The 223,199-nt window shown below is 66.8% G+C and carries 214 protein-coding genes, 7 tRNA genes and 1 pseudogene (2 of these 222 running past the window's edge); 80 read left to right on the forward strand and 142 right to left on the reverse strand.

Translation table 11 applies throughout. The features are described from left to right. The 3 genes from QQA13_RS10430 to QQA13_RS10440 all read left to right on the forward strand — a co-directional run. Window positions 1-805 carry the 3' portion of a hypothetical protein gene (locus QQA13_RS10430; RefSeq protein ID WP_234411367.1) on the forward strand. The gene continues 500 nt to the left of window position 1, outside the view, so 805 of the gene's 1,305 nt are visible here — the last part of the coding sequence; its start codon lies off the left edge, out of view; the stop codon is at window positions 803-805. Window positions 806-911: 106 nt separating this feature from the next. After that, window positions 912-2,357 (forward strand): hypothetical protein, encoded by a 1,446-nt coding sequence (locus QQA13_RS10435; RefSeq protein WP_108472636.1) that lies wholly within the window; start codon window positions 912-914, stop codon window positions 2,355-2,357. A 227-nt stretch (window positions 2,358-2,584) separates the two neighbouring features. Continuing rightward, on the forward strand, window positions 2,585-3,097 hold the full coding sequence (locus QQA13_RS10440; protein ID WP_108472495.1) for a C40 family peptidase: 513 nt from the start codon (window positions 2,585-2,587) through the stop codon (window positions 3,095-3,097). Between the two features lie 167 nt (window positions 3,098-3,264). Here QQA13_RS10440 and QQA13_RS10445 read toward each other — a convergent pair whose 3' ends face one another. Together QQA13_RS10445 and QQA13_RS10450 are read right to left on the reverse strand one after the other, a co-directional pair. Next, entirely contained in the window at window positions 3,265-3,750 is a 486-nt protein-coding gene (locus tag QQA13_RS10445; RefSeq protein ID WP_108472494.1) for an FKBP-type peptidyl-prolyl cis-trans isomerase, read from the reverse strand. Window positions 3,751-3,803: 53 nt separating this feature from the next. Further along, a complete protein-coding gene (locus QQA13_RS10450; RefSeq protein ID WP_108472493.1) occupies window positions 3,804-5,036 on the reverse strand; it encodes an MFS transporter in 1,233 nt (410 codons plus the stop codon). Between the two features lie 106 nt (window positions 5,037-5,142). Here QQA13_RS10450 and QQA13_RS10455 point away from each other — a divergent pair, with 106 nt between their 5' ends. Continuing rightward, entirely contained in the window at window positions 5,143-5,799 is a 657-nt protein-coding gene (locus QQA13_RS10455; protein ID WP_108472492.1) for a class I SAM-dependent methyltransferase, read from the forward strand. A gap of 160 nt (window positions 5,800-5,959) precedes the next feature. After that, window positions 5,960-7,288, forward strand: a complete 1,329-nt coding sequence (locus tag QQA13_RS10460; protein WP_108472491.1) for a DEAD/DEAH box helicase — start codon at window positions 5,960-5,962, stop codon at window positions 7,286-7,288. 82 nt (window positions 7,289-7,370) lie between these two features. Here QQA13_RS10460 and QQA13_RS10465 read toward each other — a convergent pair whose 3' ends face one another. Then, window positions 7,371-7,925, reverse strand: a complete 555-nt coding sequence (locus tag QQA13_RS10465; protein WP_159082211.1) for a GNAT family N-acetyltransferase — start codon at window positions 7,923-7,925, stop codon at window positions 7,371-7,373. Next, window positions 7,922-8,770, reverse strand: a complete 849-nt coding sequence (gene fghA, locus QQA13_RS10470; RefSeq protein WP_159082210.1) for an S-formylglutathione hydrolase — start codon at window positions 8,768-8,770, stop codon at window positions 7,922-7,924. The genes QQA13_RS10465 and fghA overlap by 4 nt, the downstream gene beginning before the upstream one ends. Before the next feature lie 156 nt (window positions 8,771-8,926). On the opposite strand from fghA, the gene QQA13_RS10475 reads away from it, so the two are divergent. Both QQA13_RS10475 and QQA13_RS10480 read left to right on the forward strand, forming a co-directional pair. Next, the gene (locus QQA13_RS10475) at window positions 8,927-10,858 is read left to right on the forward strand and encodes a DEAD/DEAH box helicase (protein WP_108472490.1); all 1,932 of its coding nucleotides are present in this window, start codon (window positions 8,927-8,929) and stop codon (window positions 10,856-10,858) included. 404 nt (window positions 10,859-11,262) lie between these two features. After that, on the forward strand, window positions 11,263-12,861 hold the full coding sequence (locus QQA13_RS10480; protein WP_108472489.1) for a hypothetical protein: 1,599 nt from the start codon (window positions 11,263-11,265) through the stop codon (window positions 12,859-12,861). Window positions 12,862-12,945: 84 nt separating this feature from the next. On the opposite strand, the gene QQA13_RS10485 is transcribed toward QQA13_RS10480, so the two are convergent. After that, window positions 12,946-13,332, reverse strand: a complete 387-nt coding sequence (locus QQA13_RS10485) for a YkgJ family cysteine cluster protein (RefSeq protein WP_108472488.1) — start codon at window positions 13,330-13,332, stop codon at window positions 12,946-12,948. A gap of 165 nt (window positions 13,333-13,497) precedes the next feature. Further along, on the reverse strand, window positions 13,498-14,358 hold the full coding sequence (gene ypfJ / locus QQA13_RS10490) for a KPN_02809 family neutral zinc metallopeptidase (protein ID WP_108472487.1): 861 nt from the start codon (window positions 14,356-14,358) through the stop codon (window positions 13,498-13,500). 126 nt (window positions 14,359-14,484) lie between these two features. Between ypfJ and QQA13_RS10495 the strand changes: the two genes are divergently transcribed. Beyond that, window positions 14,485-14,877 (forward strand): MAPEG family protein, encoded by a 393-nt coding sequence (locus tag QQA13_RS10495; protein ID WP_108472486.1) that lies wholly within the window; start codon window positions 14,485-14,487, stop codon window positions 14,875-14,877. A 24-nt stretch (window positions 14,878-14,901) separates the two neighbouring features. On the opposite strand, the gene QQA13_RS10500 is transcribed toward QQA13_RS10495, so the two are convergent. Next, window positions 14,902-15,678 (reverse strand): class I SAM-dependent methyltransferase, encoded by a 777-nt coding sequence (locus QQA13_RS10500; RefSeq protein ID WP_108472485.1) that lies wholly within the window; start codon window positions 15,676-15,678, stop codon window positions 14,902-14,904. A gap of 166 nt (window positions 15,679-15,844) precedes the next feature. Between QQA13_RS10500 and QQA13_RS10505 the strand changes: the two genes are divergently transcribed. Next, window positions 15,845-16,672, forward strand: a complete 828-nt coding sequence (locus QQA13_RS10505) for a CPBP family intramembrane glutamic endopeptidase (protein ID WP_108472484.1) — start codon at window positions 15,845-15,847, stop codon at window positions 16,670-16,672. Here the strand turns inward: QQA13_RS10505 and QQA13_RS10510 are convergent. From QQA13_RS10510 to QQA13_RS10540, 7 genes are all read right to left on the reverse strand, one after another. Then, the gene (locus tag QQA13_RS10510) at window positions 16,656-17,231 is read right to left on the reverse strand and encodes a Maf family protein (protein WP_108472483.1); all 576 of its coding nucleotides are present in this window, start codon (window positions 17,229-17,231) and stop codon (window positions 16,656-16,658) included. The two genes, QQA13_RS10505 and QQA13_RS10510, sit on opposite strands and share 17 nt — an antisense overlap. Window positions 17,232-17,236: 5 nt before the next feature. Next, window positions 17,237-17,686, reverse strand: a complete 450-nt coding sequence (locus QQA13_RS10515; protein WP_108472482.1) for a GNAT family N-acetyltransferase — start codon at window positions 17,684-17,686, stop codon at window positions 17,237-17,239. Between the two features lie 18 nt (window positions 17,687-17,704). Next, complete coding sequence (gene rlmH / locus QQA13_RS10520) at window positions 17,705-18,175, reverse strand: 23S rRNA (pseudouridine(1915)-N(3))-methyltransferase RlmH (protein ID WP_108472481.1); 471 nt, start codon at window positions 18,173-18,175, stop codon at window positions 17,705-17,707. A gap of 108 nt (window positions 18,176-18,283) precedes the next feature. Further along, the gene (gene rsfS / locus QQA13_RS10525) at window positions 18,284-18,670 is read right to left on the reverse strand and encodes a ribosome silencing factor (RefSeq protein ID WP_108472480.1); all 387 of its coding nucleotides are present in this window, start codon (window positions 18,668-18,670) and stop codon (window positions 18,284-18,286) included. Window positions 18,671-18,776: 106 nt separating this feature from the next. Then, the gene (locus QQA13_RS10530) at window positions 18,777-19,844 is read right to left on the reverse strand and encodes an NAD(P)H-dependent flavin oxidoreductase (protein WP_108472479.1); all 1,068 of its coding nucleotides are present in this window, start codon (window positions 19,842-19,844) and stop codon (window positions 18,777-18,779) included. A 92-nt stretch (window positions 19,845-19,936) separates the two neighbouring features. Beyond that, a complete protein-coding gene (locus tag QQA13_RS10535) occupies window positions 19,937-20,605 on the reverse strand; it encodes a DUF1345 domain-containing protein (RefSeq protein ID WP_428992344.1) in 669 nt (222 codons plus the stop codon). Between the two features lie 80 nt (window positions 20,606-20,685). Then, a complete protein-coding gene (locus tag QQA13_RS10540) occupies window positions 20,686-20,961 on the reverse strand; it encodes a GNAT family N-acetyltransferase (protein ID WP_108472477.1) in 276 nt (91 codons plus the stop codon). 151 nt (window positions 20,962-21,112) lie between these two features. Here QQA13_RS10540 and QQA13_RS10545 point away from each other — a divergent pair, with 151 nt between their 5' ends. Further along, on the forward strand, window positions 21,113-21,538 hold the full coding sequence (locus tag QQA13_RS10545; RefSeq protein ID WP_108472476.1) for an OsmC family protein: 426 nt from the start codon (window positions 21,113-21,115) through the stop codon (window positions 21,536-21,538). 1 nt (window position 21,539) lies between these two features. Here QQA13_RS10545 and QQA13_RS10550 read toward each other — a convergent pair whose 3' ends face one another. Beyond that, a complete protein-coding gene (locus QQA13_RS10550; protein WP_108472475.1) occupies window positions 21,540-22,625 on the reverse strand; it encodes a 3-deoxy-7-phosphoheptulonate synthase in 1,086 nt (361 codons plus the stop codon). Window positions 22,626-22,860: 235 nt separating this feature from the next. On the opposite strand from QQA13_RS10550, the gene QQA13_RS10555 reads away from it, so the two are divergent. Continuing rightward, window positions 22,861-23,784 (forward strand): oxygenase MpaB family protein, encoded by a 924-nt coding sequence (locus tag QQA13_RS10555; RefSeq protein WP_108472474.1) that lies wholly within the window; start codon window positions 22,861-22,863, stop codon window positions 23,782-23,784. A gap of 76 nt (window positions 23,785-23,860) precedes the next feature. Beyond that, window positions 23,861-25,735: a 3'-5' exonuclease gene (locus QQA13_RS10560; RefSeq protein WP_199909862.1), complete on the forward strand. Its 1,875-nt coding sequence runs from the start codon at window positions 23,861-23,863 to the stop codon at window positions 25,733-25,735. Window positions 25,736-25,744: 9 nt separating this feature from the next. Here QQA13_RS10560 and nadD read toward each other — a convergent pair whose 3' ends face one another. The 8 genes from nadD to QQA13_RS10600 all read right to left on the reverse strand — a co-directional run bounded on the left by nadD (window position 25,745) and on the right by QQA13_RS10600 (window position 34,418). Beyond that, window positions 25,745-26,401 carry a nicotinate-nucleotide adenylyltransferase gene (nadD, locus tag QQA13_RS10565; protein ID WP_108472472.1) on the reverse strand — a complete coding sequence of 219 codons (657 nt, stop codon included), beginning with the start codon at window positions 26,399-26,401 and terminating at the stop codon, window positions 25,745-25,747. A 46-nt stretch (window positions 26,402-26,447) separates the two neighbouring features. Beyond that, entirely contained in the window at window positions 26,448-27,458 is a 1,011-nt protein-coding gene (gene holA / locus QQA13_RS10570) for a DNA polymerase III subunit delta (RefSeq protein ID WP_108472471.1), read from the reverse strand. Continuing rightward, window positions 27,458-28,006, reverse strand: coding sequence for an LPS assembly lipoprotein LptE (gene lptE / locus QQA13_RS10575; protein WP_108472470.1), 549 nt, complete (start codon window positions 28,004-28,006; stop codon window positions 27,458-27,460). Before lptE ends, holA begins: the two co-directional genes overlap by 1 nt. Before the next feature lie 5 nt (window positions 28,007-28,011). Further along, a complete protein-coding gene (gene leuS / locus QQA13_RS10580; RefSeq protein ID WP_108472469.1) occupies window positions 28,012-30,732 on the reverse strand; it encodes a leucine--tRNA ligase in 2,721 nt (906 codons plus the stop codon). Between the two features lie 102 nt (window positions 30,733-30,834). After that, window positions 30,835-31,461, reverse strand: a complete 627-nt coding sequence (locus QQA13_RS10585) for a PqiC family protein (protein ID WP_108472468.1) — start codon at window positions 31,459-31,461, stop codon at window positions 30,835-30,837. Continuing rightward, window positions 31,458-33,158, reverse strand: a complete 1,701-nt coding sequence (locus QQA13_RS10590; RefSeq protein ID WP_108472467.1) for an intermembrane transport protein PqiB — start codon at window positions 33,156-33,158, stop codon at window positions 31,458-31,460. Before QQA13_RS10590 ends, QQA13_RS10585 begins: the two co-directional genes overlap by 4 nt. Continuing rightward, complete coding sequence (locus QQA13_RS10595) at window positions 33,151-33,804, reverse strand: paraquat-inducible protein A (protein ID WP_108472466.1); 654 nt, start codon at window positions 33,802-33,804, stop codon at window positions 33,151-33,153. Before QQA13_RS10595 ends, QQA13_RS10590 begins: the two co-directional genes overlap by 8 nt. Then, window positions 33,801-34,418, reverse strand: coding sequence for a paraquat-inducible protein A (locus QQA13_RS10600; RefSeq protein ID WP_108472465.1), 618 nt, complete (start codon window positions 34,416-34,418; stop codon window positions 33,801-33,803). Before QQA13_RS10600 ends, QQA13_RS10595 begins: the two co-directional genes overlap by 4 nt. Window positions 34,419-34,542: 124 nt before the next feature. Here QQA13_RS10600 and trxA point away from each other — a divergent pair, with 124 nt between their 5' ends. From trxA to rapA, 7 genes are all read left to right on the forward strand, one after another. Further along, window positions 34,543-35,409: a thioredoxin gene (trxA, locus tag QQA13_RS10605; protein WP_108472464.1), complete on the forward strand. Its 867-nt coding sequence runs from the start codon at window positions 34,543-34,545 to the stop codon at window positions 35,407-35,409. A gap of 166 nt (window positions 35,410-35,575) precedes the next feature. After that, window positions 35,576-36,028, forward strand: coding sequence for a DUF4442 domain-containing protein (locus QQA13_RS10610; RefSeq protein ID WP_108472463.1), 453 nt, complete (start codon window positions 35,576-35,578; stop codon window positions 36,026-36,028). Between the two features lie 286 nt (window positions 36,029-36,314). Beyond that, window positions 36,315-37,376, forward strand: coding sequence for a tellurite resistance/C4-dicarboxylate transporter family protein (locus tag QQA13_RS10615; RefSeq protein ID WP_108472462.1), 1,062 nt, complete (start codon window positions 36,315-36,317; stop codon window positions 37,374-37,376). A 345-nt stretch (window positions 37,377-37,721) separates the two neighbouring features. Continuing rightward, a complete protein-coding gene (locus QQA13_RS10620; RefSeq protein ID WP_108472461.1) occupies window positions 37,722-38,399 on the forward strand; it encodes a DUF502 domain-containing protein in 678 nt (225 codons plus the stop codon). Then, window positions 38,396-40,228: a M14 family metallopeptidase gene (locus QQA13_RS10625; protein ID WP_108472460.1), complete on the forward strand. Its 1,833-nt coding sequence runs from the start codon at window positions 38,396-38,398 to the stop codon at window positions 40,226-40,228. Before QQA13_RS10620 ends, QQA13_RS10625 begins: the two co-directional genes overlap by 4 nt. Before the next feature lie 118 nt (window positions 40,229-40,346). Next, entirely contained in the window at window positions 40,347-42,470 is a 2,124-nt protein-coding gene (locus tag QQA13_RS10630; RefSeq protein ID WP_108472459.1) for a M13 family metallopeptidase, read from the forward strand. Window positions 42,471-42,683: 213 nt separating this feature from the next. Then, entirely contained in the window at window positions 42,684-45,524 is a 2,841-nt protein-coding gene (rapA, locus tag QQA13_RS10635; protein WP_108472458.1) for an RNA polymerase-associated protein RapA, read from the forward strand. Window positions 45,525-45,571: 47 nt separating this feature from the next. Here the strand turns inward: rapA and QQA13_RS10640 are convergent, their stop codons facing one another. The 5 genes from QQA13_RS10640 to QQA13_RS10660 form a co-directional block, all read right to left on the reverse strand. Then, window positions 45,572-46,927 (reverse strand): amino acid permease, encoded by a 1,356-nt coding sequence (locus QQA13_RS10640; protein WP_108472457.1) that lies wholly within the window; start codon window positions 46,925-46,927, stop codon window positions 45,572-45,574. A 25-nt stretch (window positions 46,928-46,952) separates the two neighbouring features. Then, window positions 46,953-47,570: a rhomboid family intramembrane serine protease gene (locus QQA13_RS10645; RefSeq protein ID WP_108472456.1), complete on the reverse strand. Its 618-nt coding sequence runs from the start codon at window positions 47,568-47,570 to the stop codon at window positions 46,953-46,955. A gap of 137 nt (window positions 47,571-47,707) precedes the next feature. Then, complete coding sequence (locus QQA13_RS10650) at window positions 47,708-48,409, reverse strand: C40 family peptidase (RefSeq protein WP_108472455.1); 702 nt, start codon at window positions 48,407-48,409, stop codon at window positions 47,708-47,710. A gap of 182 nt (window positions 48,410-48,591) precedes the next feature. Beyond that, complete coding sequence (locus QQA13_RS10655; protein WP_108472454.1) at window positions 48,592-49,329, reverse strand: YggS family pyridoxal phosphate-dependent enzyme; 738 nt, start codon at window positions 49,327-49,329, stop codon at window positions 48,592-48,594. Window positions 49,330-49,345: 16 nt separating this feature from the next. Next, complete coding sequence (locus QQA13_RS10660; RefSeq protein ID WP_108472453.1) at window positions 49,346-50,770, reverse strand: M20 family metallopeptidase; 1,425 nt, start codon at window positions 50,768-50,770, stop codon at window positions 49,346-49,348. Between the two features lie 205 nt (window positions 50,771-50,975). Between QQA13_RS10660 and QQA13_RS10665 the strand changes: the two genes are divergently transcribed. The 3 genes from QQA13_RS10665 to QQA13_RS10675 all read left to right on the forward strand — a co-directional run bounded on the left by QQA13_RS10665 (window position 50,976) and on the right by QQA13_RS10675 (window position 52,450). After that, window positions 50,976-51,329: a ComEA family DNA-binding protein gene (locus QQA13_RS10665; protein ID WP_108472452.1), complete on the forward strand. Its 354-nt coding sequence runs from the start codon at window positions 50,976-50,978 to the stop codon at window positions 51,327-51,329. Window positions 51,330-51,431: 102 nt separating this feature from the next. Beyond that, the gene (locus QQA13_RS10670) at window positions 51,432-51,905 is read left to right on the forward strand and encodes an SET domain-containing protein-lysine N-methyltransferase (protein WP_108472451.1); all 474 of its coding nucleotides are present in this window, start codon (window positions 51,432-51,434) and stop codon (window positions 51,903-51,905) included. 5 nt (window positions 51,906-51,910) lie between these two features. Further along, window positions 51,911-52,450, forward strand: a complete 540-nt coding sequence (locus tag QQA13_RS10675; RefSeq protein WP_108472450.1) for a GNAT family N-acetyltransferase — start codon at window positions 51,911-51,913, stop codon at window positions 52,448-52,450. A 76-nt stretch (window positions 52,451-52,526) separates the two neighbouring features. On the opposite strand, the gene QQA13_RS10680 is transcribed toward QQA13_RS10675, so the two are convergent. The 3 genes from QQA13_RS10680 to QQA13_RS10690 all read right to left on the reverse strand — a co-directional run bounded on the left by QQA13_RS10680 (window position 52,527) and on the right by QQA13_RS10690 (window position 57,528). Then, window positions 52,527-53,399: a hypothetical protein gene (locus tag QQA13_RS10680; protein WP_325051470.1), complete on the reverse strand. Its 873-nt coding sequence runs from the start codon at window positions 53,397-53,399 to the stop codon at window positions 52,527-52,529. 44 nt (window positions 53,400-53,443) lie between these two features. Continuing rightward, window positions 53,444-55,585, reverse strand: a complete 2,142-nt coding sequence (locus QQA13_RS10685) for a M1 family metallopeptidase (protein WP_325051466.1) — start codon at window positions 55,583-55,585, stop codon at window positions 53,444-53,446. A 230-nt stretch (window positions 55,586-55,815) separates the two neighbouring features. Further along, complete coding sequence (locus QQA13_RS10690) at window positions 55,816-57,528, reverse strand: diflavin oxidoreductase (protein ID WP_108472447.1); 1,713 nt, start codon at window positions 57,526-57,528, stop codon at window positions 55,816-55,818. A gap of 251 nt (window positions 57,529-57,779) precedes the next feature. Between QQA13_RS10690 and QQA13_RS10695 the strand changes: the two genes are divergently transcribed. The 10 genes from QQA13_RS10695 to QQA13_RS10740 all read left to right on the forward strand — a co-directional run bounded on the left by QQA13_RS10695 (window position 57,780) and on the right by QQA13_RS10740 (window position 67,284). Beyond that, the gene (locus QQA13_RS10695; RefSeq protein ID WP_108472446.1) at window positions 57,780-58,469 is read left to right on the forward strand and encodes a response regulator; all 690 of its coding nucleotides are present in this window, start codon (window positions 57,780-57,782) and stop codon (window positions 58,467-58,469) included. After that, on the forward strand, window positions 58,466-59,881 hold the full coding sequence (locus tag QQA13_RS10700; RefSeq protein ID WP_108472445.1) for a sensor histidine kinase: 1,416 nt from the start codon (window positions 58,466-58,468) through the stop codon (window positions 59,879-59,881). Before QQA13_RS10695 ends, QQA13_RS10700 begins: the two co-directional genes overlap by 4 nt. A gap of 162 nt (window positions 59,882-60,043) precedes the next feature. After that, entirely contained in the window at window positions 60,044-61,498 is a 1,455-nt protein-coding gene (locus QQA13_RS10705) for a TolC family protein (protein WP_108472444.1), read from the forward strand. Next, entirely contained in the window at window positions 61,498-62,628 is a 1,131-nt protein-coding gene (locus QQA13_RS10710) for an ABC transporter permease (protein WP_108472443.1), read from the forward strand. Before QQA13_RS10705 ends, QQA13_RS10710 begins: the two co-directional genes overlap by 1 nt. Window positions 62,629-62,633: 5 nt before the next feature. Further along, window positions 62,634-63,386: an ABC transporter ATP-binding protein gene (locus tag QQA13_RS10715; protein ID WP_108472442.1), complete on the forward strand. Its 753-nt coding sequence runs from the start codon at window positions 62,634-62,636 to the stop codon at window positions 63,384-63,386. Further along, the gene (locus QQA13_RS10720) at window positions 63,383-64,369 is read left to right on the forward strand and encodes an efflux RND transporter periplasmic adaptor subunit (protein ID WP_108472441.1); all 987 of its coding nucleotides are present in this window, start codon (window positions 63,383-63,385) and stop codon (window positions 64,367-64,369) included. The genes QQA13_RS10715 and QQA13_RS10720 overlap by 4 nt, the downstream gene beginning before the upstream one ends. 66 nt (window positions 64,370-64,435) lie before the next feature. Beyond that, window positions 64,436-65,272 carry an alpha/beta hydrolase gene (locus QQA13_RS10725; protein WP_108472440.1) on the forward strand — a complete coding sequence of 279 codons (837 nt, stop codon included), beginning with the start codon at window positions 64,436-64,438 and terminating at the stop codon, window positions 65,270-65,272. Next, window positions 65,272-65,652, forward strand: coding sequence for an EamA family transporter (locus QQA13_RS10730; RefSeq protein ID WP_108472439.1), 381 nt, complete (start codon window positions 65,272-65,274; stop codon window positions 65,650-65,652). The genes QQA13_RS10725 and QQA13_RS10730 overlap by 1 nt, the downstream gene beginning before the upstream one ends. Then, window positions 65,649-66,050 carry a DMT family transporter gene (locus QQA13_RS10735; protein WP_108472438.1) on the forward strand — a complete coding sequence of 134 codons (402 nt, stop codon included), beginning with the start codon at window positions 65,649-65,651 and terminating at the stop codon, window positions 66,048-66,050. Before QQA13_RS10730 ends, QQA13_RS10735 begins: the two co-directional genes overlap by 4 nt. Window positions 66,051-66,072: 22 nt before the next feature. Next, a complete protein-coding gene (locus tag QQA13_RS10740; RefSeq protein ID WP_108472437.1) occupies window positions 66,073-67,284 on the forward strand; it encodes a DegT/DnrJ/EryC1/StrS family aminotransferase in 1,212 nt (403 codons plus the stop codon). Here QQA13_RS10740 and QQA13_RS10745 read toward each other — a convergent pair whose 3' ends face one another. After that, window positions 67,285-68,166: an arginase family protein gene (locus QQA13_RS10745; RefSeq protein ID WP_108472436.1), complete on the reverse strand. Its 882-nt coding sequence runs from the start codon at window positions 68,164-68,166 to the stop codon at window positions 67,285-67,287. It abuts the gene before it with no gap. Next, window positions 68,159-69,229 (reverse strand): GNAT family N-acetyltransferase, encoded by a 1,071-nt coding sequence (locus QQA13_RS10750; protein ID WP_108472435.1) that lies wholly within the window; start codon window positions 69,227-69,229, stop codon window positions 68,159-68,161. The genes QQA13_RS10745 and QQA13_RS10750 overlap by 8 nt, the downstream gene beginning before the upstream one ends. Window positions 69,230-69,322: 93 nt before the next feature. On the opposite strand from QQA13_RS10750, the gene QQA13_RS10755 reads away from it, so the two are divergent. The 4 genes from QQA13_RS10755 (at window position 69,323) to QQA13_RS10770 (ending at window position 73,586) form a co-directional block, all read left to right on the forward strand. Next, complete coding sequence (locus tag QQA13_RS10755) at window positions 69,323-69,595, forward strand: phosphopantetheine-binding protein (protein WP_108472434.1); 273 nt, start codon at window positions 69,323-69,325, stop codon at window positions 69,593-69,595. Then, entirely contained in the window at window positions 69,595-70,827 is a 1,233-nt protein-coding gene (locus tag QQA13_RS10760) for a beta-ketoacyl-[acyl-carrier-protein] synthase family protein (RefSeq protein ID WP_108472433.1), read from the forward strand. Before QQA13_RS10755 ends, QQA13_RS10760 begins: the two co-directional genes overlap by 1 nt. Window positions 70,828-71,433: 606 nt before the next feature. Continuing rightward, window positions 71,434-71,937 (forward strand): hypothetical protein, encoded by a 504-nt coding sequence (locus tag QQA13_RS10765; RefSeq protein WP_108472432.1) that lies wholly within the window; start codon window positions 71,434-71,436, stop codon window positions 71,935-71,937. A 419-nt stretch (window positions 71,938-72,356) separates the two neighbouring features. Next, window positions 72,357-73,586, forward strand: a complete 1,230-nt coding sequence (locus QQA13_RS10770) for a YncE family protein (protein ID WP_159082208.1) — start codon at window positions 72,357-72,359, stop codon at window positions 73,584-73,586. Window positions 73,587-73,880: 294 nt separating this feature from the next. On the opposite strand, the gene QQA13_RS10775 is transcribed toward QQA13_RS10770, so the two are convergent. Both QQA13_RS10775 and QQA13_RS10780 read right to left on the reverse strand, forming a co-directional pair. Then, the gene (locus QQA13_RS10775; protein WP_108472430.1) at window positions 73,881-75,284 is read right to left on the reverse strand and encodes an aspartate aminotransferase family protein; all 1,404 of its coding nucleotides are present in this window, start codon (window positions 75,282-75,284) and stop codon (window positions 73,881-73,883) included. A gap of 53 nt (window positions 75,285-75,337) precedes the next feature. Beyond that, window positions 75,338-76,039, reverse strand: a complete 702-nt coding sequence (locus tag QQA13_RS10780) for an MtnX-like HAD-IB family phosphatase (protein WP_108472429.1) — start codon at window positions 76,037-76,039, stop codon at window positions 75,338-75,340. Window positions 76,040-76,179: 140 nt separating this feature from the next. On the opposite strand from QQA13_RS10780, the gene QQA13_RS10785 reads away from it, so the two are divergent. Then, window positions 76,180-76,962 carry a MipA/OmpV family protein gene (locus QQA13_RS10785; protein WP_108472634.1) on the forward strand — a complete coding sequence of 261 codons (783 nt, stop codon included), beginning with the start codon at window positions 76,180-76,182 and terminating at the stop codon, window positions 76,960-76,962. 91 nt (window positions 76,963-77,053) lie between these two features. Here the strand turns inward: QQA13_RS10785 and QQA13_RS10790 are convergent, their stop codons facing one another. Both QQA13_RS10790 and QQA13_RS10795 read right to left on the reverse strand, forming a co-directional pair. Continuing rightward, entirely contained in the window at window positions 77,054-77,368 is a 315-nt protein-coding gene (locus QQA13_RS10790) for a non-heme iron oxygenase ferredoxin subunit (protein ID WP_108472428.1), read from the reverse strand. After that, window positions 77,365-77,913 carry a GNAT family N-acetyltransferase gene (locus tag QQA13_RS10795; RefSeq protein ID WP_108472427.1) on the reverse strand — a complete coding sequence of 183 codons (549 nt, stop codon included), beginning with the start codon at window positions 77,911-77,913 and terminating at the stop codon, window positions 77,365-77,367. Before QQA13_RS10795 ends, QQA13_RS10790 begins: the two co-directional genes overlap by 4 nt. 178 nt (window positions 77,914-78,091) lie before the next feature. Between QQA13_RS10795 and QQA13_RS10800 the strand changes: the two genes are divergently transcribed. Beyond that, window positions 78,092-80,128: a M13 family metallopeptidase gene (locus QQA13_RS10800; RefSeq protein ID WP_108472426.1), complete on the forward strand. Its 2,037-nt coding sequence runs from the start codon at window positions 78,092-78,094 to the stop codon at window positions 80,126-80,128. A gap of 64 nt (window positions 80,129-80,192) precedes the next feature. Here the strand turns inward: QQA13_RS10800 and panE are convergent, their stop codons facing one another. The 7 genes from panE to QQA13_RS10835 form a co-directional block, all read right to left on the reverse strand. Further along, window positions 80,193-81,125 carry a 2-dehydropantoate 2-reductase gene (gene panE, locus QQA13_RS10805; protein WP_108472425.1) on the reverse strand — a complete coding sequence of 311 codons (933 nt, stop codon included), beginning with the start codon at window positions 81,123-81,125 and terminating at the stop codon, window positions 80,193-80,195. A gap of 1 nt (window position 81,126) precedes the next feature. Next, window positions 81,127-82,041: an acyltransferase gene (locus QQA13_RS10810; RefSeq protein WP_108472424.1), complete on the reverse strand. Its 915-nt coding sequence runs from the start codon at window positions 82,039-82,041 to the stop codon at window positions 81,127-81,129. Window positions 82,042-82,114: 73 nt separating this feature from the next. Beyond that, window positions 82,115-83,371, reverse strand: coding sequence for a cysteine desulfurase (locus tag QQA13_RS10815; protein ID WP_428992343.1), 1,257 nt, complete (start codon window positions 83,369-83,371; stop codon window positions 82,115-82,117). Window positions 83,372-83,497: 126 nt separating this feature from the next. Further along, window positions 83,498-84,817, reverse strand: a complete 1,320-nt coding sequence (sufD, locus tag QQA13_RS10820; RefSeq protein WP_108472423.1) for a Fe-S cluster assembly protein SufD — start codon at window positions 84,815-84,817, stop codon at window positions 83,498-83,500. Beyond that, window positions 84,814-85,566 (reverse strand): Fe-S cluster assembly ATPase SufC, encoded by a 753-nt coding sequence (gene sufC, locus QQA13_RS10825; protein ID WP_108472422.1) that lies wholly within the window; start codon window positions 85,564-85,566, stop codon window positions 84,814-84,816. Before sufC ends, sufD begins: the two co-directional genes overlap by 4 nt. A gap of 134 nt (window positions 85,567-85,700) precedes the next feature. After that, entirely contained in the window at window positions 85,701-87,167 is a 1,467-nt protein-coding gene (gene sufB / locus QQA13_RS10830; protein ID WP_199909861.1) for a Fe-S cluster assembly protein SufB, read from the reverse strand. 8 nt (window positions 87,168-87,175) lie between these two features. Further along, complete coding sequence (locus QQA13_RS10835; RefSeq protein ID WP_108472420.1) at window positions 87,176-87,664, reverse strand: SUF system Fe-S cluster assembly regulator; 489 nt, start codon at window positions 87,662-87,664, stop codon at window positions 87,176-87,178. Window positions 87,665-87,802: 138 nt separating this feature from the next. Between QQA13_RS10835 and QQA13_RS10840 the strand changes: the two genes are divergently transcribed. Both QQA13_RS10840 and murU read left to right on the forward strand, forming a co-directional pair. After that, window positions 87,803-88,813: an aminoglycoside phosphotransferase family protein gene (locus QQA13_RS10840; protein ID WP_108472419.1), complete on the forward strand. Its 1,011-nt coding sequence runs from the start codon at window positions 87,803-87,805 to the stop codon at window positions 88,811-88,813. Further along, window positions 88,810-89,514 (forward strand): N-acetylmuramate alpha-1-phosphate uridylyltransferase MurU, encoded by a 705-nt coding sequence (gene murU, locus QQA13_RS10845; protein WP_108472418.1) that lies wholly within the window; start codon window positions 88,810-88,812, stop codon window positions 89,512-89,514. The genes QQA13_RS10840 and murU overlap by 4 nt, the downstream gene beginning before the upstream one ends. 145 nt (window positions 89,515-89,659) lie before the next feature. Here the strand turns inward: murU and secF are convergent, their stop codons facing one another. From secF to QQA13_RS10905, 12 genes are all read right to left on the reverse strand, one after another. Next, complete coding sequence (secF, locus tag QQA13_RS10850) at window positions 89,660-90,622, reverse strand: protein translocase subunit SecF (RefSeq protein WP_108472417.1); 963 nt, start codon at window positions 90,620-90,622, stop codon at window positions 89,660-89,662. A 9-nt stretch (window positions 90,623-90,631) separates the two neighbouring features. Then, window positions 90,632-92,515 carry a protein translocase subunit SecD gene (gene secD, locus QQA13_RS10855; RefSeq protein WP_108472416.1) on the reverse strand — a complete coding sequence of 628 codons (1,884 nt, stop codon included), beginning with the start codon at window positions 92,513-92,515 and terminating at the stop codon, window positions 90,632-90,634. Between the two features lie 158 nt (window positions 92,516-92,673). Beyond that, entirely contained in the window at window positions 92,674-93,006 is a 333-nt protein-coding gene (gene yajC / locus QQA13_RS10860; RefSeq protein ID WP_108472415.1) for a preprotein translocase subunit YajC, read from the reverse strand. Window positions 93,007-93,189: 183 nt separating this feature from the next. Continuing rightward, window positions 93,190-94,317: a tRNA guanosine(34) transglycosylase Tgt gene (gene tgt, locus QQA13_RS10865; RefSeq protein WP_108472414.1), complete on the reverse strand. Its 1,128-nt coding sequence runs from the start codon at window positions 94,315-94,317 to the stop codon at window positions 93,190-93,192. Window positions 94,318-94,365: 48 nt separating this feature from the next. After that, window positions 94,366-95,397 (reverse strand): tRNA preQ1(34) S-adenosylmethionine ribosyltransferase-isomerase QueA, encoded by a 1,032-nt coding sequence (gene queA / locus QQA13_RS10870; RefSeq protein ID WP_108472413.1) that lies wholly within the window; start codon window positions 95,395-95,397, stop codon window positions 94,366-94,368. A 103-nt stretch (window positions 95,398-95,500) separates the two neighbouring features. Next, window positions 95,501-96,721, reverse strand: coding sequence for an RtcB family protein (locus QQA13_RS10875; RefSeq protein WP_108472412.1), 1,221 nt, complete (start codon window positions 96,719-96,721; stop codon window positions 95,501-95,503). Between the two features lie 54 nt (window positions 96,722-96,775). Next, window positions 96,776-97,900 carry a slipin family protein gene (locus QQA13_RS10880; protein WP_108472411.1) on the reverse strand — a complete coding sequence of 375 codons (1,125 nt, stop codon included), beginning with the start codon at window positions 97,898-97,900 and terminating at the stop codon, window positions 96,776-96,778. A gap of 483 nt (window positions 97,901-98,383) precedes the next feature. Continuing rightward, window positions 98,384-98,453 (reverse strand) — tRNA-OTHER (locus QQA13_RS10885). Window positions 98,454-99,085: 632 nt separating this feature from the next. Further along, entirely contained in the window at window positions 99,086-99,688 is a 603-nt protein-coding gene (locus tag QQA13_RS10890) for a response regulator transcription factor (RefSeq protein WP_108472410.1), read from the reverse strand. 75 nt (window positions 99,689-99,763) lie between these two features. Continuing rightward, window positions 99,764-100,993: a sensor histidine kinase gene (locus QQA13_RS10895; RefSeq protein ID WP_108472409.1), complete on the reverse strand. Its 1,230-nt coding sequence runs from the start codon at window positions 100,991-100,993 to the stop codon at window positions 99,764-99,766. Window positions 100,994-101,035: 42 nt separating this feature from the next. Continuing rightward, a complete protein-coding gene (locus tag QQA13_RS10900; protein WP_108472408.1) occupies window positions 101,036-101,827 on the reverse strand; it encodes an ABC transporter permease in 792 nt (263 codons plus the stop codon). A 1-nt stretch (window position 101,828) separates the two neighbouring features. Continuing rightward, window positions 101,829-102,743, reverse strand: a complete 915-nt coding sequence (locus tag QQA13_RS10905) for an ABC transporter ATP-binding protein (RefSeq protein WP_108472407.1) — start codon at window positions 102,741-102,743, stop codon at window positions 101,829-101,831. A gap of 330 nt (window positions 102,744-103,073) precedes the next feature. On the opposite strand from QQA13_RS10905, the gene QQA13_RS10910 reads away from it, so the two are divergent. The 3 genes from QQA13_RS10910 (at window position 103,074) to upp (ending at window position 105,868) form a co-directional block, all read left to right on the forward strand. Continuing rightward, entirely contained in the window at window positions 103,074-104,570 is a 1,497-nt protein-coding gene (locus QQA13_RS10910) for an aminotransferase class III-fold pyridoxal phosphate-dependent enzyme (protein ID WP_108472406.1), read from the forward strand. Between the two features lie 144 nt (window positions 104,571-104,714). Further along, complete coding sequence (locus QQA13_RS10915) at window positions 104,715-105,101, forward strand: PsiF family protein (RefSeq protein WP_108472405.1); 387 nt, start codon at window positions 104,715-104,717, stop codon at window positions 105,099-105,101. 122 nt (window positions 105,102-105,223) lie between these two features. After that, window positions 105,224-105,868 (forward strand): uracil phosphoribosyltransferase, encoded by a 645-nt coding sequence (gene upp / locus QQA13_RS10920; protein WP_108472404.1) that lies wholly within the window; start codon window positions 105,224-105,226, stop codon window positions 105,866-105,868. 31 nt (window positions 105,869-105,899) lie between these two features. On the opposite strand, the gene pip is transcribed toward upp, so the two are convergent. Next, window positions 105,900-106,859: a prolyl aminopeptidase gene (gene pip / locus QQA13_RS10925; RefSeq protein ID WP_108472403.1), complete on the reverse strand. Its 960-nt coding sequence runs from the start codon at window positions 106,857-106,859 to the stop codon at window positions 105,900-105,902. A 63-nt stretch (window positions 106,860-106,922) separates the two neighbouring features. Continuing rightward, window positions 106,923-108,314 carry an FAD-binding oxidoreductase gene (locus QQA13_RS10930; RefSeq protein ID WP_108472402.1) on the reverse strand — a complete coding sequence of 464 codons (1,392 nt, stop codon included), beginning with the start codon at window positions 108,312-108,314 and terminating at the stop codon, window positions 106,923-106,925. 120 nt (window positions 108,315-108,434) lie between these two features. On the opposite strand from QQA13_RS10930, the gene serA reads away from it, so the two are divergent. Further along, the gene (gene serA / locus QQA13_RS10935) at window positions 108,435-109,667 is read left to right on the forward strand and encodes a phosphoglycerate dehydrogenase (RefSeq protein WP_108472401.1); all 1,233 of its coding nucleotides are present in this window, start codon (window positions 108,435-108,437) and stop codon (window positions 109,665-109,667) included. A gap of 77 nt (window positions 109,668-109,744) precedes the next feature. On the opposite strand, the gene QQA13_RS10940 is transcribed toward serA, so the two are convergent. The 11 genes from QQA13_RS10940 to thrS form a co-directional block, all read right to left on the reverse strand. After that, window positions 109,745-110,080 carry a hypothetical protein gene (locus QQA13_RS10940; RefSeq protein WP_108472400.1) on the reverse strand — a complete coding sequence of 112 codons (336 nt, stop codon included), beginning with the start codon at window positions 110,078-110,080 and terminating at the stop codon, window positions 109,745-109,747. A gap of 177 nt (window positions 110,081-110,257) precedes the next feature. Beyond that, entirely contained in the window at window positions 110,258-111,022 is a 765-nt protein-coding gene (locus tag QQA13_RS10945; protein WP_159082207.1) for a hypothetical protein, read from the reverse strand. 143 nt (window positions 111,023-111,165) lie between these two features. After that, window positions 111,166-111,242 (reverse strand) — tRNA-Pro (locus QQA13_RS10950). Window positions 111,243-111,304: 62 nt separating this feature from the next. Beyond that, window positions 111,305-111,661, reverse strand: coding sequence for a MerR family transcriptional regulator (locus QQA13_RS10955; protein WP_056386704.1), 357 nt, complete (start codon window positions 111,659-111,661; stop codon window positions 111,305-111,307). Continuing rightward, window positions 111,642-111,941, reverse strand: coding sequence for an integration host factor subunit alpha (gene ihfA, locus QQA13_RS10960; protein ID WP_007804491.1), 300 nt, complete (start codon window positions 111,939-111,941; stop codon window positions 111,642-111,644). The genes QQA13_RS10955 and ihfA overlap by 20 nt, the downstream gene beginning before the upstream one ends. Before the next feature lies 1 nt (window position 111,942). Further along, window positions 111,943-114,321: a phenylalanine--tRNA ligase subunit beta gene (pheT, locus tag QQA13_RS10965; protein ID WP_108472398.1), complete on the reverse strand. Its 2,379-nt coding sequence runs from the start codon at window positions 114,319-114,321 to the stop codon at window positions 111,943-111,945. A 98-nt stretch (window positions 114,322-114,419) separates the two neighbouring features. Beyond that, window positions 114,420-115,430, reverse strand: coding sequence for a phenylalanine--tRNA ligase subunit alpha (pheS, locus tag QQA13_RS10970; RefSeq protein ID WP_108472397.1), 1,011 nt, complete (start codon window positions 115,428-115,430; stop codon window positions 114,420-114,422). Window positions 115,431-115,526: 96 nt separating this feature from the next. Further along, window positions 115,527-115,886 (reverse strand): 50S ribosomal protein L20, encoded by a 360-nt coding sequence (gene rplT / locus QQA13_RS10975; RefSeq protein WP_108472396.1) that lies wholly within the window; start codon window positions 115,884-115,886, stop codon window positions 115,527-115,529. An 11-nt stretch (window positions 115,887-115,897) separates the two neighbouring features. Then, a complete protein-coding gene (rpmI, locus tag QQA13_RS10980) occupies window positions 115,898-116,095 on the reverse strand; it encodes a 50S ribosomal protein L35 (RefSeq protein WP_007512063.1) in 198 nt (65 codons plus the stop codon). Between the two features lie 207 nt (window positions 116,096-116,302). Further along, the gene (infC, locus tag QQA13_RS10985) at window positions 116,303-116,827 is read right to left on the reverse strand and encodes a translation initiation factor IF-3 (protein WP_304412458.1); all 525 of its coding nucleotides are present in this window, start codon (window positions 116,825-116,827) and stop codon (window positions 116,303-116,305) included. Window positions 116,828-116,871: 44 nt separating this feature from the next. Further along, window positions 116,872-118,773 (reverse strand): threonine--tRNA ligase, encoded by a 1,902-nt coding sequence (thrS, locus tag QQA13_RS10990; protein WP_108472395.1) that lies wholly within the window; start codon window positions 118,771-118,773, stop codon window positions 116,872-116,874. 247 nt (window positions 118,774-119,020) lie between these two features. Here thrS and QQA13_RS10995 point away from each other — a divergent pair, with 247 nt between their 5' ends. After that, window positions 119,021-120,028, forward strand: coding sequence for an NAD-dependent epimerase (locus tag QQA13_RS10995; protein WP_108472394.1), 1,008 nt, complete (start codon window positions 119,021-119,023; stop codon window positions 120,026-120,028). Between the two features lie 21 nt (window positions 120,029-120,049). Here the strand turns inward: QQA13_RS10995 and QQA13_RS11000 are convergent, their stop codons facing one another. The 3 genes from QQA13_RS11000 to map form a co-directional block, all read right to left on the reverse strand. Further along, window positions 120,050-120,499 carry a CopD family protein gene (locus QQA13_RS11000; RefSeq protein ID WP_108472393.1) on the reverse strand — a complete coding sequence of 150 codons (450 nt, stop codon included), beginning with the start codon at window positions 120,497-120,499 and terminating at the stop codon, window positions 120,050-120,052. Between the two features lie 61 nt (window positions 120,500-120,560). Further along, window positions 120,561-123,194 carry a [protein-PII] uridylyltransferase gene (glnD, locus tag QQA13_RS11005; protein WP_108472392.1) on the reverse strand — a complete coding sequence of 878 codons (2,634 nt, stop codon included), beginning with the start codon at window positions 123,192-123,194 and terminating at the stop codon, window positions 120,561-120,563. 96 nt (window positions 123,195-123,290) lie between these two features. After that, window positions 123,291-124,055, reverse strand: a complete 765-nt coding sequence (gene map, locus QQA13_RS11010; protein WP_108472391.1) for a type I methionyl aminopeptidase — start codon at window positions 124,053-124,055, stop codon at window positions 123,291-123,293. Window positions 124,056-124,371: 316 nt separating this feature from the next. Between map and rpsB the strand changes: the two genes are divergently transcribed. The 17 genes from rpsB to dnaE all read left to right on the forward strand — a co-directional run bounded on the left by rpsB (window position 124,372) and on the right by dnaE (window position 143,608). Beyond that, window positions 124,372-125,238: a 30S ribosomal protein S2 gene (gene rpsB / locus QQA13_RS11015; RefSeq protein ID WP_108472390.1), complete on the forward strand. Its 867-nt coding sequence runs from the start codon at window positions 124,372-124,374 to the stop codon at window positions 125,236-125,238. A 93-nt stretch (window positions 125,239-125,331) separates the two neighbouring features. Further along, complete coding sequence (tsf, locus tag QQA13_RS11020; RefSeq protein ID WP_108472389.1) at window positions 125,332-126,213, forward strand: translation elongation factor Ts; 882 nt, start codon at window positions 125,332-125,334, stop codon at window positions 126,211-126,213. 216 nt (window positions 126,214-126,429) lie between these two features. Beyond that, a complete protein-coding gene (gene pyrH, locus QQA13_RS11025; protein ID WP_108472388.1) occupies window positions 126,430-127,152 on the forward strand; it encodes a UMP kinase in 723 nt (240 codons plus the stop codon). 73 nt (window positions 127,153-127,225) lie between these two features. Then, complete coding sequence (gene frr, locus QQA13_RS11030; protein WP_108472387.1) at window positions 127,226-127,783, forward strand: ribosome recycling factor; 558 nt, start codon at window positions 127,226-127,228, stop codon at window positions 127,781-127,783. A 17-nt stretch (window positions 127,784-127,800) separates the two neighbouring features. Next, window positions 127,801-128,541, forward strand: coding sequence for a polyprenyl diphosphate synthase (gene uppS / locus QQA13_RS11035; RefSeq protein ID WP_108472386.1), 741 nt, complete (start codon window positions 127,801-127,803; stop codon window positions 128,539-128,541). A gap of 9 nt (window positions 128,542-128,550) precedes the next feature. Further along, window positions 128,551-129,369 (forward strand): phosphatidate cytidylyltransferase, encoded by an 819-nt coding sequence (locus QQA13_RS11040; protein ID WP_108472385.1) that lies wholly within the window; start codon window positions 128,551-128,553, stop codon window positions 129,367-129,369. A 12-nt stretch (window positions 129,370-129,381) separates the two neighbouring features. Then, on the forward strand, window positions 129,382-130,557 hold the full coding sequence (locus QQA13_RS11045; protein WP_108472632.1) for a 1-deoxy-D-xylulose-5-phosphate reductoisomerase: 1,176 nt from the start codon (window positions 129,382-129,384) through the stop codon (window positions 130,555-130,557). Between the two features lie 36 nt (window positions 130,558-130,593). Continuing rightward, window positions 130,594-131,940: an RIP metalloprotease RseP gene (gene rseP / locus QQA13_RS11050; protein ID WP_108472384.1), complete on the forward strand. Its 1,347-nt coding sequence runs from the start codon at window positions 130,594-130,596 to the stop codon at window positions 131,938-131,940. Window positions 131,941-132,129: 189 nt separating this feature from the next. Further along, the gene (gene bamA / locus QQA13_RS11055; protein ID WP_108472383.1) at window positions 132,130-134,556 is read left to right on the forward strand and encodes an outer membrane protein assembly factor BamA; all 2,427 of its coding nucleotides are present in this window, start codon (window positions 132,130-132,132) and stop codon (window positions 134,554-134,556) included. A 135-nt stretch (window positions 134,557-134,691) separates the two neighbouring features. Continuing rightward, complete coding sequence (gene lpxD / locus QQA13_RS11060) at window positions 134,692-135,720, forward strand: UDP-3-O-(3-hydroxymyristoyl)glucosamine N-acyltransferase (protein WP_108472382.1); 1,029 nt, start codon at window positions 134,692-134,694, stop codon at window positions 135,718-135,720. Continuing rightward, window positions 135,713-136,186 carry a 3-hydroxyacyl-ACP dehydratase FabZ gene (gene fabZ, locus QQA13_RS11065; RefSeq protein WP_108472381.1) on the forward strand — a complete coding sequence of 158 codons (474 nt, stop codon included), beginning with the start codon at window positions 135,713-135,715 and terminating at the stop codon, window positions 136,184-136,186. Before lpxD ends, fabZ begins: the two co-directional genes overlap by 8 nt. Beyond that, window positions 136,183-136,956, forward strand: coding sequence for an acyl-ACP--UDP-N-acetylglucosamine O-acyltransferase (lpxA, locus tag QQA13_RS11070; protein WP_108472380.1), 774 nt, complete (start codon window positions 136,183-136,185; stop codon window positions 136,954-136,956). Before fabZ ends, lpxA begins: the two co-directional genes overlap by 4 nt. Window positions 136,957-137,007: 51 nt before the next feature. After that, window positions 137,008-138,222 carry a lipid-A-disaccharide synthase gene (lpxB, locus tag QQA13_RS11075; RefSeq protein WP_108472379.1) on the forward strand — a complete coding sequence of 405 codons (1,215 nt, stop codon included), beginning with the start codon at window positions 137,008-137,010 and terminating at the stop codon, window positions 138,220-138,222. Beyond that, entirely contained in the window at window positions 138,215-138,868 is a 654-nt protein-coding gene (rnhB, locus tag QQA13_RS11080; RefSeq protein WP_108472378.1) for a ribonuclease HII, read from the forward strand. Before lpxB ends, rnhB begins: the two co-directional genes overlap by 8 nt. A 220-nt stretch (window positions 138,869-139,088) precedes the next feature. Then, on the forward strand, window positions 139,089-139,289 hold the full coding sequence (locus QQA13_RS11085; RefSeq protein WP_108472377.1) for a hypothetical protein: 201 nt from the start codon (window positions 139,089-139,091) through the stop codon (window positions 139,287-139,289). Between the two features lie 97 nt (window positions 139,290-139,386). Further along, window positions 139,387-139,926, forward strand: coding sequence for a TlpA family protein disulfide reductase (locus QQA13_RS11090; RefSeq protein ID WP_108472631.1), 540 nt, complete (start codon window positions 139,387-139,389; stop codon window positions 139,924-139,926). Window positions 139,927-140,035: 109 nt separating this feature from the next. Beyond that, the gene (gene dnaE, locus QQA13_RS11095) at window positions 140,036-143,608 is read left to right on the forward strand and encodes a DNA polymerase III subunit alpha (RefSeq protein ID WP_108472630.1); all 3,573 of its coding nucleotides are present in this window, start codon (window positions 140,036-140,038) and stop codon (window positions 143,606-143,608) included. A 128-nt stretch (window positions 143,609-143,736) separates the two neighbouring features. Here dnaE and QQA13_RS11100 read toward each other — a convergent pair whose 3' ends face one another. Next, window positions 143,737-144,111 carry a YajD family HNH nuclease gene (locus QQA13_RS11100; RefSeq protein WP_108472376.1) on the reverse strand — a complete coding sequence of 125 codons (375 nt, stop codon included), beginning with the start codon at window positions 144,109-144,111 and terminating at the stop codon, window positions 143,737-143,739. A 163-nt stretch (window positions 144,112-144,274) separates the two neighbouring features. Here QQA13_RS11100 and QQA13_RS11105 point away from each other — a divergent pair, with 163 nt between their 5' ends. The 5 genes from QQA13_RS11105 (at window position 144,275) to QQA13_RS11125 (ending at window position 148,550) form a co-directional block, all read left to right on the forward strand. Then, window positions 144,275-145,231, forward strand: a complete 957-nt coding sequence (locus tag QQA13_RS11105; protein WP_108472375.1) for an acetyl-CoA carboxylase carboxyltransferase subunit alpha — start codon at window positions 144,275-144,277, stop codon at window positions 145,229-145,231. A 70-nt stretch (window positions 145,232-145,301) separates the two neighbouring features. After that, window positions 145,302-146,036 carry an NYN domain-containing protein gene (locus tag QQA13_RS11110; RefSeq protein ID WP_108472374.1) on the forward strand — a complete coding sequence of 245 codons (735 nt, stop codon included), beginning with the start codon at window positions 145,302-145,304 and terminating at the stop codon, window positions 146,034-146,036. Further along, a complete protein-coding gene (tilS, locus tag QQA13_RS11115) occupies window positions 146,033-147,334 on the forward strand; it encodes a tRNA lysidine(34) synthetase TilS (protein WP_108472373.1) in 1,302 nt (433 codons plus the stop codon). Before QQA13_RS11110 ends, tilS begins: the two co-directional genes overlap by 4 nt. 75 nt (window positions 147,335-147,409) lie before the next feature. Beyond that, window positions 147,410-147,667: an exodeoxyribonuclease VII small subunit gene (locus QQA13_RS11120; protein ID WP_108472372.1), complete on the forward strand. Its 258-nt coding sequence runs from the start codon at window positions 147,410-147,412 to the stop codon at window positions 147,665-147,667. Further along, complete coding sequence (locus QQA13_RS11125) at window positions 147,651-148,550, forward strand: polyprenyl synthetase family protein (RefSeq protein WP_108472371.1); 900 nt, start codon at window positions 147,651-147,653, stop codon at window positions 148,548-148,550. Before QQA13_RS11120 ends, QQA13_RS11125 begins: the two co-directional genes overlap by 17 nt. A gap of 65 nt (window positions 148,551-148,615) precedes the next feature. Here the strand turns inward: QQA13_RS11125 and QQA13_RS11130 are convergent, their stop codons facing one another. Together QQA13_RS11130 and pmbA are read right to left on the reverse strand one after the other, a co-directional pair. After that, window positions 148,616-149,050 (reverse strand): DUF4870 domain-containing protein, encoded by a 435-nt coding sequence (locus QQA13_RS11130; RefSeq protein WP_108472370.1) that lies wholly within the window; start codon window positions 149,048-149,050, stop codon window positions 148,616-148,618. Between the two features lie 126 nt (window positions 149,051-149,176). Continuing rightward, window positions 149,177-150,544 (reverse strand): metalloprotease PmbA, encoded by a 1,368-nt coding sequence (gene pmbA, locus QQA13_RS11135; RefSeq protein ID WP_108472369.1) that lies wholly within the window; start codon window positions 150,542-150,544, stop codon window positions 149,177-149,179. A gap of 105 nt (window positions 150,545-150,649) precedes the next feature. Here pmbA and QQA13_RS11140 point away from each other — a divergent pair, with 105 nt between their 5' ends. Both QQA13_RS11140 and yjgA read left to right on the forward strand, forming a co-directional pair. Beyond that, window positions 150,650-150,895 (forward strand): DUF1653 domain-containing protein, encoded by a 246-nt coding sequence (locus QQA13_RS11140; RefSeq protein WP_108472368.1) that lies wholly within the window; start codon window positions 150,650-150,652, stop codon window positions 150,893-150,895. Between the two features lie 44 nt (window positions 150,896-150,939). Continuing rightward, window positions 150,940-151,494 (forward strand): ribosome biogenesis factor YjgA, encoded by a 555-nt coding sequence (gene yjgA / locus QQA13_RS11145; RefSeq protein WP_108472629.1) that lies wholly within the window; start codon window positions 150,940-150,942, stop codon window positions 151,492-151,494. Window positions 151,495-151,833: 339 nt separating this feature from the next. On the opposite strand, the gene QQA13_RS11150 is transcribed toward yjgA, so the two are convergent. From QQA13_RS11150 to rng, 4 genes are all read right to left on the reverse strand, one after another. Further along, window positions 151,834-153,219: a cytochrome C gene (locus QQA13_RS11150; RefSeq protein WP_199909859.1), complete on the reverse strand. Its 1,386-nt coding sequence runs from the start codon at window positions 153,217-153,219 to the stop codon at window positions 151,834-151,836. 163 nt (window positions 153,220-153,382) lie between these two features. Beyond that, the gene (gene tldD / locus QQA13_RS11155; protein ID WP_108472366.1) at window positions 153,383-154,822 is read right to left on the reverse strand and encodes a metalloprotease TldD; all 1,440 of its coding nucleotides are present in this window, start codon (window positions 154,820-154,822) and stop codon (window positions 153,383-153,385) included. Window positions 154,823-154,883: 61 nt separating this feature from the next. Continuing rightward, on the reverse strand, window positions 154,884-158,876 hold the full coding sequence (locus tag QQA13_RS11160) for a YhdP family protein (protein WP_108472365.1): 3,993 nt from the start codon (window positions 158,874-158,876) through the stop codon (window positions 154,884-154,886). 36 nt (window positions 158,877-158,912) lie between these two features. After that, entirely contained in the window at window positions 158,913-160,391 is a 1,479-nt protein-coding gene (gene rng / locus QQA13_RS11165) for a ribonuclease G (protein WP_108472364.1), read from the reverse strand. A 157-nt stretch (window positions 160,392-160,548) separates the two neighbouring features. Here rng and QQA13_RS11170 point away from each other — a divergent pair, with 157 nt between their 5' ends. Then, window positions 160,549-161,241, forward strand: a complete 693-nt coding sequence (locus tag QQA13_RS11170; RefSeq protein ID WP_108472363.1) for an ATP-binding protein — start codon at window positions 160,549-160,551, stop codon at window positions 161,239-161,241. Then, window positions 161,225-161,746 carry a mismatch-specific DNA-glycosylase gene (locus QQA13_RS11175; RefSeq protein WP_108472362.1) on the forward strand — a complete coding sequence of 174 codons (522 nt, stop codon included), beginning with the start codon at window positions 161,225-161,227 and terminating at the stop codon, window positions 161,744-161,746. The genes QQA13_RS11170 and QQA13_RS11175 overlap by 17 nt, the downstream gene beginning before the upstream one ends. Window positions 161,747-162,503: 757 nt before the next feature. Here the strand turns inward: QQA13_RS11175 and QQA13_RS11180 are convergent. Further along, window positions 162,504-163,793 carry a cytochrome c gene (locus QQA13_RS11180; RefSeq protein WP_108473273.1) on the reverse strand — a complete coding sequence of 430 codons (1,290 nt, stop codon included), beginning with the start codon at window positions 163,791-163,793 and terminating at the stop codon, window positions 162,504-162,506. Further along, on the reverse strand, window positions 163,790-164,548 hold the full coding sequence (locus QQA13_RS11185) for a c-type cytochrome (RefSeq protein ID WP_108473272.1): 759 nt from the start codon (window positions 164,546-164,548) through the stop codon (window positions 163,790-163,792). Before QQA13_RS11185 ends, QQA13_RS11180 begins: the two co-directional genes overlap by 4 nt. Before the next feature lie 99 nt (window positions 164,549-164,647). On the opposite strand from QQA13_RS11185, the gene QQA13_RS11190 reads away from it, so the two are divergent. After that, window positions 164,648-166,255 carry an amidase gene (locus tag QQA13_RS11190; RefSeq protein ID WP_108473274.1) on the forward strand — a complete coding sequence of 536 codons (1,608 nt, stop codon included), beginning with the start codon at window positions 164,648-164,650 and terminating at the stop codon, window positions 166,253-166,255. Window positions 166,256-166,318: 63 nt separating this feature from the next. Here the strand turns inward: QQA13_RS11190 and QQA13_RS11195 are convergent, their stop codons facing one another. The 55 genes from QQA13_RS11195 to QQA13_RS11465 all read right to left on the reverse strand — a co-directional run bounded on the left by QQA13_RS11195 (window position 166,319) and on the right by QQA13_RS11465 (window position 210,575). Further along, window positions 166,319-167,689 carry a class II 3-deoxy-7-phosphoheptulonate synthase gene (locus QQA13_RS11195; protein ID WP_108473271.1) on the reverse strand — a complete coding sequence of 457 codons (1,371 nt, stop codon included), beginning with the start codon at window positions 167,687-167,689 and terminating at the stop codon, window positions 166,319-166,321. A gap of 29 nt (window positions 167,690-167,718) precedes the next feature. Continuing rightward, a complete protein-coding gene (locus tag QQA13_RS11200) occupies window positions 167,719-168,222 on the reverse strand; it encodes a disulfide bond formation protein B (protein ID WP_108473270.1) in 504 nt (167 codons plus the stop codon). Window positions 168,223-168,410: 188 nt separating this feature from the next. After that, window positions 168,411-168,794 carry a 50S ribosomal protein L17 gene (gene rplQ / locus QQA13_RS11205; RefSeq protein ID WP_108473269.1) on the reverse strand — a complete coding sequence of 128 codons (384 nt, stop codon included), beginning with the start codon at window positions 168,792-168,794 and terminating at the stop codon, window positions 168,411-168,413. 299 nt (window positions 168,795-169,093) lie between these two features. Beyond that, window positions 169,094-170,092, reverse strand: a complete 999-nt coding sequence (locus QQA13_RS11210) for a DNA-directed RNA polymerase subunit alpha (protein WP_007513388.1) — start codon at window positions 170,090-170,092, stop codon at window positions 169,094-169,096. A 17-nt stretch (window positions 170,093-170,109) separates the two neighbouring features. Further along, window positions 170,110-170,736, reverse strand: coding sequence for a 30S ribosomal protein S4 (rpsD, locus tag QQA13_RS11215; protein ID WP_108473268.1), 627 nt, complete (start codon window positions 170,734-170,736; stop codon window positions 170,110-170,112). 11 nt (window positions 170,737-170,747) lie between these two features. After that, a complete protein-coding gene (gene rpsK / locus QQA13_RS11220) occupies window positions 170,748-171,134 on the reverse strand; it encodes a 30S ribosomal protein S11 (protein ID WP_007513384.1) in 387 nt (128 codons plus the stop codon). A gap of 84 nt (window positions 171,135-171,218) precedes the next feature. After that, window positions 171,219-171,575, reverse strand: a complete 357-nt coding sequence (gene rpsM / locus QQA13_RS11225) for a 30S ribosomal protein S13 (RefSeq protein ID WP_007513382.1) — start codon at window positions 171,573-171,575, stop codon at window positions 171,219-171,221. 135 nt (window positions 171,576-171,710) lie between these two features. Continuing rightward, window positions 171,711-173,033, reverse strand: a complete 1,323-nt coding sequence (secY, locus tag QQA13_RS11230; protein WP_108473267.1) for a preprotein translocase subunit SecY — start codon at window positions 173,031-173,033, stop codon at window positions 171,711-171,713. 4 nt (window positions 173,034-173,037) lie between these two features. Then, entirely contained in the window at window positions 173,038-173,469 is a 432-nt protein-coding gene (gene rplO, locus QQA13_RS11235) for a 50S ribosomal protein L15 (protein ID WP_108473266.1), read from the reverse strand. A gap of 5 nt (window positions 173,470-173,474) precedes the next feature. After that, window positions 173,475-173,675 carry a 50S ribosomal protein L30 gene (gene rpmD, locus QQA13_RS11240; protein WP_108473265.1) on the reverse strand — a complete coding sequence of 67 codons (201 nt, stop codon included), beginning with the start codon at window positions 173,673-173,675 and terminating at the stop codon, window positions 173,475-173,477. After that, window positions 173,668-174,177 carry a 30S ribosomal protein S5 gene (gene rpsE, locus QQA13_RS11245; protein WP_077442651.1) on the reverse strand — a complete coding sequence of 170 codons (510 nt, stop codon included), beginning with the start codon at window positions 174,175-174,177 and terminating at the stop codon, window positions 173,668-173,670. Before rpsE ends, rpmD begins: the two co-directional genes overlap by 8 nt. Window positions 174,178-174,285: 108 nt before the next feature. Continuing rightward, window positions 174,286-174,639, reverse strand: coding sequence for a 50S ribosomal protein L18 (gene rplR, locus QQA13_RS11250; RefSeq protein ID WP_108473264.1), 354 nt, complete (start codon window positions 174,637-174,639; stop codon window positions 174,286-174,288). Between the two features lie 91 nt (window positions 174,640-174,730). After that, on the reverse strand, window positions 174,731-175,258 hold the full coding sequence (gene rplF / locus QQA13_RS11255) for a 50S ribosomal protein L6 (RefSeq protein ID WP_108473263.1): 528 nt from the start codon (window positions 175,256-175,258) through the stop codon (window positions 174,731-174,733). Window positions 175,259-175,269: 11 nt separating this feature from the next. Continuing rightward, window positions 175,270-175,665, reverse strand: a complete 396-nt coding sequence (gene rpsH, locus QQA13_RS11260; protein WP_108473262.1) for a 30S ribosomal protein S8 — start codon at window positions 175,663-175,665, stop codon at window positions 175,270-175,272. 223 nt (window positions 175,666-175,888) lie between these two features. Beyond that, the gene (gene rpsN, locus QQA13_RS11265) at window positions 175,889-176,194 is read right to left on the reverse strand and encodes a 30S ribosomal protein S14 (protein WP_108473261.1); all 306 of its coding nucleotides are present in this window, start codon (window positions 176,192-176,194) and stop codon (window positions 175,889-175,891) included. Between the two features lie 18 nt (window positions 176,195-176,212). After that, entirely contained in the window at window positions 176,213-176,755 is a 543-nt protein-coding gene (gene rplE, locus QQA13_RS11270) for a 50S ribosomal protein L5 (RefSeq protein WP_174315863.1), read from the reverse strand. A 9-nt stretch (window positions 176,756-176,764) separates the two neighbouring features. After that, window positions 176,765-177,079, reverse strand: coding sequence for a 50S ribosomal protein L24 (rplX, locus tag QQA13_RS11275; protein ID WP_108473260.1), 315 nt, complete (start codon window positions 177,077-177,079; stop codon window positions 176,765-176,767). 14 nt (window positions 177,080-177,093) lie between these two features. Then, window positions 177,094-177,462 carry a 50S ribosomal protein L14 gene (gene rplN, locus QQA13_RS11280; protein WP_007513359.1) on the reverse strand — a complete coding sequence of 123 codons (369 nt, stop codon included), beginning with the start codon at window positions 177,460-177,462 and terminating at the stop codon, window positions 177,094-177,096. 14 nt (window positions 177,463-177,476) lie between these two features. Next, window positions 177,477-177,737, reverse strand: coding sequence for a 30S ribosomal protein S17 (gene rpsQ, locus QQA13_RS11285; RefSeq protein WP_108473259.1), 261 nt, complete (start codon window positions 177,735-177,737; stop codon window positions 177,477-177,479). A gap of 12 nt (window positions 177,738-177,749) precedes the next feature. Continuing rightward, the gene (rpmC, locus tag QQA13_RS11290) at window positions 177,750-177,935 is read right to left on the reverse strand and encodes a 50S ribosomal protein L29 (protein ID WP_007513354.1); all 186 of its coding nucleotides are present in this window, start codon (window positions 177,933-177,935) and stop codon (window positions 177,750-177,752) included. After that, a complete protein-coding gene (rplP, locus tag QQA13_RS11295) occupies window positions 177,935-178,348 on the reverse strand; it encodes a 50S ribosomal protein L16 (protein WP_108473258.1) in 414 nt (137 codons plus the stop codon). The genes rpmC and rplP overlap by 1 nt, the downstream gene beginning before the upstream one ends. An 11-nt stretch (window positions 178,349-178,359) precedes the next feature. Beyond that, window positions 178,360-179,115: a 30S ribosomal protein S3 gene (rpsC, locus tag QQA13_RS11300; protein ID WP_108473257.1), complete on the reverse strand. Its 756-nt coding sequence runs from the start codon at window positions 179,113-179,115 to the stop codon at window positions 178,360-178,362. 15 nt (window positions 179,116-179,130) lie between these two features. Further along, a complete protein-coding gene (gene rplV, locus QQA13_RS11305) occupies window positions 179,131-179,466 on the reverse strand; it encodes a 50S ribosomal protein L22 (RefSeq protein WP_007513348.1) in 336 nt (111 codons plus the stop codon). Further along, window positions 179,466-179,738: a 30S ribosomal protein S19 gene (gene rpsS / locus QQA13_RS11310; RefSeq protein WP_108473256.1), complete on the reverse strand. Its 273-nt coding sequence runs from the start codon at window positions 179,736-179,738 to the stop codon at window positions 179,466-179,468. The genes rplV and rpsS overlap by 1 nt, the downstream gene beginning before the upstream one ends. A 12-nt stretch (window positions 179,739-179,750) precedes the next feature. After that, entirely contained in the window at window positions 179,751-180,575 is an 825-nt protein-coding gene (gene rplB / locus QQA13_RS11315; RefSeq protein WP_108473255.1) for a 50S ribosomal protein L2, read from the reverse strand. A 17-nt stretch (window positions 180,576-180,592) separates the two neighbouring features. After that, window positions 180,593-180,886, reverse strand: coding sequence for a 50S ribosomal protein L23 (gene rplW / locus QQA13_RS11320; protein ID WP_056386840.1), 294 nt, complete (start codon window positions 180,884-180,886; stop codon window positions 180,593-180,595). Continuing rightward, window positions 180,883-181,485: a 50S ribosomal protein L4 gene (gene rplD / locus QQA13_RS11325; protein WP_108473254.1), complete on the reverse strand. Its 603-nt coding sequence runs from the start codon at window positions 181,483-181,485 to the stop codon at window positions 180,883-180,885. Before rplD ends, rplW begins: the two co-directional genes overlap by 4 nt. 11 nt (window positions 181,486-181,496) lie before the next feature. Continuing rightward, on the reverse strand, window positions 181,497-182,138 hold the full coding sequence (gene rplC, locus QQA13_RS11330; protein ID WP_108473253.1) for a 50S ribosomal protein L3: 642 nt from the start codon (window positions 182,136-182,138) through the stop codon (window positions 181,497-181,499). Between the two features lie 20 nt (window positions 182,139-182,158). Then, a complete protein-coding gene (gene rpsJ, locus QQA13_RS11335; protein WP_007082173.1) occupies window positions 182,159-182,470 on the reverse strand; it encodes a 30S ribosomal protein S10 in 312 nt (103 codons plus the stop codon). Window positions 182,471-182,942: 472 nt separating this feature from the next. Beyond that, window positions 182,943-184,133, reverse strand: a complete 1,191-nt coding sequence (tuf, locus tag QQA13_RS11340) for an elongation factor Tu (RefSeq protein WP_108473169.1) — start codon at window positions 184,131-184,133, stop codon at window positions 182,943-182,945. 114 nt (window positions 184,134-184,247) lie between these two features. Beyond that, window positions 184,248-186,365 (reverse strand): elongation factor G, encoded by a 2,118-nt coding sequence (fusA, locus tag QQA13_RS11345; protein ID WP_108473246.1) that lies wholly within the window; start codon window positions 186,363-186,365, stop codon window positions 184,248-184,250. Between the two features lie 170 nt (window positions 186,366-186,535). Further along, entirely contained in the window at window positions 186,536-187,003 is a 468-nt protein-coding gene (gene rpsG / locus QQA13_RS11350; RefSeq protein WP_007514548.1) for a 30S ribosomal protein S7, read from the reverse strand. Window positions 187,004-187,080: 77 nt separating this feature from the next. Beyond that, window positions 187,081-187,455, reverse strand: coding sequence for a 30S ribosomal protein S12 (gene rpsL, locus QQA13_RS11355; protein WP_007083021.1), 375 nt, complete (start codon window positions 187,453-187,455; stop codon window positions 187,081-187,083). Window positions 187,456-187,647: 192 nt separating this feature from the next. Beyond that, a complete protein-coding gene (rpoC, locus tag QQA13_RS11360) occupies window positions 187,648-191,862 on the reverse strand; it encodes a DNA-directed RNA polymerase subunit beta' (RefSeq protein ID WP_108473247.1) in 4,215 nt (1,404 codons plus the stop codon). Between the two features lie 131 nt (window positions 191,863-191,993). Further along, window positions 191,994-196,154, reverse strand: a complete 4,161-nt coding sequence (rpoB, locus tag QQA13_RS11365; protein ID WP_108473251.1) for a DNA-directed RNA polymerase subunit beta — start codon at window positions 196,152-196,154, stop codon at window positions 191,994-191,996. A 262-nt stretch (window positions 196,155-196,416) separates the two neighbouring features. Further along, window positions 196,417-196,785, reverse strand: coding sequence for a 50S ribosomal protein L7/L12 (rplL, locus tag QQA13_RS11370; RefSeq protein WP_056386853.1), 369 nt, complete (start codon window positions 196,783-196,785; stop codon window positions 196,417-196,419). A 46-nt stretch (window positions 196,786-196,831) separates the two neighbouring features. Further along, window positions 196,832-197,365, reverse strand: coding sequence for a 50S ribosomal protein L10 (gene rplJ, locus QQA13_RS11375; protein WP_108473248.1), 534 nt, complete (start codon window positions 197,363-197,365; stop codon window positions 196,832-196,834). Between the two features lie 350 nt (window positions 197,366-197,715). Then, complete coding sequence (gene rplA / locus QQA13_RS11380) at window positions 197,716-198,423, reverse strand: 50S ribosomal protein L1 (protein ID WP_108473249.1); 708 nt, start codon at window positions 198,421-198,423, stop codon at window positions 197,716-197,718. A 3-nt stretch (window positions 198,424-198,426) separates the two neighbouring features. After that, window positions 198,427-198,855, reverse strand: coding sequence for a 50S ribosomal protein L11 (gene rplK / locus QQA13_RS11385; RefSeq protein WP_027491701.1), 429 nt, complete (start codon window positions 198,853-198,855; stop codon window positions 198,427-198,429). Between the two features lie 297 nt (window positions 198,856-199,152). Beyond that, window positions 199,153-199,713: a transcription termination/antitermination protein NusG gene (gene nusG / locus QQA13_RS11390; protein WP_108473252.1), complete on the reverse strand. Its 561-nt coding sequence runs from the start codon at window positions 199,711-199,713 to the stop codon at window positions 199,153-199,155. Window positions 199,714-199,720: 7 nt separating this feature from the next. Further along, complete coding sequence (secE, locus tag QQA13_RS11395; RefSeq protein ID WP_108473250.1) at window positions 199,721-200,116, reverse strand: preprotein translocase subunit SecE; 396 nt, start codon at window positions 200,114-200,116, stop codon at window positions 199,721-199,723. A gap of 81 nt (window positions 200,117-200,197) precedes the next feature. Then, window positions 200,198-200,273 (reverse strand) — tRNA-Trp (locus tag QQA13_RS11400). Window positions 200,274-200,376: 103 nt separating this feature from the next. Then, a complete protein-coding gene (gene tuf / locus QQA13_RS11405) occupies window positions 200,377-201,567 on the reverse strand; it encodes an elongation factor Tu (protein ID WP_108473169.1) in 1,191 nt (396 codons plus the stop codon). Window positions 201,568-201,641: 74 nt separating this feature from the next. Then, a tRNA-Thr gene (locus QQA13_RS11410) sits at window positions 201,642-201,717 on the reverse strand. 122 nt (window positions 201,718-201,839) lie between these two features. After that, window positions 201,840-201,913, reverse strand: a tRNA-Gly gene (locus QQA13_RS11415). Between the two features lie 62 nt (window positions 201,914-201,975). After that, window positions 201,976-202,061: transfer RNA gene (locus tag QQA13_RS11420), tRNA-Tyr, on the reverse strand. Between the two features lie 290 nt (window positions 202,062-202,351). Continuing rightward, entirely contained in the window at window positions 202,352-202,840 is a 489-nt protein-coding gene (locus QQA13_RS11425) for an acyl-CoA thioesterase (protein WP_108470677.1), read from the reverse strand. 139 nt (window positions 202,841-202,979) lie between these two features. Further along, the gene (gene ychF, locus QQA13_RS11430; protein ID WP_108470678.1) at window positions 202,980-204,068 is read right to left on the reverse strand and encodes a redox-regulated ATPase YchF; all 1,089 of its coding nucleotides are present in this window, start codon (window positions 204,066-204,068) and stop codon (window positions 202,980-202,982) included. A 114-nt stretch (window positions 204,069-204,182) separates the two neighbouring features. Continuing rightward, the gene (gene pth / locus QQA13_RS11435) at window positions 204,183-204,767 is read right to left on the reverse strand and encodes an aminoacyl-tRNA hydrolase (RefSeq protein WP_108470679.1); all 585 of its coding nucleotides are present in this window, start codon (window positions 204,765-204,767) and stop codon (window positions 204,183-204,185) included. A gap of 54 nt (window positions 204,768-204,821) precedes the next feature. After that, the gene (locus QQA13_RS11440) at window positions 204,822-205,493 is read right to left on the reverse strand and encodes a 50S ribosomal protein L25/general stress protein Ctc (protein ID WP_108470680.1); all 672 of its coding nucleotides are present in this window, start codon (window positions 205,491-205,493) and stop codon (window positions 204,822-204,824) included. A gap of 147 nt (window positions 205,494-205,640) precedes the next feature. Further along, window positions 205,641-206,582, reverse strand: a complete 942-nt coding sequence (locus tag QQA13_RS11445) for a ribose-phosphate diphosphokinase (RefSeq protein ID WP_199909806.1) — start codon at window positions 206,580-206,582, stop codon at window positions 205,641-205,643. Window positions 206,583-206,633: 51 nt separating this feature from the next. Continuing rightward, window positions 206,634-206,710 (reverse strand) — tRNA-Gln (locus QQA13_RS11450). Window positions 206,711-206,758: 48 nt separating this feature from the next. Next, window positions 206,759-208,141: a 4-(cytidine 5'-diphospho)-2-C-methyl-D-erythritol kinase gene (gene ispE, locus QQA13_RS11455; RefSeq protein WP_108470681.1), complete on the reverse strand. Its 1,383-nt coding sequence runs from the start codon at window positions 208,139-208,141 to the stop codon at window positions 206,759-206,761. A gap of 71 nt (window positions 208,142-208,212) precedes the next feature. Beyond that, window positions 208,213-208,821: a lipoprotein insertase outer membrane protein LolB gene (gene lolB / locus QQA13_RS11460; protein WP_108470682.1), complete on the reverse strand. Its 609-nt coding sequence runs from the start codon at window positions 208,819-208,821 to the stop codon at window positions 208,213-208,215. Further along, window positions 208,818-210,575, reverse strand: a complete 1,758-nt coding sequence (locus tag QQA13_RS11465; protein WP_234411282.1) for a tetratricopeptide repeat protein — start codon at window positions 210,573-210,575, stop codon at window positions 208,818-208,820. The genes lolB and QQA13_RS11465 overlap by 4 nt, the downstream gene beginning before the upstream one ends. A gap of 84 nt (window positions 210,576-210,659) precedes the next feature. Here QQA13_RS11465 and hemA point away from each other — a divergent pair, with 84 nt between their 5' ends. From hemA to ppk2, 3 genes are all read left to right on the forward strand, one after another. Beyond that, window positions 210,660-211,937: a glutamyl-tRNA reductase gene (hemA, locus tag QQA13_RS11470; protein WP_108470683.1), complete on the forward strand. Its 1,278-nt coding sequence runs from the start codon at window positions 210,660-210,662 to the stop codon at window positions 211,935-211,937. Window positions 211,938-212,029: 92 nt separating this feature from the next. Continuing rightward, complete coding sequence (prfA, locus tag QQA13_RS11475) at window positions 212,030-213,109, forward strand: peptide chain release factor 1 (RefSeq protein ID WP_108470684.1); 1,080 nt, start codon at window positions 212,030-212,032, stop codon at window positions 213,107-213,109. A gap of 109 nt (window positions 213,110-213,218) precedes the next feature. After that, complete coding sequence (gene ppk2, locus QQA13_RS11480; protein WP_108470685.1) at window positions 213,219-213,983, forward strand: polyphosphate kinase 2; 765 nt, start codon at window positions 213,219-213,221, stop codon at window positions 213,981-213,983. Here the strand turns inward: ppk2 and QQA13_RS11485 are convergent. The 3 genes from QQA13_RS11485 to QQA13_RS11495 are packed head-to-tail and all read right to left on the reverse strand — an operon-like array spanning window position 213,980 to window position 216,005. Continuing rightward, window positions 213,980-214,246: an acylphosphatase gene (locus QQA13_RS11485; RefSeq protein WP_108470686.1), complete on the reverse strand. Its 267-nt coding sequence runs from the start codon at window positions 214,244-214,246 to the stop codon at window positions 213,980-213,982. The two genes, ppk2 and QQA13_RS11485, sit on opposite strands and share 4 nt — an antisense overlap. Beyond that, window positions 214,246-214,731 (reverse strand): TlpA family protein disulfide reductase, encoded by a 486-nt coding sequence (locus QQA13_RS11490; RefSeq protein WP_108470687.1) that lies wholly within the window; start codon window positions 214,729-214,731, stop codon window positions 214,246-214,248. Before QQA13_RS11490 ends, QQA13_RS11485 begins: the two co-directional genes overlap by 1 nt. Beyond that, window positions 214,728-216,005 carry a YihY family inner membrane protein gene (locus tag QQA13_RS11495; protein WP_108470688.1) on the reverse strand — a complete coding sequence of 426 codons (1,278 nt, stop codon included), beginning with the start codon at window positions 216,003-216,005 and terminating at the stop codon, window positions 214,728-214,730. Before QQA13_RS11495 ends, QQA13_RS11490 begins: the two co-directional genes overlap by 4 nt. A gap of 105 nt (window positions 216,006-216,110) precedes the next feature. On the opposite strand from QQA13_RS11495, the gene wrbA reads away from it, so the two are divergent. Next, entirely contained in the window at window positions 216,111-216,713 is a 603-nt protein-coding gene (wrbA, locus tag QQA13_RS11500) for an NAD(P)H:quinone oxidoreductase (RefSeq protein WP_108470689.1), read from the forward strand. Next, a complete protein-coding gene (locus tag QQA13_RS11505; protein WP_108470690.1) occupies window positions 216,710-217,081 on the forward strand; it encodes a DUF2069 domain-containing protein in 372 nt (123 codons plus the stop codon). Before wrbA ends, QQA13_RS11505 begins: the two co-directional genes overlap by 4 nt. A gap of 42 nt (window positions 217,082-217,123) precedes the next feature. Here QQA13_RS11505 and QQA13_RS11510 read toward each other — a convergent pair whose 3' ends face one another. Further along, on the reverse strand, window positions 217,124-217,951 hold the full coding sequence (locus QQA13_RS11510; RefSeq protein WP_108470691.1) for an alpha/beta hydrolase: 828 nt from the start codon (window positions 217,949-217,951) through the stop codon (window positions 217,124-217,126). 145 nt (window positions 217,952-218,096) lie between these two features. On the opposite strand from QQA13_RS11510, the pseudogene QQA13_RS11515 reads away from it, so the two are divergent. Then, window positions 218,097-218,473 (forward strand): annotated as a pseudogene (locus tag QQA13_RS11515) (DUF2069 domain-containing protein). 88 nt (window positions 218,474-218,561) lie between these two features. On the opposite strand, the gene QQA13_RS11520 reads toward QQA13_RS11515, so the two are convergent. Then, window positions 218,562-219,470, reverse strand: coding sequence for an FRG domain-containing protein (locus tag QQA13_RS11520; protein WP_108470692.1), 909 nt, complete (start codon window positions 219,468-219,470; stop codon window positions 218,562-218,564). Window positions 219,471-219,658: 188 nt separating this feature from the next. After that, the gene (locus tag QQA13_RS11525) at window positions 219,659-220,444 is read right to left on the reverse strand and encodes an acyl-CoA thioesterase (protein ID WP_108470693.1); all 786 of its coding nucleotides are present in this window, start codon (window positions 220,442-220,444) and stop codon (window positions 219,659-219,661) included. Between the two features lie 102 nt (window positions 220,445-220,546). Here QQA13_RS11525 and QQA13_RS11530 point away from each other — a divergent pair, with 102 nt between their 5' ends. Both QQA13_RS11530 and QQA13_RS11535 read left to right on the forward strand, forming a co-directional pair. Then, window positions 220,547-222,190 (forward strand): acyl-CoA dehydrogenase family protein, encoded by a 1,644-nt coding sequence (locus QQA13_RS11530; protein WP_108470694.1) that lies wholly within the window; start codon window positions 220,547-220,549, stop codon window positions 222,188-222,190. A 271-nt stretch (window positions 222,191-222,461) separates the two neighbouring features. Next, window positions 222,462-223,199 carry the 5' portion of a DUF4105 domain-containing protein gene (locus tag QQA13_RS11535; RefSeq protein WP_108470695.1) on the forward strand. The gene runs 468 nt beyond the window's last position, so 738 of the gene's 1,206 nt are visible here — the first part of the coding sequence; the start codon lies at window positions 222,462-222,464; its stop codon lies off the right edge, out of view.

The following is a 223,199-nucleotide window of genomic DNA, read 5'->3' on the forward strand; positions in this document are numbered from 1 at the left end:
CCTGCACGAACCCTCGTACGGCGAGATCGTGCGCACGGCGATCAAGCTGGGCTTCAAGGTCGTGTCCTACGACGTGGGCAGCCGCACCTCGCAGGAACGTGAAACCGGACAGGCCAGGAACCTGTATCGGAAAGTATTCGCCAGGACCCCTGACGCGCGGCTGTTCGTGCACGCCGGCTATGCGCACATCGACAAGGCCAGGGGACGCCTGGGCAACGCCGCGCCGATGGCCATGCAATTGCAGCAGCTGACCGGCATCGAGCCGCTGTCGATCGATCAGACCCAGTTCCGCGAACAGATCCCCGGCGAACCGGACGCCTACACGAAGCTGGTCAGGAGCTTTCCTGCCAGGGGCCCCTTCGTCCTGCTGGATCGCGCCACCGGCAAGCCATGGAGCGCCCATCCGGAGCAGTACGACATCAACGTGTTGCTGCCACCCGCCGCCGGCCAGCGCGCCGTCGAGAGTGGTTATACCCAGCCATCGACAATCGTGCACGACACGGTCCGGAACCAGTCCATGCTGGCCCATTCCGTCAACACGCAACGCCCGGAATGGCTCACCCTGCACGACGAGCGCCGCCCGTACACGATCAGCACGACACTGTGCCGGGTCACCTCGCCTTGTGTCGTCGACGCCCACTACCTTGACGAAGGCGAGAACGCCATCGCCGCCGATCGCTACGCCTTCATGCAGGGCGACACCACGAGCAAGCTGTATCTGCGGCCCGGCCGTTATCGTTTGCGCGCATGGGACATTCGCGGCAAAACCCTCTCCGAGCAGGTCATCACGGTCAACCCGCGTTAGAGCCTGAGCATGCTCTCCGGCTGCCCCGCGTCGCGATCGCACGGCTTGCGTGGAACCCCGGGGAAATCTAGTCTGGATCCGGGTAACGCATCGCATGGGAAAGATGATGCCTCAGCGCCTGTCTGTCGCCACATGGATCCTGCTGACGCTCGCCGCTGTTTGCGCCGCAGCCCACGCCGCGCAGAAAAGGCCGCCGTCGGACCTGTTTGATGAATTGCAGCCGTTGACCGGGGAACTGGCCCGGTACAACTACCTCATCGCGGCAATGCCCCGCTTGACCGGCAACGAGCGGATGCTCGCCCAGCAGCTGCTGGCATTCTGCGAAAACGAACTGGGGCTCTACAGCGAGGCGGTTCGCGATTTCCCGCTGCGCAACGACCTGCCAGAAGAACTGACTCCCCCGCGAGCCGACACTTGGCAGGCGGTGGACGGAGTCGACGCCATCGTCGCGCTGGCCCACAACCGGCGCATCGTGATGGTGAACGAGGCTCACCACGACGGACATACCCGCGAACTGACCCTGATGCTGCTCCCCCGCCTGCGTGCGGAAGGCTTCACGTACTTCGCCGCCGAAGCCCTCGACAGGCGGGATGTATCACTCACGAAACGCGGCTACCCGGTAGCCACCAGTGGCAGCGAATATCTCCATGAACCGCTGTATGGCGACATCGTGCGCGAAGCCATCCGGCTGGGCTACGTCATCGTGCCCTATGAAGCGGAGGACGCCACGCCGCAGGGGCGCGAGAACGGCCAGGCCCGAAACCTGTACGAGCAGGTCTTCGCCCGGGATCCCAAGGCGAAGCTTTTCGTGCATGCCGGCTACGCGCATGTCGACAAGCAGCGTGGCCGGATCGGCTCGACCAGACCGATGGCGATGCAATTGAGCAAGCTCAGCGGCATCGATCCCCTGTCGATCGACCAGACCGACGTCCGTGAAGAAAACCCCAGCAGCGAGGCCCTGGCGTATCACTCTTTCAGTCACGCCCTGCAGAAATTCGAGACGTTCACGCAAATGGCTCGGCGACGACCGGACCCGAAAGGCCCCGGTGACCTGCCTGCTCGCCCGGTGACCGATGTCTATGCCCGGATCGTCGCCACGTTCCACCCCAGCGGACCGATCGCGCTGCTGCGCATCGACAACCACGCGCCATGGAGCGCCAGGCCCGGCGTATACGACCTCAACATCATCCTCCCGCCGGCCAACCCGGCTCCTTCCGACTACACGCAAGGCCCGCTCTGGCTGTCCCCAAACGGCAAGAGGCTCGCCGTGCTGCCGCCCGCCAACGGCGGTCATCGGCCCAACTGGCTCGCCCTCGATGGCCAGCGTATCGCCGTGCCCATCGACAGCGAAGCCTGCGCGAAGAAATTTCCGTGCCTGGTCGAGGCGCACTACGCCAATGAGTCCGCCGATGCCATTGCTGCCGATCGGTATCTGTTCCTGCAGGACGCGAAGAACGTGCTCTACCTGCGCCCGGGCGCCTACCGGCTGCGCAGCATCGGTGCCGATAGGCAGGCCATGAGCGAACACGCCATCCAGGTCGGAGGCCACTGACCGGCCCACTCGACGGTGCCGGTCAGGTCAAGCCTGAATTCCCTGCCCGGCAGGATCGATCCGGACAAACCCAGAAACCGAATTCAAAATGCTTAAGAATCAATTGATTTGCATGTGAATTATTGAATTGATAACCTCACCGCGTCGCCCGTCGAGGTTGTCTCGTGAGTCTGCAGCCCGCCGCTCCATCCGCCAGCTCGACCGCGCCCCCGCATCGCGCCCGGTTGATGTTGCCGATGCTTGTGGTGGTCATGCTGGCCGCCTGCTCCGGCAATCCGCACCGTCCCCAGTCCACTTACAAATCGTCCCGCTCCGCCCTGGCCGACCTGCCGCCGCGCGCGCCCTCGGCGGCCAGTGCCAGCGAGGCGAACGACATCCTGTTCCGCGCGATCGGCCTGGTCGGCACGCCGTATCGCTGGGGCGGCAACACGCCCGCCGGCGGCTTCGACTGCAGCGGCCTGGTCGACTACATCTACCGCACCGCCGCCGGCATCAGGCTGCCGCGCACCTCGCACGACATGGCCTCGATGGATGCCCGCAAGGTGCGCAGGATGACCCAGCTGGCCAGCGGCGACCTGGTGTTCTTCGACATTGGCGGCGCGATCAGCCACGTCGGCGTCTACGTCGGCAAGGGCCGCTTCGTGCACGCGCCGAACAGCGGCGGCACGGTGCGCCTGGACGATATCGACGGGCCGTACTGGGGCAACCATTTCGCCTATGGGAAGCGGGTGCTGGATTGAGCGTATTGAGTGGATGCAGAGAGGCCGGGCTTGAGGGAAGCCGGAGCCACCCTTCTCTCCCACACACAGGGATTCCCTGGCGGTCACAACTCTCCCTGAAAGAGGAGAGGGCAAACGAAAAACGGCGCCCGAAGACGCCGTTCTTGCTTTGACTCTTTATACGCTACTCAGTGCTCCGCACTGCCTGGCGCGTGAGCGTGGCCGTGGGCGATCTCTTCCTCGGTGGCGTCGCGCACTTCGCCGAGGACCACGTCGAAGTGCAGCGTCTTGCCCGCCATCGGGTGGTTCAGGTCCACGTCGATCGCGCTCATGCCGACCTTGTGCACGGTCACCGCGCGCTGGCCGCCCTGCTTCAGCTGCAGCACGGTGGTCATGCCCGGCTTGAGCCGGTTGGCCTGCGGGAAGTACTTCTTCGACATGCGCTGGATCTGGCCTTCCTGGCGCTCGCCGTAACCCTCGGCCGGCGCCACGTCCACGCTCAGCGTTTCGCCGGCCTCGTGGCCTTCCAGCGCCGTTTCCAGACCCGGGATCAGCTGGCCGTGGCCGAGCAGGATCCACAGCTGCTCGTCGCGATCGTGCGAGCTCTCAACCTTTTCGCCATCCACCGTCAGCGTGTAGTGGATTGCGATGACCTTGTCCTTGCCAGCCTTCATTGCCTGTCTCGTCGATGGGATCAAACGGGGGATTCTAGCAGTAGCCCGGCGCGTCAGGACTCGCGATGGCCAAAGCCCACGCCGCGCGCCTCCGGCCCCAGCCACAGCAGCAAGGCCAGCAACAGCGCCACCAGCGCCATCCACAGCGCCATCGCGAAGGCGAAATCGCCACCATGCCGCTGCGCCAGCCAGGTCTGCGCGGTGGCGGTGACCGCCGCCAGCAGGTTGCCCATCTGGTAGGCGAACCCGGGCAAGGTGCCGCGCACCGCGGCCGGCGACAACTCGTTCAGATGGCTCGGCACCACGCCCCAGGCGCCCTGCACCATCACCTGGATCAGGAAGGCGCCCAGGCCCAGCAGGATCAGCGAGCCGCCGTACATCCACAGCGGAATCACCGGGATCGCCAGCAGCGCGGCGATCATCATCGCCTTGCGCCGGCCGATCCGCTCCGACAAGGCGCCGAAATACAGGCCGCCCGCCAGCGCGCCGAGATTGAGCAGCGCCACCAGCACGAAGGCCGTGGTCGAGCCGGTGGGCAGGTGCAGGTTCACCTCCTCGAAGGTGTGGTACATGTCCTGCGAGCCGTGGCTGAACATGTTGAACGCCATCATCAGCAGCATCAGGTAGATGGCCAGCTTCCAGTGTCCGCGCATGGCCTCGAACAGGCCCGGCCGCTGCGCTGCCTGCGCGCCTTCCTGCCAGACCGCCGACTCCGGCACCTTGCGCCGGATGTACAGCACCAGCAGCGCCGGGATCGCGCCGACCACGAACAGGCCGCGCCAGCCGATGTGGTCGACCAGCAGCCAGTTGGCCAGCGCGGCGAGGAAAAAGCCGCACGGATAACCGCTCTGCAGCAGGCCCGACACCGCGCCACGGGCCTTCGCCGGTATCGACTCCATCGCCAGCGACGCGCCGATGCCCCATTCGCCGCCCATCGCCACGCCGAACAGGAAACGCAGCACCAGCAACGCGGTCAGCGACGAGGCGAAGGCTGTGGCGAATTCGAACAACGAGAACAGGACCACGTCCAGCATCAGGATCGGCCGCCGCCCGAAGCGATCGGCCAGCCGCCCGAACAGCAGCGCACCCAGCGGCCGCGCCGCCAGGGTCAGGAACAGCGCGTAGGTGACCTGCGCCGTACCCACCTCGAACTCCTTCGCCACCGTGACGATGACGAAGGTCAGCAGGAAATAATCGAACGCATCCAGTGTCCAGCCCAGGAAACTCGCCAGCACCGTGTGCCGCTGGGTGGTATCGAGTTCACGCAAGGGTGCAAGCAGCGACATCGGCCTCTCCTCGAACGGGACGTCGCGCACAGGGTGCGCCGGCGACGATGGTACCCGAGCACCCGATGGCCTAGGCTGCCACCATTGCCGAAAAACCGGGATCCGGATGGACCGCCGCAGCCGCCAGCGCATCGCCCGTCTGTACGACAACCACCTGCAGCGCGGCTACGTCAGGTGCAAGCTGGCCCGCGACCCGGTCTATGCGGCTGCGGCCGCGCTGGTTGCCGACACGACGCTGCCCCTGCTGGACATCGGCTGCGGCATCGGCCTGCTCGGCTTGTATCTGCACACGCTCGGCCAGGCCCGACCCTACCTCGGCGTGGATCACGACGCGCGCAAGATCGCCGCCGGGCAACAGGCCGTGCAGCGCGCCGGACTCGGTGCGCTGATGAGCCTGCGGCATGCCGACGTGGCCGAGCTGCCGCCGACGCACGGCCACGTCGCGCTGCTCGACGTGCTGCACTACCTGCCCGCCGAACGCCAGCCCATCCTGCTGCGGGAAGCCGCCCGGCACCTGGCGCCCGATGGCTGCCTGATCATCCGCAACGTGCTGCGCGAGCCGAACTGGCGCTTCCATGCCACCCGCGTCGAGGAGTTCTTCCTGCGCACCTCCGGCTGGATTCCCGGCGGCGCGCAGCACTATCCGGGCGCCGGCGAAGTACGCGCGCCACTGGAAGACGCCGGGCTCGAGGTGCACATCGAACCGCTGCGCGGGCGCACGCCGTTCAACAGTTACCTGATCGTGGCGCGGCCGCATCGCTGAGGCGGCCACGGCATGCCGTTCAGCCTGATCGCACGCGGCGATGACGAATCGGCTATACTCGACAGCGCACCCGTTGCCACGGGTGCTGCGACGCACCGTCGCCCCCTTCCCCTTAGTCTGCAACACGGTATGAACACTCCGGGTTGCTCAGGAGTGTTCCATGTCTTTTGATTCGCTGGGCCTTGCGCCCGCGTTGCTGCGTGCGCTTGCCGATTACGGCTACACCCAGCCCACCCCGATCCAGGCCGCCGCGATCCCGCCCGCACTGGAAGGCCACGACCTGCTCGCCGCTGCCCAGACCGGCACCGGCAAGACCGCCGCGTTCGCGCTGCCGCTGCTGCAGAAGCTGTCGACCAGCGGCCAGACCATGACCCGCCGCCCGCGCGCACTGATCCTCACCCCGACCCGTGAGCTGGCCGCGCAGATCCACGAGAACATGCGCGACTACGGCAAGCACATCCAGGTCAGCGCCACCACCATCTTCGGCGGCGTCGGCATGGGCCCGCAGATCAACGCACTGCGCCGCGGCGTGGATATCGTCATCGCCACCCCCGGCCGCCTGATCGACCACATGCAGCAACGCACGCTGGACCTGTCCGCGGTGGAGACGCTGGTGCTGGACGAAGCCGACCGCATGCTCGACATGGGCTTCCTGCCGGCGCTGAAGCGCATCCTGCAGTCGGTGCCGAAGAAGCGCCAGACCCTGCTGTTCTCGGCCACCTTCGCGCCGGCGATCAAGACGCTGGCGATGGACTTCATGCACAACCCGCGCGAGATCTCGGTCTCGGCGCCGAACACCGTCACCACCCTGGTCAGCCATCAGGTGCATCCGGTCGACGCCTCGCGCAAGCGCGACCTGCTGCTGCACGTGCTGTCGGCCGACAGCCGCCGCCAGAGCCTGGTGTTCAGCCGAACCAAGCACGGCGCCGACAAACTGGTCACCTTCCTGAATGCGTCCGGTCTGCGCAGCGCGGCGATCCACGGCAACAAGAGCCAGAACGCGCGCACCCGCGCCCTCGCCGACTTCAAATCCGGCCGCGTCACCGTGCTGGTCGCCACCGACATCGCCGCCCGCGGCATTGACATCGAGCAGCTGCCGATCGTGATCAACTTCGACCTGCCGTCGGTCGCCGAGGATTACGTGCACCGCATCGGCCGCACCGGCCGTGCCGGCATGGAAGGCCTCGCGCTGTCCCTGGTCAGCCATGACGAAAGCGGTCTGCTGCACGACATCCGCAAGCTGCTGAAGCAGGACATCGCGATCACGCCGGTGGCCGGCTACGAGCCGTCCACGCCGCTGCGGCTGGATGCCGGGGCACCGCGCCCGAAGCAGGGCGGTGGCGGCCAGCGCCAGCAGCAGCGCGCACCGCGTCAGGGCAAGCCCGCCGGCGCGGCGCGACCCAATGGCTATGCGCCGCAGGGTCGCGGCGAACACGCTGCCGGCAACCAGCGCCGCCGCTCGAGCCATCGTCCGGCCGCCAAGGCCTGAGCGATTGCTTGAATGACACCGGATGTGGCGGCCCTCAGGCCGCCACATTCGTATGGGGTCGGAGTGACGCGATCCGGAACGTTCAGTCGTCGCGACGGATCTTCGCCGTGAGCACGTGGTCTTCCCACTGCCCGGCAATCCGCAAATACTCCCGCGCATAACCTTCACGCTCGAAGCCGAGCCGTTCCAGCAATCGCGCGCTGCGTTCGTTGCGCGGCAGATAGTTCGCCATCACGCGATGCAGGCCCAGTTCGCCGAATGCCCATGCCAGCCCGGCTTCCAGCGCCTCGTACATCAGTCCCCGGCCCTGTTGGCCGGCACCGATGCCGTAACCGAGCAGGCACGCCTGGAACGGCCCGCGCACCACGTTGGACAGGGTGACGCTGGCGAGGATCTCCTCCTCGTCCGCGCCGAACACCGCGAACGGATAGCCGCGATCCAGACGCGCAGCCTCCTGTCCGTCCGCGATCGCCTGCGCGCAATGTTCCAGCGTGTAGTAACTGTCGTCACGCAAGGGTTCCCACGGTGCCAGGTGGGCGCGATTGTCCACGCGAAAACGCAGCAGCTTCACGGCGTCGGAAGGCTCGGGCAAGCGGATGCAGCTACGCGCGGTTTGCAGCACGGCTGGGATGCTCACAACACCCCCAATGCCTTGGCGTGATGGCGCAGGTGGTCGTCGATGAAGCTGGTGATGAACCAGTAACTGTGGTCGTAGCCGGCATGCCGGCGCAGCAGCAGCGGCTGCCCTGCCTCGGCGCAGGCCTGGTCGAACAGTTCGGGTTTCAGCTGGGCTTCGAGGAAGGGGTCGGCCTCGCCCTGGTCGATCAGGATCGTGCCGCCGAAGGTCTGCCGTCGCACCAGCTCGCAGGCGTCGTAGTCGGCCCAGGCCGCCGGGTCGTCGCCGAGATAGCGCGGCAGCGCCTTCCTGCCCCATGGCACCTCGCTGGGCGCCACGATCGGCGCGAACGCGGACACCGAGCGGTAGCGCGACGGGTATGTCAGGGCGAGGGTCAACGCGCCATGGCCACCCATCGAGTGGCCGCAGATGCCGCTGAGCGCCGGGTCCACTGCAAACCGTGCGGCGATCAGCGCAGGCAGTTCGTCCGCCACGTAGCTGCGCATGCGGAAATGCGCCGACCACGGCGCCGCCGTGGCATCGACGTAGAAACCCGCGCCCTCGCCGAACTCCCAGTCGCCGGTGGCGCCGTCGATGCCGGTGCCGCGCGGGCTGGTGTCGGGCATCACCAGCACCAGGCCCAGCTCGGCGGCCAACCGCTGCGCGCCCGCCTTGATCGTGGCGGTTTCCTCGGTACAGGTCAGCCCGGCCAGGAAATACAGCACCGGACACAACTGCCGGGCGGCCTGCGGCGGCTGGTAGACGGCAAAGCGCATGGGGCCGGCGCAGGCATCCGAGTGGTGGCGGTAAACGCCCTGGACGCCGCCGTGCAGGCGCTGTTCGGAGATTGTTTCGAGCATGCCCATCGTGGTCTTCGATCCGCTGGCAAAGGCAGCGTTGAGCATAACTGCGGGCCGTCGCTTTCGCGTTCAGCAAGAACCGCCACGCGCAAGCGTGGAGACTGTTAGAATGTACGATCTGCGCGTCGCATTCCCGGCGCTGCCTTCTGTTCCGAGGTTCCCATGCCATCCCCCGTCTCCGACCACGCCCCGGTTCCGTCCGGTTTTGGCGCGCTGGCGCTGCATCCCGACGTTTTGCGCGTACTGGCCGACGTCGGCTATGAATCGCCCTCGCCGATCCAGGCCGCCACCATCCCGCCGCTGCTGGAAGGCCGCGACGTGCTGGGCCAGGCGCAGACCGGCACCGGCAAGACCGCCGCGTTCGCGCTGCCGATCCTGTCGCGCATCGAGCGCAAGCCGGGCAAGCCGCAGGCGCTGGTGCTGGCGCCCACGCGCGAACTGGCGATCCAGGTGGCCGAGGCGTTCCAGACCTATGCCGCGCACCTGCCCGGCTTCCAGGTGCTGCCGATCTACGGCGGCCAGAGCTACGGCCCGCAGCTGCATTCGCTCAAGCGCGGCGTGCACGTCGTGGTCGGCACGCCAGGCCGCGTCATCGATCACCTGGACAAGGGCACGCTGGACCTGTCCGAACTGAAGTACCTGGTGCTGGACGAAGCCGACGAGATGCTGCGCATGGGTTTCATCGACGACGTCGAGAAAGTGCTGCAGGCGACTCCGCCGCAGCGCCAGGTCGCGCTGTTTTCCGCGACCATGCCCACGCAGATCCGCAAGATCGCACAGCGCCACCTGAAGGATCCGGTCGAAGTCACCATCAAGTCCTCGACCACCACCGCGGCGAACATCCACCAGCGCTACTGGTTCGTCAGCGGCATGCACAAGCTCGACGCGCTGACCCGCATCCTGGAGGCCGAGCCGTTCGACGCGATGATCATCTTCGCGCGCACCAAGCAGGCCACCGAGGAGCTGGCCGAGAAGCTGCAGGCGCGCGGCCTGGCCGCCGCCGCGATCAACGGCGACATCGCCCAGGCGCAGCGCGAGCGGGTGATCCAGCAGCTGAAGGACGGCAAGCTGGACATCCTGGTCGCCACTGACGTGGCCGCACGCGGCCTCGACGTGGAGCGGATCAGCCACGTGCTGAACTACGACATCCCGTACGACACCGAAAGCTACGTGCACCGCATCGGCCGCACCGGCCGCGCCGGGCGCAGCGGCGAGGCGATCCTGTTCGTCAGCCCGCGCGAGCGCGGCATGCTGCATGCGATCGAGCGCGCAACCCGGCAGCCGATCGAGCAGATGCAGCTGCCGTCGGTCGAGGTGGTCAACGACGTGCGCATTGGCAAGTTCAAGCAGCGCATCAGCGACATGCTGGCGCAGGGCGACCTCGGCCAGTTCCAGCAGTTGATCGAACAGTACGAGCAGGAACACAACGTGCCGGCAGTCGAGATCGCCGCCGCGCTGGCGCGCATCGCCCAAGGCGACCAGCCGCTGCTGCTGGCGCCACCGCCGAAGCGCGAGAAGTACGAACCCGCATCGCGCGAGCGCGTCGAACGCGCGATCCCGCGCGAACGCACGAGCAGCGAGCGGCGTCCGCCGCATGCGCGCGAAACAACCGCCGCCAGCCATCAGCCGCGCGAGTCCAGGTCGCACGAACAGCGGCCACGCGAACACGCCGCGCACGAGCGTGCGGGACACGAGCAGGCACCACCGCGCGACTTCGGCCAGCGTCCGCTGCGTGCGCATGCCACCGAAGAAGGCAAGCGCACGTATCGCATCGAGGTCGGCCACGAGCACGGCGTGAAACCGGGCAACATCATCGGTGCGATCGCCAACGAAGCCGGGCTGGACAGCCAGTACATCGGCCGCCTCAGCATTCGCGACCACTACAGCCTGGTCGACCTGCCCGACGGTATGCCGAAGGAAGTGTTCGAGCACCTGAAGAAGGTATGGGTAGTGCAGCAGCAGTTGCGCATCCACGAGTGGGACGGCAGCGACACCGGCAGCAGCGCAGCGCCGGAGCACAAGCCGGGCGGTTTCAGGAAGCCTGGCAGCTTCAAGCCGCGGCCCGGCGGCGCCAAGCCGCCGCGGCGCAAGTAAGCGCCCCGCGTCGCGTCGCCCGACAAGCGACGGCGCGATGACATGACGCGGGCGGGATCGTCACCGCCGCGAACCCGCCGCATGTCCAGCTGCAGCTCGGCGGTCGAACATCACCCCTCCCGCGAAGCCGGGCGGCTCGACGGGCCGGCACCGGCCACCGTCGCACCCGCAGGCGGCCGTGCGCGATCCGGGATAACCGGCGTCGGACGACCTCTTCACGAAAAATTCCCCTCAAAGCGCTATGACTCCGTCGTTCCGCCTGGAAATCCAGGGGCTCGCGATGCCGACGTCGCGTGAGGGTGGAACGGTCATCGGATCCCTGTCGTGCCTGGCCACCAAAGCTGTGCAACGCCAGTCGCACGCGCCGATCCTTTCCCATGCCGTTACCTCGTGGAGGGGAACCCATGTCATCACGAAACTTGACCGCCTTGAGCATCGCGCTGGGCGCCGTTTTCGGTCTGGCGACAAGCAACCAGGCCTTCGCCGAAAACGCGGCGCCGAAAGTGGAAGTGACGCCTGCCGTGAAACACGACACCTTGCGCTCCCTGCGCGGCACCATGCCGCGCCCGGAAGATTTCTCCAAGAGTCCCCGCATTCACCCGCTGCATCCGCTGCCGCCGCTGGCTCCGGGCAACCAGACCGACGGCGCCTTGCAACACAGCGTCACCGGGGCGTTTGCACCCGCGCTGGGCGCCGGTTTCGAAGGCGTCGGCCAGGGCTTCAGCGGCCCGCAGGGCACCTTCAGCGTCAACAGTGCCCCGCCGGACACCAACGGCGCGGTAGGCGCCACCCAGTACGTGCAGATCGTCAACACCGGCTTCGCGGTGTTCGACAAGGCCAGCAAGGCGGTGGTCTACGGTCCGGTGCAGAGCAACACCCTGTGGTCCGGCTTCGGCGGCCCCTGCGAGGCCGACAACGACGGCGATGCCGTGGTGGTCTACGACAAGGCCGCCAACCGCTGGGTCGTCTCGCAGTTCGCCGTCAGCGCCACGCCGTACTATCAGTGCGTGGCCGTGTCGGCCACCAGTGACGCCACCGGCGCGTACTACCGCTATGCCTTCTCCTACGGCAGCGTCTTTCCCGACTATCCGAAGATGGGCGTCTGGCCGGATGGCTATTACGAAACGTTCAACATGTTCAGCGGCAACACGTTCGCTGGCGCGAAGCTGTGCGCCTATGACCGCAGCGCGATGCTGAGCGGCGCCGCGGCCACCCAGCAGTGCTTCCAGTTGTCCACCAGCTACGGCGGCGTGCTGCCGGCGGACCTCGATGGCGCCACCGCGCCACCGGCCGGCGCGCCGAACTACATGCTGAACTTCACCAGCAATGCGCTGAACCTGTGGAAATTCCATGTGGACTGGGCGAACAGCGCCAACACCTCGCTGAGCGGTCCGCTCAACATTCCGGTGGCTGCTTTCGCCACTGCCTGCCGCGGCGGCAGCTGCATCCCGCAGTACGGTACGCGGCAAAAGCTGGACTCGCTGGGCGATCGCCTGATGTTCCGACTGGCCTACCGCAACTTCGGCGATCACGAGTCACTGGTGGTCAACCATTCGGTGCAGGTCGGCACCTCGCGCAAGAACCCGTATACCGGCGTGCGCTGGTACGAGATCCGCAATCCTGCCGGTTCGCCGGTGGTCTACCAGCAATCCACTTTCTCGCCGGACACCAGTTATCGCTGGATGGGCTCGGTGGCGATGGACAAGCAGGGCAACCTGGCGCTCGGCTACAGCGTCTCGGACAGTTCCATCCACCCGGCGATCCGCTACACCGGCCGCCTGGTCGGCGACCCACTGAACACGCTGGAGGCCGAGAACAGCATCATCGAAGGCACCGGATCGCAGAGCGGCAACAACCTGTCGCGCTGGGGCGATTACAGCGCGATGACGGTTGACCCGGTCGACGACTGCACGTTCTGGTACACCACCGAATACCTGAAGAACACCGGCTCGTTCAACTGGAACACGCGCATTGCGTCGTTCAAGTTCCCGGGCTGCCTATAAACAGGTTCCCGGGTATCCAGCATGCCCGTCACCGATCGCGGTGGCGGGCATCCCTCTCCTGCAGTTACAGATGCGGCAGCGCGCTCAGGCGCTCTGCGGCAGTGGCGGCTCGCCGGCGTCGAACGGGTCGAGCCAGTCCTCCGGCGTCAGCACCGGCAGGCCGTGCGCGAGGCGTGCCTTGTCGCACTGCGGACTGACCGTGCCGAACTCCCACGACGGCTGCACCTCACGGCACACCGACGGCCGCTGCGGATAGATACCGCAATGCGCCGCTACACCCACCGTGCCTTGCAGCGCCACACAGCGCGGCTGCGCGGCGTTGGTGCCGCGCATCGCCAGCCGGTGCGGATCAAGCTTCTCGGTCAACTCGGGCGGTACGCTGCCGCCGAGGAAGGCTTCCGCTTCCGACCAATGAAATGCCACGCGAAAGTACGCGCAGCAGGCACCGCAACGCAGGCAGGGATGTTCCATCGAAGCGACCGGGGGCGCCCCAGGGCGCGCAGGAGGCAGATTCTAGAGCAGCGGGCAGCGCTAGCGCAGCTTGAAAAGCCGGAGCTGCCCCCGCCTACCCTTCCCTGCAGGCAGGGGCGCGACTTTGCAGGCAGGCAGTCGCCTTGCAGCTGCCTGCCTGGGATCTCATGGTTCGCCGGCGAAGGTATCGCACTGGGCCATGTCGCCGCTGTCGAAGCCGGCCTTGAACCACTTCACCCGCTGCGCCGAGGTGCCGTGGGTGAACGTGTCCGGGCGCACCCGGCCCTGCGCCTGCTGTTGCAGGGCATCGTCGCCGATGTGGCTGGCTGCGTTCAGCGCCGACTCGATGTCGCCCGGCTGCAACCAGTTCAGGTCCCTCTGGCTGTGGTTGGCCCATATGCCGGCGTAGCAATCCGCCTGCAGTTCCTGCCGCACCGACAGACCATCGGCGCCGTCCATCGGCACGCCGCGCTGCTGCAGCTGGCGGACCTTGTCGAACACCCCGGTGAGCTTCTGCACGTGGTGGCCCACTTCGTGCGCGATCACGTAGGCACGGGCGAAATCGCCGGAGGAGTGCAGCTCGTCCTGCAGTTGCTGGAAGAACGCCAGGTCCAGGTACACCTTCTGGTCGCCCGGACAGTAGAACGGCCCCACCGCCGTGGTGGCGCCGCCGCAGGCCGTGGCCACGCCGCCGCTGAACAGGTGCAGCTTGGGCTCGACATAGGTCGCACCGCGCGCCTGGAAGATCTCGCCCCAGCTCTGCTCGGTCGAATGCAGGACCGCACTGACGAAGGCCTGCTGTTCGGGATCGACCTGGGCGGGCTGCCCGCTTTGTGTCGGCGTGCCCGGCAGGCCACCGCTCTGGTCCAGCAGCGCCAGCGGATTCTTGAAGAAGATCCAGCCCAGCAGCGCCAGCACGATCAGGCCGCCCAGGCCCATGCGGCCGCCACCACCAAAACGCGGACCACCGCCGCCACCGCTGTCGACCTCGACATTGCTGCTGCTGCCGCCTTTCCGCCAATCCATAGGAATCCCCTCATTGACTGATGCACACGCCCCGAATGCGCGCGTGGCGAAGATAACGCGTCGACCGGGATCACGCCACGGCGCCCACTGCCGCTAAAGTGGGTGACCTTTTGTGAGGATTCCAGCATGACCCACCTGCCCGCCCTGGTCACCCTGCTCACCGTGCTGCTGCTGTTCGGCACCATGTGGGCCGTCGGCCACGCCCGCGGCAAGTACGCCATCAAGGCGCCGGCCACCAGCGGGCACCCCGCGTTCGAGCGCGCCTACCGGGTGCAGATGAATACGCTGGAAAGCACGGTGATGTTCCTGCCCACGCTGTGGCTGGCGGCGAGCTACGGCTTCAGCGGCTGGGCCGGCGTGGCGGGGCTGGTCTGGATCGTCGGCCGCGTGTGGTACGCGCTGGCCTACCTGCGGGATCCCGCCAAACGCGGCCCCGGCTACATGGTCGGCATGCTCGGCTGGGCCGCGCTGCTGGTGCTGGCCTGCATCGGCGTGGGCCGGGCCCTGCTGGCCGGCTGAGCGTTCGGCGCCTGTTCGAGGCTCTCAGGCCAGCAGGCCGGGAGCCATCGCGCTCACTACCCATACGCGATGCGGCACCGCCATCGGCTCGGTCGCGTGGTGGGCCGCCAGCATGTCGGCCAGCTCGGCGTCGAAGCGCATCACCTTCGCCTCGTCCAGCGTGGCGCCGATGCCGGCGCTGGCACGGATGCGGCCGCGCCAGTCCACGTGGCTGTACGGCACGTCCAGGTCGAACGAGTACGTGCGCAGGTCAATGAAGCCGACCTCGGCCACGTCCTTCAGCCACGCCGGGTACAGGCCGCTGCCGCTGTGCAGTGTCCAGCCCGGGTTATAGGCGAGGATCAGCCGCTCGGTGTCCTGCACCATGTTGCCGGCCAGCGGCACCCAGTCGAAATGCGCGATCAGCAGCCGTCCACCCGGGCGCAACCACTTGCGCACCAGCGCCGCCGTGCGCGGCCGGTCGAACCAGTGCCAGCACTGGCCGGCGGTGATCGCGTCGAACGAGGCGGCGGCGAACTCGGCGTTCTCGACCCGCGCGCGCACTTGCGTCACCTGCACGCCGGCGGCCCGGTCCATCTCCGCGGCCTGCGCCAGCAGCGGCGCGGAATGGTCCAGCCCGGTCACCTCGCAGCCACGCACGGCCAGGCCACGGGCGACCGTGCCGGTGCCGGTGCCCAGGTCGAGCACCGCGTCGCCCCGGTGCACGCTGCCGTCGGCGATCAGACGTTCGAAGAAGGCGTCCGGAAACCCCGCTCGATGGCGCGCGTAATCACTGGCTGTCCTGCCGAAATCGATGGCCATCGACACTCCCCCGTGGTCGCGTGCAGGCGATGTTACCGGGACGACCTTGCGCTGCAAGTGATTGTGGCACGGCCCTGCCGGTCGGCAGGGTTGCACGGCCGGCCCGCGAGACACTAGCGTGGAGGCGCACACTCCGCCGTTCTTCCGCCACAGGCATGGTTACCGCATGGAAGTCAGCAGCACCGAGGTTCCTCCGCTGTCGCCTCCAGACACGGTGCCCCCACCGAATCCAGGCAACCCCGCGCCCGGCCTGCGTGCCAGCGCGGGAATCATCGCCGCCTACTTCGCGCTGCAGTTCGCCGTGAGCATCGTGTTCGCGTCGACCATCAGTGCAATGGCCGCTTTCCGCCACGCCGGGCCAGACATCGACACGGCGATCCGCACGACGCTGGGGCAGCCCGCAATGCAGGCGCTGCTGGCGATCCTCTCGCTCGGCGTGGCCGCGCCACTGACCCTGTGGCTGGCACGCCGCACCTGGCCGGCGCTGTGGTCGCTGGCGCAGCCGCCGGGTTTCGGCTTCGCGCCGCCGCGCCAGCTGCTGTTCTTCGCGCTGGCGGTGGCGGCCGGACTGGCGGCGCCATTCCTGGGCGCCGTGCTGACCCAGTGGCTGGCCCACGGCCACACGGTGACCCAGGACATCCGGCAGATCGGTGGCAATACTCCGCCGGGCTTGCGCCTGCCGCTGGTTCTGGTGGTGGTGTGCGTGGGGCCGCTGGTGGAGGAACTGCTGTTCCGCGGCGTGTTGTTGTCGGCGCTGATGAAGCGCGTGCACGTCGGCTGGGCAGTGGCCGGCAGCTCGCTGCTGTTCGCACTGGTCCACCTGCCGGGGCTGCAATACCAGTGGTACGCGCTGCCGAACCTGATCCTGCTGGCGCTGTTGCTGGCCGGGTTGCGGCTGCGTTCGGGCTCGATCTGGCCGGCGGTGCTGGCACACGGCGTCAACAACCTGCTGGCCGTCGCCGCCTGGTTCGTGGCGGTCAACCCGCCGGGCTGATCCCGCCATGCCGCAGCAAGCGCGCGGTCTCGAACAGCGGCAAACCCATCACCCCGGAATAGCTGCCGTCGCGGTGCGCGACCATCGCCGCACCGCGACCCTGGATCGCATACCCGCCAGCCTTGCCGAACGGCTCGCCGGTAGCGACGTAGGCAGCGATGGCCGGCTCGTCCAGTGTGGCAAAACGCACCTGCGACACGCACACCTCGCACTGCTCGTCTAGCGCGCCGACCAGCCACACCGCCGAGATCACCGCATGCGTGCGGCCCGACAGCCGGCGCAACATTGCCGCCGCGTCGGCGGCATTGCGCGGCTTGCCAAACACCTCGTCGTCCAGCACTACTTCGGTATCCGCGCCGAGCACCCGCGCGTCGCCCGTGTGCGCCAGCGCAGCGAGGCCGGCGCGTGCCTTGTCGCGCGCCACCCGGCTCACGTAGTCCCGCGGCGATTCGCCCGGCGCGCGCCGCTCGGGCACGTCGACGTCGAGCACGGCGAAATCCACGCCGAGCTGTTCCAGCAACTGGCGCCGACGCGGCGATTGCGAAGCGAGGTAAAGCACTGGCGTCACAGCGTCAGGCTGTATTCGCAGAACTGGCGGTCGCGCTGCCAGCCCAGCGATTCGTACAGCGCCTGCGCCGGCGCATTGTCCAGCGCGGTGGACAGCGACAGGCTGGCCGCACCCAGTGCATGCGCATGCTCCGCCGCCGCCCGCAGCAGCGCCGCCGCCACGCCTTGCCGTCGCGCCGGCGCGGCCACGAACAGATCATTGAGCAGCCAGGTGCGCACGGTGCGCACCGAGGAGAACAGCGGATATAGCTGGGTGAAACCCAGCCCCGCGCCGTGCTCGTCCAGCGCCAGCAGGATCAGCGACTCGCGGTGATGGAAACGCTCCGCCAGGAAATCCCGCGCCCGCGCGAGATCCGCTGGCTGGCCGTAGAACTGGCGATAGCCGTCGAACAGCGGCGCCAGCGTGTCGAGATCGAGAATGGTGGCTTGCCGGATCTGGAAGGGCATGGTGGGCTCCGCTGGAGGTCAGGCACGATGATACGGATGGCCAGCCACGATCGTGGTGGCGCGGTACAGCTGCTCGGCCAGCACCAGCCGCACCAGCATGTGCGGCAGGGTCAGCGGACCCAGCGACCAACGCTGGTCGGCGCGCGCCAGTACCTCGGACGCATGGCCGTCGGGGCCACCGATGAGGAACGCCAGGTCGCGCCCGGCCATGCGCCACTTCGTCAGTTGTTCGGCCAGTTCCTCGCTGGACCAGCTCCTGCCGCGTCCATCGAGTGCGACCACGTGGGTATCGGGTGGCAACGCCGCGAGAATCGCGCTGCCCTCGTCCTGGATCGCCCGCGCATCGTCGCGGCCCTTGCCGCGATTGCCGGGTTTCAGTTCTATCAGTTCCAGCGGCAGCTCGTGCGACAGCCGCTTGCGGTATTCGGCAAAGCCTTCCGCCACCCAGCCGGGCATGCGTTCACCGACCGCGATCAGGCGCGCGCGCATGCCCAGCTCGTATCAGGTAAAACGCGCGAAGCGCCACGTTCGCTTCCTCTCCCGCCGGGAGAGGATTGAGGTGAGGGCCACGCTTGCGATATCGCTGGTACAAGAAGCTCAGCCAGCTTGCGCAGCGTCGATTTCCTGCCCGTGGTCACCCACCGTCCACAGCCGCTCCAGGCCATAGAACTCGCGAATGCGCGGCAGCATCACGTGGACGATCACGTCGCCCAGGTCGACCAGCACCCACTCGCCTTCGGTCTCGCCTTCCACGCCCAGCGGCATCACGCCCGCCTTCTTGGCGAACTTGCCCACTTCGTCGGCAATGGATTTGACGTGGCGGGCCGAGGTGCCGGAGGCGATCACCAGCAGGTCGGCGATGGAGGTCTTGCCGCGGACGTCGATCTCGCGCACGTCCTTGGCCTTCAGTTCTTCGAGCGCGTCGATGACCGACTTGCGCAGGGTGGCCGTGGTGACGGCCTTGTTGCTACGGGCTGTGCTCAAGAGGGCGGGCCTCGATGCGGGATCGCAGCGCAAAATGGCGCGGGCGCAGTATAACCGCCCCAGCGCAACGGCACGTCAAGACGCCAGGCGGCCCCGGCGCGGTCGTTCAATGCGCCAGCGTGCGCCTGGCCAGCCGGTATTCGTGCATCAGCCGCGCCACCAGCTCGGCGGCCGGCTGCGGGCGCACCAGCGCGGCGGCCTGGCCGCACCATTCGGACAGCAGGTCGCCGCGGCCGGCTTCGGCGGCGGCGCGCCGCAACGGTGCGGTCAGTGCATTCAGCACCGGATACGGCAGGCCCTGCGCCGCCTCGGGCATCGCCTCGACGAAGCGGTTGCGCAGGCCGCGGGCGGCGCGCCCGGAGAAGCCGCGGATGGTGGTTACCTGGTGTTCCTCGACCCGTGGCAGGTCCCGCTTCCATGCCTCGGCGGCCGAGCACTCCGGGCAGGTGAGGAAGGCGGTGCCGAGCTGGCTGGCCGCCGCGCCGAGCACTTCCGCCGCCAGCATGCCGCGACCGTCCATGATGCCGCCGGCGGCGATCACCGGAATGTCGACCGCGCGTGCGGCCAGCGGCAGCAGCGCGAACAGGCCGATCATCGCGTCCTCGGCCTCGTGCAGGAAACTGCCGCGATGGCCGCCGGCCTCGGCGCCCTGCATGGACACCGCATCGGCACCGGCCTCGGCCCAGGCGCGCGCCTCGGCCACCGTGGTGGCGGTGCCGATCACATGGATGTCGCGTCGGCGCAGCTCGTGCAGTTGCGCCGGGCTGATCACCCCGAACGCGAAGATCGCCACCGCCGGGCGCGCCTCGCACAGCGCGGCGAACTGATCGGAGAAGCGCGGCGCCCAGCGCGACGGCAGGCTGGTGCGCACGGCGAGGCCTTCGCGCGCCATCAGCGCGTCGAGCTGCTCGCGCGCCTTCGCCACCGCCGCCATGTCGGCTGCGAATTCGTCCGGCAGCACGAACAGGCCGATCGCATACGGCCGATCGCCGAGCGCGCGGATCTGCGCTGCCTGGTCGAGGATCGCCTGCGGCTCCAGGTAACCGGCGCCGAGTGCGCCCAGGGCACCCGCGTTCGACACGGCCGCCACCAATGCCGGCGGCGTCGAACCGGACATCGGGGCCTGGATCAGCGGATGCTCGATGCCGAGCCCTCTGGTGAACGACGTGTCCATGGCATGGCGACCCGCAGCGGAAACGGGCCAAGTATCCACCTCCGTGGCACGCGGCAAAAGCCGCCGGCCAGCCGGCGGTTACCCGGCGTGGTTCAGCCGCCCTGCCCGGCCACGATGTTCACCGTGATCGCGATGATGAACACGTTGAAGAAGAACGCGATCACGCTGTGCAGCAGCACCACACGACGCAGATAGCGGCTGGTGATCTGCACGTCGGACACCTGGAAGCACATGCCGATCACGATCGCGAAATAGACGAAGTCCCAGTAGTCCGGCTGTTCGGTACCGGGGAACTCCAGCCCGGTGTGCTTGTCGCCGAAGTCGCCGTAGAAACCGTGCGCGTAGTGCATCGCGAACATGGTGTTGAGGAACAGCCAGCTCAGCACCACGCTGGTTGCACCCACCGCCAGAGCCAGCACGCCGCCGACCTTCGCTGCATGCAGTTCGCTGCCCAGCGCCACCAGCACCACGGTCGACAGCACGATGCCGCTCCACAGGATGCCCCAGCGCCCGGTATCCTGCGCTTTCGCCTGGCTGCGCATGTGGGTGGTCGAGGCCTTGTTGAACAGGCGCGCCAGGATGCTCAGGAACACCACCGCGGCAAGGTCGAATGCCAGCAGGATCGCCGTGGCCAGCCGCAATTTCATGGTCACCAGTAGCGCACTGGTCACCAGGAAGATGAGCAGCGAGACGACCATCCGCGGGCGTGCTCTCACATAGTGGAACGGCCGCCAGCGGCGCTTCTTCGATTGGGTCGTCACACCTGCTTCGTCGCTACTCACACCAGCCTCCCTGCGACGCGGCCATCGGCGTCGGCAACGCCGCGATCATAGCGGGAGTTTCAGGCAAGCAGATCGCGTTGCTCCGGGTGTCGCTGTATCCACACGCTGGCATACGAACAGGCCGACGCCACCTTCCAGCCTTCGCCACGTGCCGCGGTGAACGCGGCCTGCACCAGCGCCGCTGCGATACCGCGTCCGCCGACGGCCGCCGGCACCCCGGTGTGGGTGATCGTCATCACGCCGGACACCAGGGTGTAGTCAAGATTGCAGCGAACGCCGTCCACCTGCGTCTCGAAGCGATGTGCCGCGCGATCATGCTCGATGACCAAGGACATGCGAACTCCGGAACGTTGAAGGCAAACTGCAAGCATACGGTCTGCGCAAGGCAACCCCGCGTGAAGCCCGGCATCCGATCCATTCGCGCCACCTGCATGAACGCCCCGGCATAGTGACCGCCTGTCCGTCGCTGTCCATCGGGAGAAGCCCATGAAGAAATCCGCATCCGCGCATTGGTCCGGCAGCATCACGGAGGGCCGGGGCACGATGTCGACCGACACCGGCGTGCTGCGCGAGGCGCCGTACGGCTTCAAGTCGCGCTTCGAGAACGGCCCGGGCACCAGTCCGGAGGAACTGATCGCGGCAGCGCACGCCGGCTGCTACTCGATGGCGCTGTCGCTGGGGCTGGGCAACGCCGGCTTCACCGCCGACGGCATCGATACCAGCGCGACGGTGACCCTGCTCAAGGACGGTGACGGTTTCAGCATCACGGCGGTCGCACTGACTTGCCGGGCCAGGGTTCCGCGCATCGACGCGGCTACGTTCGACAACATCGCGCAGGCGACCAAGCTGGGCTGCCCGGTGTCCAAGGTGCTGAAGGCCACGATCACGCTGGACGCCCGGCTGGAAAGCTGACTCAGGCAGCAACCTCCGTGCGGCGCATGGTTGCAGCGGCCTGGCGCCGCTGTTGCACCGCCTGCGCCAGCCGCCGCAGCACCTGCACCGAGCTGTCCCAGTCGATGCAGCCGTCGGTGATGCTCTGGCCGTAGCGCAGCGGCTGGCCGGGCTGCAGCTCCTGGCGGCCGCCGAGCAGGTGGCTTTCCACCATCACGCCGAGGATGCGCCGCTCGCCGGCGGCGATCCGCGCGGCGATATCCTCGACCACCCGCGGCTGGTTCTCCGGGTTCTTGCCGCTGTTGGCGTGGCTGACGTCGATCATCACCCGATCGGCCAGGCCGGCCTTGCCGATCGCGGCGCAGGCGGCGTCGACGCTGGTCGCGTCGTAGTTCGGCAGCTTGCCGCCGCGCAGGATCACATGGCAGTCACCGTTGCCGCTGGTGGCGGCGATGGCGGCCTGGCCGTCCTTGGTCACCGCCATGAAATGGTGCGGCTGCGACGCGGCCTGCACCGCATCCACCGCGATCTTCACGTTGCCGTCGGTGCCGTTCTTGAAACCGACCGGGCAGGACAGCCCCGAAGCCAGCTCGCGATGCACCTGGCTTTCGGTGGTGCGCGCACCGATCGCGCCCCACGCCACCAGGTCGGCGATGTACTGCGGCGTGATCATGTCGAGGAACTCGCAACCGGCCGGCACGCCCAATGCGTTGATGTCGCGCAGCAGGCCGCGGGCGATGCGCAGGCCCTTGTCGATCTGGAAGCTGCCGTCCAGGTCGGGATCGTTGATCAGCCCCTTCCAGCCCACCGTGGTACGCGGCTTCTCGAAGTACACCCGCATCACGATCTCCAGCGCGTCGCCCAGCTCGCGGCGCAACGGCGCCAGCCGGCCGGCGTATTCCAGCGCGGCGCGGGTGTCGTGGATCGAGCACGGCCCGATCACCACCGCGAGACGGTCGTCGTTGCCGGCGAGGATGCCGTGCAGCGCCCGTCGCGAGGCATCGACCGTGGCCATCGCCGCGTCGGTGACGGCGCAGTCGCGCATGACCTCGGCCGGTGTGCCGAGGCGGGTGATGGCGCGGATGCGCAGGTCGTCGGTGGCGTGCATGGCGGCTCTCCTGGAGGATTTTCAGGTGGCGGCCATAAAAAAACCGCCCTGGGGTGGCGGTTCGGTGTGGTTCTTTCGATCAGTTCAAAACGATCGCGTCCGCGCCGCCGCCGTTGGCTTCGGGTAGCCGTAAAACCAGAAATACAGGCGGGCGGTGGCGGAATACATGACGCCATTGATAACACAATGGACGTCCAAATCAAACTCTCGACCAACGAAACGCTAGACTGGCGGCATGCCTTCGCCCCTCGACCTGCTGACCCGTCCCGCCCGCGAACCGGTCCGCCGCTGGGTGCTCAAGGCCTTTCCGCGCCCTGATACCGGCGGCCTCGACTACGACCATCCGCACGGCGATCCCGGCCTGTTCGGGCCGCACAGCGCGACCTGGCGCGTGCATTCGGACTTCCCCGGCATGCTGGCCGGCGGCCTCGCCGCGCTGACCCTGCAGACGCTGCACCCGCTGGCACTGGCCGGGGTGTGGAACCACTCCAACTTCCGCGGCGACCTTCTCGGCCGGCTGCGCCGCACCACCGCCTTCGTGGGCGGCACCACCTATGCGCCGCGCGCCCAGGCCGAGGCGCTGATCGCGCACGTGCGGCAGATCCATGACCACATCACCGGCCACGGCGAGGACGGGCGCCCGTACAGCGCCAATGATCCCGACCTGCTGACCTGGGTCCACGTCAGCGAGGCGTACTGCTTCCTGCACGGCTACCGCCGCTACAGCCACATCGCGCTGCCGCCCGGGGCGGCCGACCGCTACTACGGCGAAGTGCGGCGGATTGCCGAAGCGCTGGGGGCACGCGACGTGCCCGCGTCCGAATGCGAAGTCGCCGACTACTTCCGGCGCATCCAGCCCGAACTGGCGTACACCGAACGCTCGCGCGTGGTGCTCGGCTTGCTGGCGCAGGTGCGCCTGCCGGTGCCGGCGGCCGGGCTGTCGCGCGACCTGTTCCTGTTCGCCGGCCACGCCCTGCTGCCGGACTGGGCCGTGGCGATGCTGGGCCACACGCCATGGCAACGGCGCCAGGCGCGGCTGGCAGCGCACGCGCTGTGGTCGATCGCGCCGGTATTCCGTGTCGCCCTGAAGGACGGCATCGCCAGCCGTGCCTGCCGGCGCATGGACGTGGCGCCGGAGCAGTTGTCGCGCTGGGCGTAGCTCCGCCCCGTCAACCAGCATTGACAGCGTCCCCCTATCGGCTAACGTCACCCGGTAACGTCAGCCGGGGGCGCCTGTGGCAACACTCATCCCAACCCGCAACAGCTGCCTGCCGCGCATGACCGGCGGCGAGAAACGCGTCTCCGAACGGCTGGAACAGAAGCTCGAAGACGACTACCTGCTGTGGTACGACGTGCCGGTCGGGCTGAAGCAGCGCCATCCGGATTTCGTGGTGTTCCACCCGCGCCGCGGCCTGCTGGTGCTGGAGGTGAAGGACTGGAAGGCCGACACCATCCGCCACGCCGACAGTACCCAGTTCACCCTGGTCACCGAGCGCGGCCTGGTGAAGGAGAACAGCCCGCTGCTGCAGGCGCGCGCGTATGCGCTGGAGATCGGCGTGGTGCTGGAGCGCGATCCGGCACTGCGTCATCCGGAAGGCTCCCGCCACGCCGGCAAACTGATCATGCCGTGGGCGTGGGGCGTGGTGCTGGCCAACATCACGCGCAAGCAATTCGACGAAGGCGCGCTGGGTGAAGTGCTGCCCGAGCACCTGGTGATCTGCCGCGACGAGCTGTACGAGACGGTCGACGCCGAAGCATTCCAGGAGCGGCTATGGGCGATGTTCCCGCAGGTGTTTCCGGTGGCGCTGACCTTGCCGCAGATCGACCGCGTGCGCTGGCACCTGTTCCCCGAGTTGCGGGTCGAGGCCGGCAGCGGCCAATTCGGCCTGTTCGGCCCCAGCGACGCCGCGGTGCGGCCGCTGGAGATTCCCGACCTGGTCAAGGTGATGGACTCGCAGCAGGAACAGCTGGCGCGCTCGATCGGCGATGAGCACCGGATCATCCACGGCGTCGCCGGCTCCGGCAAGACGATGATCCTCGGCTTCCGCGCGATGCAGCTGGCACGTGAACTGGGAAAACCCATTCTGGTGCTCTGCTACAACAAGACGCTGGCCGCGCGGCTGGAGCAACTCATCGGCGAACGCGGCCTGGGCGAGAAAGTGCAGGTCTACAACTTCCACAAGTGGTGCCGCAAGATGCTGGTGGCGTACCACGAGCCGCTGCCGCCCGGCAGCGGCAAGGCTTTTGCCGACGCGCTGCCGCCGGCAGTGATCGCCGGCGTGGACCGCGGCCAGATTCCGCGCGCCCAGTACGGCGCGGTGCTGGTCGACGAAGGCCACGACTTCGAGCCGGACTGGTACAAGCTGATCGTGCAGATGATCGATCCGGAAACCAATTCGCTGCTGGTGCTGTACGACGACGCGCAGAACATCTACGGCAACCCGAACCGCCGCAAGATCAGCTGGAAGAGCCTCGGCGTACAGGCGCAGGGCCGCACCACCATCCTCAAGCTCAACTACCGCAACACGCTGGAAATCCTCTCGGTCGCACGCACCTTCGCGCAGGACCTGCTCGCCTCGCGCCTCGACGAGGCCGACGGCGACGGCGTGCCGCTGATCGCGCCGGAAAGCGCCGGCCGCCGCGGCGCCGTGCCCGAGCTGGTGCGCACCGACACCGCGCGCGCGCAGATGGACGTGCTGATTGCACGGCTGCGCGACGAGCACGCGCATGGCCGTCCGTATTCCGCGATGGCGGTGATCTACCGCAACCAGTGGGAAGGCGAAAAGCTGCACGAGGTACTCAAGCAGTTGGACATCCCCAGCCGGCTCGCCGACAACACCGGCAAGCACACCCTGTTCGTGGTCGAGGACAGCGTCAAGCTGGTCACCATGCACTCCAGCAAGGGGCTGGAATTCCCGTTCGTGATCATCCCCGGCATCGGTGGCATGCCCAAGGAAGGCCAGAACGAGTCCGACGAAGCGCGCCTGCTCTACGTGGCGATGACCCGCGCCACCGAACACCTGCTGCTGATCCATCACCTCGACTCGGTGTTCTCCAAGCGCATCCGCGATTCGATCAACGAGGTCTCCGCGCAGCTGGCCGGCGGCTGAGCGCGGTTTCTACGCGGCCGGGTTCCGGTACGGCGCCAGCAGCGCCGGATCGTCGAACAACCCCGCCGGCAGCAGGTAGCGCGGGTCGCGGCCGGTGGCGAGCAGCTCACGGATGCGGGTGGCGGAGATTTCCAGCGGCGTCACCGCCAGCTCGATCACCTTGCCGGCGGGCCATGCACGCAGCTCCGCGGCGTCGGCGATGCGGCGGCCGGCCACTTCGCGCTCCAGCTCATCCGGCAAGCTGGCGGCAACCCCGGGTCGGCTCAGCACGCCGATGTGCGCCGCCTCGAACAGCTCGCGCCAGCGATGCCAGCTGGCGAGGCCGGCGAATGCATCGGCGCCGAGCAGCAGCACCAGCGGGCGCCCGCCCTGCTCCGCGCGCAGCTCGTATAGGGTGTCGATGGTGTACGACGGGCCGGCGCGATCCAGTTCGCGCGTGTCGAGCGTGAGCCGCGACTGGCCCTGCAGCGCGGCACGCAGGATCGCCACCCGCTGCGCCGCCGATGCGATCGGCGGCGCACGGTGCGGCGGCACGCTGGCCGGCAGCAGGCGCACCTCGGCGTCGAGCAGTTCGGCCGCTTCCCACGCCACGCTGAGGTGGCCCAGGTGCACCGGGTCGAAGGTGCCGCCGAACAGTGCCAGTGGTTTGTTTGCAGTGTGTGGCAAGAGCTACCCCTCCCCAGCCCTCCCCTGCACGCAGGGGAGGGCGCAATCAGGCGAGCGCGCGGGCGGCGCGTGGTTCGGCGATGGCGGCGATCAGCCGTTCGGCTTCCTGCCACGGGTTGCCCTGCTCGCGGCCCTTGACCATGCGGTCGATGCGCGCGGCGCGGGCCAGGCATTGCAGCCAGTGCTCGCGCGGCGCGCGGCGCAGCGCCTGGCGGAACTGCTGCGCGCGGCTGTCCCACAGGTGCTCGGCCTTGGCCTGCGCGGTAAAATCCGGCGCATTGGCCAGGCGCAGCGCCAGCTGCAATTGATTGACCAGCCAGCCCATCAGCGCCAGCAGTTCGTCGCCCTCGGAACGCAGCCCGGCGAGGACGCGCAGCGCACGCGCGCCGTCGCCGGCAAAGGCGGCATCGGTGAGCTTGAACACGTCGTAGCGCGCGCTGTCGGCGACCAGGTTCTCCATCTCGGTGGCGTCGATGCGGCCCTCACCGTGCAGCACGACGAGCTTGTCGACCTCCTGCGCCGCGGCCAGCAGGTTGCCTTCCACGCGCTCGGCCAGCAGCGCCACCGCATCGGGCGTGGCGGACAGGCCACGCGAGGCGAGCCGTGCGCCGAGCCATGCGCCCCACTGATCCGGCCGCGGCGAGTTGAACACCACCATGGTGCCGCTGGCGTCCAGCTTCCTGCTCCAGGCGCCGTCGTGCTTGTTGCTCCACTCCATCGCGGTGACCAGCAAGGTGACGTCCGGCGGCGGATCAGCGCAGAACGCGCCGATCGCCTTGGCGCCGTCGATGCCGGGGCGGCCGGTGGGCAGGCGCAGGTCGATCAGCCGGCGGGTGGCGAACAGCGACATGCCGGCCGCCGCACGGGCCAGGTCGTTCCAGTCGAAATGCTGGCCGACCTCGAGCACCTCACGCTCGCTGTAGCCCAGCTTGCGCGCCTGCGCGCGCAGCGCATCGGCGGCTTCCAGCACCAGCAGTTGCTCGCCGGCCAGCAAGTAGACCGGCTGCAGGCTGTCCGCCGCCAGCGCCTTCTGCCATTGGCCGGGACTGAGCGGCATCAGTGCGTGCTGGCAGCGCTTGCCGGTGCGGCCAGCTCATGTTTGCCGGCGGCCTGCAGGCGGAACAGGATCGCCTGCACCATGTCGTCGTTGAGGCTGCGCTGGATCTCCTCCACCTGCGAGGCGTTGCCGACCGTGTTGGTCGCGTCGTAGCTGTACTCGCGCGACATGTCGATGCGCTGGTGCGGCACCAGCACCTGCCCGGCCGGATCGAGCACGTCGAACTGCACCTGGTAGCGCACCGCATACTCGGTGATGCGCACGTAGCCGCCGGCACTCAGCGTCTCGGTGCTGAAGGCCGCCACCGGCACGCGCAGCTCGGCGATGCCCGCGCCGCTGTCGTCCTCGATGGTGACGCCGGACGTCTGCAGCGCACGGGCCAGGTGGCGTTCGAGCTCGCCACCGCCGTTGACGCTGAGATGCACTCGCTGCATCGCCGGCGGCAGGGTTACGTTCTCGCGCAGGTGGAAACCGCAGGCGCTTAGTGCAAGCGCCGTGGCCAGCAGCAGCGAGGCTTGGAACAGGCGGCGCGCTTTCAAGAAGCTCATGGATTTCATCCTGCGACGATGTTGACGATCTTGCCGGGTACCACGATGACCTTGCGCACCGTCATGCCTTCCAGGAAGTGCGCCACCTGCGGCTGGGCCAGCGCCAGCGCCTCGGTTGCTTCCTTCGAGGCGTTGGCGGCGACCTCGATGGTAGCGCGCAACTTGCCGTTGATCTGCACCGCCAGGGTCAGCGTGTCGCGTACCAGCGCCGACTGATCCACCTGCGGCCACGGCTGGTCCTCCAGCACGATCTCGGCATGGCCGAGCAGCTGCCACAGGGCGTGACTGACATGCGGCACCACCGGGTTGAGCAGCAGCACCATCGCCTCCAGCGCCTCGTGGCGTACGGCGCGGCCCTGCTCGCTCGAGTCGTTGAACTTGCCCAGCGCGTTCAAGAGTTCCATCAGCGCAGCGATCGCAGTGTTGAACGCGTGGCGCCGGCCGAAGTCGTCGCTGACCTTCTGGATGGTCTCGTGCAGCTGGCGGCGCAGGGCCTTCTGGCCCGCGTTCAGCGTGGTCGGATCGATGACGCCTGCGGCGTCACCCTTTCCGCCTGCGGCACCTTCCCCTGCTGGCAGGGGAAGGGAGGCGGAGTGGCCTGCGGCCACGGCTTTGTGGTCGGGTCCCGCCGCGTGCGTGGTCACTTCGCGCCACAGCCGCTTGAGGAAGCGCGCCATGCCCTCGACGCCGGCCTCGCTCCACTCCAGCGACTGCTCCGGTGGCGCGGCAAACATCGAGAACAGGCGCACGGTGTCGGCGCCGTACTTGTCCACCATGGTCTGCGGGTCGATGCCGTTGTTCTTCGACTTGGACATCTTCTCGGTGCCGCCGATCTTCACCGGCTGGCCGTCGGCCTTGAGCAGCGCGCCGATCACGCGCGCCTTGTCGTCGCGCCGGATCTCCACACTGGCCGGGTTGATCCAGTCCTTCGAACCGTCGGCGTTGTCGCGGTAGAACGTCTCGGCGATCACCATGCCCTGGCACAGCAGGTTCCGCGCCGGCTCGTCCGAATGCACCATACCCGCGTCGCGCAGCAGCTTGTGATAGAAGCGGAAATACAGCAGGTGCATGATCGCGTGTTCGATGCCGCCGATGTACTGGTCGACCGGCAGCCAGTAGTTCGCGCGCTCGTCGATCTGCGCGTTCGCACCGGGGCTGGTGTAGCGCGCGTAGTACCAGCTGGACTCCATGAAGGTGTCGAAGGTGTCGGTCTCGCGCTCGGCCGGGCCGCCGCACTGTGGGCAGGTGGTCTTGCGCCACTCGGGATCGGACTTGATCGGCGACTGCACGCCCGAGAACGCCACGTCTTCGGGCAGCACCACCGGCAACTGGTCTTCCGGCACCGGCACCGCCTCGCATTTGGCACAGTAGATCACCGGGATCGGGCAACCCCAGTAGCGCTGGCGGCTGACGCCCCAGTCACGCAGGCGCCAGTTCACGCGGCGCTGGCCCTTGCCGGCCGCCTCGAGCACGCCGGCGATGTAGTCGAAGGCGGCGCGGTAGTCCTTGCCGTCCATCGCGCCGGAGTTCACCACGCGCATGTCGGCACGGGTCTTGTCCGAATACCAGTCCTGCCAGGCCGCCGCGTCGTAACTCTCGTCGCCGGCGGCGATCACCTGTTTGATCGGCAGGCCGTACTTGTGCGCGAACTCGAAATCGCGCTCGTCATGGCCAGGCACCGCCATCACCGCGCCGGTGCCGTAGCCCATCAGTACGAAGTTGGCGACCCACACCGGCACGCGCTCGCCGCTGACCGGGTGAATCGCGTACAGGCCGGTGGCCATGCCGCGCTTGTCCTGGGTCTCGAGCTCAGCCTCGGACACGCCGCCGTGCTTCAGCTCGTCGAGGAACGCCGCCAGTTGCGGGTTGCCCTGCGCCGCCTTGTGCGCCAGCGGATGCTCGCCGGCGATGGAGACGAAGGTGACGCCCATCAAGGTGTCAGGGCGCGTGGTGAACACGGTCAGCGGCTCAGCCTCGCCTTCCACCGCAAAGTGGATGTCCAGGCCCTCGCTGCGGCCCAGCCAGTTGCGCTGCATGGTCTTCACCGCGTCGGGCCAGCCCGGCAGCGTGTCCAGTCCGTCCAGCAGCTCTTGCGCGTAGTCGGTGATCTTCAGGAACCACTGCGGGATCTCGCGTTTCTCCACCACCGCACCGGAACGCCAGCCGCGGCCATCGACGACCTGCTCGTTGGCCAGCACGGTGTGGTCGACCGGGTCCCAGTTCACCACCGCGTTCTTGCGGTAGGCCAGGCCTTTCTTCAGCAGCCGGGTGAACATCAGCTGCTCCCAGCGGTAGTAGTCCGGCCGGCAGGTGGCGAACTCGCGGCTCCAGTCGATCGCGTAGCCCAGCGACTTCAGCTGGCTGCGCATGTGCTCGATGTTCGCGTAGGTCCACTTCGCCGGCGCGGTGTGGTTCTTGATCGCGGCGTTCTCCGCCGGCAGGCCGAACGCGTCCCAGCCCATCGGCTGCAGCACGTTCTTGCCGTTCATGCGCTGATAGCGGCTGATCACGTCGCCGATGGTGTAGTTGCGCACGTGGCCCATGTGCAGCGCACCGGACGGGTACGGCAGCATCGACAGGCAATAGAACTTCGGCCGCGCGGCGTCCTCTTTCACCTCATAGGCGCGCTGCGCGTTCCAGTACTGCTGCGCGGCGGCTTCCACGGCCTGCGGGCGATAGGCAGCGTCATCCTGTTCGGGGGAGGTCGGGGCTTGAATGTCCTGCATGATTCCGATGCCGTTGTTGCGGTTGGTGCGAGCCGGCCCAAGCCGGCTGCAGTGAACTGATCAGACTAGCCCAGCGCAGGCCGGGCGCCAAGCCTGCAACCGTCAGCCCGACGGGCAGGCCGGCGTCTGGCCAGCGCCCAGCGCCCGCGCCGCGGTGGCGATCTGCGCCGCCAGCCGGGCGACCGCACGCTGGTGGCCCTGCACCAGGGCGGGATAACCCGGCCCCACCGTTTCGCTGACCTGGCTGGTGCAGGCCAGCGTGGCGGGCCGGGCGCCATGCAGCAGGCGCACACTCCAGGCCGCCTCGATCAAGGCGTAGCTGCCGGGTGCGGAATCGAACCGGCGCAGGTCCAGCTTGATCCGCAGCAGCAGCTTGCCGTTGCCGGGCAGGCCGCTGACGTCCTGGCTTCCCAGCTCGCGCGCCAGGTCGGCCGACAGCGCGCTGCGCAGCTCGTCGCCGAGCGGGGCGATCCAGCGTTCGCTGCCGAGCAGGGCCACGCCCTGCCCGCCTTCGCGCACCACCAGTTGCGGCTGGTCGACCTGCGCCGGCACGCCGACCGGCAGCAGTTCGAACGGCAGCGACGGCGCGGTCGATGCCGGCGCCACCAGTCCGCTGGCTGACGAGTCAGCCGGTGCCACCAACGTGTAGTAGTGCAACGGCGCCGAAGCGCAGGCTGCCAGCAGCAGACCGGCCGCCACGCCCACCAGATGCCTTCCGCTTCGGATCATGGCTTGCTCCCTTGCACTGGCTGAGTCGCCGTGGGCGTGGTGACGGGTTTCGTGTCGGCCGGCTTCGCGTCCGGGCGGCGGCCGCGGATCAGCGCCTCCGGATGGCCGCCCAGGTAATCGGTCAGCACGCGCAGCGAGCGCGCCATGCGCTGCAGCTGTTCCAGCGTGGCGCCCAGGTTCTGCTGCAACGGTGAGTCGCCGGCCAGTGCCTCGTTCGCCGTGCCCATGGTCTGCTGTACGCCGTGCAGGGTGTCGTTGAGCGCCGGCAGGGTCTGGCCGTTGACCTGCTTCAGCGTGCGGCTGAGCCCGGCCAGGCTCTGGTCCAGGTTGCGCCCGATGCTGTCGAACGGCACCTTGTCGAGCTTGTCGACAATCCCGGCCATCTGCTCCTGCAGCTTGTCGAAGCTGCCGGTCACGGTCGGGATGGTCAGCGGTTTCGCGGCCGGGTCGAACGCCACCTTCGGCGTCTTCGGGATGAAGTCCAGCGCCACGTACAACTGGCCGGTGAGCAGGTTGCCGGTGCGCGCCTGCGCACGCAGGCCGTGCTCGACCAGGCGGCCGATCATCTGCGACAGGTCGGGATTCTCGCCGTGCGCCTTGGCCAGCGCCTCCAGCTTGTCGTAGGCGGCGCCCAGGCGCTGCGGATAAACCACCGCGCCGACCAGCACCGGGAAACGCTGCTTCTGCTCGTCGTAGTCCAGCCGCACCGACACCACCTTGCCGATGTTGATGCCGAGGAACTCCACCGGTGCGTCCACTGCCAGCCCGCGCACCGACTGCTCGAAGCGCATGCGGATGTAGTGCGGCGTGCCGTCCGGCGGCGCCATCGCGGCGGTCTGGTCGCCGAACAGTTTGTACTCGTTGTCCTCCGGCGCCGGCGTGCTGTCGTGCGGCCCGGGCGGGTCCTGGAACGCCACGCCACCGGCCAGCACGGTGGCCAGCGACTGCGTGTTGAGCTTCAGCCCGTTCGCGCCGATCGACACGTCCACGCCGCTGGCGTTCCAGAAGCGCGACGAGCGGGTGACGAACTTGTCGTTCGGACCGTCGACGAAGATGTGCAGCGAGACGCCCTTGCCGTCCTGGTCCAGCTGATAGGACGCCACCCGGCCAACCTGGATGCGCCGGTAGTACACCGGCGAGCCAATATCGAGCGAGCCGAGGTCGTCGCTGTGCAGGATGAAGCTGCGCCCCGGCGCGCCATGGTTCACCGCCGGCGGCAGCTCCAGCCCCTTGAACTCATCCTCGTAGTCGTTCGAATCGCCCACGTCGGCGCCGATGAAGGCGCCCGACAACAGGGTGTCGATGCCGGACACGCCGCCCAGCCCGATCCGCGGACGCACCACCCAGAAGCGGGTGTCTTTGGTGGCGAAGCCCTCGGCGCTCTTCTCCAGCGCCACGTTGACCAGCACGTGGCTGCGGTCGCCGCTCAGGTGGATCTTGTTGACCCGTCCGATCACCACGTTCTTGTACTTCACCGGGGTCTTGCCGGCGTCCAGGCCCTCGGCGCTCTGGAAGCTGATGGTGATCTGCGGGCCGGCCTGCAGCCAGTTGTTGATCACCAGCGACAGCCCGACCAGCGCCGCCAGCGCCGGGATCAGCCAGATCAGCGAGGCATTGAAGCGGCGCCGCTTCACCACCGGCCGCGGCAGTTCGCCGCCGCCCGGCGGGCCTTGTTCGATGGGCTTGTCGTCAGTCATCAGAATCCTTGCCATCCCAGATCAGGCGGGGGTCGAAACTCATCGAGGCCAGCATGGTCAGCACCACGGTCAGGCCGAAGAAGATCACGCCGGGCAACGGCTCCACCAGGCTCAGCACGCTGAAACGCACCAGCGCGGTCAGCAACGCCACCACGAACACGTCCAGCATCGACCAGTAGCCGATCAGCTCGACCAGTCGATAGAGTCTTGCACGTTGCGGCCGCGCCCAGCCGCTGCCTTGCTGGCTGCTCACCAGCAAGGTGCCCAGCGCGAGGAACTTCAGCACCGGCACCACGATGCTGGCGGTGAACACGATCACCGCCAGGTTCGGCGAGCCCTTCACCCACAATTCCACCACGCCGCTGATGATGGTGTTGTCGTCCACGTCGTTGAGGCTGGCGGTGCGCATGATCGGCAGCACGTTGGCCGGGATGTACAGGAGGAACGCGGCGATCAGCAGCGCCCAGGTGCGGCGGTAGCTGTCCGGCTTGCGCCGGCGCAACGTGCTGCCGCAGCGCGGGCAGGCCATCGCGTCGTCCACGCCGTCGCCGTCCAGCTGCGGGTCGCCGGGCACGTTGCGGCACACCAGCCCGCACACCGTGCAGGCGATCAGGCCCAACTCGGCGGCGCGCGGCAGGGCGCTCACGCGGTCGACTCCGGCACGTCGTCCCACAGCTGGCGCAGGTCCACCCCGGCGAAGATGGTGATCAGCAGGGTCAGCGCCGCGTAGGCGTAGATGCCCGGGTCCGGCGTCACGTCGAAATAGGTATGCGCCTTGACGATCGCCACCAGCGCACCGAGCACGAACACCTCGCTCATCGTCCACGGTCCAAGCCGGTACAGCGCCACCATCAGCCGCACGAAGCCCGGCGCGCGCCGCCCGGCCCGGGCGAACCACAGCAGCCAGCCCAGCAGCAGCATCTTCAGCAGCGGAAAGAAGAACAGCGTGGCGGCCACCAGCACCGACACCACCTTGGCCTGCTCCTGCCACATCGCGATGATCACGCCCCACAACGTGGTGCTGCTCTGCTGGCCGCTCAGGCCCAGCGTCACGATCGGCCACATGTTGGCCTGCACGAACACGATCATCGCGGTCAGGATCAGCGCCAGCATCGCGTTCACGCCCAGCGCGTGATGGCGCTCCAGCTCCGCCTGGCAGCGCGCGCACGTCGCCACGTCGCCGCGCGCCAGCGTGCGCCGGCGATAGACCGTATCGCATTGCTCGCAGATCAACAGCGTTTCAGGTGAACCCATGCGCATGCAGCCGGTGCCTTGCTTCGGCGTGACGATCCGCGGATTCTCGCAAATCTATCGTGAACGCGCCGCTTGATATGCTGCGCCGCGACCCTGATCTGAACCGGCACCTGCCGAGCTGGAGTTTCCCGTGACCGATGCCGCCGCCGTTTCCCCTGTCTTCGACGTGGACCAGCAGACCTTCGAAGCCGACGTGCTGCAGGCCTCGCTGACCACGCCGGTGCTGGTGGATTTCTGGGCGACCTGGTGCGAGCCGTGCAAGACGCTCGGCCCGATGCTGGAAAAACTCGCCGCCGAGTACCACGGCGCGTTCCGGCTGGGCAAGGTCGACGTGGACACGCAGCAGGAGCTGGCCGGCATGTTCGGCATCCGCAGCATTCCCACCGTGGTGCTGGTCAAGGACGGCCAGGTGCTCGACGGCTTCACCGGCGCGCTGCCCGAAGGCCAGCTGCGTGAATTCCTGTCGCGCCACGTGCAGCCGCTGGAAGCGCCCGCCGAACCCGCCGAAGTAGCGGCCGTGGCGGAAACCCCGGAGCTGGCGATCAACCGCCTGCAGCAGGCGATCGCCACTGAACCGAACCGGCCCGAACTGAAACTCGACCTGGCGCTGGCACTGATGCGCGCCGGCAACGTCGCCGCCGCCGAGGCCGAGCTGGCCGCGCTGCCAGCCAACCTCGCCACCGACGCGCGCGCCATGCGCCTGCGCAGTGAACTGGAACTGGCCCACGCACTGCAAGACGCTCCCGGCATCGCCGAACTGCAGCAGCGCGTGCAGGCCGACGCCAGCGACTGGGCCGCCCGCGACCAGCTCGGCGTGCATCTGCTGCTGCAAGGCGACGCCGAAGCGGGCCTGGAACAATTCCTCGTCATCCTGCAAAAAGCCCGCGACTGGAACGACGGCCAGGCCAGGAAACGCCTGCTCGCCGCCTTCGCCACGCTGGACGACGCCGAACTGGTCGGCCGCTACCGCCGACGGATGGCCTCGCTGCTGTTCTGACCCGTCCGCTGGAACGCGACGTGGCACAGGGCGGGCACGGCCCGCCAGTCCCCGGCTTTCCGGCAACACGAAAGCGGCGGACAGTGTCCGCCCTGCCGAAAAGCGTATCCATACTGGCGCGTACGTTCGGGTATGATCGCCCCTCCCCCGCCTGGACCAGCCCCGCATGCGCGCATCGACTTTCCGTCGCCTGCTCAACCTGTGGCCACCCTACCTGTTCAGCGGCATCCGCGTGCTGTCGATCAGCGACGACTACACCGAGGCGAAGGTGGTGCTGCGGCTGCGCCCGTGGAACCGCAACTACGTGAAGAGCCAGTTCGGCGGCAGCCTGTTCGCGATGGTCGACCCGTTCTGGATGCTGCTGGCGATGCACCAGCTCGGCCGTGACTACTACGTGTGGGACAAGGCCGGCACGATCGACTTCGTCGCGCCCGGCTACGAGGATGTTTACGCACACTTCAAACTCGAAGCCGGCGTGGTCGACGAGCTGCGCGCCGCTGCAGCCGGCGGCGACAAGGTGCTGCGCTGGTTCGAGACCGAGGTGACCACCGCCGGCGGCAAGCTCATCGCCGTCGTGCGCAAGCAGCTCTACGTGCGGCTGAAACCGAAGGCCCGGTAATCGCGCAAGGCGCCCCGCCTGATTCGCACGAGCGCGGAAAAAATCACAGCATCCCCGACACCGGCGCCTTGCTCCTCCCCCTGCTTGCAGGGGGAGGTTGGCGACCGCAGGGAGTCCTTCAGGTGAGGGGGTCGCTCCATGCGCGGCAAGAGCACCCCACCCCAGCCCTCCCCTGCGACCGAAGGAAGTCCCTTTGGGACAAGCAGGGGAGGGAGAAAGGCGCCCTTGACCCCTCCCCTACACCGGCCGTCCGCATAATCGCCGCAACGAACCTGCGGACAGCACCATGACCCTGGTCGACACCCTGCTGCAACGCGCCCGGCATCTGGCCCCGGGCAGCTTCGCGCTGGTGATGGCCACCGGCATCGTCTCCATCGACGCTAGTCAGCACGACCTGCCGTGGGTAGCGCGGGCGCTGCTTGCGCTCAACCTGCTCGCCTTTGCCTGGCTGCTGGCACTGAGCCTGCTGCGCCTGGCGCGCTTCCGCCACGAACTGGTCGCCGATTTCGTACACCCCGGCCACGGCGCCGGCTTTCTCACCTTCGCCGCCGCCACCTGCGTGCTGGGCAGCCAGTGCCTGCTGGTGGTGCATTGGCCATGGGCGGCGCGTGGGCTGGCGGTGGCCGGAGCGCTGGCCTGGGCGCTGCTGACCTATCTGTTCCTCGCCGCCGCCATCACCGCGCGGATCAAGCCCGGCTTCACCCGCAGCATCAACGGCGGCTGGCTGGTCGCGGTGGTGGCGACCCAGGCATTGGCGGTGCTGATGACCCTGCTGCTCGCCGACGATCCCGCGGCCGGTGCCAGCTGGCTGTTCGGCGCGCTGTGCCTGTACCTGCTCGGTGCCGCGCTGTACCTGCTGATCATCACCCTGGTCGTCTACCGCATGCTGTTCTTCCCGCTGCGTGCGCGCGAGTTCACCCCGCCGTACTGGATCGACATGGGCGCGCTGGCGGTGACCACGCTGGCCGGCAGCCTGCTGGTGATCCACACCCCGGCGAGCGGCGCGCTGGCCGCGCTGCTGCCGTTCGTGAAGGGCTTCACTCTGTTCTTCTGGGCCACCGCAACGTGGTGGATTCCACTACTGGTGTTGCTGGAAATCTGGCGCCATGGCCAGCGCCACGTGCCGCTGCGCTACGAAACGGACGACTGGGACATCGTGTTCCCGATCGGCATGTACACCGTGGGCACCTACGCGCTGGCGCAGGCGCTGCAGCTGGATTTCCTGCGGGTGATTCCGGCTGTCGGCGTCTATGTCAGCCTGCTGGTGTGGGCGTTGGTGGCCGGCGGGGCGCTGTTGCGCGGGTATCGCGGTTTTCGCGTTGGCGGGCGGCGGCATCCGTTGCGGTGACGATGCAATCCGCATCTTGCAGGAGCGACTTCAGGCGCGATGCTCCTGGCTGTTTCCGCATGCATGGCGAAGAGCTTTCAGAGCAAGAGCTTTCGTCCTCCTTCGGAGGGCGAGTCACTTTCTCTCGCTTGCCCGAGAGAAAGTAACTCGGCTGCCGCAGGCAGACGAAAGCTTTTGCTCTGATGGTCCACCAAGCAGGAGCATCGCCCGCGAGCGGGCTCCTGCAAAGGTATTCGTTGCAGGGCAAAGTGCGATGCCTGCCTTCGCAGGCATGACGGATGTGGGAGGGCGCAGCGCAAACCGCCCTCGCCTACAATGCGGAATCCCCCGCACCCGGATCACCCCATGCCCCGCCTGCGCGTCAAACGCTACCTGCTCACCGGCCTGCTCACCTTCCTCCCGCTGTGGGTGACCTGGCTGGTGTTCAAGTTCGTGCTCGGCCTGCTGGCCGGGATCGGCGCGCCGCTGGTGGAGGCGCTGTTGAACGGGCTGGCGCTGGTGGCGCCGCACGCGGCCGAGTCGCTGAAGATGGAGTGGCTGACCTTCATCGTGGCGCTGCTGGTGACGCTGCTGGCGCTGTACCTGCTCGGTTTCATCGCCAACCGGGTGATCGGCCAGCGCTTCCTCGACGCGTTCGACGCGCTGCTGGCGCGCATCCCGCTGGTGCAGACGATCTACGGCGGCACCAAGAAGCTGATGGCGGTGCTGCAGAACAAGCCCAGCGGCATGCAGCGCGTGGTGCTGATCGATTTTCCGCGCCGCGGCATGAAGGTGGTGGGCTTCGTCACCCGGGTTATGGTGGAGGAAGGCAGCGGTCGCGAGATGGCGGCGGTGTATATCCCGACTACGCCGAATCCCACGGGCGGCTACCTGGAACTGGTGCCGGTGGATGAGCTGACGCCGACCGACTGGACGATGGACCAGGCGATGGCGTTCATCATTTCCGGCGGCGCGGTGGCACCGGATACGTTGCCCGCTTCGCCGGCGCTGCTGCGCCGCGATGAAAGCGGAAACCAGGCATGAATCTGCGTTGCGTCCTGTGGTCCGCCCTGCTCGGCGTGGTGTCGCTGAGCGTCCACGCCACCAGCCCCGCCACCACCGACTGGACCACCCCGGCCGAGGCCGCGCAGTTCCGCACCACGCCGAGTTACGCCGACACGCTGGCCTACCTTGAGCGGCTGCAGCGCGCGGCGCCGGGCGTGATCCGGCTGGAAACCTTCGGCACCACGCCGCAGGGGCGGCCGATGACGGTGGTGATCGCCAGCGCCGGCGGCACGTTCGACCCGGCCGCCGCGCGCGCCGCGCACAAGCCGGTGGTGCTGCTGCAGGCTGGCATCCACCCCGGCGAGATCGAGGGCAAGGACGCCGGGCTGATGCTGCTGCGCGATATCGCGGTCAGCGGCAAGGTCCCGCACCTGCTCGACCATGTGGTGCTGGTGTACATCCCGGTGTTCAGCGTGGACGGCCACGAGAACTCCTCGCCGTACCACCGCATCAACCAGAACGGCCCGGCCAGCATGGGCTTCCGCGGCCAGTCGCAATACCTCAACCTCAACCGCGACTACGTCAAGGCCGATGCGCCGGAGATGCGCGCGTGGCTGAAGCTGTGGCAGAAGTGGCTGCCGGATTTCCTGATCGACGTGCACACCACCGACGGCGCCGACTACCAGTACGACCTCACCTGGTACACCGAGGACCCGCACAAGCTCGACCCGGCGGTAAGCACGTGGCAGCACGACGCGATCGTCAATCACGCGCTGCCCGCGTATGAAAAGCGCGGCCACCTCGCCTCGATCTACCTGGAGTTCAAGGACGGCCGCGACCCGCGCAAGGGCATCGTGAACTTCGGCTCCGGCCCGCGCTTCTCCACCGGCTACGCGGCACTGCAGAACCGCCCTGCGCTGCTGATCGAAACGCACATGCTCAAACCCTACGCCGACCGCGTGCGAGCCGTGTACGACCTGGTCGAGCTGATGCTGGAACAGATCGGCGCACAGCCGGCCGCCCTGCTCGCGGCCACCGCGAAGGCGGACGCCGACACCATCGCCCGCGCCGGCGAGGCGAACGCGCGGGTGGCGCTGAACTTCAAGCCCGATCCGCAAGCGACGAAGTTCGAACTCAAGGGCTACGCCTTCACGCTGAGCCACAGCGACATTTCCGGCAGCGAGTGGATCCATTACGACCCGCACGCGCCGAAGAACTACACCATCGACAACTGGAACGGCCTGCTGCCGGACCTGTCGGTCGCCCCGCCCGCTGCCTATGCGGTGCCGGCGCAGTGGACGACGGTCATCGACCGGCTTGATGCCCACGGCATCGCCTACCGCCGCACCGAGCGCCCGTTGACGATCCGCGCCGAGGGCTACCAGCTGGACGACCCGAAGTGGGCCAGCCAGCCGTTCGAGGGCCACCTGATGCTGCGCGACTTCAACCTGCACGCCGTGCCGCGTGAAGTGACCCTGCCGGCCGGTTCGGCGATCGTGCCGCTGGACCAGCGCGCGGCCAACGTGGCGATCGAATTGCTGGAGCCGCAGGCGCCGGACTCGCTGCTGCGCTGGGGCTATCTCGACGCAGTGTTCGAGGCCAAGGAGTACGGCGAGCCGCGTGTGGTCGAGCAGCTGGCGCGCGAGATGCTGGCGAAGGACCCCGCGCTGAAGGCTGCGTTCGAACGGAAGCTGCACGACGATCCTGCCTTCGCCGCCAACCCGCGCGCGCGGCTGGCGTTCTTCTTCGAGCGCTCACCCTGGTACGCCGCCCAGCGCGTCGGCGCCTACCCGGTACTGCGCCTGGACGCGGCGGCGTGGCGGCAACTGGCACCCTTGGCACCCGCTCCCGACCTGCCGCAACCCTGACCTTTGACACTGTGCCACCCATGACGTTTGGCCTAGCGTGAACGGCCATGCCCGCGTTCCGGGGGGGACCCGACGGCGCGGCCAGACGACACCACCCATCATTCACAGAGGGATATCCATGACCAAGCAGTTTCTGAAGCCACTGGCGCTGGCGCTGGCCGTCAGCCTGGCGTTGACCGCCTGCGGCAAGCACGAGGCAGCCAGCACCGCCCCGGCGCCGGCCAGCACCGCACCGGCCGCCGCCAGCACCACTGCCGCCGCCGACCTCGGCAAGAGCATCTTCGACGTCAGCGAGCTGGGCGACAGCGCGCAGGCGTGCCAGGACTTCAACAGCTTCGTCAATGCCAAGTGGGTCAAGGCCAACCCGATCCCGGCCGACCAGACCGTGTGGGGCGCCTTCAGCCTGCTGCACGAGAAGAGCCTGGCCGACCAGCACCAGCTGGTGGACGACGCGGTGAAGAACGCCGACGCGGCCAAGGCCGGTTCGATCGAGCAGAAGATCGGCTGGCTGTACCACTCCAGCATGGACATGGACGCGCGCAACAAGGCCGGCTTCGACCCGATCAAGGCCGACCTCGCCGGCATCGACGCGCTGAAGTCGAACAAGGACCTGCCGGCATGGCTGGGCCAGTCCTTCGCCAAGGGCGACGGCGCGGTGTTCGCCTTCGGCTCGGGCGCCGACTACAAGGACGCCAAGGTACAGATCGCCTACACCGAGCAGAGCGGGCTTGGCCTGCCCACCACCGACTACTACACCGACGCCAAGTACAAGGACATCCGCGACAGCTACGTCAAGTACCTGGCCAAGCTGTTCGAGATGACTGGCAGCAGCGCCGACGACGCCGCCAAGCAGGCCGCGCTGGCGATGAAGTTCGAGACCGACCTGGCGCAGCACTCCATCCCGCGCGTGGAAATGCGCAAGCCGGAAAACCAGTACCACTTCGCGACCGTCGCCGAGGCGAACAAGGTCACCCCGCACTTCGACTGGAACACGTTCTTCAAGTCGCAAGGCGTCACCGTCGACAAGGGCTTCTCGCTGTCGCAGCCGAAGTTCTTCGCCGAGTTCGACAAGCTGGTCGCCAGCGCGCCGATGGACGAATGGAAGGCCTACCTGAAGGCGCACACCATCTCCAACGCCGCCACCGCCCTGTCCGAGCCGTTCGTGGACGCGCAGTTCGATTTCTACGGCAAGACCCTGCGCGGCCAGCCGGAACAGCAGCCGCAGTGGAAGCGTTCGCTGACTGCGGTCAACGGCGCGATGGGCCAGGCGCTGGGCCAGCTCTACGTAGCCAAGTACTTCACCCCCGAGGCCAAGGCCCGCGCGGAAGAGCTGGTCACCAACGTGCGCGACGCGCTGAAGACGCGCATCCAGAACCTCGACTGGATGAGCGAGGAGACCAAGGCCAAGGCGCTGGACAAGTGGTCCAAGTTCCTGCCCAAGATCGGCTACCCGGAACACTGGCGCAGCTGGGACGGCCTGAGCATCAGCAAGGACGGCTACTACGCCAACATGCAGGCGGCCAGCAAGTTCAACTACGAGTACGACATCGCCAAGATCGGCAAGCCGACCGACCGCCAGGAATGGGGCATGACCCCGCAGACGGTCAATGCGTACTACAACCCGACCGACAACACGATCAACTTCCCGGCCGCGATCCTGCAGCCGCCGTTCTTCAATGCCAAGGCGGATGATGCGATCAACTACGGCGGCATCGGCGCGGTGATCGGCCACGAGGCCAGCCATGGCTTCGACGACCAGGGCAGCCAGTTCGACGGCGACGGCAACAACGTCAACTGGTGGACCGACGCGGACAAGAAGAAGTTCGAGGCGCGCACCGGCAAGCTGGTCGACCAGTTCAACAACTACGCGCCGTTGGCCGACCACCCCGAGCTGCATGTCAACGGCACGCTGACCCTGGGCGAGAACATCGCCGACCTGGGCGGCCTGAACATCGCCTATGACGCGCTGCAGACCGCACTGAAGAAGAACCCGGCCGAAGCCGACAAGAAGATCGACGGCTACAGCGAAGACCAGCGCTTCTTCCTCAACTGGGCCCGCGTGTGGCGCGGCGATATCCGCGAAAAGGCGCAGATGGTCTATCTGAACGCCGATCCGCATTCGCCGATGAAGTTCCGCGCGATGGGCGCGCCGTCGAACATGCCGACCTTCGCCAGTGCGTTCCGGTGCAAGCCGGGCGACGCGATGGTGCGTGCGGACGACAAGCAAGTGAAGATCTGGTAAGTCCGTGGCCGTCGCGGCTTCGGCCGCGGCGGTCAGCCTGCCAGCCCGGAAACGCCGCGCCCGTGCGCGGCGTTTTCCGTTTCGGCGTCGACGGATTCCACGGCGGCAGCAAGACCGGTGCCAGCGTCCGCCCTCCGCGGCGGCGGCGCAACGGTTCCCAGCGCGCGCCATGGGGCGGATAATCGTCGGCCCTTGATGCAAGACGGCCGAAACATGTTTGTCCCTGGTCAACGCTGGATCTCCTCCGCCGAACCCGAGCTGGGCCTCGGTACCGTGCTGCGCGTCGAAGGGCGCGGCGTGCAGGTGCTGTTCGCCAGGGCTGGCGTGCTGCGCCCGTACGCGGTCGACTCGGCGCCGCTGGTGCGCGCCGAGTTCCGCGCCGGCCAGCGCGTCGCCGGCAAGGGCATCGCGTTCCTGGTGGAACGGGTGGAGATCCGCGACGACCTGCTGATCTACCGCGGCGAAGGCCGCGAACTGCACGAAGGCCAGCTCGACGACGAGCAGAGCGTGAGCCAGGCCGACGACCGCCTGGTCGGCGGCCGCACCGATGCCGTGGCGCAGTTCGAGCTGCGCCTGGAAGGGCTAAAGCGGCGTGCCGAGGCACGCCGTTCGCCGATGTGGGGCTTAGGCGCGGCACGGATTGGACTGGTGCCGCACCAGCTGCGCGTGGCCGGCATCGCCGCCGCCCGGCGCCCGCCGCGGGTGCTGCTGGCCGATGAGGTGGGCCTGGGCAAGACCATCGAGGCGGGCATGATCATCGCGCGCCAGCTCGCCACCGGCCGCGCCTCGCGCGTGCTGCTGCTGTTGCCCGACACGCTGGTCTACCAGTGGTTCGTGGAGATGTTGCGCCGCTTCAACCTGAGCTTCGCGATCTACGATGAGGAACGCTGCGAGGCGCTGGAGCAATCCGGCGACGCCGGCAATCCGTTCGAGGACGAACAACTGGTGATCGCCGACTTCGGCTTCCTGGAAAGCTCGCCGAAGTACGCGCGGCAGTTGCTGGACGCGCCGTGGGATCTGCTGGTGGTGGACGAGGCGCATCATCTGGCGTGGTCGCCGGAAGCCGCCAGCCCGCGCTACACGATGGTGGAGCAGCTGGCCGCGGCGATCCCCGGCGTGATCCTGCTCACCGCCACCCCGGAACAGCTCGGCCGCAGCGGCCACTTCGCCCGCCTGCGCCTGCTCGATCCGCAGCGCTACCATGATCTGGACGGCTATCTGGCCGAGGCGGACAGCTACCTGGCGCTGTCGAAGATCGCCGACCGCCTGCTCGATGGCCAGCCACTCGACGACACGCAGCGCGCCGCCCTGACCGCGGCCTTCCACGGCGACCAGGCACTCAGCGCCCGGCTGGCCGAGCCGACCAAACCGGACAACGCACGCGAGCTGCTGGCCGCGCTGATCGACCGCCACGGCACCGGCCGCGCGATGTTCCGCAACAACCGCGCCGGCGTCGGCGGCTTCCCGCAGCGCCGGCCCGAATGGCACCTGCTGCCGATGGCTACGGTCGACGACAGCACGCGCCAGGCGCTGCTGGCCGAATTCCACGCCGACATCCAGCAGCCGTCGCCGCTGATCGAGGTCGACTACGCCGCCGACCCGCGCATCGACACCCTGATCGCCCTGCTCGATCGGCACCCGCAGGACAAGTTCCTGCTGATCTGCCGCAGCCAGGCCAAGGTGCTGGCGCTGGAGGAAGCGCTGCGCACGCGCAGCGGCGTCGGCGTGGCGCGTTTCCACGAAGGCCTCAGCATCGTGCAGCGCGACCGCAACGCCGCGTATTTCGCCCAGCCCGACGGCGCGCGCTTGCTGCTGTGCTCGGAGATCGGCTCGGAAGGCCGCAACTTCCAGTTCGCGCACCGGCTGGTGCTGTGGGACCTGCCGCTGGACCCGGACCTGCTGGAACAGCGCATCGGCCGGCTCGACCGGATCGGCCAGAAGCACGACATCGCGATCCACATCCTCGCCGTGGCCGACAGCGCCCAGCACGTGCTGGCGCGCTGGTACGACGAGGGCGTCGACGCGTTCCGCATGAGCCCGGCCGACGGCCGTGAACTGCTGCGCCGCTACGGCGAGCCGCTGACCCTGCTGGCCGACGAACACGCCCGCGGCGACGACAACCGCGACCAGGAGCTGGACGCGCTGCTGGCCGAGACCCACGCCAGCCACGAGCAGATGGCGCAGCTGATCCGCGGCGGCCGCGACCACCTGCTGGAACTGGCCGCCAGCCGCGACCTGCACGCCGACGAGCTGCAGCAGGCGTTCGCCCGCGAAGACCACGATCCGGGCCGCGACGCCTTCGTGCAACGCCTGCTGGAGGCGTTCGGCATCCATGCCGAGGAGCTCGGCGGCCAGGTGCTGCTGCTCGACCCGCAATACCTGTCCACCGACGCCCTGCCCGGCTTTGCCGAAGGCCCGCAGTCGGTGACCTTCGCGCGCGAGGTGGCACTATCGCGCGAGGAGCTGCCGCTGCTGCGGCTGGACCATCCGCTGGTCGCCGGCGCCATGGACCTGGCGCTGTCCGGCGAACAGGGCAATGCCGCCTTCATGGTCGACGACGTGCTGCCGCCGCGCACCGCGCTGCTGCAGGCGGTGTTCCTGCTCGAATGCGTGGCCGACCGGAAACTCGACGCCGAACGCTTCCTGCCGGTGCTGCCGATCGCAGTCACCGTCGACACCCGGCTGGCCGAGCGCGCCGACTTCGCGCCCAGCGAGATCGCCCTGCGCAAGGCCGGCGACCGCAACATCGAAGTGGCGCGCTACCGCAAATTCCTCGCCAAGCTGGTGCCGCCGATGCTGGAGCGCGCCGAGGCGCTGGCCGGCACGCGCGGCCAGGCACGCATCGACGAGGCGGTGGAGCTGGCCACGCAGACGCTGGATGCGGAGCTGTCACGCCTGCTGGCGCTGCGTGCAGTGAACCCGTCGGTCAGCGCGGCGGAAATCGCCGCCATCGCCGCCGAGCGCACCGCCCTGCTGGCCGCGCTGCCGCAGTCGCGGCTGCGGCTGGACGCGGTGCGCTTCGTGGTCAGCGCGGACTTCCTGGCGCTGCGCTGAAGCCCACCCTTCCCCGTGTACGGGGAAGGTCTGCGGCGCCCCTCAGCTCAAGCCGACGCCATGCGCATGCGCTGCTCGATGCCGCCCACGCGGTAGCCCACCGTCAGCAGCGCCAGCCAGATCACGCCCACATACAGCGCCACACGGGTGTCCGCGCTGTAGCCGAGCATCACCAGCACGAACGCCAGAAACGCCAGGCAGACCACGCTGCTCAGCGGAAACCAGCGCAAGCGGAAAGCCAGCGGCGACGGCTGCTGGCGGCGGAAGCGCCAGTGCGCCACCAGCACCATGCCCCAGGTCCACACCGTGTTGAAGGCGAGGATCGACATCATCATGCCGAAGATGCGCCCGGGCACCAGGTAGTTCATCAGCACGCCGAACAGCAGGAACACCAGCGTCACCAACACCCCGCGCACCGGCACGCCCTGCGCACTCAGCCGCCCCATCGCCATCGGCGCCTGCCCCTTCGTGGCCAGGCTGTGCAGCATGCGGCTGCCGCTGAACATCGTTGAGTTGAAGCTGGACAACGCCGCGGTGATCACCACGAAGTTGATCAGCCCGGCCGCCTGCGGAATGCCCAGCCTGGCGAAGGTGGTGACGAACGGACTGCCCTGCGTGCCCAGCTCGTTCCACGGGTAGATCGCCATGATCACGAACAGCGAGCCGATGTAGAAGATCAGGATGCGCCAGATCACCGAGTTCACCGCGCGCGGGATGGTGCGCTCCGGCTGCGCCGCCTCGGCGGCGGCCACGCCGATCGTCTCGATGCCGCCGAACGAGAACACCAGCACCGGCAGCGCCAGCACCATGCCGGTGACGCCGTTCGGGAACCAGCCGCCATGCGACCACAGGTTGCTGAGGCCGATCGGCTGGCCGCCGTTGCCCCAGCCCAGCCAGATCATCGCGCAGCCGCCGGCGATCATCGCCACCACCGTGAGCACCTTGATCAGCGCGAACCAGAACTCCAGCTCGCCGTAGACCTTCACCGCCATCAGGTTCAGCCCGCCGATCATCGCCACGCTGGCGAACGCCCAGATCCACTGCGGCGACCCCGGAAACCACGCCTTCATGTAGATGCCGACCGCGGTGCTCTCGGCAATGCCCACGCCCATCATCAGGATCCAGTAGTTCCAGCCGGTGAGGTAGCCGGCGAACGGGCCGAGGTACTTGTGCGCGTAGGTGCTGAACGAGCCGGCGATCGGCTCGTGCGCGGCCATCTCGCCCAGCGCGCGCATGATGATGAAGATCATCGTGCCGCCGAACAGGTAGGCGAACAGCAGCGACGGCCCGGCCAGCTGGATCGTGCTGGCGGAGCCGAGGAACAGGCCGGCACCAATGCACATGCCCAGTGCCATGAAGGTGATGTGGCGCGGGGTGAGCTGGCGCTGCAGGGCCTGGGTCATGGGTATGTTCGTGGCGTGGAAGCGCTCAGCGTAACAGGCGCCGCTTTGGCTTCCACGGCAGCCGCCCGCGCCAGTACTGGATCAGCACCAGGCCACCCAGCATGCCGCCGAGATGGGCGAAGTGGGCCACGCCCGGCTCGATCCCGGTCACGCCCATGGTCAGTTCCGCCGCGGCGTAGAGGATCACGAACAGCCACGCCGGCATCGGGATCGGCAGGAAGATCAGCATCACCTTCTCGTGCGGATACAGCATGCCAAACGCCAGCAGCAGGCCGAAGATTGCACCGGACGCGCCCAGCGTGGGCCCGTACTCGGCCGGAGGGAAGAACCACAGCACCGCCAGCTGCAGCAGCGAGGCGACGATCGCGCAGACGAAATAGTAGATGGTGAACTCGCGCGCGCCGAAGGTGCGCTCGATCGCGCCGCCGAACATGTACAGCGCAAGCATGTTGAACATGATGTGGGTGAAGCCGCCATGCATGAACGCGCTGGTGACGATCTGCCACACCCCGAACAGGCCGGAGCCGAGCGGCCACAGCGCGAAATATTGCAGCAGGGGCGGCCCCATCACCTGCTGCAGCAGGAACACCGCCACATTGGCGATCAGCAGGTTGCGGGTAACGGGCGGCAGGTCAAAAGGCATCAGGCAGTTTCCAGGGAATCGAGGACAGCATAACGACGCATCCCGCAGCTGACCGCACCCGCTGACGATCGTTCATCCGCTACGGCCAGCAAAAAGCCGCCTTGCGGCGGCTTGGCGCACCAACCGGCGAGGTCAGGTCAGCCCTTGCTGGCCACCTGCGCCATCGCCTCCGGACGCTTGGCACCGGCGAAACGCTTGGCCCAGTAACCTTCGCTCAGGCTGGAAATCTCCACCGACTTGCCGGCGGACGGCGAATGGATGAAGCGGCCGTTCGAGATGTAGATGCCCACATGCGAGATGCCCCGCTTGCCGTGGGTGTGGAAAAACACCAGGTCGCCCGGCTGCATGTCCGCGCGCTTGACCTTGAGGCCTGCCAGGAACTGCGACGCGGAATTGCTTGGCAACTGCATGCCGACCGCATGGGCGAACACGTAGCGGACGAAACCACTGCAATCGAAACCGGTGGAAGGGTCGCGGCCGCCACGCACATAGCGTGTGTCGCGCAGCTTCATCGCCATCGCGATCAGCGACTTGCGCAGGTCGGTGATGTTCGCGCTGGCAGCGGCCGTGGCGGCATCCTGTTCGTCTGCGGCGGCGACGTCGGCCGACGGTTCCGTCGCGGCAACGGCGAGCACCGCCGCGGCGTCGGGAAGCACGGACTGCGCCAGTGCAGCCGCCGGGTTGAAGACGGGCAGCTGACCCAGCAGTGGCGAATCGAGGTGGGCAACCGGTGAGCTGCCGATGGCGGTGGAAGCAGGGAGGTTCCTGGCTTGAAGCGGACCGGAAACCAGCAGCACGGAGATGAGCGCGGCGGCAGCGGTCAGTTGCTTGATGGGCATGCTGGAAAAAATCCCTTGTTGTTCACAGGATTAGCCGCCCAGCAGAAGCAGACGACGTGACGAAGTAGTGAACTTAACAAGAAGGGGGCGCGTAGTTGTTGGATCGAGGTTAACTGAACCCTATCGTTTCAAAAAACGGAGACGGGGCGCACATTTCATCCAACTATTTGATTTTACTTCGCTTACACCCCTACCGGGGGCTCCGGCCAGTAATACGCGTCCGGATAGGGCCGGCTGCCGAAGATCGCCGTGCCGATCCGCACCTCGGTCGCGCCCTCGGCGATGGCGAGCGGGAAATCACCACTCATGCCCATGGAAAGTCTTGTCAGATCATGGCCTTGTGTCACCGCCTGATGGCGCAGTTCGCGCAGCAGGCGGAAGCAGCCACGTACCTCGGCCGGGTCGGTGGAGTGGATCGCCAGGGTCATCAGGCCACGTACGCGCATGGTGTCGTAGCCGCGCAGCGTATTCAGGAAAGCGGGTAGCTGTTCAGGCGGGAGACCGTATTTGCTGGGCTCGACGGAAGTCTTCACCTGCACCAGCACGTCGATCGCCCGGCCTTCGTGCTGCAGCCGCCGATCCAGCGCCTCGGCCAGCTCCAGCCGGTCCAGCGACTGCACCTCGCTGGCCAGCCGCGCCACGTCTTTCGCCTTGTTGGTCTGCAGGTGGCCGATCATCACCCAGTCGATGTCGCAGTCGGCCAGCGCCGGCGCCTTGTCGCGGATCTCCTGCACCTTGTTCTCGCCGAAGCGGCGCATGCCCAGTGCCACCGCGGCCCGGATCAGCTCCGGGCCGAAGGTCTTGCTGACCGGCAGGATGGCCACCTCGGCCGGGTCACGGCCGGCCTCGCGGCACGCCGCATCGACGCGGCGGCGGACCTGCGCCCAGTTGTCGGCCAGCCAGCCGGTATCCGTGCTCATGGCCCGACGATCGCGCTCAGGCCTTGCCACCCTGCTGGTGATGGCGCGCCACCACCTCGGCCACCACCATGCTGACCTTCTTGCCGGTGGGGATGTGCAGGAACTCGTTGGGGCCGTGCGCGTTGGAATGCGGGCCGAGCACGCCGGTGATCAGGAACTGCGCCTTGGGGAATTTTTCGCCAAGCATGCCCATGAACGGGATGCTGCCGCCCTCGCCCATGTAGGTGGCTGGCGCGCCGAAATAGTGCTGCGAGGCGTCGGCCACCGCCTGCTCCAGCCATGGCGACAGCGCCGGCGCGTTCCAGCCCGAGCCGTCCTTTTCCAGGGTGAAAGTGACCTTGGCGCCGTACGGCGGGTCCTTCTCCAGCAATTGCTTGACGAACTCGCCGGCCTTGGCGCCGTTCAGCGTGGGCGGCACGCGCAGGCTCAGCTTCACCGCGGTGAACGGGCGCAGCACGTTGCCGGCGCTTTCCAGCGGCGGGATGCCGCCGATGCCGGTGACCGCCAGCTGCGGGCGCCAGGTGCGGTTGAGCACCAGTTCGGCCAGGTCTTTCGTGACCGGCTGCATGCCCTCGGTCCACGGGAACTTGCTGTAGATGTCGTCGCCCAGCACCTCGGCCGAGAGCTTGGCTTGCTCGACGCGCTGTTGCGGAATGTCGACGTACAGCTCCTTCGGCTTGATCGTGCCGGTGGCCGGATCTTCCAGCCGCGTCAGCAACTCGCGCAGGATGCGGAAGCTCGACGGCACCACGCCGGAGGCGTCGCCCGAGTGCACGCCCTCTTCCAGCACCTGCACGGTGAGGTTGCCGCCGGTCATGCCGCGCAGGGACGTGGTCAACCACAGCTGGTCGTAGTTGCCGCAGCCCGAATCCAGGCACACCACCAGCGACGGGCTGCCGATGCGGTCGGCCAGGTGGTCGACGTAGAACGGCAGATCGTAGCTGCCCGATTCCTCGCAGGCCTCGATCATCACCACGCAGCGCGCGTGCGGAATGCCCTGCTCGTGCAGCGCCAGCAGCGCGGCCAGCGAGCCGAAGATCGCATAGCCGTCGTCGGCGCCACCGCGGCCGTACAGCTTGTCGCCCTTGAGCACCGGTGTCCACGGGCCGAGGCCCTCGGCCCAGCCGGTCATCTCCGGCTGCTTGTCGAGGTGGCCGTAAAGCATCACGGTGTCGTCTCCCTGGCCCGGCACTTCGATGTAGATCAGCGGCGTACGTCCTTCCAGCCGCACCACTTCCAGCGTGGCACCGGGCAACTGGGCGAGCTTGGAGCGCGCCCAGGTTTCCATCAGCTTGACCGCCGCATCCATGTAGCCGTGCGCCACCCAGTCCTTGTCGAACATCGGCGACTTGTTGGGGATACGGATGTATTCGACCAGCTGCGGCACGATCTCGTCGTCCCACAGGCCACCGACGAAGCGGGAAAGGCGGGCAGTATCCATGGCTCACTCCATCAGGCGAACAAGATCGGCATTGTAACAGCGCGCCTCCACTGCACCGACACGCGACCGGAAGCCGCCCACAGGCGAAAGCGCCCGGCGCGCACACCAACCCTGCGGCGTCTCCCACTGCGTGGCCCTTCGCCGCGGCGGCATAGTGCGCCGGCGGCACCTGGATGCCGTCATCCATCGCCCAAGGAGAAAGGCCATGTTCAACAAACTCGCCGCTGTCGCCCTTGCACTCGCCCTGGCCATGCCGGGGCTGCTGCTCGCTGCCACGCCGGTCAACATCAACCAGGCCGACGCGGCCGCCATCGCCAAGTCGTTGGACGGCATCGGCCCGGCCAGGGCCGAGGCGATCGTGGCTTGGCGCGAAGCCCACGGCCCGTTCAAGAAGGCCGACGACCTCAAGCACGTCAAGGGCATCGGCAAGGCCACGATCGAGCGCAACCGGGCCGCCATCCTGCTCAGCGACGATGCTGCCGCCGCTACGGACGCCCCCGTCAGGACGGCGCACAAGAGCAAGAAGGCCGCCGTGGCAGAAGCCGCCGTCGAGGAATAACCGGCGGGCGAGCTACCGTCGGCAGGGAACCCGGCGGCGTGGCCCACGGCGGGCCGCGCCGCTTGCGCTACACTCGCGCGCCCCTTCCTCCCTCATGCCGCCATGATCCTGCCGCGCTACCACATCGCCGCCTCCGCCATCCGTGGCGCCGGCAACGGCCTGTTCCTCGACGAAGCCGTGGCGGCGGGGTGCATCATCACCGCGCCGGACGGCATCGAGCAGACCTTCCGCTACGCCGACATCATGGCTTCATCGGAGCTTCGCGCGCAGTTCCACGCCAGCGCGCGCTGGTTCGAGGACCGCTACACGCTGTCGCCGGACTGGCCTGACGAGTGCTACATCAACCACAGTTTCACGCCGAACGGGCTGTGGCACCTGGGTTTCGTGTTTGCCCTGGCCGAGCTGCCCGCCGGCAGCGAGATCACCGTGGACTACCGGCACCTGCTGCCGCCCGGCCAGGCCGAGGATTTTGTCGATTCGGTCACAGGTGAGACAATCGCCGGATTGTCCTGGCAGGAGAGCCTTGCCAGCAGCACCCACGCACTGGCTGAACTGCTGGCTGCCGCCCACCGTTGACCGTGATGTTCGATATTCCAACCATTGAAACGGCGCGCCTGCGCCTCACCGCACTCACCGAGCGGCATTTCGACGACTACGCCGCCATGCTGGCCGACCCGGACAGCACGCGCTGGATCGGCGACGGTGAACCGCTGGACCGCACCAACGCCTGGCGTTCGCTGGCGATGCTGCTGGGTCACTGGCAGCTGCGCGGCTTCGGCATGTGGGCGCTGGAGCTGAAAGGCAGCGGTGAGTTCATCGGCCGCGCCGGCCTGATGTACCCCGACGGCTGGCCGGACCTGGAGATGGGCTGGATGCTCAAACCCGAGCACCGCCACCACGGCTACGCCACCGAGGCGGGCACTGCCGTGCTCGAATTCGCCTGGAACCAGCTGCATGCCCAGCGCGTGATCAGCCTGGTGCGGATTGGCAACGAGGCCTCCGACCGGGTCGCCGCGCGGCTCGGCGGCGAGCACATCGAGGATATGGATTTCTACGGCAGCCACAGCCACGTGTTCGCCTACTACCCGCCGCATCGCGAGCACCGCCGCGCCTACGGCTAGGCATGCCTGACCAGGCTCGGCACGTCCCGACCCCGGCGAATGGCAGAAGGCGCAACGCGCCCTCTGCCACAACCCGTCAGATGGCCAGCGGCAAGCCGCTGCCGGCCCGCGATGACGACAGCGAACGCGCCACCTCGGCCAGCGCGAACAACCGCGCCACGCGAACCCAGCCGATCACCAGCACCACCAGCTGCGCCAGCAGCACCGCCAGCACCAGGCCGGTAAACCCGATGGCAGGGGTGTGCACGCGCCCGATCCCCAGCGCCAGTGCAATCGTGTAGCCGACCACGCTGATCAGCACGTAGCTGATCAAGGTGCTGAACGGGCGGCGCAGCAACTGCATGAAGCCGCGACCGAAGGCGCGCGTGGCCGAACGCAGTCCCGTATCGGCAATGAACGCGGCCCGACCCGACTCGACAATCGCCTGCGCCAGCACGAACAGCACGCCCGCGACGAACAGGGCCAGGTGCGAGGCACGGTCGGCTTCCGATTCCAGTACCGCCTTGTCACTGACGCCATCGGCCATGTGCAGCGCGACGCCGATCAGGGCGCCCATTGCCGCGTACGGCAGGATCGACCACAGCATCAGGCGGAACATGCGGCCGTACTCGACGATGCCGCACTGAAGCAGGTGGCTGAAGCCCAGCGCACGGCCGGCACGGCCGGCCCCCACCACCATGCCGTTGAGAAACGGCAACAGCAGCAGCGTCAGCAACATGCCCAGCAGGGCAAGGCCATTGAACCAGCTGGAAAGCTGCAACGTCGACATGACGTCGCCGACCATCGTTGCGCTGAAGCGCGTGGCCCACGCCTGCGCGTGGATGGAGTGGTCAAGCGCGCCACTCAGTGCGCGCCAGATCGGCAGGCTGACCACGGCGGTCGGCAACAGCAGCAGCAGCACCCAGAGCAACAGCAGGCGCCATTGCATGGCGGCGAAAGGCGCACGCATCACGGCAGCGGAATCCACGCGGCGGGACATACGTCCAGTCTTCATCACAGTGACCCCACCAGGGCATAGAACGTCTGAAAGAAGGAAGCCAGATCTGCGCTCCACCGACGCGAGGCGCTGCCATCGGCCTTGATGGTCCGGCTGTCGTTGATGCTGTTTGCATCCAGGTAGATCTTCTGACCGGGATCGACCGTGGCCGACACCGCCTTCACCGGCCTGGTGAAGGTGAAACGCTTCCAGCGACTGGCGTCATCCCAGTGCACCGTCTCGCTGCTGTCGTCGGCAAACTTGATCAGCACGGTGCGCGGCACCGCGGCACCGGTGCGGCGCACCGTGATCGTCGACTGCCACGGATACGGGCCACCGTATTTGGCATCCTTGTGCGCCTTCTTCCAGGCGGCGCGCGCGTCGTCGATCTGCTTGTCGATGTCCTTGTCGGTCAGCGTGATGCGCTTGCCGTCGCGCACCTCGGTACCCGTGCGCGGCACCTGCTCCTCATTGTCGATCGAAACCACGCTGGCATCGATCTTGTCGGTGCCATAGACCTGCGAGGCGAAGATCGCATGCACCAGCTCCGGCTTGCCGGAGCCCTCGGCCAGTGCGTCGCGCAGGTCGGCGGCGTCGGGGTGGCGGAACTTCCAGCGTTCGTAGTACAGCTTCATCGCCTTGCTCATCGCCTCGTGCCCAAGCAGGTTTTCCAGCGTGCGCATGGTCGCGGCCGTGCGCGCGTAGACCGAGCCGTAGCTGCTGCTGGACATGCGATCCCACGAATTGGCATCGAGCGAGTCGGCCGGCGTGCCGATGCCCAGCACGCCACTGAGCCGTTCCGCCTCGAACGGGTTCACGCTCGGCGTGATGCCCAGCCGCTTCAAGAGCGGCGTGGTGGCAAAGATGTCCTGCTTGCGATCGACCAGCATGCGATCGTCCCAGTACTCGTTCATGCCCTCGTCGAGCATCGGCTCCTCGAATTCGTTCGAGCCGAGGATGCCCATGAAATAACCATGGCCGAACTCGTGGATGGTGACGAAATCGATCATGTACTGGCTGATCGTGTCCGGCGTGACCTTGTTCATGCCATCGGCCGTGAAGAAGGTCGGGTACTCCATGCCGCCCGCTTCACTGGCGTTGTAGGGCGGCACCACGGCGGTGACCGTGCGGTAGGGATACGGCCCCAGCGTGTCGGAGAAATAGGTCAGCGAATCGGTGGTGGCCTTGAGCACCGGCTGCGCGCTGGCCTCGTACTCGGGCGGGTAGATCACCTGCACGACGACGGTGGGGCTGCCCGGCCCGGTCCAGCTGGTGCGCTGCACCTTGTAGCCCGGCGCCGCGATCCAGGCGAAATCCTCCACATCGGTCTGCACGAAACGGTGGGTGACCTTGTCGCCGTCCTGCACCGGCGCGCCCTGCTCTTCGCCCACCGCGCCCACGGTGTAGCCCTTGGGCACCGTCAGCTTGACGTCGTAATTGCCGTAATCGGCATAGAACTCGCTGTGGAAGTGGAACTCGTGCGCGTTCCAGCGCGGCGCCGTGGCACCACGCTCGCCGGGCAGTTCCAGCACGGCAATCTTCGGGAACCACTGCGCGACCAGATGGAAATCGCCGAACCAGCCGGTGCGCTCGACCACGCGCGGCAACTGGTCGTGGAAGTCGATATCCAGGCTCAGCGTGCCTTGCGCCGGCACCGCCTGCGGCAGGTCCAGCTCGACCACGGTCTTGTCGGTCTTCGGGCCGCCATCGGGCTGCACGAAGCGCCAGCGCACGTCCTGGCCGCCCTGCTGCACCTTGTTCAACTCGATGTAGCCCCACTCGCCCTTCTTCAGGCTGGCGTTGCCGCGCGAATGACCGCTGCCGGAGAACAGGCGCCGCTCGGTGAAGAACGTGCTGCCCGGGCCTTCGAACGCATTGAGGTAAAGATGCAGGTAGATTTTCCTGACCGGCTGGTTGCTGCGGTTGCGCCAGGTCATGGTCTGCCTGCCGTCGACCGTGTGCGTGGCCGGGTCCAGCGTGGCCTGGATGGTGTAGCTCACCACCTGGTCGGACAGCGTGGCCGGATGATCGCCGCGCGGGCCACCCCACGCATCCGGTGCACTGGGCACCTGGAAATTCGCCGCATTCGCCGCGGCCAGCGGAATGTCGGCAACCACCGGACTGGCGCTGGCCGGAGCCATGGCCTGGACGGCCGGCACGTTGGTCGTCGTACTTGCCGACGTCGGCGTCTGCGCCGATGTCATTCCCGGCAATACCGCAACCGACAAGGTCACGGCACACAGGTACCTCCACTTGCGTGCAATCAGCCGCATGTTTGTCACTCCCCTGGACAAGCCCCACAGGGTGCGCCCACGCGACCCGCAAGGCATAGGCCATTGGTCATGCATGCGGTGATGACGTTGCACGGACAAACCGGCCGACCGCGTACTCAGTAGACGTCGCGCCGGTAACGCCCCTGTTCGCGCAACTGCTCGACCCGCGCCGCGCCCAATACCTCGTGCAACACCGCATCGATGCCCGGCGCCAGCCCGTCGAGGCTGCCGCAAACGTAGATGGCGGCGCCAGCCTCGATCCACGCCAGCAGTTCGCCGGCCGCCTCACGCAAGCGCTGCTGCACGTGGATACGCTCAGCCTGGTCACGCGACCAGGCGAAGTCGGCGCGTTCGATCCAGCCGCCTGCCAGCCAGCGTTCGATCTCGTCGCGGTAGAGAAAATCGTGCGCCACCTGCCGCTCGCCGAACAGCAGCCAGTTGCGCCGGTGGCCGGCGGCGATGCGCGCCTTCAGCAGCGCACGCAGCGCCGCCAGCCCGGTACCGTTGCCGATCAGGAGCAGCGGCCGTGCATCCTTCGGCACATGGAAATTGACGTTGCTGCGCACGCGCAGGGCGATCTCCGCGCCGACCGGCGCATGCTCAACAAGCCAGCCCGAACCGAGGCCGAGGTAGCCGCCGCGGCCGCGCATCTGGCGCACCAGCAGGTGGAGCGCGCCGTCGTCCGGCAACGAGGCGATCGAATACGCGCGGTGCGGCAGCAACGGCAGCCGCGCCGCCAATGCCGCTTCGTCCAGTCCATCGACCTCGCCGGCCTCGGGCAGACGGCAGCGTGCCAGCAGTTCGGCCAGCGGCAGCCGCGCCCTCCCGTGCGCCACCGGCACGCGGCCGTCCAGTCCGTTTGCCGCCAGCCACGTCGCCACCTTGTCCGGCGCATGGCGGGGGCCGATCTCGACCAGGTCGCCGGCCTGCCAGTTCGCGCCGCCCTGCAGCGGCCGCAGCTCGAGATGGAAACACGGTTCACCCACGCTGCCGGGGTTGAGCAGCCGGCGCTCGACCAGTTGCCAGCGCTGGTACTTCGGTGCCTGCCAGTCCGGCAGGTCGCTGACGCCGCTGAGCATCGCCAGGTGATGCTGCCAATGGCGCAGGCTGGCTTCATCCTCGCTGTCCACTTCCACCGGATCGAACAGTGGTTGCGCGCCGCTGGCCTGCAGCCAGCACTGCAACTGGCGGCCGAAGCCGCAGAAGTCCTCGTAGTCGCTGTCGCCCAGCGCCAGCAGCCCGTAGCGCAGGCCGTGCAGCGCCGCCGCTTGCTGCATCGCCAGGCGGCTGAACGCCCTCGCCATGTCCGGCGGCTCGCCATCGCCGGTGGTGCTGGCCACGAACAGCACACGACCAGCGCGCTGCAGTCCGGCGACATCGAGCGTGTCGATACCGTCCAGTTGCGCCGGCAAGCCGGCCGCCTGCAGGCTCTGCAGGGTCTGCCGCGCCAGCTGTTCGGCGAAGCCGGTCTGGCTGGCATAGATCACCCGCACGCCGGCCTCGGCCCGCACGCTGTGGTCCCGTGCCCCGGCCACCACTGCGACCGGCTCGTGGCCGGCAGCCATGTCCGTCACCGGCAGCGGCTTGCCTGATCCAGGCAACTGGCGGCGATGGCGCAGCCAGCCGGACAGATCCAGCCACGCGCCCAGCAGCAGCGCCGCCGAGAGCAGCACGAACCCGCCCGGCAGCATGGCATGGTGATCGGCCAACTGCGGCGCGGCCCCGATCCGCCGCGCGTGGTCGAGGGCGATCCCGACCAGCGCAAACAGCAGCAGGCCAATCAGGCACAGCGCCGAGCTGATCCGGTACCACGGATGCAACTGGCGCATTCGGGAGGTGTGGTGCCGTTGACGAGGCGGTTCCGCAGGTGCTGGTAGCTGACCCATAGTTGTCCGTGATTCATGCGCCACGCCACGCCGCGGGAACTGCGGCAGGGATGAACGGTCTGGAGGGGCGCGGCGTACTGAAGATGCGCCTGCCCGACTGCCTTATTAGACAGTAAACAAGAATCAATCTCAACAATAACTGTCGCCGGACCCCGCGGCCACTACACTATTCCGTCATTCTCCAGGAGCAGGCGATGCGCATTCTGTTGGCCGAGGACGATCCATCCATCGCCGAAGGCCTCTGTGCGTCGCTGCGCCATGGTGGCCACGCGGTGGATCATGTCGCCAGGGGCAACCTGGCCGACACGGCGCTGCGCGACCACAGTTATGACCTGCTGGTGCTGGATCTGGGCCTGCCCGCGCTGGACGGCAGCGAGGTACTGCGCCGCCTGCGCAGTCGCGGCACCGGCATGCCGGTGCTGGTGGTGACCGCCCGCGAAGGCCTGGCCGAACGTATCCGCGTGCTCGACCTGGGCGCCGACGATTACCTGGTGAAACCCTTCGCGCTGGCCGAGTTCGAGGCACGCGTGCGGGCGCTGCTGCGCCGGGCCAGCAGCCAGGGCAAGCCGGAGCTGCAGCTGGGCCGGTTGCGCCTGGACCTGCCCGGCCATCGTGCATGGATCGACCAGGCACCGCTGGAACTGACCGCGCGCGAGTTCGGCCTGCTCGAAGCGCTGGCCCTGCGCGCGGACCGCGTCACCAGTCGCGCCCAGCTGACCGCGGCGCTGTGCGACTGGGACCAGGAGCTGACCGACAACGGCCTGGACATCGCGATCCATCGCCTGCGCCGCAAGCTGCACGGCAGCAGCACCGGCGTGCGCACGATCCGTGGGCTGGGCTACCTGCTGGAAGAAATGGACGAAACCGGGAACGACCAGGCATGAATCCGCCACGCGTGCGTCCGCTGCGCCCCAGCCTGCGTCGACGCCTGCTGCTGGCCCTGCTGGTCCCGGTGGGCGTGCTGTTGCTGCTGGACGCGCTGCTGACTTACGGCGTGGCCCTGACCTATGCCAACCGGGTGCACGACCGCGACCTCAGCGACGACGCCGTGACCCTGGCAACGATGCTCGGCAACGACCGGCTCGATGGCGAGCTGACCCCGCAGGCACGCTTCCTGCTCGAATACGACCCGGACGGCCACAGCTATTTCGCCGTGAGCAGTGCCCGGCACGGCCTGCTGGCCAGCAACGGGCAACTGCCGCAGCCAGCGCAGGCGCCGGCCATCGGCGCCCGCCCGGTGCTGTACGACGCGCAGCTCGCGAAGCACGCCTTGCGCGCCGCCACGGTACACATCGCCATGAGCCACGACCCTGGCGACAGCTTGGTCGTCACCGTCGCCGAAACCCTGCGTGACCGGCACCGCCAGGCGCGGGAAATCCTGCTGCTGGCGATCGGGATGCAGTCGCTGTTGATCATCTGCGTGCTCTCGCTGGTCTGGTTTGGCGTCGGTCGCGGCCTGCGCGTGCTCGACCCGCTGACCGCGCGGCTTGCCGCCCGCACCGACGAACTCACGCCGATCGATGGTCCCGATGTACCGCAGGAAATCCGGCCGCTGACGCAGACCATCGACGCGCTGTTCGGCCGCCTGCGCGGCATGCTGGCCCTGCACGACCGCTTCATCGCCGACGCCGCGCACCAGTTGCGCACGCCACTGGCCGGGCTGAGCCTGCACGTCGAACATGCCATGGCCGATCCGCGGCCGGAGACGGTGGCCGACGCCCTGCTCCACATCCAGCGGCTGGTGCAGCGTGCCGCACGCACTTCCGCGCAATTACTGGCGCTGACACGCGCGCAGGCGCCATCACCGGAGACCGGGGAGCGCACGCTGCTGGACCTCGGCCGGTTCATCCCCGAGGCGGTCGCCGAGCGCATCCATGAGGCGATCCGGGCCGGCGTGGACCTGGGCTACGAAGGCAGCGGGCAGGCACTGCCCGTGCTCGGCGACGCCGCCAGCCTGCACGATCTGCTGGATAACCTGATCGACAACGCCGTGCGCTACGCCGGCCGTGGCAGCACCGTCACCGTCAGGCTGGCGGCGCACGCCGATGGCGGCGTCAACCTCAGCGTCGAGGACAACGGGCCCGGCGTGCCGCCCGAATTGCTTCCGCGCCTGAGCGAGCGTTTCTTCCGCGCCGCCGGCAACAACGAGGAAGGCAGCGGGCTGGGACTGGCGATCGTCCAGCGCATCGCCGAGCGACATCACGCCAGCGTGACCTACCGCAGTGCCGAACCGCGCGGCCTGTGCGTGGAAGTGCACTTTCCCGCGCCGCCGGCAATCGCCGCCCGGCCGGCATGAGAGCGACTGGCCATGATCCGCTCCGCAGCTGCGGTCCGGGCACGTCGTCACGACAGACATCAGGACGAAGAAAGATTTTTCCACGACAATGGCGCGCGACAACCTTCCCTCCACTCCCCCTCTGGTATCCGGTCCGATCATGACTCCGGGAAAGCGCACGCCGTGCCACTTCGACTGAGCAAGGCCATTCCAAAACACCGTTGGCACACATGCCTGCTCGGCGTCGTGTTCTCCGGGCTGGCCGGCTGCGCCGCGCCGCTGCCCAGGCTGGAGCCGCCGGTGCCCGCGCAATGGCAGCATGCGATCGCCTCGGACCCGGCCCGGCCGACCGACCTGCATGGCTGGTGGCATGCGTTCGCCGACCCCGACCTCGACGCGCTGGTCGACCGCGCGCTGGCCAACAACCTCGACGTGGCGCAGGCGGCCGAACGGCTGCGGGCCGTGCGCAGCCTGCACGAACGTGCCCACGCCCGCTATCTGCCGGAGCTGCACGCGCGCACCCATGACGCGATCGACCCGGACGCCAGCGCCAGCTTCTTCGTGGCCGGCTTCGATGCCAGCTGGGAGCTGGGCCTGTTCGGCCGCGCCGAAGGCACCCGGCGCGAATCGCAGGGCGCGCTGGATGCCGGTGTGGCCGACCTGCACGCCGCCCGGGTCAGCCTGGTCGCCGAAGTGGTACGCGAGTGGATCAACCTGCGCACCGCGCAGCAGCAGGAACAGCTGCTGCAGCAGATCAGCCAGCAGCGCCGGCACGCATGGGAACTGCAGCAGACGCGGCAGCACCTGCAGCTGGCGGCACCCGCCGTGGTGGACCAGGCGCAGGCCGCCTGGGCGCAGGCCGAAGCCGCCCTGGCCGCGCCACGCCAGGCCGCCGACGCCAGCGCACAGCGGCTGGCCGTCCTGCTCGGGCAGAACCACCCCGACCCGGCCTGGCTGCAGGCAGGCACGCCGCCCGAACTGGGCGCCTGGCAACTCGACGGCACCCCGGCCGAGCTGCTGCGCACGCGGCCGGAGATCGCCCGCGCCGAGGCGGACGTGCTGCGCAGCGCCGGCGAACTGGCGCTGACCCACGCCGAGCTGTTCCCCAGCATCGGCCTTGGCGCCTCGATGGTCTGGGCCACCGACATCAACAACAACCACCGCGTTTCCACCACCCCGAACGGCATCGGGTCGCTGGGCCCGGTGATCGACATTCCACTGTTCGACTGGGGCATGCGGCTGGCCGCCACGCACGCCAAGGCACATGAACTGAAAGCCAGCGTGCTGGCCTACCGGCAGGCGGTGCTGCAGGGCGTGGCCGAAGTGGAAACCGCGCTGGGCAGCCTGCAACAGCAGCGCCAGCGCGAGCAGCAGGACACACTGGCCTGGCAGGCACTGCAGCGCGCCGACCAGGCCGTGCAGGTGCGCGCCGGGCTGCAGCTGGGCAGCCCGCTCGATCGCACCGAAAGCGGGATCGCCGCCGACCAGGCCGCGCTCGAACTGGCCGATGCCCGCGCCGCGCACAGCCTGGCCTACGTCGCGCTGTTCAAGGCGCTGGGCGGCGCACCGCTGCCCGTACCGGAAACGGAACAGGCCACCTCGCCGGCGCCTGCCGGCGCCGGCGGAGTATCGCGCTGATGGTGGCCCTGGCGCGCAAGACGCTGATCTACGAGTGGCGGCGCTTCCTGCCGGCGATGCTGGCGGTCGGTTTCGCCGGCCTGCTGCAGTTGCTGCAGATCGCGCTGGTACTGGGCATCTTCGGCAGCACCAGCCTCTACATCACCGGCTCGTCGGCCGACGTGTGGGTCGGCTATCCCGGTACGCAGAGCGTGAGCCTGGGCCGCACGATCGACGCCGACGTGGAGTCGCGCCTGCTGATGGACCCGGCGGTGCAGCAGGTCGAGCCGTACCTGTGGGTCGACGGCGACTGGCGCGGACCGCACGAGACCGGTGGCGTCTCGGTGTTCGTCTCCGGCATCGACCCGGCCGCCGACGGGCTGATGTTCTCGAAGGTCCTGTCGCCCGCGCTGCGCAGGCAACTGGCCGAACCGGACGCGATCGTCATCGACCGTTCCGCGCAGGACCAGCTCGGCATCGACATCGGCCAGACCGCCACCATCAACGGCCAGCGGGTGCGCGTGGTCGGCATCAGCACCGGCTTGCGCGCGCTCGGCGGCGTCAACGTGCTGTGTTCGCTGGACACCGCACGCCGGCTGGACAACGACCCGGCCGACCTCGGGCCGACCTACCTGGTCGCCAGACTACGCGACCCGGCCCAGGCCGACGCGGTGGCGCTGCGCCTGCGCGGCGACACCGCCTTCGGCCCGTATACGGCATGGAGCGCCGGCGACTTCGCCAGGCTATCGGTGCGCTACTGGCTGTTCGACACCGGCGCCGGCGCCGGCGTGCTGTTCCTGGCCGGCATCGTGTTCCTGGTCGGTGCGGCGATCACCAGCCAGACCCTGATCGCCGCGGTCAACGGCTCGGTGCGCGAATACGCCACGCTCAACGCGCTCGGCGTGGGCGTGAATGCGTTGCGCAAGGTGGTGCTGGAGCAGGCGTTCTGGGTCGGTGCGCTGGGCCTGCTCGGCGCCAGCGTGTTCGGCGTCGTGCTGATGCTGCTGGCACGCAGCCAGGACGTGCCGGTGGTGCTGAATGTCCCGGCGGCGCTGGCCTGCATCGTCCTGGTGATGGGCCTGGCAGCCGTCTCCGGCCTGGCCGCGATGCGCAGCCTGCGCCGCGCCGACCCCGCCACCTTGCTGAGGTAGCCGCGATGCCACCTGTCCCCGCCATCGAGCCAGTGCCTGCGCCCGCGCTGCAGGCCGAGAACGTCAGCAAGGCGTTCATCTCCGGCCACCAGCGCACGCAGGTGCTGGACCACTTCTCGCTGAGCATCGACGCCGGCGAACTGACCCTGATCTCCGGCCCGTCCGGCTGCGGCAAGAGCACCCTGCTGGCGATCCTGAGTGGCCTGCAGAAGGTCGATGCCGGCCGCGTGCTGGCGCTGGGCAGCGAGCTGGGCCAGCTCGACCTGCGCGCGCTGGAACGCTTCCGCCTGCAGCACACCGGCTTCGTGTTCCAGGGCTTCAACCTGTTCCCCGCGCTGTCCGCGTTCGAGCAGGTCGAGCTGCCACTGAACCACATGGGCCTGTCGCGTGACGAGGCGCACCAGCGCACGCAACAGTCGCTGGAGGAAGTCGGCCTGGCGCACCGCATGCGGCTGCGCCCTTCCGAGCTGTCCGGCGGCGAGAAGCAGCGCGTGGCGATCGCCCGCGCGCTGGCCAAGCGGCCGGAGCTGCTGTTCGCCGACGAGCCGACCAGCGCGCTGGACGCTGCCAACGGCCAGATCATCATCGACATCCTGCACCGCATCGCCCACACCCATGGCACCACCGTGCTGTGCGTCAGCCACGACCCGCGCCTGGTCGTCCACGCCGACCGCGTGCTGTCGATGGAGGACGGCCGTATCCTCAGCGACCGGCACATTCGCACCGCGGTCATCGACAGCAAGGAAAACCCCGCATGAAGCCGCCAGCCTTCCACCCGTCATGGCGCACGCACGCCGCGCGCCTGCTCCGCCGCGGCGGCCTCGCGCTGGCCGTCGCCTCGCTGCTGCCGGCATGCTCGCCCTCCGGCCCGGCGCCGGCCGGCACCGGCACGCAAGCCGCAACCGCCTACGCCGCCGTCGCACGCGGCAAGGTCGACATCGAGGGCGGCCTGCTGAACCTGACGATGCCGCGCGAAGGCACGCTCGCCAGGGTCGCCGTGCATGAAGGCGACCACGTCAAGCAGGGCCAGTTGCTGGCGGCGCTGGACACCGAGCCGGCCCGGCTGGCGGTCGAGGCGGCCCAGGCGCAACTGGAGCAGGCGCAGGCGCAGCTGAAGCTGCTCGGGATCAAACAGGCCGCGGCGAAGCAGCGCGCCCAGCGACTGGCCGCCGCGGCCGCCGCCGGCGCCGGCGACGGTCAGAGCGCCGACGATGCGCGCGAGGCGGCGGCGCAAGTCGACGCCGAACAGCAGTCCGCTCGCGCGGCGCAGAGCATGGCCAGCCAGAAGCTGGACGAGGCCCGCTACGAGCTGAAGCAGCGCAGCCTGCTTGCCCCGTTCGACGCCGACGTGGTGCGGGTATCGGCCCAACCCGGCGCCAGCGTGTCGCCAACCTCCGGCCCGTTGTTCGTGCTGCTGCCGCAGAAGCCGCGGATCGTCCGTGCCGAACTCAACGACAGCTTCGCCGCGGCGGTGCACCCGGGCATGCCGGCCGAAGTGGTCGCCGAAAGCGGCGGCGACCATGCCCGCTGGAGCGCACACGTGCTGCGTATCGGCCAGGTCTACGGACCGGCCACGCTGGAGAACGACCCGCAGATACGCGCCAATGCGCGCACGGTGGAATGCGTGCTGGCGTTCGACCAGCCCGACGCCGGGCAGACCCGTGGGCTGCGCATCGGCCAGCGCGTGATGGTGCGCTTCGGCCATGCCGCGACACCGGCCGCCGCCGCATCGAAAGACTGAGGAAACCGCCGGCTGCGAATATCGTGGGCGTGAAAACCGCCGCGATCCATCCCACAAGGCAACCGCGTGATCCAGCAGACTGACTTTTTCTTCGAAGGCGGGCGCAGCGGCGTGCTGCTGATCCATGGCCTCACCGGCACGCCGATGGAGATGAAGCTGCTCGGCAAGGGCCTGAACCGCGCCGGCTTCACCGTGCACGGCATGCAACTGGCTGGCCACTGCGGCAACGTCGACGACCTGCTCGCCACCGGCTGGCGCGACTGGTACGCCAGCGTCGAGCGCGCCGCCGATGAGATGCTCGGCAAGGTCGACCAGCTGTTCGTCGGCGGCCTCTCGATGGGTGCGTTGCTGGCGTTGAAACTGGCCGCGGACCGGCCCGGGCGGATCGCCGGCGTGGGCGTGTATGGTGCCACTTTCCGCTACGACGGCTGGAGCATCCCGAAGCTGGCGCGACTGTCGTTCCTGCTGCCGCTGCTGAAGAAACTCGGCATCGGCCGCGACCGCAGCTTCATGGAGCAGCCGCCCTACGGCATCCGCGACGAGCGCCTGCGCGCGCAGGTCAGCTCGGCGATGCTCGGCGGCGACAGCGCCGCCGCCGGCCTGCCCGGCAACCCGTGGTACTCGCTGGCCGAAATGTACGGCCTGGCCGCCAGCGTGCGCCGCCAGCTGCCGCAGGTGACCGCGCCGTGCCTGGTCGCCCACGCCAGCGACGACGACGTCGCCAGCCCGAAGAACGCCGAGCTGGTGATGCGCGGGGTCAACGCGCCGACCGAACTGCTGCTGCTCGACGACAGCTACCACATGATCACCATCGACAAGGAACGGCGCACGCTGATCGATCGCTCGGCCGCATTCTTCGACAGCATCGCCGCGTCGAACGGCACGCAGCGCGCCGCGGCCTGATGATGCCGGCGGAGGGATCCATCTCCACCCTCGTCGCGGGCCTGTGGCTGCTCAACATCGTGCTCGACACCGGCGGCCAGCTGGCGTTCAAGGCCGCGGCCGGTGACGAAACGGCTGGCGACGGCCTGGCGCGCTGGAAGCACATGGCGTCACGGCCATGGCTGTGGCTGGGCGTTGCCAGCTATGTGATCGAATTCCTGGTGTGGATCGCGTTCCTGTCGCTGATCCCGCTGTCCGAAGGCGTGCTGCTGGGTTCGATCAACATCGTGGTGATCATGATCGCCGGACGCTTCCTGTTCGGCGAACAACTCACCCGGCTGCGGGTCATCGGCATCGCGCTGGTCACGCTCGGCGTAGCGATCGTGGGGCTGGGCACATGAAGCGCTTCTACCTGCTCGGCTTCCTGCTGCTGATGGGTTTCGACACCCTCGCGCAGATCAGCTTCAAGTACGCCGGCACCCAGGCACTGCCGGTGGAAGCCAGCCTGGCGTGGCTGTTGCGCGTGTTCGGCCAGCCGTGGGTCTATGGCGCGGTGATCGGCTACGTGGGCGCATTCTTCACCTGGATGGCGTTGCTGAAACACGCGCCGATCGGCCCCGCCTTCGCCGCCTCGCACCTGGAGGTGGTGTCGGTGATGCTGCTGTCGATCTGGCTGTTCGACGAACACCTCACCCTCGCCCGCGCGCTCGGCGCCATCGCGATCATCGCCGGCATCGTCTGCCTCGGCTTCGCCGAGAGTCGCGAACACGCGCCAGAAGCCGACCCGGCACACGGCTAGGCGCCCGCGCTACGCTGCACCCATGTTGCCCCGCCGCCGCCACGAACTGCCGCCCACCGCCGGCCTGCCGCTGCAGCTCGGCGATCTGCGCCCGGGCCCGGCAACGCTGGCCGACGACGTCGCCGCCCTGCTGGGCACGCCGCCGCTGCAACTGGAATGTTCCGGCACCGCCTCGCTGCTGCTCGCGTTGACCACGCTGCACGAGCTGCAGCCGCAGCGCCGCCGCGTGGTGGTGCCGGCGTATACCTGCCCGCTGGTGGCGATCGCCGTGCAGCAGGCCGGGCTGGAACTGCAGCTGTGCGACCTCAAGCCCGGCCATTACGACATGGATCCGGTCGCGCTGCGCGCGGCCTGCGACGAACGCACGCTGGCGATCGTGCCCACCCACCTCGCCGGCCGCGTCGCCGACGTCGACGACGCGCTCGCCGTCGCACGCCAGCTCGGCGCGTACGTGATCGAGGATGCCGCGCAGGCGCTGGGGGCGCGCCGCGGCGACGCCAGCGTGGGGCTGGCCGGCGACGTGGGTTTCTTCAGCCTGGCCGCCGGCAAGGGCCTGTCGATCTACGAAGGCGGCCTGTTGCTGGCGCGCGACCCGGCGCTGCGCGAACGGCTGGCGCACACCGCCGCGCGCCTCGTGCCGCGCCGCGCCGGCTGGGAATGGCGGCGCAGCCTCGAACTGCTCGGCTACGCCGCGCTGTACCGGCCACGGGGCCTGCGCCTGGCCTACGGCGGTCCGCTGCGCCGCGCCTTGCGCCGCGGCGACCCGGTCGCCGCAGTGGGCGACGACTTTCCGCTGGCGATCCCGCTGCACCGCGTCGGCCGCTGGCGTCAGGCCGTCGGTGCCCATGCCGTGCCGCGACTGCCGGCATTTCTCGGCCAGCTGGCTACGCAAGCGCAACGTCACCTGTCGCGACTGCGCCGCATCGACGGCATCGAGGTGCTCGACGATCCCGCCGGTGCTCACGGCACCTGGCCGTTTCTGCTGTTGCTGCTGCCGGATCGGCAACGTCGCGATGCCGCGCTGGCGCAGCTGTGGTCGTCCGGCCTCGGCGTCAGCCGCCTGTTCATCCACGCCCTGCCCGACTACGCCTACCTCGCCCGCGTGGTTCCCGCCGCCGAGGTGCCGCACGCCCGCGACTTCGCCGCACGCACTCTCACCATCGGCAACAGTCCGTGGATGACCGATGCGGATGTCGAGGCGATCTGCGGCGTGCTGGAAGCGGTGTTGCGCTGACTACGCCGCGCGCGTTGCGATCGCCGCCAGCAGCTGCAGGTTCAGTGCGTGCTGCTGCGTCTGCCAGCCGGCGAGCTGCGCGGGATCGATTGCCGGCTGCGCATCCATCGCCGACAGGCGCCGTTTCCACCAGCTGCGGTAGCGGTAGTGCGAGACCTCGCCGTTGATGTCGCTGCCGACCAGGCCATGGCGCAGGCTGTCGATCAGCGCCAGCGCGTGCGGCAGCAGCAGGCGGCCCTGGTCCCAGTTCGTCCGTGCCACTTCGGCGGCAAACACATCCTTGTCGATCGACAGGTAGCTCGGCGCCGTCTGCGTGCGCTGGCATTCGATGAACGCATCGACCATCGCCTCGGCCGAGTCGAAACCACGGAACGCCCGCGCCAGGCCAAGCCGGCGCGCCCAGCGCGTGTCGACGCCCATGCTCCAGTAGGTCAGCTTGTGCCTGAGCAGCGGCGTGAGGTAGTTCTCCCACGCATGGCCACCACCGATGTCGCCGGAGGTGATGCCGAGCACATGCACCTGGCTGACCTGCGGCAACATCGCCACCTTGCGTACCCACGAGCCGCAATGCACGCCGAACGGGAAGCGCATGTTGTCCGGATGGTTGTCCAGCACCACCACCTGGAACGGCGTGGCCGGTCGCAGGCGCGCGATCAGCGGCCAGCTGAGGTGGTGGAAGTCGCCGCTGCCGGTGAACACGGTGCCATGGCGTTCCGGCAGCAGCTGGTCCAGCATCGTGCCGAAGCGCCGCATCGTCGCCAGCGAGCAGCCGAAGCGGATCGACTCCTGCCAGTGCTCCAGCGGCAGCACCAGGCGGTCCGGCAGCGGCCCGACCGAGCGGTCGATGTCGAGCACCACGGGACGGTTCGCGAGGTCATTCATCGGCGGCTTCCGCGGCCGTCTGCCAGTGGCGGTCGCTCTCGAAATGGCTGCCCAGACGGCGCAGCAGCGCGCGCAGCAGGGGGTTGCGGGCGTACACCGCATGACGGGTGAAGGTCATGCGGGCGCCGAGGAAGGATTTCACCTCGGGGTCGGTCCAGCCGGCCACGTAGTGGCTCAGGCCACGCTCGCGCGCGTAGCCGAGGTTGTGCATCCAGCTCACGAAGTAGAGGTTGTGTTCGCGCGCCGCCGGGTAGGCGAAGCCGATGTACTTGTCGATCAGCTTGCCACCGTGCTCGTAGCAGAGGTTCCAGCCGATCATCTCCCCTTCGTGGCGGTAGACGAACACCACGCCGCCGCTGGCCGCGTCCTGCAGCAACAGGCGGAAGAAGGCCGGACTCAGGCGGTCGAAGTGGATCGTGCTTTGTACGTACACGTTGTCGAACAGCGCGTAGAGCGCCGCCAGCGTCGTCTCGTCGCCGAAGCAGGCGTCGCCGGTGCGCAGCGTCTCGATCGCCAGCCCGGCGCGCGAGCGCAGCTTGCGCCGGATATTCTTGCGCCGGCCGGACGACAGCCGGGCCAGGTACTCGTCGTCCGAGCCGAAGTCGATCGGCACCCAGGCCAGTGCCTGGCCTTCCAGCAGCACGAAACCCTCGGCTTCGCAGGCTGCGGCGAAGGCGCGCGCGTGGGCGTTCGCCGCGTCGTCCAGCAGCGGCGAATCCTGCGCGATGTCCTTCACGATCAGCAACCGGCACTCGCTGCCGAAAGCCGTTTTCAGCCCATGCGCCAGCGCCACCGGCGCTACCTGCGGCGGCAGCGGCGCGTACTCGGTCACGGTGGTACCGGCGAAGCGGGTGCGCCAGCGCAGCAGCCGGCTCCAGTGGCGATACAGCGGCAGCGCGGCCACCCGCCGGCGCAGCGCGTCGTCGGCCGTGGTCAGCAGGTCGAACGGCGCCACGAAGGCCGGCATGCCCTGCGGCGAATGGTCCACCGCGAAACCGAGCGGCGGCTCGACCATGAACGCCGCAAGCAGCGCGTCCGGCTCCAGTTGCGAAATGAAAGGCATGAGTAAGCGAGTTTGCCTAGACTTGTGTCAGCTAGCCTGCGTGAGGCACCTTGCGCCAGCCTTCCATTGTTGCCTGCCATCAAGGACCCTGTCATGACCGCAACGACCCAGCAGCAAGTCTTCGAGATCATCGCCACGCAGGCCAAGATCGACGCGGCGACGATCAAGCCCGAATCCACCCTGAAGGACCTCGGTATCGCTTCGCTGGAGGCGATCGAGCTGATCTTCGACATCGAAGAGCACTTCGACATCACCTTCCCCGACCAGCAGGGCGCCAACTTCGACAGCGACACCGCGCAGAGCCTGGTCGACGCAGTGGACAAGGCGCTGGCCGACAAGGCTGCCGCCGGCGAGGGAGCGAACTGATGCAGAGCCTGCCGCTGCGCCGCGTGGTGATCACCGGCATGGGCGCAATCAGCCCGCTCGGCGTCGGTGCCGCGGCGCTGTGGCAAGGCCTGTGCGAAGGGCGCAGCGCGATTGGCCCGCTGCGCCACCCCGACGCCGAACGATTGCGCGTAAAGGTCGCCGCGCAGGTGCCGGCCAGCTTCGACCCGGCGGCGGACATCGACGAACGCACCCTGCCGATGCTCGACCGCACCTCGGAATTTGCGCTGCACGCGGCGCGTGAAGCGGTCGCTCAATCCGGGGTGGATTTCGCCAACCACGGACTCGGACTGCGCACCGCGGTGATCGTCGGCACCGGCGTGGGTGGCGAGACCACCCAGGACGAGCAGAGTCGGCGGCTGTACGCGGAGAATTCCAACCGCGCGCATCCGCTCACCATCGTGCGGCTGATGACCAACGCCTCGGCCAGCCAGATCAGCATCGCGTACGGTTTGCGCGGCCCCACCTTCGCGGTCGCCAGCGCCTGCGCCTCGGCCAACCACGCGATCATCCAGGCCGCACAAATGATCCGCTACGGCATGGCTGACGCCGCCATCACCGGCGGCACCGAGGCCTGCCTCACCTACGGCGCGCTGCGTGCGTGGGAAGCGATGCGCGTGCTGGCCGACGACACCTGTCGCCCGTTCAGCGCCAACCGGCGCGGCCTGGTGCTCGGCGAAGGCGCGGCCATCTTCGTGCTGGAATCCATGGAGCATGCGCAGGCGCGCGGCGCCACCATCCTCGCCGAACTGGCCGGCTGCGGCATGACCGCCGACGCCACCGACATCGTGATGCCCAGCGCGGAAGGCTCGTCCGCCGCGATGCGCCAGGCGCTGGACGACGCCGGCCTGGCGCCGCAGGACGTCGACTACATCAACGCCCACGGCACCGGTACCCAGGCCAACGACGCCACCGAGACGAAGGCGATCCGTCTCGCCTTCGGCGCGCACGCCGACCGCCTCGCGGTGTCCTCCACCAAGTCCATGCACGGCCACGCCCTGGGCGCCTCCGGCGCACTGGAACTGGTCGCCGCGATCGGTGCCCTGCGCGACAACGTGGTGCCGCCCACCGCGAACCTCGACAAGATCGACCCCGCCTGCGACCTCGACTACGTGCCGAACACCGCGCGCGAGATGCCGGTGCGGGCGGTGCTCAGCAACTCGTTCGCGTTCGGCGGGTTGAACGCGGTGCTGGCGTTGAAGCGGGCGCCCTGAGCGGGAACGCCTCAAGCAGCCCGCCTCTCACCCGTCATTCCTGCGAAGGCAGGAATCGCACTTCACCCGTCGCGCAAGACGACGCATGCCTTGTAGAAGCGCGCTTGTGCGCGATGCTCTCGGGGCATTCAGAGCGAAGAGCTTTCGTCTGCCTTCGGCAGCCGAGTTACTTTCTCTTTGCGTGGCCACGCATGCGCAGGAGCGCATGTGAACGGCGAAGCCGGCCCGAAGGGCGGAGGGCAGGATGCCCGGAGTGTCGACCCCGACTCACCACCGCACAGGGGCCCCCGGTAGAGCAGCGGGCCATCCTGGCCCGCACTTTCAGAAAAAGCCGGAGCAAAGCCAAAGCACCGCGCGCGGCCTGTCATGTCCCTTCACAAGGGCAAGAGTTACAGAGCCAATTGCTGATCGACCGCTTGAATCCAAGACCCGAAGCGGACGTTCACGGACCCGGCTCGCCGTCCGGCTATACGCTTGGTTGTGAGCCGGACTCGGCGAAGATAAGCTCCCTTCAGAACAAGGGGTTGCGTCAGAATTTCTTGGCGCGATCGCGCATGTATAACCGGGCTCACGGGTCCGCCTATTCAGTAGTTAGAGGTCGAAAACATGAAGCCACAAGAGCTCATGACACTTGCGCTACGAGTGTTGGCCGTTTTCGTAGCTTCGCAGGCCTTTGAATACCTAGCTGACGCTGCCGCCTTCGTGGTTATGCCGATGCAAAATGAGGTCGGCATGCCGTTCTCAATCATCGCCATAATTTCGTTGTTCGGGCCGGCATTCGCGGCAATCGTCATCTGGTGGTGTGCACCTCACCTCGCGAGGCTGGCGGCGCGGGGCATCAGCGATGAACCCGTGGCCCACGTAAACGTCCAGTCAGTTGTCAACGCAACATTCGTCGCCGCAGGCACGCTCATCTTCGTCTTTGCGTTTCCGGCGTTGGTCGCTACGGCTATTCGTGCGTTTGGCACGCCTTCGCTATCCATAGTCGCCTCGCTGGTATCAAGTGTTTTACGGTGCCTGCTCGGTGTTGTTCTTGTTTTTGGCTCTCGGGCTACGTCGAAGCTTCTGCTTCGGCTCCGTTACGCTGGCACCGGTGGTCGCAGCCTCTAACCATTCGTTCAAGGCGGACGGCTACGCCGCCGCTTAACTCCAGCGTTAGAACGGCTAGGGGAACTACACGGATGGCCGTCAATCAGCAGGCACAGCAATGCTGGGATCGAGCGTGTGATTGCCTCGCAACTGCAAAGATTTTTGAGCGCCGAGCAAGGGCATACCGTACCAAGCTGGATTGGCTTTCCTACTTGGGAATCGGGGGGACGCCGGGAGGGCGCCGACTGGTCGGTTGGCGGCACTTGCCCGATGGTCGCTGACCGACAAAAGAGGCGTTCGCGACCGTCATGTGTTCGGGAAGGCTCGTTGCCGCCACGCGGTTGTGCGAACACATGCTGTAAAACGCATTCAAGAAAAAGCCCGTTCCACATATCTCCGTCGTGAAGTAGCGTTGCCACCAATCAACGAGGAAACGAGCCATGAAAAGGGCAATGTTCCGCTGCTTGATGCTGCTGATTCCGATGTTTCCACTGATCGCGGCAGCGGCGCCCGGTTCCAGCCGGTATCTTTTCGTGTGGGCCATGGAAGCCAGTCATCCTCACGCCGCTGATACGGCAATGACGCCGGCCGGTATCGCCGCAAGGCGTGTTCGACTCGGACTGGGCAACGACTTCCTCGCCGTGTTCGATGTCGGTAAAGGACCGTCGTTCGGAAAGCTCGTGGCGATGCTGCCCGTTGGTGAGGCGGTGATGGCGCATCACACGAACTATGCGGAACCCCCGAATGGTGTCCTGTATGCCAACGACTGGTTCGGGAACAGTACTTACGTCTTTGACCTTCGTGACCCCGTGCATCCGCGGTTGGCGCGGAAATTCGGTAGCGTCGGCACTTTCGGCTATCCACACTCGTTCGCCTATCTGTCAAACGGAAATATGTTGGCGACCTTCCAGTATTCCGGCGGGTTCAATCATGCCTCGGGCGGACTGGTGGAATTCGATCCGCAAGGACGGGTCGTGAGAACTGCGTCGGCGATCGTGCCAGGGCATCCCAACATTCGCCCGTACAGCTTGGCAGTTGATGAAAAGCTCAACCGCGTAGTCACCGGCAGCGCGGACATGATGGGCGCGCAGCCCAGCCACGTGGCGCAGGTCTGGCAGCTTTCCGACCTGAAGTTGATCAGAACCCTGCCGCTGCCGCCGCAACCCGACTGGTTTTACGATACGGCTGCGGATTCGTCCGAGCCTCGCCTGCTGGCAGACGGCAAAACAGTCGTCGTACCGACGTTCAACTGCGGTCTTTTCCTGGTTCAGAACCTGGCGGGCGATAATCCATCGCTGCAACATGTCTATGACTTCGGCTACCGCACCTGCGAGGTGCCGGTAGTCGCGGGCAATTTTCTGGTGGAAACGATGCAGAGCGGGCACGCCATCGCGAGTCTCGACATGCATGATCCGGAACATCCTCGCGAAGTCAGCCGCATTCTGCTACCGCCGGATGAATACCCGCATTGGCTATCCCTCGAACCGGGCGGCAACCGTCTGGTTATCACGGGTTATGGCGCGCTCGATACCAAAGTGCGCTTCGCCACGATTGATCGCCGCACCGGCAAACTGACACTCGAGTCAGATGTGATCGAATTGACGCGCGCGTGGCCGGATGGTTGGAAGGGGAGCGCCATTCCGCACGGCACCGTTTTCAGCAACCCTTGAGGCGGTACTGCGAGGAAGCAATCCTCGCCAAGTCATGCGGGCGAACCATCGAAAGCCAATATCGTGGTCTCTTGCTTTTGAAGCTCTCGCTCTCTCCCAAATAACACACATAAGCGAGCGGGCTCCTGCAAAGGTATTCATTGCCAGGCGAAGTGCGATGCCTGCCTTCGCAGGCATGACGGATGTGAGGGTGCGATGCCTGCCTTCGCAGACATGACGGGGAGAGGGAGAAAGCCGCGGGTATGAAAAAGGCCCGGCAGTCACCTGCCGGGCCTTCGATCCACATTGCGACTATCAGCCCTTCTTGGCCTTCGTCAGCAACTGATCCAGCAGCGACATCGCCAGATCGATCTCCTCGTGGGTGATGTCCAGCGACGGCGCGAAGGTGATCACGTTCTTGTACCAGCCGCCCACGTCAAGCACGAGGCCGATCTTCTTGCCATTGTGCTCGAGGTCGCCGGCGAGGCCGATGTCGACCATCTTGTCGAGCAGTGCCTTGTTCGGGGTGAAGCCGTCCTCGGTGCAGATCTCCGCGCGCAGGGCGAGGCCCAGGCCGTCGACGTCGCCGATTTCCTTGTGCTTCTTCTGCAGCCCGCGCAGGCCTTCGAGGAAGTGCGCGCCCTTCTTCGGCACGGTGGTCTCGTAGTCCAGCTCGTAGCCCATCTTGATGACTTCGAGGCCGAGCGAGGTGCCCAGCGGGTTGGAGTTGAACGTGCTGTGGGTTGAGCCTGGCGGGAAGATGGTCGGGTTGATCAGCTCCTCGCGTGCCCACAGCCCGGACAGCGGGTTCAGGCCGTTGGTGAGCGCCTTGCCGAACACGACCACGTCCGGCGTCACGCCGAAATGTTCGATCGACCACAGCTTGCCGGTGCGCCAGAAACCCATCTGGATTTCATCGGACACCATCAGGATGCCGTACTGGTCGAGCACCTTCTTCAGGCCCTTGAAGAAGCCCGGCGGCGGGATCACGTAACCGCCGGTGCCCTGGATCGGCTCGACGTAGAACGCGGCGTACTCGCACTGGTTCGTCTTCGGATCCCACACGCCGTTGTATTCGGTTTCGAACAGGCGCGCGAACTGGTTCACGCAGCTGTCGGAATACTCCTCGGCGGTCATGCCCTTCGGGCGACGGAACGGGTACGGGAACGGCAGGAACATCGCACGCTCGCCGAAATGGCCGAAGCGGCGGCGGTAGCGGTAGCTGGAGGTGATCGACGAGGCGCCCAGCGTGCGGCCGTGGTAGCCGCCCTCGAAGGCGAACATCAGGCTCTTGCCGTTCTTGTAGTTGCGCACCAGCTTGAGCGAATCCTCGATCGCCTGCGCGCCGCCCACGTTAAAGTGCACGCGGCCGTCCAGGCCGAACTTCTTCTTGGCGTCCAGCGCCACCGTCTTGGCCAGCTCGATGCGAGTCTGGTGCAGGTACTGGCTGGCCACCTGCGGCAGCAGGTCGATCTGGTTCTTCAGCACGTTATTGAGGCGCTTGTTGCCGTAGCCGAAGTTGACCGCCGAGTACCACATCTGCAGGTCGAGGAACGGCACGCCGGCGGTGTCGTACATGTAACTGCCTTCGCAGGTGCGAAAGATCTTCGGCGGGTCCACGTAATGCACGGTGTCGCCGAACGAGCTGTACTTCGCCTCGTCGGCAAGCAGCTGGGCGTCGTCGATCACCGCGGAGGCGTTCTTGTCGAAAACATTCATCGGAAATCCGGAGTCGGTAAACAGGATGGGAAAAGCACGCGGGCTGGTGGCGGTCAGGCCAGCGCGACCGGCGCCGGCACGGCAGGGCGGTCGAACAGGCTGCCGTCGAGCAGTTGCGGCAACAGTTCGAGCGCGTCCTCGAAGCCGGTGATCGGCACGTAGGGAATGCCGGCGGCGCGGCAATGCTCAATCAGCCGGTGCTTGGCGAATACGAAGTCGACGTGGTCGGCGGCGCAGAAATCCGAGGCGCCGTCGCCGATCAGCAAGGTCTTCGCGCCCGTTTCGCGGGCCTGGGCCACGCAAGCGCACTTGCAGGTACCACTGCGGCAGCCGTCGGCCTGGAACGGCGAAGTCAACTGCCACTGTTTCGGTGGTGTGGCCGGCGCCAGGTGGTTCGCCGCCAGCGGCAGGTCGTCCAGGCCGTAGCGGGCGAGGATCCGGTGGATCGCATAATCGAGACCGTCGCTGACCACGCGGATCGGCACGCCCAGTTCGCGCGCCTTCGCCACGAAACCCGGAAACGCGTGGTCGATCCACATCTCGGCCAGGTGTGCGTCGAGTTCGGCGCGGCTCATCTGCAACAGGTCGACCTGCCCGGCCATGCACTCGCGCGAACCGATCCGGCCGGCGCGCCAGTCCTGTTCCAGCACTTCCCAGCCGGGACGACCGAAACGGTCGAGCAGCGAGTCGATCACGTCCTCGACGGAGATGGTGCCGTCGAAGTCGCACAGGATGGTCCAGCCGGAAACGGGCATCGTTGGCACACTCGCATGGATGATGCCGTGCAGCCTAGGAAAGCTGTCTTTCGGCGCCCTTTCCCCTTTCCGAACGGATGCTGAGCGCGCGCATCGCGTCGTCCACCGAAGCGCACCGGCAACCCGTATGCTGCCGCCCCATGCCGGATCGCCACTCCCATCTGCTGCGACTTCGCCTGCTGCTGGCAGCGTGCCTGCTGTGGCCGCTGGGTTGCATGGCGGCGACCGACTCCACCCTGTTTGCCGTCGGCGTCGGCATGCAGCGCATGCCCAGCTGGCCAGGCGCCAGGAGCCAGCACAGCGAGCCGGTACCGTACTTCGACATCGAACTGCCCGGCCACGGCAGTTTCTCCACGCTGGACGGACTGCAGGTCGACCTGATCCGCGGCAGTACCTGGCACGGCGGCATTCATGGCGATTACCAGTGGGGGCGTTCGCGCGACGATCTCGGCAGCCTGCGTGGCAAGATCGCGCCGCTGTCGCCACGGATCAACCTGGGCGGCTACCTGGAATGGCAGCTCACCCGGCAGGTCGACGTTGGCGCCACCCTCAGCCACGACATCAACGGTGCCGGCGCCTATCTTGGCCTGTATGCCGAATGGGATCTGCCGTCGCTGGGTCTGCTCCAGCAATCCTTCGAGCTGCGCTGGCAGGCAATGAACGCGCCGGCGATGAACCGCTTCTTCGGCATCGATCCGCAAGCCGCGCGTGCGCTGTCGGTGCAGGCATGGCAACCCGGCGCCGGCAGTCAGCTCGCCTCGCTGGAGTACGACCTGTTCATGCCCACCAGCCAGCACACCGGCGTGGCGCTGGCACTGGTCTACGGGCGCCTGCTCGGCGATGCCGCCGGCAGCCCGCTGGTCACCCGCTACGGCTCGCAGACGCAGTTGTCGGAATCGCTGGCGTTCGTCTACCACCTGTGAGGCCACACGCGATTTCGGCATACACCCGCTGCTGACAAGGGCTTCTGCCGGCGTTACGGCGTCACGGTGTTACGGCAAAACCCGGTGGATCTCAGCGGTCGTCGCGGGTCCAGATGGCGTCGTCTTCCTCGCGCACCGGGAAACTCGCGATCGGCTCGTACGCCGGCGGTTTCGTCACCGCGCCGGTGCGCAGGTCGAAGCGGGCGCCATGGCGGGGGCATTCCACCTCGAAGCCGAACACCTCGCCGCCGGCCAGGTCGCCGCCGTCGTGGGTGCAGGTGTCTTCCACCGCGTACAGCGCGCCGTCGATGTTGTACACCGCGATCGGCGTGTCGCCGTCCCACACCACCTTGTACTCGCCCGGCAGGAAATCGCTGCGGGTGCCGACCCGTACCCAGCCGGTCATGCCGTCACCTCGTCGAAGTCCTTGCGCAATACCTCGAAGCGCAGATCGTCGCGGCGCGGGATGCCGAAACGCTCGTCGCCGTACGGGAACGGCTGGTATTCACCGGTGCGCCGGTAACCACGGCGGCCATACCAGGCAATCAGCTCCTCGCGCTGCACGATCACCGTCATGCGCATCCCGCGGCAATGCCACTCCTCGCGCGCGATCCGTTCGGCCTCGGCCAGCACCTGCTTGCCCAGGCCGCTGCCCTGCTCGCCGGGATCGACCGCGAACATGCCGAAATAGCCGTTGTCGCCCTGGCGCTCGACATGGCAGCTGGCCATGAGCCGGCCATCGCATTCGGCCAACAGCACGCGGCTGTCGGGACGCTCGATCAACGCGCGTACGTCGTCCGCATCCGTGCGCTGGCCGTCCAGCAGGTGCGATTCGGTGGTCCAGCCGCGCAGGCCGGATTCGCCGCGATAGGCGGATTCGACCAGCGCCACGATGGCGTCGACATCGGCCGTGGTCGCCGCGCGGAAAACGGGAAGGGTCTGGGTGCTCATCGCCGCGATGATAGTGCGCCACCCGGCGCGCCCACCATGACCTGAAACAGGCGGACCGGGCATGACCTTCGACACTGGGCAGCTCACCGGACGCCTGCCTAGCCTGCGGGGATCGCAATTTATTGCGACATCCGCACCGACCGGACGCCTGCGTCCCCCGACCCGAAGGAAACCCTCCATGAAGCACCGTTGCATGAAGCCGCTGGCATTTGTCCTGGCGATGACGCTGGGCGGCAGCGCCTTGGCCGCCTCCACCACCGCTTTCGACGTAGCCGAACTGGACGGCTCGATCAATGCCTGCACCGACTTCAACGGCTTCGTCAACGCGAAATGGGTGGCCGCCAACCCGATCCCCGCCGACCGCACGCGCTGGGGGTCGTTCGACGCGCTGCGCGAGGGCAGCCTCAACGTGCAGCGCGAGATCGTCGAGAAGGCCGCGCGCGAAGCGGCCACCGCCGCACCGGGTTCGATCGAGCAGAAGATCGGCTATCTGTATGCCTCCGGCATGGACACGGCGGCCATCGACAAGGCCGGCTTCGACCCGATCAAGCCGCAGCTGGCGCGCATCGCCACGTTGAAGAACGGCGCCGATGTGGCCGCCTACATCCGTGACAGCTACGCCCGCGGCGAGCCGGTACTTTTCAGCTTCGGCGGCAACGCGAACTTCAAGGATTCCAACCAGGAGATCGCGTACGCCGGCCAAGGCGGGTTGGGGCTGCCGACCACCGACTACTACAGCAAGCCGGACTTCGCGAAGATCCGCACCGCCTACGTGGCACACATCGCCAAAATGCTCGAACTCACCGGCATCAGCCCCGCCGACGCGCAGAAGCAGGCGACAGCCGTACTGGCCTTCGAAACGCGCCTTGCCGCCGCCTCACTGCCGCGCGTGGAAATGCGCAAGCCGGAAAACCGCTACCACTTCGTCAGCATCGCCGAGGCTGACAAGGTCACGCCGGGCTTCGACTGGGCCGCGTTCTTCAAGGCGCAGGGCGCCGACGTGACGAAGGGCTTCTCGCTGTCACAGCCGAAGTTCTTCGCCGAAATGCAGAAGATGCTCGGTGATGTACCCGTCAGCACCTGGCAGGCCTATTTCCGCTACCACGCCATCTCGAATGCGGCGCCGTACCTGTCTGCGCCGTTCCAGCACGAAGACTTCGCGTTCGAACAGCAGACGCTCAACGGCCAGAAGGAAATGCAGCCACGCTGGAAGCGCGTGCTGGAAACCACCAACGGCAGCATGGGCATGGCACTCGGCCAGTTGTACGTGGTGGACAACTTCCCGGCCAGCTCGAAGCAGCGCGCCGAGGTGCTGGTGAAGAATCTGAGCGCCGCGTTCAGGACGCGCATCGAACAGCTGGAATGGATGAGCGACGCGACCAAGCAGAAGGCGCTGGAGAAATGGGCCACCTTCGTGCCGAAGATCGGCTACCCGGACAAGTGGCGCGACTGGAGCGGCCTCACTCTCGCGCCAGACAACTACTACGCCAACGTGCAGGCGGCGCGCCAGTTCAACTACGCATACCGCGTGGCCAAGATCGGCAAGCCGGTCGACCGCACCGAGTGGGGCATGACCCCACAGACGGTGAACGCCTACTACAGCGCGCAGAAGAACGAGATCGTGTTCCCGGCGGCGATCCTGCAGCCGCCGTTCTTCGACGCCAGCGCGGATGATGCGATCAACTACGGCGGCATCGGCGCGGTGATCGGTCACGAGATGGGGCACGGCTACGACGACCAGGGCAGCAAGTTCGACGCCAGCGGCAACAACGTCAACTGGTGGACCGACGCCGATCGCACGGCGTTCGAGGCGCGTACCGCGAAGCTCGGCGCGCAGTTCGACGGTTACGAGGCGCTGCCCGGCAAGCACGTCAACGGCCAGCTCACCATGGGCGAGAACATCGGCGACCTGGGCGGCCTGAACGCGGCGTACACCGCGTTGCAGATGGCGCTGTCGAAAAACCCGGCCGAAGCGAGCCGCAAGATCGACGGCTATACCCAGGACCAGCGCTTCTTCCTGAACTGGGCCCGCGTCTGGCGTGGCAGCATCCGTCCCGAAGCGCAGCTGACCCTGCTCAACACCGACCCGCACGCACCGGCAAAATTCCGCGCGATCGGTGCGCCGTCGAACATGCCGGAATTCGCCAGGGCGTTCCAGTGCAAAAGTGGTGACGCGATGGTGCGCGACGGCGCGAAGCAGGTGAAGATCTGGTAAGCCAGTGCACCTGAGTCACCCGAAGCCGCGGCCGCGAGGCCGCGGCTTTTTCATGCCTGCGGCATCACGCCGACGGCGACACCCGGCTTGCCTCGTAGATCTTCAGATGGGTGTAGACCACAGCCAGCAGCGAGCGCTCGTCACGCGACCGGTCGGCGCGCGCCAGCATGTCGCCAACCACATGATCGGCTTCGATCGGATGCCCGTGCTGCAGGTCGCGCAGCATAGAGGCGGTCAGCGTAGAACCGGCCTCGGTCAGCACGCTGCGAGCGCGTTGCAGGGTCTTCTCGCTGGGTGCGTGGCCGGACCGTTCCGCCACGGCGCGGCAGTCCTCCAGCAGGTCCAGCGCTGCGGCGGTGCCGCCGGGCGCAGCCACGATATCGCCGACCGAACCGCGCATCAGACAGGTGATCCCGGCCAGCGTGGCCAGGAAGATCCACTTGTCCCACATCTCCTGCAGGACTGTGCTGCTTGGACGCGCGTCGAAGCCCGCATCGGAAAGGGCCTGCGTGATCTGCTGCATGCGCCCGGACGCGCTGCCGTCGCGCTCGCCGAAGGTAAGGCTGTGCGAGGTGTTGAGGTGCCGCACGGTGCCATCTGCATCCAGTGTGGCGGCGATCACGCACTGCCCGCCAAGCACGTGCGGCGCACCGAAGCGCGCGTCCAGCAGGTCGAGCTGACGCATGCCGTTGAGCAGCGGCAGGATCGCGGTGTCGGGCCCCACCGCCGGCGCGATGTCGGCCATCGCCTGCTCCAGGCCATACGCCTTGCAGCTCAGCAGGATCAGGTCGTACGGCCCGCGCAGGCCGCTGGCCAGCACGGTGGGTGGCGACGACAGCTCGGCATCGCCGGTGGCGCTCCTGATCGACAGGCCGTGCTGCGCCAGTTGCGCCGCGCGCTTTTCGCGCACCAGGAACGTCACGTCGCGCCCGTGCTGCAGCAGCCGGCCGCCGAAGTAGCCACCAGTAGCGCCCGCACCCACGATCAGAATACGCATCTCACTCTCCAGTCGGTGCGGCATCCGCCGCCGTCAGCATGCGCGTGGCCCGGGCGTCCTTCTCGCTCCACAGCGCATTCACCCACAGCTTGACGCGCCCGCGGAACGCCGCGTCGTCGTCGTAGCTGCCTACCAGGGTGGCGTCGATCGGCAGCTCGCGCACGTGCACGCGGATGTCGTGCACGCGGCCGGCGATCAGGTCCATCATCGTGCCACGGCCTTCCGGGTAGACGATGGTGACGTCGAGGACTGCATGCAACGCGTCGCCCATCGCGTCCAGCACGAACGCCAGCCCGCCGGCCTTCGGCCGCAGCAGGTGCCGGTACGGCGAGGACTGCGCGTCGTGCTTGGCCGGCGTGAAGCGGGTGCCTTCGACGAAATTCATCACCGACACCGGCATATGCCGGAACTTCGCGCAGGCACGGCGAGTGGCCTCCCGGTCCTTGCCCTGCAGCTCGGGATGGCGCAGCAGGGTTTCCCTCGAATAGCGCTTCATGAACGGGAAATCCAGCGCCCACCATGCCGGCCCCAGCAGCGGCACCCAGATCAGCTGGCTCTTGAGGAAGAAACGCAGGAACGGGATGCGCCGGTTGAACACCTTCTGCAATACCGGGATGTCCACCCAGCTCTGGTGGTTGCACAGCACCAAGTAGTTGCCGTCGCGGCGCAGGCCGGCCAGCCCCTCGACCTGCCAGCGGATGCGGGTGAACAGGCCGAACAGGAAGTTGTTGACCCCGATCCAGCTCTCCGCGATCGCCACCAGCGCGCGCGAACAGGCCTGCCGGATCGCGTGCAGCGGCACGATCATCTTGACCAGGGCGAGCGCGAACAGCGGCAGCACGTGCAGCAGGATGTTGATGGCGAGCAGCAGCATGGCCAGCAGGATGCGGATCGGGCCGGGGAGCTTGGCAAGCATGGGGTCGGTCGTGGCGGGTGGGACGGGAAGCATAATGCCGACGGCAGCGACAGACCATGCGGCCGGCGCTGCTTCACATCAGCAGCTTGCGCACCTTGAGCAGTGCCACCACGAACGCGTCGATCTCCTCGCGCGTGTTGTAGAACGCCAGCGAGGCGCGCAGCGTGGCCGGCACACCGTAGAACTGCATCAGCGGGTGCGCGCAGTGGTGGCCGGAGCGCACGGCGACGCCCTGCAGGTCGAGCAGGGTGGCCATGTCGGTGGCCTGGGCGCCTTCCAGCAGGAACGAGATCACCGGCTCCTTCTGCGCCGCCTCGCCGATGATGCGCAGGCCGGGAATCTCGCGCAGCCTTTCGGTGGCATAGGCCAGCAGGTTCTGCTCCCACGCATGGATCGCCGCGAAACCGATCGACTCGTAGTAGTCGATCGCTGCCGATAGTCCAACGAAGCCGGCGATGTTCGGCGTGCCGGCCTCGAACTTGTGCGGTGGCGCGGCGAAGGTGGTGCCGCTGAAGCACACCTCGCGGATCATCTCGCCACCGCCGAAGAACGGCGGCATCGCCTCCAGGTGTTCGCGCTTCGCCCACAGCACGCCAGTGCCTGTGGGGCCCAGCATCTTGTGCCCGGTGAGCGCGTAGAAATCGCAGCCCAGCGCCTGCACGTCGACCGGCCGGTGCGGCACCGCCTGCGAGCCGTCGACCAGCAGCGGAATGCCGCGCTTTTTGCATTCGCGCGCGATCTCGCGCACCGGGTTGACCGTGCCCAGCACGTTGGAGACGTGGGTGACGCAGGCCAGCTTCACCTCCGGCGTCAGCATGGCGACGTACTTCTCCACGATCAGCTCGCCGCGCTCGTCGATCGGCGCGGCCTTGGCCGAGGCGCCGCTGCGCGCGGCCACCAGCTGCCACGGCACGATGTTGGCGTGGTGTTCCATCACCGTGGTGAGGATGCTGTCGCCGGGCTTCAGCTGCGGCAGTGCGTAACTGTAGGCGACCAGGTTGATCGACTGGGTGGTGCCGGAAGTGAGGATCACCTCGTTGCGTGACGGCGCGTTGATGAAGCGAGCCAGCTTGTCGCGCGCGCCCTCGTAGGCGGTGGTGGCTTCCTCGCCCAGCTGATGCACCGCCCGCGCCACGTTCGCGTTGTGTTCGCGGTAGTGGTTATCCACCGCCTCGATCACCGACAGCGGCTTCTGGCTGGTGTTGGCGTTGTCGAAGTACACCAGCGGCTTGTCGTGTACCGTGCGCGCCAGCAGCGGGAAATCCGCGCGGATGCGCTGGACGTCGAAGACGGTGGGCGTGCTGGCTTGTGATGAAGTCATCTTCGACATTTCCAAGGGTGGCCCCTCCCCTGTGGACAGGGGAGGGTCGGGGTGGGGTCTGCTCTTGATCTTCAAGTCAAAAGCCTTACCCCCTCCCAACCTCCCCCTGCGCAGCAGGGGGAGGAGACAAGGGCATCAGGCGGGCAACTGCGCGATCAGCAACACCGACAGATGCTCGCGCAGCGCCTGGTTCGGCAGATCGTCCAGCACCGCGCGGCAGAACGCGGCGGTCAGCAGCGCGCGCGCCTCGGCCAGCGGGATGCCGCGCGAACGCAGGTAGAACAGCGAGCGCTCGTCGAGTTGGCCCACGGTGGCGCCGTGCGCGGCCTTCACCTCATCGGCGTAGATCTCCAGTTCCGGCTTGGTGTCGATCTCGGCGCTCGGCGACAGCAGCAGGTTCTTGTTGCTGAGGCTGGCATCGCTGCCGTCGGCGCCGGGGGCCACCACGATCGCGCCGCGGAATACCCCGCGCGCGCGGTCGTTGGCAACGCCGCGCCAGGTGGAGGTGGAGGCGGTGTCCAGCGCCTGGTGGCGGATCGCCAGCTGGGTGTCGATGTGCTGGCGGCCGTGCGGCATGAACGCGCCGCGGGTATGCAGCTGCGCTCCGTCGCCGACCAGTTCGGCCTGCAGGTCGTGCCGCACCAGTGCGCCGCCCAGTTCCAGCACATGCAGCCGTGCTTCGGCGCGCGCATGCAGGCGCAGGCCGCTGCGGCGGATCAGGTTGGTGCCGGCTGCGGCGTTCTGCAGCACGACGTGATGAAGCTGTGCGCCTTCGTGCAATTCGATGTCGCTGACCAGGGTGGTCAACTGGGCCTGCTCACTGTTGCCCACGTAATGCTCGACCAGGCTCAGCGAGGCGCCCTCGCCCAGCTCGATCACGTTGCGCGCATGCCAGGCCAGTTCGGCTTCTGCGGCGGCACCGACGAAGACCAGGTGCACCGGCGCGCTGATCTTCGCGTGGGCAGCAACTCGCAGCACCACGCCATCGCCGGCGTTGGCGGCGTTGATCCGCACGAACGCGTCGCCAGCCTCGCGGACGTGCCCGACCAGAGCCGGCCGCGCCAGCGCGAAGCGCAGCGGCTCCGCATCGCCGCGCAGCGCCTGCGACAACGGCTGCAGCGAAAGCCCGTCGGGCAGCGCATCGAGCGCCGACAGGTCGGCACGGAACACTCCGTTGACGAAGACCAGCCGCGGCCCGTCGACGCCGGGCAACGCGAACGTCGCCGCATCGACGACGCGCGTCGCGGCGGCCACATCGCCACCGGCGAAGCGGCGCTGGCCGAGTCCGCGCAATGCGGTGTACTTCCACGCCTCGACCCGCGCATCAGGCAAGCCGCTGGCGGCGAACGCGGCGCGGTTGTCGCGGCGCGCCTCATCCAGCCAGGCGATGCCGCTGGCCGGCAGTGGCGCGTCTAGCAGTGAGGCGACCAGCGGCGTGGAAGCCGACGGGTTCATGCCGCCGCCCCCGCGCCAAGCCCGGCATAGCCGTGCTGTTCCAGTTTCAGCGCCAGCGACTTGTCACCGCTCTCCACGATGCGGCCATTCGCCAACACGTGCACGAAATCCGGCACCACGTAGTCGAGCAGGCGCTGGTAGTGGGTGATCATCAGGAACGCGCGATCGGGCGAGCGCAGCGTGTTGACACCCTGCGCGACCTGCTTCAGCGCATCGATGTCCAGGCCCGAATCGGTCTCGTCGAGGATCGCCAGCTGTGGCTCCAGCACCGCCATCTGGAAGATCTCGTTGCGCTTCTTCTCGCCGCCGGAGAAACCCTCGTTGACCGCGCGGTGCAGCAGCTCGTCGGAGATCTGCATCACCTTCAGCTTCTCGCGCACCAGCTTGAGGAACTGCATGGAATCCAGCTCCTTCTCGCCGCGCTGCTTGCGCTGCGCATTCAGTGCGGCGCGCAGGAAGTAGGTGTTGTTGACGCCGGGAATCTCCACCGGGTACTGGAACGCCAGGAACACGCCGGCAGCAGCACGCGCTTCCGGCGCCAGCGCGAGCAGGTCGATGCCGTTGTAGGTCACGCTGCCGGCGGTCACCTCGTAACCGTCGCGGCCGGACAGCACGTTGCCCAGCGTCGACTTGCCGGCGCCGTTCGGCCCCATGATCGCGTGCACCTCGCCCGCGTTCACGCTGAGGCTGAGCCCCTTGAGGATTTCCTTGCCCTCGACGCGGGCATGCAGGTTTTCGATTTTGAGCATGGCTCTTTATGCCTTCGCAGCTTTTACTGTCGTCATTCCCGCGCAAGCGGGAATCCAATGTCGGAGTGCCGCAAGAGCGTCAATGGATTCCCGCTTGCGCGGGAATGACGGCCTTGAGGGGAAATCGCAATCGATCAACCCACCGCGCCTTCGAGGCTTACCTCAAGCAGTTTCTTCGCCTCCACCGCGAACTCCATCGGCAGTTCGCGGAAGACCTGCTTGCAGAAGCCGTCGACGATCATCGACACGGCGTCTTCCTCGGCGATGCCGCGGCTGCGGCAGTAGAACATCTGCTCGTCGGAGATCTTCGAGGTGGTCGCCTCGTGCTCGACGATGGCGGTGGGGTTCTTCACTTCCATGTACGGGAAGGTGTGCGCGCCGCACTGCTTGCCGATCAGCAGGCTGTCGCACTGGGTGTAGTTGCGCGCGCCCTCGGCGCCCTTCTCCATCTTCACCAGGCCGCGGTAGCTGTTGGAACTCTTGCCGGCGCTGATGCCCTTGGAGACGATCTTCGACTTGGTGTGCTTGCCGAGGTGGATCATCTTGGTGCCGGTATCGGCCTGCTGGAAGTGGTGGGTCAACGCCACCGAGTAGAACTCGCCCACCGAGCGGTCGCCGCGCAGCACCACGGAAGGGTACTTCCAGGTGATCGCCGAGCCGGTTTCCACCTGGGTCCAGCAGATCTTCGAATCGTCGCCGCGGCAGTCGCCGCGCTTGGTCACGAAGTTGTAGATGCCGCCCACGCCGTTCTCGTCGCCGGGGTACCAGTTCTGCACGGTGGAGTACTTGATCTGCGCCCCTTCCAGTGCCACCAGCTCGACCACCGCCGCGTGCAGCTGGTTCTCGTCGCGCTTGGGCGCCGTGCAGCCTTCGAGGTAGGAGACGTGGGCGCCTTCCTCGGCCACGATCAGGGTGCGCTCGAACTGGCCGGTGTTCTGCGCGTTGATGCGGAAATAGGTGGAAAGCTCCATCGGGCAGCGCACGCCCTTGGGGATGAACACGAAGCTGCCGTCGGAGAACACCGCCGAGTTCAGCGCGGCGAAGAAGTTGTCGCCGGTGGGGACGACGCTGCCCAGGTACTTCTGCACGATCTCGGGATATTCGCGGATCGCCTCGCTCATCGAGCAGAACAGCACGCCGGCCTCGGCCAGCTGTTTGCGGAAGGTGGTGCCGACCGAGACCGAGTCGAATACCGCGTCCACCGCCACGCCGGCCAGCGCGGCGCGCTCGTGCAGCGGCACGCCGAGCTTCTCGTAGGTTTCCAGCAACGCCGGATCGACCTCGTCCAGCGATTTTGGCTGCTTCTTCGGCGCGGCGTAGTAGCTGATCGCTTGGTAGTCGATCGGATCGATGTTGAGCTTGGCCCAGTCCGGCTTGGGCATGGTCAGCCAGTGGCGGTAGGCCTCAAGCCGCCACTCGGTCATCCACTCCGGCTCGCGCTTGACCGCGGACAGCGCGCGGATGGTGCCTTCGTCCAGGCCCGGCGGCAGGCCGGTCATCTCGATCTCGGTGACGAAGCCGGCGCTATAGCTGCGGGCAAGGACCTCGGCCACGCCCGCGTTGTCGCGCAACGTGGCAGCGGTGCTGCTCTGATTGTTCATGATCTCGTTCATTCGGTGGTGATCCGGCGGGCTTTCGTCGGCATCGCGATCTCGCCCAGCGGTACGGCGGCTACCCTGCGCGATGGCCGCGGCGGCTGCGGCTTGAGCATGTCGGCCAGGCTGACCGCACGCAGCGCGTGGTCCAGCACGTTGTTGATCAGTTGCCAGCTGCCGCGCACGCCGCACTGCGACTCGCGGTCGCACTGCCCTTCGGCGACGCTGCATTCGGTCATGCCGATCGGACCTTCGATGGCTTCGACAATCTCGGCCAGCGAGATCTCGCCGGCCGGCCGGGCCAGCCGGTAGCCGCCGTTGACGCCGCGGAACGACTCGACCAGTGCGGCGTGACCGAGCGCCTTCAGCAGCTTGCTGACCGTGGGCAGTTCCAGCCGCGCTTCATCGGCGATCTGCACCGCGCTGAGCACCTCGGCCGGGTGCGCGGCGATGCAGGTCATCACCACGGTGGCGTAATCGGTGAGTCGGCTGACGCGGAGCATGGGCTCGGGCTGGGTCGCTTGAATCGGGACTAAAATGGTACTGATTCGATGCCGCGCGGTCAATGCCACGCTGCTCAACGCCTCGTCACGACGCCGGCGGATCGCTAAGCTGGCGCCATTCCGTTGCCCATGGTTGCCATGACCCCGATTCCCGACCGCGCCGTCGCCCGCCTCGCCTGGACCCGCCATGTGCTGGACGACGCCAGCCTGACCCTGGCATCCGCCTCGGCCGACGCCAGTTTCCGCAGCTACTGGCGCACCAGGCGCGGCGGACAAAGCTGGATCGTGATGGATTCGCCGCCGGAGCGCGAAGACCCGCGGCCGTGGCTGGCGATCGGCGCGCGGCTGGCCGCTGCCGGACTGCACGTGCCGGCCGTGCAGGCGCACGACCTGCAGCAGGGCTTCCTGCTGATCGAGGATCTCGGCTCACGGCTGTATCTGGCCGAATTGAACGACGCGAACGCGGACAGGCTCTACGGCGACGCGATGGATGCGCTGCTGGCGATGCAGACGCGCGTGGCCAGCGACGACCTGCCGCCGTTCGACCACGCCGTGCTGGTCGGCGGGCTGGAAGTGATGCCCGAATGGTTCCTGACGCGCCACCTCGGCCACCCGCCGAGCTGCGGGGAATGGGACGTGCTGGAAGCCGCATTCGACGTGATCGTGCGCAACGCGCTGGCGCAGCCGCGCTGTTTCGTGCACCGCGATTTCCACAGCCGCAACTTGCTGGTGGTCGGCGAGAACAACCCGGGGATCATTGACTTCCAGGGCGCGCTGCACGGCCCGCTCACCTACGACCTCGCCTCGCTGCTGCGCGACGCCTACATCGCGTGGCCGCGCGAACGCGTCGAAGGCTGGGTGGAGTCCTATCGGCGGCGCCTGCTGGGCGCCGGCGTGATCGACGCCAGCGTGGATACCGCGCGCTTCCTGCGCTGGTTCGACCTCACCGGCCTGCACCGCCACGTGCGCGTGCTGGGCCAGTTCTACCGGCTGTGGTACCGCGACGGCAAGCCGGGCTACCTCAAGGACGTGCCGCAGGTGTACCGCTACGTGATCGAGGTGGCGGGCCGTTACCCCGAGCTGGCCAACTTCGCCGCGTTGCTGGAACGGCATGCGGCCGGCCGCGACCTCACGCAGGTGGCGGCGTGAGGCACGCGCTGATCTTCGCCGCCGGCCTCGGTGAACGCATGCGTCCGCTGACCGACCGCACGCCCAAGCCGCTGCTGCCGGTGGCCGGCAAGCCACTGATCGTGTGGCACCTGGAAAAACTCGCCGCAGCCGGCGTGCATTACGTGGTGATCAACACCTCGCACCTGGCCGAGCAGTTCCCTGCCGCGCTGAGCGACGGCTCGCGCTGGGGCCTGCGTATCCGCTATGCGTACGAAGGCCCGACGCCACTGGAAACCGGCGGCGGCATGCTGAATGCGCTGCCGCTGCTCGGTCATGAACCCTTCCTCGTGGTGAGCGGCGACGTGTGGTGCGACGTGGATTTCAGCGTGCTGCCCGCCGAGCCGCGGGGCCTCGTGCACCTGCTGATGGTGGACAACCCCGCGCATCACCCTCGCGGCGATTTCCGGCTGGACACCGAGGGCCGCCTGCACGACGACGGCGAACCCCGGCTCACCTACAGCGGCATCGGCGTGTTCCGCCGCGAATTGCTGGACGGCTGGCGCGAGGCCGTCGGCGCTGCGCCGGGCGCCGAGGCGAAACCGCCGCGCTTCAAGCTGCGTCCGCTGCTGGAGACGGCGATGGCAAGCGGCAGGATCGATGGCTCGCAGCATCGTGGCGCATGGACCGATGTCGGTACGCCGCAGCGGCTGGCCGAACTGGAATCCGCACTGCGCGGGTAACGTGCGAACGGTCGGGACAGCAAAACGGCCCGGTGGGGACCGGGCCGTTTTTCGTTTCGTGGAGCTACTCCTCTGCCCTTCGGGCATCTCCCCTGCGAGCAGGGGAGAGAACAGCAGCATCACCCGCCTTGCGGGCGATGCTTGCTCAGGGTCGCCGCGCCAGCTCCGGGTTTTCCTTGGTGACCGGCATCAGGTCCTTCTTCGACACGCCCAGCCACAGCAGGATCGGGCTGGCCACGAAGATCGAGGACAAGGTGCCGACCACGATGCCGATCAGCATGGTGACGGCGAAGCCGTGCACTGCGGTGCCGCCGTAGAAGTACAGCGCGCCCATGGTGATGCCGGTGAACAGCGAGGTGATGATGGTCCGCGACAGGGTGTTGTTGATCGAGCGGTTGAGGATCTCTTCCGGCTCGGCCTTGCGCGCCAGCCGGAACAACTCGCGGATGCGGTCGAACACCACCACCTTGTCGTTGATCGAGTAACCGATCACCGCCAGCACCGAAGCCAGCACGGTCATGTCGAACTCGCGCTGCACCAACGCCAGGATGCCGAGCGTCACCAGCGTGTCATGGATTTCGGTGGCCACCGCGGCGATCGCGAAGCGGCGCTCGAAGCGGATCCACAGGTAGGCCATGATGCCCAGGATCACGAACACCGCCGCCACGGTACCGTCGCTGCGCAACTCCTGGCCCACCTGGGCGCTGACGTAGTCGCGGCTCTTCAGCTTTGCGTCTGGACGGGACACATGCAGCACCTTGATGACGTCGGCGGCGATGCGGTCGAGATTGAACTTGCCGGCCGCATCGACGGCACCGGGGTCGTCCTTCGGCTGCAGCCGGATCGACACTTCGCGGGTGCCACCCAGGCTCTGCACCATCGCGTTGTGGATGCCGCCCTTCTCCAGCGCGCCGCGCACCTCGGAGATCTCCACCGACTGGCCGTAGTCGACCACCATCGACACGCCGCCGGTGAAGTCCAGTCCGTAGTTGAGGCCCTTGAATGCGATCAGCCCGATCGAGGCGACCATCAGGAAGATGGCGATGGCAATGGTGTACTTGCGCATCCCCAGGAAGTGGATGTTGCTGTCGTGATTGAAAATTTCCATGGGGGTTCCTTAGACCGACAGCGTCTTGAGCTTGCGGTGGCCGTGGATCGCCGCGGTGAACGCATGGGTCAGCGTCACCGAGGTGAACAGCGAAGTCAGGATGCCGATCATCAGCGTCACGCCGAAGCCCTTGATCGCGCCGGTACCCATCGTGGTCAGCGCCAGCGCGGCGATCAGGTGGGTGACGTTGGCGTCCAGAATGGTCGACCAGGCCTTCTCGTAGCCGGCGCGGATCGAGGCGTGCGGACTGGAGCCGTTGCGCAGTTCCTCACGCACGCGTTCGCAGATCAGCACGTTCGCATCGATCGCCATGCCCAGGGTCAGCACGATACCGGCCACACCCGGCATGGTCAGGGTGACGCCGATCAGCGACATCACCGCCACCAGGATCACCAGGTTGAAGAACAGCGCGATGTCCGCGACCAGACCGAACAGCTTGTAATAGATCGCCGCCGCCAGCAGCACCAGCGCCAGGCCCAGCAGCACCGCCTTGAAGCCCTTGTCGATGTTGTCCTGGCCAAGGCTGGCGCCGATCACGCCTTCCTCGACGATGTCCATCGGCGCGGCCAGTGCGCCGCCCTTGAGCAGCAGGGCCAGGTCGGAGGCTTCCTTCGGGCTGCCCAGGCCGGTGGTCTGGAACTGCTTGCTGAAGGGGCTCTGGATGGTGGCGTCGTTGATCACCGTCTCGGTGACTTTCGGCACGCGCACCTCCTTGCCGTCGATCACCTTCGTCTCGTAGACCTGCTCCACGTACAGCACCGCCATCGGCTTGCCGACGTTGGCGTTGGTGAAGTCACCCATCTTCTTGGCGCCGGCCGCGTTCAGGGTGACGTCGACCTTCGGCGTGCCACTCTGCTGGTCGATGCCCGACGAGGCGTCCACCAGCTGGTTGCCGGTCACGATGATCTGCTTGCTCACCAGCACCGGCCGGTTGTCGCCGCGCATGTAGTACAGGTTCGCGTCCGGCGGGATGTTGCCGGTGCGCGCCGCTTCCACCGCGCGCGCGTCGCCGGGCTGGCCGATACCGGGGCGGTACTGCAGGGTGGCGACCGCGCCGATCAGCTTCTTCGCCTCAGTCGGGTCCTGCACGCCGGCCAGCTCGACCACGATGCGGCTGTCGCCCTGCTGCTGGATCAGCGGCTCGGACACACCCAGCGCGTTGATGCGGTTGCGCAGCGTGCCCAGGTTCTGCGTGATCGCGCTGCGTGACAGCTCGCGCAGCTTTTCCGGCTTGATCACCACGTTCAGCACGAAACGGTCGCCGGTGCTGGCGCCGCTCGCCACGTTGAGGTCGGTGTACTCGTTGGCGATCGCGTCAGCCGCGGTGGAGCGGTCGGCGTCCGAACGCAGGATCACCGCGATGCCCTGGCCACTCACCGCATTGCGGGTCACCGATTCGTACCGGATGTTCTTGTTGCGCAGCAGCGCGCGGATGTCATCCGCGTAGCTGTTTTCCTGCTTCTCTATCGCATCCTTCTGGTCGACCTGCATCAGGAAGTGCACGCCGCCCTGCAAGTCCAGGCCCAGCGGCATCGAGCGGGCGCCGATCGCACCCAGCCAGCCCGGCACGTTGGATTGCAGCTTGAACGCCACGGTGTAGCCGTCGCCCAGCGCCGCCTTGATCTCGTCGGCGCCGCTCTTCTGCACGTCGGAGTTGGCGAACGTGGCCAGCAGGTGGTCGCCTTCCACGAACACGTTGGTGACCGCGATCTTCTTCGCGGTCAGCGCCGCCTGCACCTTCTGCTGCACTGCCTGGTTGATCGGCGGCGCGTCGCGGTTGGCCGTGACCTGCACGGCCGGCACCGGCGGGAATGCATTGGGCAGCGCGTAGATGATGCCGAACAACATCACCAACGCGACCAGCGCGTACTTCCAGCGAGGAAAATCACTCATGATCGGGTCCTTTGCGATCGTCCATGACCGCGAACGTCAAGAAGCGGCCATCCATGACCGAAGTTTATTTTTACGATCGTCCATGATCGCGAACATCAAGAAGCGGCCATCCTTGGCCGCACTATTCGAAAAAGCTTCGCCCCTGGACATCCCAGGTCTCAGCCGGACTTCAGCGAGCCCTTGGGCAACACTTGCTGGACTGCGCCTTTCTGCACCTTGACCTTCACGCTGGCCGCGATCTCGACCGTGATGAAGGTCTCGCCCACCTCGTCCACGCGCCCGGCGATACCGCCGTTGGTGACCACTTCGTCGCCCTTGGCCAGCCCGGCGACCAGCGCGCGATGCTCCTTCTGCCGCTTCATCTGCGGGCGGATCATCATGAAATACATCAGGCCGAACAGCACCACCATCATGATGATCATGGACATGCCGCCACCCTGCGGCTGCGGAGCCGCGGCCTGGGCGATCACGGGAGAGATCGGAAGAATCATCTGTTTGTCTCGCAAGTTATGGCGCCGCCGGGGATTTCGGCTGAACGCCTGATAAAAGATTCTCGATTATGCCATGCACCCCCGGGCCGTGCACGGTGCCACTGGCACCGCCGCAGCCAGCCGGCTGATCACTACTGAGGGCGGCCAACGCCCGTTGCAAGGCCGCCCCGCGGGCCCGCGCCCCTAAGAAATCAGCGTGCCCTGGCGGCGGGCGTAGAACTCCGCCACAAAGGCTTCCAGGGTTTGACTGGCGATAGCCGCACGCAGGCCAGCCATCAGTCGCTGGTAGTAGCGCAGGTTGTGCATGGTGGCGAGCTGGCTGCCGAGGATCTCGTTGCAGCGGTCGAGGTGGCGCAGGTAGGCGCGGCTGAAACCGTGGCTGCAGGCGTAGCAGTCGCAGCCTTCCTCGATCACCGCGGTGTCGCTGGCGTATTTCGCGTTGCGGATGCGCAGCGTGCCCGCGGCGGTGAACAGGAAGCCGTTGCGCGCGTTGCGGGTAGGCATCACGCAGTCGAACATGTCGATGCCGCGGCGTACCGCTTCCACGATGTCCTCCGGCCGGCCCACGCCCATCAGGTAGCGCGGCCTGTCCGCCGGCAGCAACGGCACGGTGAAATCCAGCGCGTGGTTGCGCTCGGCCTCCGGCTCACCCACGGCGAGGCCGCCCACCGCATAGCCGTCGAAGCCGATGTCGATCAGGCCCGCGGCCGAGCGCCGGCGCAGATTCTCGTAGACGCTGCCCTGCACGATGCCGAACAGCGAATTGGGATTCTTCAGGTCATCGAAGGCCCGGCGCGAGCGCTCGGCCCAGCGCAGCGACAGTTCCATCGAATCGGCCGCCACCTTCTCGGTGGCCGGATACGGCGTGCACTCGTCGAAGATCATCGCGATGTCCGAATCCAGCGTCTTCTGGATCCGCATCGACACTTCCGGCGACAGGAACACCTTCGAGCCGTCCACCGGCGAGGCGAAGGTCACGCCCTCCTCGGTGATCTTGCGCTTGTGCGCCAGCGAGAACACCTGGAAGCCGCCCGAGTCGGTGAGGATGGGCTTGTCCCAGCCGATGAAGCGGTGCAGCCCGCCGAACTGCTCGACGACCTCCAGCCCCGGCCGCAGGAACAGGTGGAAGGTGTTGCCCAGGATGATCTCGGCGCCGGTGTCGGTGACGTCGCGCGGGGTCATCGCCTTGACCGAACCGTACGTGCCCACCGGCATGAACGCCGGCGTCTCCACCGTGCCGCGGGCAAACGTGAGGCGGCCGCGGCGGGCGGCGGCGTCGGTGGCTTGGAGGTCGAACTGGAGGGAAGTCATCCGGGCATTATCGCGGGTTCGACCGCTCCCCGCTCGGCAACCCGCCGATCAAAGGCCGTGCGGCAGGATCAGCATGGCATCGCCATACGAGAAGAAGCGGTAGCGCTGCTCCACGGCATGGCGGTAACTGTCCAGGATGAACTCGCGCCCGGCCAGCGCCGACACCAGCATCAGCAGGGTCGACTGCGGCAGGTGGAAGTTGGTGAGCAGGCCGTCGATGCTGCTGAAGCGGTAGCCGGGGAAGATGAAGATCTGCGTCTCGCCGGCGAACGGGTGCAGTTCGCCGTCCTTGCTGGCGCTTTCCAGCGCGCGCACCACGGTGGTGCCCACCGCGATCACGCGTCCGCCGTTCGCGCGGGTGCGGCGGATCTGCCCGATCAGGTGCGCGCCGACGTTGAGCCACTCGCGGTGCATGTGGTGGTCCTTCAGATCATCCACGCGCACCGGCTGGAAGGTGCCGGCGCCGACATGCAGGGTGACGTAGCCGAACTCGACGCCGCGCCCGCGCAGCCGGTCCAGGGTCGCCTCGTCGAAATGCAGGCCGGCGGTGGGCGCGGCGACGGCGCCGGGCTCGCGCGCGAACACGGTCTGGTAGCGCTCCATGTCACTGGCGTCGGCGTGCCGATCGATGTACGGCGGCAGCGGCATCTCGCCCAGCTTCAGCAGCAGCTTCTCCAGCGGCTCCGACGCCTCGAAACGCAGCCGGAAGAAACCCTCGTCGCGGCCCAGCACCAGCGCATGGCTGCCGTCGGCCAGCTCGATCCGTGCGCCTTCCTTCGGCTTCTTGCTCACCCCCAGCTGCACGGTGGCCTCGTGCGCGCCGGTGACCCGCTCGATCAAAATCTCCACCGCGCCGCCGGTGTCCTTGCGCCCGTACAACCGCGCCGGCAGCACGCGGGTGTCGTTGAACACCAGCAGGTCGCCGGGGCGCAGGAAGTCGGGCAGCTCGCGGAACAGGCGGTCCTGCCGCGACTGCGCCGCCACATCGAGCAGCAGCAAACGACTGGCCGAGCGCTCGGGCAACGGCGCCTGCGCAATCAGCTCGTGCGGCAGCTCAAAATCGAAATCGGACTTCTTCAAGGCAGGTGTGGCCGGCATCGGGAAACGGAGCATTATCCCGCAGCGGACGCGCCGGGGCACGCCTGCAAAAAAAACGCCGCTCCTCGCGGAGCGGCGCCCAGGCTCATCCCTTCACGCACAGCACCTGGCGCAGCGTGTGCACCACCTCGACCAGGTCGGTCTGCGCGGCCATCACCGCGTCGATCGACTTGTACGCCGCCGGCGACTCGTCGATCACCGCCGCGTCCTTGCGGCATTCGACGTGGGCGGTGGCCGCCCGATGCTGCGCCAGGGTGATCTGCTGGCGCGCCGCGGTACGGCTCATCACCCGGCCCGCGCCGTGGCTGCAGCTGCGGAAGCTGTCCGGACTGCCCTTGCCACGCACGATGTAGCTGCACGTGCCCATGCTGCCCGGGATGATGCCGAGCTCGCCGGCGCGGGCGCTCACCGCGCCCTTGCGGGTCACCAGCAGTTCCTCGCCACCGTGCGTCTCCTTCTGCACGTAGTTGTGGTGGCAGTTCACCGCCATCTGTTCCAGCTGGAACTTCGGCAGCCGGTGGCGCATCTCGGCCAGCACCCGCGCCATCATCGCCTCGCGGTTGGCCCGGGCGTAATCCTGTGCCCAGGACACCGCTTCGACGTAGTCGTCGAACAGCGGTTCACCTTCCATGAAGAACGCGAGGTCCTTGTCCGGCAGGTCGAAGCCCAGCACGCGCTGCGCCAGCTCTTCGCGCGCCCGCTGGATGAAGTAGCTGCCGATCAGGTTGCCGGTGCCGCGCGAACCGGAGTGCAGCATCACCCACACCGCGCCCGATTCGTCGAGGCAGACCTCGATGAAGTGGTTGCCGCCGCCGAGCGTGCCGAGCTGCCGGTCGACCTTGTCGGTGCGGATCTTGCGGTGCTTCGCCTTGATCGCCTCCAGCCGCTCGGCCAGCCGGGATTCGACCAGCATCGTGTGAATGCTGTCCGACGGCTTGCCATGTTCGCCGCCGCGGCCGTTGCCGACCGGTACGCCGCGCTCGATGCTGGAACGCAGCTGGGCCAGGTTGTCCGGCAAGTCGCTGGCACGCAGCGTGGTCCGCACCGCGGCCATGCCGCAGCCGATGTCCACGCCGACCGCGGCCGGGATGATCGCGCCCCGGGTCGGCACCACCGAACCCACGGTGGCGCCCTTGCCCAGATGCACGTCCGGCATCACCGCGACCCACGGGCCGACGAACGGCAGCGTGGCGATGTTGCGCAGTTGCTGCTTCGCCGAATCTTCCAGCGACACGCCATGCACCCAGCCCTTGATCGGCGTGGCGCTGCCTTCGGCATGCAGCAGTTCGTACTGTTGGTTGCTCATCACATCTTTCCTTGAATGGATCGTGGCGAGCGCATCCGTGCGCGCGCCACGAGGTTACTGCCTGAGGCTGACCAACTGGTTCAGCACGCCGTCCAGGCCGCCGAACACGGTCAGCTTGTCGATCTTCTCGGTGACCTTTTCCAAGGCCTCCAGCTCCTTCAGACGCATCAGCACCGGACTTTCCTCGATCAGACGCGCGGTGTTGAGCAGCGAACGGGTGGCGTTCGCCTCCTCGCGCCGGCGGATCACGTTGGCCTGGGCCGCCTTCTCCGCCTGCACCACGCTGTTGAGGATGTCCTTCATCTCGCCCGGCAGGATCACGTCCTTGACGCCCACGCCGAGCACCTCGATGCCCAGCTCGACGACACGGCCGCGCACGTAGGCGAAGATGTCCGCATCCAGCGAGGCCTTGTCGCCCAGCAGCTCGTCCAGCGTCTTGCCGGAGACCGCCTTGCGCAAGCCGTACTGCAGTTCGCGATAGAGGTAGTCGCCGTACTTGGCCACCTTCGTACGCGCGGCGACCGGATCGGTCACGCGCAGGCTGGCTGCCAGGTTCACCCGCAGGCTCACCTTGTCGCGGGTCAGCAGTTCCTGGCCCGACACTTCCAGCGACTGCACGCGCAGCTCGATCACCTCCGCCGCCACGTTCTTCCGGAAATTCCAGAACGCCCAGGCACCCGGCGCCAGCGTGCGCACCAGCTTGTTGTCGACGAACAGCAGGCCCGTCGATTCCACCGGCACGTCCACCATCACCGCCACCTTGCCGAGCCCGCCCAGCTGACGCAGACGACTGGCCACGCGCGCATCGATCTCCAGCGTTTCCACCAGCGAGACCGCCTGCACCTCGACCGGCACGATGCCCTTCCAGTACAGCTTGCGCGTACCCGGCGCCAGCACGTCTTCCAGCTTGCCGTCCTTCAGCACCAGACCGACCTGGTCGGTGCTGATGTCGGCCACCAGGAAGCACTCGGCCAGCGGGCCGTCCATCTGCGCCATCAACACCTCGGCATCGCTGCCGGCGTATTCCGGGCGGGTGAGGTTGTGCACCGTCACGGCGATGCGCTTGCGCGGGTCGAACAGGCGATGGACGCCCGGCGACAGCACGCGCTCGAAACGACGGTTGCGATACAGCAGACCGCGCTCGCCGTCGCCGATCACGATTTGCTTGAGCCAGAACATGGCGATACTCCTTGTCGATATTCCTTGTTTCGATCCGTATTGAATGAATCAGGGCCGTCGGATCGATGCGGGCCGTGATTTACTTCGGGATGCAATCACCCCTCCCTTTCGGGATAAACACGCGATTATCTTGAATAACCGCAAGCTTTATTGAAAAAGGCGGAAACGCCTCCCGACGATTGATCCAGCGAAGCCCGAACGCTTCGGAAGAGAGTCGGTCATCGGCTGATCACGGCGATGCCTTGCCACGATGTCGTTCGACGACCGACCGTCCGCCTTCAGGGGGCCGGCCCGGCTCGATCCTCGCTGCGTCATTCGATCCGCCCTCATCCCTGACGGGCGTGCCGCGTTCCACACGAGGCGTTTCCTGGTCGGAACTTTCGTTCCTAGTGTCATGACGTGACAGGTCATGGTTCTGGAGCGGGATTCGAACCCGCGACACTCGGTTTATGAGACCGATGCTCTACCCGTCTGAGCTATCCGTGGTTGACGTGCCGGATTCGAACCGGCGACCTGCAGCTTTCGCTGCCGCTCTACCGCTGAGCCAACGTCATCGCGGAACATCTCCCCGCAGGCCCGGCATACGCTGTCGGCAGAGCCGCGCGCACCGGGCGGGTCTTGGGAACCCGCGCCGCTGAAAGCCTTTGTGGCTGATGTTCCGTATGCCCGGCTGTCGTCAACCGGGCATTCGTATGGGCCGTGAAGACCCTGTTCGTATGGAATCCGATCCGCACACAGCCCGCGCCGAAGCATCGGGACGCAGCGCACATGCGCCGGTCTGCAGCCGTGCCCCTGCCTCGGCTGCACGCAACCGGATGCTTCAGGGCGTAGCAGATTCCTGCAAGGTGGTTCGATGCATGCGCATATCCGGCGAACGCCAAAAACAAAACGCCCCCGGGTATGGCGACCCGAGGGCGTTCGCGTTGCCTCGGGAGATCGGGGTGACCGATCTCCGCGAAGGGATCAGTCGATTATCGGAAAGCGGTTGCCAGGTCGTGCCTTTCATCGCGCGCAAACAAACCCGCGTCGCGATAGTCGCGCGACATACTTGGCTTATTCGTGGGGGCGAGGCGGAATGACATGGAAAGTTTCTTCATCGGATTATCGCCACAGCGGCGAAGGACGCAAACAATACGCGGATTATTTTTGAAGCGCAAGCGATTTTGTCGAATACCCGAATAATTCCTACAACCAGCCTTTCTGCCGCGCCAGCCGATACGCTTCGATGCGATTGGCGACGCCGAGTTTGCCGATCGCCTCGGACAGGTAATTGCGCACGGTGCCGTGCGACAGGTTCAGCTGTGCGGCGATGTCGCCCGCCGACTGTCCTTCGCCGGCCAGGCGCAAAACCTGGCGCTCGCGGTCGTTCAGCGGATCGGCTTCCGACCACGCCTCCAATGCCAGCTGCGGGTCGATCGCGCGGCCACCGCGATGCACGGTGCGCAAGGCCTCGGCCAGGTTTTCGGCGGGCGCGTCCTTCAGCAGGTAACCGGACACGCCGGCGTCCAGTGCGCGACGCAGGAAGCCGGGGCGCGCGAAGGTGGTGACGATGACCACCTTGATCGGCAGTTCGTGGCGCTGGATGCGCTGCGCCAGTTCCAGTCCGGTCAACCCGGGCATCTCGATATCGGTGACCAGCACGTCGGGCTTGAGCCGTTGCATATCCCGCCACGCCGCTTCGCCGTCCGCCGACGAACCAAGCACTTCGATGTCGCTTTCCAGGTTCAGCAGCGCCGACAGCGCGCCGCGCACCATCGCCTGGTCCTCGGCCAGCAGCACACGGATCATGCGATGACTCTCCGGTGTCGACGGGAGTGAAGGGTAGGCGTCATGGTCTGTGCGGGTATGGAAACATGGGTGGACTCACGCGATGGGCCGATCCGTAAACAACTGCGTCAGCGGCCCGGTCGTCGATGGCTCCGGCGCCGATCGCGGCGATTCGACCAGGCGCAGGATCGGCAGCGGCACCACCACCCGCAGGCGCGATCCCTGGCCACGCGGCGACTCGAACGCGAGCGTGCCGCCGAGCGCGCGCACGCGCTCGCGCATGCCGCTCAGGCCGTTGCCGTCGCTCTCGATGCCGCCGCGGCCGTTGTCGCTGATCTGCAGGCAGACGCTGCCCCGCTCGCGCGTCAGCTCGACCCGCGCCTGACTGGCGTCGGCGTGGCGCGCGATGTTGGTCACCGCCTCGCGCAACACCAGCGACAGGCCGCGCTCGACGTCGCCCGGCAAGTCGGCGGGCAGCTCGCCGTAATCCAGATGCACCCGCGAGGATTCCAGCAACAGCCGCGCCGAAGCCAGCTCGGCGGCGAGATCGGTGGCACGTATGCCGGTGACGGCGCAGCGCACTTCCGCCAACGCGTGGCGCGCGACCTTCTCCGCCTCTTCGACCTCGCGCCGGGCGGCCGCCACGTCACGGTCGAACAGCTTGCGCGACAGCTCCAGCTTCAGCGTGATCAGCGACAGGGTATGCCCGAGCAGGTCGTGCAGGTCGCGCCCGATCCGTTCGCGCTCCGCCGTGGCGGCGAGCCGGCGCACCTCGTCGTGCGAAAGGCTGAGGGCGGCATCCTTCTCCTGGTGGATCTGCTCGACCGTGACGATGGTGCAGATGACGAACACCGTGACCGGCATGATCACCAGCAGTGACTGCGGGTAGCCAATCCACCAGGCCAGCGCCACGTAGATCGCATTGAGCAGCAATACCTGGAGCACATAGCTGCGGAAGCGCCGCAGGTCGCAATGGCTCAGCATCACGCAGGCGTACACGAAGTAGCTGAGACCACTGGGATACCAGCGCAGCAGGCCGAAACACAACGCCGCCATGCCCCACGCGTAGAGATATGCCGTTCGCCGCGAAGCCAGTCGCAGCCTGGCGAACAACAGCAGGAACAGCGGATACGAGCCCAGCGTGCACAGCAGCCAGGTCGGCGTGTAGCCACGCAGGCCGTGGTCGAACAGCGGCGTGATGAAAATCCACATGGACCACAGCAGGTGCACGCCGGCGGCCCATGGCGACTTGCCCCGGCGCAGGTCGTCGGCCACCGCGGAATCGGGTGCCGGCACGAACCATCGGGCTGCGAAAGCGGGGATCATGACGTGGTCGGTCGCTGGGGGCCTGGTCTGCGGCATGCTACTTCAACCGTGCCGGCGCAGGCGCCTGGCGGCCAGCAGCGCGAAGCCCGCGGCAAAGCCGGCCAGCACCAGCACGTGCACCAGCAAGGGGCCGCGGTTCAGGCCCACCGCCGCCAGCGCCAGCTGGTCCAGGTGGTAGCTCGGCCATACCGGCGCGATCTGCTGCAGGGATTTCGGCAGCAGCGGCAGCGGCATCCACAGGCCGGACAGGAACGACATCGGCAGGTAGATCAGGTTCAGCATACCGGGGGCCCCCTGCCCCTTGATCAGGGTGCCGACGAACATGCCCAGCGCGCAGAACGGCAGCACGCCGAACATGCCGATGAGCAACAAGGCGCCGGCCTGCGCCGGGGTCAGCGTCACGTGGGCCAGCGTCAAAGCCATCGCCATCAGCAGCGCGATCACCGCTCCGGCCGCCGCCATCGCCATCAGCATCTTGCCCAGCAGGTAGGCGCCGGGCGGCATTGGCAGGGCGCGCTTGAAGGTCAGCAGGCCGCCGTCGCGCTCCAGCGCCAGCGACACGCCGAAACCGAACAGGCCCGGACTCATCACGCCGAACACGCCGTAGCTGGCCAGCAGGTAGCGTGCCGCGTCTGCGCTGTTCGACTTCGCCGTCAACACGCCGAACAGCAGGTAGAACATCGCGGGAAACAGCATGACCGGCAGCATGAAGCCGGGCGCGCGCAGGTAGCGCAGGCATTCGCTGCGCGCTTCTTCGAGATAGGCGCCGAGCACGCGGCGGCGCGGCATGTCGACGGCAGGCGCCGATGCAGCGACGGAAATGGCGGTTTGCATGTCAGGCAGCCTCGCGCTGGTCGGTGTCCGCGGCATCGCGGGTGAGTTCGGTGAACGCCTCGGCCAGGCCGGCGCGCTGCACTTCCAGTTCGCCGAGGACGGGGTCGGCGTCGAGCAGGCGGCGCACCACTGCCTCGGCCTGCGCGGTGGCGATACGCAGGTGACCGTCCTCGCGCGTGGCGGATGCCACGTTCGGCCAGGCCGCAACCGCTTCCGCATCGAGGTTGCTCACACAGCGGATGCGCGTGAGTGCCACCCGCTTGCGCAAGTCGTCCACGCTGCCCTCGCTGCGCACGCGGCCCTGACCGAGCACCACCACGCGCTGCGCCAGCGCCTCGGCTTCCTCCAGGTAATGCGTGGTGAGCACCACGGCGCAGCCTTCGGCGACCAGCGCGCGCATGGCCGCCCACAGCTTCTGCCGTGCGTCGATGTCCATGCCCACGGTGGGTTCGTCGAGGAACAGCAGCTCGGGACGCGCGCACAGCGCCAGCGCGAACTGCACGCGCCGCTGCTGGCCACCGGAAAGCTTGCCGTAGGGCCGCAGCAGCAGGTCGGCGATGCCGGCCAGCACGGCGGTCTCGTCGTAGCCACGCGGGTTCGGGTAATAGCTCATGGTCAGGCGCAACAGTTCGCCCACGCGCAGCGTGGGCGGCAGATTGGCCGACTGCAGCATCACGCCGATGCGCCGGCGCACCTCGATGCGCTGTGGGTCGAGCCCGAACAGTTCAGCGCGACCCGTGTCCGGGCGGATCAATCCCAGCAGCAGGCTGATGCTGGTGCTCTTGCCGGCACCGTTGGGGCCGAGCAGGGCGAGCAGTTCGCCGCGCCGCACGGCGAGGTCCACGCCATCCAGCGCGGTGAGTGGGCCGTAACGCTTCACGGCGGCGGCAAGGCGGGCAACGGTAGTGTCGTTCATGCGGGTGTCTCCTCCTGCCGCACAGTCTGGGCGGCGCGCCGCATCGGCCCCAGTCGCCGCCGTCAGCCATCGCGGGTGACAGGCGTCATCCGTACGGCAAATTTCGTCCCAAGCGCCTGATCAGGCAAGCAAAGCGCAGCGGCCATGGATCAGCCAGCCAGGCTCAGGGGGTACCGGGCAGGCCATGCCGCAGGTTATCCTCGGCGTTCGTGGATGCGCGCCCACCCGCCAAACCGGGCCACGCGCCGCGGGAGCCGGGCTCCCCCACGCACTACACGTTGGCCTGCTTCGCGCTGGGTGCGAGGCGCCGGCGGACCTGAGGAGATAGCCATGGGTGTGATCAACCAGCTGCGCGAACTGCGCGAATTCGGCGGCAAGCCGCGGACCACCGGCCTGGACGACGCCAGCATCGAGCGCATGGCGGCGAACGATCCCCTGCTGGGCCAGGCGATCGCCGAGGCGGTGGCGCGCCATCGCGAGCTGCGTGCCGACCTGGTCGATTTCCTCAAGCTCGATGAAGCCGAACAGCTCGTGCGGGTGCAGGCCGGCTTCGTCAACTTCTATCCCGACGACGCGATCAACCCGTACCTGCCGGCGGCCGCGCGCGGCCCGTGGATCGTCACCCTGAAGGGCGCCGTGGTGCACGACAACGGCGGCTACGGCATGCTCGGCTTCGGCCACAACGACCCGGCGATCCTGGCCGCGCTGGCCCGGCCGCAGGTGATGGCGAACGTGATGTCGCCCAGCGTGGCGCAGCTGCGCTTCACCGCGGCGCTGGACAAGGAGCTGGGCCGCAGCCGCGGCGGCAGCCCGTACACGCGCTACCTGTGCCTGAACTCCGGCTCCGAGTCGGTCTCGCTGGCCTGCCGCATCGCCGATGTCAACGCCAAGGCGATGACCGACACCGGCGCGCGCTACGCCGGCCGCACGATCAAGCGGCTGGCGGTGAAGGGTGCATTCCACGGCCGCACCGAGGCGCCGGCGCTGTACTCCGATTCCAGCCGCAAGACCTACCAGCAGAACCTCGCCAGCTACCGCCACGAGGACACCCTGATCACCGTGGCGCCCTACGACGTGGCGCAGCTGGAAGCCGCGTTCGCCGACGCCGACAAGCACGGCTGGTTCATCGAGGCGATGTTCCTGGAACCAGTGATGGGCGAAGGCGACCCCGGTCGCGCGGTGACGCCGGAGTTCTACAAGGCCGCCCGCGCGCTCACTGAATCGCACGGTACCCTCTTGCTGGTCGACTCGATCCAGGCCGGCCTGCGCGCCCACGGCGTGCTGTCGTTCGTGGACTACCCCGGCTTCGAGGGCCTGCCGCCGCCGGACATGGAAACCTTCTCCAAGGCGCTCAACGCCGGCCAGTATCCGCTGTCGGTATTGGCTGTCGGCGAACACGCCGCCGGGCTGTACCGCAAGGGCATCTACGGCAACACCATGACCGCCAACCCGCGCGCGCTGGACGTGGCACTGGCCACGCTGGGCGAGCTCAGCGACGCCGTGCGCAGCAACATCCGCGAGCGTGGCAAGGAATTCGTCGACAAGCTCAACGCGCTGAAGGGCGAGCTGGGCGGCCTGATCACCAAGGTGCAGGGCACCGGCCTGCTGTTCTCCTGCGAGCTGGCCCCGGAATACAAGTGCTACGGCGCCGGTTCCACCGAGGAATACATGCGCGAGCACGGCGTCGGCGTGATCCACGGCGGCACCAATTCGCTGCGTTTCACCCCGCACTTCAACGTCACCAGCGCCGAGGTCGACCTGATCGTGTCGCACGTGCGCAAAGCGCTGCTGGAAGGGCCGCGCAAGGCCAAGGCCGAGGCGGCCTGAGCGGAGACGGCTGCGGCGACACTTGACACGTCGCCGCAGCTGAATACTTCGTGCATGTCAGGTTTCACCCACTCCCGCCATGGCGGCCGTCCGGCATAGACTGTCCGGGCCGGTGCTTGCCGGTCACCTAGGGAGGGTTCAACGATGTCGATGTCACTTCGCCTGCTTGTCGCCAGTGCTGCCTTCGCTTTCGCTGGTGCCGCCTTCGCGGCCGCACCGCAAGCCAGCACCACCGCTCCGGCCACCAAGGTCCACACGGCGCAGCAGCAGCGCATGGTCGATTGCAACAAGCAAGCCACCGGCAAGAAAGGGGCCGAGCGCAAGACCTTCATGAGCACCTGCCTGAAGGGTGGCAGCACTGCCGCCGCGGCACCGGCCACCGCAACGGCCGCCGCGCCCACGGCGAAACAGACCCAGCAGGAAAAGATGAAGGCCTGCAACGCCGACGCCAAGACGAAGGCGCTCAAGGGCGCGGAGCGCAAGACCTTCATGAGCAGCTGTCTCAAGGGCGACGCAGCCGCCACGCCGTAAGACCTCAAGACCTCCTGCAACTCCGGCCCCGCCGACGTATGCCTGTCCATGCGTGCGCCGGCGGGGCCGCTTCGTTAAGCTCCCCGACTGTCACGCCCTCGACGCCCGGAAGACAGCCACCCATGAAGATCGTCGAAGTCCGCCATCCGCTGATCCAGCACAAGCTCGGCCTGATGCGCCGCGCCGGCATCAGCACCAAGGAGTTCCGCGAGCTGGCCTCCGAGGTCGCCGCCCTGCTCACCTACGAGGCCACCAAGGACCTGGAAACCGTCGAGGAAGAGATCGAGGGTTGGGCCGGCCCGCTGCAGGTGCACCGGATCAAGGGCAGGAAGATCACCATCGTGCCGATCCTGCGCGCCGGCCTGGGCATGCTGCCCGGCGTGCTCGACATGATCCCGGCCGCCAAGGTCAGCGTGGTCGGCCTGCAGCGCGACGAGCAGACGCTGAAGCCGACCACCTACTACGAAAAACTCAGCGGCCGCATGGACGAGCGCATCGCGCTGATCGTCGACCCGATGCTGGCCACTGCCGGCACACTGGTCGCCACCGTCGACATGCTCAAGGCGGCCGGCTGCAAACGCATCAAGGGACTGTTCCTGGTCGCCGCGCCGGAAGGCCTGGAGCGCATCACCGCCGCCCATCCCGACATCGAGATCTATACCGCCGCGATCGACCAGCGCCTCAACGAACACGGCTACATCCTGCCCGGCCTCGGCGACGCCGGCGACAAGATCTTCGGCACCAAGCAGCTGCCGGCGAACGGCTGACCGATACCAGCCGCGCAGGAGCCCGCCCGCCTCAGCGGCCGAAGCGGTCGGTCGCCTCCACCAGCTCGTGCACGTTGCCCGGCTCGAACGCCGAATGACCGGCGTCCTGCACGATCCGCAGGTCCGCCTCGGGCCACGCGCGATGCAGGTCCCACGCGCTGCGCAGCGGGCACACCACGTCGTAGCGACCCTGCACGATCACCGCCGGAATGTTCCGGATGCGCTCGACGTTGCGCAGCAACTGGTCGTCGTGCTCGAAGAAGCCGCCGTTGACGAAGTAGTGGCACTCGATGCGCGCGAACGCCAGCGCAAACTCGTCCTCGCCGCTGGACTCGATGTGCGACTCGTCCTGCCACAGGAAGCTGGTGGCGCCCTCCCATACCGACCAGGCACGCGCTGCATCGGTGCGCGTCTTCGCGTCGGCGCTGGTCAGGCGGCGGTGATAAGCGCTCATCAGGTCGCCGCGCTCGACTTCGGGGATCGCGTTGAGATAGGTCTCCCACGCATCCGGATAAAGCGCGTCGCAACCCTTCTGGTAGAACCATTCCAGTTCCCAGCGCCGCAGCATGAAGATGCCGCGCAGCACCAGCTCGGTGAGCTTGTCCGGGTGCGCCTGTGCATACGCCAGCGCCAGCGTGGAGCCCCACGAGCCGCCGAACACCTGCCAGCGGTCGATGCCCAGGTGCTCGCGCACGCGCTCGATGTCGGCGACCAGGTCCCAGGTGGTGTTGTCGGTCAGCTCCGCATGCGGCGTGGACTTGCCGCAGCCGCGCTGGTCGAACAGCACGATGCGGTACACCGCAGGATCGAAGAAGCGCCGGCACTTCGCATTGGTACCGCCGCCCGGGCCGCCATGCAGGAACACCACCGGCTTGCCGTTCGGGTTGCCGCTCTGCTCGTAGTACAGCGTGTGCAGGGGTGAGACCGGCAGGAAGCCGCTGTCGAATGGCTCGATTTCGGGATACAGCGAACGCAGCGGCGACGACGGCATGACGGCTCCTCAAGGTCGACAGACAAGCCGCCAAGACTAGCACGGGCGCGGCCTGCCGGGCCTTCAGTCGTCCGCGAACAGCTTGCCGGGATTGAGGATGCCGTTGGGATCGAACACCTTGCGCACGCCGCGCATCAACGCGATTTCCGCCGCGCTGCGGGTGCTTTCCAGGTAGGCCCGCTTGACCAGGCCAATGCCGTGCTCGGCCGAGATGCTGCCGCCGTGGCGCTGCAGCGTCACTGCCAGCAGTTTGGTGACGTGTTCGCACTGGGCAATGAACGCGTCCTCCGCCAGGCCGTCCGGGCGCAGCACGTTGATATGCAGGTTGCCGTCGCCGATATGGCCGAACCAGACCACCTCGGCCTGCGGATACTCGCGCGCCAGCAACGCCTGCATCTCATGCAGGAACGCCGGCACCGCGCTGATCCGCACCGACACGTCGTTCTTGTACGGCCGCCGCGGCGCCAGGCTTTCGGTGATGCCCTCGCGCAGCCGCCACAGCACGGCGGCCTGCGCCTCGCTCTGCGCGATCACGCCGTCGCCGATCCAGCCTTCCGCCATGCCCTGCTCGAACGCGGCGAGCGCCGCCTCCTGCTGCCGCTCGTCGGCCGCATCGAACTCGGTCACCACGTAGTACGGGTAATCGCCGTCGATGGCGCGCTGCGCGCCGTGCGCCAGCACGTGCCGCAACGCGTGGTCGGTGAAGAACTCGAACGCCTGCAACGCCAGCCGCGCGCGGAACAGCGCGAACACCTGCATCAGCGCGTCCATGTCCGGCAGCGCCAGCAGCATCACCTGCGACGGTGGCGGCGGCTCGGTGAGCTTCAGCGTCGCCTCCACTACGATGCCCAGCGTGCCTTCCGAGCCGACCAGCAACTGGCGGAAATCGTAGCCGCTGGAGTTCTTGATCAGGCCGCGGTTGAGTTCAAGCAACTCGCCGTTGCCGGCCACCACTTTCAGCCCGGCGATCCATTCGCGCGTGTTGCCGTGGCGGATCACTCGGATGCCACCGGCATCGGTGGCAATGTTGCCGCCGATGGAGCACGAGCCGCGCGCGGCGAAATCGACCGGGTAGAACAGGCCGTGCTCGCGCGCCGCCTCGTGCACGTGCTGCAGGATCACCCCCGGCTGCACGGTGAGCGTGCGGTCGACCGCATTGAAATCCAGCACCCGGTTCATACGCTCCAGGCTCAGCACCAGCTCGCCGTTGGCCGCCACCGCGCCGCCGGACAGGCCGGTGCGGCCGCCGGACGGCACGATCGCCACGCGCTGTTCGTTCGCCCAGCGCACGATCGCCTGCACCTCTTCCGCACTGGTCGGCAACGCAATCGCCAGCGGCGCGGGAATCCAGCGCCGGGTCCAGTCGCGGCCGTAATGCTCGAGGTCGCCGGCGGCGGTCAGCAGACGCAGGCCAGGCAGGCGGCGGACGAGATCGGCGAGACGGGCATCGGACATGCGGGGCTCCTGGGTATCTGCACAGACTGCCAGCGACGCCGGATGGCGTCCAGTGTTGCAGTGCGACATATCCTCGCCTACTCTGGCAAGATCCACCCTCCACTCGACCCGGACCGACCCATGCAGACCTCCTACCCCCGCCAGGACATCAAGGTATTGCTGCTGGAGGGCGTCAGTGCCAGTGCGGTCGAGAATTTCCGCCGCGCCGGCTACAGCCAGGTCGAGCTGCATGCGAAGTCGTTGCCGGAAGACGAACTGAAGGCGCGCATCGCCGACGCGCACATCGTCGGCATCCGCTCGCGCACCCAGCTCACCGCCGAGGTGCTGGCCCAGGCCAAGCGGCTGATCGCGGTGGGTTGCTTCTGCATCGGCACCAACCAGGTGGATCTGGGTGCCGCCCGCAAGCTCGGCGTGCCGGTGTTCAACGCACCCTATTCCAACACCCGCAGCGTGGCGGAGCTGGTGATCGCCGAGGCGATCATGCTGCTGCGCGGCATCCCGCAGAAGAACGCGCTGTGCCATCGCGGCGGCTGGACCAAGTCGGCCAGCGGCAGCTACGAGACCCGCGACAAAGTGCTCGGCATCGTCGGCTACGGCCACATCGGCACCCAGGTCGGCGTGCTGGCCGAGAGCCTGGGCATGCGGGTGATCTTCCACGACATCGAGACCAAGCTGGCGCTGGGCAACGCCCGTGCGGTGTCCAGCCTGGACGAACTGCTGGAACGTTCCGACGTGGTCACCCTGCACGTGCCGGAAACCCCTGCGACCCAGCTGATGATCCGCCGCGAGCAACTGGCGAAGATGCGCGCCGGCGCGATGCTGATCAACGCCTCGCGCGGCAGCGTGGTGGACATCGACGCCCTGGCTGCGGCGCTGCGCGAAGGCCACCTGGCCGGGGCTGCGGTGGACGTGTTCCCGAGCGAGCCCAAGGGCAACGACGACCCCTTCGTCTCGCCGCTGGTCGGCATGGACAACGTGATCCTGACCCCGCACATCGGCGGCAGCACACTGGAGGCGCAGGACAACATCGGCATCGAGGTCGCCAGCAAGCTGATCCGTTACAGCGACAACGGTTCGACCCTGTCGGCGGTGAACTTCCCGGAAGTCACCCTGCCCGAACACCCGCACAGCCGCCGCCTGCTGCACATCCACCGCAACGTGCCTGGCACGCTGTCGCGCATCAACGAACTGTTCTCGGCCGGCAACATCAACATCGACGCGCAGTTCCTGCAAACCGACAGCGAAGTCGGCTACGTGGTGATCGACGTGAGTGCCGACGAGGCCCAGGCGAATGACCTCAAGGCGAAGCTGGCGGCGATCCCGGGCACCTTGCGCAGCCGCGTCCTGTATTGAAGCAGGCCGGTGGGTGACAGCACGAGGGGCGCCAGCGCGCACCTCGTGTCAACGCAAAAAGCACCGCCGGCCCTTGCTCAGTGGCCGATTTCCTTGCTGACCTGGTTTTCCTGCTGGTCCAGCGTCTTCTGCTCTTGCCGGGTGACGTGGCCGTGGTTCTGGCTGGCCATGTCGCGCTCCTCCTGGCGGATCCGGTGATCGTCCTGATGCAACTTGGCTGCATCGGCCTTGCTCATGTCGCCTTCCTTCACTTCGTCGCGGATCCGCGCGTTCTGGTGGTGCAGGCGGTCGTTGACCTGTTCGCGGCGTGGGTGGTGCTTCTGCCACTTCGTATCGACATCCTTTGCGGCGCACACCGTCGTGCCCGCGACAGCAACCAGCAGGGTGGCAATCAGCATGGACTGGATCTTCATGGATGGGTCTCCGTCGGTCTCGGTTGGAATGACGGCCGCCGGTGCTGCCGGCGCCCGCGAGACGCATCCTACGGAGCCGATCCGGCACTCCACCAGTGGGTCGCAAGCAGAGCCAGCACCTGCGGTTCAGATGCCTGCCCGCGGACTAAACGCAGGAATTCGCGGCGGGCTTTCCTGTCAACCGGACCGGGCAGCTGTGCGTGTCTGCCTGGTTCCACCGCGCTTGCCCACGGCCGCCTTCCCTGCCGGCGCCTTGCTTGCCGCGTCGGCGCCATCGGCACCTGCAGGAGGTGATCCCTTGCGCGATCCGCTGGTCTTGCCGGAAGCGCGGCGCTGCTCGAGGCGATGCTCTTCGCGGAACGCGTCCATGTAGGCCTTCAGTTCGCTCCGTTTCCTCGCACTGGTGTCCGGCCCGGAAAGCCGACCCTCGTCGATGCCCCGCAGCATCCGCTGCAACAGGTCGTAATCGTGGTAATCGCGGTAGGGCTTGAGATCAAGATCCGCCGGCACCTTGACCAGGCGCTCGTCGCCGATCGACTTCACGTACTTCTGCATGAAGCGATCGTAGGCGGCCCAAGTGATCCGTTCGGCGTTCACCGCCGCCTCTTCGGCGCGGGTCGCGATCTGGTGTGCGTGCAGATAGTGCAGGCCCAACTGGTCGATCAGGGTCTTTTCCACCTCCTCGTGCAGGATCAGGAAGCGGTCCACCTCGATGCTGCGCCCGCGGAACGTGAAGCTCTCCGGCAAATGGCGGTCGATGTAGATGGTCTTGCCATCCTTGCTGTAACCGGCGAGGTAGGGAATGTCGTGCTCGCGATCGAGCTTCTTCACCCGCCGCAGGATCGCGTCCAGCGCACGGTCCAGCATCAACGCCGAGACGTACCAGTCGGGGGCCTTCAATCTCACGTGCGGGGCGCAGGGATGACAGCTGTTCGACGGCATGACGGCATCTCCCGGAGGTGGAAATCTCCAGCCGGAGCCTACCCCACGGCACACCTCGGATGCATCACTTGGACGGCCACAGGTGGCGCCGGCCAAAACAGGAAACGGCGCCGGGGCGCCGTTTCTGTCGAGTCTTGCCGAATTGGTCGGGGCGGCCGGATTTGAACCGACGACCCTCTGCCCCCCAGGCAGATGCGCTACCAGGCTGCGCTACGCCCCGACGAAACGGCAAACGACGATTCTAGCAGCTTGATGCCCGCTGCCGGAAGCACGAATCGCGCTTCAGCGGCGCAGCAGGGTCAATACTTCTTCCAGCTCCATGCGCACCTGGCGCACGATCTGGTGGGAGATGCTCGCTTCCATCCGCGCCTGCGGGCCTTCCAGCCGCGCGCGCGCGCCGGTGATGGTGAAACCCTCGTCGTACAGCAGCGAGCGGATCTGGCGGATCATCAGCACGTCGTGGCGCTGGTAGTAGCGGCGGTTGCCGCGGCGCTTGACCGGATTGAGCGCGGGAAACTCCTGCTCCCAGTAGCGCAGCACATGGGGCTTCACACCGCACAACTCGCCGACCTCACCGATGGTGAAGTAGCGCTTGGCCGGGATGGCAGGCAGTTCGGTGTTATTCCCTTGATCCAGCATAGCCCTCGACTCTTACCTTGAGTTTCTGTCCCGGTCGGAACGTCACCACGCGCCGGGCGGAGATCGGGATCTCCTCGCCGGTCTTCGGATTGCGTCCAGGTCGCTGGTTCTTCAGCCGCAGGTCGAAATTGCCGAAGCCGGACAACTTCACCTGTTCGCCGTTTTCCAGTGCTCCGCGAACCACCTCGAAATAGGCGTCCACGAACTCCTTGGCCTCACGCTTGTTGAGGCCCACGTCGAGGAAAAGCCGCTCGGCCATTTCCGCCTTGGTCAGCGCCATCTCATCCTCGCAGTTTTGCCTTGCATGATTGCTCCAACGCAGCTATCGCTTCTCGTACGCAACGATCCGCGTCGTCGTCGGTAAGCGTGCGTGAAGCGTCCTGTAAAATCAAGCCCATAGCGAGACTTTTTCGGCCGGCTTCGACCCCCTTGCCGCTGTAACGGTCAAACAGCCGGAGTTCCTTCAGCCGTTCACCCAGCGTGCGGCGTACCTCCTGCTCGATCTGTGACCAGCCCACCGTTTCCGGCACATCCACCGCGATGTCGCGGCGCACGGCCGGGAACCGGGCCACGGCCTGCGCTTGCGGCAGGCGGCGCGCCAGCAACGGTTCCAGGGCCAGTTCCAGCACGTGCACGTCGGGGCCCAGATCCAGCGCCCTGGCCAGTTGCGGGTGCAATGCGCCCAGGTAGCCCACCGTCGCGCCATCACGGGCCACCCGTGCACCGCGTCCCGGGTGCAGCCAGCCCGGCAGGCCGTCGGCATGCACCGACCAGCGCGACGGCTCGCCGCCCCAGGCGATCAGGGTATCGAGGTCGCCCTTGAGGTCGTGGAAATCCAGCACCCGCGACGGCTCACCCCACTGCTCGGCACGGGCAGCACCACAGGCCACGATGGCCAGGCTTGGGGTTTCGGCCGGCGGGTCACCGGCCGCAAACACCCTGGCCACTTCGAACAGGCGCACCCGCTCCTGCTGGCGCGCACGGTTGTGGCGCAGTGCCTCGATCAGTCCCGGCAGCAGCGACGGGCGCATCACCGCGAGGTCGGCCGACAGCGGATTGGCCAGCGGTACCAGGCGCTCGGTGAAGCCCCAGCTGGCCAGCAGCTCGGCTGCCACGAACGACAGGTTGACCGCCTCGTAATAGCCGCGCGCGGCCAATTGCTCGCGCAGCGCCAGTTCGTTGATGCGAGCCTCCGGCTCGATCGCCAGGGCGAGCGCGCCGGCCGGGGTCGCGGTGGGAATGTTGTCGTAGCCGAAGATGCGTGCGACTTCCTCGATCAGATCCTCTTCGCGCTCGATGTCGAAACGGCTGCTCGGTGCGGTGACCTGCCAGCCGTCGGCAGTCGTTTCCACCCGCATGCCCAGCGCGGTGAAGATGCGCGCCACTTCGACATCGGCCACGTCCACGCCAAGTACGCGACGCAGGCGTGCGCGACGCAAGGCAACCGCAACCGGCTGCGGCAGGTCGGCCGGATTCTCCGCCACCAGCACTGGGCCGGCCTTGCCGCCGACGATCGCCAGCAGCAGTTCGCTGGCGCGCTCCAGCGCACGACGCGGCAGCGCCGGATCGACGCCACGCTCGAAGCGGTGCGAGGCGTCGGTGTGCAGGCCCAGCTTGCGCGCGCGGCCCATGATTGCGGCCGGTGCGAAGTGTGCGGACTCCAGGAAGATGGCGCTGGTGGCATCGGTGACGCGCGAGTCATAGCCGCCCATCACGCCAGCCACCGCCAACGGCTTGTTCTCGTCAGCGATCAGCACGAAGCCATCGTCCAGTTTCGCTGCGTTGCCGTCCAGCAGCTTCAGCGTCTCGCCGGCGCGTGCGTGGCGCACCACGATGTCGCCTTCCAGCGTGCCGTTGTCGAACGCGTGCAGCGGCTGGCCCAGCTCCAGCATCACGTAGTTGGTGACGTCGACCACGGCACTGATCGGGCGCAGACCGGCGCGGCGCAGGCGCTCGGCCAGCCACAGTGGCGAGCGCGCCGCCGGATCGATGCCTTCGATGATGCGGCCGAGATAACGCGGCGCGTCCTTGCCTGCCTCGAGGCGGATGCCGCGACGCGCGCTGCCAGTCACTGGCACGGCCACGGTTGCCGGCAGCTTCACCACACTGCCGAACAATGCGGCTACATCGTGCGCGAGACCGTAGAGGCCCAGGCAGTCGGGTCGGTTCGGGGTGAGCTTCAGCTCGATGCTGGCGTCAGGCAGGCCAAGATAGGCGGCAAGCGGCTGGCCGACCGGCGCGTCCAGCGGCAGTTCCAGCAGGCCTGACGCGTCTGCGTCAATGCCCAGCTCCTTCGCCGAGCACAGCATGCCGGACGATTCCACCCCGCGCAGTTTCGCGGCCTTGATCGAGATGCCGCCGGGAAGCTGCGCACCGACCGTGGCCAGCGGCACCTTGATGCCCACGCGCGCGTTCGGTGCGCCGCAAACGATCGTGAGCGGCTCGCCCTGCCCGGCATCCACCTTGCACACCTGCAGGCGGTCGGCTTGCGGATGCTTTTCGGCAGCGACGATCTCGGCCACCACCACGCCGTCCAGGCCCTCGCCCAGCGGCGTGAGCTCTTCCACTTCCAGCCCGGCCATGGTCAACGCGTGGGCCAGCTCGGCACGGCCGGCCTGCACATCCACCAGTTCACGCAGCCAGTTTTCGGAGAATTTCATGGTTGAAGTCCGGGAATGGGGAGTGGGGAATAGGGCATCGGAAGAGCGCAGGCCTGCAGCCTTTCGCTACTCCCCATTCCCTGTTCCCGATTCACTTCTCAGGCAAACTGCCTGAGGAACCGCAGATCGTTCTCGAAGAACGCGCGCAGGTCGGAAACGCCGTAGCGCAGCATCGCAAAGCGCTCCACGCCGAGGCCGAAGGCGAAGCCGGTGTAACGCTCCGGGTCGATGCCGCAGTTCTTCAGCACGTTCGGATGGACCATGCCGCAACCGAGCACTTCCAGCCAGCGCGTCGAACCGTCCTCGGCGTCCCAGCGGATATCGACCTCGGCCGACGGCTCGGTGAACGGGAAGTAGCTGGGACGGAAGCGCATCTCGAAGTCGCGCTCGAAGAATGCACGGATGAACTCGGCCAGCGTGCCCTTCAAGTCGGCGAAGCTGGAGGTCTCGTCGACCAGCAGGCCCTCGACCTGGTGGAACATCGGCGAATGGGTCTGGTCCGAATCGCTGCGGTAGACCTTGCCCGGGGCGATGATGCGGATCGGCGGCTGGCGGCCGGCCATTGCGCGAATCTGCACCGGCGAGGTGTGCGTGCGCAGCAGGCGGCGGCCGCCGCTGCCTTCATCGGCGATGTAGAAGGTGTCGTGCATGGCGCGCGCCGGGTGGTGCGGCGGGAAGTTCAGCGCCTCGAAGTTGTGCCAGTCGTCCTCGATCTCCGGGCCGTCGACGCGCTGGTAACCGAGCCGCGCGAAGATCGACGCGATGCGTTCCAGCGCACGGGTGACCGGATGAATGCCGCCGCGCTCGCCATCACGACCAGGCAGGCTGATGTCCAGCCTCTCGGAGGCGAGGCGGCGATCGAGCTCGACCTGCTCCAGCAGCTGCTTGCGCGCAGCCAGCGCGTCGGCAAGACGTTCCTTGACCCGGTTCACTTCGGCGCCGCGCGCCTTGCGCTCATCCGGCGCCAGCGCACCCAGCGTCTTCAGCGCGGCGGTGACGATGCCGCTCTTGCCCAGCAGGCCGACGCGCAGCGCATCGAGCGCGTCCAGCGTATCGGCCTTGTCGATGTCGGCCAGCGCCTGCGCGGCGCGGCTGTCCAGGTCATCCATCGATGCGGTTCCGTATGAAGTGCACAGAAACAAAAACGGGGAGAAGGCTTTGGCCTCCTCCCCGCTTGATTCACATTCTATCGTCGCAATCGACGATCAAGCAGCCAGGGCGGCCTTCGCCTTGTCGGCGATCGCACCAAACGCCTTGATGTCATGCACGGCGATATCCGCGAGGACCTTGCGGTCGACGGTGATACCGGCCTTGCTCAGGCCATTGATCAGGCGGCTGTAGGACAGCCCGAACATGCGCGCGGCGGCGTTGATGCGCACGATCCACAGCGCACGGAACTGACGCTTGCGCTGCTTGCGGCCGATATAGGCGTACTGGCCGGCCTTGGTGACGGCCTGGTTGGCAACGCGGAAGACCTTGCGGCGGGCGTTGTAGTAACCCTTGGCGCGACCGATGATTTTCTTGTGACGACGACGGGCGGTGACGCCACGCTTTACACGAGCCATGGTCTATCTCCTCACAAGTACGGCAGCATGCGAGCCACGCCCGGCGCATCACACGCCTTGAGGTGGTTCGGTGCACGGAGACCACGCTTCTGCTTGGTCGACTTCTTGGTCAGGATGTGCGACTTGAACGCGTGGCCGCACTTGATCTTGCCCGACGCGGTCTTGCGAAAACGCTTCGCAGCCGCCCGGTTGGTCTTGATCTTGGGCATGGGAATGCTCCTTGGTATGGGACTCGCCCTGCGCGGGCAGCCCCGGTTTCTGACTGATCTGGCGGTGGCGGCGTCCCGAAGGAGCCTGGCCACGCTTTCCGTCCTGCCACGATCGGTGCACGACCCATCCAGGCGGGTCGAACCGGCGATTATACGGAGTTCAATCCCCGGATGCCAGTAGGAGTGCACCCGATGGTGCACGCCGGCTTATTTCTTCTTCGGGCCGATCATCATGACCATCTGGCGCCCTTCCAGCCGCGGGAAGGACTCGACCTGGCCGTTGTCACCGACGTCTTCCTGGATCTTCTTGGCCAGGTTCTGGCCCAGGTCCTGGTGCGACATCTCGCGGCCGCGGAAGCGGATGGTGACCTTGACCTTGTCGCCCTCTTCCAGAAAACGGAGCATGTTGCGCAGCTTGATCTGGTAGTCGCCCACGTCCGTGACCGGACGGAACTTCACTTCCTTGATCTCGACCTGCTTCTGCTTCTTCTTGGCGGCCTGCGCCTTCTTCTGGGCTTCGAACTTGAACTTGCCGTAATCCATGATGCGGCAGACCGGCGGGTCGCCGTTGGGCTGGATCTCGACCAGATCCATGCCCGCTTCCTGCGCCAGGCTCAGCGCCTCGTCGCGGCTGAGAATGCCCAGCTGCTCGGAGTCAGCGCCAATCACGCGCACGCGCGGCACGCGGATTTCCAGGTTACGACGATTGCCCTTGTTGTCGGTGGTAGCGATACCACGATCCTCCAGAAGAAGTAATGAGTCAGACCGTCCGGCGCTCAGCGCCGGATTTCGGTCTCCAGTCGTTCGACGAAGCTGGCCAGCGGCATGCTGCCCAGGTCCTCGCCGGAACGGGTACGTACAGAAACCGCACCCGTCTCTTTCTCGCGGTCACCGACCACGAGGAGATAAGGCACTTTCTGCATCGTATGTTCGCGGATTTTATAGCCGACTTTCTCGTTGCGCAAATCCGATTGTACCCGGAAACCTTTGTCGACAAGGGCTTGCGTTACCTCGCGGACGTAATCGGCCTGGGCGTCGGTGATATTGATCACCACCGCCTGCACCGGGGCCAGCCAGGCCGGCAGCAGGCCGGCGTGGTGCTCGATCAGGATACCGATGAAACGCTCCATCGAGCCGACGATGGCCCGGTGCAGCATCACCGGATGCTGCTTCTGCGAGTGCTCGTCGACATATTCGGCGTCCAGGCGCTCAGGCATCATGAAATCGACCTGCATGGTGCCGACCTGCCAGGCGCGGCCGATCGAGTCCTTCAGGTGGTACTCGATCTTGGGTGCGTAGAACGCGCCCTCACCCGGCAACTCCTCCCACTCCACGCCGGCGGCGCGCAGCGCGCGACGCAGCATTTCCTCGGTGCGATCCCAGAATTCGTCCGAACCGATACGCTTTTCGGGGCGCAGTGCCAGCTTGATCGCCAGGTCGGTGAAGCCGAAGTCCGCATACACCTTCATCGCCTGCAGGTGGAACGCAGTGACCTCGGCCTCGACCTGCTCCGGGGTGCAGAAGATGTGGCCATCGTCCTGGGTGAACGCGCGCACGCGCATGATGCCGTGCAGCGCGCCGGACGGCTCGTTGCGATGGCAACCACCGAATTCGCCGTAGCGGATCGGCAGTTCGCGGTAGCTGTGCAGGCCGGTGTTGAACACCTGCACGTGACCCGGGCAGTTCATCGGCTTCAGCGCGAAGGTGTGCTTCTCCGACTCGGTGAAGAACATGTTCTCTTGGTAGTTGTCCCAATGGCCGGACTTTTTCCATAGCGACACGTCCAGCACCATCGGGCAGCGCACTTCCTGGTAGCCGCTCTTCTTGTACACGCCGCGCATGTACTGCTCGACCTGCTGCCAGATCGCCCAGCCGTTCGGGTGCCAGAACACCATGCCCGGGCTTTCTTCCTGCTGGTGGAACAGGTCGAGCTGCTTGCCGATCTTGCGGTGGTCGCGCTTCTCGGCCTCTTCCAGCTGGAACAGGTAGGCCTTCAGGTCCTTGTCGTTGAGCCAGGCGGTGCCATAGATGCGGCTGAGCATCGCGTTGTTCGAATCGCCGCGCCAGTACGCGCCGGCCACCTTCATCAGCTTGAACGAGTGCAGCTTGCCAGTGTTCGACACGTGCGGGCCGCGACACAGGTCGGTGAACTCGCCCTGCGAATACAGCGACAGATCCTGGTCGACCGGAATGCCTTCGATGATCTCAGCCTTGTAGCTTTCGCCCAGGCCGCGGAAGAACGCCACCGCCTCGTCGCGCGATTTCACGCTGCGCGTCACCGGCAACTGCTCGGCGACGATCTTGTGCATCTCCGCCTCGATCTTCGGCAGGTCGTCCGGGGTGAACGGCCGTTCGTAGGCGAAGTCGTAGTAGAAGCCGTTCTCGATCACCGGGCCGATCGTGACCTGCGCACCCGGGAACAGCCGCTGCACGGCCTGGCCCATCAAGTGCGCGGTGGAGTGGCGCAGGATCTCCAGCGCCTCGGGGCTCTTCTCGGTGACGATCTGCAGGCTGACGTCGTGCTCGATCGGGAAGCTGGCGTCGACCAGCTGGCCGTCGACCTTGCCGGCCAACGTTGCCTTGGCCAGGCCGGCGCCAATCGAGGCAGCCACGTCCTGCACGGTAACGGGATGATCGAACGGCTTCTTGCTGCCGTCGGGTAGCGTGATTTCAATCATGGGGCTTCTCTGGAAAAGCAAAAAAGGGCGTGACGCCCTTTCTTTGTAAACGAAGGCGTGGTGGCGGTCAGTCGTGGAAGCAGGTAGTTGCCATGTCGCACACTCGGCCGGCGCAAGCGCGGGCCACCTTGGGTCTTGGGCGATATCGAAACGCTAGTTTAGCCCAGATTGCCTGTCAATCCTCGCCCGACGCGGCCTTGCCGGCTGTGCACGGCGGTAGAATGCCCCGATCTTCCGAGGACACTCCATGCGCATCCTGGTCACCGGTACCGCCGGCTTCATCGGCGCCGCCCTGGCGCAACGCCTGCTGGCACGCGGCGACGTGGTGTACGGCTACGACAACCACAACGACTACTACGACCCGGCGCTGAAGGAAGCCCGCCTGGCGCGCTTCGCCGATCATCCGAACTACACCCACCAGCGCGCCGATCTGGCCGATGCAGGCGCGCTGAATCATGCGTTCGCCACATTCAGGCCACAGCGAGTGGTGAACCTTGCCGCGCAGGCCGGCGTGCGCTACTCGCTGCAGAACCCGCAGGCCTACGTGTCGAGCAACCTGGTCGGCTTCGTCAACATCCTCGAAGCCTGCCGCCACGGCGACGTGGAGCACCTGGTCTATGCCTCGTCCAGTTCGGTTTACGGTGCCAATCGAAAATTGCCGTTCGCAGTCGAGGACGCCGTCGACCACCCGGTCAGCCTGTATGCCGCCAGCAAGAAGGCGAACGAGTTGATGGCGCACACCTACAGCCACCTGTATGGCCTGTCCACCACCGGCCTGCGCTTCTTCACCGTGTACGGACCGTGGGGTCGACCGGACATGTCGCCAATGCTGTTCGCCGACCGGATCAGCCGCGGTGAACCGATCGACGTATTCAACTTCGGCCAGCACAGCCGCGACTTCACCTATATCGACGACATCGTCGAGGGCGTGATCCGCACGCTCGACCATCCGGCCGAACCGGACCCGGCCTACGATGCGGAGCGGCCGAACCCGGGCAGCTCGAATGCGCCGTACCGCGTCTACAACCTCGGCAACGACCAGCCGGTGCAGCTGCTGCGCTTCATCGAACTGCTGGAACAGAACCTCGGCCGCAGCGTGGAAAAGCGCCTGCTTCCGATGCAACCCGGCGACGTGCCCGATACCTGGGCCGACGTGTCGGCGCTGCGCCGCGACGTGGGCTACGCGCCGAATACCTCGATCGAGGATGGCGTGGCCAAGTTCGTGGCGTGGTACCGGGACTATTTCAAGCGATGATCGCTGCGTGGGAGCGACGCCTCAAAACGGCTTGGCGATCACCAGGAAAATCACACCTAGCAACAGCAGCACCGGCAACTCGTTGAGCCAGCGCAGCGTGCGCGAGGACGGCAGCGCGCCGCCCTTCTCGCTGCGCTTGAGCATGCGCCCGGCCCAGATGAAGTAGGCCAGCAGCACGGCGACCAGGGTCAGCTTGGCGTCGATCCAGTGCGTGCCGGCGGCCACGTTCGGCAACCTCTGCGGAAACACCCGCCAGCCCTGCCACAGGACCAGCCCGAACAGGAACGCGATGCCGAACATGTTGTGGCCGAACTTGTACAGCCGCCGTCCCATCAGCTGCAGCCGCGCCAGCACCGCCGGCTCATTCGCCGCCTCGGCCAGGTTTACCAGGATCCGCGGCAGGTAGAACACCGCAGCCATCCAGGCGATCACGAACAGCAGGTGCAACGACTTGATCAACAGGTAGGTCATGGCGAAACCGCGTGGCCGCTGCGACGCGCAGCGGCCGTGATGATAACGCGAGGGCCGCCGTTCAATCCCGCGCCGGGCCGATGCGTTCCAGCAGCGCCTGCAGCAGACGCCCTTGCAGCGCCGCGTCGAGCGGCGCGTCGTGGCGGTCGGTGAGCTGGAAAAAATCCTCAACGCGCTCGCCGAAGGTGGCGATGCGCGCATCGTGCACGCGCACCCCGGTGGCCAGCATCACCTGCGCCACCGCGGCCAGCAGGCCGGGACGGTCGGCGCCGACCAGGGCCAGCTGGGTACGGTCGCCGGCGGCGTGGAAGCTGATCTGCGGCGTCATCTGGAAATGTTTCTGGTGGCGCGACATGCCGCGCTTGCTCGGCTGCACGCCGATGGATTGCGCCAGCGCACGCTGCAAGCGCTGCTGCAGTTCCTCCGCGCGGGCCGCGCTCACCGGTTGCTGGCTGTCCGCGTCCAGCAGCAGCAGGGTATCCAGCGCCATCCCGGTCGGCGAGCTGAGAATGCGCGCTTCGACCACCGAGAAACGCAACCGGTCCAGCACGGCCGTGATGGTGGCGAACAGGCCGTCGCGATCGGGCGTGTAGACGAACAGTTCGGTACTGCCGCGCACCGACAGCGGGTGTACCGCCACCAGCGGCAGCGCCCCCTGTGCACGCAGGATCGCCGCGGTCTGCCAGGCGATCTGCTCGGGCCGATGGCGCAGGAAGCTGAGCTGGGGGAAGTCGGCCCAGACCCGCACCACGTCGGCTTCGGCGTGCCCCTCGTTCAGCAGCAAGGCCAGTGCGTACTCGGAACATTCGCGCACGCGCGCACCGATGTCGCGCGGCAGCTCCACGTCGCTGCGCAAGGCGTAGCGGGTACCGGTGTAAAGGTCGGCAAGCAGCCGGTCCTTCCAGCCGTTCCACAGCCGCGGACTGGTGCCGATGATGTCGGCGATGGTCAGCAGGTACAGCTGGCCGAGCCGCTCGCGATTGCCGACGACCTGCGCAAACCGGTGCACCACGTCGGGATCGGTGATGTCCTGGCGCTGCGCGGTGGTGCTCATCAGCAGGTGCCAGCGCACCAGCCAGGCAACCTGCTCGACATCGCCGGGCGGCAGGCCCAGCCGGCTGCAGAAGACGCGCGCATCCTGCTCGCCCAGCACCGAGTGGTCGCCGCCGCGGCCCTTGGCGATGTCATGGAACAAACCCGCCAGCAGCAGCACTTCCGGCACCGGCAGGCCGGCCCAGATCTCGCAGCCCAGCGGAAATTCGCGCTGCGCCGCCGGATCGGCAAAGCGCGCCAGGTTGCGCAGCACGCGCAGGGTGTGTTCGTCGACCGTGTAGACGTGGAACAGGTCGTACTGCATGCGCCCGAACACCTTGCCGAACGCCGGCAGGATCGCCGCCAGCAGGCCGTGCCGGTTCATCCGCCACAACGCTTCCACCGCCGGCGCACCACGACGCAGCAGCCGCAGGAACGCGGTCAGCGCCTCGCGGTCGTCGGCCAGTGCGTCGCCATGCACAGCGGTGGCCTGGTGGATGCGACGCATGGTGTCGGCGCTGAAGCCGACCACGCCGGGCTGGTCCATCCGCGCGATGAAGATCTCCACCAGCGCCGCCGGCCGGCGCATGAACAGCTGCGGATCGCGTGCCGCCAGGCGCTTGCCGTAGCGGATGAAGTCGGCGCCCACAGCTACCGCCTCACCCGGCGGCTCCAGCATTTCCACGAAACGTTCGGCCACCTGCATGCCAAGTCGCTCGACCTGGCTCGCTGCGCGGTAATAGCCCTGCATGAACTGCTCCACGCCGAGGTTCTTCGCATGCTCGTCCTCGAAGCCCAGCCGCGCGGCCAGCGCGCGCTGGTAGTCGAACAGCAGCCGTTCCTCGGGCCGGCCCGCCTCCAGGTGCAGCGCGTAGCGATAACGGCGCAGGGTCGCCTCGGACTGCTCCAGTGCAGCCAGCTCGGCCGGATCGAGCAATCCCTCCGTCACCATGTCGGACAAGTCGCGCGCATGCGCCAGCCGCCGGCCCAGCCAGCGCAGCGAATCGAGTGTGCGCAAGCCGCCGGGGCCGTCCTTGAGGTTCGGCTCCAGGTTGTAGGCGGTGTCGTCGAAGCGGGCATGCCGCGCATCGCGCTCGGCCAGCCGCGCCTCCAGATACGCCTGCGGCGGCCACAGCACCGGATCGTCGACGATGGCCTTGAGCTGCGCGTCGAACGCCACATCACCGGCCAGCCGGTACGCGTCCAGCAGGGTGGTGAACACGCTGGCGTCCTGCGCCGCCAGCGTGCGGCACTGCGCGGGATCGCGCACCGCGTGGCCGACCTTCAGGCCGATGTCCCACAGCGTGGCGAAGAACTGCTCCAGCGCGCGCAGGCGCGCAGGCACGGGCGCCTGCACCAGTGCCAGCAGGTCCACGTCCGAATACGGGAACAGCAGGCCGCGGCCGAAGCCGCCGACCGCGAACAGCGCCGCCCCGGTCACGTCGCCAAGACAGGCGGTCCATACGTGCGCCACGATGCGTGCCACCGATTCACCGCGGCGCCGCGCCAGCGCACTGGCATCGGCGCCATCGCGAAACGCGGTGGCAAGTGCCCGGTCGACGTCGCCCAGCAACTGCCGCAAGGCCTGCCGCGCCTCGGCCGAGACGCCGGAACGCGGCACTGCTGTCGGCAGGCGGGGTAGTGGCGGCAGCACGACGCTCATCGCGAAGGGAGTCTAAGGAATGGGAGAAACCAGTCTGCCACGCCGGGGCGACATCCGGCGCTTCCGATTCCTACTCCCTACTCCCCACTCCCTCCATCACGCATCGGGCCAGGGCGTGAGGATCTCGAAGCCGTCGTCGGTAACCACGATGGTGTGCTCCCACTGCGCCGACAGCGAGTGGTCCTTGGTCACCACGGTCCAGCCGTCCGGCAGCTGGCGGGTCTGCGGCTTGCCGGCATTGATCATCGGCTCGACGGTGAAGGTCATGCCCTTCTGCAGTTCGATGCCGGTGCCGGGCTTGCCGTAGTGCAGCACCTGTGGCTCGTCGTGGTAGACCTTGCCGATGCCATGGCCGCAATACTCGCGCACTACCGAGAAGCCGGCTGCCTCGGCGTGCTGCTGGATCGCGTGGCCGACGTCGCCCAGCGTGGCGCCCGGGCGCACCGCCTGGATGCCGCGCATCATCGCCTCGAAGGTGGTGTCGACCAGCCGTTTGGCCAGTACCGACGGCGTGCCAGCGATGTACATGCGGCTGGTGTCGCCGTGCCAGCCGTCCTTGATCACGGTAACGTCGAGGTTGACGATATCGCCGTCCTTGAGCAGCTTGCCCTCGTTCGGGATGCCATGGCAGATCACGTGGTTGACCGAGGTGCACAAGGTCTTGGGAAAGCCGTGGTAGCCGACATTGGCGGGGATCGCCTTCTGCACGTTGACGATGTGCTCGTAGGCGCGCCGGTCCAGCTCTTCGGTGCTGACGCCGGGCTTGACGTAGTCCTTGAGCATGGCCAGCACTTCGGCTGCCAGCTTGCCGGCAACGCGCATGCCTTCGAGGTCGGCGGGGGATTTCAGGGTGATGGCCATGGGTTCCACTCATATGGCGGCAGAAGCTCTTGAAATCCAGCAACTTGCCGCATTGCCGGCGTACCGGCTACAATTTCGGAGTTTTGCAGGGCAGACGCGTCCGTTCGGACGGTCGGCCAGCGCAAAGCGAATGGGAATTGTAACCCTCCGCGGTACAACACCCAAACCAACGCCACACACGCATCGGCACCGCCTTCGGGGTGCTGCGCCCTGCCCACCATCAAAATCGGGCAAGTCGCGGTCGAAGCCGGGGATGCGTGGAGGTCCCAACCCCCAGGTTCCTTCTCGAGGGAACCGACAATCGGAGCGACACCCCATGGCACAAGTCACCATGCGTCAGATGCTGGAAGCCGGCGTCCATTTCGGTCACCAGACCCGTTACTGGAACCCCAAGATGGCCCCGTACATCTTCGGCGCCCGCGGCAAGATCCACATCATCAATCTCGAAAAGACCCTGCCGCTGTTCACCGACGCGATGAACTTCCTGTCGGGCCTGGCGCAGAAGCGCGGCACCGTGCTGTTCGTCGGCACCAAGCGTTCGGCCCGCGAGCCACTGGCCGAAGAAGCCGCCCGCGCCGGCATGCCGTTCGTCACCTCGCGCTGGCTCGGCGGCATGCTGACCAACTTCCGCACCGTGAAGCAGTCCGTGTCGCGCCTGAAGGAGCTGGAAGCGGCCGAGACCGATGGCAGCTTCGAGAAACTGGTCAAGCACGAAGTGCTGGCCCGTCGTCGCGAGCGCGACAAGCTGCAGGCTTCGCTGGGCGGCATCAAGGACATGAACCGTCTGCCCGACGCGCTGTTCGTGATCGACATCGGCCACGAAGACATCGCCGTGCAGGAAGCCAAGAAGCTTGGCATCCCGGTGATCGCCGTGGTCGACACCAACTACAACCCGGAGCTGGTCGACTACGCCATCCCGGGCAATGACGACGCGATCCGCGCGATCCAGCTGTACGCCCGTGCCGCCGCCGACTCGATCCTGGAAGGCAAGGCCGCCGCGCCGGCCGCCGCCCAGGGCGATGCGAACGACTTCGTCGAGCTGGACGAGGAAGGCAACCCGGTCGCCAAGATCGATCGCAAGCCGGCCCCGCGCCGCGACGCCGCCCCGCGCAAGGGCGCCCCGCGCCGTGACGGTGGCCGCGATGGCGGTCGTGGCTCGCGCGATGGCGCCCCCGCCAAGTAAGCGCGCGACGACGGCCCCGCCGTCGGATCACCAGCGACAACGCGCCGGGGCCGCAAACCGCCCCGGCGCCACCAACGCATTAGAGGATTGACGATGAGCAATATTTCCGCACAACTGGTCAAGGAGCTGCGCGAGCGGTCCGGCGCCGGCATGATGGAATGCAAGAAGGCGCTGGTCGAGAACAACGGCGACATCGAAGTCGCGATGGAATGGCTGCGCAAGTCCGGCCTGGCCAAGGCTGACAAGAAGGCCAGCCGCGTCGCCGCCGAGGGCCGCATCGTGGCCGCCCAGGCCCCGGGCAAGGCCGTGCTGGTCGAGATCAACTGCGAAACCGACTTCGTGGCCAAGGACGCCAGCTTCCTGAAGTTCAGCGATACCGTCGCCGACGTCGCGCTGAATTCCGGCGCCGCCGACATCGACGCGCTGAAGGCCGCCGCCTACCCAGGCGCCGCCAACGTGGAAGAGGCCGCCAAGGCGCTGATCGCCACCATCGGCGAGAAGATCGATGTGCGCCGCCTGGCCCGCGTCGAAAGCAACGGCGTGATCGGCAGCTACATCCATGGCGGCCGCATCGGCGTGCTGGTGGCGCTCAAGGGCGGCTCCGAAGAGCTGGCCAGGGGTATCGCGATGCACGTCGCCGCGATGAACCCGGCTTACGTCCGTGCCGAGGACGTGCCGGCCGACTTCCTCGCCAAGGAGAAGGAAATCGCGCTGGCTGCCATGTCGGACAAGGAAAAGAACAAGCCTGCCGACATCCTGGAGAAGATCGTCTCCGGCAAGGTCCACAAGATCGTCTCCGAGGTCACCCTGCTCGGCCAGCCCTACGTGCTGGACACCAACGTGACCGTGGCCGAGGCACTGAAGAAGGAAGGCGCCGATGTCACCTCGGTGGCCCGCCTCGCCGTCGGCGAAGGCATCGAGAAGGTTGAAGAGGATTTCGCCGCCGAAGTGATGAAGCAGGCCGGTTTGAGGTAGCCGTCATCCCTGACGGAAGAACCGGCCATCCATGGCCGGACTGTTCAGAAAAAGCCATGCTTCAAATGAAGGGCCGCGGGAAACCGCGGCCCTTTTCGTTTCCCGTCAGGGTCCGGCAGCGCACCCCGTTTCCCGTTCATCTCCCTTCACGCCTCGTCCCGATGTCCCGCTCTCCGCTACAATGTGCCGGTTTGCCCCACACAATCCGGAGACCCCATGAGCGACCAGCCCAAGTACCGCCGCATCCTGCTCAAGCTCTCCGGTGAAGCGCTGATGGGCGAGGCCGATTACGGCATCGACCCGAAGGTGATCGGCCGGCTCGCCGACGAGATCATCGAGGTGCAGAAGGCCGGCGTGCAGATCGGCATCGTGATCGGCGGCGGCAACATCTTCCGCGGCGCCGGCCTCGCCGCCGCCGGCATGGACCGGGTCACCGGCGATCACATGGGCATGCTGGCCACCGTGATGAACGCGCTGGCGATGCAGGACGCGATCGAGAAACGTGGCGGCTACGCGCGGGTGACCAGCGCGATCCAGATCCACGACGTGGCCGAGGATTACATACGTCGCCGCGCGATCCGCCACATCGAGAAGGGTCGCATCGTGCTGTTCGCCGCCGGTACCGGCAACCCGTTCTTCACCACCGACTCGGCCGCCGCGCTGCGCGCGGTGGAGATCGGCGCCGACCTGCTGCTGAAGGCGACCAAGGTCGACGGCGTGTACACCGCCGACCCGGCCAAGCACGCCAACGCCACCCGCTACGAACATCTCGGCTACGACGACGTGATCGAGCGCAAGCTGGCGGTGATGGACACGGCCGCGATCGCGCTGTGCCGCGACCAGCAGATGCCGCTGCGCATCTACGACATGACTACGCCGGGCAACCTGATGCGGATCATGCGCGGCGAGTCGATCGGCACCCTGGTCGACGGCGGCTGAACTGCGGCGCAGCAAGCCTCGCGGGCTGCCACTGCTATACTCGAACGTTGCCAGATTCACCGGGAAGCACCACATGCTCAACGACATCAAGAACGATGCCCAGACCCGCATGGGCAAGAGCATCGAATCACTCAAGCACGACCTCACCCGCATCCGTACCGGTCGCGCCAGCACGGCGCTGGTGGATGGCATCAAGGTGTCCTACTACGGCGCGGACATGCCGCTGACCCAGGTCGCCTCGGTATCGCTGTCCGATGCGCGCACGATCATCATCACGCCATGGGAAAAGACCATGGTGGCGCCGATCGAGAAGGCACTGATGGCGTCCGACCTGGGTATCACGCCGACCACCGCCGGCACCGTGATCCGCCTCAACATGCCGGCACTCACCGAGGAGCGCCGCCGCGAACTGGCCAAGCACGTCGGCCATGAGGGCGAGAACGCCAAGATCGCGATCCGCAACGTGCGTCGCGACGCACTGCAGCAGGTCAAGGACCTGCTCAAGGAGAAGCTGATCACCGAGGACGACGACCGCCGCGTCGACGACGAGATCCAGAAACTCACCGACCGCGCGGTGAAGGACGTCGATGCCGTGGTCAAGGCGAAGGAAGAGGAGCTGATGGCGCTCTGAGCGTCATCGCAGCCATCATGCCCGGCGCCGATGCCGCCCAGGTGCCGCGCCATATCGCCATCGTGATGGATGGCAACGGCCGCTGGGCCAAGGCTCGCCACCGTCCGCGCAGCTTCGGCCACAATGCCGGCCGCAAGGCCGTGCGCGAAGTGATCGAAGCGTGCCTGCGCGAAGGCGTGCAGGCGCTGACCCTGTTCGCCTTCTCCAGCGAAAACTGGCAGCGCCCGCAGGACGAAGTCGGCGCGCTGATGAGCCTGTTCGTGCGCGCGCTGGACAAGGAAGTGGACGAGCTGCACGGCCACGGGGTGCGGCTGCGCTTCATCGGCGACCTGGCTACCTTCGACGACGCCCTGCGCGAACGCATGCAGGCCGCGATGGCCCGCACCGCCGGCAACGACCGGCTGCAGGTGAACATCGCGGTGAGCTACGGCGGCCGCTGGGACATCGCGCAGGCCAGCCGCCAGGCCGCCGCCGCGGTGGCACGCGGCGAACTGCGCGTGGACGAGATCGACGAGGCCCGGCTGGGCCCGTGGATGAGCCTGGCCGAACTGCCGCCGCTGGACCTGTTCATCCGCACCGGCGGCGAATGCCGTCTCAGCAACTTCCTGTTGTGGCAGGTCGCCTACGCCGAGCTGTACTTTACCGACACCTTGTGGCCCGATTTCGACCAGGCCTGCCTGCGCCGGGCCATCGAAGACTATGCCCGCCGGGAACGCCGCTACGGCCGCACCGGCGAGCAGGTCGCCAACGCTTCATAGAGGATTTCCATGCTGCTTCAGCGCACCCTCACCGCCCTGGTGCTCGCGCCGCTGGCGATCCTGATCATCCTGCTGCCGCCGACCGGAGCCTTTGCCGGCATCGTCGCGCTGGCGTTCCTGGCCGCGTGGTGGGAATGGGCCGCGCTGAGCGGGCTGCACAGCCGCTCGTGGCGCATCGCCCTGCTCGTCGTGGCGGCATGCATGTTCGCCCTGTTGTGGCGGGGCCACGCCACGGCGCTGACCCCGCTGCTGCTGGTGGCCGGCGCGACCTGGTGGCTGCTGGCCTGCCTGTGGCTGCGCCATTTCGCGTTCGCCGCGGCGCCCACCCGCGAGAATCTCGCGCTGAAGCTGCTCGCCGGCGCGTTCGTGATCTTCCCGACCTGGGTCGCCCTGGTCAGCATCCATGCCCGCATGCCGCACGGCCACTGGTGGACCCTGCTGGCGCTGGTGATCGTGTGGGCGTCGGACATCGGCGCGTATTTCAGCGGCCGTACCTTCGGCAAGCGCAAGCTGGCACCGCAGATCAGCCCGGGCAAAACCTGGGCCGGCGCCTACGGCGCACTGGTCGCCGGCGTGCTGGTGACCCTGGCCGGCGGCTGGCTGCTCGACGTGCGCGGCGCCCGACTGCTGGGGTTGGCCCTGCTGGCGCTCGTCACGGTGGCGGCGTCGATCGTCGGCGACCTGATCGAGAGCCTGATGAAACGGCATGCCCAGGTGAAGGATTCGGGCACCATCTTTCCCGGCCACGGCGGCCTGCTGGACCGGCTGGACAGCGTATTTGCCGCGCTGCCGGTGTTCGCCGCCGGCCTGTTCCTGCTGGACATCTAGAGCCTGCCCATGATGCATAACATCGCCGTCCTCGGCGCCACCGGTTCGATCGGCGGCAACACACTCGATGTCATCGCACGCCACCCGGAACGCTTCCGTGCCAGCGTGCTGACCGCGCATCGCCAGGTCGAGGCACTGGCCGAACTGTGCGTCCGTCACCGGCCGCAGCTGGCGGTGATCGCCGACCCGGCGCTGGAATCGGAGCTGGCACGCCGGCTCGCCGCCGCTGGCGTGCACTGCGAGGTGGCCAGTGGCCATGCCGCACTGACGGCTGCCGCGGCCAGCCCTCTGTGCGACACCGTGGTCGCCGCCATCGTCGGCGCCGCCGGGCTGGAATCCACCCTGGCTGCTGCGCGCGCCGGCAAGCGCCTGCTGCTGGCGAACAAGGAATCCATCGTGATGGCCGGCCCGCTGCTGCTGCAGGCGGTCGCCGTCGGTGGCGGCGCACTGATCCCGGTCGACTCCGAGCACAACGCGATCTTCCAGTGCCTGCCCGGCGGCCGGCCGGATCTGGGCCACAGCGGCGTGCGCCGGCTGATCCTGACCGCCTCCGGCGGCCCGTTCCGCGGCCGCACGCGGGCGCAACTGGCCGACATCACGCCGGACCAGGCCTGCAAGCATCCGAACTGGGTGATGGGCCGCAAGATCTCGGTCGACTCGGCCACCCTGATGAACAAGGGCCTGGAAGTGATCGAGGCGCACCACCTGTTCGGCGCGCCGGCCGACGCGATCGACGTGGTGGTGCACCCGCAGAGCCTGGTGCATTCGATGGTGGAGTACGTCGACGGCTCGGTGCTGGCCCAGCTCGGCAACCCGGACATGCGTACCGCGATCGCGCATGCGCTGGCGTGGCCGGAGCGGGTCGAATCCGGCGTGCCGTCGCTGGACCTGGCCAGCTGCGCCCCGTTGCAGTTCGAGCCGCCGGACCTGGCCACCTTCCGTTGCCTGGCGCTGGCCTTCCAGGCACTGCGCGCCGGCGGCGACGCCCCCGCCGTGCTGAACGCGGCCAACGAGGTGGCCGTGGAGGCTTTCCTGGCCGGCGCGCTGCCGTTCCTGTCGATCGCCGACGTGGTCGAGGCCGTGCTTGCGGAACTGCCGGCGCAGGCCGTGGTCGATGTTGAAACCCTGTGTGAACGCGACCGCATGGCCCGGGAGGCGGCCCGCCGCGTCCTGCGCAACGCTTGCTGATATTCTTGCTTCGATGACTTTTCGACACGGTACTCGATGACTGCCTTCTTCGGCTCGGTGTTCTGGCTGCTGGTCACGCTCGGCGTGCTAGTGACCTTCCATGAGTTCGGCCACTACTGGGTCGCGCGCCGCTGTGGGGTGAAGGTGCTGCGCTTCTCGGTCGGTTTCGGCAACGCGATCTGGAAGCGCATCGGCCGCGACGGCACCGAGTACCAGGTTGCCGCGATCCCGCTGGGCGGCTACGTCAAGATGCTGGACGCACGCGAGGGTGAGGTCGATCCTGCCCTGCGCGACCAGGAATTCACCGGCAAGCCGGTATGGAAGCGCATCGCCATCGTCGCCGCCGGGCCGGGCTTCAACCTGATCTTCACCATCGTCGCGTTCTGGCTGATGTTCATGCTGGGTCGCCCCGACGTGGCGCCAGTGGTGACCGCGGCGCCGCAAAGCCTCGCCGCCAGCGCCGGCATCCAGCCGGGTGACCGCATCCTCAGCATCGACGGCCGCGCCGTCACCACTTGGACCGATTCGATGGACACGGTGGCCAACGCCCTGCTCGGGCGCGCGCCGCTGCCGCTCACCGTGCGCGGCCAGGACGGGCGCACACGCGAACTGGTGCTGCCGCTGGACGAACTGCCGCCGGGCCAGGACCTGGGCCAGTACCTGGGCAAGCTCGGCCTGAAGCTGGCGCCGCCGCCGGCGATCGCCGCCACCGTGATGCCCGGCCAGCCGGCCGCGCTGGCCGGCATGCAGGGCGGCGACCGCATCGTCAGCGTCAACGGCCAGCCGGTGGGCGACTTCATCGCGTTCGGCAAGCTGGTGCAGGCCGAAGCGGCCAAGTCGCCCAAACTGTCGATCGGCATCGAGCGCGCCGGCCAGCCGCAGCAACTTGGCGTCACCGCCAAGTGGGAGTCACTGGAAGGCCAGCCGCCGAAGTGGGTGATGGGTGTCGGCGCACCGCCGATCGAACCGGCCACCGTGAGCTACGGCCCGATCAAGGCCATGACCGCCTCGCTCGGCACCACCTGGCGCAATACCACGCAGACCTTCAGCATGCTCGGCAAGATGCTGACCGGCGAGGCCTCGACCCGGAACCTCTCCGGCGTCATCGGCATCGCCGAAGTGGCGAATGCCTCGGCCAGCATGGGCCTGCCCTGGTTCCTGCAGTTCCTGGCGCTGGTGTCGCTGAGCCTGGCGATCCTCAACCTGCTGCCGATCCCGGTCCTGGATGGCGGACACCTGCTGTATTATCTTGTCGAATTGATCAAGGGCAGTCCGGTCAGCGAACAGGCGATGATTGTCGGCCAGTACATCGGCCTGGCCTTGCTGTTCACCCTGATGGGGCTGGCGTTCTACAACGATATCCACCGCATGCTGCTGTCGTGATGCCGATGCCCGGCAACTGCAGCATGCCGACGACACGCCTGCCTGCGGCATGGCGCGGCGGCGTGTCAAACGATGCATTCCTCCCGCGGAATGCGGACTCTCTTTCGAGGCAGGGCCTGTCCCTGCCTCATGCGTTGATCGGGGCGGCCGCGCTGGCCGCTCCATCGAAATAACCCAACGGAACCGACGATGAAGCGTATCGCCGCGCTGATTTTGCTTGCCTCCCTCTCCGCCAATGCGTTCGCGTTCGACCCGTTCGTGGTGTCGGACATCCGCATCGACGGCCTCAGCCGGATCTCGGCCGGCACCGTGTACAACTACCTGCCGATCAACAAGGGCGACCAGCTGACCAACGACGGCGCCCAGCGCGCCATCCGCGCGCTGTACCGCACCAAGTTCTTCAGCGACGTCGAAATGGATCGCGAAGGCAGCATCCTGGTGATCAAGGTGGTCGAGCGGCCATCCATCGCCAAGCTGACCCTGCGCGGCAACAAGGACATCAAGACCGACGACCTGAAGAAGGGCCTGAAGGAGATCGGCCTCACCGAGGGCGAGACCTTCGACCGGCTGGCGCTGGACAACGTGCAGCAGGAACTGATCCGGCAGTACTACAACCGCGGCAAGTACAACGTCTCGGTCGATCCGCACGTGACCCGGCTGGACCGCAACCGCGTCGCCGTCGAGATCGAGATCCGCGAGGGCAAGGCGGCCAAGATCAAGGAACTGAACATCCTTGGCAACCACGCGTTCACCGACAAGCAGATCCGCGACGGCTTCGAGTCAGACACCACCAACTGGATGTCGTGGTATTCGAAGGACGACCAGTACTCGCGCGAGAAGCTCTCCGGCGACCTGGAGAAGCTGCAGTCCTATTACATGGACCGCGGCTACGCCGATTTCGGCGTCGACTCCACCCAGGTGGCGATCGCGCCGGACAAGCGCGCGATGTACATCGACACCAGCATCAAGGAAGGCGAAATCTACAAGGTTGCCGACGTCAAACTGCTCGGCGAGCTGATCCTGCCGGAGGCGACCATGCGCCAGCTGGTCTTCGTCAAGGCCGGCGAGACCTTCAACCGCGCCGCGGTCGAAGCCAGCACCAAGGCGATCAAGGCGGTGCTGGCCAACATCGGCTACGCCTACGCCAAGGTCACCCCGATCCCGAAGCTGGACAAGGAAAAGCGCACGGTCGACCTGACCCTGTACGTCGAGCCCGGCCAGCGCGTGTACGTGCGCCGGGTGGTGTTCCAGGGCAACACGCGCACCGAAGACGACGTGCTGCGCCGCGAAATGCGCCAGCTCGAGGGCTCCTGGTACTCGCAGGCGGCGATCGACCGCTCCAAGGTCCGCCTGCAGCGGCTGGGCTATTTCAAGAAGGTCGACATCGACAAGAAGATGGTGCCGGGCACCCAGGACAAGGTTGATGTTTCGGTCAAGGTCGAGGAGCAGTCCGCCGGCAGCATGCAGTTCGGCATCGGTTATTCGCAGTACTCCGGCATCATCCTGAATGCCTCGGTGTCGCAGAACAACCTGTTCGGCACCGGTGACAGCTTCTCGATCAGCGGCGAGCGCAGCACCTACTACACCCGCCTCGGCCTCAACTACTACAACCCGTACCTGACCGACAGCGGCATCGGCATCGGCTACAGCGCCTCGTACTCGAAGACCGACTACGGCAACACCGATTTCGCGAACTACGCCACCAGCGCAAAGAGCTTCTCCAGCTACCTCGGCATCCCGATCAGCGAGACCGACGGCTTGCGCGTGGGCCTGGGCATCAGCAGCAACAAGGTCAACCTGTTCACCGGCTACAGCCCGAAGGTACTGATCGACTACCAGAACGAGATCGGCAACAAGACCATCCACACCTGGACCGGCACGCTGGGCTGGAACCACGACACCCGCAACGGCTACTGGGCGCCGACCCGCGGCGGCCTGCTCTCGGCCTCGACCGACGTCGCCCTGCCCGGCTCGACCGTGCAGTACTGGAAGCTGACCACCGAGGCGAACCACTACTGGCCGATCGGCAAGGGCTTCGTGCTGTACCTCGACGGCCAGGTCGGCTACGGCAAGACCTACGGCAAGAACGGCATCAGCGACGACGCCTACGATGCGCTGGCAGCAGCCAGCAAGGCCGACAACCCCAACCAGAGCCACATCATCACCGACATGCGCCAGGATCTGCCGTTCTGGCAGAACTACTACGCCGGCGGCGTGCGCGACGTGCGCGGCTACCAGGACAACACGCTGGGGCCGCGGGTCTGCATCGACGGCAGCGCTCCGGACGCCAACGGCATGTGCAACAGCGGCGCCTACTACGCGCAGCCGATCGGCGGCGCGTTCAAGGTGCTCGGCACCGCGCAGGTGTTCCTGCCGCTGCCGTTCCTGAAGGACGTCAACACCGCGCGCGTGTCCTGGTTCATGGACGTCGGCAACGTCTACAAGGATTACAAGAGCTTCGACGCCAGCGAGCTGCGCGCCTCCACCGGCCTGTCGCTGCAATGGCAGGCGCCGATCGGCCCGCTGATCATCAGCTTCGCCGTGCCGCTGCGCTCCAAGGCCGCGGATCGCCACTACGAGGAGCGCATCCAGTTCACCTTCGGCAGCCAGTTCTGATCTGACCCGGAAGTCGGGGACCGAAGAAAGCGCGGCCTGGCCGCGCTTTCTTTTGCCGGCCTGCTTTTGCCGGCTTGGCGCACTGCACGCCGCGGCGCCACCCCCTACAATGGCCGGCAGGTTCCGGAGCCACGCATGAGCGCAATCAACTACACGGTAGCCGAGCTGGCGGAACGCTTCGGCCTCCGCTTCAGCGGCGATGGCACGCGGGGTATCGACGGCGTCGGCACGCTGGCCGGCGCCGGTCCCAGCCAGTTGAGCTTCCTCTCCAACAGCAAGTACGCCGCCCAGCTGGCCGCCACCCGCGCCGGCGTGGTGGTGCTGCGCGAGGAAAACCACGCCGACTGCCCGACGGCGGCGCTGGTCGCGCAGGATCCCTATGTCGCCTACGCGAAGATCGCCGCGCTGTTCGAACGGCTGCCGGCCGCGCCCGCGGGCATCCACCCCAGCGCCGTAGTCGCCGCCGGGGCGCAGGTCAGCGCCAGCGCCAGCATCGGTCCCGGCTGCGTGATCGCGGAGGGCGCGGTGATCGGCGACGGCGCCGTGCTCGGTCCGCACTGCATCGTCGGCGAGGACTGCACCGTCGGCGCGCAGTCGCGACTGGTGGCGCGGGTCACCCTGGTCACCCGGGTCACGCTGGGCCAGCGCGTGCTGGTGCATCCGGGGGCGGTGATCGGCTCGGACGGTTTCGGCCTCGCCTTCGACAAGGATCACTGGATCAAGCTGCCGCAGCTCGGCGGCGTGCGCATCGGCGACGACTGCGAGATTGGCGCGAACACCACGATCGACCGCGGCGCGCTGGACGACACCGTGCTGGAAGAAGACGTGCGGCTGGACAACCAGATCCAGATCGCGCACAACGTGCACGTCGGCGCGCACACCGCGATGGCCGGCTGCGCCGCGGTGGCCGGCAGCGCGAAAATCGGCCGCTGGTGCATGATCGGCGGCAACGCCGGCGTGCTCGGCCATCTCGAACTGGCCGACCGGGTTACCATTACCGCCAAGAGCCTGGTCACGCATTCGATCCGCGAACCCGGCGAATATTCATCAGGCGTGCCACTGCAGGACAACCGCCAGTGGCGGAGGAACGCGGCGCGCTTCAAGCACCTGGACGAGTACGCGCGCCGATTGTCGGCGCTGGAGAAGGACAGCGACAATGAGTGAGGAAAGCGACTTCATGACCATGCCGATCGACGTGGAGCATATCCAGCAACTGCTGCCGCACCGCTATCCGTTCCTGCTGGTGGATCGCGTGATCGAGATCGTGCCCGACGTCAGCGTGGTCGCGCTGAAGAACGTGACTATCAACGAACCGTTCTTCCAGGGCCATTTCCCCGGCCATCCGGTGATGCCCGGCGTGCTGATCATCGAGGCGATGGCGCAGGCCGCCGGCCTGCTGACCCAGCTGAGCCGCCACGCAAAGGGCGACAAGGGCAGCCCGCTGTTCTACCTGGTCAAGGTCGACAACGCACGCTTCAGCGCACCGGTGGTGCCCGGCGACCAGTTGCGCTTCGAAGTCAGCCAGAAGCGCCTGGTGCGCGGCATGGGCCTGTTCGTGGCACGCAGTCTGGTCGATGGCAAGGAAGTGGCCAGCTGTGAACTGATGTGCGCCGCGAGGACCCATAAATGATCCATCCCACTGCGCTGATCGATCCTTCCGCCGTCATTGGCGCCAACGTCAGCATCGGCGCCTACAGCGTGATCGGTGCCGAGGTGGAGATCGGCGACGGCACGGTGATCGGCCCGCACGTGGTGATCGAAGGTCCCACCCGGATCGGGCGCGACAACCACATCACCCAGTTCGCCTCGCTCGGCGGCGCGCCGCAGGACAAGAAGTGGAAAGGCGAGCGCACCGAGCTGGTGATCGGCGACCGCAACCTGATCCGCGAATTCACCACCCTCAACCGTGGCACCGGCGACGGCGGCGGGGTCACCCGCATCGGCAACGACAACTGGGTACTTGCCTACGTGCACATCGCGCATGACTGCCAGATCGGCAACAACGTGGTGTTCTCCAACTACTCGGCGCTGGCCGGGCACGTCACCATCGGCGACTGGACCATCCTGTCCGGTTATTCCGGCGTGCACCAGTTCTGCAAGGTCGGCGCGCATGCGTTCATCGGCATGGGCTGTCTGGTCGGCCACGACGTGCCGCCGTTCGTGATGATGGCGAACGAACAGCAGGGCCGTCCGCGCGGCATCAACAGCGAAGGCCTGAAGCGCCGCGGCTTCGACGCCACGCGCATCGCCGCGATCAAGCGCGCCTACCGCACGCTGTACATGGCCGGCCTGCCGCTACCCGAGGCGCGCGAAAAACTGGTCGAGCTGGCGCGCGAAAGCGACGACGTGCGTGCCATGCTGGAATTCATCGACCACAGCGAGCGGGCGCTCGCCCGATAAGCGTCTCGCTTATCGGGCAATCAGGCACGCGCTCTGGCTTATGCTTCCGGCATGACTGACCACCCGCCGCTCGAATCCCCCCTGATCGCCATCCTCGCCGGCGAAGACTCCGGCGACCAGCTCGGCGCCGACCTGATCGTCGCGCTGCGCCAGCGCTACCCGCAGGCGCGTTTCGTCGGCATCGGCGGCGCGCGCATGCAGCGTGAGGGCTTCGACTCCTGGTACGACATCCGCGAGCTGTCGCTGTTCGGCTTTGCCGAGGTGATCCGCCACCTGCCCCGCCTGCTGCGGCTGCGCAAGGCGCTGGTCGCGCGACTGCTCAGGGAACGGCCGGCCGTGGTGGTCGGCATCGACGCGCCCGACTTCAACCTCGGCGTGGAGCAGCGCCTGAAGCAGGCCGGCCTGCTCACCGTGCACTACGTCAGCCCGTCGGTCTGGGCCTGGCGCGAGCAGCGCGCGGAGAAGATCGGCCGCAGTGCCAGTCGCGTGCTGTGCCTGTTCCCGATGGAGCCGGCGATCTACGCGAAGCACGGCGTCGACGCCCGCTTCGTCGGCCACCCGCTGGCCGATCGCTTCGCGCTGGTCTCCGATCGCGTCGGCGCGCGAGAGATCCTGCAGCTGCCGCAGCAGGCGCCGGTGCTGGCCGTGCTGCCCGGCAGCCGGCTGTCCGAAGTCGGCCGGCTCGGCCGGGCCTTCATCGACGCGGCGAAGCAGGTGGCCGCCGCGGTGCCAGGGTTGCGCGTGGTGATCCCGGCCGCCAACCCCCAGGTGCGCGCCCGGCTCGAAGCCCTGCTCGCCGGCGGACCGCGTGACGAAACCGCGCCGCTGCTGCTGGACGGCCACGCGCACGAGGCGATGCTGGCCGCCGACGTGGTGCTGCTGGCCTCCGGCACCGCCACGCTGGAGGCGATGCTGGCCAAGCGGCCGATGGTGGTGGGCTACCGCGTCGCACCGCTGAGCTACCGCATCGCCCGCGCGCTGAAGATGCTGAAGACCGACGTCTACGCGCTGCCGAACATCCTGGCCCGCGCCAGCGGCCTCGGTGACGGCCTGCTGGTGCCCGAACTGATGCAGGACGACTGCACCGCCGCAAACCTGGCCGCCGCCACGCTCGCCCTGTTCAAGGACAGCGAGCGGCGCGGCGCGATCGTCGCCGCGTTCGAGCAACTGCACCAGGCCCTGCGCGGTGGTCTGGAAGGCCATGCGGGGGATCGTGCGGCAGCGGCGATTGCCGAGCTGATCGACGCGAAGCGTAACGATGGATAAGCACCTGGCCAACACCAGCTGCCCCGAACCTTCCGTTCGGGAAGAGGCGCGGGCCAACGCAGGGAGCCCTCTCATTGCCGGCGTCGATGAGGCCGGCCGCGGCCCGCTGGCCGGTCCACTGGCGGTGGCCGCGGTGATCCTCGATCCGGCCCGCACGATCGTCGGGCTGAACGACTCGAAGAAACTCAGCGAAGCGAAACGCGAGGCACTGTATCCGCTGATCATCGAGCGCGCGCTGGCGTACTGCGTGGTGCTGATCGAGCCGGACGAGATCGACCGCCTGAACATCTTCCAGGCCACCATGGCCGGCATGAGCCGTGCCGTAGCCGGCCTCATGCCGGTCGCCCATGCGGCGCTGATCGACGGCAACCAGTTGCCGAAAGACTTGCCCTGCCCGGGTCGCGCGATCGTCGGCGGCGACGCGCTGGAACCGGCGATCAGCGCCGCGTCGATCCTGGCCAAGGTCAGCCGCGACCGCCTGATGGTGGCACTGGACGACGAACATCCCGGCTACGGCTTCGCCGTGCACAAGGGCTACCCGACCCCGGCGCACTTGGCCGCGCTGCAGCAGCTCGGGCCGTGCGCGCAACACCGCCGCAGCTTCGCGCCGGTACGCCTGCTGCTGGAGCAGGCAAGATTGTTTTGAGCGATCGGCGCGGGGGTTCCCACGCTCGAACAGCCTGGTCGCGGGCCCGTTGAGATTGATCCGCCTAGCCCATTCGTCTATGCAACTTTTCCTCGCGCGGGCGCATCATTCGCTACAGGAATCGCGATCAGCAGGGACGCGCCAGCAACACCGGCCTGTCGTCCAGATGAGACTCGCCGGGCAGGGTCACAAGCGCACTCAAACTCGCAGGAGTCGTGCCATGATGCCTTCACAGAACCGCCCGCCCGTGCTGCCCATGCAGACCATCCCGCCGATACCGGAGCCGGTCATCTTCGCCCCGGCTGGCATCGACGAGATCCTTCCCATGCACGTCGACTACAACCTGCATCCACTGCTGGTACACAGCCTCGACCACTACGTGATCGTCGACGACCAGGGGGAGCGCTTTTACATCCGCTGACTGCATCGCCAGGTCCTCGGGCATGTGCCGACCGCCGCCCTTTCTCGCCCGCAGGCATGTTGCTACGCTGGCGCCATCAATCGGGGGGATGGATGACATGCGCAGGATCGGCATCGCACTGTTGGGCCTCATGCTCTGCTTCGCCGCCAGGGCCGAAGTGAAACCCGGCGAAACGCCGCCGGATGCCCTGGGTACAACCCAGAGCGGGCAAGTGGTGACCGTCTCGTCCCTGCACGGCAAGGTCGTGGTGATCAGCTTCTGGGCCACCTGGTGCGGCTACTGCATGAAGGAGCTGCCGGTACTGGCGGGCCTGCAGACGCTGGCCACCGAACGCGGTCTGTCCCTGCAGGTAGTCACCATCAACCATGAGGAAGACCGGCAGACCTACGTGCGGACCGTTCGCGCCCTGCGCCCACGCCTGCCCGGCCTGCTGATGACCTGGGACCGCGATGGCGCCCTCGGCAAGCCCTACGGCACCAACAAGGGCATCCCGGTCATGGTGATGTTGCATCGCGACGGCACCGTGGCCCATGTGCACGTGGGCTATGGTGAAGACATGCTGGACAGCCTGGTCGCCGAGATCAACACACTGCTGGCCGAGCCGGCACCGTCGGCGGTGGCCGCCGCGCCCGGCTGAGCGGGCTTCCGGCGAGGCGCCGCCGCGCTTCGCGCAAACCGCGCACAAGTCAATCTTGCCGCTGGGCAAGGCGCCGGGTAGCCTGCGGGGACTCACCGCGCAAGAACGCATGACCGTCCGCTATACCCACCTGCACCTGCACAGCGAATATTCGCTGGTCGATTCGACCATCCGCATCAAGGCGCTGGTCGCCGCCTGCGTGCGCGACGGCATCCCGGCGGTGGCGCTGACCGACGACAGCAACATGTTCGCGCTGGTGAAGTTCTACAAGGCCTGCAGCGCGGCCGGCATCAAGCCGATCGGCGGCTGCGACCTGTGGATCTCTGCGCCGGACGATCCGCGCCCGTGGCGACTCACCCTGCTGTGCCAGGATCGCGACGGCTACCTCAACCTGTCGCGGCTGGTCTCGCGCGCGTGGCAGGAAGGCCAGCACGGCGGCCGCGCACTGGTCGAGGCGGGCTGGCTCGGCGCTGGCGCCAGCAGCGGACTGATCGCCCTGCTCGGCCGCGAGAGCGAAGTCGGCCGCATCGCGCTGAACCAGGGTGTTGCGGCCGCGCTGGCGAAACTGCGCCCACTGGCGCGGCTATTCCCCGACCGGCTGTACCTGGAGCTGACCCGCTGCGGCCGTGACGGCGAGGAAAACTGGAATACCGCCGCGCTGGCGCTGGCGGCCGAACTGAACCTGCCGGTGGTCGCCAGCAACGACGTACGCTTCCTCAAGCAGGACGACTTCGGTGCGCACGAGGCGCGCGTGTGCATCAACCAGGGCCGCGTGCTGGCCGACCCGAAACGCCCGCGCGAGTACAGCGACCAGCAATACCTGAAGACGCCCGACGAGATGGCCGCGCTGTTCGCGGACCTGCCCGAGGCGCTGGAAAACACCGTCGAACTGGCGAAACGCTGCAGCCTGGAACTGAAGTTCGGCACCTACTACCTGCCCGACTTCCCGGTACCCGCAGGCCACGACCTCGACAGCCATATCCGCGAGTTGTCGCGACAGGGCCTCAAGGAACGCCTGGCCAATGCGCCGCTGGCCGCCGACCACACGCTGGCCGACTACGAGGCGCGGCTGGAGCGCGAGCTGGACGTCATCGTCAAGATGGGTTTCCCCGGCTACTTCCTGATCGTGGCGGACTTCATCAACTGGGGCAAACAGAACGGCATCCCGGTCGGCCCCGGCCGCGGTTCCGGCGCCGGCTCGCTGGTCGCCTGGGCGCTGAAGATCACCGATCTGGACCCGCTGCAGTTCAACCTGCTGTTCGAGCGCTTCCTCAACCCCGAACGCGTGTCGATGCCCGACTTCGACATCGACTTCTGCATGGACCGCCGCGACGAGGTGATCGACTACGTCGCACAGAAATACGGCCGCGACAAGGTCAGCCAGATCATCACCTACGGCTCGATGGCGGCCAAGGCGGTGCTGCGCGATTCCGGCCGCGTGCTCAGCATGCCGTACGGACAGGTCGACCGGCTGGCCAAGATGGTGCCGCCGCGGCCGCTCGACCTCACCCTGTCCGACGCGCTGGGACGCTCGGAGAAGTCCAAGAAGGAACCCGATCGCGTCGTCAGGGAGTTCTGCGAAACCTACGAGCAGGACGAGGAAGCGCGCGCGCTGATCGACCTGGCGCTGAAGCTGGAAAACCTCACCCGCAACGCCGGCAAGCACGCCGGCGGCGTGGTGATCGCGCCGACCCCGCTCACCGACTTCGCGCCGCTGTACTGCGAAGCCGGCGGCGGCGGCGTGGTGACCCAGTACGACAAGGACGACGTCGAAGCGGTCGGCCTGGTCAAGTTCGACTTCCTCGGCCTGCGCACACTGACCATCATCGACTGGGCGGTGAAGGCGATCAACGCGCGCCGCGCGAAAACCGGCGAAGCGCCGCTGGACATCTCGACGCTGCCGCTGGACGACCCGGCGCCGTACGAGCTGCTGAAGAAGGCGCAGACCATTGCCGTGTTCCAGCTCGAATCCTCCGGCATGCAGCGCATGCTGAAGGACGCCAAGCCCGACCGCTTCGAGGACATCATCGCGTTGGTGGCGCTGTACCGCCCCGGCCCGATGGACCTGATCCCCAGCTTCGTGGCGCGCAAGCACGGCCGCGAGGACGTGGAGTACCCCGACCCGCGCGTCGAGCCGATCCTGAAAGAGACCTACGGCATCATGGTCTACCAGGAGCAGGTAATGCAGATGGCGCAGATCGTGGGCGGCTACTCGCTCGGCGGCGCCGACCTGCTGCGTCGCGCGATGGGCAAGAAGAAGCTGGAGGAAATGGCGAAGGAACGCGCCAAGTTCCGCGAGGGTGCAGCAAAGGACGGCCTCACCGGCGAGAAGGCCGACTCGATCTTCGACCTGATGGAGAAGTTCGCCGGCTACGGCTTCAACAAGTCGCACGCCGCCGCCTATGCGCTGGTCTCCTACCAGACCGCCTGGCTGAAGGCGCACTATCCGGCCGAGTTCATGGCGGCCACGATCTCCTCGGACATGGACAACACCGACAAGGTGGTGACCTTCCTCGACGAGTCGCGTGCGATCGGCATCGCCGTGCAGCCGCCGGACGTCAACGCCTCGGAATACATGTTCGTCGCGGTCGAACCCGACACGTCGTCTGTGCACTCGCGCCAAGGCGCTCGCACGATCCAGTACGGCCTCGGCGCGATCAAGGGTGTCGGCCAGGGTGCGTGCGAGGCCATCGTGGCCGAGCGCGTGCACGGCAAATACACCGACCTGGCCGACTTCTGTCGTCGCGTCGATCCCACCAAACTCAACCGCCGCGTGCTGGAAGCACTGATCATGGCCGGTGCGCTGGATGCGCTGGCGGCCAACCGCGCCAGCCTGATGCTGCAACTTCCCGACGCGATCAAGGCCGCCGAGCAGCACCTGCGCGACAAGCAATCCGGTCAGAACGACATGTTCGGCGCAGCGATGGGCAACACCACGCCAGTGCTGAAGATCGATCTGCCGACCGTGGCGGAATGGCCGCTGGAGCAGAAGCTGCAGGGCGAACGCGACACTCTCGGCCATTACCTTTCCGGCCACCCCACCGACCCATGGAAGGACGAACTGGCGCAACTGTCGACCTGCCCACTGGGCGAGATCGCCGACCGCTACCAGCCGCCGAAGCCGCGCCGGAACGACCACGACGACGGCAACCGTTTCCGCCGCGGCCCGGACACGCCGTGGACCGTCGCCGGCATGGTCACCACCGTGCGCAAGCGCGGCGACAGCGATGCGTTCGTGCGGCTGGAGGACGGCAGCGGCATCATCGAGGTCAGCTTCTTCGGCGAGCTGTACCAGCAGATGGCGCCGCTGTTGACCCGCGACGAGATGCTGGTGGTCGACGGCGGCCTGCGTATCGACGAATTCTCCGGCGGCGGCTTCCAGCTGCGTGCGCGCAGCGCCTGCTCACTGGCCGACGCCTGCCGCCGGCACGCACGATTGCTGCAGCTGAAGTTGAACGGCATCGGCCCGGGTTTCGTCGAACAACTGCAGCACGCACTGGCCGGTTACCGCGGCGGGCGCACCAGCGTGACGCTGCACGGTTACCGCAACCGGGGCGCCCAGGCTGATCTGGAACTGGGCGAGGACTGGCGCGTGGAAGCCATTCCCGACCTGCTGCGCGCCGTGCGCGCCCTGCCCGGCGTGCAGGCCGCGCGCCTGCGTATCGTCAAGCAGCAGGATTGAGCTGCCTTGCTCCCTCCCCTGCTACGCAGGGGAGGGTTGGGGTGGGGTTCGCTCTTGATCTTCTTCGCCAGCTCGGGGCAACCCCCGCCCAACCTCCCCCTGCTTGCAGGGGGAGGAGTCAAAGTCCCCTACTTCCTGCCCCGCTCCAGCATCGCCTTCAGGTCGGCGAATGGATTGCCAGTTGCCGGCGGCGCATCCTCCACCGCCAGCACCCCGCCGCGCACGTGGTCGATGTGCCGCGCGTGCTCGTTGTCGTGGCAATACACGCACAGCAGCTCCCAGTTGCTGCCGTCGGGCGGGTTGAAATCATGGTCGTGGTTGCGATGGTGCACGGTCAGTTCCTGCAGGTTCGCGCGGGTGAACTCGCGCGCGCAGCGGCCGCACACCCATGGGTACATCTTCAGCGCACGCTCGCGGTAGCCCAGCTCGCGCTGCTCGGCGGCGCGTCGGGCCTCGGCCACGATGCGGTCGAGTTTCGCGTGGTCGATGGGTTTGCTGGGCATGGCGGGATCCGGCGAAGACCAAGGGTTCGATGGGGCGGACGATAGCGCAATCGTCCGGCCCGCGGCAGGCATGTGTCGACCCTGTCACAGCCATACGGCGGCGTTCTCGCGTTTTCCTGCGGGACGGTATACTGAGCCGCTTCTGTGCCATGAATAGCAACGAATGAACCCCAACTTCCTCGATTTCGAACAACCCATTGCCGAACTGGACGCGAAGATCGAAGAGCTTCGCCACGCCAGCAGCGGCCAGGCGTTCAACATCGACGAGGAAGTCGGCCGCCTGCGCGAGAAGCTGAAGGTCAAGACCGCGGACATCTTCCGCAACCTCAACTCGTGGCAGACCACCCAGCTGTCGCGCCACCCGGCGCGGCCGTATACGCTCGACTACATCGGCGTGATCTGCGAGGAATTCCACGAGCTGGCCGGCGACCGCATGTACGCCGAGGACGCCGCCATCGTCGGCGGCCTGGGCCGCATCAATGGCCGCCAGGTGATGATCATCGGCCACCAGAAGGGCCGCAACACCAAGGACAAGGTGCGCCGCAACTTCGGCATGCCGCGCCCCGAGGGCTACCGCAAGGCGCTGCGCCTGATGAAGATGGCCGAGCGCTTCGGCCTGCCGCTGCTGACCCTGATCGACACCCCCGGAGCCTACCCCGGCGTGGGCGCCGAGGAGCGCGGCCAGAGCGAGGCGATCGCGCGCAACCTGCTGGAGATGGCCGAGCTGAAAGTGCCGATCGTGTGCACCGTGATCGGCGAAGGCGGCTCCGGCGGCGCGCTGGCGATCGGCGTGGGCGACCGCACCAACATGCTGCAATACTCGACCTATTCGGTGATCTCGCCGGAAGGCTGCGCCTCGATCCTGTGGAAGAGCCCGGACAAGGTGAAGGACGCCGCCGAGGCACTGGGCATGACCGCCCCGCGCCTGCTCGAACTCGGCCTGGTCGACAAGCTGGTGCGCGAACCGCTCGGCGGGGCGCACCGCAACCCGCGTTCGATGGCGATCCGCCTGAAAGCGGTGCTGCTGAATCAGCTCGACGAACTCGAGGCGATGCCGGTTACCGACCTGCTCGAACAGCGCTACAAGCGCCTGCGCAGCTACGGCGCTTACCAGGAGTAAGCGCCGCCGCGACGCCTGTCACCCGCTTGGCGCTACCATCGGCAGCACCCTCATGCTGCCGGGACCCGCCATGGCCCACGACAAACTTGCGGTACTGATCGACGCCGACAACGCCCGTCCCGCCATCGTCGAGGGCCTGCTCGCGGAGATCGCGAAGTACGGCACCGCGCACGTCAAGCGCATCTACGGTGACTGGACCAAGCCGGATTTGAACGGCTGGAAGGAAGTGCTGCTGCGCCACTCGATCCAGCCGATCCAGCAGTTCCGCTACACCGTCGGCAAGAACGCCACCGACTCGGCGATGATCATCGACGCGATGGACCTGCTCTATGCCGAGCGCTTCGACGGCTTCTGCATCGTCTCCAGCGACAGCGACTTCACCCGGCTCGCCTCGCGCATCCGCGAATCCGGGCGCATCGTCTACGGCTTCGGCGAGAAGAAGACGCCCGAACCGTTCCGCACCGCCTGCGACAAATTCATCTACACCGAGGTGCTGGCCGGCGCCAGCGAGACCGCCACCACCACCGCCCCGAAGAAGCATTCGGCGAAGGAATTGCGCGGCGACACGCGCTTGATGAACCTGCTGCGCGGCGCCATCGAGGCCGCCTCCGACGACACCGGCTGGGCCGGGCTGGGCGCGATCGGCAGCATCATCAACAAACAGTCGCCCGATTTCGACTCGCGCAACTACGGCTACGCCAAGCTCAGCGGCCTGATCAAGGGTATTGGCCTGTTCGACACCGAGGAACGCCAGATCGGCAACGGCAAGCATCTCTACGTACGGCCCCGCGACGGCAAGAAGTGAGCAACCCGCTGCACCAGCACCTGCAGGCCGCGCTGGCGTCCATGCCGTCGGCGGCACTGTGCGTGGCCTTCAGCGGCGGCCCGGATTCCAGCGCCCTGCTGCATGCGCTGGCGCAGTTGCCCGAAGCCCGCGCGCGCGGCCTGCGCGCACTGCACGTCGACCACGGGCTGCATGCGGACAGTGCGTTATGGGCCCGACACTGCGAACGCTTCTGCGCCACGCTGGACGTGCCGTGCGAGGTACTGCGCGTGCAGGTCGACGGCGGCAGCGGCAGGGGCGCCGAAGCCGCCGCCCGCGACGCGCGCTACGCCGCACTGGTCATGCAATTGCGCGATGGCGAATACCTGCTGCTCGGCCACCACCGCGACGACCAGGCCGAAACCGTGCTGCTGAAGCTGCTGCGCGGCGCCGGGCCGGAAGGGCTGGGTGGCATGCGTGCGCTGCGCCCGTTCGGTCGCGGCCAGTTGTGGCGGCCGCTGCTGGCGCTGTCGCGCCAACAGCTGCACGATTACGTCGCAGCACAGCAGCTGGATTGCATCGACGATCCGTCCAACGCCGACACCCGCCTGGCGCGCAACCAGCTGCGCCACGAGATCCTGCCGCGACTGGCGCGGCACTGGCCGCAGGCGGTGGATTCGATCCTGCACAGCGCCGCATTGTGCCGCGCCGCTGCGGACGCGCTACGGACGCAATGGCTGGCCGCGTTCGAGGCGCTGCACGACCCCGCCAGCGGCAGCCTGGACGCCCATGGCTGGCTGGCGCTGGCCCCGGCATGGCGCGAGCCGTTGCTCGATCACTGGCTGCACGCACGCGGCCTGTCCGCCCCCACCAGCGCGCAGCGGCGGCAGATCGAGCGCCAGTGCGGCGCGCGCGCGGGCCAGCTGCCGTGCATCCGCTGGGCCGGCACCGAACTGCACATCTGGAAAGGCCGGCTGTGGGCGTTGCCAGCCGAGCGCGTCGTCGACGCCGACTGGCAGATGCCCTGGCATGGCGAACCGCTGGCGCTGCCCGACGGCGGCGAGCTCGCGCTGACGGTCGCAGACGTCCGCCTCACCGAGCCGCTGCAGGTGCGCCTACGTCGCGGCGGCGAACGCATCAAGCCCGATGGCGACGCGCATACGCGCGAACTGCGCGATCTGTTCCAGCAGGCGCACCTGCCTCCATGGCAGCGCCACGCCTGCCCGCTGCTGTACGCCGGCGACGAACTGATCGCGGTGGCCGATCGCTGGACCAGCACCCGCGGCGCGGCGATTTTCCGCCAGGCCGGCGCCTGGCCGCACTGGCGCGCGGGGCGTTGATCCAGGTCACGCCGGGGCCTTTCCGCGGCCCGCGCAGATTGATTCCGGACGCCCGCTGCGCTAGCGTTGCGGGCCATGGCCAAGACCGTTCCCGCACCCGGCAAGACCCCGCCCGCCGCCGACTTCGAACACTCGCTCGACGAGCTGGAACAACTGGTCGCGAAGATGGAAGGCGGCGAGATGAGCCTGGACGAATCGCTGGCCTCGTTCGAACGCGGCATCGGGCTGTTCCGCCATTGCCAGCAGTCGCTGGAGCAGGCCGAACTGCGCGTGCGGCTGCTGCTCGACCCCGAAGCCCCCGACAGCGCCCAACCGTTTGAACCCGAACTCTGAGCTTGGTCCCGCCCTGCAAGCATTGATCGTCCGTGCCGAACAGGCACTGGGCCGCAGCCTGCCGCCGGCCGACCACTCCCCCGCCGAACTGCATCGCGCGATGCGCTACGCCGTGCTCGGCGGCGGCAAGCGGCTGCGCCCACTGCTGGTCTACGCCGCCGCGCACGCGCTCGGCGAAGACGGCCCATCACTGGACGCCGCCGCCTGCGCAGTGGAACTGATCCACGCCTACTCGCTGGTGCATGACGACCTGCCTGCGATGGACGACGACGCGCTGCGCCGCGGCCGTCCGACCTGCCACATCGTGTTCGGCGAGGCGATGGCGATCCTCGCCGGCGACGCACTGCAGGCACTGGCGTTCGAGATCCTCGCCGACGACGCCGCACGACGCGCCGATGCAGCCACCGGCATCGCCACGCTGCGCGCGCTGGGCCAGGCCTGCGGCGCCGAAGGCATGGCTGGCGGCCAGGCGCTGGACCTGGCGGCGGTCGGCCATCCGCTGACGCTGGACGAACTGGAGCACATGCACGCCTGCAAGACCGGCGCGCTGATCCGCGCCTCGGTACAGCTGGGCGCGCTCGCCGCCGGCGCCGACGCCGACACCCGGCAGGCGCTGGACCGCTACGCCTACGCGGTCGGGCTGGCGTTCCAGGTGCGCGACGACATCCTCGACGTGGAAGGCGAATCGGCGGTGATCGGCAAGACCGCCGGCAAGGATGCCGCCGCCGCCAAGCCCACCTTCCCCTCGATCATCGGCCTCGACGCCTCACGCGCCCGGCTGGCCGAGCTGACCGACGCCGCGCTGGCCGCGATCGCGCCGCTGGGCGGGCGCGCGACACTGCTGGAAGAGCTGGCGCTGTACGCCGCCCACCGTCACTACTGAATCGTTCCGCAGGCGCAGCAAAAAGGCAGCCGCAAGGCTGCCTTTTTGCTGGAACAGCGCTGTCTCTACTTGATCAGCCGCAGGGTGAACGGGTACCGGTAAAGCGCCCCCTCATTCGCCTTGATCGCGGCGATGATGGTCAACACCAGCCATGCAACACCGATGATCACCCACAGCGGAATCGCGATGATCAAGCCGATGCCCAGGGTCATGACGGACAGCACGGCCAGCACCACGAACGCGATCGCCACGGTGATGTTGAAGTTCAGCGCCTCCTTGCCCTGGTCGGCGACGAACGGCATGGTGTCCCTCTTCACCAGCCAGATCACGAGCGGTCCGATGAAACAGCCCCAGCCGCCACCGAAGGCCCCGGTCAGAATGGCGCCGGCCAGGGCGGAAAGGTGCGCGAACATCGCCCACTGGCGCTCCTCGGCGGAAGGCGCCCCGGCCATCGGCTCGTTCGGCGGGGGCGGAATGACAGACTCGGGTGGAACGCTCATGCGCTTCTCCTGGTAGTCGGAACTTGCGTCGACGGCTCGCCGGTCGGCTGCCGGTGATGCCGATGCTAGCAAGGCCGAAGACGCTTTGCCGAGCGGACTTGTGGCACGGCCGAAACCGGCTGCGGGCTACTCGCCTGCCACCGTCATCCGCTCCAGCAGGATCGAGCCGGTGAGGATGTGCGAGCGCGGGTCGACATCGGCGCCCACCGCCGCGATGCCGGCGAACATCTCGCGCAGGTTCGCCGCGATGGTGATGCCTTCGACCGGGTAGGCGATCACGCCGTTTTCCACCCAGAACCCCGACGCACCGCGCGAATAGTCGCCGGTAACGGTGGACACGCCCTGCCCCATCACCTCGGTCACCAGCAGGCCGGTGCCCAGGCGTTGCAGCATGCCGTCGAAATCGCTGCGCTCGCCGTCGGCCGCGCCCGGCTCCACGATCAGGTTGTGGATGCCGCCGGCGTTGCCGGTCGACTGCAAACCCAGCTTGCGCGCCGAATAGCTGCCCAGCACGTAGCGCGCCAGCACGCCGCCCTCGACCAGCGCGCTGTCGCGGGTAGCCACGCCCTCGGCGTCGAAATTGCCGGAGCCCTGCCCGCGCGGCAGGTGCGGCCGCTCGTCGATGTTCAGCCAGCCCGGCATCACCGGCTTGCCCACATGGTCGAGCAGAAAACTGGCCTGGCGGTACAGCGCGCCGCCACTGACCGCGCCGAGCAGGTGGCCGATCAGCCCGCGCGCCAGCTCCGGCGCGAACAGCACCGGGCACTGCCGCGTGGACAGGCTGCGCGCGCCCAGCCGTGCCAGCGTGCGTTCGGCCGCCTTGTCGCCGAGCGCCTGCGCGCTGATGAAATCGCCGGGGGCACGCACACTGTCGTACCAGTAGTCGCGCTGCATGCCGTCCGCGTCGCCGGCGATCAGCGCCAGCGACAGCGCATGCCGCGTGCCCCGCTCGCGCCCGACGAAGCCGTGCGAATTCGCGTACACCGACAGCCCCTGCCCGGCCTGCACGCTGGCGCCGTCGGAGTTGCTGATGCCGGCATGCGCACGGCCGGCGTCCTCGATGGCGATGCCCAGCGCGATCGCCTGCGCGGTGTCGATGTCCCACGGATGCCACAGGTCGAGGTCGGGGAATGCCGTGGCCATGCGCGCCGCGTCGGCCAGCCCGGCGGCGGGGTCTTCCTCGGTGTAGCGGGCGATCGCGCAGGCCTGCTCCAGTGTGGCCTGGATCGAATCGGGGTGGAGGTCGGCGGTGCTGGCCGAGCCCTTGCGCTGGCCGAAGTACACGGTAAGGCCGAAACCGCGGTCGCGGGTGTGCTCCACCGTCTCCACTTCGCCCAGGCGCACGTTCACACTCAAGCCCGTGTCGATGCTCGCCGCCACCTCGGCCTGGCTGGCGCCGGCGGCGCGGGCGCGGCGGATCACGTCCTCGGCCAGCCCGGCGAGGCGGTCGAGTTCGTGCGGGCTGGGGTCCGGGCTGATGGCAACTTCGCTCACGTCGGGCTTTCCTGGGAATTAGGCGGGTAGAATAGGCGGTTCGCAGCCGCTGGCACCCGACATGGGGCCACGGCGACGAAATGAAAAGAGCTGCGGAGAACGCCCATGCAACCCACCGCCGGCATCTATCGCCACTACAAGGGCCAGCGCTACCGCGTGCTGGGCACCGCCCGCCACAGCGAAACCATGGAGCCGCTGGTGGTCTACCAGGCGCTCTACGGCGACCACGGCCTGTGGGTGCGTCCCGCAGCGATGTTCAGCGAGACCATCGAACTGGACGGTGAACCGATCGCCCGCTTCGCGCTGGAGCAGGCCGAAGCCATCAGCAACGACGATACACACAGCGGCTGATCACCCAGCACAAGATCCGCGCACCACAACTGGAATTGAAACCCGTGAGCCCGAGCCGCAGCCGCAACCAGACCGAACTCGACGACGGGGACTATGGCCCCAGCCGTACCCAGCAGCGCCGCGAGGCACTCGCCGTGCTGGTGCTGGCGCAGCAACTGGTCGACCTGCAACCGAGCCGGCTGGCCAAGCTCGCGCTGCCGGATGACGTACGCCACGAGATCGACATCACCCGCCGCATGACCGCCCACGGCGCAAAGAAGCGCCAGCTCGCCTTCCTCGCCAAGGTGATGCGCCGCTACGGCGACGACGACTTCGCCGCGGTACGTGCCGAACTCGGCGAGAACCGCGAGAAGCAGCGCCAGGAAACCGCCGCGATGCACCGGCTCGAAGCGATGCGCGATCGGCTGATCGCCGAGGACGAGGCAGCATTGTCGGAACTGATCGCCGAGCATCCGCAGGTCGACCGCCAGCATCTGCGCTCGCTGGTGCGGCAGGCACGCATCGAGAAGGACACGCCGAACAAGCCGCCGCGGGCATACCGGGAGATCTTTCAACTGTTGAAGGATCTGGCTCAGGCAGGCGAATCGGCCGAAGGCTGAGCGATTCGCGGCACGGTCTGTTACGGAAGGCACGTGCATAACATCTGGACTCTTCACCGTCGTCATTCCGGCGAAGGCCGGAATCGCACTTGCTGTTGTCGCCCGAGAGCAAGAGCTTTCGTCTGCCTGCGGCAGCCGAGGTACTTCTCTTTTACTTGTCCAAAAGAGAAGTACCTCGCCCTCCGAAGGAGGACGAAAGCTCTTCGCTCTGCTCTGATAATCAGGCAACCAAACACCGCACTCATGGTCAGCGAACCCGTCATCATATGGACGTCCATTCGATTTCAATGAGCATCCATAACCGCTACACCACCGCCGCTCATTCTCATCACCGTATACTCAGATCGCCAGCCACACGTAGCAGTAGAGCGTGTTGTTGTCCTTGGCGTTGCGCCCTGCGCCGTCGACGTCGTGCACGCGTCCGCTGAAACGGTTGAAGTAGGTGTATTCCAGGCCCAGGCGCACGTTGGCCCAGGGCTCGTGCCACGAGCTGGACTGGCCGAACGGGCTGTAGTCGAGTTCGATGCTTTCGCCCTGGGTGTTCGGCGAGCCGTCGTTGCCGTAGAGCGTGACGTCCTTGCTGCCGTTGTAGACGAACGACGCCAGGGTCACGCCGTAGGTGTGGCGGTACCAGTAGCTTCCCTTGAGGTTGAGCGACTGCAGGGTGTTGTGCAGGTTGTCTGATCCGCCGCCGCCCCAGGTGGCGTCCAGCTTCTGGCTCTCGTGGACGTACAGCCCGTCGACGGTGATGACGTGGTCGCCGTTGGCGTATATGTAGCTGGAATCCACGCCGAAGTCGCGGAACCGGTCAGTCGGCCCGGGCAGCGCCACCGCGTCACCGATGTCGTTGGTGCCGACCTGCCCGCGGCGCATGTTCAGCATGAAGCCGCCGACGGAGAAGCTGCCGGTAGGCAGGTTCCAGGTGTAGGCCACGCGCGCATACGGCGTGACCCCGCTCAGGCGGCCGTCGTAGCCGGCGTTGACGTGGCGCAGGAAGGACGGTGACAGCGAGCGGTAACCGCCGGCTTCGAAGTACCAGGCGCCGTCCAGTTGCATGTAGGCGCTGGCACCCACCACCTGCGCAGCCAGGCCGCCGAGCAGCATAGGCTGGGCCGGTGCCCCGGGGGCCAGGTCGGCCGACATGTAGGGGTACTTCCACGCCGGTGCAGTGTTGAACACATCGCTGACGGTGGGGTTGTTGTTGAGCGAGATGCCCCAGATGCCGCTATGGCTGCCGTGGCTGAACATGCGCGCGTAGCGCCAGTCCATGTTGTCCCAGCCGAGCAGGCCGCCGTTCTCGGAGTAGGTCGCCTGGGCGAACACGCCCATGTGCTCGCTCAGTCGCCCGGCCAGAAACACCGAGGCCTGCTGCAGCTCGGTGTTGTTGTTGGTGCCGAAACCCTTGGCCGGAGCTTCCGTCTGGGCTTTCTGCGTGTGCGTGAAGGACTCCACCAGCATCGCCGAAAGCGGGATGTCGGTCTGGTCGCCGACCTTCATGGTGTAGCCCATCAGCTTGAACTGGCGCCCGAACTGGGTGAGTTCCGGCCCGAAGCCGCCTACATGGCAGGCCACGCAGGGCTGCTGGGTCTGTCGTGCGTACGAAGGCACCGCCGATGCCAGGGTAGGTATGCCCAACCACGCGAGCGCGACCAGCGCGATCCACCGCGGCGGTCGGGACAAGGCGGCGAACCAGCTCGAAACAAGGCTATTCCGGCGAGTATCCATGTACATGCTCCCCACGATTCCAGCGTGATGACTGGGTGTGGGTGCAGTCTTGGCCTAGCGGATGCGCCGGATATTGATTCCGATCAAAAGCAGGCCTTCCGGCACTGGTGCGGAATGTCGCAGCCTGGTGATACCCGACACGTGTTGCCGTTCCCGGCGACGCTCAGGACGCGGTGCCGCCGACCGTCATCGAGTCGATCTTCAGCGTCGGCTGGCCCACGCCGACCGGCACGCTCTGGCCGTCCTTGCCGCACACTCCCACGCCTTCGTCCAGCGCCAGGTCGTTGCCGATCATCGAGACGCGGTTGAGTACCTCGGGGCCGCTGCCGATCAGGGTGGCGCCCTTCACCGGGCGGGTGATCTTCCCGTCCTCGATCAGGTACGCCTCGGAGGCAGAGAAGGTGAACTTGCCATTGGTGATGTCGACCTGGCCGCCGCCGAAGTTCGGCGCGTACAGACCCTTCTTCACCGAGCGGATGATTTCCTGCGGGTCGTGCGAGCCGGCCAGCATGTAGGTGTTGGTCATGCGCGGCATCGGCAGTGCGGTGAAGGATTCGCGGCGGCCGTTGCCGGTGGGGGCCATGCCCATCAGGCGGGCGTTGAGCTTGTCCTGCATGTAGCCCTTGAGGATGCCGTCCTCGATCAGCGTGGTGCACTCGGTGGGCGTGCCTTCGTCATCGATGCTGAGCGAGCCGCGGCGGCCGGCAAGGGTGCCGTCGTCGACGATGGTGACGCCCTTCGCCGCCACGCGCTGACCGATGCGGCCGGAGAACGCGGAGCTGCCCTTGCGGTTGAAGTCGCCTTCCAGGCCGTGGCCGATCGCCTCGTGCAGCAGCACGCCGGGCCAGCCGGGGCCGAGCACCACGGTCATCTGGCCGGCGGGCGCGTCGACCGAATCCAGGTTCACCAGCGCCTGGCGCACCGCCTCGTCGGCGAAGCGCAACGCGCGACCGTTCTCGATCAGCTCGCGGTAGCCGTAGCGGCCGCCGCCGCCGGAATAACCCTGCTCGCGACGACCGTTCGCCTCGGCGATCACCTGCACGTTGATGCGCACCAGCGGGCGCACATCGGCGGCCAGGGTGCCGTCGGAGGCGGCGATCAGGATGGTGTCGATGGTGGCAGCCAGGCTGACGATGACCTGCCTGATGCGCGGGTCGCGCGAGCGCGCGTACGCGTCGACTTCGCGCAGCAGCGCGATCTTGTCGGGGTTGGGCAGGCTCTCGACCGGGTCGAGCGCGGGATACAGCGCACGCACGCCGTTCAGCGCCAGCGGCTTGCCGGCGCCCTGCCCGTCGCGGGCGATCGCGCGGGCGGCTTTCGACGCCTCCAGCAGCTGCGGCAACACGATCTCGTCGGAATAGGCGAAGCCGGTTTTCTCGCCGGACATCGCGCGCACGCCCACGCCCTGCTCGATCGAGTGGCTGCCGTCCTTGACGATGCCCTCCTCCAGCGTCCACGACTCGCTGCGCGAATGCTGGAAGTACAAGTCGGCGGCGTCGATCGCGGGGCCCATCAGCTGGGCGAACACGCGGTCGAGGTCGCCGGTGGCGATGCCGCCGGGGGCCAGCAGCTTGCTTTCGGCGAGGGCGATCAATGAATCCATGGGTATCAGCTTGCCTGCAGTCGAACCGGGACTATCCCACATGGGGCTGGCACCGGCGGCTTTAAAGCTTGGCGGCAGGCGGCGGAACCGAGCTTGACGCGGCCGGCAACGCGGCGCTGCCGGCGGCTGCCGGCAGGCCGAGCACCGGCGCAGGCGTCGCGCTACCAGTGGCGGCGGGCCGGCTGCCGGCGGGGTTGAGCAAGGGTGCTGCCGGCGCGGGCGTGCTGCCGCGCTTCTCGACCAGGGTGATCACCGGGTCGTCCCAGCTGCCGGTGATGCGGTAGCGCGCGCTGGCGGCCTGGTTGAGGCCGCGGCCGAGGATGCCCTGCACGGCGAAGCCGGCCGCCGCACCGACCGGGCCGCCGACCACCGCACCGACCAGCGGCAGGCTGTTGCCGACGTGCGGCACCACCACCATCTGCTGGTCGTAGTCACGCGCGCGCAGGCCGGTGCGACCGTTGACGCGGATGTTGGCAGCCGGGCCGATGATCGACAGGTTGTCGGTGATGGCGTTGCCGTTGGCCAGCGTGAAGTCGCCGCTGATCGAGTCGAACGCCAGCCCCTTGCCGAACACGTCGCCGAAGTCCAGGGTGAGCCGGCGCGGCAGTTCGGCCAGCGAGACCAGACCGAGCAGCCGCCCCACGCCGGGCGAGGTCGCCTCGGGGATGCGGCCGTCGTTGACCTGGATGCTGAGGGTGCCGTCCATGGTGGCCAGCGCCAGCCCGCTGGGTGCGCCGGGCCAGCTGGCGTCGAGCTGGTCGCGCGTCTTGCCGCCGTTGACCAGCCCGTCGAAACCGAGTGCGCCCAGCATCGCGCCGAGATCCTCGGCGGCGAAGCTGATCTTCATGTGCGTGCGGCTGTTGCTGGCGTTGCCGTTCCAGTCGCCGCTGCCGGTGATCTGTACGCGGCTGGACAGCGCGCGCAGTTGTTCGATGTGCAGACCTTCCGCGGTCGGCCAGGTTTCCAGGCGCGCTTCGCCAAGCTTGGCGTCGCCCATGCGCAGGTCGCCCACCCACACGTGGAACGGCGGCAGCGCCGCCGGGTTGATCCCGGTGTTGGCCGGGTCGGGCGCCGGCAGGGCCGGCGTCGCGACCGCCGGCACCGCGGCACCGGCGGCCTTTTTCGGATGGCTGGCGGCATCGGCGGCAGGATCCTTCGGCCAGTACAGCCGCTGCAGCCGTGCGGTGATGCCGCGCTTGTCCAGCTCCTGCGTCGGGATGCCGTAGTTGCCGAGCATCGCCGGGCCGTCCACGTCCACGCTCAGCAGGCCCGGCTGCGGCATGGCGTGCAGCTTCAGCGCGCCCAGCTCGCGGCCGAACCATTCGGCCTGGTCGGTGCTGACGTCGAGGCTTTCCAGCCCTGGCCCGCCGCTGCCGCTGCCGGCCGCCACGTGCTGCACCCAGCCGGTGACGTCGAGCCGGCTGGCATGGCCGCGGATACGCAGGTTGCGCGCCGGCAACTCCTCGGGCATCTGGTTGCCGAAGGCGAGGGTGCCGGCCAGCGGCTGCTGTTCGCCATTGGCCAGGCGCAGGTAGCCGCGCATCGCGTCGCCCAGGCCGAGCCGCAGCTCGCTGCCTTCGATCGGCAGGCTCATGGTCAGGTGCAGCGGCAGGCTGGCGGCGGCCGGCTTGTGCAGTGGCTCGGGCAGCTCCAGCGTGATGCCGTTCAGTGGCGAGTCGACGCTGAGGGTCTGCGCCAGCGCGTCGCGGCCCGGTACGTGCGCGATGGTGAAGCCGATGTCGAACGCGCTGCGCCCGTCGCCCAGCTTGCCGACCCAGTCCAGCGTCGGGTAATCCTGCACCAGCTCGGCCAGGCGGTAGTTGCCGTGCAACTGCGCCGACAGCACGGTGGCCGGGTCGCTGTTGGCCCCGGCGATCGCCAGTCGCAGGGTCGACGGCTGGCCGCGGAAACCGGCGTCCAGCGGGCCGGCCTGCATGCCGTGCAGGTCGAACGTCAGCGGGCCGTTGAGCTTGTCCAGCTGGAGTTTCCACGCCGGCGCGCTGAGGTCGGCGTCCTTCAGCCGGGCCACGCCATCCAGCCGCGGCGCGCCGGCACCCTCCCTCAAGGGCAGCGTCAGATGGAAGCCGAAGCTGCCGCTGCCGCCCAGCTTCAGCTTGGCCAGAGTGTCGGCCTGGTGGCTGGCGATCGGGCTCTTGCGCGCAAATTCCATCAGGCTGGCGCCGCTGCCGTTGCCCTGCACGTTGAGGTCGAGCAGCGCATCGTGGAAATCCGGGATCAGGGCGACCGCCTTGTCCGCCGCCACCCCGAGCGAGTGCCCGCCGCTGGCCTCGACCAGCATGCCGTTGCCGACGAAGCTGGCCACCGCGCTGACGCCTTCGGCGCGCGGCCAATCCGTGCCGTAGTCGAGGGTGAGATCGCTGATCACCGCGCGCGCCTCGAAGCGCCCTTCGTTGTGCCGGAACGGCCAGTCGCGCAGGTCGCCGCGCAGCAGCACGTCAGCCTGGTCGAGACGGCCGGCCACCAGGGCGCGGTCGAGCCAGGCGATGGTGCCGGGCGACATCGCATCCACCGGCCAGAACAGCTTGGCGGCAGCCACGTCGGCATGTTCCAGCCTGGCGTATATGTCCATGAACGGGGCGCCGCCCTGCGACGGCAGCACCAGTTCGCCGCGGGCCTGGCCGGCATAGCCGGCGCCGGCGAAATCCAGCGCGTCGACGCCGATGTGCCAGTCGCCGTCCTGCGGCCAGAACGCCAGCGTGCCGGCCAGCGACGACATCACGAACGGCTGGCGGAAGGTGTGCGGGAAGGCCAGCGTGGTGGCCTGGGCGGGCAGTTCCAGCGACAGCGCCTCGGCGTCGCCACGCAACTCGCCGTGCAGGCTGCTTACGCCTGGCAGCTTGCCGACCGGGTCGATGCCCAGGCCGCTGAACGCCAGCTCGACCGAGTGCAGGCCCTCGGCACGATTCCAGTGCAGTGCGAGCCGGTCCAGCTCACCGCGTGGATGGCCACTGCCCAGCCACTGCGCCAGGGTCGGCGCCAGTGACGGCTTCAGCGCCAGCCACGGCAGCAGCGGCGCCAGTTGCAGCTTGCTCGCGGCCACGTCCGCGCTGACGTTGTCCGTGCCCGGCTGATGCAGGTTCAGCGCCAGCGCGCTGCCGTCGTCGCCGGCCCAGCGCAGGTCGTAACCGTCATCGACATGGCGCACGCCGGCCAGCCCATGCAGCGACGCCACGCTGGCCTTGCCGCCGGCAGGCGCGGTCACCGTCAGCGTGTCCAGGTCGAAACGGATCAGGCTGCGACTCAGCTGGCCCTTGCGCCAGTCGAGCCACGCGCTCAGCTGGCCGCTGCCATGGTCGACCGTATAGCCGCCCATGTCGACGCCATCCAGCAGCGGCTTCAGCTCGGCGCCACCCACGCTGACCCACACCTGGCCCGCGCTGCCGTCATCGCGGAAACGGCCGGCGGTGCGCACCGCGGCGCTCACCCCGTCGCGCCGCAGCACGCCGCCGAAGCGGATCTGGCTGCCCTGGTGGCTCAGCCGCAGCTGTTTCGACAGCAGCGTGTAGCGCTTGCCCAGGGTGGCGTCGGTGACCACCACGCGCAGGTCCTCCAGCCACAGGTCGGCCGACAGCCGGCCCGGCGACAGCGGCTGGCGAGCGCTGCCGCCGGCCACGCCGATGCCATTGACGTGCCAGCCGGCGGCGTCGCGCAGCAGGTCCAGTTGCAGGCCGCGCACGTGCAGGTTGAGCAGGTGCCGCGACGGCAGCAGCCAGCCGCCGAAGTCGAGTTTCAGTTCCGACTCGGGCAGCTGCAGTACGGCGCCACTCTCGCCAGCCGCTGCGCCGATGGTCACCCCGTGCATCACGAACACCGGACCGGAGCCGGTCCAGTGCCCCTCCATCGAGGCGAAGCTGACCGGCCGCTGCAGCCGCGTGCTGAGCTGCGCGGCCACCCAGTCCGGATGCCGCGCCAGCAGTGGCAGCAGCAGCTGGGCCAGCGCCGCGACGACGGCAAGCAGGATCAGCGCGACCCCGGCAACCCAGCCCGATGCGCGGGCGCAACGATGCAGCCGTCGCTGCCACGACGCGTTCACGCGCGACGCCCCCACTCGGATCTGCGGCCGCCGGATTTACAGCAAGACGACATCAAACTGTTCCTGCGAATAATGCTCTTCGGCCTGGAAGCGTATGCTCTTGGAGATGAACTCTTCCAGTTCCGCGACCGCGCTGGATTCCTCCTCCAGGATCCGGTTGACCACCGCCGGGCTGGCCATCACCAGCAGCTTCTGCGCGTTGAACTGGCGCACCGCGCGGGTGATCTCGCGGAAGATCTCGTAGGTCACCGTCTCGGCGGTCTTCAGCACGCCGCGGCCATTGCAGGTGGCGCACGGCTCGCACAACTGTCGGGCCAGGCTTTCGGTGGTGCGCTTGCGGGTCATCTCGACCAGGCCGAGCGCCGACATCGGGTACACCGTGGTCTTGGCGTGGTCGCGCGCCAGCCCCTTGCCGAGCATGCGCAACACCTGCCGCTTGTGCTCCTCGTCGCTCATGTCGATGAAGTCGATGATGATGATGCCGCCCAGGTTGCGCAGGCGCAGCTGGCGCGCCGCCGCCTGCGCCGCCTCCAGGTTGGTGCGGTAGACGGTTTCCTCCAGGTTGCGCGTGCCGAGGTAGGCGCCGGTGTTGACGTCGATGGTGGTCATCGCCTCGGTCTGGTCGACGATCAGGTAACCACCCGACTTCAGCGGCACCTCCTTCTTCAGCGCGCGCTGCATCTCGTCCTCGACGCCGTACAGGTCGAAGATCGGCCGCTCGCCGTCGTAGTGCTCGATGCGGTCGTCCAGGTTCGGCATGAACTTGTGCACGAACTTGACCACCTTCTCGAAGGTGTCGCGCGAATCCACCCGCACCTTCTCGATGTCCTCGTTGAGCATGTCGCGCAGGCTGCGCAGCGGCAGCGACAATTCCTCGTACACGCGCTCGCCAATTTTCGCCCTGGCGATGTTCTCCTGCACCACCCGCCACACCTTGCCCAGGTAGGTCACGTCGAACGCCAGCGACTCGGCGCTCTGGCCCTCGGCATTGGTGCGCACGATGTAGCCCAGCGAAGTGTCGCCGACCAGCGGGGTCAGCACGTCGCGCAAGCGCTGGCGTTCGGCCTCGTCCTCGATGCGCGCGGAGATGCCCAGCGTGCGCGCATACGGCAGCAGCACCAGGTAGCGCGAGGGAATCGACAGGTGCGCCGACAGCCGCGCGCCCTTGGTGCTGATCGGGTCCTTCACCACCTGCACCACGATCTCCTGGCCTTCGTGCACCAGCTCGCTGATCGAAGGGATGTGGCCATTGCCGTTGCCGTTCGATTCGGCGCCTTCGGGCGGCAGCGGTCGCACGATGTCCGAAGCATGCAGGAACGCCGCACGCTCCAGCCCGATCTCCACGAACACCGCCTGCATGCCCGGCATCACCCGTTGCACGCGGCCCTTGTAGATATTGCCGACATAGCCACGCCGGGACGCCCGCTCGACGTGCACCTCCTGCAACATGCCGTTCTCGACCACCCCGACCCGCGTCTCGCGCGGGGTCACGTTGATCAGGATCTCTTCGCTCACCGCATACTCCCCCGGACAGATGATCTTTATAGCGGTGCGGCCACGGACTGTCGATGAACCATGGCATGGAATCCTCACTCCGGCGCCGGATGACGCAAAATGGGCACCGGGGCGCGACACGGGTCGCCGCCCGACGAACCACCCTGGAGCCGAACGCATGACGACGCCCACCCTGCTGGCCTGGAGCGGCGGCAAGGACTGCCTGCTGGCCCTGCAGCGGCTGCAGGCCGACCCGCAGTGGCAGGTGGCCGGCCTGCTCACCACGGTCAACCGCAACTACCAGCGCGTGGCCATGCATGGCACCCCACGCGAGGTGCTGCAGGCACAGGCCGCTGCGCTGGGCCTGCCGCTGCTGGAGGTGATGCTGGACTGGCCCGGCAGCAACGAAGCCTACGAGGCGGCCCACGCGCAGGCCCTGGTCGAGGCGCGCATGCGCTGGCCGGGCATCCGCCACTGTGCGTTCGGCGACCTGTTTCTGGAGGACGTGCGCGACTACCGGGTGCGTCAGCTCGGCCGCGAGAACTGGCGCGCGGTGTTCCCGCTGTGGGGCGAGGACACCGCCGCGCTGTCGCGCCGCTTTGTCGGCGAAGGTCACCGTGCAGTGCTGTGCTGCGTGGATACCCAGCAGCTCGACGCGGACTTTTGCGGCCGCGACTACGATGCCGCCCTGCTCGACACGCTGCCGGCCGGCGTCGACCCCTGCGGCGAACGCGGCGAATTCCACACGCTGAGCTACGCCGGGCCGCTGTTCCGCCAGCCGCTGAAACTGCGCCGCGGCGAATCGGTGCTGCGCGACGGTCGCTTCCAGTTCACCGATTTCCTGCTGGACGCACATGCCGCGGCGAGCTGATCGCCCGATCCTGCCCGACCTGCTGCAGCCCGGGCTGGCCGTGGTGTTCTGCGGCACCGCCGCAGGCAGGCGCTCGGCCGCCGAGCGCGCCTACTACGCCCACCCCGGCAACCTGTTCTGGCGCGCGCTGCATGCGTCCGGCCTTACGCCGCGCCTGCTCGCACCGGCGGAGTTTCCGCTGTTGCCGCAGTTCGGCATCGGCCTCACCGACCTGGCCAAGCGCCACAGCGGCAACGACAACGAGCTGCCGCCCGAGGCGTTCGATGCGCCCGCCCTGTTCGCCCGGATCGAACGCCACGCTCCACGCCTGCTCGCCTTCACCAGCAAGAACGCGGCACGCAGCGCACTCGGCCATGCGGTCGGCTATGGCCTGCAAGAAGAAACCCTCGGCAGCACGCGGCTGTTCGTGCTGCCCTCGCCCTCCGGGCAAGCGCGCGGGCATTGGGACCTGGCGCCATGGCAGGCACTGGGCGAGCTGTACCACACCGCCCGAGCGAGCGTGTAGGAGTCGCACCTTGTCCGCAAGGGACTTTCCTCGGTCGTGCGCAATGCTCTTGCCGCCTTCAAAGCGAAGAGCTTTCACCCTCCTTCGGAGAGCGAGTCACTTTTCTCTGGGTGGCCAGAGAAAAGTAACCAAAAGAGAGGCCACCCCGATGGCGCGCCCTGCGGGCATCCTGCCCTCCGGGTGCGCGGGTAGGCTACGGGGGTTCGCCGACAGGGCTCCTGCCCTGACGTCGAACTGGCTCGCATCCCTGCGAGCCACCCCTGCGGGGCCTTTCCTTCGCCCACCCGCCGCGCCATAGGGGCCCCGGGTAGAGCAGCGCGCTCCCAGCGCGCACTCTTCAGAAGAGCAAGAGCAAGAGCGAAGCCACAGCAAAGCGCCGCTTTGTTGTGGCTTCGCTCTTCAGCTTCATCACCGAGTGCGGGCCAGGATGGCCCGCTGCTCTACCCGGGGTCCCTTGTGCGGCGGTGAGTCGGGGCCGACAGGCCGCGCAGCGGGCGTTGCCAGGGATGGCAACGCCTTTTCGCGCGGGCACGATGCCCGCTCGAAAAGCCCGGCCCCGACTCACGGACTTGCCGGGCAGGAGCCCGGCAAGCGCCAAGCGGGGTGCTCTTTCTCTTTGGTTACTTTCTCTTTGAGCAAGCAAAGAGAAAGTAACTCGGCTGCCAAAGGCAGACGAAAGCTCTTGGCTCCGAAAACGCTCGCCCCAAACAAAGCAAAAGCATCGCGCACAGCGTGCGCTCCACACGCGAAGCCAGAGTCAGTCGATCGGCGTATGCCGGTACGTGCTGACCGCTTCTGCGCGCACGATCGAGGCCTTGTTCGACCACGCGCGACGGATGTAGGTGACCACCGCCGCCACCTCGCCATCGCTCAGCTGCTGCGCGAACGGCGGCATCGAGTACGGTCGCTGGTTGGCCGCGGTGACCGGCGTGAAGCCGCCAAGCAACACCATGCGGGTTGCGTTGATGCCGGTCGGCTCGGTCACCGAGGAGTTGCCGTCCAGCGGCGGATAGATCCCGGCGACGCCCTCGCCACGCTTGCCATGGCATGCGGCGCAATGCTTCGCGTAAACCTTCTCGCCCTGTGTGGTCAGTGCCCTGGTGTCGAACGGTGAGGATGGCTCCGCCACGGGCGCCCGCGGCGGCAGCGACTGCAGGTAGCTGGCGACCGCGTGCAGGTCGGCGTCGGTCATGTGCTGGGTGCTGCCGGACACCACCGCCGCCATCGGGCCGAACGCGGCGCCCTTCGCCGACTGGCCGGTCTTCAGCAGGTCGACGATGTCCTGCGTGCTCCAGCCTTCCAGGCCGCCGTTCCTGCCGGTGCTGAGGTCGGGCGCGTACCAGTTCTGCATCGGGATCTGGCCGCCGCTGAGATGCACGTCCTGCGGCGTGCCGCCGAGCGTGTCGCGCGCGGCGTGGCATTCGTTGCAATGGCCCAGTCCCTGCACCAGGTAGGCGCCGCGGTTCCACTCGGCCGACTGCGCCGGGTCGGGCTTGAACTCGCCTTCGCGGAAGTACAGCGCGCGCCAGGCCTTCAGGCTGTTGCGCACGCTGTACGGGAACGCCAGCGCGGGCGCCACCGCCGGCTGGTGCACCGGCGCCAGCGACTGCAGCCAGGCGAAGATCGCCAGCGCATCGTCGTGGCTCACCTTGGTATACGAGGTGTACGAGAACGCCGGATACAGCAGTTCGCCATGACGGCCCTTGCCGCTGTGCAGCGCCTGCCAGAAATCCTCGAAGCTCCAGTCGCCCAGGCCGGTCGCGCGATCGGGCGTGATGTTCGGCACCGGGATGTTGCCGAACGGCGTGGCGAGCGCCCTCCCGCCGGCGTAGCGCGCGCCGCCCTGGGCGGTATGGCAGCCGGCGCAGTCGCCGACCGTGGCCAGGTACTCGCCCTTCGCGATCAGCGCCGGATCGCGCAGGCTGGCCGCCGCGACCTTGCTCGCGGCCGGCGGCGTCGGCTGGCTGCGGCCGCCGAACAGCAACCAGCCCAGCGCCAGCACCACCAGCAGTGCCACCGACGGCAGCAGCCAGCGCAACCATTTCATGACGGGTCTCCCGTCGCACCCAGCACGCCGCAGGCCAGCGGCGGTTTCACCGAACCGGCCGACTGCGCGTGCGTGTCGGCCGGCAACTGGCGACTGGCCAGCGCAGCGGCCACCGCGGTGATGTCCGACTCGGCCAGCCGGCTCGCCACCTCGGCCATGCAGTCCGGCGCTACCGTGGCGCGGGTATGCGTGCGCCACGAGCCCAGCTGCGCGCTGATGTAGTCGTACGGCAGGCCGACCAGCCCCGGCGTGGACGGCTCCACCCCGGTGAGCTGGCTGCCGTGGCAGCTGCTGCAGGCGGGAATCTTGCGTGCCGGATCGCCCTTGCCGATCAGCTCCTCGCCGCGCGCAAGCGTGGCGGCGGACACCGGCGGCAGCGGCGAGCGGGCGTACGGCACCTGCTGCGCCGCGAAGTAGTCGGCAATCTCGCGCATGTACGCAGGCGGCAGCTGGCGCACGGTGTATTCCATCGGTGCGTACTTGCGCAGGCCGTTCTGGAAATCCTGCAGCTGGCGCGCGAGGTAGGCTGCCGGCTTGCCGGCCAGGCGCGGGAAATAACCGCTGCCGGGGGTGCCTTCGCCATGCACACCGTGGCAGGTGGTACAGGCGGCGATGCGTTGCTGCAGGGTATCGGGAATCGGCGGCGTGTCGGCCGTATCGGCGGCACGGGTGGGAGTGCCGAACAACAGCGTGGTCACCAGCAGGATCGCGACACCGAAGGAGCGGACGGGACAGGAGCGGGCGTTCGTCATCATCCGGGGATTGTACTCTGGCAACCACCGCACGCCGGCCACGCTGGCGCTAAGCTTGGCCGGCACGACCGCGTGCCGCGCTCGCCATACCGGGGGATCATCGTGAATCAATCAGCCGTCCAGCTCGCCGCCTTCATCGCCACCTTGCTTGCCAGCCCGGCATGGGCCGCCCAGGCCACCGCGCCGGATGTCGCCTACGCCTCGATCACGCAGCTGCAGCAGCGCATGGATGCCGGCACGCTGGACAGCCACCGATTGGCCGGGCAGTTGCTCGATCGCATTCGGCGGATCGACCAGTCCGGCCCGACCCTGCGCGCGGTGATCGAGACCAACCCCGATGCGCTCCAACTGGCTGGCGCGCTCGACGCGAAACGCACAAAGAGCCACGGCCCGCTGTACAGCATCCCGGTGCTGCTGAAGGACAACATCGATACCGGCGACCGCATGCTCACTACCGCCGGCTCGCTGGCGCTGGCCGACGCGCCGGCGCCGCGCGACGCCGGCCTGGTCGAGCGGCTGCGCAAGGGCGGCGTGCTGGTACTGGGCAAGACCAACCTGAGCGAATGGGCCAACTTCCGCTCCAACCACGCCAGCAGCGGCTGGAGCGGACGCGGCGGGCAGACCAAGAACCCCTACGTGCTCGACCGCAACCCCTGCGGCTCCAGCGCCGGCTCGGCCGCCGCCGTGGCAGCCGGACTGGTCACCGTGGCGATCGGCAGCGAGACCGACGGCTCGATCATCTGCCCCGCCGCGATGAACGGCATCGTCGGCATCAAGCCCACCCTGGGCCTGGTCAGCCGCAGCGGCATCGTGCCGATCAGCCACAGCCAGGACACCGCCGGCCCGATGGCGCGCAGCGTGGCCGACGCCGCCGCCCTGCTCAGCGTGATCGCCGGCAGCGACCCGCGCGACCCGGCCACCGCCGAGGCGGACAAGCACGCCACCGACTACACCCGCTTCCTCGATCCAAACGGACTGAAAGGCAAGCGCATCGGCGTGGTGCGCCAGCTCGCCGGCGCCGAGCCGAACGCCGACCGCGTGCTCGACGAATCCATCGCGCTGATGAAGGCACAGGGCGCGATTATCGTCGACCCGGTCACGCTGCCGCACCTGGCCGAACTGGGCAAGCCGGAGATCACCGTGCTGCTGTACGACTTCAAGCACGACATCAACGCCTACCTGGCCGGCCGCCGCGGCCTCAAGGTGAAGACGCTGGCCGACCTGATCGCGTTCAACCAGGCGCATGCCGGCAGGGAGATGGACTGGTTCGGCCAGGAGCTGTTCGAGCAGGCCGAGACGAAGGGGCCGCTCAGCGACAAGGCGTATACGGAAGCGCTGGCGCTGGCGAAGCGCCTGTCAGGGCCGCAGGGCATCGACGCGGCGCTGAAGTCGCAGCACCTGGACGCCCTGCTGGCACCATCGTGGGGGCCGGCCTTCATGACCGATCCGGTGCTCGGCGACCACATCGTCAGCGGCGACCCCACCGTGGGCGGCGCCTCGCAGCCGGCAGCGGTGGCCGGCTATCCCTCGATCACCGTGCCGGCCGGCTTCGCCCACGGCCTGCCGGTCGGCATCGTGTTGTTCGGCGCGAAGTGGAGCGAACCGACGCTGATCTCGATCGCCTATGGCTTCGAACAACACGCAAAGGCATGGCAGCCGCCGCAGTTTCTCGACACGGTCGGCGGCAAACCCGTGGCGGCCACACGCTGAGACCGCAACGAAAAGGCGGCCATCGGCCGCCTTTTCGTTACGCGGCTGCCGGATCCGGCGTGATCAAGCCCGGCCGCTGGCCGACTTGCGCACGATCAGCATCGCCAGCTCCAGCGACTGCTCGTAGTTCAGGCGCGGATCGACCATCGACTTGTAGGCACGATCGAGGTCGCTTTCGGACAGGTCGCGGGCGCCGCCCATGCATTCGGTGACGTCCTCGCCGGTCAGTTCCAGATGCACGCCGCCGAGCCGGGTGCCGGCCGCCGCGTGGATGTCGAACGCCTGCTCCAGCTCGCCGCGGATGTTGTCGAAGCGGCGGGTCTTGTGGCCGTTCGAGGTGCTCTCGGTGTTGCCATGCATCGGATCGGCCACCCACAGCACGCGCCGGCCCTCACGCTTCACCGCGTCCAGCAGCGGCGGCAACGCGGCCGCGACCTTCGCATTGCCCATACGGTGGATCAGGGTCAGCCGGCCCGGCTCGTCGTCCGGATTCAGCGCATCGATCAGCGGCAGCAACTGCCCGGGCGTCACCGAGGGGCCGACCTTCACCGCCACCGGATTGCGGATGCCGCGGAAATACTCCACGTGCGCGCCGTCCAGCGCCGCCGTGCGCATGCCGATCCACGGGAAGTGGGTGGACAGGTTGAACCAGCCGGGATGGCGCGGCACCTGGCGGGTCAGCGCCTGCTCGTAGTGCAGCAGCAGTGCCTCGTGCGAGGTGAAGAAATCCACCTTGGAGAAACCGGCGATCGGGCCGGCCAGGGTTTCCATGAAACGCAGCGAGTCACCGATGGCGGCGACCATCTGGCGGTACTCGGCAGCGAGTGGTGAATGCTCGACCCAGGCCAGGTCCCAGTATTCCGGATGGTGCAGGTCGGCGAAGCCGCCGTCGATCAGCGCGCGCACGAAGTTCATGGTCAGCGCGGAATGCGCATGCGCCTGGATCAGCCGTTGCGGATCCGGACGACGCGCCTCGGCGGTGAATGCCGGGCTGTTGACCACGTCGCCGCGAAAGCTCGGCAGCGTCACGCCATCATGCGTCTCGGTGTCGGCCGAACGCGGCTTGGCGTACTGCCCGGCGAAACGACCCACCCGCAGCACCGGCTTCTTCAGTCCATGCACCAGCACCAGGCTCATCTGCAGCAGCACCTTCAGCCGGTTCGAGATCACCGGGCTGGTGCAGTCGGCGAAGCTCTCCGCGCAGTCGCCGCCCTGCAGCAGGAAACGGCTGCCCTCCTGCGCCTCGGCCAGTGCCTGCTTCAGCGCCAGCACTTCCCACGAGGTCACCAGCGGCGGCAACTGCGCAAGCTGGGCGCCGGCGGCGGCCAGTTCGACCGCATCATCGTAATGCGGCTGCTGCAGCGCCACGCGCCGCTGCCACGAATCGGGGGCCCAGTCGGCGGGGGCACGGAAGTTCGACATGGCGGGATTCATCGCGCGGTCCTGGATGGCAACCCGGGGCTTCACTTTGCCGGAGACCGGCGCCGTGCCGCCGCGATCGCCAGCACGGCCAGCGCGACGTACCACAGCAGGGTCCAGGCCGGCATCGGCAGGCCGAGGATCGGCTCGACCTTGGCGCATTCGCCCGAACCGGTGAAGACCAGCTTCAGCATCCTGGAGAACGGGAACGCGTCCAGCATGTAACCGAGGCCGGGACCGCAGGAAGGCACCTGGTCGGCCGGCAGGGTCTGCAGCCAGAGGTGGCGACCGGCGGTGACGATGCCACCCACCGCGCCGACCAGCACCAGCCCCGCATAGGCCCAGCGAACGTTGCCGCGCGGCGCGTGCAGGCCACCCAGCAGGAAGAACAGCGCCATGAACAGGAACGCGATGCGCTGGAAGACGCACAGCGGGCACGGTGTCATGCCCAGCCCGTATTCGGCGTACAAGGCAAAGCCGAGCAGGCCTGCGCAGAGCAGAAAGCCGACGAGGTAACTGACACGGTACGACCAGTGGAATGGATTCATGATGGATTGTTGCGTTGCGGAACCCGTGACATTACCGCTTCGCCGGGACGCTGTCAGCAGGCACAGGCCATCAGGCCGCAAGGTGCGGGGCGACAAGGCCCACAGACGCGAAAACCCGGCAGGTTACCCGGCCGGGTTTTCGTGTCTGGACGTCTGCACATCCGGGCGGACCGGTCGCGGCTCCCGCCTTATTCGGCGTCGACGGCCTCGACCTGCGGGCGACCGACCAGCTCGACGTACGCCATCGGCGCGTTGTCGCCGTCGCGGAAGCCGCACTTCAGGATGCGCAGGTAGCCGCCGGGGCGTTCCTTGTAGCGCGGGCCCAGCTCGACGAACAGCTTGCCCACCGCTTCCTTGTCGCGCAGGCGCGAGAAGGCGAGGCGGCGATTGGCCACGCCATCGGTCTTGGCCAGGGTGATCAGCGGCTCGGCCACGCGGCGAAGTTCCTTCGCCTTCGGCAGGGTGGTGCGGATCAGCTCGTGCTTGAACAGCGACGAAGCCATGTTCTTGAACATCGCCTCGCGGTGGCTGCTGGTCCGGTTGAACTTGCGTCCGGATTTCATGTGGCGCATGACGAAACTCTCTCTGGTCTGTTGTTATGAAAAACCGGCACCTGTGTCCGGCTTCCCGCGGTTGCCCGCTGTTCCAGGCCCTCTCAAAACGGGCTCTGGTGAGACGTGCGGCCATGAATGGCCGTCTGATGCTTTGGCGACCAGAGGTCGCTTGGAAGGCCAAACCGGCCTTCCATCGGGCAGTCAAGGCGACTGCTCCAAATTCGCAGCCCGGGGGCGGCGAGCCCGGCGGAACGGCCAGATGGCGTCCGCCGGTTCGTGACTGCGGCGGCGATCGGAAGATCGCCGCCGCAACAACATCAACCCAGCTGCATGCCGTGCGACAGGCCCGGCGGCGGCCAGTTCTCAAGTTTCATGCCGAGTGCGAGACCACGCCCGCCCAGCACGTCCTTGATTTCGGTCAGCGACTTCTTGCCAAGATTCGGCGTCTTCAGCAGCTCGACCTCGGTCTTCTGCACCAGGTCGCCGATGTAGTAGATGCTCTCGGCCTTCAGGCAGTTCGCCGAACGCACGGTGAGCTCCAGATCGTCGATCGGGCGCAGCAGCAGCGGATCGAAACCGCTCTTCTCCGCCTTGTCGGTGGCGCTCTCGCGACGCGAGAAGTCACCGAACACGGACAGCTGGTCGTTGATGATCTCGGCGGCCTTGCGCACAGCGTCCTCGGCGCCGATGGTGCCGTTGGTCTCGATGTCCAGCACCAGCTTGTCGAGGTTGGTGCGCTGCTCGACGCGAGCGGCGTCCACTTCGTAGGCCACGCGCAGCACCGGCGCGAACGACGCGTCCAGCTGCAGGCGACCGATCGGACGCGCTTCGTCGTCCGGATGCTGGCGCGCGCTGGCCGGCTGGTAGCCGACGCCGCGACGCACCTTCAGGCGCATGTTGAGCGCGATGTCCTTGGTCAGGTGGCAGATCACGTGCTCGGGGTTGATGATCTCCACCGAGTGGTCGACGACGATGTCGCCGGCCGTGACCACGCCCTTGCCCTTCTTGGACAGGGTCAGGGTGACCTCATCGCCACTGTGCTGACGGATCGCCACGTCCTTGAGGTTCAGCAGGACTTCGATCACGTCCTCCTGCAGGCCTTCCAGGGTGGTGTACTCGTGCAGCACGCCATCGATTTCGACCTCGACGATGGCGCTACCGGGGATCGAGGAGAGCAGCACGCGACGCAGCGCGTTGCCCAGGGTGTGGCCAAAGCCACGCTCGAGCGGCTCGACCACCACCTTGGCGCGGTTGGCCCCGAGCTGTTCGACGCTGAGGCCACGCGGCCGCAGCACACTAGTTGACGAAACTGCCATGCAGAGCTCCGGTAAAATTACTTCGAGTAAAGCTCGACGATCAGGGCTTCATTGATGTCGGACGGCAGATCACCGCGATCCGGCACCGACTTGAACGTGCCTTCAAACTTCTTGGCGTCGACTTCGACCCAGATCGGGCGCAGATCCATGGTGTCGAACACGGTCGCCGCTTCCTGCACGCGCAACTGGGTGCGTGCGCGCTCGGTCAGCGCGATAGCGTCGCCCGGGCGAACCTGGTACGAAGGAATGTTCACCTTCTTGCCGTTCACCAGGATCGCCTTGTGGGCGACCAGCTGGCGGGCCTGGGCGCGGGTGACCGCAAAGCCCATGCGATAGACGACGTTGTCCAGGCGGCTTTCAAGCAGGCGCAGCAGGTTCTCGCCGGTGTTGCCCTTGAGGGTCGACGCCTTGGCGTAGTAGTTGCTGAACTGGCGCTCGAGCACACCATAGATACGCTTGACCTTCTGCTTCTCACGCAGCTGCACGGCGTAGTCGGACATGCGCATGCGCTTGTTCGCGCCATGCTGGCCGGGCTTGTTTTCCAGCTTGCACTTGGAATCCAGCGCACGCGCCGGGCTCTTCAGGCTGAGATCTGCACCCTCACGACGGGCGAGCTTGCAGGTAGCTCCACGATAACGGGCCATGGGTATGCTCCTTAGACTCGACGCTTCTTGGGGGGACGGCAGCCGTTGTGCGGAATCGGCGTGACATCGATGATGTTGAGCACCTTGTAGCCCAACGCGTTCAGTGAACGCACGGCCGACTCGCGACCCGGGCCCGGGCCCTTGATGCGCACTTCGACCGTCTTTACGCCGTAGTCACCTGCAGCGCGGCCGGCTTTCTCGGCGGCTACCTGGGCAGCGAACGGGGTCGACTTGCGCGAACCGCGGAAACCCGCGCCGCCGGCGGTCGCCCACGACAGGGCATTGCCCTGGCGATCGGTGATGGTGACGATGGTGTTGTTGAAGGAGGCCTGCACGTGGGCCACGGCATCCGTGACAACGCGCTTGATCTTCTTCTTGGTTTTAACCGGCTTAGCCATAATTTTTGAGGCTCTTGGTAATCAGTGCAACCATGGATGGTCGCTTTTTGATCTTCGCGATCAGGGATGATCGCACTGGTTCAATTACTTCTTGATCGCGCGACGGGGACCCTTGCGGGTACGTGCGTTGGTGCGCGTGCGCTGACCGCGCACCGGCAGGCCACGACGATGGCGCAGGCCACGGTAGCAACCCAGATCCATCAGGCGCTTGATGGCCATGCCCACCTCGCGGCGAAGATCGCCTTCGACGGTATACTTGGCGATTTCGTGGCGGATCTTCTCCACCTCGCCTTCACTGAGGGACTTGATCTGGGTGGTGGGAACCACGCCAGCATCCACGCAGACCTTCCTGGCCCGGCTGCGGCCGATACCGTAAATGCTCTGCAGACCGACCCAGACATGCTTCTGGACCGGCAAATTGACACCCGCGATGCGCGCCATGATGTACTTTCTCCGATGCGTTTCTTGCGCGGTAAACGCGCAATTCTAACCTGAATTACCCTGACTGGAAAGCCCTGCGACACCAAGGTGTCGCCAGCTTCCGACTTCGACCAACTACTCTCGCCCCAGCAGCCACTAGTTGCGACGGAGATTGGCCTTCTTGAGCAGACTTTCGTACTGGTGACTGACCAGGTGCGCCTGTACCTGCGCCGTGAAGTCCATCACCACCACCACCACGATCAGCAGCGACGTGCCACCGAAATAGAACGGTACGTGCCAGGCGCTCTGCATGAACGACGGCACCAGACAGACCAGCACCAGGTACAGCGCACCGACACCGGTCAGACGCGTCATTACCGCATCGATGTAGCTGGCCGTGGCCTTGCCCGGGCGAATGCCTGGAATCAGCGCACCCGACCGCTTGAGGTTGTCCGCGGTCTCGTCGGCGTTGAACACGATCGCCGTGTAGAAGAACGCGAAACCGATCACCAATACCGAAAACACGGTTTCATACAACGGATTGCCCGGGCTCAGCGCCTGGGTCAGATCCTGCAGCCAGCGCGACTGCTGGCCAGTGCTGAACCAGCTCACCGCGGTCGCCGGGAACATCAGCAGACTGGAAGCGAAGATCGGCGGAATCACGCCCGACATGTTGATCTTCAGCGGCAGGTTGGAACTCTGGTTCATGTAGGCCTTCTGCCCACCAGAACGCCGCGCGTAGTTCACCGTGATGCGCCGCTGGGCGCGCTCCATGAACACCACGAAGGCAGTCACCAGCAGCGCCAGGCCAAACACCATCAGCAACTTGATCAGCGACAATTCACCGTTGCTGGCCATGCCCAGAGTGTGCACCACCGCCCCCGGCAGACCGGCGACGATACCGGCGAAGATCAGCAGCGAGATGCCGTTGCCGATGCCGCGCTCGGTCATCTGCTCGCCCAGCCACATCAGGAACATGGTGCCGGCGGTAAGCCCGACCACGGAGGAGAAGACGAAGCCGAAGCCCGGCGTATAGACCACCGGTGCACCACCGGCAGCCACCTGCCCCTGCAACGCCACCGCAATGCCGAACGACTGGAACGCCGCCAAAGCCACCGTGGCATAGCGCGTATACATCGTCATCTTGCGCTTGCCGGCCTCGCCTTCCTTGCGCAGGCTCTGCAGACTCGGCACCACCGCGCCCATCATCTGGAACACGATCGATGCCGAGATGTACGGGATCACGCCCAGCGCGAATACCGAGAAGCGCGCCAGCGCACCACCCGAGAACATGTTGAACATGTCCATCAGGCCGTTGCCGTTGACCAGGTTGGTCATCGCCTCCGGATTGACGCCCGGAACCGGAATGAACGAACCGAGCCGGAACACCACCAGCGCACCGATCACGAAGAAGATGCGTTGGCGAAGCTCCGTCAGCTTGCCGAGCTTGCCGAGTGCATTGCCCTTGGCTGCTGCCACCTGATTACTCCACGCTGCCGCCGGCAGCCTCGATGGCTGCCTTGGCGCCGGCGGTAGCCAGCAGACCGGACAACTTCACCGCGCGACCGATTTCACCCTTGAGGACAACCTTGACCTTCTTCGCGCGGCTGTTGATCAGGCCAGCCTGATGCAGCGCCACGACGTCGATCACGTCACCCTTGAGCTGGGCCAGCTGATACAGGAACACTTCCTGGCTCTCGGCCTGCTTCTTCGAGCGGAAACCGATCTTCGGCATCCGGCGATTCAGCGGCATCTGGCCGCCCTCGAAGCCGTACTTGTGGGTACCACCCGCGCGGGCATGCTGACCTTTGTGGCCGCGACCGGCAGTCTTGCCCATGCCCGAACCGATACCGCGACCGACGCGTAGACGCGTCTTGTGCGAACCGGCGGCCGGCTTGATGTCATTCAGACGCATGATGCTTACTCCTCGACCCGGACCAGGTAATAGACCGTGTTGATCAGGCCACGCACCTGCGGGCTGTCCTTCAGTTCACGGACGTCGTTGATCTTGCCCAGACCCAGCGCCTTGACACTGAGACGGTGACGCGCCTGCACGCCACGCAGGCCTTTGACCAGGCGCACGCGCACGGTCTTGTCGGCGGATTGCTGAGACTTAGCCATTGCCGAGCACCTCATCCAGGGTCTTGCCACGCTTGGCGGCGATCTTCTTGGGCGAGGCAACTGCCTGCAGGCCCTTGATGGTCGCGCGCACCAGGTTGATCGGGTTGCGCGAGCCGACCGCCTTGGCCAGCACGTTCTTCACGCCAACCACTTCCAGCACGGCACGCATGGCGCCGCCGGCAATCACGCCGGTACCCTCGGAAGCCGGCTGCATGTAGACGCGCGCCGCACCGTGGTTGGCCTTAATGGCGTACCACAGGGTGCCGTTGTTCAGCTCGATGTTCACCATCTGGCGGCGGGCACGCTCCATGGCCTTGGAGATGGCCACCGGCACTTCACGCGCCTTGCCATAGCCGAAGCCGACCTTGCCCTCGCCGTCACCGACCACGGTCAGCGCGGTGAAGCTCATCTGGCGGCCACCCTTGACGGTCTTGGCCACGCGGTTGACGGCGATCAGCTTCTCGAGCAAGCCGTCCGAATTTTCGCGATCGTTAGAAGACATGTTCTTTTCCATGTGCCCGGCAAGACCGGGACTTTTACTTGCGGCTGAGCCGCTTGGAGTTGTAGGTGACGCGACGGAAATCAGGACGATGTCCCGACCCGGTGTTACTTAGAATTTCAGGCCCGCTTCGCGTGCAGCATCGGCCAGCGCCTTGATGCGACCGTGATAGCGGAAGCCGGAACGATCGAATGCAACGGCTTCGATACCCGCCGCCATCGCGCGCTCGGCGACTGCCTTGCCCACAGCCGCCGCAGCGGTCAGGTTCTTGGTGCCCTTGAGGCCCTCGGCGACCGACTTCTGCACGGTGGAGGCAGCTGCCACCACATTTAGGCCGGAGGCATCGAACACCTGCGCGTAGATGTGCTGACCGGTGCGATGCACCGACAGACGCGCCACGGCCAGCTTGCGGATGTGGCTGCGGGTGGACTTGGCGCGGCGCAGGCGATTTTCGTTCTTGTTCATCATGATGTCTCCAGAAAGCGGATTGGCTGGTATGAGCGGCTCTTTTGAAGAGTCCGGCCATGGATGGCCGGTCTTCGCGGAGGGACCCGCATCAAGCCTTCTTGGCTTCCTTCAAGGTGATCTTCTCGCCGGCATAACGCACGCCCTTGCCCTTGTAGGGCTCCGGCGGACGGAAGCCGCGAATCTTGGCTGCAACCTGGCCCACCGCCTGCTTGTCCGCGCCCTTGATCAGGATCTCGGTCTGCGACGGGGTTTCGATGCTGATGCCTTCCGGCGCATCGAACACCACCGGGTGGGAGAAACCCAGGCTCAAGTTCAGCGACTTGCCCTGCATCGAGGCGCGGTAACCGACGCCGACCAGCTCGAGCTTGCGCTCGTAACCGCCGAATACACCGGTGACCATGTTGGACAGCAGCGCGCGGGCGGTACCGCCGAACTTGTCGTCGGCGCCGTCGACGAGACTGACGTTCGCCACGCCATTGTCCACGGCGATGCTGACACCCGGCAGGTGATGCACGGACAGCGTACCCTTCGGGCCCTTCACGGAGATACCGTCGTTACCGACCGTCAGCTCGACACCCTTGGGCAGGGAAATGGGTTGTTTGGCAACACGTGACATCGACAGACTCCTTATGCCACTTGGCCGATGACTTCGCCGCCCAGACCCTTGGCGCGGGCCTGCGCGTCGGTCAGCAGACCGGCGGAAGTCGAAATGATCGAGATACCCAGGCCACCCAGGATCTTCGGCAGCTCGTCCTTGCCGCGATAGACGCGCAGGCCGGAGCGGCTGACACGGGAAATGCGCTCGATGGCCGGCTGGCCCTCGAAATACTTGAGCTTGATCTCGAGCACCGGCTTGCCTTCCTCGGCGGAAGTCTTGGCGTCGAGGATGTAGCCCTCGTTCTTGAGAAGGTTGGCGATCGCCAACTTCAGTTTCGACGACGGCATACGCACGGTCGGCTTGCCCATGGCCTGGGCATTGCGGACGCGCGTGAACAGATCGGCGATGGGATCAGTCATGCTCATGAAAACATCCTTCAGAGTGCACCGATATCCGATAAAACCGGAAATCAATCAGATTGTGAGCTGCCATGGACAGCAGCCTGCCTTGCGCAGACCGCTGACTATATCAGCAATTTCAGGTTTTAGCGAATTTCGATGCGATAAGTCGCATCAGCGGCTGCCTGGCGGCAGCTCGGTGAGTCGCTCGCGGCACATGCGTGCCTCGAAACAACTCCGGCTTGGGTAATTACCAGCTTGCCTTGCGCAGACCCGGCACGTCGCCGCGCATGGTCGCTTCACGCAGCTTGTTGCGACCCAGGCCGAACTTGGCGTAGACGGCACGCGGGCGACCGGTCAACGCGCAGCGGGTGCGCTGGCGCACCGGGCTGGCATCGCGCGGCAACTTCTGCAGTTTGGACTGGGCGGCCATCTTCTCCTCGTAGGAGGCGCTGGGGCTCAGCACGATCGCCTTCAGCTCGGCACGCCTGGTGGCGAACTTCTGGACGAGTTTGGTCCGCTTGATGTCGCGGTTGACCATCGAGGTCTTTGCCATGGGTATCTCTCGCGTCTATCAGTTGCGGAACGGGAAGCTGAACGCGGCCAGCAGGGCCTTCGCTTCTTCGTCGGTCTTGGCGGTGGTGGTGATGGAGATATCCATGCCACGCAACGCATCGACCTGGTCGAAGTCGATCTCAGGGAAAATGATCTGTTCCTTGATACCGAAGTTGTAGTTGCCACGGCCGTCGAAGGCCTTGCCCGAAACACCGCGGAAGTCGCGCACGCGCGGCAGCGAGATGTTGATCAGGCGATCGAGGAACTCGAACATCTGTGCACGGCGCAGGGTGACCTTGCAGCCGATCGGCCAGCCGTCGCGGATCTTGAACGAGGCCACGGAGACGCGGGCCTTGGTCGTGATCGGCTTCTGGCCGGAGATCTTGGCCATGTCGGCCACGGCGTTCTCGAGCACCTTTTTGTTGCCCGCAGCTTCACCCACGCCCATGTTCAGCGTGATCTTGGTGATGCGGGGAACCTGCATCACGTTCTGGTAGCCGAACTGCTCGGTGAGCTTCGGCACTACCTGCTCTTTGTAGAAATTTTCAAGGCGGGTCATGATCGTGATTCCTTACGCGTCCACGACCTCGCCAGTCGAACGGAACACGCGGACCTTGCGCCCATCAGCGAGCGTTTTGGTGCCGACGCGTTCACCCTTGTTCGTGGCGGGGTTGAACAGCTGCACATTGGAGAGATGGATCGAGGCTTCACGCTCGACGATGCCGCCAGCCTGGTTGGCCTGGGGGTTCGGCTTGGTGTGGCGCTTGACCAGATTCACGTTGGAGACGAACACGCGCTCGCCTGCAACACGCAGCACATCGCCGCGCTGACCCTTGTTCTTGCCGGTGATCACGAGGACCTGATCACCCTTGCGGATACGGTTCATTGTCTTGACTCCGCTCAGAGCACTTCGGGCGCAAGCGAGACGATCTTCATGAACTTCTCGCTGCGCAGCTCGCGGGTAACCGGCCCGAAAATACGGGTGCCGATCGGCTCGAGCTTGTTGTTGAGGAGCACCGCTGCATTGCCGTCGAAACGGATCAGCGAGCCATCGGGACGACGCACACCCTTGGCGGTACGTACCACCACGGCGTTGTAAACCTCGCCCTTCTTCACCTTGCCGCGGGGAATCGCATCCTTCACGGTGACCTTGATCACGTCACCGATCGCGGCGTAACGGCGCTTGGAGCCGCCGAGCACCTTGATGCACATCAGTTCCTTCGCGCCGCTGTTGTCTGCTGCGGAAAGCGTGCTTTGCATCTGGATCATGTCTGCACCCTCCCTTAGACGTTGGCGCGCGTGATGATTTCAACCACGCGGTGATGTTTGGTCTTGGACAACGGACGGCACTCCGCGATACGCACGAGGTCGCCCTCGTTGGCACCCAGGTCGTCCTGCGCATGCAGCTTGGTCGACCGGCGGATGATCTTGCCGAGCAGCCAGTGCTGCTCCTGGCGCTCGACCAGGACGGTGACCGTCTTGTCCATCTTGTTGCTGGTGACGCGGCCCTCGAGGGTGCGCGTCTGCTTCTTGTTGTCGCTCATGTCGGCCGTCCCTTACTTCTTGCCGCCGAGCACGAACTTCGTGCGGGCGATGTCACGCCGAACGCGGCGGAGCTGGTGCGGCTGAGTGAGCTGGCCGGAACCCTTTTGCATGCGCAGGTTGAACTGCTCCTTGCGCAGGTCCAGCAGGTGCTGCTGCAGCTCTTCGGCCGACTGGTTGTTGATATCTTTGCTGGCCATCACATCACCGCCCGGGTCACGAACTGGGTCTGCACCGAGAGCTTGGCGGCGGCCAGGCGGAACGCCTCGCGCGCCGTCGGCTCGTCGACGCCCTCGATTTCATAGAGCATGCGGCCGGGCTGGATCGGAGCGACCCAGAACTCGACGCCGCCCTTGCCCGCGCCCATGCGGACTTCGATCGGCTTCTTGGTGATCGGCTTGTCCGGGAACACGCGGATCCACAACTTGCCGCCACGCTTGACGAAGCGGGTGATGCAACGACGGGCCGCCTCGATCTGGCGCGCGGTGAGCGCACCATGCGTGGTCGCCTTCAGGCCGTACTCGCCAAAGCTGACGAGGTTGGAGCACTGGGCCAGGCCATCGTTACGGCCCTTGAACTGCTTGCGGTACTTGGTTCGCTTGGGTTGCAACATGGCAACTCTCCTTACTTCGCCGACCGCTCGCGACGGCCTTCGCCATCACGACGCGGTTCACGATCACGACGGCCTTCGCCACCCTCGCGGCGCGACGGCGCCGGCGACTCGTCCTTCGACTCCTGGCCAATCTGGGTCAGGTCGAAGATCTCGCCCTTGTTGACCCACACCTTGATGCCGATGATGCCGTAGGTGGTGCTCGCCTCGGCAAAACCGTAGTCGATGTCGGCACGCAGCGTGTGCAGCGGCACGCGACCTTCGCGGGCCCACTCGGAACGGGCGATCTCGGCGCCGTTCAGGCGGCCGGACACGTTGATCTTGATGCCCAGCGCGCCCAGGCGCATCGCGTTGCCGACCGAGCGCTTCATCGCGCGACGGAACATGATGCGGCGCTCCAGCTGCTGCGCGATCGACTCGGCCACCAGCTGCGCGTCAATCTCCGGCTTGCGCACTTCGTTGACGTTGATGTGCGTCGGGACGCCCATCATGTCGCTGACTTCCTTGCGCAGCTTCTCGATATCCTCGCCCTTCTTGCCGATCACCACGCCCGGGCGGGCAGTGTGGATCGTCACGCGCGCGGTCTTGGCCGGGCGCTCGATCTGGATCTTCGAGATGCCGGCGGCAGCCAGCTTCTTCTTCAGCATGTCGCGGACCTTGATATCGGCCACGAGATACTTGGCGTAATCGCCCTTGTTGGCGAACCACTTCGAGTTCCAGTCCTTGGCAATGCCGAGGCGGATACCGGTGGGATGAACTTTATGACCCATCGTCTATGTCCCCGGTCAGTTACCAACAACCACAGTGATGTGGCTGGTGCGCTTGAGAATGCGCGAACCGCGGCCTTTGGCGCGGGCATACATGCGCTTCATCGCCGGACCTTCGTCGACGAAGATGCTGGCCACCTTCAGCTCGTCGACATCCGCGCCGAGATTGTTCTCGGCGTTGGCGACGGCCGACAGCAGCACCTTGCGGACAAGGTGCGCGGCCTTCTTGTTGGTGTAGGTGAGCACGTCGCTGGCCCGGCCCACGGGAAGACCGCGGACCAGATCAGCCACCAGGCGTGCCTTTTGCGCCGAGATGCGGGCGCCGCGCAGGATCGCTTTGGCTTCAGTGCTCATCACTTGCCCTTCTTGTCGCCGACATGGCCTTTGAACGTACGGGTCACCGCGAACTCGCCGAGCTTGTGCCCGACCATGTTCTCGTTGATCAGGACGGGCACGTGCTGGCGGCCGTTGTGGATGGCGATGGTCAAGCCGACCATTTCCGGCAGGATCATCGAGCGGCGCGACCAGGTCTTGATCGGGCGCTTGTTGTTGGCGGAAACCGCAGCTTCCACCTTCTTCGCGAGGTGAAGGTCGACGAACGGACCTTTCTTCAGAGAACGCGGCATGTCGGCTTCCTGTTACTTGGTACGACGACGCACGATGAACTGCTGCGTGCGCTTGTTGTTACGGGTCTTGTAACCCTTGGCCGGCGTGCCCCACGGGCTGACCGGATGACGACCGCCAGAAGTCTTGCCTTCACCACCACCGTGCGGGTGGTCGACCGGGTTCATCACCACGCCGCGAACGGTCGGGCGAATGCCTACCCAGCGCTTGGCGCCGGCCTTGCCCAGCTTCTTCAGGCTGTGCTCGCCGTTGCCGACTTCGCCGATGGTGGCGCGGCAATCGACCGAGACGCGGCGCATCTCGCCGGAGCGCAGACGCAGCGTGGCGTAACCGGACTCGCGGGCGACCAGCTGCACCGAGGCACCAGCGCTGCGGGCGATCTGCGCGCCCTTGCCGGGGCGCAGCTCGATGCAATGGATCGTGCTGCCCATCGGAATGTTGCGCAGCTGCAGGCAGTTGCCGGCCTTGATCGGCGCATCGCGGCCGGATACCAGACGATCGTCCACCTGCACGCCCTTCGGCGCGATGATGTAACGACGCTCACCGTCGGCGTAGCACAGCAGCGCGATGTGCGCAGTGCGGTTCGGATCGTATTCGATGCGCTCGACGCGGGCGGCAATGCCTTCCTTGTCGCGCTTGAAATCGATGATGCGGTAATGCTGCTTGTGACCGCCACCGCGATGACGCACGGTGATGCGACCGTGGTGATTGCGACCACCGGTACGGGACTGCGACTCGGTCAACGCCGCGTACGGCGCGCCCTTGTACAGGCCTTCCGTCTTGACGCTGACTGCGTCGCGACGACCCGGCGAGGTCGGCTTGTGGTTGATTAGTGCCATCTCTCAGAACTCCTGGCTCAGGCCTTGGCGGACACGTCGATGGTCTGACCATCGGCGAGGCGCACATAGGCCTTGCGCTTGCCCTGGCGGCTGCCAGCGCGTTGACGGAAGGCTTTGACCTTGCCTTTGGTGTTGACGAGGTTCACCTGTTCGACCTTGACGTCGAACAGCTTCTCCACGGCAGCGCGGACATCGGCCTTGGTCGCTGCAGGGGCGACCACGAATACATACTGGTTATGCTCGGCCAAGCGCGCCGATTTCTCGGAGATGTGCGGTGCGCGCAGCGTGTCGAGAATGCGTTCGTTGTTCATGCCAGCCACTCCTCGACCTTCTTCACGGCGTCAACCGTCATCACCACATGGTCGGAACCGACCAGGCTGACCGGGTTCAGCGCCATCACGTCCAGCACATGGATATACGGGATGTTGCGGGCAGCCAGGAACACCGCCTCGGAGGCGTCTTCCGACACCAGCAGCACGCGACCGGAAACGTCCAGCTCGGCCAGCTTGGCCACCATCGCGGAGGTCTTCGGCGACTCGATGCCGAAGCTCTCGACCACCTTCAGGCGGCCCTGGCGGGCCAGCTCGGAGAAGATCGAGCGGATCGCGACGCGGTATGCCTTGCGGTTGACCTTCTGCTCGTAGCTGCGCGGCTTGGCGGCAAACGTGACACCACCGCCGACGAAGATCGGCGCACGGTAGTCACCGTGACGGGCGCCACCACCCTTCTGCTTCTTGAACTTCTTGGTGGTGCCGGACATCTCGCCACGCGACAGCTGCGCCTTGGTACCGGCGCGACCGGCCGCCTGGTAGGCAACCACAACCTGATGAACCAGGGCCTTCTTGTACTCGCCGCCGAACACTTCGTCCGACACGCTGAGCGGCTTGGCGCCAATGACATTCAATTCCATGGCGACTCTCCTCAACCCTTGGTCGTCGGGCGGATGATGACGTCGCCACCGGTTGCACCCGGCACCGCGCCCTTCACCGCAATCAGGTGACGCTCGGCGTCGACCTTGACCACTTCCAGCCCTTGCGCCGAACGGCGCACGGCACCCATGTGACCGGCCATCTTCTTGCCCGGAAACACGCGACCCGGCGTCTGGCGCTGACCGATGGAGCCCGGTGCGCGATGCGACAGCGAGTTACCGTGGGTGGCGTCACCCATCTTGAAGTTCCAGCGCTTGATGGTGCCCTGGAAGCCCTTGCCCTTGGACACGCCGGCGACATCGACGATCTGGCCGACGGAGAACACGTCGTCTGCCTTGATCTCGGCGCCCACTTCGTACTTGCCGAGATCCTCGGCAGCCACGCGGAATTCCCACAGACCACGACCCGGCTCAACCTTGGCCTTCGCGTAGTGGCCCTTCAGCGGCTGCGTCAGCAGATTCGCGCGCTTGCTGCCCGCGGAAACCTGGACGGCGCTGTAGCCATCATTATCATCCGTCTTCACCTGGGTCACGCGGTTCGGCGTCGCTTCAATCAGCGTCACCGGAATCGAGCGGCCATCTTCAGTGAAGAGTCGGCTCATGCCGCATTTGCGGCCAACCAATCCGATACTCATCTTCGTATCCTGTCTGTCGCTCAACCGAGCTTGATCTGAACATCGACGCCAGCGGCGAGATCAAGCTTCATGAGCGCGTCCACGGTCTTGTCGTTCGGGTCGACGATATCGAGCACACGCTTGTGGGTACGGGTCTCGTACTGGTCGCGTGCATCCTTGTCGACGTGCGGCGACGTCAGAATGGTGTAACGCTCGATCTTGGTCGGAAGCGGAATCGGGCCGAGTACCGTGGCACCCGTGCGCTTTGCCGTCTCGACGATCTCGCTGGCAGAGCGGTCGATCAGTCGATGATCGTACGCTTTCAGCCGAATCCGAATCTTCTGGTTCGCCATAACCGTGTCCTGTTGTCTAAAGAACGTCATGTGAAACGAAGCGGCTTCTCACCGCCCCGCACTACCTTTTGCCACTGCATCGGCGCCGCGCGGTGAACTGCGTGACCCCTCTGAAAAACGCCAGGCGAGCAACGGTACGCTCGCCTGGCACAATCCGGAATCTCGCGCAAAACGACGTGTCGACAGGGCTTGCCCTGTGATCACGTCAACTTGCGAGGGCCTATCCTCGGCCAGCGAACTCGAAGCACATCCTGCGCCTCATTTCGCGGTAGGTCGGCCAAAACATGTCTGGCCGACGAGTGAGCTGCCAAGTGTACCGACAAAACTTCAATTAGTGAAGGGGGTATAAACGCACCCTGCCAAACCGTTTCGTTCAGCAGAGCCGTCCCTGGCCCGACCCGACGTTGACCGGTGCGGCAGCACTCGGTTCAACGGCGGGAATTATTGCGGCACGAAGTGCCGCAATAACCTTTTACTTGATGACCTTGGCCACTACGCCGGCGCCGACGGTGCGGCCGCCTTCGCGAATGGCGAAACGCAGGCCTTCGTCCATCGCGATCGGGTGGATCAGGCTCACCACCATCTTCACGTTGTCGCCCGGCATCACCATTTCCACGCCTTCCGGCAGCTGGCAGGCGCCGGTCACGTCGGTCGTGCGGAAATAGAACTGCGGACGGTAACCCTTGAAGAACGGCGTATGACGGCCACCCTCGTCCTTCGACAGCACGTAGACTTCGGCTTCGAAATCGGTGTGCGGGGTGATCGTGCCCGGCTTGGCCAGCACCTGGCCACGCTCCACGTCGTCACGCTTCAGGCCGCGCAGCAGCAGACCGGCATTGTCGCCCGCCTGACCCTGGTCCAGCAGCTTGCGGAACATTTCCACGCCGGTCACGGTCGTCTTCTGCGTGTCGCGGATGCCGACCACTTCGATTTCGTCACCGACCTTGATGATTCCGCGCTCGATACGACCGGTCACCACGGTACCGCGGCCCGAGATCGAGAACACGTCTTCCACCGGCATCAGGAACGGCTTGTCGATCGCACGTACCGGCTCCGGGATGTAGCTGTCCAGCGCGTCCACCAGCTTGATGATCGCCGGCACGCCGATCTCGCTCTGATCACCTTCCAGCGCCTTCAGCGCCGAACCGTGGATGATCGGCGTGTCGTCGCCCGGGAAGTCGTACTTGCTGAGCAACTCGCGCACTTCCATCTCGACCAGCTCGAGCAGCTCGGCGTCGTCGACCATGTCCGCCTTGTTCAGGAACACCACGATGTACGGCACGCCGACCTGACGGCTCAGCAGGATGTGCTCGCGCGTCTGCGGCATCGGGCCATCGGCGGCCGAGCACACCAGGATCGCGCCGTCCATCTGCGCCGCACCGGTGATCATGTTCTTCACGTAGTCGGCATGGCCCGGGCAGTCCACGTGCGCGTAGTGGCGGATCGGCGACTCGTATTCCACGTGCGCCGTCGAGATCGTGATGCCGCGCGCCTTCTCTTCCGGCGCCGCGTCGATCGCGCTGTAATCCTTGAACTCGCCACCGAAGCGCTCCGCGCCGACCTTCGTCAGCGCTGCCGTCAGCGTCGTCTTGCCGTGATCCACGTGACCAATCGTGCCGACGTTGACATGCGGCTTGGTGCGTTCGAATTTACCCTTTGCCATGACCCTGACCTCTAGAAAGAACTTGGTTAATTAGTGCGGCCATGAAAGGCCGCTTTTTGATCTACGCGATCCAGGAACCGATCGCACTAATTAAGCGTGGAAAAGCTGGCCCTGTCAGGCCTTCTTCATGACCTGCTCGGCGATGTTGTTCGGCGCCTCGGCGTAATGGTCGAATTCCATCGTGAAGGTGGCACGCCCCTGGGTCAGCGAGCGAATCGTGGTCGCATAGCCGAACATCTCGCCCAGCGGAACCATCGCGTCGATGGTCTTGCCCGACGGCGTGTCGTCCTGGCCCTGGAGCAGGCCGCGACGACGACTCATGTCACCCATCACGTCACCCACATACTCTTCCGGGGTCACGACCTCGACCTTCATGATCGGCTCAAGCAGCACCGGGCTCGCCTTCGCGAAGCCTTGCTTGAACGCCATCGAGGCGGCCAGCTTGAACGCCATTTCCGACGAGTCGACGTCGTGGTACGAACCGAACACGAGTTTGACCTTTACGCCCACCACCGGGAAGCCGGCCAGCGGACCACTGGTGATGGTCTCGCGCAGGCCCTTTTCGACCGACGGGATGAATTCCTTCGGAATCACGCCACCGGTGATGTCGTTGATGAAGAGGAAGTCGTCCTTCACGGCCGGGTTCTTGCGATCCTCTTCCGTCATCGGCGACAGCTCGATCACGACGTGACCGTACTGACCCTTGCCGCCCGACTGCTTGGCGTGCTTGTAGTCCGACTTGACGTCCGACGAACGGATCGTCTCGCGGTAGGCCACCTGCGGCTTGCCGACGTTCGCCTCGACGTTGAACTCGCGACGCATGCGATCGACCAGGATGTCCAGGTGCAGCTCGCCCATGCCCGAGATGATGGTCTGGCCCGACTCTTCGTCCGTGCGCACGCGGAACGACGGATCCTCCGCGGCCAGACGGCCGAGGGCGATGCCCATCTTTTCCTGGTCCGACTTGGTTTTCGGCTCGACCGCCATCGAGATCACCGGCTCCGGGAACGTCATGCGCTCCAGGGTGATGACGTGATCCTGCGCGCACAGCGTGTCGCCGGTCGTCACGTCCTTCAGGCCGACCGCGGCGGCGATGTCACCGGCACGGACTTCCTTCAGTTCCTGACGCTCGTTCGCGTGCATCTGCAGGATGCGGCCAATGCGCTCCTTCTTGCTCTTGACCGGGTTGTACACGGCGTCGCCGGAGTTCAACGTGCCCGAGTAGACACGGAAGAACGTCAGCGAGCCGACGAACGGGTCGGTCATGATCTTGAACGCGAGCGCGGAGAACGGCGCGGCATCGTCGGCCTTGCGCGTGGCGTCGTGATCGTTCTCGTCGATGCCGGCGACCGGCGGGCGATCGGCGGGCGACGGCAGCAGCTGGACCACCGCGTCGAGCATCGCCTGGACGCCCTTGTTCTTGAACGCGGTGCCGCAGAATACCGGGATGATCTCGTTCGCCAGCGTGCGCTGACGTAGGCCGGCGATGATCTCACCCTCGCTGAGGTCGCCGCCCTCGAGGTACTTGTTCATCAGCTCTTCGGTGGCCTCGGCGGCCGACTCCACCATGAAGCTGTGCGCTTCTGCAGCCTTGTCGGCCAGATTCGCAGGAATGTCCTGGTACTCGAACTTCATGCCCTGGGATTCCATGTCCCAGGTGATCGCCTTCATCTTGAGCAGGTCGACCACGCCCTCAAAGTTGTCTTCGGCGCCGATCGGCACCTGCATCGGCACCGGATGAGCGCCAAGACGAGCCTTCAGCTGGTCGACCACCTTGTCGAAGTTGGCACCGGTGCGATCCATCTTGTTGACGAATGCAAGACGCGGAACCTTGTACTTGTTGGCCTGGCGCCATACGGTCTCGGATTGCGGCTGCACGCCACCGACCGCACACAGCACGAATACCGCGCCGTCGAGCACGCGCAGCGAACGCTCCACCTCGATGGTGAAGTCAACGTGTCCCGGGGTATCGATGATGTTGAAGCGATGCTGCGGCATGGAGCGATCCATGCCGCTCCAGAACGCCGTCGTTGCTGCCGACGTGATGGTGATGCCGCGCTCCTGCTCCTGCTCCATCCAGTCCATCGTGGCCGCACCGTCGTGCACCTCGCCAATCTTGTGGCTGACGCCGGTGTAAAACAGGATGCGCTCCGTGGTGGTGGTCTTGCCGGCATCGATGTGAGCCATGATGCCGAAGTTGCGATAGCGCTCGATGGGAGTGGTGCGTGCCATGGTGTTTACCTGTGCCGGGCTGCCTGCCCTGGATTCACGCAGCCGTCCGGGCTGCTGCATTTATGAAAAGTCCGGCATGGGTGCCGGGTTCTTCTTTGCCGCCTGGACGGCGGCATGAATACTGCTGGTTTGTTCTTCGCCGTCAGGAACGACGACAAAGACAAAAACCATTACCAGCGGTAGTGCGAGAAGGCCTTGTTGGCTTCCGCCATGCGATGCGTCTCTTCGCGCTTCTTGGCGGCGCCACCGCGGCTCTCGGAAGCCTCCAGCAACTCGGCGGCCAGCTTGCGCGGCATCGAGGTCTCGCCACGCTTGCGGGCAGCGTCGATGACCCAGCGCATCGCCAGCGCCATGCGGCGACCCGGACGCACTTCGACCGGCACCTGATAGGTGGCGCCACCGACGCGGCGGGATTTCACCTCGACTGCCGGAGCGATGTTGTTGAGTGCCTTCTCGACCAAGGCCACCGGCTCGGCATTCTTCTCGCCAATGTGCTGCAGCGCACCGTAGACGATGCTCTCGGCGACCGACTTCTTGCCGCTCTTCATCACCATGTTGATGAAGCGGGCGATCAGCTGGCTGCCATGCTTGGGATCCGGCAGGACCAGACGGGCGGGATGTGAACCTTTACGCGACATGTTTTTCGTCCGTTATTTTTGCGGGCATTCCTGCCCGTCGGAAAAACGGCCACCCTGGCCGCACTCTTCAATTGAGATTACTTTTTCGGGCGCTTGGCGCCGTACTTCGAGCGCGACTGGCGACGCTTGGTAACGCCGGCGCAGTCGAGGCTGCCGCGCACCGTGTGGTAACGCACGCCGGGCAGATCCTTGACGCGGCCACCGCGGATCAGCACCACCGAGTGCTCCTGCAGATTGTGCCCTTCGCCACCGATATAGCTGATGACCTCGAAGCCATTGGTCAGGCGCACCTTGGCCACCTTGCGCAGGGCCGAGTTCGGCTTCTTCGGGGTGGTCGTGTAGACGCGCGTGCAGACGCCACGACGCTGCGGGCTGCTCTGCAGGGCGGGCGACCCACTCTTGTAGGTCTTGGGGCTGCGGTTTTTGCGCACCAACTGGTTGACTGTCGTCATGCGAAGCTGTTCCTGAAAACCTGATTCTAAAAACATTAAAGGCAGCCCGAATAAGCTCGGTCTGCCAAGAAGCGGGAATTTAACATGAGCAGCCCGCCATAGGCAAGCCAACGCTCAGCCGTCCTGGACCCGAACACGAGATGCATCCCTGCACCTCATTTCGTATGTCAGCGAGCAATGCCCCGAACGGGTTTACTCGACACCGTTTTCACTACCGGCCGGAGCCTCGGCAAACGAGGCTGCAGGCGTGGAACCGGAAAGAGTCTCCAGTTCCGTGGCGGTCAAACCACCCTGGCGACGACGCGATGCGTGGTACGCCAGACCCGTGCCTGCCGGAATAAGACGGCCGACAATAACATTTTCCTTCAGGCCACGCAAGCTGTCACGCGTTCCGCGAACTGCCGCCTCGGTGAGGACGCGGGTGGTTTCCTGGAACGAGGCCGCCGAGATGAACGACTCAGTCGCCAGCGACGCCTTGGTGATGCCCAGCAGCACCGACTGGTATTCCGCCGGACGTTCGCCCTTGGCCAGCGCACGCTCGTTCTCGCCGTTGATCCGCACGCGCTCGACCTGCTCACCGCGCAGATAATGGCTTTCGCCCGGCTCGACGATCTCGACCTTGCGCAGCATCTGGCGAATGATCGCCTCGATGTGCTTGTCGTTGATCTTCACGCCCTGCAGGCGATACACGTCCTGGATTTCCTTGACCAGGTACGTGGCCAGCGGCTCCACACCGAGCAGGCGCAGGATGTCATGCGGACTCGGCTCGCCGTCGACGACGGTTTCGCCCTTCTCCACGTGCTCGCCCTCGAACACGATGACCTGACGCCACTTCGGAATCAGCTCCTCGTGCTCGTTGCCGTCGACGTCCTTGATGATCAGACGCTGCTTGCCCTTGGTGTCCTTGCCGAAGCTGATGATGCCTGAGCGCTCGGCGAGGATCGCCGGTTCCTTCGGCTTGCGTGCCTCGAACAGGTCGGCCACGCGCGGCAGACCACCGGTGATGTCGCGGGTCTTGGAGGTTTCCTGCGGGATACGCGCGACCACGTCGCCCACGCCCACTTCGGCACCGTTCTGGATCGACACGATCGCACCGGCCGGCAGGAAGTACTGCGCGGCGATGTCGGTACCCGGCAGCTTGAGCTCACGGCCCTTGGCGTCTTCCAGGCGCACGATCGGACGCAGGTCCTTCGCCTGCGCACCGCGACGCTTCGGATCAGTGACCACGGCCGACTCCAGGCCGGTCAGCTCGTCGGTCTGGCTCTGCACGGTGACGCCATCGAGGAAATCGATGAAGCGCACCACGCCGGCCACCTCGGTGACGATCGGATGGGTATGCGGATCCCAGTTCGCCACGGTCTGGCCCGGCTTGACTGGCGCGCCGTCCTTGACCGCGATGACGGCGCCGTAGGGAACCTTGTAGCGCTCGCGCTCGCGACCGCTGGAGTCGATCACGCTCAGCTCGCCCGAACGCGACACCGCGACCAGGTGGCCCTGCTTGTGCTGCACTGATTTCAGGTTGTTGAACTTCAGCGAGCCGGTGGTCTTCACCGTCACGTTGTCCACCGCTGCCGCACGCGAAGCCGCGCCGCCGATGTGGAACGTACGCATGGTCAGCTGGGTGCCCGGCTCACCGATCGACTGCGCGGCGACCACACCGACGGCCTCGCCCATGTTGACCAGGTGGCCACGGGCCAGATCGCGGCCGTAGCACAGCTTGCACACACCGTGAACGGCCTCGCAGGTGATCGGCGAACGCACCTTGATGATCTGCACGCCGGCCTTGTCGAGCTTCTCGACCAGCGCCTCGTTGAGCAGGGTGTCGCGGGTAACGATCGGCCGGTCGTCATCGCCGGGGGCGTAGACGTCCTCGACCACCACGCGGCCCAGCACGCGTTCGCGCAACGGCTCGACCACGTCGCCGCCTTCGACGATCGGCTGCATGGTGACGCCGTCCTCGGTGCCGCAGTCGTCCATGGTGATGACCACGTCCTGCGCCACGTCGACCAGGCGGCGGGTCAGGTAGCCGGAGTTGGCGGTCTTCAACGCGGTATCCGCCAGGCCCTTGCGGGCGCCGTGGGTCGAGTTGAAGTACTGCAGCACGTTCAGGCCTTCACGGAAGTTGGCCTTGATCGGCGTCTCGATGATCGAGCCGTCCGGACGTGCCATCAGGCCACGCATGCCGGCCAGCTGGCGAATCTGCGCCACCGAGCCGCGCGCGCCGGAGTCGGCCATGATGTACAGCGAGTTCATCGACTTCTGGCTGACCGTCTTGCCTTCGGCGTCGACCACCTTCTCGGTGCCGATGCCGTCGATCATCGCCTTGGCCACCTGCTCGCTGGTGCGCGACCAGATGTCGACCACCTTGTTGTAGCGCTCGCCGGCGGTGACCAGACCCGATTGATACTGCTGCTGGATTTCGACGACTTCCTTCTCGGCCTCGTCGAGGATGGTCTTCTTCTCGGCCGGGATCAGCATGTCGTCGATGCCGATCGAGATGCCCGCGCGCGTGGCGAACCGATAGCCGGTGTACATCAGCTTGTCGGCGAACACCACGGTCTCTTTCAGGCCCAGCAGGCGATAGCTGGAGTTGATCAGCCGCGAGATGTTCTTCTTGGTCAGCTCGGTATTGGCCAGCGCGAACGGCAGACCTTCCGGCAGGATCTCGGCCAGCAGGGCACGACCCACCGTGGTCTCGACCAGCTTGGTCTCGCTGGTACGGGTGCCGTCCTCAGCGATGTGCACCAGCTTCAGGCGCACCTTGACCTTGGCGTGCAGCTCGACTGCACGGTTGTCATAGGCACGACGGGCCTCGGAAATGCCGGAGAACACCATGCCGGTGCCCTTGACGTTGATCAGCTCGCGGGTCATGTAGTACAGGCCCAGCACCACGTCCTGGGTCGGCACGATGATCGGCTCGCCGTTGGCGGGCGACAGGATGTTGTTGGACGACATCATCAAGGTGCGCGCTTCCAGCTGCGCCTCGATCGACAGCGGCACGTGGACGGCCATCTGGTCACCGTCGAAGTCGGCGTTGAACGCCGTGCAGACCAGCGGATGCAGCTGGATCGCCTTGCCTTCGATCAGCTTCGGCTCGAACGCCTGGATGCCGAGGCGATGCAGGGTCGGCGCGCGGTTCAGCAGCACCGGATGCTCGCGGATCACCTCTTCGAGGATGTCCCACACCTGGCCTTCTTCGCGCTCGACCAGCTTCTTCGCCGCCTTGATGGTGGTGGCTTCGCCGCGTGCCTGCAGCTTGGCGAAGATGAACGGCTTGAACAGCTCCAGCGCCATCTTCTTGGGCAGGCCGCACTGGTGCAGGCGCAGGGTCGGGCCGACCACGATCACCGAACGACCGGAGTAGTCCACGCGCTTGCCGAGCAGGTTCTGGCGGAAGCGGCCCTGCTTGCCCTTGATCATGTCGGCGAGCGACTTCAGCGCGCGCTTGTTGGTGCCGGTGATGGCACGGCCGCGACGACCGTTGTCGAGCAGCGCATCGACCGATTCCTGCAGCATGCGCTTCTCGTTGCGCACGATGATGTCGGGCGCGTTGAGTTCGAGCAGACGCTTCAGGCGGTTGTTGCGGTTGATGACGCGACGGTACAGGTCGTTCAGGTCGGAGGTCGCGAAGCGGCCGCCGTCCAGCGGCACCAGCGGACGCAGGTCCGGCGGCAGCACGGGCAGCACGGTCAGCACCATCCACTCCGGCTTGTTGCCGGATTCCAGGAACGCCTCGATCAGCTTGACGCGCTTGGTGAGGCGCTTCAGCTTGGTCTCGGAATTGGTGGAGGTGATCTCTTCCTTCAGGCGGATGACTTCGCCCGGCAGGTCGAGCGACTTCAGAAGGTGAAACACCGCCTCGGCACCCATGCGGGCATCGAACTCGTCGCCGTGCTCTTCGGTCGCTTCCAGGTACTGGTCTTCGCTGAGCAGCTGGCCGCGCTCCAGCGCGGTCATGCCCGGATCGATCACCACGAAGGCCTCGAAGTACAGGATCCGCTCGATGTCGCGCAGGGTCATGTCCAGCATCAGGCCGATGCGCGAAGGCAGCGACTTGAGGAACCAGATGTGCGCGGTCGGGCTGGCCAGCTCGATGTGGCCCATGCGCTCGCGGCGCACCTTGGCCAGGGTGACCTCGGTGCCGCACTTTTCGCAGACCACGCCGCGATGCTTCATGCGCTTGTACTTGCCGCACAGGCACTCGTAGTCCTTCACCGGCCCGAAGATCGCGGCGCAGAACAGGCCGTCACGCTCCGGCTTGAAGGTACGGTAGTTGATGGTTTCCGGCTTCTTCACTTCGCCGTACGACCACGAGCGGATCAGCTCCGGCGACGCGAGCGCGATCTTGATCGCGTCGAAATCCGGCGTCGCGCGCTGCTGGTTGAACAGATTGAGCAGGTCTTTCATTTGAGTCTCCGGTCGGAGCAAATTCTTGGGTCGAGGTCCGCGGTTCGAACAGGATCAGGCTTGAGGGATCCGGACCGGGATTCGGGACCTGCTGTTGCAGATCCCGAATCCCGAGGCCCGAATCCCGTCGATCACTTGATCTCTTCCAGATCGATGTCGATGGCGAGCGAGCGGATTTCCTTCACCAGCACGTTGAAGGACTCCGGCATGCCCGCGGACATTTCGTGATTGCCGTCGACAATGTTCTTGTACATCTGGTTGCGGCCCTGCACGTCGTCGGACTTCACCGTCAGCATTTCCTGCAGGGTGTAGGCCGCGCCGTAGGCTTCCAGCGCCCACACTTCCATCTCGCCGAAACGCTGGCCGCCAAACTGCGCCTTGCCGCCCAGCGGCTGCTGGGTGACCAGCGAGTACGGGCCGGTGGAGCGCGCGTGCATCTTGTCGTCGACCAGGTGGTTGAGCTTCAGGTAATGCATGTAGCCGACGGTGACCGGTCGATCGAACGCCTCGCCGGTGCGACCGTCGAACAGCATGGTCTGACCGGATTCCGGCAGATCAGCCAGCTTCAGCATCGCCTTGATCTCGGTCTCTTCGGCACCGTCGAACACCGGCGTCGCCATCGGCACGCCTTCCTGCAAGTTGGTGGCGAGCGCGAAGATCTCCTTGTCGGTGAGCGACTTCAGGTCGACGTGCTGCACGGCACCGGCCACATGGGTGTTGTAGATCTGGTCGAGGAACTCGCGGATCTTGGCCACCTTCTCCTGCGCCTCGAGCATCTTCTGGATCTTCTTGCCTAGGCCCTTGGCGGCCCAGCCCAGATGCACTTCCAGGATCTGCCCGATGTTCATGCGCGACGGCACGCCCAGCGGGTTCAGCACGATGTCGACCGGCACACCGTCGGCGGAGTACGGCATGTCCTCCACCGGCACCACGTTCGACACCACGCCCTTGTTGCCGTGGCGGCCGGCCATCTTGTCGCCCGGCTGGATGCGGCGCTTCACGGCCAGGAACACCTTGACCATCTTCAGCACGCCCGGCGCGAGGTCGTCGCCCTGGGTGATCTTGCCCTGCTTCTCCTTGAAGCGCTTGTCGAACTCTTCCTTGTGGCGCTTGATCTGGTCGGCGGCGCGCTCGAGGAACTCGGTGACGTCCTCGTCCTTGACGTTGATCTTGAACCAGTCGTCCTTCTTCAGGCCGTCGAGGTAGGCGTCGGTAATCTCGGCGCCGCGCTTCAGGCCGCCCGGGCCGCTCATCGCGGACTTGCCGACCAGCTGGGTGCGCATGCGGCTGTAGATCGCGCCTTCGAGGATGCGGAACTGGTCGTCCAGATCCTTGCGGACCCGCTTGACCTCGGTTTCCTCGATCTGCTTGGCGCGCTTGTCCTTCTCGATGCCGTCGCGGGTAAAGACCTGCACGTCGATGACGGTGCCGTCCATGCCCGGCGGCACGCGCAAGGACGAGTCCTTCACGTCGGACGCCTTCTCGCCGAAGATCGCGCGCAGCAGCTTCTCTTCCGGGGTCAGCTGGCTCTCGCCCTTCGGCGTGACCTTGCCGACCATGATATCGCCGGCCTTCACTTCCGCACCGATGTAGACGATGCCGGATTCATCCAGACGCGCCAGCGCCTGTTCGCCCACGTTCGGGATGTCGGCGGTGATTTCCTCGGCGCCCAGCTTGGTGTCGCGCGCGATGCAGGACAGCTCCTCGATGTGGATCGAGGTGTAGCGGTCTTCCTGCACGACGCGCTCGGAGAGCAGGATCGAGTCTTCGAAGTTGTAGCCGTTCCACGGCATGAACGCGATCAGCATGTTCTGGCCGAGCGCGAGCTCGCCCAGGTCGGTCGACGAACCGTCGGCCAGCGTGTCGCCCTTCGCCACCACGTCGCCCACGTTCACCAGCGGACGCTGGTTGAGGTTGGTGTTCTGGTTGGAGCGGGTGTACTTGGTCAGCGTGTAGATGTCGACGCCGGCGTCGTTGTCGCCGACCTCTTCCTCGTTCACGCGCACCACGATACGTGCCGCATCGACCTGGTCGATCACGCCGCCGCGCTTGGCGGAGACGATGACGCCCGAGTCACGCGCCACCGCGCGCTCGATGCCGGTGCCCACCAGCGGGGTCTGCGAACGCAGCGTCGGCACGGCCTGACGCTGCATGTTCGCGCCCATCAGCGCGCGGTTCGCGTCATCGTGCTCCAGGAACGGCACCAGCGCCGCGGCGACCGACACGGTCTGCATCGGCGAGACGTCCATGTAGTCGACCTCGGCGGCCGGACGCAGCTCGGATTCGCCGCGGAAACGGCAGGACACGAAGTCCTCCAGGAACGCGCCGTGCTTGTCCAGCGGCGAGTTCGCCTGGGCGATCACGTGGTCGCCTTCCTCGATGGCCGAGAGGTAGTCGACCTTGTCGGTGACCTTGCTGTTGGCGACCTTGCGGTACGGCGTCTCGAGGAAGCCGTAGGCGTTGGTGCGGGCGTACACGGCCAGCGAGTTGATCAGGCCGATGTTCGGACCTTCCGGCGTCTCGATGGTGCACACGCGGCCGTAGTGGGTCGGATGCACGTCACGCACTTCGAAGCCGGCGCGCTCGCGGGTCAGGCCGCCTGGCCCCAGCGCGGAAACGCGGCGCTTGTGCGTCACTTCGGACAGCGGGTTGTTCTGGTCCATGAACTGCGACAGCTGCGACGAGCCGAAGAACTCCTTCACCGCCGCCGCGACCGGCTTGGCGTTGATCAGGTCCTGCGGGGTCAGGCCGTCGGCCTCGGCCAGCGACAGGCGCTCGCGCACCGCACGCTCGACGCGCACCAGGCCGATGCGGAAGGTGTTCTCGGCCATCTCGCCGACCGAACGCACGCGGCGGTTGCCCAGGTGGTCGATGTCGTCGACGGTGCCATGACCGTTCTTGATGTCGATCAGCACCTTCAGCACGTCGAGGATATCGGACGATTCGCCCTGCTCCTTGACCAGCCGCTGCGACTCCTCTTCCTTGCGCTCGCTGAAGTACTTGTGGTCGTACAGCACGCCCGGGCCGAGGATTTCCTTGCGGCCCACGCGGCGGTTGAACTTCATCCGGCCGACCGCCGACAGGTCGTAACGGTCGAAGGTGAAGAACAGGTTGAAGAACAAATTCTGCGCAGCGTCCTTGGTCGGCGGCTCGCCCGGGCGCATCATGCGGTAGATCTCCACCAGCGCCTCCAGCGGCGTCTTGGTGTTGTCGATGCGCAGGGTGTGCGAGATATAGGCGCCACGGTCGAGGTCGTTGACGTACAGCGTGGGCACGACTTCGATGCCGGCCTTGCGGAAGTTCTCCAGCTGCTCGGCGGTGATCTCGTCGTTGGCCGAGGCCAGCAGCTCGCCGGTCTTGGCATCGACGATGTCGGTCGCCACGATGCGGCCGACCGGGTAGTCGTCCGGCACTTCCAGCGCAGTGATGTTCTCCGCAGCGAGCTGGCGCACGTGGCGCGCGGTGATGCGCTTGCCGGCTTCCACCAGCACCTTGCCACCGATGGCCAGGTCGAAGGAGAGCGTTTCGCCGCGCAGGCGCTCGGCGACCAGCTCCAGCGTGGTGCCGCCCTTCTTGCCCAGGTGGAACACGTTGTGCTCGAAGAAGATGCCCAGCATCTCCTCGTTGTTGTAGCCGAGCGCGCGCAGCAGCACGGTCACCGGCAGCTTGCGGCGACGGTCGATGCGGGTGAACAGCGCGTCCTTCGGGTCAAACTCGAAGTCCAGCCACGAACCACGGTAAGGAATCACGCGGGCGGAGAACAGCAACTTGCCCGAGCTGTGCGTCTTGCCGCGGTCGTGGTCGAAGAACACGCCAGGCGAACGATGCAGCTGCGAGACGATCACGCGCTCGGTGCCGTTGATGATGAAGGTGCCGGTGTCGGTCATGAGCGGAATCTCGCCCATGTAGACCTCCTGCTCCTTGATGTACTTCACCACCTTCTTCGAGGCCGGGCTGTCCTTGTCGTAGATCACCAGGCGCACGGTGGTGCGCAGCGGCGCACCGTAGGTCATGCCTCGATTGCGGCATTCGCGCTCGTCGAACGCCGGCTCGCCCAGGCGGTAGTCGACGTACTCGAGTGCGGCATTGCCCGAATAGCTGGAGATCGGGAACACCGACTTCAACGCGGCATGCAAACCCTTGTCGCCGCGCTGTTTCGGCGCGACATGCTCCTGCAGAAACTCCCGGTAGGAATCAGTCTGGATGGTCAGCAGGTTCGGCACGCCCAGTACGGGCGGACGCTTGCCAAAATCCTTGCGGATGCGTTTCTTCTCGGTAAACGAGTAGGCCATGATCGGTAGCGCCTCGGTTCGCAGTGACGCCGGTGGTGCACGCACCGGCTGAATGAAAAAACTGTATTTGCCGGATGGCCAAGGCCATCCGGGCGGGGATGCGGGAATCGAGAATAGGGAATCGGCAAAGCCCGAAGGCCGGTGCTGCTGACGATTCCCTATTCTCCATTCCCCATTCCCGTTCAAACGGGCAAAGCCCGGGGGCTTTCGCCCCCAGGCTTGCTTGACGCTAGATCAAACTGACGGCGCGCAAGGGCGCCGATTACTTCAGTTCGACCGTGGCGCCGGCAGCTTCGAGGTCCTTCTTGAACTTCTCGGCGTCTTCCTTCGACACGGCTTCCTTCAGGACGCCACCGGCCTCGGTGAGGTCCTTGGCTTCCTTCAGGCCCAGGCCGGTGATCGCGCGGACAGCCTTGATCACGTCGACCTTCTTGGCGCCGGCGGTCTTCAGGATGACGTCGAACTCGGTCTGCGCTTCGGCAACCGGGGCAGCAGCGGCCGGGCCGGCCACGGCAACCGGAGCGGCGGCGGTCACGCCAAACTTCTCTTCGATGGCCTTCACCAGGTCCATCACTTCCATCAGCGACTTGGCGGCGACGGCTTCAACGATCTGTTCGTTGGTCAGGGACATTTTGTTTTACCTCTGGAAATGGATTCGGTTTGTAAGACGAAAGAACTCAGGCGGGCTCGGCTTCGGCCGGTGCTTCGGCAGCGACTTCGCCACCACCCTGCTGATCGGCCACGGCCTTGATCACGCGGGCGAACATCGTGGCCGGCTCGGCCAGCACACGGGCCAGCATGGCCAGCGCCTGTTCGCGGGTCGGCAGCGAGGCCAGCACGTCGACGTGCTCGGCCGGAAGCAGCTTGCCTTCCACCGAGACGAGCTTCGCCTTCAGCTTGTCGTTGCCCTTGGCGAATTCCTTGATCAGACGCCCGGCGGCACCGGGTTCTTCCGTCGAGAATGCGTACAGCAGCGGACCGACCAGGGCGTCCTTGACGACCTCGAATTCGGTACCAGCCACGGCGCGCGACGCCAGCGTGTTCTTGACAACTCGCAAGTACACACCGGATTCGCGGGCCTTCTTGCGCATCGCGGTCATCTGAGCGACCGTGGTGCCCGCATACTCGGCAGCGACCAGGGAGTGAGCCTTCGCGGCAACTTCTGCCAGTTCTGCGACTACTTCTTGCTTCTGAGACAGATTGAGAGCCATTGCACTCCTCCAAATGAACTCCGCTTGCGGCTCCTGCCGCTTGCGGTCCTGGGCGACGCCATCCGTGACGTCGGGGACGCTACGCGTCCCGGGTGTTGGCCTTTCCAGAACAAATCGAACGATTCCAGAAGGGGCAGCACCATCTGCGCAGGCCGGATTTGCGAGAAACCCGATTAAGCGATCCCGTTGGCGACGCGGCGATTCCATGCCAAAACCGAGCTCCCTGCCCGTCGTCGTCGCGCGTTGATCGCGCCTGCGGTCTTTGACAGCGGTCCCGACTTTCCTGCGAAGGTCGGAACTGCCCTCAAAAACTGCCCGCACCGGCACCAGGCCAGTACGGGACTTGATTCTTACTTCGCGGAGATGGCCAGCGACGAGGTATCAACGGCAACGCCGACGCCCATCGTGCTGGACAACGCCACTTTCTGCAGGAACTGGCCCTTCGCGGTGGCCGGCTTGGCCTTCAGCAGGTCGGCGATCAGCGTGTTGAGGTTGTCCGCCAGCTGGGCGGCCTCGAAGCTGGCCTTGCCGATGGTGGCGTGGATGATGCCCGCCTTGTCGTTGCGGAACTTCACCTGGCCGGCCTTGGCGTTCTTCACCGCGGTAGCGACGTCGGCGGTGACCGAGCCATCCTTCGGGTTCGGCATCAGGCCGCGCGGGCCGAGCAGCTGGCCCAGCTTGCCGACCACGCGCATCGCGTCCGGCGTGGCGATCACGCGACCGAAGTCGAGATCACCGCCCTGCATGCGCTCGGCTAGGTCGTCCATGCCGACAGCATCGGCGCCGGCAGCCTTGGCTGCCTCGGCCTTCTCGCCCGGCGGGCAGAACACGGCCACCTTGACGGTCTTGCCGGTGCCATGCGGCAGCAGCGAGGAACCGCGCACGCCCTGGTCGGACTTCTTCGCGTCGATGCCCAGACGCACGGCCACGTCCACCGACTCGGCGAACTTCGCCTTGGCGTTGTCCTTGACGATCTTCAGGGCTTCTTCCAGGCCATAGAACTTGCCCGGCTGCACCGCGGCCTGCGCCGACTTCATACGTTTCGTGAGCTTTGCCATGTCTTAACCCTCCACCACAAGGCCCATGCTGCGGGCGCTACCGGCAATGGTGCGCACCGCGGCGTCGAGATCGGCAGCCGTCAGATCCGGCTCCTTCTGCTTGGCAATGTCTTCCAGCTGCTTGCGGGTGACCTTGCCCACCTTGTCGGTGTTCGGCTTCTGCGAACCCTTGGCGACGCCGGTGGCCTTCTTCAGAAGGATCGTGGCGGGCGGGGTCTTGGTGATGAAGGTGAAGCTGCGGTCGGAGTACGCGGTGATGATGGTCGGAATCGGCAGACCCGGCTCCAGCTTCTGCGTGGCGGCATTGAACGCCTTGCAGAACTCCATGATGTTCAGGCCGCGCTGGCCGAGGGCGGGGCCCACCGGCGGCGACGGGTTGGCCTGACCGGCCTTGACCTGCAGTTTGATGTAACCGACAACTTTCTTTGCCATGGGATTTTCCTCGCGAGTTCAGGCGCCTTGCGGCTCCTCGCTGTTCACCGTTCCGTGGATGGAAGGAAGATCTGCCTCGTGCAGATCCGAAACGCAGGCACGCCGGGCCAAAAAGACCCCGCGTGAACCGCGCAGTATAGAGATTTACCGGATCATCAGCAAGCCCCGTGCCAGTTGCGGCACCTGGGGGAAATCAAAAGCGGAGCGGATCGGGTTGGTCGGAGTCCACTCTCCCCCGCAGGCGGGGAAGGGCGAAGGTGCCGAGCGGGTTCGCTTCGGGCAACCTTCTCCCTGGACTCAGGCCTTTTCGACCTGGCCGAACTCCAGTTCTACCGGGGTGGAGCGGCCGAAGATCAGTACCGCCACGCGCAGGCGACTCTTCTCGTAGTTGACTTCCTCGACCACGCCGTTGAAATCGTTGAACGGGCCCTCGGTGACGCGCACCATCTCACCCGGCTCGAACAGCACCTTGGGCTTGGGTTTCTCGACACCCTCGCGCACGCGACTGAGGATGGCGTCGGCCTCGCTGTCCTTGATTGGCAGCGGGCGGTCGGCGGTGCCGCCGATGAACCCCATCACCTTCGGGGTTTCCTTGATCAGATGCCAGCATTCGTCGTCGATCCGGGGCGACTTGCCCTCGGTGTTCGTCTCGATCTGCACCAGCACGTAGCCAGGGAAGAACTTGCGATCGCTGCGGCGCTTCTGGCCACCGCGCATCTCGATCACTTCCTCGGTCGGCACCAGCACTTCGCCGAACTTCTCTTCCATCGCGGCACGCTTGACGCGCTCCTCGAGGGAACGCTTCACCTGGTTCTCGAAGCCCGAATAGGCGTGCACCACGTACCAGCGCTTGCTCATGCTCACCTCAGCTACCCAGCTTCAGCAGCCAGTCGAGAATGACCGACTTCAGGATCAGGTCGATAAGACCTAGCAGCAACGACAGCACGATCACCACCAGGATGATGATGCCGGTCGTCTTGATCGTCTCGTCGCGAGTCGGCCAGACCACCTTGCGCATCTCGAACTGCGACTCGGCGATGAAATTCCGCACCCGCCGGCCCAGCGCGGTGAACGCGGCGATCGCCAGCGCCACCACAAATGCGGCCAGCACGCCCAGCAGGCGTACCGACGAGGAAATGCTGCCGTCCCGACCGAACCAGGAATAGGCGAAGATACCGGCAGCCAGCACCAGACCCGCCAGTACCAGCTTGCCGATGTCGGCGGCGTTCGTGCCCTTGGGCTGTTCTGCCTTGGTATTCATGTACTAGCGACTCGGTGTCAGCAGCATGCCGTGCCTTGCGGCCGGCCCTGCCATCGTCACCCGTCTCGGTCCTCGGGGAAGTGGCACGCCAGGAGGGACTTGAACCCCCAACCTGCGGTTTTGGAGACCGCTGCTCTGCCAATTGAGCTACTGGCGTAAAACGGAAATTGGGAATAGAGAATCGGGAATGGTAACCGATCTGGAGCGTGTCGTGCTTCGCTCCAGCGATTCCCGATTCCCGACTCTCTATTCCCGGTGTATTACTTGATGACCTTGGCCACCACGCCGGCGCCGACGGTGCGGCCGCCTTCGCGGATGGCGAAACGCAGGCCTTCGTCCATCGCGATCGGGTGGATCAGGCTCACCACCATCTTCACGTTGTCGCCCGGCATCACCATTTCCACGCCTTCCGGCAGCTGGCAGGCGCCGGTCACGTCGGTCGTGCGGAAATAGAACTGCGGACGGTAACCCTTGAAGAACGGCGTATGACGGCCACCCTCGTCCTTCGACAGCACGTAGACTTCGGCTTCGAAATCGGTGTGCGGGGTGATCGTGCCCGGCTTGGCCAGCACCTGGCCACGCTCCACGTCGTCACGCTTCAGGCCGCGCAGCAGCAGACCGGCATTGTCGCCCGCCTGACCCTGGTCCAGCAGCTTGCGGAACATTTCCACGCCGGTCACGGTCGTCTTCTGCGTGTCGCGGATGCCGACCACTTCGATTTCGTCACCGACCTTGATGATTCCGCGCTCGATACGACCGGTCACCACGGTACCGCGGCCCGAGATCGAGAACACGTCTTCCACCGGCATCAGGAACGGCTTGTCGATCGCACGTACCGGCTCCGGGATGTAGCTGTCCAGCGCGTCCACCAGCTTGATGATCGCCGGCACGCCGATCTCGCTCTGATCACCTTCCAGCGCCTTCAGCGCCGAACCGTGGATGATCGGCGTGTCGTCGCCCGGGAAGTCGTACTTGCTGAGCAACTCGCGCACTTCCATCTCGACCAGCTCGAGCAGCTCGGCGTCGTCGACCATGTCCGCCTTGTTCAGGAACACCACGATGTACGGCACGCCGACCTGACGGCTCAGCAGGATGTGCTCGCGCGTCTGCGGCATCGGGCCATCGGCGGCCGAGCACACCAGGATCGCGCCGTCCATCTGCGCCGCACCGGTGATCATGTTCTTCACGTAGTCGGCATGGCCCGGGCAGTCCACGTGCGCGTAGTGGCGGATCGGCGACTCGTATTCCACGTGCGCCGTCGAGATCGTGATGCCGCGCGCCTTCTCTTCCGGCGCCGCGTCGATCGCGCTGTAATCCTTGAACTCGCCACCGAAGCGCTCCGCGCCGACCTTCGTCAGCGCTGCCGTCAGCGTCGTCTTGCCGTGATCCACGTGACCAATCGTGCCGACGTTGACATGCGGCTTGGTGCGTTCGAATTTACCCTTTGCCATGCGCGCTAAACCCCGATGGAGTCAATGAATTGAGAAAACGCCCGTTTCAGGGCCGGCCATGACGGCCGAATGAGTGGTGCTCATGACAGGAATCGAACCTGTGACCTCTTCCTTACCAAGGAAGTGCTCTACCGACTGAGCTACATGAGCAAAGTTTTAGCCATCCTCCATGATGGCAAAGAACAAACCAGCATCCATGCTGGACAATTCAAAAAAGCGTCGATCTATGCAACGACTGCTTCGATCGATGGCACTGGACACTTGTAGCGCAATGGAGCGGAAGGCGGGAATCGAACCCGCGTAATCAGTTTGGAAAACTGATGTTCTACCATTGAACTACTCCCGCCCTGCGCGGAACTCCTGCTCCTGGTCGCGCCACTTTCGCGTCGCGGGTGTCACTTGAAATGCTGGTGGAGGGAGGTGGATTCGAACCACCGAAGGCGTAAGCCAGCAGATTTACAGTCTGCCCCCGTTGGCCGCTTGGGTATCCCTCCAGAATCTTTTTCGAACTTTACTTGTCGCGTGATGCCTGCGTCCGGGAGGTGGATGACTCCGGGCATCCTGCCCTTCGTCTCTTCGGGGCCAGCCCTGCGGGCTGTTCAAATTCGTTCCAGACGAATTTGTCGAACCACCAGAGGCACAAGCCGGCAGATTTACAGCCTGCCACGTTGGCCGCTTGGATATCTGTCCAACAAAGAACGCGTATTGTGTGGATCGGACCCCGAACTGTCAACACCTTGCGGCAGCGATTCCACCCCAGCGAGCGATGTTTCCGCAGATATCGTCAGTCCAGCGAAGCTGCACGCAAGTCGACCAGTTGCTCAATGCCCTTGGACAATTCCAGCAGCTGTTTCGCCTGCGCCTGCAGCCGTCGCTCGTTGTCGTCGCGCGGCTCCCAGCGCGGCACCGGGGTGGGTTTGCCGTCCGGGCTGTCCAGCGCCACGAAGACCATCACGCAACTGGTCGCCAGGCGCTGCTCGTCCTTGCGCAGGTCGCGCGCCAGCACGTCGACCGCCAGGTGCATGCTGCTGGTGCCGGTATGGATCAGGCGCGCCCGCACCGTGACCAGGTCGCCGATCAGGATCGGCGCCACGAACTGGATGCCGCTGACCGAGGCGGTGACGCAATACGCCCCGCTCCAGCCCACCGCGCAGGCATAACCGGCCTGGTCGATCCACTTCATCGCCATGCCGCCATGCACCTTGCCGCCGAAGTTGACATCGGTGGGCTGGGCGAGGAAGCGGAACGTCACTTCGTGCTGTTTTCCGGGCATCGGCTGGCACCTGTCGACGAGATGTCGGGTTCGCATTATGCCCTGACCCGGAAGGCGATCCACGCCGGCGCGTCAGGCCCCGCCCGATGCCGCCAGCGCCCTGCTCCGAAACCGCCGGCACCAGTCGCGGCGAGGTCGCTCAGACGTTGAACAGGAAATGCAGCACATCGCCGTCCTTGACGATGTATTCCTTGCCTTCCTTGCGCAGCCGGCCGGCCGCGGCGGCGCCGGCTTCGCCCTTGTACTGGATGAAGTCGTCGTAGCCGATCGTCTCGGCGCGGATGAAACCCTTCTCGAAATCGCTGTGGATCACACCCGCCGCCTGCGGCGCGCTGGAGCCGCGGCGCAGCTGCCACGCACGCACTTCCTTCACGCCGGCGGTGAAATAGGTCTGCAGGTCGAGCAGCTTGTAGCCGGCGCGGATCACCCGGTTCAGGCCCGGCTCGTCCAGGCCCATGTCCTTCAGGAACTCGTCGCGGTCGGCCTCGTCGAGCTGCGCCAGTTCCTCCTCGATCGCCGCACACACCGGCACCACCTCGGCCCCCTCGGCAACGGCGCGTGCGCGCACGACGTCGAGCAGCGGATTGTTCTCGAAGCCGTCGTCGGCGACGTTGGCGATGTACATCAGCGGCTTCAGGGTGAGCAGGAACAGATCGCGCACCAGCGCCTTCTCTTCCTCGTCCAGACCCAGGCTGCGCGCCGACCTGCCCTCGTTGAGGCCGGCGGACAATTTCTGCAGCACCGGCTTGCGTGCCAGCGCTTCCTTGTCGTTCGCCTTGGCCGCGCGCTCGGCACGGTTCAGCGCCTTGTCCACCGACTCCAGGTCGGCCAGCGCCAGCTCGGTGTCGATCGTCTCGATGTCGGAGATCGGGTCGACCTTGCCGGCCACGTGGATCACGTCGCCCTCGAAGCAGCGCACCACGTGGGCGATCGCGTCCACCTCGCGGATGTGCGCCAGAAACTTGTTGCCCAGGCCTTCGCCCTTCGAGGCGCCGGCGACCAGGCCGGCAATGTCGACGAACTCCACCGCAGTCGGCACCACTTTTTGCGGATTGACGATGGCCGCCAGCGCGTTGAGTCGCGGATCCGGCACCGGCACCACGCCGACGTTCGGCTCGATCGTGCAGAACGGGAAATTCGCCGCGGCGATGCCCGCCTTGGTCAGCGCGTTGAACAGGGTGGACTTGCCGACGTTGGGCAGTCCGACGATGCCGCATTTGATGCCCATGGATAACTCCGAGGTATGTGCTGTTCCGGGCGTCATTCCCACAAAAGCGGGAATCATTGAGCTGCTGCATGCCCCGAGCAAAATGGGTTCCCGCTTGCGCGGGAATGACGGCCGCTACGTTCCAGACGCTGTATGTAGTTGTTGCATCGCCTTGTCGAACTGGCCGTCCACCGCCAGCGGCAGCACGTCCAGCGCGCGGGCGATGCCATCGAGGATCGCATCCTCGTCCGCAGCCGAAGGCCGGCCCAGCACCCACGGCGTGACCTGGTCGCGGTGGCCGGGATGGCCGATACCCACGCGCAGGCGATGGAACCTGCCGTGGCCGAGGTGGGCCATGATGTCGCGCAGGCCGTTCTGGCCGCCGTGGCCGCCGTCGAACTTCAGGCGCACGGTGCCGGGCGGCAGGTCCAGGTCGTCATGCGCGACCAGGCACTGCTCCGGCTCGATCTTGTAATAGCGCAGCGCCGAAACCACGGCGATGCCGCTCTTGTTCATGAAGGTGGCCGGCTTCAGCAGCCACACCGGTTCGCCGCCGAGGCGCACGCGGCAGGCTTCGCCGTGCAGCTTGCCGTCGAAGGCGAAGCGCTCGCCCTGCCCGCTGGCGAGGGCATCAACTAGCCAGAACCCGGCGTTGTGCCGGGTTCGGAGGTATTCGGCGCCGGGGTTGCCCAGCCCGACGATGAGTCGCAAACCAGCCATGCGGACAAGCAGCAGTGACGACCCGCGCTCCAGCGGAACGCGGGTCGACGCGGCTTACTTCTTGTCGTCCTTCTTGGCCGGCGCGGCGGCGGCCGGAGCCGCAGCCGGCGCGGCAGCCTCAGCCGCCGGCGCTTCCTCGACCTCTTCCTGCACCGTGTTGGCCGTGACCACCGCGGTGTCGTGGCCTTCGCCGCCATGCAGCGCGACCAGCTCGACGTTCTTCGGCAGCTTCAGCTGCGACAGATGGATGATGTCGCCGGGCTTCAGGTCGGCCAGGTCCAGTTCGATGGACTCGGGCAGATCCTTCGGCAGGCAGGTGATTTCCACTTCCGTCAGGTTATGCGAGATCACCACACCGGAGGTCTTCGCAGCCGCGGACTTCTCCTTGTTCAGGAAGTGCAGCGGCACGTTGACGCGGATCGCTTCCTTCTCGTTCACGCGCAGGAAGTCCATGTGCATCATCAGCTGCTTGAACGGATGCTTCTGCCAGTCACGCACCAGCACCTTCTGCACCTTGCCATCGACATTCAGGTCGAGCACCGAGGAGAAGAACCACTCGTTCTTGGCGGCGAGCAGGATGGTGTTGTGCTCGATCTGGATGCTTTCCGGCGCCTGGCCGGCACCGTAGACGACGGCCGGCACGAAGCTCGCATGACGCAGGCGGCGGCTCGCACCTTTCCCCTCGTCCTTGCGGCTTTGCGCCTTGATTTCATGAGTCTTGGACATTTCGTTACTACCTTGGTTTTTGAAGAACCGCCTCGCGGCGATTTCGTGACTTTTCCGCGACCAGAAAAGCCGGTTACTTCCACGCGGCATCCATGCCGCGAAAAGCCGAACATCAAGACCGCCCATCCTGGGCGGACTTTCAAATTCTCAATCCACGTACAGCGAACTCACCGACTCACCGAAGGCGATGCGGCGAATGGTTTCGGCCAGCAGCTCGGCGACCGAGAGCTGGCGGATCTTGGCACAGGCCCGCACTTCCGGGCGCAGCGGCAAGGTATTGGTGACCACCAGCTGGTCGAGATGCGAATTCTCGAGGTTGCTGATCGCCGGGCCGGACAGCACCGGGTGCACGCAGTAGGCGACGACCTTGCGCGCGCCGCGATCCTTCAACGCAGCGGCAGCCGCGCACAGGGTGCCGGCGGTATCGACGATGTCGTCGACCATCACGCAGGTCTTGCCGTCCACGTCACCGATGATGTTCATCACGGTGGAGACGTTCGCGCGCGGCCGACGCTTGTCGATGATCGCCAGGTCGGCATCGTCCAGCCGCTTGGCGATCGCGCGTGCGCGCACCACGCCACCCACGTCCGGGCTGACCACGATCAGGTCGTCCATGCTGTGGTTGCGCCAGATATCGGCCAGCAGCACCGGCGAGGCGTAGACGTTGTCGACCGGGATGTCGAAGAAACCCTGGATCTGATCGGCGTGCAGGTCGACCGTCAGCACCCGGTCGACGCCGGCGGCGCCGATCATCCTGGCGGCCAGTTTGGCGGTGATCGGCACGCGCGCCGAGCGCGGCCGGCGATCCTGCCGGGCATAGCCGAAGTACGGGATCACCGCGGTGACGCTGGCCGCCGAGGCGCGCTTCAGCGCATCAGTCAGCGCCAGCAGCTCGAACAGGTTGACCGCGCTGGGCGCGCCGGTCGGCTGGATCACGAACACTTCCTGCTTGCGGACGTTTTCCTCGATCTCGATCTGCACTTCGCCGTCGCTGAACGTGCCGACCAGCGCCTTGCCCAGCGGCACGCCCAGGCGATGGGCGACGTCCTCGGCCAGGGCGCGATGCGCGTTCCCGGTAAACAGCATCATCGGGGTGGACGTGTCCACAGTGGTTACCTCGAAAACTTGGCCATCATGAAATGGCTGGGGCGGCAGGATTCGAACCTGCGAATGCGGGAATCAAAATCCCGTGCCTTAACCAGCTTGGCGACGCCCCAGTGATATTTGTGTATCTGCTGTACCTGATCCGACCCTGCCGCCAACCGTTACGCCGCGCCCCGATGGCGCGCCGCTGCCTCGTGCAGGGGCGACATGTCGACACCGCTGGCCACATGCGCCGTGAATGCCGCCGGACATTGCCGGGCCACCGCCTGCGCCCGCTCCAGCGAACGCAGCTCCAGGAACACGCAACCGCCGCTGCCGGAAAGCCGCGCCTGACCGAAACCGCCCAGCCAGTCCAGCGCCGCGGCCACCCGCGGGTGCCGCGCGCGCACCACCGGCGCGAAGGCGTTTTCCGTCGTTTCACCGGAAGCAAAGGATGAAATTGTCGCCCGCGGCGCATTTCGTGTCAATTCAGGCGCTTGAAACAGCGCGGCGGTCGGCACCGGCTCGTGCGGGTCGAGCACCACGTAATGACGCGGCGGCAGCGCCAGCGGACTGAGCTGCTCGCCGACGCCTTCGGCCCACGCCGAACGGCCGCGCACGAACACCGGCACATCGGCACCGAGCTGGCGCCCCAGTTCCGCCAGCGCATCCTCGTCCAGGCCCAGCCGCCACTGCTGGTTCAGCGCCACCAGCACAGTGGCCGCGTCGGAACTGCCACCGCCCAGCCCGCCGCCCAGCGGGATGCGCTTGTCCACTTCGATATCGGCGCCCAGCGGCGTGCCGGTGCGTTCCTGCAACAGCCGCGCCGCCCGCACCACCAAGTCGGCGGACTCGGGCACGCCCGGCACCTCGCGCGTGCGCCGGACCAGGCCGTCGTCGCGCACGCGCAGGCGCACCTCGTCGCCCCAGTCGAGCAGGCGGAACACCGTCTGCAGCTCGTGATAGCCGTCCGGCCGCCGGCCGGTGATGCGCAGGAACAGGTTCAACTTGGCCGGCGCCGGCCACACCGTCCATCCGCCGGGCTCAGGCGGCGGCAACGATCGGCTCATGAACACGCGCAGGTCGTCGGGAAAGCCGTTCTCGCGATCGCGCTCACGTGCGAACGCAAACGTCGGATCGTTCTTGTCGACCGTGGCAAAACCGTGCTTCGCATAGAACGGCGCATTCCATGGCACCTCGGCCAGCGTGCCCAGGTCCATCCGCCGGTAGCCGGCCTCGCGCGCCCAGGCGCAGGCGTGCTCCACCAGGGCGGCACCGATGCCACGCCGGCCGTATTCCGGCAGTACGTCGATCTCGGCGATGCCGATCGCGCCATCGGCCAGCTCCGTATCCAGCCAGACGAAGCCGACCGGCGCGCCCGTTCCGTCCCGCGCCACCCACACCAGGCCGCGGTCGATCGCCTGGCGCAGCAGTTCCGGCGGGATCGACACGGCCGCATAGCTGGGCCACGCCGGGTGGCCGCGGAACAGCTGCACGGCCTTGCGCTCGATCGCGCACAAGGCCTCGACCTGGCTGGGGTCGGCACGTTCGATCGGGAAGGACATGCGGGTTCCGGAATTCGCCAAGCGGCCGCGCGGCCAGCAGAGGGCGCAAAGCCTAACCCAACCGGGCGGGCTTACTGAAACTGCCAGGACTCGATCGACAGCTTCACCTTGTACGGTACTTTCGCGGCGAACACCTTCGTCGGCAGCGGCGGCTGGCGCGCGTCGTCCCATTCGCGGTAGTCGACCGTCCAGCCATCCTGCTGCAGCAGCGAGGGCAAGCGGTTCTCGCCGAAGCTCAGTTCGGCCGGACCGCTGTCCGCGCGCAGGCCGAGCACCCAGGCACGCAGGTCGCGCAGCGGCACTTCCCAGCCCAGTGCCTTGCGCATCAGCGCCTCGGCATCGGGGCCACGCAACGGGCCGTGCGCCATGCCTTCCAGCAGGGCGCCGTCCGGACCGCCGCTGAGGCGGAAGTTCATGCCGCTGATCGCCGGCCCGCGCAGCACGAACTCGTACTGCTCGCCGTCCTGGGTCCAGCTGAAGCTGCCGCTGCCGCCGTCCTTGCCGTTGGAAACGCCGAGCCGGCCCTGCAGCACCCAATGATCGGCCTGCGCCAGCGCCCGTTCGCGCGCGAGCTGCGCGCCGAGCAGGCCGGCGTCGCCCTTCACGCGCACCGCCTGCGGCACGCAGGCGGCAAGCAGCAGCGGCAGGACCACGGCGGCGAAACACAGCCACCGCCTCATGGATGCAACCGCTTCAGGGTTTCCTGCAAGGAGGTGTTGTGCGGGTCGAGCTTGCGCACTTCGTCGAAGACCCGCCGCGCATCCTGCTGGCGACCCTGCTTCCACAGCACCTCGCCAAGGTGCACGCCGACGTCGGCGTCCTTGCGCGCCAGCCAGGCGCCGCGCAGGGTCTGCGCGGCCTGGTCCAGGTGGCCCAGGCGGTACTGCAGCCAGCCCCAGGAATCGGCAATCGCCGGGTCGTCCGGCTTCGCGGCGCGGGCGGCGCGGATCAGTCGCTCGGCCTCGGGCAGGTCGCGGTTCGCATCGGCGAGGGTGAAGCCCAGCGCGTTGCTGGCATCGACGTCACCCGGCTTGAGCTTCAGCAGGTGCTGGAAGTCCTGCACTGCCTGGTCGATCTGGCCGGCTTCCGCATAGGCCAGGCCGCGGCCGTACAGCAACCCGGGATCGTCCGGCACGACTTGCAGCGCGTGGCTGAACGCAGCCTCGGCCTTCGCATAGTTCTGTTCGCGCAGATACAGCTCGGCGTCGGCCTGCCAGGCCTGGCGCAACTGCGCAGGCTGGTCGAGATAGGCCAGTTGCAGCTGCCCCAGCAATTCGTGCGCCTCGGCACGCTTGCCCTGCGTGTGCAGGATCATCGCGCTGCGCAGGTCGGCGTCGAACGCGTGCTCGTCGGTGTCGCTGACCTGGTCGTACCAGGCCAGCGCCTCGGCTTCGCGATGCTGCATCTCGGCCAGCTGGCCAAGCAGGTAGGCGCTGCTTTCGCGGATCTCGGGCGGTGCCTTCTGTAATTCCTGGTACAGCGCCGCCAGCGCCTTGCCGTCCTGTTCGTGCGCGGCCAGTCCGGCGCGCATGACGAAGACGTCGGCGTTCTGCGGACCATGCGCCAGCAGCCGGCTGGCGCCGGCGTAGTCGCCGGCCTGGCCGAGCATGCCGGCGTAAGCCAGGCGCAGCTGGATGTTCTGCGGCTCCTTCGCCAGCGCTTTCTGCAGCAGTGCACGGGCGCCGTCGTGGTCGCCGTCTTTGAACTTCATCTGCGCCGCCCACGCGTAGGTCTCGGCGCTCTTGAACCGTTGCATCGCGGCGTCGGCAATCTGCACGGCATAGGTGTGCCGGCCGAGCCGGTCACCCAGCTCGCTCATCGCCAGCCACGCCTGCGCGTCACCCGGCAAACGCTGCGGCGTGGCCAGCGCCTCCAGCAGGCGAGCCGCCTGGGCCTGGTCGCGGGCGCCCACCAGCACGCGGCCGAACTGCCGCCAGGCGTCCTTGTCGCCGCTGCCGATCAGAAGTTCCAGCTGGCGCCGCGCCTCGGTCGTATCGCCGCGGTCCAGCGCCAGCTGGGCCCGCGCCTGGGCCATCGCGGCGGGCCTGGCGCCCAGCGCCTGCCAGCGATCCAGTGCGCGCCGGGCGGCAGCGTCGTCATGCACGGCAATTGCCAGCCCGGCGGCGCGCTCGGCCACCTGCGGGTCGTTGCTCAAGGCCATCGCCTTGTCGTAATGGCCGGAGGCGGCCTTCAGGTCGGTGCGGGTCAGCGCCATCTCGCCGGCCAGCAACTGCGCCAGCACGTCGTGGTCGGCGTCCGGGGTGACCACCGTCAGGTGCGCCAGCGGCTGCGGCGTGGAGACCGTTTTCGGGGTGGAACGCAGCGGCGCGCCGGCGCAGGCGGCCAGGCCCAGCGCCAGCGTCGTTACTGCCGTAAAATGCCGCAGTTGCTTGAACTTGCCTGCCCCGCTCCGCACACTACCGTCCATCCACATGCCTGCTCTGGTCACCGCCTGGCGACGTCGCGCCAAGCTTAGCCTACGTCGCCAGCCCCCTGCCGCCGAGATGTTCCGACCACCATGCCGCTGATCGCCCTCGGGCTCAATCACCTCACCGCGCCGGTCAGCCTGCGCGAGCAGGTAGCGTTCGATGCGGACGCCGCCGGCGATGCCCTGCACGAACTGGCGCGCGAGCCCGGCGTGGAGGAGGCGATGATCCTGTCCACCTGCAATCGCACCGAGCTGTATGTTGGCGTCGCGGCAGGCGCGGAGGACATCCCGCAGGCATGGCTGAATCGTCATCACCATCTGACCCCCGGCAAGCTGGATGAGTTCCTGTACCGGCACGACGAGGACGACGCGGTGCGCCACATGTTCCGCGTCGCCACCGGGCTGGATTCAATGGTGCTCGGCGAGCCGCAGATCCTCGGCCAGGTGAAGGACGCCTACCAGCTCGCGCGCGAGGCGCAGTCGCTGAAGGCGCCGATGGACCGCCTGCTGCAGCACACCTTCGCGGTGGCCAAGCGGGTGCGCACGGACACCCGCATCGGTGCGCACACGGTGTCGGTCGCGTTCACCGCGGTGCGCCTGGCCGAGCAGGTGTTCACCGACCTGAAGCACGCCTGCGTGCTGCTGATCGGCGCTGGCGACACCATCGAACTTGCCGCGCGGCACCTGGCCGAGAAGCAGGTGCGCCGCCTGATCGTCGCCAACCGCACGCCGGAGACCGCGCAGGAACTGGCCGGCCGCCACGGCGGCTACGCGATCGCGCTGGCCGACCTGCCGCAGCACCTGGCCGAAGCCGACATCGTGATCTCCTCCACCGCCGCGCGGCAGCCGATCGTGACCCGCGCGATGGTCGAGCAGGCGATGGCCGCGCGCAAACGCAAGCCGATGTTCATGGTCGACATCGCGGTGCCGCGCGACATCGAGGCCGGCGTGGGCGAGTTGCCCGACGTCTACCTCTACGGCATCGACGACCTGCGCCAGGTGATCGACGACAACCTGCGCTCGCGCGCCGCCGCCGCGCACGAGGCCGAGGCGATCATCGACCTGCAGGTGGAACGTTACATGGGCTGGCGCCGCGCGCTGACCCTGAAGAACCCTGCGCTGGACATGCGCCAGCATGCCGAGGTCTACCGCGACGAGGTGCTGGGCAAGGCCCGCGCGATGCTGGCCCACGGCAAGTCGCCGGACGAGGCGCTGGCCTTCCTCGCCAACACGCTGACCAACAAGCTGCTGCACCACCCCAGCGCGCGCCTGCGCGAGGCGGCGCTGAGCGGCGACCTCGACCTGCTGCACGCGGCGGGCCGGCTGTACGGGCTGGACGACGAACAGGCCGGGACGCGGGACGAATAGCGAGGGCGGCTTGCTGCCGCCTGCCGCGCACGTCCGCAACGATGGAGCCGCGCCCGCTTCATCACCCGCCCTCTTCCATCGCCCTGCAGCCCATGACCCCATCGATCCGCCGCAAGCTCGAAGCACTGGCCGAGCGCCATGAGGAAATCGGCCTGCTGCTGTCGCAGCCCGAGGTGCTCGCCGACAACACGCGCTTCCGCGAGCTGTCGCAGGAGTACGCCCAGCTCGAACCGGTCGCCGCCTCGCTGCGCGAGCACGACCAGGCCGAGCGCGAGCTGACGGAAACCCGCGCGATGCTGGACGACCCCGAGCTGCGCGAAATGGCCGGCGACGACGTGCGCCGGCTGGAGCAACGCCTGCTCGACCTGGACGGCGAACTGCAGCTCCTGCTGCTGCCGAAGGACCCGCGCGACGAAGCCAACCTGTACCTCGAAGTGCGCGCCGGCACCGGTGGCGACGAGGCGGCGATCTTCGCCGGCGACCTGCTGCGCATGTACCTGCGCTACGCCGAAAGCCGCCGCTGGCACGTCGAGATCCTCAGCGAGCACGCCGGCGAGCACGGCGGCTACAAGGAGGTCGTGGCGCGCGTCGAGGGCAAGGGCGCGTACTCGCGGCTGAAGTTCGAATCCGGCACGCACCGCGTGCAGCGCGTGCCGGAAACCGAGTCGCAGGGGCGCATCCACACCTCGGCCGCGACCGTGGCGATCCTGCCCGAGCTGGACGAGATCGACGAGATCGAGATCAACCCGGCCGACCTCAAGGTCGATACCTTCCGCGCCTCCGGCGCCGGCGGCCAGCACGTCAACAAGACCGACTCGGCGATCCGCATCACCCACCTGCCCACCGGCACCGTGGTGGAGTGCCAGGACGAACGCAGCCAGCACAAGAACCGCGCCCGCGCGATGAGCCTGCTCAAGGCGCGCCTGCTCGACGAGGCGCAGGGCAAGCAGAGCGCGGCGCAGGCGCAGGAACGCCGCCTGCAGGTCGGCTCCGGCGACCGCAGCCAGCGCATCCGCACCTACAACTACCCGCAGGGCCGGATCACCGACCACCGCATCAACCTCACCCTGTACCGCCTGCCCGAGATCATGCAGGGCGACCTGGGCGAACTGATCGACACGCTGACCCGCGAGCACCAGGCCGACCAGTTGCAGGCACTTGGCGGCGCCTGAACCTTGGCGTCACGGCGTGCTGGATTACCCTGCAGTCACCCCTTGCCCCCGTCGTCATTCCGGCGAAGGCCGGAATGACGAGGTTGAGAAGTTTCGAGGCTGAATACCCATGAGCAAGCACTACCGCAAGGCGATCGAGGCACTGCAGCTCGACCTGGTACGGCTGCAACACGGCCTGCGCAGCAGCGGCAAGCGCCTGCTGGTGATCTTCGAAGGCCGCGACGCCGCCGGCAAGGGCGGCACCATCAAGGCCATCACCGAGAGCCTGGATACCCGCGGCTACCGCATCGCGGCCCTGCCGAAACCGAGCGACACCGAAGCCAGCCAGTGGTACTTCCAGCGCTACGTCGCCCACCTGCCCAGCGCCGGCGAGTTCGTGCTGTTCGACCGCAGCTGGTACAACCGCGCGGTGGTGGAACCCGCGATGGGGTTCTGCAGCAGCACGCAATACGAGGCCTTCCTCGACGCCGTGCCGGCATTCGAGAAGCTGCTCACCGACGACGGCATCATCCTCATCAAGTACTGGCTGGCGGTGGACCAGGCCGAGCAGGAAAAGCGCTTCGCCGAGCGCGCCGACGACCCGCTGAAACGCTGGAAGCTGTCGCCGGTGGACCTGGTCGCGCGCCAGAAGTACGCCGAGATGGGCCGGCTGCGCGACGTGATGATCGAGCGCACGCAGCGCGACCACGCGCCCTGGTTCGTGGTCGATTTCAACGACCAGAAGCGCGGCCGGATCAACCTGATCCGGCACCTGCTGCAGCAGGTGCCGCTGCATGAGGAAGCCGTGCCCGCGGTGAAGTTGCCGAAGCTCAAGGGCAAGCCGAAGACCGAGCACGTCACCGACCAGGCGGCGTGGGTGCCCGATACGTTCTAGCCGGTGTGGAAGCCGTGCAGATCCTGCTCCGGCAGGTCCTCGCGGTTGACCGCCTCGACCCGCGCTGCCGGAGGCCCCTGCCGCAGCCAGCATTCCAGCGCGTCAAGCGCCGCGGCCGAGCCGCTGGCCAGCACCTCCACGCTGCCGTCGGCACGGTTCTTCGCGTGTCCGGCCACCCCGTGCGCCAGCGCCTGCTCGCGGGTGCTGGCGCGATAGAACACGCCCTGCACCCGGCCGCTGACGATGAAGCGCGCGGTGGGCATCACTTGCCCCCGATGATCGCCTCCAGCGACGCCTCGGTCACCGGTCCCACGATGTGTTTCGCCACCTTGCCGTCGGGGCCGATCAGGTAGGTGGTGGGCAACCCGCGCGGCTCGTCGAAATCCTTCGGCGGCTGGTCCAGGGTGACCTGGGCGATCGGGTACGCCACCGGGTGCTTGGCCAGGAACGCCTTGATGTCGGCCGGCTCGCTGTCCTCGTAGGCCAGCCCGATCGCGGTGACGTTCTTGTGCGCGGCGACGAAACGCGAGATGTCCGGCATCTCCTTGATGCACGGCACGCACCAGGTCGCCCAGTAGTTGACGATCACCCACTTGCCGCGCTGCGCGGCCAGGTCGAAGGTCTTGCCGTCCAGCGTGGTGACGTGCAGGGTCGGCTGCGCCGGCATCGCCGCCTGTGCGGGCGCGGCAAACGCGAGCGCCGCGGCCAGGACGGCCGCCGGGCGGGACAGGAAAGAGAGCAAGCTCATGCGGGAAGTTCCTCGGTGTCAGCCGCCGGGTTGGCGGCAGGGGGATAGATCTGGTCGAGCCGGGCGCCCAGCTTCGCCTGCAGCGCGGCGGCCAGTTCGGCCAGCATCGCCAGCAGTTCCGGCGGCAGCGCGATGCCCAGCGCCTGCGCCTCTTCCATCGGCTGCAGCGGCAGGCGGTAATCGGTATGCCGGTACACGCGCAGCAGGTCGGTGCTGTCCAGGCTGCGGCACAGCAGCCAGCCGCCGGCTTCGCCGCGCTGGATCAGGTCGGCCTGCTGCAGGTCGTCGAAGTAGGCGGCGATCAGCGCGCTGCGCAGGTACGGCTCGCGCACGCGCAGGTCGGCCGGGTCCACGCAGTCGCCGCTGCGCTGCGCCTCGACGAAGTGCCGCAGCACCACCAGCAGTCCGAGGAACTCGGCGCCTTCGGGCAGCGTCTGCATCGGCGCGTGGTACTCGAACGCGGACGCCGACGCGGCGATCGACGCGGCCAGGATCACGATCACCCACGACAGGTAGATCCACAGCAGGAAGATCGGGATCGCCGCCAGCACGCCGTAGATCTGCTGGTAGGTCTGCGCCTGCTGCACGAACTGGCCGAAACCCCAGCGCGCGATCTCGAACAGCACCGCGCCGAGCAGCGCGCCGATCGCCGCGTCGCGGCGCGACACCTTGCAGTTCGGGATCACCGAATACATCAGCCACAGCGTGAAGAACGTCACCACGAACGGCAACGTGCTCAACAGGCCTTGCGCGAGGCCGCTGAGCTGGTCGGCGGCGCTGTGCAGCAGCGGCGCCGCGGTCACGTAGGAGGTCACCGCGATGCCGCCGACCACCAGGATCGGCCCCAGCGTCAGCGCCGCCCAGTACAGCAGCAGGCGCGAGCCCCAGCTGCGCGGCTGGTGCACGCGCCAGATCCGGTTCAGCCGGTCCTCGATGCTGATCATCATCGACAGCGCGCTGAACAGCATCACCAGGATGCTGATGCCGGTGAGCTTGCTGGCGTTCGCCGCGAAGCCCAGCATGGTCGCCTGCACCGCCTCGCCGGTCGACGGCACGAAATTGTTGAACACGAAGTCGATCAGCGTGTCGCGCGCCGGCTGGAACACCGGAAACGCCGAGAACATCGCGAACATCGCCACCGTCAGCGGCACCAACGAGACCAGGGTGGTGTACGACAACGCACCCGCCGTCTCGAAGCACTTGTCGTCGACGAAGCGCTGCCAGATGAAGCGGCTGAAGCTCTTCGTGCGCTCGCGGTTGAAACGCCGGATCATCGCTGTCCTTTCGCTGGCGGCCGGGCGGACCGCCAACATCGTGGGTACCGGCCGGTACACTAGCGTATTGGCTGTGAATGCCTCAAACGCGCGAGTCGATGCCGCATGAATCACGAGATCCTGGTCCTGTACTACAGCCGCAGCGGCCACACCGCCCAGCTGGCGCGCCTGATCGCCCGCGGCATCGAGGAAGTGCCCAGCATGCGCGCGCGCATGCGCCAGGTGCCGCCGGTGGCGCCGGTGACCGAGATCGCGCAACCGCCGGAACCCGAGGACGGCGCGCCGTACGCCACCAAGCAGGACCTGCTCGACTGCATCGGGCTCGCCATGGGCAGCCCCACCCGCTTCGGCAACATGGCCGCGCCGCTGAAACATTTCCTCGACACCACCGGCGCCGAGTGGGCCAGCGGCGCGCTGGTCGGCAAGCCCGCCGTACTGTTCACCTCCACCAGCACCATGCACGGCGGCCAGGAATCCACCCTGCTGTCGATGGCGCTGCCGCTGCTGCACCACGGCATGCTGCTGCTCGGCGTGCCGTACACCGAGCCGGCGCTCACCGCCACGCAAAGCGGCGGCACCCCTTACGGCGCCAGCCACGTCGCTGGCGCCAAGGGCGACAACCCGATCAGCGAACACGAACGCGAACTGGCCCGCGCGCTGGGCCGCCGCCTCGCCGACGTCGCCCGCCGCCTGGCGGCCACGCCATGACCACCGCCACGCGCGCCCCCATCCTGCCGGTCTACCGCGCCGGCCTGATCGCCTGGGCCTTGCTCGTCGTGTTGCAGCTCGTCTGGCACGCCTGGCTGGTGCCGCCGCAGCACATGCCGATGCCCCTGCTGCTGGCGATCACCGTCGTCCCGCTGCTGCTGCCCCTGTTCGCCCTCCGCGACGTGCGCCGCGCCCTGCTCTGGGTCGGCATCCTCAGCCTGTTCTACTTCTGCCACGGCGTGGCTGAAGCATGGAGTTCGGCGGGCGAGCGCTGGCTGGCGATCACGGAAGTCGTGCTGACCGTGTTGCTGATCGCGGCGCTGGGCGCCGGGGTGAAGCGCAAACCGCGCGGCGGAGATGCAGCCTGAAGCTTGAAAACTGAACCTGGCCCCTTTGTCGGCACGGAACTGTTAGGTGCGCTGCTGCCTAAGCATCGACACCACCGTTTCTACGATCCGATCTCTTGATAGTTCGTAGGTGCCGGTGTGGGTTCCACCCGGCACCACAATGATGCGCAGTTTTCCAAGGCCGGGAGCGTTCTGTAACTCTCCTAGCGGTGTTTCAGTATCCGCTGTGCCTTGAAAGCACACGACGGGCGTAGAGGGGGTGGCCAAAAGGGCTTGGGCAAGGGAGAACTCTTGCCGGAGTAGCGACGACACTGGGAGGGCCATCCATGGCAGCGAATACCAGTGCGATGAAAGACGTATCCGAACGGCAGACGACAAAGAGGGTGCGGCTCCCTCGAGAATCAATCCGGCGGGCCGATGATTTGGCGCGCTGTAGGCAGCCACCATGGCGCCGAGGGAGCGGCCGTACAGGACGACTGAATGCTCCGGGCACACCGCACCTGCCGCCGAGACTGCTTCTGTGGCAAGAGCTTGCATATGGGTGAGGCTGGCGATTCCCGATGCACCGTCCTGTCCGGGGTAGGCAACTGCCAGCACCTCGATGCCACGAGCCGCCAACGCCGGAAAAAGATCGCGCTGATAGGCTGGCAGGTTGCCATGTTGTCCCGGAAAGAACAGCACGCAGCCAAGCCGTGGTACGCCATAGTGACGAACAAAAAGCTCGCCGCTGTGACCGAGAGGCTGGAGCTCTGGTGTAGACGGCGAAACTGGCGCACTCGTATGCGGCAGGAGCACCGACTCCAGGCGGAAGCGCAGCACGTAGGCTCCGATGGCGAAATACACCGCGGCCAGTCCGATCGCGATGCCAAAAAAAAACCAACGTGCCTTCATGTCGCTGAGCGCACCTAACGCCTGAGGGGAAAACGAACAAGAAAAACGGTGTCGGGGACAATTTGGATGCCCACGAGCCACGCATTCGACGAGAAATATAAAAGGCGGCACAGCCTCATCTCAACTGACGACGTGATCTCAAAAAATGTCCCTGACACCTTTTCTGCACGCACCCATCCTGCCCGTCTATCGCGCCGGCCTGATCGCCTGGGCCTTGCTCGTCGTGCTGCAACTCGTCTGGCACGCCTGGCTGGTGCCGCCGCAGCACATGCCGATGGCCCTGCTGCTGGCGATCACCGTCGTCCCCCTGCTGCTGCCCCTGTTCGCCCTCCGCGACGTGCGCCGCGCCCTGCTCTGGGTCGGCATCCTCAGCTGTTCTACTTCAGCCATGGCGTGGCTGAAGCATGGAGTTCGGCGGGCGAGCGCTGGCTGGCGGTGGCGGAGATCGTGCTGACGGTGTTGCTGATTGGGGCGCTGGGTGCGGGGGTAAAGCGCAAACCGCGCAGCAGAGAGGCAATCTGAAGCTTGCCCAAATGAACTTGGCCCCTTTGTCGTTTGCTAACAACTGAATTAAACCAAGCCACAAAGTGGCTTCGGCCTTAATCAATCGTCAGCTCTTATCGAAGATATAGCTTTGAACAAGTGATCTTGAAAGACCGTCAAGCCCAGGAAATAGCGACTCCTCGGTTAGGCCCATCAGAGCCAATTCCTTTCTTAGCTGCACATGTAGTTTTTTTGGAATGATGATCTTAATGACATTAAAGTTTTGATAGCACAAGTCACCGCGTTCGCGTGAACAAAGTTCAGCCAAATCGACTATGGAAGGATTGCTAAGCGCGTCCGATATGCCGGGGAAACTCGCCCTGAGGTTATCCATAAAGCTAAAGGGCTCGCTCACGCAGCCGAGATATCCCGCGCCCAGAAAAAGACTACGCTGAGTTGATGCGCGATCGAACAGGGACTGAGACTCGAGAGGAACTAGATGAGTTAGATTGCTATCTTTGGAGTGGCTGTTCGCTCTAGCTACTGACTTGTTAAAAACATCAATGTGATGGGCATTTATAACGTCTTTTAGGTCATGACCCTTCCTGTAGGGCAATTTTGCAAATTCACATAAGTTATCCCGTAGGCGTGGCCTATTTATCGCCCAAATTGCGGAATCGTTGATTGCATTGAGTGCTGAGAAATAGGCAGCGACGTAAATTGACTTTGTAAAATCGAGTAGACGGGTCGCCCCGCCATGATGTTGCATTAGCGCTAGCCACTCGAATGTGTTGGCTGATCGAGGTGGTGTTGACGAGTGAAGATAGAACTTGTTTTTGAACTCATCGAGCATCCAGTGCTCAGTGTTTTCAAGACTGTAGATCGTTTGGCCTGATCTAATATACGCACGCTCCAAGGACGTTAGCAGATCCCAGGAGGCGTCTGCTTGACCGCGAAATACAAACAGACCCAAATGTTCTGAGAGATCAAGCAAGTCTTTAATATCGCTTATGGCAGTGGCTGCGAAATGCTGCATATGAGAGTTAACACCAAGTAAATTTCAAAAACGCAGTCTAATCCTGCAGCCTAGCCGGTGCCACCACTCAGACACCGTAACGATAATCAAGATGAATCAACGGCTTGATCATCTTGCTGCAGCCTGGTCCCGCACAACCAGCAGCATTTCCACGCGCATGATCACGGCGCGCACGGGACGCTCCCGCCTCACCCAAACACCACCATGCTCTGCCGGCTCAACGCCACCGCATCCCCACCCGGTCCCCACAGCATCACGCTCTGGTTGGTATAGCCATCGCGGGCGGCGATGAGTTCGGCATCCACGCGCCAGTCGTCCATACCGAGGTCGTCGTAGCGGTCGCGCAGCAGTTCGAGCATCCAGGTGAGCGAGCTGCCGGGGGTGGGAGTGGCGAACATCGACAGGGCGATCGGCGGGATGAAGTCGGCGAAAGCGAGGACGTGGGTTTCGTCGACCGGGCCTTCGTCGCGCAATGAAAGTTGCAGCACGCTTTCGCGCTGGTGGCTGCCGCTGAACGGCAGGCCGCCGCGCAGCCAGCGGGCGCGGAAGTGCTGGGTGAAGGCGGGCATGCTGCCTTCGACGTAGTGCAGCTCCGGCGCGGCTGCATTTTCCACCGGCGATTGCACGGGCTGGAAATCCAGTACCGACGGCCGCGCGCTGCCGAACACGCCGAGCAGCCGGCACAGGATCTGCTCGCCGTCGACCAGGCTAGCCTCGACCTGGATCGCGCTGCGGCCTGCGCGCAGGCGCTGCGCACGGATGTCCACCGTGCCTGCCGGCACCGGCGCCACGAAGGTGGTCTGCAGGCTGCGCAAGGGCATGTCCGCCGGCACCAGTTCGCGCATGGCGCGCAGCGCCAGCGCCGCCTGCAGGCCGCCGAAGGCGCTGCGCCCCTGCAGCCAGTCCTCGCTCACCGTGGCCTGCCAGCCGTCGCCGTGGTGGGTGAGGCTCTGCATCGCTTCGGAAAATCGCATGGGTCGCGCCTGCGCCGGGGAAGGGCTTTCGATGATGCCAGCGCCACGCGCCGAATGCCCGCATGCCTATACTCGACACCTCGACTCTGGACGGAGCGCGCCATGGCCTTCCTGCAGGATCCGCCGCAACTTCCCCATCCGTATCGCAGCGACCGCGTTCTGCTGGCCCTGCTCGATCGCGCGCTGCCCGCCGAGCGCCGCGCCGCGCTGGACGCCGACCTGGACGCGCTGGGCGATTATGCGCAGATGGCGTGGCAGCGCGCATGCGCCACCACGCAGCGCAAGCCGGTGCTGACGTCGTGGGATGCGTGGGGACGCCGCATCGATCGCATCGAGCTGACGCCGGCGTGGCAGGAAGGCGCGGCGGTGACGACGCGGCACGCCGTGCTCGCCGCCGGCCACGCGGACGGCGAGCATGCGCGGCTGGAAGAGTTTGCCCGCGTCTACCTGTATCACCTCGCCAGCGAGTTCTACACCTGCCCGCTGGCGATGACCGACGGCGCCGCCACCGCGATCAAGGCGTCCGGCAACCGCGAGCTGATCGAACGGGTGCTGCCGCGTTTCCTCAGTCGCGATGCGGCCACGTTCTGGCTCAGCGGGCAATGGATGACCGAGAACGTCGGCGGTTCTGATGTCGGCCACACCGAAACCATCGCGCGGCAGGATGCGAACGGCCGGTGGCGTCTGTACGGGCGCAAGTGGTTCAGCTCGGCGGTGGTTGGCGAGGCGGCGCTGGCGCTGGCGCGGCCCGAAGGCGCGACTGCTGCGGGCACCACGTCGCTGGCGCTGTTCTACGTCGAGACGATGGACGGCGCGCGGCGCAAGCCGGAACTGGTGATCGACCGCTTGAAGGACAAGCTCGGCACGCAGGAGCTGCCCACCGCGGAGATCCACCTGGACGGCCTGCCCGCGTGGCCGCTGGGCGAACTGGCCCACGGCGTACGCCAGGTAGCGCCGATGCTCAACATCACCCGCAGCTGGAACGCGATCTGCGCGGTGGCCAGCATGGCCCGCGCGATCGCCCTGGCGCGCGACTTCGCCGAGCGTCGCCGCGCGTTTGGCCGTCCGTTGGTTGAGCAGCCGCTGCACGCGGAGACGCTGGCCGACATGCAGGCGGAGTTCGAGGCCGCGTTCGCGCTGGCGTTCGAGGTCGCCCATCTGCTCGGCCGCGTCGAACACGGCGCGGCGGCACCGCACGAGGCGGCGCTGCTGCGTCTGCTCACGCCGCTGGCCAAGCTGTGGACCGGCAAGCTGGCGGTGCAGATGTGCTCGGAAGCGCTGGAGTGCTTCGGCGGCGCCGGCTACATCGAGGACACCGGCCTGCCGCAGTTGCTGCGCGACGCGCAGGTGTACGCGATCTGGGAAGGCACCACCAACGTGCTGTCGCTGGACAGCCTGCGCGCGCTGGCCGGCGACGGCCTCGGCGCGTTGCGCACGGCTTGCGCCGGCTGGCTGGACGGCAACGACGACATGCACGCGGCCAGCGCGATCCGGCAGGCGCTGGACGCTGCGGCGCGCTGGCTCGACCAGCATGCGGCCGCGCGCGACACGCTGGAAGCCGGTGCACGCGGCCTCGCCTTCACCCTGGCGCGCTGCGCCGCGGCGGCGTTGCTGGCACGCCAGGCGAGCTGGTCAAGCCACCGCGGCGACCAGCGACCGGCCGCGGCTACGCGCCGCTTCATCAGCCTCGGCCTCGACCGGCTGGTTGCGCCGGACGCGGACAACACCGCCCTGCTGCTGGGCTGATGCGTACCCGCCGGACGGACACGCTCCAGCTGTGGACTCGCCTCCACGGTCAACCGCTGCGGTCGACCGGGATACCCGCTCCGGTCGCGATCATCGTAACCTTGCACATGGCCTCGTCCTCCGCGCTTGCCGCGGAAGCCATCTCGCCAGAGCTGGCGCTTCGACGCCCGAAGGCGCGAGGTCAGTCCAGCTGATGACGAGGCCGAACCCACCCAGGCTGCCAAGCCAACCGCTCCACAGGATTGATGTGCACCACGACAAGGCTGGATTCATGCGACAGATCGGTTTCGCGTTTTTATTCATCACCCTGTGGCTGACAACCTCCCTGGCCCACGCCAGCGTCGCCAATGCGCCCGGCGCCAACCTCGAAGTGTCGCTGGTCACCTACGGCCCGGGCGAAACCTACTGGGAGCGCTTCGGCCACGACGCGATCGAACTGCGCGACACGGTTTCGGGCGAGGCCGTCAACTTCAACTACGGCGTGTTCGATTTCAACGAGAAGAACTTCCTGCTGAACTTCGCCCGCGGCCGCATGCACTACCTGATGGACGCGGCGCCGAGCGACCAGGACGAGCGCTACTACGTCGAGGCCGGCCGCTCGATCACCCGCCAGCGGCTGGTGATGACGGCCGAACAGGCAACCGCGCTGCGCGACTTCCTGTTGTGGAACCTGCGCCCGGAAAATGCCGGCTACGCCTACGACTACTATGTCGACAACTGCACCACCCGCGTGCGCGACGCGCTGGACAAGGCGCTCGGCGGCGTGCTGGCAGCCCGTCTGAAGGCGCGCCCCGGCGGCATGACCTACCGCCAGCAGACCGTGCGGCTGATGAGCGCGCAGCCGTGGCTGATGCTGCTGCTCGACCTGGGCCTGGGGCCGTATGCCGACCAGCCGTTGAACGCCTGGCAGGAAAGCTTCCTGCCTGAAGTGCTGCAGGCGCAGCTGCGCGAGGTGCGTGTCGACGACGGCCACGGCAACCTGCAGCCGCTGGTGCAGGACGAGCAACTC

Source organism: Rhodanobacter thiooxydans (assembly GCF_030291135.1).
In the GTDB taxonomy this organism is placed as follows: domain Bacteria; phylum Pseudomonadota; class Gammaproteobacteria; order Xanthomonadales; family Rhodanobacteraceae; genus Rhodanobacter; species Rhodanobacter thiooxydans_A.

What these genes read in the sequence shown, in the direction of transcription:
- QQA13_RS10435 (WP_108472636.1), top strand. Translation starts at nt 912, where the DNA reads ATGCCTCAGCGCCTGTCTGTCGCCACATGGATCCTGCTGACGCTCGCC.
- QQA13_RS10440 (WP_108472495.1), top strand. Translation starts at nt 2,585, where the DNA reads ATGTTGCCGATGCTTGTGGTGGTCATGCTGGCCGCCTGCTCCGGCAAT.
- QQA13_RS10445 (WP_108472494.1), bottom strand. Translation starts at nt 3,750, where the DNA reads ATGAAGGCTGGCAAGGACAAGGTCATCGCAATCCACTACACGCTGACG.
- QQA13_RS10450 (WP_108472493.1), bottom strand. Translation starts at nt 5,036, where the DNA reads ATGTCGCTGCTTGCACCCTTGCGTGAACTCGATACCACCCAGCGGCAC.
- QQA13_RS10455 (WP_108472492.1), top strand. Translation starts at nt 5,143, where the DNA reads ATGGACCGCCGCAGCCGCCAGCGCATCGCCCGTCTGTACGACAACCAC.
- QQA13_RS10460 (WP_108472491.1), top strand. Translation starts at nt 5,960, where the DNA reads ATGTCTTTTGATTCGCTGGGCCTTGCGCCCGCGTTGCTGCGTGCGCTT.
- fghA (WP_159082210.1), bottom strand. Translation starts at nt 8,770, where the DNA reads ATGGGCATGCTCGAAACAATCTCCGAACAGCGCCTGCACGGCGGCGTC.
- QQA13_RS10475 (WP_108472490.1), top strand. Translation starts at nt 8,927, where the DNA reads ATGCCATCCCCCGTCTCCGACCACGCCCCGGTTCCGTCCGGTTTTGGC.
- QQA13_RS10480 (WP_108472489.1), top strand. Translation starts at nt 11,263, where the DNA reads ATGTCATCACGAAACTTGACCGCCTTGAGCATCGCGCTGGGCGCCGTT.
- QQA13_RS10485 (WP_108472488.1), bottom strand. Translation starts at nt 13,332, where the DNA reads ATGGAACATCCCTGCCTGCGTTGCGGTGCCTGCTGCGCGTACTTTCGC.
- ypfJ (WP_108472487.1), bottom strand. Translation starts at nt 14,358, where the DNA reads ATGGATTGGCGGAAAGGCGGCAGCAGCAGCAATGTCGAGGTCGACAGC.
- QQA13_RS10495 (WP_108472486.1), top strand. Translation starts at nt 14,485, where the DNA reads ATGACCCACCTGCCCGCCCTGGTCACCCTGCTCACCGTGCTGCTGCTG.
- QQA13_RS10500 (WP_108472485.1), bottom strand. Translation starts at nt 15,678, where the DNA reads ATGGCCATCGATTTCGGCAGGACAGCCAGTGATTACGCGCGCCATCGA.
- QQA13_RS10505 (WP_108472484.1), top strand. Translation starts at nt 15,845, where the DNA reads ATGGAAGTCAGCAGCACCGAGGTTCCTCCGCTGTCGCCTCCAGACACG.
- QQA13_RS10515 (WP_108472482.1), bottom strand. Translation starts at nt 17,686, where the DNA reads ATGCCCTTCCAGATCCGGCAAGCCACCATTCTCGATCTCGACACGCTG.
- rlmH (WP_108472481.1), bottom strand. Translation starts at nt 18,175, where the DNA reads ATGCGCGCGCGCCTGATCGCGGTCGGTGAACGCATGCCCGGCTGGGTG.
- QQA13_RS10530 (WP_108472479.1), bottom strand. Translation starts at nt 19,844, where the DNA reads ATGGACACGTCGTTCACCAGAGGGCTCGGCATCGAGCATCCGCTGATC.
- QQA13_RS10540 (WP_108472477.1), bottom strand. Translation starts at nt 20,961, where the DNA reads ATGTCCTTGGTCATCGAGCATGATCGCGCGGCACATCGCTTCGAGACG.
- QQA13_RS10545 (WP_108472476.1), top strand. Translation starts at nt 21,113, where the DNA reads ATGAAGAAATCCGCATCCGCGCATTGGTCCGGCAGCATCACGGAGGGC.
- QQA13_RS10550 (WP_108472475.1), bottom strand. Translation starts at nt 22,625, where the DNA reads ATGCACGCCACCGACGACCTGCGCATCCGCGCCATCACCCGCCTCGGC.
- QQA13_RS10555 (WP_108472474.1), top strand. Translation starts at nt 22,861, where the DNA reads ATGCCTTCGCCCCTCGACCTGCTGACCCGTCCCGCCCGCGAACCGGTC.
- holA (WP_108472471.1), bottom strand. Translation starts at nt 27,458, where the DNA reads ATGCCGCTCAGTCCCGGCCAATGGCAGAAGGCGCTGGCGGCGGACAGC.
- lptE (WP_108472470.1), bottom strand. Translation starts at nt 28,006, where the DNA reads ATGAGCTTCTTGAAAGCGCGCCGCCTGTTCCAAGCCTCGCTGCTGCTG.
- leuS (WP_108472469.1), bottom strand. Translation starts at nt 30,732, where the DNA reads ATGCAGGACATTCAAGCCCCGACCTCCCCCGAACAGGATGACGCTGCC.
- QQA13_RS10585 (WP_108472468.1), bottom strand. Translation starts at nt 31,461, where the DNA reads ATGATCCGAAGCGGAAGGCATCTGGTGGGCGTGGCGGCCGGTCTGCTG.
- QQA13_RS10590 (WP_108472467.1), bottom strand. Translation starts at nt 33,158, where the DNA reads ATGACTGACGACAAGCCCATCGAACAAGGCCCGCCGGGCGGCGGCGAA.
- QQA13_RS10600 (WP_108472465.1), bottom strand. Translation starts at nt 34,418, where the DNA reads ATGCGCATGGGTTCACCTGAAACGCTGTTGATCTGCGAGCAATGCGAT.
- QQA13_RS10610 (WP_108472463.1), top strand. Translation starts at nt 35,576, where the DNA reads ATGCGCGCATCGACTTTCCGTCGCCTGCTCAACCTGTGGCCACCCTAC.
- QQA13_RS10615 (WP_108472462.1), top strand. Translation starts at nt 36,315, where the DNA reads ATGACCCTGGTCGACACCCTGCTGCAACGCGCCCGGCATCTGGCCCCG.
- QQA13_RS10620 (WP_108472461.1), top strand. Translation starts at nt 37,722, where the DNA reads ATGCCCCGCCTGCGCGTCAAACGCTACCTGCTCACCGGCCTGCTCACC.
- QQA13_RS10625 (WP_108472460.1), top strand. Translation starts at nt 38,396, where the DNA reads ATGAATCTGCGTTGCGTCCTGTGGTCCGCCCTGCTCGGCGTGGTGTCG.
- QQA13_RS10630 (WP_108472459.1), top strand. Translation starts at nt 40,347, where the DNA reads ATGACCAAGCAGTTTCTGAAGCCACTGGCGCTGGCGCTGGCCGTCAGC.
- rapA (WP_108472458.1), top strand. Translation starts at nt 42,684, where the DNA reads ATGTTTGTCCCTGGTCAACGCTGGATCTCCTCCGCCGAACCCGAGCTG.
- QQA13_RS10640 (WP_108472457.1), bottom strand. Translation starts at nt 46,927, where the DNA reads ATGACCCAGGCCCTGCAGCGCCAGCTCACCCCGCGCCACATCACCTTC.
- QQA13_RS10645 (WP_108472456.1), bottom strand. Translation starts at nt 47,570, where the DNA reads ATGCCTTTTGACCTGCCGCCCGTTACCCGCAACCTGCTGATCGCCAAT.
- QQA13_RS10650 (WP_108472455.1), bottom strand. Translation starts at nt 48,409, where the DNA reads ATGCCCATCAAGCAACTGACCGCTGCCGCCGCGCTCATCTCCGTGCTG.
- QQA13_RS10655 (WP_108472454.1), bottom strand. Translation starts at nt 49,329, where the DNA reads ATGAGCACGGATACCGGCTGGCTGGCCGACAACTGGGCGCAGGTCCGC.
- QQA13_RS10660 (WP_108472453.1), bottom strand. Translation starts at nt 50,770, where the DNA reads ATGGATACTGCCCGCCTTTCCCGCTTCGTCGGTGGCCTGTGGGACGAC.
- QQA13_RS10665 (WP_108472452.1), top strand. Translation starts at nt 50,976, where the DNA reads ATGTTCAACAAACTCGCCGCTGTCGCCCTTGCACTCGCCCTGGCCATG.
- QQA13_RS10670 (WP_108472451.1), top strand. Translation starts at nt 51,432, where the DNA reads ATGATCCTGCCGCGCTACCACATCGCCGCCTCCGCCATCCGTGGCGCC.
- QQA13_RS10675 (WP_108472450.1), top strand. Translation starts at nt 51,911, where the DNA reads ATGTTCGATATTCCAACCATTGAAACGGCGCGCCTGCGCCTCACCGCA.
- QQA13_RS10680 (WP_325051470.1), bottom strand. Translation starts at nt 53,399, where the DNA reads ATGCGTGCGCCTTTCGCCGCCATGCAATGGCGCCTGCTGTTGCTCTGG.
- QQA13_RS10690 (WP_108472447.1), bottom strand. Translation starts at nt 57,528, where the DNA reads ATGCGCCAGTTGCATCCGTGGTACCGGATCAGCTCGGCGCTGTGCCTG.
- QQA13_RS10695 (WP_108472446.1), top strand. Translation starts at nt 57,780, where the DNA reads ATGCGCATTCTGTTGGCCGAGGACGATCCATCCATCGCCGAAGGCCTC.
- QQA13_RS10700 (WP_108472445.1), top strand. Translation starts at nt 58,466, where the DNA reads ATGAATCCGCCACGCGTGCGTCCGCTGCGCCCCAGCCTGCGTCGACGC.
- QQA13_RS10710 (WP_108472443.1), top strand. Translation starts at nt 61,498, where the DNA reads ATGGTGGCCCTGGCGCGCAAGACGCTGATCTACGAGTGGCGGCGCTTC.
- QQA13_RS10715 (WP_108472442.1), top strand. Translation starts at nt 62,634, where the DNA reads ATGCCACCTGTCCCCGCCATCGAGCCAGTGCCTGCGCCCGCGCTGCAG.
- QQA13_RS10720 (WP_108472441.1), top strand. Translation starts at nt 63,383, where the DNA reads ATGAAGCCGCCAGCCTTCCACCCGTCATGGCGCACGCACGCCGCGCGC.
- QQA13_RS10730 (WP_108472439.1), top strand. Translation starts at nt 65,272, where the DNA reads ATGATGCCGGCGGAGGGATCCATCTCCACCCTCGTCGCGGGCCTGTGG.
- QQA13_RS10735 (WP_108472438.1), top strand. Translation starts at nt 65,649, where the DNA reads ATGAAGCGCTTCTACCTGCTCGGCTTCCTGCTGCTGATGGGTTTCGAC.
- QQA13_RS10740 (WP_108472437.1), top strand. Translation starts at nt 66,073, where the DNA reads ATGTTGCCCCGCCGCCGCCACGAACTGCCGCCCACCGCCGGCCTGCCG.
- QQA13_RS10745 (WP_108472436.1), bottom strand. Translation starts at nt 68,166, where the DNA reads ATGAATGACCTCGCGAACCGTCCCGTGGTGCTCGACATCGACCGCTCG.
- QQA13_RS10750 (WP_108472435.1), bottom strand. Translation starts at nt 69,229, where the DNA reads ATGCCTTTCATTTCGCAACTGGAGCCGGACGCGCTGCTTGCGGCGTTC.
- QQA13_RS10755 (WP_108472434.1), top strand. Translation starts at nt 69,323, where the DNA reads ATGACCGCAACGACCCAGCAGCAAGTCTTCGAGATCATCGCCACGCAG.
- QQA13_RS10760 (WP_108472433.1), top strand. Translation starts at nt 69,595, where the DNA reads ATGCAGAGCCTGCCGCTGCGCCGCGTGGTGATCACCGGCATGGGCGCA.
- QQA13_RS10765 (WP_108472432.1), top strand. Translation starts at nt 71,434, where the DNA reads ATGAAGCCACAAGAGCTCATGACACTTGCGCTACGAGTGTTGGCCGTT.
- QQA13_RS10770 (WP_159082208.1), top strand. Translation starts at nt 72,357, where the DNA reads ATGAAAAGGGCAATGTTCCGCTGCTTGATGCTGCTGATTCCGATGTTT.
- QQA13_RS10775 (WP_108472430.1), bottom strand. Translation starts at nt 75,284, where the DNA reads ATGAATGTTTTCGACAAGAACGCCTCCGCGGTGATCGACGACGCCCAG.
- QQA13_RS10780 (WP_108472429.1), bottom strand. Translation starts at nt 76,039, where the DNA reads ATGCCCGTTTCCGGCTGGACCATCCTGTGCGACTTCGACGGCACCATC.
- QQA13_RS10785 (WP_108472634.1), top strand. Translation starts at nt 76,180, where the DNA reads ATGCCGGATCGCCACTCCCATCTGCTGCGACTTCGCCTGCTGCTGGCA.
- QQA13_RS10790 (WP_108472428.1), bottom strand. Translation starts at nt 77,368, where the DNA reads ATGACCGGCTGGGTACGGGTCGGCACCCGCAGCGATTTCCTGCCGGGC.
- QQA13_RS10795 (WP_108472427.1), bottom strand. Translation starts at nt 77,913, where the DNA reads ATGAGCACCCAGACCCTTCCCGTTTTCCGCGCGGCGACCACGGCCGAT.
- QQA13_RS10800 (WP_108472426.1), top strand. Translation starts at nt 78,092, where the DNA reads ATGAAGCACCGTTGCATGAAGCCGCTGGCATTTGTCCTGGCGATGACG.
- panE (WP_108472425.1), bottom strand. Translation starts at nt 81,125, where the DNA reads ATGCGTATTCTGATCGTGGGTGCGGGCGCTACTGGTGGCTACTTCGGC.
- QQA13_RS10810 (WP_108472424.1), bottom strand. Translation starts at nt 82,041, where the DNA reads ATGCTTGCCAAGCTCCCCGGCCCGATCCGCATCCTGCTGGCCATGCTG.
- QQA13_RS10815 (WP_428992343.1), bottom strand. Translation starts at nt 83,371, where the DNA reads ATGTCGAAGATGACTTCATCACAAGCCAGCACGCCCACCGTCTTCGAC.
- sufD (WP_108472423.1), bottom strand. Translation starts at nt 84,817, where the DNA reads ATGAACCCGTCGGCTTCCACGCCGCTGGTCGCCTCACTGCTAGACGCG.
- sufC (WP_108472422.1), bottom strand. Translation starts at nt 85,566, where the DNA reads ATGCTCAAAATCGAAAACCTGCATGCCCGCGTCGAGGGCAAGGAAATC.
- sufB (WP_199909861.1), bottom strand. Translation starts at nt 87,167, where the DNA reads ATGAACAATCAGAGCAGCACCGCTGCCACGTTGCGCGACAACGCGGGC.
- QQA13_RS10835 (WP_108472420.1), bottom strand. Translation starts at nt 87,664, where the DNA reads ATGCTCCGCGTCAGCCGACTCACCGATTACGCCACCGTGGTGATGACC.
- QQA13_RS10840 (WP_108472419.1), top strand. Translation starts at nt 87,803, where the DNA reads ATGACCCCGATTCCCGACCGCGCCGTCGCCCGCCTCGCCTGGACCCGC.
- secF (WP_108472417.1), bottom strand. Translation starts at nt 90,622, where the DNA reads ATGGAAATTTTCAATCACGACAGCAACATCCACTTCCTGGGGATGCGC.
- secD (WP_108472416.1), bottom strand. Translation starts at nt 92,515, where the DNA reads ATGAGTGATTTTCCTCGCTGGAAGTACGCGCTGGTCGCGTTGGTGATG.
- yajC (WP_108472415.1), bottom strand. Translation starts at nt 93,006, where the DNA reads ATGATTCTTCCGATCTCTCCCGTGATCGCCCAGGCCGCGGCTCCGCAG.
- tgt (WP_108472414.1), bottom strand. Translation starts at nt 94,317, where the DNA reads ATGACTTCCCTCCAGTTCGACCTCCAAGCCACCGACGCCGCCGCCCGC.
- QQA13_RS10875 (WP_108472412.1), bottom strand. Translation starts at nt 96,721, where the DNA reads ATGAGCAACCAACAGTACGAACTGCTGCATGCCGAAGGCAGCGCCACG.
- QQA13_RS10880 (WP_108472411.1), bottom strand. Translation starts at nt 97,900, where the DNA reads ATGTTCTGGCTCAAGCAAATCGTGATCGGCGACGGCGAGCGCGGTCTG.
- QQA13_RS10890 (WP_108472410.1), bottom strand. Translation starts at nt 99,688, where the DNA reads ATGATCCGTGTGCTGCTGGCCGAGGACCAGGCGATGGTGCGCGGCGCG.
- QQA13_RS10895 (WP_108472409.1), bottom strand. Translation starts at nt 100,993, where the DNA reads ATGATCCCCGCTTTCGCAGCCCGATGGTTCGTGCCGGCACCCGATTCC.
- QQA13_RS10900 (WP_108472408.1), bottom strand. Translation starts at nt 101,827, where the DNA reads ATGCAAACCGCCATTTCCGTCGCTGCATCGGCGCCTGCCGTCGACATG.
- QQA13_RS10905 (WP_108472407.1), bottom strand. Translation starts at nt 102,743, where the DNA reads ATGAACGACACTACCGTTGCCCGCCTTGCCGCCGCCGTGAAGCGTTAC.
- QQA13_RS10910 (WP_108472406.1), top strand. Translation starts at nt 103,074, where the DNA reads ATGGGTGTGATCAACCAGCTGCGCGAACTGCGCGAATTCGGCGGCAAG.
- QQA13_RS10915 (WP_108472405.1), top strand. Translation starts at nt 104,715, where the DNA reads ATGTCGATGTCACTTCGCCTGCTTGTCGCCAGTGCTGCCTTCGCTTTC.
- upp (WP_108472404.1), top strand. Translation starts at nt 105,224, where the DNA reads ATGAAGATCGTCGAAGTCCGCCATCCGCTGATCCAGCACAAGCTCGGC.
- pip (WP_108472403.1), bottom strand. Translation starts at nt 106,859, where the DNA reads ATGCCGTCGTCGCCGCTGCGTTCGCTGTATCCCGAAATCGAGCCATTC.
- QQA13_RS10930 (WP_108472402.1), bottom strand. Translation starts at nt 108,314, where the DNA reads ATGTCCGATGCCCGTCTCGCCGATCTCGTCCGCCGCCTGCCTGGCCTG.
- serA (WP_108472401.1), top strand. Translation starts at nt 108,435, where the DNA reads ATGCAGACCTCCTACCCCCGCCAGGACATCAAGGTATTGCTGCTGGAG.
- QQA13_RS10940 (WP_108472400.1), bottom strand. Translation starts at nt 110,080, where the DNA reads ATGAAGATCCAGTCCATGCTGATTGCCACCCTGCTGGTTGCTGTCGCG.
- QQA13_RS10945 (WP_159082207.1), bottom strand. Translation starts at nt 111,022, where the DNA reads ATGCCGTCGAACAGCTGTCATCCCTGCGCCCCGCACGTGAGATTGAAG.
- QQA13_RS10955 (WP_056386704.1), bottom strand. Translation starts at nt 111,661, where the DNA reads ATGCTGGATCAAGGGAATAACACCGAACTGCCTGCCATCCCGGCCAAG.
- ihfA (WP_007804491.1), bottom strand. Translation starts at nt 111,941, where the DNA reads ATGGCGCTGACCAAGGCGGAAATGGCCGAGCGGCTTTTCCTCGACGTG.
- pheT (WP_108472398.1), bottom strand. Translation starts at nt 114,321, where the DNA reads ATGAAATTCTCCGAAAACTGGCTGCGTGAACTGGTGGATGTGCAGGCC.
- pheS (WP_108472397.1), bottom strand. Translation starts at nt 115,430, where the DNA reads ATGGATGACCTGGACAGCCGCGCCGCGCAGGCGCTGGCCGACATCGAC.
- rplT (WP_108472396.1), bottom strand. Translation starts at nt 115,886, where the DNA reads ATGGCTCGTGTAAAGCGTGGCGTCACCGCCCGTCGTCGTCACAAGAAA.
- rpmI (WP_007512063.1), bottom strand. Translation starts at nt 116,095, where the DNA reads ATGCCCAAGATCAAGACCAACCGGGCGGCTGCGAAGCGTTTTCGCAAG.
- thrS (WP_108472395.1), bottom strand. Translation starts at nt 118,773, where the DNA reads ATGATTGAAATCACGCTACCCGACGGCAGCAAGAAGCCGTTCGATCAT.
- QQA13_RS10995 (WP_108472394.1), top strand. Translation starts at nt 119,021, where the DNA reads ATGCGCATCCTGGTCACCGGTACCGCCGGCTTCATCGGCGCCGCCCTG.
- QQA13_RS11000 (WP_108472393.1), bottom strand. Translation starts at nt 120,499, where the DNA reads ATGACCTACCTGTTGATCAAGTCGTTGCACCTGCTGTTCGTGATCGCC.
- glnD (WP_108472392.1), bottom strand. Translation starts at nt 123,194, where the DNA reads ATGAGCGTCGTGCTGCCGCCACTACCCCGCCTGCCGACAGCAGTGCCG.
- map (WP_108472391.1), bottom strand. Translation starts at nt 124,055, where the DNA reads ATGGCCATCACCCTGAAATCCCCCGCCGACCTCGAAGGCATGCGCGTT.
- rpsB (WP_108472390.1), top strand. Translation starts at nt 124,372, where the DNA reads ATGGCACAAGTCACCATGCGTCAGATGCTGGAAGCCGGCGTCCATTTC.
- tsf (WP_108472389.1), top strand. Translation starts at nt 125,332, where the DNA reads ATGAGCAATATTTCCGCACAACTGGTCAAGGAGCTGCGCGAGCGGTCC.
- pyrH (WP_108472388.1), top strand. Translation starts at nt 126,430, where the DNA reads ATGAGCGACCAGCCCAAGTACCGCCGCATCCTGCTCAAGCTCTCCGGT.
- frr (WP_108472387.1), top strand. Translation starts at nt 127,226, where the DNA reads ATGCTCAACGACATCAAGAACGATGCCCAGACCCGCATGGGCAAGAGC.
- uppS (WP_108472386.1), top strand. Translation starts at nt 127,801, where the DNA reads ATGCCCGGCGCCGATGCCGCCCAGGTGCCGCGCCATATCGCCATCGTG.
- QQA13_RS11040 (WP_108472385.1), top strand. Translation starts at nt 128,551, where the DNA reads ATGCTGCTTCAGCGCACCCTCACCGCCCTGGTGCTCGCGCCGCTGGCG.
- QQA13_RS11045 (WP_108472632.1), top strand. Translation starts at nt 129,382, where the DNA reads ATGCATAACATCGCCGTCCTCGGCGCCACCGGTTCGATCGGCGGCAAC.
- rseP (WP_108472384.1), top strand. Translation starts at nt 130,594, where the DNA reads ATGACTGCCTTCTTCGGCTCGGTGTTCTGGCTGCTGGTCACGCTCGGC.
- bamA (WP_108472383.1), top strand. Translation starts at nt 132,130, where the DNA reads ATGAAGCGTATCGCCGCGCTGATTTTGCTTGCCTCCCTCTCCGCCAAT.
- lpxD (WP_108472382.1), top strand. Translation starts at nt 134,692, where the DNA reads ATGAGCGCAATCAACTACACGGTAGCCGAGCTGGCGGAACGCTTCGGC.
- fabZ (WP_108472381.1), top strand. Translation starts at nt 135,713, where the DNA reads ATGAGTGAGGAAAGCGACTTCATGACCATGCCGATCGACGTGGAGCAT.
- lpxA (WP_108472380.1), top strand. Translation starts at nt 136,183, where the DNA reads ATGATCCATCCCACTGCGCTGATCGATCCTTCCGCCGTCATTGGCGCC.
- lpxB (WP_108472379.1), top strand. Translation starts at nt 137,008, where the DNA reads ATGACTGACCACCCGCCGCTCGAATCCCCCCTGATCGCCATCCTCGCC.
- rnhB (WP_108472378.1), top strand. Translation starts at nt 138,215, where the DNA reads ATGGATAAGCACCTGGCCAACACCAGCTGCCCCGAACCTTCCGTTCGG.
- QQA13_RS11085 (WP_108472377.1), top strand. Translation starts at nt 139,089, where the DNA reads ATGATGCCTTCACAGAACCGCCCGCCCGTGCTGCCCATGCAGACCATC.
- QQA13_RS11090 (WP_108472631.1), top strand. Translation starts at nt 139,387, where the DNA reads ATGCGCAGGATCGGCATCGCACTGTTGGGCCTCATGCTCTGCTTCGCC.
- dnaE (WP_108472630.1), top strand. Translation starts at nt 140,036, where the DNA reads ATGACCGTCCGCTATACCCACCTGCACCTGCACAGCGAATATTCGCTG.
- QQA13_RS11100 (WP_108472376.1), bottom strand. Translation starts at nt 144,111, where the DNA reads ATGCCCAGCAAACCCATCGACCACGCGAAACTCGACCGCATCGTGGCC.
- QQA13_RS11105 (WP_108472375.1), top strand. Translation starts at nt 144,275, where the DNA reads ATGAACCCCAACTTCCTCGATTTCGAACAACCCATTGCCGAACTGGAC.
- QQA13_RS11110 (WP_108472374.1), top strand. Translation starts at nt 145,302, where the DNA reads ATGGCCCACGACAAACTTGCGGTACTGATCGACGCCGACAACGCCCGT.
- QQA13_RS11120 (WP_108472372.1), top strand. Translation starts at nt 147,410, where the DNA reads ATGGCCAAGACCGTTCCCGCACCCGGCAAGACCCCGCCCGCCGCCGAC.
- QQA13_RS11130 (WP_108472370.1), bottom strand. Translation starts at nt 149,050, where the DNA reads ATGAGCGTTCCACCCGAGTCTGTCATTCCGCCCCCGCCGAACGAGCCG.
- QQA13_RS11140 (WP_108472368.1), top strand. Translation starts at nt 150,650, where the DNA reads ATGCAACCCACCGCCGGCATCTATCGCCACTACAAGGGCCAGCGCTAC.
- QQA13_RS11150 (WP_199909859.1), bottom strand. Translation starts at nt 153,219, where the DNA reads ATGGATACTCGCCGGAATAGCCTTGTTTCGAGCTGGTTCGCCGCCTTG.
- tldD (WP_108472366.1), bottom strand. Translation starts at nt 154,822, where the DNA reads ATGGATTCATTGATCGCCCTCGCCGAAAGCAAGCTGCTGGCCCCCGGC.
- QQA13_RS11170 (WP_108472363.1), top strand. Translation starts at nt 160,549, where the DNA reads ATGACGACGCCCACCCTGCTGGCCTGGAGCGGCGGCAAGGACTGCCTG.
- QQA13_RS11175 (WP_108472362.1), top strand. Translation starts at nt 161,225, where the DNA reads ATGCCGCGGCGAGCTGATCGCCCGATCCTGCCCGACCTGCTGCAGCCC.
- QQA13_RS11180 (WP_108473273.1), bottom strand. Translation starts at nt 163,793, where the DNA reads ATGAAATGGTTGCGCTGGCTGCTGCCGTCGGTGGCACTGCTGGTGGTG.
- QQA13_RS11185 (WP_108473272.1), bottom strand. Translation starts at nt 164,548, where the DNA reads ATGATGACGAACGCCCGCTCCTGTCCCGTCCGCTCCTTCGGTGTCGCG.
- QQA13_RS11195 (WP_108473271.1), bottom strand. Translation starts at nt 167,689, where the DNA reads ATGAATCCCGCCATGTCGAACTTCCGTGCCCCCGCCGACTGGGCCCCC.
- QQA13_RS11200 (WP_108473270.1), bottom strand. Translation starts at nt 168,222, where the DNA reads ATGAATCCATTCCACTGGTCGTACCGTGTCAGTTACCTCGTCGGCTTT.
- rplQ (WP_108473269.1), bottom strand. Translation starts at nt 168,794, where the DNA reads ATGCGCCACATGAAATCCGGACGCAAGTTCAACCGGACCAGCAGCCAC.
- QQA13_RS11210 (WP_007513388.1), bottom strand. Translation starts at nt 170,092, where the DNA reads ATGGCAGTTTCGTCAACTAGTGTGCTGCGGCCGCGTGGCCTCAGCGTC.
- rpsD (WP_108473268.1), bottom strand. Translation starts at nt 170,736, where the DNA reads ATGGCCCGTTATCGTGGAGCTACCTGCAAGCTCGCCCGTCGTGAGGGT.
- rpsK (WP_007513384.1), bottom strand. Translation starts at nt 171,134, where the DNA reads ATGGCTAAGCCGGTTAAAACCAAGAAGAAGATCAAGCGCGTTGTCACG.
- rpsM (WP_007513382.1), bottom strand. Translation starts at nt 171,575, where the DNA reads ATGGCGCGCATCGCGGGTGTCAATTTGCCGGTCCAGAAGCATGTCTGG.
- rplO (WP_108473266.1), bottom strand. Translation starts at nt 173,469, where the DNA reads ATGCGTCTGAATGACATCAAGCCGGCCGCCGGTTCGCACAAGACGCGT.
- rpmD (WP_108473265.1), bottom strand. Translation starts at nt 173,675, where the DNA reads ATGGCTAAGTCTCAGCAATCCGCCGACAAGACCGTGCGCGTGCGCCTG.
- rpsE (WP_077442651.1), bottom strand. Translation starts at nt 174,177, where the DNA reads ATGTCTTCTAACGATCGCGAAAATTCGGACGGCTTGCTCGAGAAGCTG.
- rplR (WP_108473264.1), bottom strand. Translation starts at nt 174,639, where the DNA reads ATGAACAAGAACGAAAATCGCCTGCGCCGCGCCAAGTCCACCCGCAGC.
- rplF (WP_108473263.1), bottom strand. Translation starts at nt 175,258, where the DNA reads ATGTCACGTGTTGCCAAACAACCCATTTCCCTGCCCAAGGGTGTCGAG.
- rpsH (WP_108473262.1), bottom strand. Translation starts at nt 175,665, where the DNA reads ATGAGCATGACTGATCCCATCGCCGATCTGTTCACGCGCGTCCGCAAT.
- rpsN (WP_108473261.1), bottom strand. Translation starts at nt 176,194, where the DNA reads ATGGCAAAGACCTCGATGGTCAACCGCGACATCAAGCGGACCAAACTC.
- rplX (WP_108473260.1), bottom strand. Translation starts at nt 177,079, where the DNA reads ATGAACCGTATCCGCAAGGGTGATCAGGTCCTCGTGATCACCGGCAAG.
- rplN (WP_007513359.1), bottom strand. Translation starts at nt 177,462, where the DNA reads ATGATCCAGATGCAAAGCACGCTTTCCGCAGCAGACAACAGCGGCGCG.
- rpsQ (WP_108473259.1), bottom strand. Translation starts at nt 177,737, where the DNA reads ATGAGCGACAACAAGAAGCAGACGCGCACCCTCGAGGGCCGCGTCACC.
- rpmC (WP_007513354.1), bottom strand. Translation starts at nt 177,935, where the DNA reads ATGGCCAGCAAAGATATCAACAACCAGTCGGCCGAAGAGCTGCAGCAG.
- rplP (WP_108473258.1), bottom strand. Translation starts at nt 178,348, where the DNA reads ATGTTGCAACCCAAGCGAACCAAGTACCGCAAGCAGTTCAAGGGCCGT.
- rpsC (WP_108473257.1), bottom strand. Translation starts at nt 179,115, where the DNA reads ATGGGTCATAAAGTTCATCCCACCGGTATCCGCCTCGGCATTGCCAAG.
- rplV (WP_007513348.1), bottom strand. Translation starts at nt 179,466, where the DNA reads ATGAGCACTGAAGCCAAAGCGATCCTGCGCGGCGCCCGCATCTCGGCG.
- rpsS (WP_108473256.1), bottom strand. Translation starts at nt 179,738, where the DNA reads ATGCCGCGTTCTCTGAAGAAAGGTCCGTTCGTCGACCTTCACCTCGCG.
- rplB (WP_108473255.1), bottom strand. Translation starts at nt 180,575, where the DNA reads ATGGCACTAATCAACCACAAGCCGACCTCGCCGGGTCGTCGCGACGCA.
- rplW (WP_056386840.1), bottom strand. Translation starts at nt 180,886, where the DNA reads ATGAACAACGAACGCATTCTCGACACGCTGCGCGCACCGCACATCTCC.
- rplD (WP_108473254.1), bottom strand. Translation starts at nt 181,485, where the DNA reads ATGGAATTGAATGTCATTGGCGCCAAGCCGCTCAGCGTGTCGGACGAA.
- rplC (WP_108473253.1), bottom strand. Translation starts at nt 182,138, where the DNA reads ATGAGTATCGGATTGGTTGGCCGCAAATGCGGCATGAGCCGACTCTTC.
- rpsJ (WP_007082173.1), bottom strand. Translation starts at nt 182,470, where the DNA reads ATGGCGAACCAGAAGATTCGGATTCGGCTGAAAGCGTACGATCATCGA.
- tuf (WP_108473169.1), bottom strand. Translation starts at nt 184,133, where the DNA reads ATGGCAAAGGGTAAATTCGAACGCACCAAGCCGCATGTCAACGTCGGC.
- fusA (WP_108473246.1), bottom strand. Translation starts at nt 186,365, where the DNA reads ATGGCACGCACCACTCCCATCGAGCGCTATCGCAACTTCGGCATCATG.
- rpsG (WP_007514548.1), bottom strand. Translation starts at nt 187,003, where the DNA reads ATGTCGCGTAAAGGTTCACATCCCGCCCGTCTGGTCCTGCCGGATCCC.
- rpsL (WP_007083021.1), bottom strand. Translation starts at nt 187,455, where the DNA reads ATGACGACAGTCAACCAGTTGGTGCGCAAAAACCGCAGCCCCAAGACC.
- rpoC (WP_108473247.1), bottom strand. Translation starts at nt 191,862, where the DNA reads ATGAAAGACCTGCTCAATCTGTTCAACCAGCAGCGCGCGACGCCGGAT.
- rpoB (WP_108473251.1), bottom strand. Translation starts at nt 196,154, where the DNA reads ATGGCCTACTCGTTTACCGAGAAGAAACGCATCCGCAAGGATTTTGGC.
- rplL (WP_056386853.1), bottom strand. Translation starts at nt 196,785, where the DNA reads ATGTCCCTGACCAACGAACAGATCGTTGAAGCCGTCGCCGCCAAGTCG.
- rplJ (WP_108473248.1), bottom strand. Translation starts at nt 197,365, where the DNA reads ATGGCTCTCAATCTGTCTCAGAAGCAAGAAGTAGTCGCAGAACTGGCA.
- rplA (WP_108473249.1), bottom strand. Translation starts at nt 198,423, where the DNA reads ATGGCAAAGCTCACGAAACGTATGAAGTCGGCGCAGGCCGCGGTGCAG.
- rplK (WP_027491701.1), bottom strand. Translation starts at nt 198,855, where the DNA reads ATGGCAAAGAAAGTTGTCGGTTACATCAAACTGCAGGTCAAGGCCGGT.
- nusG (WP_108473252.1), bottom strand. Translation starts at nt 199,713, where the DNA reads ATGAGCAAGCGCTGGTACGTGGTGCACGCCTATTCGGGCTTCGAGAAC.
- secE (WP_108473250.1), bottom strand. Translation starts at nt 200,116, where the DNA reads ATGAATACCAAGGCAGAACAGCCCAAGGGCACGAACGCCGCCGACATC.
- tuf (WP_108473169.1), bottom strand. Translation starts at nt 201,567, where the DNA reads ATGGCAAAGGGTAAATTCGAACGCACCAAGCCGCATGTCAACGTCGGC.
- QQA13_RS11425 (WP_108470677.1), bottom strand. Translation starts at nt 202,840, where the DNA reads ATGCCCGGAAAACAGCACGAAGTGACGTTCCGCTTCCTCGCCCAGCCC.
- ychF (WP_108470678.1), bottom strand. Translation starts at nt 204,068, where the DNA reads ATGGGCATCAAATGCGGCATCGTCGGACTGCCCAACGTCGGCAAGTCC.
- pth (WP_108470679.1), bottom strand. Translation starts at nt 204,767, where the DNA reads ATGGCTGGTTTGCGACTCATCGTCGGGCTGGGCAACCCCGGCGCCGAA.
- QQA13_RS11440 (WP_108470680.1), bottom strand. Translation starts at nt 205,493, where the DNA reads ATGTCCAAGACTCATGAAATCAAGGCGCAAAGCCGCAAGGACGAGGGG.
- QQA13_RS11445 (WP_199909806.1), bottom strand. Translation starts at nt 206,582, where the DNA reads ATGATGCTGTTTACCGGGAACGCGCATCGCGCCCTGGCCGAGGACGTC.
- ispE (WP_108470681.1), bottom strand. Translation starts at nt 208,141, where the DNA reads ATGTCCTTCCCGATCGAACGTGCCGACCCCAGCCAGGTCGAGGCCTTG.
- lolB (WP_108470682.1), bottom strand. Translation starts at nt 208,821, where the DNA reads ATGAGGCGGTGGCTGTGTTTCGCCGCCGTGGTCCTGCCGCTGCTGCTT.
- QQA13_RS11465 (WP_234411282.1), bottom strand. Translation starts at nt 210,575, where the DNA reads ATGTGGATGGACGGTAGTGTGCGGAGCGGGGCAGGCAAGTTCAAGCAA.
- hemA (WP_108470683.1), top strand. Translation starts at nt 210,660, where the DNA reads ATGCCGCTGATCGCCCTCGGGCTCAATCACCTCACCGCGCCGGTCAGC.
- prfA (WP_108470684.1), top strand. Translation starts at nt 212,030, where the DNA reads ATGACCCCATCGATCCGCCGCAAGCTCGAAGCACTGGCCGAGCGCCAT.
- ppk2 (WP_108470685.1), top strand. Translation starts at nt 213,219, where the DNA reads ATGAGCAAGCACTACCGCAAGGCGATCGAGGCACTGCAGCTCGACCTG.
- QQA13_RS11485 (WP_108470686.1), bottom strand. Translation starts at nt 214,246, where the DNA reads ATGCCCACCGCGCGCTTCATCGTCAGCGGCCGGGTGCAGGGCGTGTTC.
- QQA13_RS11490 (WP_108470687.1), bottom strand. Translation starts at nt 214,731, where the DNA reads ATGAGCTTGCTCTCTTTCCTGTCCCGCCCGGCGGCCGTCCTGGCCGCG.
- QQA13_RS11495 (WP_108470688.1), bottom strand. Translation starts at nt 216,005, where the DNA reads ATGATCCGGCGTTTCAACCGCGAGCGCACGAAGAGCTTCAGCCGCTTC.
- wrbA (WP_108470689.1), top strand. Translation starts at nt 216,111, where the DNA reads ATGAATCACGAGATCCTGGTCCTGTACTACAGCCGCAGCGGCCACACC.
- QQA13_RS11505 (WP_108470690.1), top strand. Translation starts at nt 216,710, where the DNA reads ATGACCACCGCCACGCGCGCCCCCATCCTGCCGGTCTACCGCGCCGGC.
- QQA13_RS11510 (WP_108470691.1), bottom strand. Translation starts at nt 217,951, where the DNA reads ATGAAGGCACGTTGGTTTTTTTTTGGCATCGCGATCGGACTGGCCGCG.
- QQA13_RS11520 (WP_108470692.1), bottom strand. Translation starts at nt 219,470, where the DNA reads ATGCAGCATTTCGCAGCCACTGCCATAAGCGATATTAAAGACTTGCTT.
- QQA13_RS11525 (WP_108470693.1), bottom strand. Translation starts at nt 220,444, where the DNA reads ATGCGATTTTCCGAAGCGATGCAGAGCCTCACCCACCACGGCGACGGC.
- QQA13_RS11530 (WP_108470694.1), top strand. Translation starts at nt 220,547, where the DNA reads ATGGCCTTCCTGCAGGATCCGCCGCAACTTCCCCATCCGTATCGCAGC.